Source organism: Halobacillus sp. ABD4_316 (assembly GCF_056161385.1).
The window spans coordinates 395,181-625,866 of sequence record NZ_JBSWZA010000001.1 but is presented as its reverse complement, the minus strand read 5'-3'; the positions used below and the strand labels follow the sequence as shown (position 1 = coordinate 625,866).

Annotated in this window: 235 protein-coding genes, 1 other RNA gene and 1 pseudogene (1 of these 237 running past the window's edge); 91 read left to right on the top strand and 146 right to left on the bottom strand. The window is 46.7% G+C overall.

Annotated features, from left to right (window positions below):
- The 9 genes and pseudogenes from ACXAJH_RS03380 to ACXAJH_RS03340 form a co-directional block, all read left to right on the top strand.
- Positions 1 to 845, top strand: the 3' portion of a protein-coding gene (locus ACXAJH_RS03380) for a tetratricopeptide repeat protein (protein WP_474968684.1). It extends 409 nt beyond the left edge of the window; 845 of the gene's 1,254 nt are visible here — the last part of the coding sequence; its start codon lies beyond the left edge, outside the window; it ends in the stop codon at positions 843 to 845.
- 30 nt (positions 846 to 875) lie between these two features.
- A complete protein-coding gene (locus ACXAJH_RS03375) occupies positions 876 to 1,436 on the top strand; it encodes a ReoY family proteolytic degradation factor (RefSeq protein ID WP_027954409.1) in 561 nt (186 codons plus the stop codon).
- Positions 1,437 to 1,537: 101 nt separating this feature from the next.
- Complete coding sequence (locus ACXAJH_RS03370; RefSeq protein WP_474992022.1) at positions 1,538 to 1,993, top strand: DUF2487 family protein; 456 nt, start codon at positions 1,538 to 1,540, stop codon at positions 1,991 to 1,993.
- A gap of 134 nt (positions 1,994 to 2,127) precedes the next feature.
- Positions 2,128 to 2,634 (top strand): QcrA and Rieske domain-containing protein, encoded by a 507-nt coding sequence (locus ACXAJH_RS03365; RefSeq protein WP_027954407.1) that lies wholly within the window; start codon positions 2,128 to 2,130, stop codon positions 2,632 to 2,634.
- A 3-nt stretch (positions 2,635 to 2,637) separates the two neighbouring features.
- Positions 2,638 to 3,312 carry a menaquinol-cytochrome c reductase cytochrome b subunit gene (qcrB, locus tag ACXAJH_RS03360; protein WP_027954406.1) on the top strand — a complete coding sequence of 225 codons (675 nt, stop codon included), beginning with the start codon at positions 2,638 to 2,640 and terminating at the stop codon, positions 3,310 to 3,312.
- 25 nt (positions 3,313 to 3,337) lie between these two features.
- Positions 3,338 to 4,096: pseudogene (locus ACXAJH_RS03355) on the top strand (c-type cytochrome); the annotation flags it as partial.
- Positions 4,097 to 4,374: 278 nt separating this feature from the next.
- The gene (gene lhaT / locus ACXAJH_RS03350) at positions 4,375 to 4,947 is read left to right on the top strand and encodes a lipoprotein heptaprenylglyceryl N-acetyltransferase LhaT (protein WP_474972311.1); all 573 of its coding nucleotides are present in this window, start codon (positions 4,375 to 4,377) and stop codon (positions 4,945 to 4,947) included.
- Positions 4,948 to 5,005: 58 nt separating this feature from the next.
- Positions 5,006 to 5,689: a hypothetical protein gene (locus ACXAJH_RS03345; RefSeq protein WP_474971384.1), complete on the top strand. Its 684-nt coding sequence runs from the start codon at positions 5,006 to 5,008 to the stop codon at positions 5,687 to 5,689.
- Positions 5,690 to 5,748: 59 nt separating this feature from the next.
- Positions 5,749 to 6,423: a zinc metallopeptidase gene (locus ACXAJH_RS03340; protein WP_474968681.1), complete on the top strand. Its 675-nt coding sequence runs from the start codon at positions 5,749 to 5,751 to the stop codon at positions 6,421 to 6,423.
- A 57-nt stretch (positions 6,424 to 6,480) separates the two neighbouring features.
- On the opposite strand, the gene ACXAJH_RS03335 is transcribed toward ACXAJH_RS03340, so the two are convergent.
- The gene (locus ACXAJH_RS03335; RefSeq protein ID WP_474968680.1) at positions 6,481 to 7,353 is read right to left on the bottom strand and encodes a YitT family protein; all 873 of its coding nucleotides are present in this window, start codon (positions 7,351 to 7,353) and stop codon (positions 6,481 to 6,483) included.
- Between the two features lie 164 nt (positions 7,354 to 7,517).
- On the opposite strand from ACXAJH_RS03335, the gene ACXAJH_RS03330 reads away from it, so the two are divergent.
- From ACXAJH_RS03330 to nth, 16 genes are all read left to right on the top strand, one after another.
- A complete protein-coding gene (locus ACXAJH_RS03330) occupies positions 7,518 to 7,847 on the top strand; it encodes a nucleotide pyrophosphohydrolase (RefSeq protein WP_035531332.1) in 330 nt (109 codons plus the stop codon).
- Entirely contained in the window at positions 7,847 to 8,647 is an 801-nt protein-coding gene (dapB, locus tag ACXAJH_RS03325) for a 4-hydroxy-tetrahydrodipicolinate reductase (protein ID WP_474968679.1), read from the top strand. Before ACXAJH_RS03330 ends, dapB begins: the two co-directional genes overlap by 1 nt.
- A gap of 15 nt (positions 8,648 to 8,662) precedes the next feature.
- On the top strand, positions 8,663 to 9,076 hold the full coding sequence (gene mgsA / locus ACXAJH_RS03320) for a methylglyoxal synthase (protein WP_474968678.1): 414 nt from the start codon (positions 8,663 to 8,665) through the stop codon (positions 9,074 to 9,076).
- Between the two features lie 7 nt (positions 9,077 to 9,083).
- Positions 9,084 to 10,214, top strand: coding sequence for an N-acetyl-alpha-D-glucosaminyl L-malate synthase BshA (bshA, locus tag ACXAJH_RS03315; RefSeq protein WP_474993097.1), 1,131 nt, complete (start codon positions 9,084 to 9,086; stop codon positions 10,212 to 10,214).
- On the top strand, positions 10,204 to 11,403 hold the full coding sequence (locus tag ACXAJH_RS03310) for a CCA tRNA nucleotidyltransferase (protein ID WP_474993095.1): 1,200 nt from the start codon (positions 10,204 to 10,206) through the stop codon (positions 11,401 to 11,403). Before bshA ends, ACXAJH_RS03310 begins: the two co-directional genes overlap by 11 nt.
- Positions 11,379 to 12,371 carry a biotin--[acetyl-CoA-carboxylase] ligase gene (locus tag ACXAJH_RS03305; RefSeq protein WP_474968675.1) on the top strand — a complete coding sequence of 331 codons (993 nt, stop codon included), beginning with the start codon at positions 11,379 to 11,381 and terminating at the stop codon, positions 12,369 to 12,371. Before ACXAJH_RS03310 ends, ACXAJH_RS03305 begins: the two co-directional genes overlap by 25 nt.
- Positions 12,364 to 13,185 (top strand): 3-methyl-2-oxobutanoate hydroxymethyltransferase, encoded by an 822-nt coding sequence (gene panB, locus ACXAJH_RS03300; RefSeq protein ID WP_474992017.1) that lies wholly within the window; start codon positions 12,364 to 12,366, stop codon positions 13,183 to 13,185. The genes ACXAJH_RS03305 and panB overlap by 8 nt, the downstream gene beginning before the upstream one ends.
- A 10-nt stretch (positions 13,186 to 13,195) precedes the next feature.
- The gene (panC, locus tag ACXAJH_RS03295; RefSeq protein ID WP_474993093.1) at positions 13,196 to 14,062 is read left to right on the top strand and encodes a pantoate--beta-alanine ligase; all 867 of its coding nucleotides are present in this window, start codon (positions 13,196 to 13,198) and stop codon (positions 14,060 to 14,062) included.
- A 19-nt stretch (positions 14,063 to 14,081) separates the two neighbouring features.
- On the top strand, positions 14,082 to 14,474 hold the full coding sequence (gene panD, locus ACXAJH_RS03290) for an aspartate 1-decarboxylase (protein ID WP_474968672.1): 393 nt from the start codon (positions 14,082 to 14,084) through the stop codon (positions 14,472 to 14,474).
- An 80-nt stretch (positions 14,475 to 14,554) separates the two neighbouring features.
- Positions 14,555 to 17,362 carry an ATP-dependent DNA helicase DinG gene (gene dinG / locus ACXAJH_RS03285; RefSeq protein ID WP_474993091.1) on the top strand — a complete coding sequence of 936 codons (2,808 nt, stop codon included), beginning with the start codon at positions 14,555 to 14,557 and terminating at the stop codon, positions 17,360 to 17,362.
- Between the two features lie 72 nt (positions 17,363 to 17,434).
- A complete protein-coding gene (locus ACXAJH_RS03280; RefSeq protein WP_084163023.1) occupies positions 17,435 to 17,605 on the top strand; it encodes a YpmA family protein in 171 nt (56 codons plus the stop codon).
- Positions 17,568 to 18,095: a cell wall elongation regulator TseB-like domain-containing protein gene (locus ACXAJH_RS03275; protein ID WP_474993089.1), complete on the top strand. Its 528-nt coding sequence runs from the start codon at positions 17,568 to 17,570 to the stop codon at positions 18,093 to 18,095. Before ACXAJH_RS03280 ends, ACXAJH_RS03275 begins: the two co-directional genes overlap by 38 nt.
- A gap of 12 nt (positions 18,096 to 18,107) precedes the next feature.
- Positions 18,108 to 19,292, top strand: coding sequence for a pyridoxal phosphate-dependent aminotransferase (locus ACXAJH_RS03270; RefSeq protein WP_474968669.1), 1,185 nt, complete (start codon positions 18,108 to 18,110; stop codon positions 19,290 to 19,292).
- 21 nt (positions 19,293 to 19,313) lie between these two features.
- Positions 19,314 to 20,606, top strand: a complete 1,293-nt coding sequence (gene asnS, locus ACXAJH_RS03265; protein WP_474968668.1) for an asparagine--tRNA ligase — start codon at positions 19,314 to 19,316, stop codon at positions 20,604 to 20,606.
- Between the two features lie 93 nt (positions 20,607 to 20,699).
- Complete coding sequence (locus ACXAJH_RS03260) at positions 20,700 to 21,395, top strand: DnaD domain-containing protein (protein WP_474968667.1); 696 nt, start codon at positions 20,700 to 20,702, stop codon at positions 21,393 to 21,395.
- Positions 21,396 to 21,404: 9 nt separating this feature from the next.
- Entirely contained in the window at positions 21,405 to 22,064 is a 660-nt protein-coding gene (gene nth / locus ACXAJH_RS03255; protein WP_474993087.1) for an endonuclease III, read from the top strand.
- Positions 22,065 to 22,099: 35 nt separating this feature from the next.
- Here nth and ACXAJH_RS03250 read toward each other — a convergent pair whose 3' ends face one another.
- The gene (locus ACXAJH_RS03250) at positions 22,100 to 24,784 is read right to left on the bottom strand and encodes a PBP1A family penicillin-binding protein (protein WP_474993086.1); all 2,685 of its coding nucleotides are present in this window, start codon (positions 24,782 to 24,784) and stop codon (positions 22,100 to 22,102) included.
- Between the two features lie 17 nt (positions 24,785 to 24,801).
- Entirely contained in the window at positions 24,802 to 25,392 is a 591-nt protein-coding gene (recU, locus tag ACXAJH_RS03245; RefSeq protein WP_474968664.1) for a Holliday junction resolvase RecU, read from the bottom strand.
- A gap of 491 nt (positions 25,393 to 25,883) precedes the next feature.
- Between recU and ACXAJH_RS03240 the strand changes: the two genes are divergently transcribed.
- Entirely contained in the window at positions 25,884 to 26,150 is a 267-nt protein-coding gene (locus ACXAJH_RS03240) for a hypothetical protein (RefSeq protein WP_474968663.1), read from the top strand.
- Between the two features lie 53 nt (positions 26,151 to 26,203).
- Positions 26,204 to 26,566 (top strand): DUF1798 family protein, encoded by a 363-nt coding sequence (locus ACXAJH_RS03235; RefSeq protein WP_474968662.1) that lies wholly within the window; start codon positions 26,204 to 26,206, stop codon positions 26,564 to 26,566.
- Between the two features lie 47 nt (positions 26,567 to 26,613).
- Here ACXAJH_RS03235 and ACXAJH_RS03230 read toward each other — a convergent pair whose 3' ends face one another.
- On the bottom strand, positions 26,614 to 29,679 hold the full coding sequence (locus ACXAJH_RS03230; RefSeq protein ID WP_474971392.1) for an efflux RND transporter permease subunit: 3,066 nt from the start codon (positions 29,677 to 29,679) through the stop codon (positions 26,614 to 26,616).
- A gap of 167 nt (positions 29,680 to 29,846) precedes the next feature.
- On the opposite strand from ACXAJH_RS03230, the gene ACXAJH_RS03225 reads away from it, so the two are divergent.
- The 7 genes from ACXAJH_RS03225 to ACXAJH_RS03195 all read left to right on the top strand — a co-directional run bounded on the left by ACXAJH_RS03225 (position 29,847) and on the right by ACXAJH_RS03195 (position 35,429).
- Positions 29,847 to 30,248, top strand: coding sequence for a cytidine deaminase (locus tag ACXAJH_RS03225; protein ID WP_027954381.1), 402 nt, complete (start codon positions 29,847 to 29,849; stop codon positions 30,246 to 30,248).
- Positions 30,249 to 30,501: 253 nt separating this feature from the next.
- Complete coding sequence (locus ACXAJH_RS03220; RefSeq protein WP_474993084.1) at positions 30,502 to 31,017, top strand: CotD family spore coat protein; 516 nt, start codon at positions 30,502 to 30,504, stop codon at positions 31,015 to 31,017.
- Positions 31,018 to 31,111: 94 nt separating this feature from the next.
- The gene (locus ACXAJH_RS03215; RefSeq protein ID WP_474968659.1) at positions 31,112 to 31,678 is read left to right on the top strand and encodes an SLOG family protein; all 567 of its coding nucleotides are present in this window, start codon (positions 31,112 to 31,114) and stop codon (positions 31,676 to 31,678) included.
- Positions 31,679 to 31,758: 80 nt separating this feature from the next.
- Positions 31,759 to 32,070: a cell division regulator GpsB gene (gene gpsB / locus ACXAJH_RS03210; RefSeq protein WP_281658065.1), complete on the top strand. Its 312-nt coding sequence runs from the start codon at positions 31,759 to 31,761 to the stop codon at positions 32,068 to 32,070.
- Between the two features lie 94 nt (positions 32,071 to 32,164).
- Positions 32,165 to 32,542: RNase P RNA component class B (gene rnpB / locus ACXAJH_RS03205), an RNA gene on the top strand.
- 110 nt (positions 32,543 to 32,652) lie between these two features.
- Positions 32,653 to 33,807: a THUMP domain-containing class I SAM-dependent RNA methyltransferase gene (locus ACXAJH_RS03200; protein WP_474968658.1), complete on the top strand. Its 1,155-nt coding sequence runs from the start codon at positions 32,653 to 32,655 to the stop codon at positions 33,805 to 33,807.
- Between the two features lie 122 nt (positions 33,808 to 33,929).
- Entirely contained in the window at positions 33,930 to 35,429 is a 1,500-nt protein-coding gene (locus ACXAJH_RS03195; RefSeq protein WP_474993082.1) for a carboxypeptidase M32, read from the top strand.
- Positions 35,430 to 35,470: 41 nt separating this feature from the next.
- On the opposite strand, the gene ACXAJH_RS03190 is transcribed toward ACXAJH_RS03195, so the two are convergent.
- On the bottom strand, positions 35,471 to 36,019 hold the full coding sequence (locus ACXAJH_RS03190; RefSeq protein ID WP_474968656.1) for a hypothetical protein: 549 nt from the start codon (positions 36,017 to 36,019) through the stop codon (positions 35,471 to 35,473).
- Positions 36,020 to 36,139: 120 nt separating this feature from the next.
- Between ACXAJH_RS03190 and ACXAJH_RS03185 the strand changes: the two genes are divergently transcribed.
- From ACXAJH_RS03185 to ACXAJH_RS03165, 5 genes are all read left to right on the top strand, one after another.
- Positions 36,140 to 36,907 carry an SDR family NAD(P)-dependent oxidoreductase gene (locus ACXAJH_RS03185; protein WP_474993080.1) on the top strand — a complete coding sequence of 256 codons (768 nt, stop codon included), beginning with the start codon at positions 36,140 to 36,142 and terminating at the stop codon, positions 36,905 to 36,907.
- A gap of 169 nt (positions 36,908 to 37,076) precedes the next feature.
- Positions 37,077 to 38,156, top strand: coding sequence for a type III polyketide synthase (locus ACXAJH_RS03180; protein WP_474993078.1), 1,080 nt, complete (start codon positions 37,077 to 37,079; stop codon positions 38,154 to 38,156).
- On the top strand, positions 38,157 to 38,666 hold the full coding sequence (locus ACXAJH_RS03175) for an isoprenylcysteine carboxyl methyltransferase family protein (RefSeq protein WP_474993076.1): 510 nt from the start codon (positions 38,157 to 38,159) through the stop codon (positions 38,664 to 38,666).
- A 90-nt stretch (positions 38,667 to 38,756) separates the two neighbouring features.
- Complete coding sequence (locus ACXAJH_RS03170) at positions 38,757 to 38,897, top strand: hypothetical protein (RefSeq protein WP_474992002.1); 141 nt, start codon at positions 38,757 to 38,759, stop codon at positions 38,895 to 38,897.
- 172 nt (positions 38,898 to 39,069) lie between these two features.
- Positions 39,070 to 39,351: a DUF6123 family protein gene (locus ACXAJH_RS03165; protein ID WP_474968651.1), complete on the top strand. Its 282-nt coding sequence runs from the start codon at positions 39,070 to 39,072 to the stop codon at positions 39,349 to 39,351.
- A gap of 11 nt (positions 39,352 to 39,362) precedes the next feature.
- On the opposite strand, the gene ACXAJH_RS03160 is transcribed toward ACXAJH_RS03165, so the two are convergent.
- From ACXAJH_RS03160 to ACXAJH_RS03150, 3 genes are all read right to left on the bottom strand, one after another.
- Positions 39,363 to 39,773, bottom strand: coding sequence for a ribonuclease HI family protein (locus ACXAJH_RS03160; RefSeq protein WP_474971397.1), 411 nt, complete (start codon positions 39,771 to 39,773; stop codon positions 39,363 to 39,365).
- Positions 39,774 to 39,784: 11 nt separating this feature from the next.
- Positions 39,785 to 40,462, bottom strand: a complete 678-nt coding sequence (locus tag ACXAJH_RS03155) for a queuosine precursor transporter (RefSeq protein WP_474968649.1) — start codon at positions 40,460 to 40,462, stop codon at positions 39,785 to 39,787.
- 151 nt (positions 40,463 to 40,613) lie between these two features.
- Positions 40,614 to 40,814 carry a cold-shock protein gene (locus ACXAJH_RS03150; RefSeq protein ID WP_474968648.1) on the bottom strand — a complete coding sequence of 67 codons (201 nt, stop codon included), beginning with the start codon at positions 40,812 to 40,814 and terminating at the stop codon, positions 40,614 to 40,616.
- Between the two features lie 330 nt (positions 40,815 to 41,144).
- Between ACXAJH_RS03150 and ACXAJH_RS03145 the strand changes: the two genes are divergently transcribed.
- From ACXAJH_RS03145 to ACXAJH_RS03040, 22 genes are all read left to right on the top strand, one after another.
- Positions 41,145 to 42,815, top strand: coding sequence for a formate--tetrahydrofolate ligase (locus tag ACXAJH_RS03145; protein WP_474993074.1), 1,671 nt, complete (start codon positions 41,145 to 41,147; stop codon positions 42,813 to 42,815).
- A gap of 50 nt (positions 42,816 to 42,865) precedes the next feature.
- Complete coding sequence (locus tag ACXAJH_RS03140; RefSeq protein WP_474993072.1) at positions 42,866 to 43,720, top strand: DUF72 domain-containing protein; 855 nt, start codon at positions 42,866 to 42,868, stop codon at positions 43,718 to 43,720.
- Between the two features lie 8 nt (positions 43,721 to 43,728).
- Positions 43,729 to 44,352: an HD domain-containing protein gene (locus tag ACXAJH_RS03135; protein ID WP_474992000.1), complete on the top strand. Its 624-nt coding sequence runs from the start codon at positions 43,729 to 43,731 to the stop codon at positions 44,350 to 44,352.
- Positions 44,342 to 45,301, top strand: coding sequence for a thymidylate synthase (locus ACXAJH_RS03130; protein ID WP_474971400.1), 960 nt, complete (start codon positions 44,342 to 44,344; stop codon positions 45,299 to 45,301). Before ACXAJH_RS03135 ends, ACXAJH_RS03130 begins: the two co-directional genes overlap by 11 nt.
- Before the next feature lie 22 nt (positions 45,302 to 45,323).
- On the top strand, positions 45,324 to 45,821 hold the full coding sequence (locus tag ACXAJH_RS03125) for a dihydrofolate reductase (RefSeq protein ID WP_474968643.1): 498 nt from the start codon (positions 45,324 to 45,326) through the stop codon (positions 45,819 to 45,821).
- Positions 45,818 to 46,432: a molybdenum cofactor guanylyltransferase gene (gene mobA, locus ACXAJH_RS03120; protein WP_474968642.1), complete on the top strand. Its 615-nt coding sequence runs from the start codon at positions 45,818 to 45,820 to the stop codon at positions 46,430 to 46,432. Before ACXAJH_RS03125 ends, mobA begins: the two co-directional genes overlap by 4 nt.
- 89 nt (positions 46,433 to 46,521) lie before the next feature.
- On the top strand, positions 46,522 to 46,698 hold the full coding sequence (locus ACXAJH_RS03115; protein WP_474971403.1) for a twin-arginine translocase TatA/TatE family subunit: 177 nt from the start codon (positions 46,522 to 46,524) through the stop codon (positions 46,696 to 46,698).
- Between the two features lie 30 nt (positions 46,699 to 46,728).
- The gene (gene tatA, locus ACXAJH_RS03110; protein WP_027954362.1) at positions 46,729 to 46,917 is read left to right on the top strand and encodes a twin-arginine translocase TatA/TatE family subunit; all 189 of its coding nucleotides are present in this window, start codon (positions 46,729 to 46,731) and stop codon (positions 46,915 to 46,917) included.
- A gap of 110 nt (positions 46,918 to 47,027) precedes the next feature.
- Positions 47,028 to 47,756, top strand: a complete 729-nt coding sequence (gene tatC, locus ACXAJH_RS03105) for a twin-arginine translocase subunit TatC (protein WP_474970393.1) — start codon at positions 47,028 to 47,030, stop codon at positions 47,754 to 47,756.
- Positions 47,757 to 47,866: 110 nt separating this feature from the next.
- Complete coding sequence (locus ACXAJH_RS03100) at positions 47,867 to 48,085, top strand: YozE family protein (protein WP_474968641.1); 219 nt, start codon at positions 47,867 to 47,869, stop codon at positions 48,083 to 48,085.
- Between the two features lie 9 nt (positions 48,086 to 48,094).
- A complete protein-coding gene (locus ACXAJH_RS03095; RefSeq protein ID WP_474993070.1) occupies positions 48,095 to 49,249 on the top strand; it encodes an exonuclease SbcCD subunit D in 1,155 nt (384 codons plus the stop codon).
- A gap of 1 nt (position 49,250) precedes the next feature.
- The gene (locus tag ACXAJH_RS03090; RefSeq protein WP_474993068.1) at positions 49,251 to 52,367 is read left to right on the top strand and encodes an AAA family ATPase; all 3,117 of its coding nucleotides are present in this window, start codon (positions 49,251 to 49,253) and stop codon (positions 52,365 to 52,367) included.
- Between the two features lie 187 nt (positions 52,368 to 52,554).
- Positions 52,555 to 53,241 carry a uracil-DNA glycosylase gene (locus tag ACXAJH_RS03085; protein ID WP_474971406.1) on the top strand — a complete coding sequence of 229 codons (687 nt, stop codon included), beginning with the start codon at positions 52,555 to 52,557 and terminating at the stop codon, positions 53,239 to 53,241.
- Between the two features lie 63 nt (positions 53,242 to 53,304).
- Positions 53,305 to 53,898: a VrrA/YqfQ family protein gene (gene vrrA / locus ACXAJH_RS03080; RefSeq protein WP_474968637.1), complete on the top strand. Its 594-nt coding sequence runs from the start codon at positions 53,305 to 53,307 to the stop codon at positions 53,896 to 53,898.
- An 88-nt stretch (positions 53,899 to 53,986) separates the two neighbouring features.
- Entirely contained in the window at positions 53,987 to 54,946 is a 960-nt protein-coding gene (gene msrB / locus ACXAJH_RS03075; RefSeq protein ID WP_474991990.1) for a peptide-methionine (R)-S-oxide reductase MsrB, read from the top strand.
- A gap of 76 nt (positions 54,947 to 55,022) precedes the next feature.
- Positions 55,023 to 55,601, top strand: a complete 579-nt coding sequence (locus ACXAJH_RS03070) for a TetR/AcrR family transcriptional regulator (protein WP_474968635.1) — start codon at positions 55,023 to 55,025, stop codon at positions 55,599 to 55,601.
- Between the two features lie 108 nt (positions 55,602 to 55,709).
- On the top strand, positions 55,710 to 56,309 hold the full coding sequence (locus ACXAJH_RS03065; protein WP_474970392.1) for an alpha/beta hydrolase: 600 nt from the start codon (positions 55,710 to 55,712) through the stop codon (positions 56,307 to 56,309).
- 69 nt (positions 56,310 to 56,378) lie between these two features.
- Positions 56,379 to 56,582, top strand: a complete 204-nt coding sequence (locus ACXAJH_RS03060; protein ID WP_474968634.1) for a DUF6501 family protein — start codon at positions 56,379 to 56,381, stop codon at positions 56,580 to 56,582.
- A gap of 135 nt (positions 56,583 to 56,717) precedes the next feature.
- Entirely contained in the window at positions 56,718 to 58,307 is a 1,590-nt protein-coding gene (locus ACXAJH_RS03055) for an amidohydrolase (protein WP_474993066.1), read from the top strand.
- 77 nt (positions 58,308 to 58,384) lie between these two features.
- Complete coding sequence (locus tag ACXAJH_RS03050; RefSeq protein ID WP_206932753.1) at positions 58,385 to 58,933, top strand: histidine phosphatase family protein; 549 nt, start codon at positions 58,385 to 58,387, stop codon at positions 58,931 to 58,933.
- A gap of 166 nt (positions 58,934 to 59,099) precedes the next feature.
- A complete protein-coding gene (locus ACXAJH_RS03045; protein WP_008640010.1) occupies positions 59,100 to 59,339 on the top strand; it encodes an indolepyruvate ferredoxin oxidoreductase subunit alpha in 240 nt (79 codons plus the stop codon).
- Between the two features lie 137 nt (positions 59,340 to 59,476).
- Positions 59,477 to 60,217, top strand: a complete 741-nt coding sequence (locus ACXAJH_RS03040) for an SDR family oxidoreductase (RefSeq protein WP_474991988.1) — start codon at positions 59,477 to 59,479, stop codon at positions 60,215 to 60,217.
- 84 nt (positions 60,218 to 60,301) lie between these two features.
- Here the strand turns inward: ACXAJH_RS03040 and ACXAJH_RS03035 are convergent, their stop codons facing one another.
- Positions 60,302 to 60,577 (bottom strand): acylphosphatase, encoded by a 276-nt coding sequence (locus tag ACXAJH_RS03035; RefSeq protein WP_474991987.1) that lies wholly within the window; start codon positions 60,575 to 60,577, stop codon positions 60,302 to 60,304.
- 78 nt (positions 60,578 to 60,655) lie between these two features.
- Here ACXAJH_RS03035 and ACXAJH_RS03030 point away from each other — a divergent pair, with 78 nt between their 5' ends.
- From ACXAJH_RS03030 to ACXAJH_RS02955, 16 genes are all read left to right on the top strand, one after another.
- A complete protein-coding gene (locus ACXAJH_RS03030) occupies positions 60,656 to 61,627 on the top strand; it encodes a P1 family peptidase (protein WP_474971412.1) in 972 nt (323 codons plus the stop codon).
- Positions 61,628 to 61,632: 5 nt separating this feature from the next.
- A complete protein-coding gene (locus ACXAJH_RS03025) occupies positions 61,633 to 62,514 on the top strand; it encodes a gamma-glutamylcyclotransferase (protein ID WP_474993064.1) in 882 nt (293 codons plus the stop codon).
- Positions 62,507 to 63,361, top strand: a complete 855-nt coding sequence (locus ACXAJH_RS03020; RefSeq protein ID WP_474968628.1) for an alpha/beta hydrolase — start codon at positions 62,507 to 62,509, stop codon at positions 63,359 to 63,361. Before ACXAJH_RS03025 ends, ACXAJH_RS03020 begins: the two co-directional genes overlap by 8 nt.
- Positions 63,342 to 64,388, top strand: a complete 1,047-nt coding sequence (locus ACXAJH_RS03015) for a C45 family autoproteolytic acyltransferase/hydolase (RefSeq protein WP_474993062.1) — start codon at positions 63,342 to 63,344, stop codon at positions 64,386 to 64,388. Before ACXAJH_RS03020 ends, ACXAJH_RS03015 begins: the two co-directional genes overlap by 20 nt.
- Before the next feature lie 71 nt (positions 64,389 to 64,459).
- The gene (locus ACXAJH_RS03010) at positions 64,460 to 68,047 is read left to right on the top strand and encodes a dynamin family protein (protein ID WP_474993061.1); all 3,588 of its coding nucleotides are present in this window, start codon (positions 64,460 to 64,462) and stop codon (positions 68,045 to 68,047) included.
- Positions 68,048 to 68,187: 140 nt separating this feature from the next.
- Complete coding sequence (locus ACXAJH_RS03005; protein WP_474968625.1) at positions 68,188 to 68,691, top strand: superoxide dismutase family protein; 504 nt, start codon at positions 68,188 to 68,190, stop codon at positions 68,689 to 68,691.
- A 255-nt stretch (positions 68,692 to 68,946) separates the two neighbouring features.
- Positions 68,947 to 69,147: a cold-shock protein gene (locus ACXAJH_RS03000; protein WP_027954344.1), complete on the top strand. Its 201-nt coding sequence runs from the start codon at positions 68,947 to 68,949 to the stop codon at positions 69,145 to 69,147.
- A 71-nt stretch (positions 69,148 to 69,218) separates the two neighbouring features.
- Positions 69,219 to 69,431, top strand: a complete 213-nt coding sequence (locus ACXAJH_RS02995) for a cold-shock protein (protein WP_027954343.1) — start codon at positions 69,219 to 69,221, stop codon at positions 69,429 to 69,431.
- 65 nt (positions 69,432 to 69,496) lie between these two features.
- Positions 69,497 to 70,846, top strand: coding sequence for a DUF2252 domain-containing protein (locus ACXAJH_RS02990; protein WP_474968624.1), 1,350 nt, complete (start codon positions 69,497 to 69,499; stop codon positions 70,844 to 70,846).
- Positions 70,847 to 70,918: 72 nt separating this feature from the next.
- The gene (locus ACXAJH_RS02985) at positions 70,919 to 72,535 is read left to right on the top strand and encodes an ABC-F family ATP-binding cassette domain-containing protein (RefSeq protein ID WP_474968623.1); all 1,617 of its coding nucleotides are present in this window, start codon (positions 70,919 to 70,921) and stop codon (positions 72,533 to 72,535) included.
- Between the two features lie 324 nt (positions 72,536 to 72,859).
- Positions 72,860 to 73,726 carry a 3D domain-containing protein gene (locus ACXAJH_RS02980; RefSeq protein ID WP_474968622.1) on the top strand — a complete coding sequence of 289 codons (867 nt, stop codon included), beginning with the start codon at positions 72,860 to 72,862 and terminating at the stop codon, positions 73,724 to 73,726.
- Positions 73,727 to 73,844: 118 nt separating this feature from the next.
- Entirely contained in the window at positions 73,845 to 74,840 is a 996-nt protein-coding gene (locus ACXAJH_RS02975) for a zinc-dependent alcohol dehydrogenase family protein (RefSeq protein WP_474993059.1), read from the top strand.
- A 140-nt stretch (positions 74,841 to 74,980) separates the two neighbouring features.
- Entirely contained in the window at positions 74,981 to 75,361 is a 381-nt protein-coding gene (locus ACXAJH_RS02970; RefSeq protein WP_027954338.1) for a helix-turn-helix transcriptional regulator, read from the top strand.
- A 20-nt stretch (positions 75,362 to 75,381) separates the two neighbouring features.
- A complete protein-coding gene (locus ACXAJH_RS02965) occupies positions 75,382 to 76,377 on the top strand; it encodes an LLM class flavin-dependent oxidoreductase (RefSeq protein ID WP_474968620.1) in 996 nt (331 codons plus the stop codon).
- Positions 76,378 to 76,458: 81 nt separating this feature from the next.
- Entirely contained in the window at positions 76,459 to 76,545 is an 87-nt protein-coding gene (locus ACXAJH_RS02960) for a YjcZ family sporulation protein (protein WP_035531317.1), read from the top strand.
- Positions 76,546 to 76,663: 118 nt separating this feature from the next.
- A complete protein-coding gene (locus ACXAJH_RS02955) occupies positions 76,664 to 77,530 on the top strand; it encodes a CvfB family protein (RefSeq protein ID WP_474968619.1) in 867 nt (288 codons plus the stop codon).
- Between the two features lie 65 nt (positions 77,531 to 77,595).
- Here the strand turns inward: ACXAJH_RS02955 and ACXAJH_RS02950 are convergent, their stop codons facing one another.
- Complete coding sequence (locus tag ACXAJH_RS02950; protein ID WP_474991978.1) at positions 77,596 to 78,075, bottom strand: YusW family protein; 480 nt, start codon at positions 78,073 to 78,075, stop codon at positions 77,596 to 77,598.
- 135 nt (positions 78,076 to 78,210) lie between these two features.
- On the opposite strand from ACXAJH_RS02950, the gene msrB (ACXAJH_RS02945) reads away from it, so the two are divergent.
- On the top strand, positions 78,211 to 78,798 hold the full coding sequence (msrB, locus tag ACXAJH_RS02945; RefSeq protein WP_474993057.1) for a peptide-methionine (R)-S-oxide reductase MsrB: 588 nt from the start codon (positions 78,211 to 78,213) through the stop codon (positions 78,796 to 78,798).
- Positions 78,799 to 78,908: 110 nt separating this feature from the next.
- The gene (locus tag ACXAJH_RS02940; RefSeq protein ID WP_474993055.1) at positions 78,909 to 79,463 is read left to right on the top strand and encodes a nitroreductase family protein; all 555 of its coding nucleotides are present in this window, start codon (positions 78,909 to 78,911) and stop codon (positions 79,461 to 79,463) included.
- A gap of 31 nt (positions 79,464 to 79,494) precedes the next feature.
- Here the strand turns inward: ACXAJH_RS02940 and ACXAJH_RS02935 are convergent, their stop codons facing one another.
- The gene (locus ACXAJH_RS02935) at positions 79,495 to 79,839 is read right to left on the bottom strand and encodes a DUF3889 domain-containing protein (protein ID WP_474968615.1); all 345 of its coding nucleotides are present in this window, start codon (positions 79,837 to 79,839) and stop codon (positions 79,495 to 79,497) included.
- Between the two features lie 332 nt (positions 79,840 to 80,171).
- On the opposite strand from ACXAJH_RS02935, the gene ACXAJH_RS02930 reads away from it, so the two are divergent.
- A complete protein-coding gene (locus tag ACXAJH_RS02930; RefSeq protein ID WP_474993053.1) occupies positions 80,172 to 81,104 on the top strand; it encodes an exonuclease domain-containing protein in 933 nt (310 codons plus the stop codon).
- On the opposite strand, the gene ACXAJH_RS02925 is transcribed toward ACXAJH_RS02930, so the two are convergent.
- A complete protein-coding gene (locus ACXAJH_RS02925) occupies positions 81,093 to 81,620 on the bottom strand; it encodes a hypothetical protein (RefSeq protein WP_474993051.1) in 528 nt (175 codons plus the stop codon). The genes ACXAJH_RS02930 and ACXAJH_RS02925 overlap by 12 nt on opposite strands.
- Positions 81,621 to 81,689: 69 nt before the next feature.
- Between ACXAJH_RS02925 and ACXAJH_RS02920 the strand changes: the two genes are divergently transcribed.
- From ACXAJH_RS02920 to ACXAJH_RS02910, 3 genes are all read left to right on the top strand, one after another.
- Positions 81,690 to 82,538, top strand: coding sequence for an aminoglycoside 6-adenylyltransferase (locus ACXAJH_RS02920; RefSeq protein WP_474993049.1), 849 nt, complete (start codon positions 81,690 to 81,692; stop codon positions 82,536 to 82,538).
- A gap of 70 nt (positions 82,539 to 82,608) precedes the next feature.
- Positions 82,609 to 82,845, top strand: a complete 237-nt coding sequence (locus ACXAJH_RS02915; protein ID WP_474993047.1) for a helix-turn-helix domain-containing protein — start codon at positions 82,609 to 82,611, stop codon at positions 82,843 to 82,845.
- A 244-nt stretch (positions 82,846 to 83,089) separates the two neighbouring features.
- Complete coding sequence (locus ACXAJH_RS02910) at positions 83,090 to 83,377, top strand: hypothetical protein (RefSeq protein WP_474993045.1); 288 nt, start codon at positions 83,090 to 83,092, stop codon at positions 83,375 to 83,377.
- A 704-nt stretch (positions 83,378 to 84,081) separates the two neighbouring features.
- On the opposite strand, the gene ACXAJH_RS02905 is transcribed toward ACXAJH_RS02910, so the two are convergent.
- The 3 genes from ACXAJH_RS02905 to ACXAJH_RS02895 all read right to left on the bottom strand — a co-directional run bounded on the left by ACXAJH_RS02905 (position 84,082) and on the right by ACXAJH_RS02895 (position 88,220).
- Positions 84,082 to 85,245 (bottom strand): glycosyltransferase family 4 protein, encoded by a 1,164-nt coding sequence (locus ACXAJH_RS02905; RefSeq protein ID WP_474968610.1) that lies wholly within the window; start codon positions 85,243 to 85,245, stop codon positions 84,082 to 84,084.
- Positions 85,246 to 85,258: 13 nt separating this feature from the next.
- Entirely contained in the window at positions 85,259 to 86,407 is a 1,149-nt protein-coding gene (locus ACXAJH_RS02900) for an NAD-dependent epimerase/dehydratase family protein (RefSeq protein WP_474968609.1), read from the bottom strand.
- Positions 86,408 to 86,720: 313 nt separating this feature from the next.
- Entirely contained in the window at positions 86,721 to 88,220 is a 1,500-nt protein-coding gene (locus ACXAJH_RS02895; RefSeq protein ID WP_474993043.1) for a flotillin family protein, read from the bottom strand.
- A 188-nt stretch (positions 88,221 to 88,408) separates the two neighbouring features.
- On the opposite strand from ACXAJH_RS02895, the gene ACXAJH_RS02890 reads away from it, so the two are divergent.
- Positions 88,409 to 90,370, top strand: coding sequence for an AMP-binding protein (locus tag ACXAJH_RS02890; protein ID WP_474993041.1), 1,962 nt, complete (start codon positions 88,409 to 88,411; stop codon positions 90,368 to 90,370).
- Between the two features lie 39 nt (positions 90,371 to 90,409).
- Here the strand turns inward: ACXAJH_RS02890 and ACXAJH_RS02885 are convergent, their stop codons facing one another.
- The 13 genes from ACXAJH_RS02885 to ACXAJH_RS02825 all read right to left on the bottom strand — a co-directional run bounded on the left by ACXAJH_RS02885 (position 90,410) and on the right by ACXAJH_RS02825 (position 106,751).
- A complete protein-coding gene (locus ACXAJH_RS02885) occupies positions 90,410 to 91,939 on the bottom strand; it encodes an acyl-CoA carboxylase subunit beta (RefSeq protein ID WP_474993455.1) in 1,530 nt (509 codons plus the stop codon).
- A 16-nt stretch (positions 91,940 to 91,955) separates the two neighbouring features.
- The gene (locus ACXAJH_RS02880) at positions 91,956 to 92,738 is read right to left on the bottom strand and encodes an enoyl-CoA hydratase-related protein (protein WP_474993039.1); all 783 of its coding nucleotides are present in this window, start codon (positions 92,736 to 92,738) and stop codon (positions 91,956 to 91,958) included.
- Between the two features lie 3 nt (positions 92,739 to 92,741).
- A complete protein-coding gene (locus ACXAJH_RS02875; protein WP_474993037.1) occupies positions 92,742 to 93,650 on the bottom strand; it encodes a hydroxymethylglutaryl-CoA lyase in 909 nt (302 codons plus the stop codon).
- An 11-nt stretch (positions 93,651 to 93,661) separates the two neighbouring features.
- Entirely contained in the window at positions 93,662 to 93,877 is a 216-nt protein-coding gene (locus ACXAJH_RS02870) for an acetyl-CoA carboxylase biotin carboxyl carrier protein subunit (protein WP_474968604.1), read from the bottom strand.
- Between the two features lie 14 nt (positions 93,878 to 93,891).
- Entirely contained in the window at positions 93,892 to 95,247 is a 1,356-nt protein-coding gene (locus ACXAJH_RS02865) for an acetyl-CoA carboxylase biotin carboxylase subunit (RefSeq protein ID WP_474993035.1), read from the bottom strand.
- Positions 95,248 to 95,259: 12 nt separating this feature from the next.
- Positions 95,260 to 96,900, bottom strand: a complete 1,641-nt coding sequence (locus ACXAJH_RS02860) for an AMP-binding protein (protein WP_474993033.1) — start codon at positions 96,898 to 96,900, stop codon at positions 95,260 to 95,262.
- Positions 96,901 to 96,918: 18 nt separating this feature from the next.
- A complete protein-coding gene (locus tag ACXAJH_RS02855; RefSeq protein WP_474971425.1) occupies positions 96,919 to 98,061 on the bottom strand; it encodes an acyl-CoA dehydrogenase in 1,143 nt (380 codons plus the stop codon).
- Positions 98,062 to 98,130: 69 nt separating this feature from the next.
- A complete protein-coding gene (locus ACXAJH_RS02850) occupies positions 98,131 to 98,760 on the bottom strand; it encodes a TetR/AcrR family transcriptional regulator (RefSeq protein ID WP_474968600.1) in 630 nt (209 codons plus the stop codon).
- A gap of 215 nt (positions 98,761 to 98,975) precedes the next feature.
- On the bottom strand, positions 98,976 to 101,435 hold the full coding sequence (parC, locus tag ACXAJH_RS02845; protein WP_474968599.1) for a DNA topoisomerase IV subunit A: 2,460 nt from the start codon (positions 101,433 to 101,435) through the stop codon (positions 98,976 to 98,978).
- A gap of 15 nt (positions 101,436 to 101,450) precedes the next feature.
- On the bottom strand, positions 101,451 to 103,406 hold the full coding sequence (gene parE, locus ACXAJH_RS02840; protein WP_474968598.1) for a DNA topoisomerase IV subunit B: 1,956 nt from the start codon (positions 103,404 to 103,406) through the stop codon (positions 101,451 to 101,453).
- 329 nt (positions 103,407 to 103,735) lie between these two features.
- A complete protein-coding gene (locus ACXAJH_RS02835; protein WP_474993031.1) occupies positions 103,736 to 104,149 on the bottom strand; it encodes a CoA-binding protein in 414 nt (137 codons plus the stop codon).
- Positions 104,150 to 104,160: 11 nt separating this feature from the next.
- Positions 104,161 to 105,687 (bottom strand): ABC transporter permease/substrate-binding protein, encoded by a 1,527-nt coding sequence (locus ACXAJH_RS02830; protein ID WP_474993029.1) that lies wholly within the window; start codon positions 105,685 to 105,687, stop codon positions 104,161 to 104,163.
- Positions 105,684 to 106,751 (bottom strand): ABC transporter ATP-binding protein, encoded by a 1,068-nt coding sequence (locus tag ACXAJH_RS02825; RefSeq protein WP_474968594.1) that lies wholly within the window; start codon positions 106,749 to 106,751, stop codon positions 105,684 to 105,686. Before ACXAJH_RS02825 ends, ACXAJH_RS02830 begins: the two co-directional genes overlap by 4 nt.
- A gap of 276 nt (positions 106,752 to 107,027) precedes the next feature.
- Between ACXAJH_RS02825 and plsY the strand changes: the two genes are divergently transcribed.
- From plsY to ACXAJH_RS02805, 4 genes are all read left to right on the top strand, one after another.
- On the top strand, positions 107,028 to 107,609 hold the full coding sequence (gene plsY, locus ACXAJH_RS02820; RefSeq protein WP_474971428.1) for a glycerol-3-phosphate 1-O-acyltransferase PlsY: 582 nt from the start codon (positions 107,028 to 107,030) through the stop codon (positions 107,607 to 107,609).
- A gap of 146 nt (positions 107,610 to 107,755) precedes the next feature.
- Positions 107,756 to 108,700, top strand: coding sequence for a GTP cyclohydrolase FolE2 (gene folE2 / locus ACXAJH_RS02815; protein WP_027954310.1), 945 nt, complete (start codon positions 107,756 to 107,758; stop codon positions 108,698 to 108,700).
- Complete coding sequence (yidD, locus tag ACXAJH_RS02810) at positions 108,697 to 108,930, top strand: membrane protein insertion efficiency factor YidD (RefSeq protein ID WP_474968591.1); 234 nt, start codon at positions 108,697 to 108,699, stop codon at positions 108,928 to 108,930. The genes folE2 and yidD overlap by 4 nt, the downstream gene beginning before the upstream one ends.
- A gap of 84 nt (positions 108,931 to 109,014) precedes the next feature.
- Complete coding sequence (locus ACXAJH_RS02805) at positions 109,015 to 109,305, top strand: HesB/YadR/YfhF family protein (RefSeq protein ID WP_474968590.1); 291 nt, start codon at positions 109,015 to 109,017, stop codon at positions 109,303 to 109,305.
- A gap of 23 nt (positions 109,306 to 109,328) precedes the next feature.
- On the opposite strand, the gene ACXAJH_RS02800 is transcribed toward ACXAJH_RS02805, so the two are convergent.
- From ACXAJH_RS02800 to acnA, 7 genes are all read right to left on the bottom strand, one after another.
- Positions 109,329 to 109,640 (bottom strand): hypothetical protein, encoded by a 312-nt coding sequence (locus ACXAJH_RS02800; protein ID WP_474968589.1) that lies wholly within the window; start codon positions 109,638 to 109,640, stop codon positions 109,329 to 109,331.
- A complete protein-coding gene (locus tag ACXAJH_RS02795) occupies positions 109,640 to 110,065 on the bottom strand; it encodes an acyl-CoA thioesterase (protein ID WP_474968588.1) in 426 nt (141 codons plus the stop codon). The genes ACXAJH_RS02800 and ACXAJH_RS02795 overlap by 1 nt, the downstream gene beginning before the upstream one ends.
- 2 nt (positions 110,066 to 110,067) lie before the next feature.
- Entirely contained in the window at positions 110,068 to 112,323 is a 2,256-nt protein-coding gene (locus ACXAJH_RS02790) for an AAA family ATPase (protein WP_474993027.1), read from the bottom strand.
- A gap of 117 nt (positions 112,324 to 112,440) precedes the next feature.
- On the bottom strand, positions 112,441 to 112,674 hold the full coding sequence (tlp, locus tag ACXAJH_RS02785) for a small acid-soluble spore protein Tlp (protein WP_474993453.1): 234 nt from the start codon (positions 112,672 to 112,674) through the stop codon (positions 112,441 to 112,443).
- Between the two features lie 131 nt (positions 112,675 to 112,805).
- On the bottom strand, positions 112,806 to 112,949 hold the full coding sequence (locus ACXAJH_RS02780) for an FbpB family small basic protein (protein WP_084163013.1): 144 nt from the start codon (positions 112,947 to 112,949) through the stop codon (positions 112,806 to 112,808).
- Positions 112,950 to 112,999: 50 nt separating this feature from the next.
- On the bottom strand, positions 113,000 to 113,587 hold the full coding sequence (locus tag ACXAJH_RS02775; RefSeq protein WP_474971432.1) for a TlpA family protein disulfide reductase: 588 nt from the start codon (positions 113,585 to 113,587) through the stop codon (positions 113,000 to 113,002).
- Positions 113,588 to 113,702: 115 nt separating this feature from the next.
- Positions 113,703 to 116,408, bottom strand: a complete 2,706-nt coding sequence (gene acnA, locus ACXAJH_RS02770) for an aconitate hydratase AcnA (RefSeq protein ID WP_474971433.1) — start codon at positions 116,406 to 116,408, stop codon at positions 113,703 to 113,705.
- 278 nt (positions 116,409 to 116,686) lie between these two features.
- Here acnA and ACXAJH_RS02765 point away from each other — a divergent pair, with 278 nt between their 5' ends.
- Positions 116,687 to 117,115, top strand: coding sequence for a DUF2621 domain-containing protein (locus ACXAJH_RS02765; RefSeq protein ID WP_027954301.1), 429 nt, complete (start codon positions 116,687 to 116,689; stop codon positions 117,113 to 117,115).
- A 17-nt stretch (positions 117,116 to 117,132) separates the two neighbouring features.
- Here ACXAJH_RS02765 and ACXAJH_RS02760 read toward each other — a convergent pair whose 3' ends face one another.
- The 7 genes from ACXAJH_RS02760 to ACXAJH_RS02730 all read right to left on the bottom strand — a co-directional run bounded on the left by ACXAJH_RS02760 (position 117,133) and on the right by ACXAJH_RS02730 (position 122,802).
- On the bottom strand, positions 117,133 to 117,615 hold the full coding sequence (locus ACXAJH_RS02760) for a CcdC family protein (RefSeq protein WP_474968583.1): 483 nt from the start codon (positions 117,613 to 117,615) through the stop codon (positions 117,133 to 117,135).
- Between the two features lie 100 nt (positions 117,616 to 117,715).
- Positions 117,716 to 118,159 (bottom strand): Na(+)/H(+) antiporter subunit B, encoded by a 444-nt coding sequence (locus ACXAJH_RS02755; RefSeq protein WP_474968582.1) that lies wholly within the window; start codon positions 118,157 to 118,159, stop codon positions 117,716 to 117,718.
- 68 nt (positions 118,160 to 118,227) lie between these two features.
- Complete coding sequence (locus ACXAJH_RS02750; protein ID WP_027954298.1) at positions 118,228 to 118,932, bottom strand: cytochrome c biogenesis CcdA family protein; 705 nt, start codon at positions 118,930 to 118,932, stop codon at positions 118,228 to 118,230.
- Between the two features lie 141 nt (positions 118,933 to 119,073).
- Positions 119,074 to 119,298 (bottom strand): YneF family protein, encoded by a 225-nt coding sequence (locus ACXAJH_RS02745; RefSeq protein WP_008640348.1) that lies wholly within the window; start codon positions 119,296 to 119,298, stop codon positions 119,074 to 119,076.
- A 343-nt stretch (positions 119,299 to 119,641) separates the two neighbouring features.
- Positions 119,642 to 121,645, bottom strand: a complete 2,004-nt coding sequence (tkt, locus tag ACXAJH_RS02740; protein WP_474968570.1) for a transketolase — start codon at positions 121,643 to 121,645, stop codon at positions 119,642 to 119,644.
- A gap of 171 nt (positions 121,646 to 121,816) precedes the next feature.
- Positions 121,817 to 122,050, bottom strand: coding sequence for a DUF896 domain-containing protein (locus tag ACXAJH_RS02735; protein ID WP_474968569.1), 234 nt, complete (start codon positions 122,048 to 122,050; stop codon positions 121,817 to 121,819).
- A gap of 101 nt (positions 122,051 to 122,151) precedes the next feature.
- Positions 122,152 to 122,802, bottom strand: coding sequence for a YneB family resolvase-like protein (locus ACXAJH_RS02730; RefSeq protein ID WP_474968568.1), 651 nt, complete (start codon positions 122,800 to 122,802; stop codon positions 122,152 to 122,154).
- 306 nt (positions 122,803 to 123,108) lie between these two features.
- Here ACXAJH_RS02730 and lexA point away from each other — a divergent pair, with 306 nt between their 5' ends.
- Positions 123,109 to 123,732: a transcriptional repressor LexA gene (gene lexA, locus ACXAJH_RS02725; protein ID WP_027954294.1), complete on the top strand. Its 624-nt coding sequence runs from the start codon at positions 123,109 to 123,111 to the stop codon at positions 123,730 to 123,732.
- Positions 123,733 to 123,797: 65 nt separating this feature from the next.
- Here lexA and ACXAJH_RS02720 read toward each other — a convergent pair whose 3' ends face one another.
- The 9 genes from ACXAJH_RS02720 to miaA all read right to left on the bottom strand — a co-directional run bounded on the left by ACXAJH_RS02720 (position 123,798) and on the right by miaA (position 132,209).
- Complete coding sequence (locus tag ACXAJH_RS02720) at positions 123,798 to 124,028, bottom strand: hypothetical protein (RefSeq protein ID WP_474968566.1); 231 nt, start codon at positions 124,026 to 124,028, stop codon at positions 123,798 to 123,800.
- An 87-nt stretch (positions 124,029 to 124,115) separates the two neighbouring features.
- Positions 124,116 to 125,216, bottom strand: a complete 1,101-nt coding sequence (locus tag ACXAJH_RS02715; protein WP_474993025.1) for an N-acetylmuramoyl-L-alanine amidase — start codon at positions 125,214 to 125,216, stop codon at positions 124,116 to 124,118.
- A gap of 232 nt (positions 125,217 to 125,448) precedes the next feature.
- Positions 125,449 to 126,780, bottom strand: coding sequence for a type I glutamate--ammonia ligase (gene glnA / locus ACXAJH_RS02710; protein WP_474968564.1), 1,332 nt, complete (start codon positions 126,778 to 126,780; stop codon positions 125,449 to 125,451).
- Positions 126,781 to 126,808: 28 nt separating this feature from the next.
- Positions 126,809 to 127,213 carry a MerR family transcriptional regulator gene (locus ACXAJH_RS02705; RefSeq protein WP_474968563.1) on the bottom strand — a complete coding sequence of 135 codons (405 nt, stop codon included), beginning with the start codon at positions 127,211 to 127,213 and terminating at the stop codon, positions 126,809 to 126,811.
- 110 nt (positions 127,214 to 127,323) lie between these two features.
- On the bottom strand, positions 127,324 to 128,586 hold the full coding sequence (locus ACXAJH_RS02700; RefSeq protein ID WP_474993023.1) for a methionine gamma-lyase family protein: 1,263 nt from the start codon (positions 128,584 to 128,586) through the stop codon (positions 127,324 to 127,326).
- 17 nt (positions 128,587 to 128,603) lie between these two features.
- On the bottom strand, positions 128,604 to 129,839 hold the full coding sequence (gene hflX, locus ACXAJH_RS02695; protein ID WP_474968561.1) for a GTPase HflX: 1,236 nt from the start codon (positions 129,837 to 129,839) through the stop codon (positions 128,604 to 128,606).
- Between the two features lie 79 nt (positions 129,840 to 129,918).
- Positions 129,919 to 130,860, bottom strand: coding sequence for an AAA family ATPase (locus ACXAJH_RS02690; protein ID WP_474968560.1), 942 nt, complete (start codon positions 130,858 to 130,860; stop codon positions 129,919 to 129,921).
- Positions 130,861 to 131,009: 149 nt separating this feature from the next.
- Positions 131,010 to 131,234, bottom strand: a complete 225-nt coding sequence (gene hfq / locus ACXAJH_RS02685; protein ID WP_474968559.1) for an RNA chaperone Hfq — start codon at positions 131,232 to 131,234, stop codon at positions 131,010 to 131,012.
- A gap of 30 nt (positions 131,235 to 131,264) precedes the next feature.
- The gene (gene miaA / locus ACXAJH_RS02680; protein ID WP_474971438.1) at positions 131,265 to 132,209 is read right to left on the bottom strand and encodes a tRNA (adenosine(37)-N6)-dimethylallyltransferase MiaA; all 945 of its coding nucleotides are present in this window, start codon (positions 132,207 to 132,209) and stop codon (positions 131,265 to 131,267) included.
- A gap of 186 nt (positions 132,210 to 132,395) precedes the next feature.
- Here miaA and ACXAJH_RS02675 point away from each other — a divergent pair, with 186 nt between their 5' ends.
- Positions 132,396 to 132,755: a helix-turn-helix domain-containing protein gene (locus ACXAJH_RS02675; protein WP_160835678.1), complete on the top strand. Its 360-nt coding sequence runs from the start codon at positions 132,396 to 132,398 to the stop codon at positions 132,753 to 132,755.
- A gap of 126 nt (positions 132,756 to 132,881) precedes the next feature.
- On the opposite strand, the gene mutL is transcribed toward ACXAJH_RS02675, so the two are convergent.
- From mutL to sucC, 95 genes are all read right to left on the bottom strand, one after another.
- Positions 132,882 to 134,765 (bottom strand): DNA mismatch repair endonuclease MutL, encoded by a 1,884-nt coding sequence (gene mutL, locus ACXAJH_RS02670; RefSeq protein WP_474993021.1) that lies wholly within the window; start codon positions 134,763 to 134,765, stop codon positions 132,882 to 132,884.
- A gap of 13 nt (positions 134,766 to 134,778) precedes the next feature.
- Positions 134,779 to 137,364: a DNA mismatch repair protein MutS gene (mutS, locus tag ACXAJH_RS02665; RefSeq protein WP_474993019.1), complete on the bottom strand. Its 2,586-nt coding sequence runs from the start codon at positions 137,362 to 137,364 to the stop codon at positions 134,779 to 134,781.
- Positions 137,365 to 137,551: 187 nt separating this feature from the next.
- Positions 137,552 to 138,130: an outer spore coat protein CotE gene (locus ACXAJH_RS02660; protein ID WP_027954283.1), complete on the bottom strand. Its 579-nt coding sequence runs from the start codon at positions 138,128 to 138,130 to the stop codon at positions 137,552 to 137,554.
- 169 nt (positions 138,131 to 138,299) lie between these two features.
- The gene (locus tag ACXAJH_RS02655; protein ID WP_027954282.1) at positions 138,300 to 138,728 is read right to left on the bottom strand and encodes a YlbF/YmcA family competence regulator; all 429 of its coding nucleotides are present in this window, start codon (positions 138,726 to 138,728) and stop codon (positions 138,300 to 138,302) included.
- Positions 138,729 to 140,294 carry a tRNA (N6-isopentenyl adenosine(37)-C2)-methylthiotransferase MiaB gene (gene miaB, locus ACXAJH_RS02650; RefSeq protein ID WP_474971440.1) on the bottom strand — a complete coding sequence of 522 codons (1,566 nt, stop codon included), beginning with the start codon at positions 140,292 to 140,294 and terminating at the stop codon, positions 138,729 to 138,731.
- 194 nt (positions 140,295 to 140,488) lie between these two features.
- On the bottom strand, positions 140,489 to 141,664 hold the full coding sequence (locus ACXAJH_RS02645) for a glycine C-acetyltransferase (RefSeq protein WP_474968554.1): 1,176 nt from the start codon (positions 141,662 to 141,664) through the stop codon (positions 140,489 to 140,491).
- Positions 141,665 to 141,681: 17 nt separating this feature from the next.
- The gene (tdh, locus tag ACXAJH_RS02640; protein ID WP_474993017.1) at positions 141,682 to 142,722 is read right to left on the bottom strand and encodes an L-threonine 3-dehydrogenase; all 1,041 of its coding nucleotides are present in this window, start codon (positions 142,720 to 142,722) and stop codon (positions 141,682 to 141,684) included.
- Positions 142,723 to 142,965: 243 nt separating this feature from the next.
- On the bottom strand, positions 142,966 to 143,226 hold the full coding sequence (locus ACXAJH_RS02635; RefSeq protein ID WP_474968552.1) for a stage V sporulation protein S: 261 nt from the start codon (positions 143,224 to 143,226) through the stop codon (positions 142,966 to 142,968).
- Positions 143,227 to 143,334: 108 nt separating this feature from the next.
- The gene (locus ACXAJH_RS02630) at positions 143,335 to 144,132 is read right to left on the bottom strand and encodes a TIGR00282 family metallophosphoesterase (protein ID WP_474968551.1); all 798 of its coding nucleotides are present in this window, start codon (positions 144,130 to 144,132) and stop codon (positions 143,335 to 143,337) included.
- 82 nt (positions 144,133 to 144,214) lie between these two features.
- Positions 144,215 to 145,777 carry a ribonuclease Y gene (gene rny, locus ACXAJH_RS02625; RefSeq protein WP_027954276.1) on the bottom strand — a complete coding sequence of 521 codons (1,563 nt, stop codon included), beginning with the start codon at positions 145,775 to 145,777 and terminating at the stop codon, positions 144,215 to 144,217.
- 270 nt (positions 145,778 to 146,047) lie between these two features.
- Positions 146,048 to 147,091 (bottom strand): recombinase RecA, encoded by a 1,044-nt coding sequence (gene recA / locus ACXAJH_RS02620; RefSeq protein WP_474991955.1) that lies wholly within the window; start codon positions 147,089 to 147,091, stop codon positions 146,048 to 146,050.
- A gap of 167 nt (positions 147,092 to 147,258) precedes the next feature.
- Positions 147,259 to 148,497, bottom strand: coding sequence for a competence/damage-inducible protein A (locus ACXAJH_RS02615; protein ID WP_474993015.1), 1,239 nt, complete (start codon positions 148,495 to 148,497; stop codon positions 147,259 to 147,261).
- Positions 148,494 to 149,072 carry a CDP-diacylglycerol--glycerol-3-phosphate 3-phosphatidyltransferase gene (pgsA, locus tag ACXAJH_RS02610; RefSeq protein ID WP_027954273.1) on the bottom strand — a complete coding sequence of 193 codons (579 nt, stop codon included), beginning with the start codon at positions 149,070 to 149,072 and terminating at the stop codon, positions 148,494 to 148,496. Before pgsA ends, ACXAJH_RS02615 begins: the two co-directional genes overlap by 4 nt.
- 107 nt (positions 149,073 to 149,179) lie before the next feature.
- Entirely contained in the window at positions 149,180 to 150,112 is a 933-nt protein-coding gene (locus ACXAJH_RS02605; protein ID WP_474971443.1) for a helix-turn-helix domain-containing protein, read from the bottom strand.
- An 18-nt stretch (positions 150,113 to 150,130) separates the two neighbouring features.
- A complete protein-coding gene (locus ACXAJH_RS02600; RefSeq protein ID WP_474993013.1) occupies positions 150,131 to 150,922 on the bottom strand; it encodes a DUF3388 domain-containing protein in 792 nt (263 codons plus the stop codon).
- A gap of 184 nt (positions 150,923 to 151,106) precedes the next feature.
- Entirely contained in the window at positions 151,107 to 151,367 is a 261-nt protein-coding gene (locus ACXAJH_RS02595) for a DUF3243 family protein (RefSeq protein ID WP_474968545.1), read from the bottom strand.
- A 67-nt stretch (positions 151,368 to 151,434) separates the two neighbouring features.
- Positions 151,435 to 152,157 (bottom strand): elongation factor P 5-aminopentanone reductase, encoded by a 723-nt coding sequence (gene ymfI / locus ACXAJH_RS02590; RefSeq protein ID WP_474993011.1) that lies wholly within the window; start codon positions 152,155 to 152,157, stop codon positions 151,435 to 151,437.
- On the bottom strand, positions 152,147 to 153,442 hold the full coding sequence (gene yfmH, locus ACXAJH_RS02585) for an EF-P 5-aminopentanol modification-associated protein YfmH (protein WP_474968543.1): 1,296 nt from the start codon (positions 153,440 to 153,442) through the stop codon (positions 152,147 to 152,149). Before yfmH ends, ymfI begins: the two co-directional genes overlap by 11 nt.
- The gene (gene yfmF / locus ACXAJH_RS02580) at positions 153,442 to 154,728 is read right to left on the bottom strand and encodes an EF-P 5-aminopentanol modification-associated protein YfmF (RefSeq protein WP_474993009.1); all 1,287 of its coding nucleotides are present in this window, start codon (positions 154,726 to 154,728) and stop codon (positions 153,442 to 153,444) included. The genes yfmH and yfmF overlap by 1 nt, the downstream gene beginning before the upstream one ends.
- A 134-nt stretch (positions 154,729 to 154,862) precedes the next feature.
- Positions 154,863 to 155,822 carry an ABC transporter permease gene (locus ACXAJH_RS02575; protein WP_474968541.1) on the bottom strand — a complete coding sequence of 320 codons (960 nt, stop codon included), beginning with the start codon at positions 155,820 to 155,822 and terminating at the stop codon, positions 154,863 to 154,865.
- Between the two features lies 1 nt (position 155,823).
- A complete protein-coding gene (locus ACXAJH_RS02570; RefSeq protein WP_474968540.1) occupies positions 155,824 to 156,870 on the bottom strand; it encodes an ABC transporter permease in 1,047 nt (348 codons plus the stop codon).
- Positions 156,870 to 158,396, bottom strand: coding sequence for an ABC transporter ATP-binding protein (locus ACXAJH_RS02565; RefSeq protein ID WP_474968539.1), 1,527 nt, complete (start codon positions 158,394 to 158,396; stop codon positions 156,870 to 156,872). The genes ACXAJH_RS02570 and ACXAJH_RS02565 overlap by 1 nt, the downstream gene beginning before the upstream one ends.
- A 118-nt stretch (positions 158,397 to 158,514) precedes the next feature.
- A complete protein-coding gene (locus tag ACXAJH_RS02560) occupies positions 158,515 to 159,636 on the bottom strand; it encodes a BMP family lipoprotein (protein WP_474993451.1) in 1,122 nt (373 codons plus the stop codon).
- A gap of 104 nt (positions 159,637 to 159,740) precedes the next feature.
- Positions 159,741 to 160,466 (bottom strand): GntR family transcriptional regulator, encoded by a 726-nt coding sequence (locus tag ACXAJH_RS02555; RefSeq protein WP_474968538.1) that lies wholly within the window; start codon positions 160,464 to 160,466, stop codon positions 159,741 to 159,743.
- Between the two features lie 501 nt (positions 160,467 to 160,967).
- The gene (locus ACXAJH_RS02550; protein WP_474991944.1) at positions 160,968 to 163,283 is read right to left on the bottom strand and encodes a DNA translocase FtsK; all 2,316 of its coding nucleotides are present in this window, start codon (positions 163,281 to 163,283) and stop codon (positions 160,968 to 160,970) included.
- A 127-nt stretch (positions 163,284 to 163,410) separates the two neighbouring features.
- Positions 163,411 to 163,617: a YlzJ-like family protein gene (locus ACXAJH_RS02545; RefSeq protein ID WP_474993007.1), complete on the bottom strand. Its 207-nt coding sequence runs from the start codon at positions 163,615 to 163,617 to the stop codon at positions 163,411 to 163,413.
- A complete protein-coding gene (locus ACXAJH_RS02540) occupies positions 163,614 to 164,336 on the bottom strand; it encodes a ClpP family protease (protein ID WP_474993005.1) in 723 nt (240 codons plus the stop codon). The genes ACXAJH_RS02545 and ACXAJH_RS02540 overlap by 4 nt, the downstream gene beginning before the upstream one ends.
- 125 nt (positions 164,337 to 164,461) lie before the next feature.
- Positions 164,462 to 165,343: a 4-hydroxy-tetrahydrodipicolinate synthase gene (gene dapA, locus ACXAJH_RS02535; RefSeq protein WP_474971446.1), complete on the bottom strand. Its 882-nt coding sequence runs from the start codon at positions 165,341 to 165,343 to the stop codon at positions 164,462 to 164,464.
- Complete coding sequence (dapG, locus tag ACXAJH_RS02530; RefSeq protein WP_474968533.1) at positions 165,340 to 166,581, bottom strand: aspartate kinase; 1,242 nt, start codon at positions 166,579 to 166,581, stop codon at positions 165,340 to 165,342. Before dapG ends, dapA begins: the two co-directional genes overlap by 4 nt.
- A 25-nt stretch (positions 166,582 to 166,606) precedes the next feature.
- A complete protein-coding gene (locus ACXAJH_RS02525; protein WP_474993003.1) occupies positions 166,607 to 167,653 on the bottom strand; it encodes an aspartate-semialdehyde dehydrogenase in 1,047 nt (348 codons plus the stop codon).
- 104 nt (positions 167,654 to 167,757) lie between these two features.
- A complete protein-coding gene (locus tag ACXAJH_RS02520; RefSeq protein WP_474993449.1) occupies positions 167,758 to 168,351 on the bottom strand; it encodes a dipicolinate synthase subunit B in 594 nt (197 codons plus the stop codon).
- Entirely contained in the window at positions 168,351 to 169,247 is an 897-nt protein-coding gene (gene dpaA / locus ACXAJH_RS02515) for a dipicolinic acid synthetase subunit A (RefSeq protein WP_474991935.1), read from the bottom strand. The genes ACXAJH_RS02520 and dpaA overlap by 1 nt, the downstream gene beginning before the upstream one ends.
- A gap of 110 nt (positions 169,248 to 169,357) precedes the next feature.
- Positions 169,358 to 169,591, bottom strand: a complete 234-nt coding sequence (locus tag ACXAJH_RS02510) for a YlmC/YmxH family sporulation protein (RefSeq protein WP_474968531.1) — start codon at positions 169,589 to 169,591, stop codon at positions 169,358 to 169,360.
- A 12-nt stretch (positions 169,592 to 169,603) separates the two neighbouring features.
- Positions 169,604 to 170,524, bottom strand: a complete 921-nt coding sequence (locus ACXAJH_RS02505) for a polysaccharide deacetylase family protein (RefSeq protein ID WP_474971449.1) — start codon at positions 170,522 to 170,524, stop codon at positions 169,604 to 169,606.
- A gap of 143 nt (positions 170,525 to 170,667) precedes the next feature.
- Complete coding sequence (gene pnp / locus ACXAJH_RS02500; protein ID WP_474968529.1) at positions 170,668 to 172,794, bottom strand: polyribonucleotide nucleotidyltransferase; 2,127 nt, start codon at positions 172,792 to 172,794, stop codon at positions 170,668 to 170,670.
- Positions 172,795 to 172,910: 116 nt separating this feature from the next.
- Positions 172,911 to 173,180, bottom strand: a complete 270-nt coding sequence (gene rpsO, locus ACXAJH_RS02495; protein WP_027954250.1) for a 30S ribosomal protein S15 — start codon at positions 173,178 to 173,180, stop codon at positions 172,911 to 172,913.
- 128 nt (positions 173,181 to 173,308) lie between these two features.
- Positions 173,309 to 174,169, bottom strand: coding sequence for a hypothetical protein (locus ACXAJH_RS02490; RefSeq protein WP_474993001.1), 861 nt, complete (start codon positions 174,167 to 174,169; stop codon positions 173,309 to 173,311).
- Positions 174,170 to 174,193: 24 nt separating this feature from the next.
- The gene (gene truB, locus ACXAJH_RS02485) at positions 174,194 to 175,090 is read right to left on the bottom strand and encodes a tRNA pseudouridine(55) synthase TruB (RefSeq protein ID WP_474992999.1); all 897 of its coding nucleotides are present in this window, start codon (positions 175,088 to 175,090) and stop codon (positions 174,194 to 174,196) included.
- A gap of 65 nt (positions 175,091 to 175,155) precedes the next feature.
- Positions 175,156 to 175,506: a 30S ribosome-binding factor RbfA gene (rbfA, locus tag ACXAJH_RS02480; RefSeq protein WP_027954248.1), complete on the bottom strand. Its 351-nt coding sequence runs from the start codon at positions 175,504 to 175,506 to the stop codon at positions 175,156 to 175,158.
- 27 nt (positions 175,507 to 175,533) lie between these two features.
- The gene (locus tag ACXAJH_RS02475) at positions 175,534 to 175,812 is read right to left on the bottom strand and encodes a DUF503 domain-containing protein (protein WP_160835642.1); all 279 of its coding nucleotides are present in this window, start codon (positions 175,810 to 175,812) and stop codon (positions 175,534 to 175,536) included.
- Positions 175,809 to 177,872 carry a translation initiation factor IF-2 gene (gene infB / locus ACXAJH_RS02470; protein ID WP_474968526.1) on the bottom strand — a complete coding sequence of 688 codons (2,064 nt, stop codon included), beginning with the start codon at positions 177,870 to 177,872 and terminating at the stop codon, positions 175,809 to 175,811. Before infB ends, ACXAJH_RS02475 begins: the two co-directional genes overlap by 4 nt.
- Positions 177,873 to 177,879: 7 nt before the next feature.
- On the bottom strand, positions 177,880 to 178,194 hold the full coding sequence (locus ACXAJH_RS02465) for a YlxQ family RNA-binding protein (RefSeq protein ID WP_027954245.1): 315 nt from the start codon (positions 178,192 to 178,194) through the stop codon (positions 177,880 to 177,882).
- On the bottom strand, positions 178,191 to 178,466 hold the full coding sequence (gene rnpM, locus ACXAJH_RS02460; RefSeq protein ID WP_474968525.1) for an RNase P modulator RnpM: 276 nt from the start codon (positions 178,464 to 178,466) through the stop codon (positions 178,191 to 178,193). Before rnpM ends, ACXAJH_RS02465 begins: the two co-directional genes overlap by 4 nt.
- A 14-nt stretch (positions 178,467 to 178,480) precedes the next feature.
- The gene (gene nusA, locus ACXAJH_RS02455) at positions 178,481 to 179,581 is read right to left on the bottom strand and encodes a transcription termination factor NusA (RefSeq protein WP_474991927.1); all 1,101 of its coding nucleotides are present in this window, start codon (positions 179,579 to 179,581) and stop codon (positions 178,481 to 178,483) included.
- A 13-nt stretch (positions 179,582 to 179,594) separates the two neighbouring features.
- Positions 179,595 to 180,068 (bottom strand): ribosome maturation factor RimP, encoded by a 474-nt coding sequence (gene rimP, locus ACXAJH_RS02450; RefSeq protein ID WP_474992997.1) that lies wholly within the window; start codon positions 180,066 to 180,068, stop codon positions 179,595 to 179,597.
- 320 nt (positions 180,069 to 180,388) lie between these two features.
- The gene (locus ACXAJH_RS02445; RefSeq protein ID WP_474971452.1) at positions 180,389 to 184,681 is read right to left on the bottom strand and encodes a PolC-type DNA polymerase III; all 4,293 of its coding nucleotides are present in this window, start codon (positions 184,679 to 184,681) and stop codon (positions 180,389 to 180,391) included.
- A 92-nt stretch (positions 184,682 to 184,773) separates the two neighbouring features.
- Positions 184,774 to 186,477, bottom strand: a complete 1,704-nt coding sequence (locus ACXAJH_RS02440) for a proline--tRNA ligase (RefSeq protein ID WP_474992995.1) — start codon at positions 186,475 to 186,477, stop codon at positions 184,774 to 184,776.
- 87 nt (positions 186,478 to 186,564) lie between these two features.
- Positions 186,565 to 187,821 (bottom strand): RIP metalloprotease RseP, encoded by a 1,257-nt coding sequence (rseP, locus tag ACXAJH_RS02435; RefSeq protein ID WP_474968522.1) that lies wholly within the window; start codon positions 187,819 to 187,821, stop codon positions 186,565 to 186,567.
- A gap of 16 nt (positions 187,822 to 187,837) precedes the next feature.
- Positions 187,838 to 188,983: a 1-deoxy-D-xylulose-5-phosphate reductoisomerase gene (gene dxr / locus ACXAJH_RS02430; protein ID WP_474968521.1), complete on the bottom strand. Its 1,146-nt coding sequence runs from the start codon at positions 188,981 to 188,983 to the stop codon at positions 187,838 to 187,840.
- Positions 188,984 to 189,002: 19 nt separating this feature from the next.
- Positions 189,003 to 189,800: a phosphatidate cytidylyltransferase gene (locus ACXAJH_RS02425; RefSeq protein WP_474968520.1), complete on the bottom strand. Its 798-nt coding sequence runs from the start codon at positions 189,798 to 189,800 to the stop codon at positions 189,003 to 189,005.
- A gap of 15 nt (positions 189,801 to 189,815) precedes the next feature.
- Positions 189,816 to 190,583: an isoprenyl transferase gene (locus ACXAJH_RS02420; protein WP_474971455.1), complete on the bottom strand. Its 768-nt coding sequence runs from the start codon at positions 190,581 to 190,583 to the stop codon at positions 189,816 to 189,818.
- A gap of 154 nt (positions 190,584 to 190,737) precedes the next feature.
- A complete protein-coding gene (frr, locus tag ACXAJH_RS02415; RefSeq protein ID WP_027954235.1) occupies positions 190,738 to 191,295 on the bottom strand; it encodes a ribosome recycling factor in 558 nt (185 codons plus the stop codon).
- Positions 191,296 to 191,298: 3 nt separating this feature from the next.
- Complete coding sequence (gene pyrH, locus ACXAJH_RS02410) at positions 191,299 to 192,021, bottom strand: UMP kinase (RefSeq protein WP_027954234.1); 723 nt, start codon at positions 192,019 to 192,021, stop codon at positions 191,299 to 191,301.
- Between the two features lie 117 nt (positions 192,022 to 192,138).
- Complete coding sequence (gene tsf / locus ACXAJH_RS02405; RefSeq protein WP_474968518.1) at positions 192,139 to 193,023, bottom strand: translation elongation factor Ts; 885 nt, start codon at positions 193,021 to 193,023, stop codon at positions 192,139 to 192,141.
- A 125-nt stretch (positions 193,024 to 193,148) separates the two neighbouring features.
- Entirely contained in the window at positions 193,149 to 193,886 is a 738-nt protein-coding gene (gene rpsB, locus ACXAJH_RS02400; protein ID WP_027954232.1) for a 30S ribosomal protein S2, read from the bottom strand.
- Between the two features lie 166 nt (positions 193,887 to 194,052).
- Complete coding sequence (locus tag ACXAJH_RS02395) at positions 194,053 to 194,475, bottom strand: hypothetical protein (RefSeq protein WP_474971456.1); 423 nt, start codon at positions 194,473 to 194,475, stop codon at positions 194,053 to 194,055.
- Between the two features lie 37 nt (positions 194,476 to 194,512).
- Positions 194,513 to 195,283, bottom strand: a complete 771-nt coding sequence (locus ACXAJH_RS02390) for a FliA/WhiG family RNA polymerase sigma factor (protein ID WP_027954230.1) — start codon at positions 195,281 to 195,283, stop codon at positions 194,513 to 194,515.
- Positions 195,284 to 195,342: 59 nt separating this feature from the next.
- Complete coding sequence (locus tag ACXAJH_RS02385; RefSeq protein ID WP_474992993.1) at positions 195,343 to 195,876, bottom strand: chemotaxis protein CheD; 534 nt, start codon at positions 195,874 to 195,876, stop codon at positions 195,343 to 195,345.
- Positions 195,869 to 196,339, bottom strand: a complete 471-nt coding sequence (locus tag ACXAJH_RS02380; protein ID WP_474968515.1) for a chemotaxis protein CheW — start codon at positions 196,337 to 196,339, stop codon at positions 195,869 to 195,871. The genes ACXAJH_RS02385 and ACXAJH_RS02380 overlap by 8 nt, the downstream gene beginning before the upstream one ends.
- Before the next feature lie 14 nt (positions 196,340 to 196,353).
- Complete coding sequence (locus ACXAJH_RS02375) at positions 196,354 to 198,336, bottom strand: chemotaxis protein CheW (protein WP_474968514.1); 1,983 nt, start codon at positions 198,334 to 198,336, stop codon at positions 196,354 to 196,356.
- A gap of 4 nt (positions 198,337 to 198,340) precedes the next feature.
- The gene (locus ACXAJH_RS02370; protein ID WP_474968513.1) at positions 198,341 to 199,387 is read right to left on the bottom strand and encodes a protein-glutamate methylesterase/protein-glutamine glutaminase; all 1,047 of its coding nucleotides are present in this window, start codon (positions 199,385 to 199,387) and stop codon (positions 198,341 to 198,343) included.
- Positions 199,384 to 200,256 carry a MinD/ParA family protein gene (locus ACXAJH_RS02365; protein ID WP_474968512.1) on the bottom strand — a complete coding sequence of 291 codons (873 nt, stop codon included), beginning with the start codon at positions 200,254 to 200,256 and terminating at the stop codon, positions 199,384 to 199,386. The genes ACXAJH_RS02370 and ACXAJH_RS02365 overlap by 4 nt, the downstream gene beginning before the upstream one ends.
- Positions 200,240 to 201,343, bottom strand: coding sequence for a flagellar biosynthesis protein FlhF (gene flhF, locus ACXAJH_RS02360; RefSeq protein WP_474992991.1), 1,104 nt, complete (start codon positions 201,341 to 201,343; stop codon positions 200,240 to 200,242). The genes ACXAJH_RS02365 and flhF overlap by 17 nt, the downstream gene beginning before the upstream one ends.
- The gene (gene flhA / locus ACXAJH_RS02355) at positions 201,340 to 203,373 is read right to left on the bottom strand and encodes a flagellar biosynthesis protein FlhA (RefSeq protein WP_474968510.1); all 2,034 of its coding nucleotides are present in this window, start codon (positions 203,371 to 203,373) and stop codon (positions 201,340 to 201,342) included. Before flhA ends, flhF begins: the two co-directional genes overlap by 4 nt.
- Positions 203,374 to 203,388: 15 nt before the next feature.
- Positions 203,389 to 204,474, bottom strand: a complete 1,086-nt coding sequence (gene flhB, locus ACXAJH_RS02350) for a flagellar biosynthesis protein FlhB (protein WP_474992989.1) — start codon at positions 204,472 to 204,474, stop codon at positions 203,389 to 203,391.
- A 6-nt stretch (positions 204,475 to 204,480) separates the two neighbouring features.
- On the bottom strand, positions 204,481 to 205,257 hold the full coding sequence (gene fliR, locus ACXAJH_RS02345) for a flagellar biosynthetic protein FliR (protein ID WP_474991914.1): 777 nt from the start codon (positions 205,255 to 205,257) through the stop codon (positions 204,481 to 204,483).
- A 2-nt stretch (positions 205,258 to 205,259) separates the two neighbouring features.
- Positions 205,260 to 205,529: a flagellar biosynthesis protein FliQ gene (gene fliQ, locus ACXAJH_RS02340; protein WP_474968507.1), complete on the bottom strand. Its 270-nt coding sequence runs from the start codon at positions 205,527 to 205,529 to the stop codon at positions 205,260 to 205,262.
- A 12-nt stretch (positions 205,530 to 205,541) separates the two neighbouring features.
- Positions 205,542 to 206,207 carry a flagellar type III secretion system pore protein FliP gene (gene fliP / locus ACXAJH_RS02335; protein WP_206932597.1) on the bottom strand — a complete coding sequence of 222 codons (666 nt, stop codon included), beginning with the start codon at positions 206,205 to 206,207 and terminating at the stop codon, positions 205,542 to 205,544.
- Positions 206,200 to 206,820: a flagellar biosynthetic protein FliO gene (locus tag ACXAJH_RS02330; protein ID WP_474991912.1), complete on the bottom strand. Its 621-nt coding sequence runs from the start codon at positions 206,818 to 206,820 to the stop codon at positions 206,200 to 206,202. Before ACXAJH_RS02330 ends, fliP begins: the two co-directional genes overlap by 8 nt.
- Before the next feature lie 40 nt (positions 206,821 to 206,860).
- Positions 206,861 to 207,223, bottom strand: coding sequence for a response regulator (locus tag ACXAJH_RS02325; protein WP_474968505.1), 363 nt, complete (start codon positions 207,221 to 207,223; stop codon positions 206,861 to 206,863).
- A gap of 30 nt (positions 207,224 to 207,253) precedes the next feature.
- A complete protein-coding gene (gene fliY, locus ACXAJH_RS02320) occupies positions 207,254 to 208,432 on the bottom strand; it encodes a flagellar motor switch phosphatase FliY (protein WP_474971462.1) in 1,179 nt (392 codons plus the stop codon).
- The gene (gene fliM, locus ACXAJH_RS02315) at positions 208,425 to 209,426 is read right to left on the bottom strand and encodes a flagellar motor switch protein FliM (protein ID WP_474971463.1); all 1,002 of its coding nucleotides are present in this window, start codon (positions 209,424 to 209,426) and stop codon (positions 208,425 to 208,427) included. The genes fliY and fliM overlap by 8 nt, the downstream gene beginning before the upstream one ends.
- Before the next feature lie 21 nt (positions 209,427 to 209,447).
- The gene (gene fliL, locus ACXAJH_RS02310; RefSeq protein WP_474968502.1) at positions 209,448 to 209,864 is read right to left on the bottom strand and encodes a flagellar basal body-associated protein FliL; all 417 of its coding nucleotides are present in this window, start codon (positions 209,862 to 209,864) and stop codon (positions 209,448 to 209,450) included.
- A gap of 4 nt (positions 209,865 to 209,868) precedes the next feature.
- The gene (locus ACXAJH_RS02305; RefSeq protein ID WP_425306996.1) at positions 209,869 to 210,099 is read right to left on the bottom strand and encodes a flagellar FlbD family protein; all 231 of its coding nucleotides are present in this window, start codon (positions 210,097 to 210,099) and stop codon (positions 209,869 to 209,871) included.
- Between the two features lie 13 nt (positions 210,100 to 210,112).
- Positions 210,113 to 211,006 carry a flagellar basal body rod protein FlgG gene (gene flgG, locus ACXAJH_RS02300; protein WP_474971465.1) on the bottom strand — a complete coding sequence of 298 codons (894 nt, stop codon included), beginning with the start codon at positions 211,004 to 211,006 and terminating at the stop codon, positions 210,113 to 210,115.
- An 83-nt stretch (positions 211,007 to 211,089) separates the two neighbouring features.
- The gene (locus ACXAJH_RS02295) at positions 211,090 to 211,458 is read right to left on the bottom strand and encodes a TIGR02530 family flagellar biosynthesis protein (protein ID WP_474992987.1); all 369 of its coding nucleotides are present in this window, start codon (positions 211,456 to 211,458) and stop codon (positions 211,090 to 211,092) included.
- Positions 211,458 to 211,901, bottom strand: a complete 444-nt coding sequence (gene flgD / locus ACXAJH_RS02290) for a flagellar hook assembly protein FlgD (RefSeq protein ID WP_474968499.1) — start codon at positions 211,899 to 211,901, stop codon at positions 211,458 to 211,460. The genes ACXAJH_RS02295 and flgD overlap by 1 nt, the downstream gene beginning before the upstream one ends.
- Positions 211,902 to 211,909: 8 nt before the next feature.
- Positions 211,910 to 213,976, bottom strand: coding sequence for a flagellar hook-length control protein FliK (locus ACXAJH_RS02285; RefSeq protein ID WP_474992985.1), 2,067 nt, complete (start codon positions 213,974 to 213,976; stop codon positions 211,910 to 211,912).
- A gap of 140 nt (positions 213,977 to 214,116) precedes the next feature.
- Complete coding sequence (locus tag ACXAJH_RS02280) at positions 214,117 to 214,701, bottom strand: MotE family protein (protein ID WP_474992984.1); 585 nt, start codon at positions 214,699 to 214,701, stop codon at positions 214,117 to 214,119.
- Positions 214,702 to 214,705: 4 nt separating this feature from the next.
- Positions 214,706 to 215,158, bottom strand: coding sequence for a flagellar export protein FliJ (gene fliJ / locus ACXAJH_RS02275; RefSeq protein WP_474968496.1), 453 nt, complete (start codon positions 215,156 to 215,158; stop codon positions 214,706 to 214,708).
- A gap of 12 nt (positions 215,159 to 215,170) precedes the next feature.
- Positions 215,171 to 216,478, bottom strand: a complete 1,308-nt coding sequence (gene fliI / locus ACXAJH_RS02270) for a flagellar protein export ATPase FliI (protein ID WP_474971469.1) — start codon at positions 216,476 to 216,478, stop codon at positions 215,171 to 215,173.
- Positions 216,471 to 217,211, bottom strand: coding sequence for a flagellar assembly protein FliH (gene fliH / locus ACXAJH_RS02265; protein ID WP_474968494.1), 741 nt, complete (start codon positions 217,209 to 217,211; stop codon positions 216,471 to 216,473). Before fliH ends, fliI begins: the two co-directional genes overlap by 8 nt.
- A complete protein-coding gene (fliG, locus tag ACXAJH_RS02260; RefSeq protein ID WP_027954204.1) occupies positions 217,204 to 218,217 on the bottom strand; it encodes a flagellar motor switch protein FliG in 1,014 nt (337 codons plus the stop codon). The genes fliH and fliG overlap by 8 nt, the downstream gene beginning before the upstream one ends.
- Positions 218,218 to 218,229: 12 nt before the next feature.
- Positions 218,230 to 219,837: a flagellar basal-body MS-ring/collar protein FliF gene (gene fliF, locus ACXAJH_RS02255; protein ID WP_474992982.1), complete on the bottom strand. Its 1,608-nt coding sequence runs from the start codon at positions 219,835 to 219,837 to the stop codon at positions 218,230 to 218,232.
- 62 nt (positions 219,838 to 219,899) lie between these two features.
- Positions 219,900 to 220,202: a flagellar hook-basal body complex protein FliE gene (gene fliE, locus ACXAJH_RS02250; RefSeq protein ID WP_474993447.1), complete on the bottom strand. Its 303-nt coding sequence runs from the start codon at positions 220,200 to 220,202 to the stop codon at positions 219,900 to 219,902.
- Between the two features lie 29 nt (positions 220,203 to 220,231).
- Positions 220,232 to 220,681, bottom strand: coding sequence for a flagellar basal body rod protein FlgC (gene flgC / locus ACXAJH_RS02245; protein WP_474968492.1), 450 nt, complete (start codon positions 220,679 to 220,681; stop codon positions 220,232 to 220,234).
- 3 nt (positions 220,682 to 220,684) lie between these two features.
- Entirely contained in the window at positions 220,685 to 221,074 is a 390-nt protein-coding gene (flgB, locus tag ACXAJH_RS02240; protein WP_474970387.1) for a flagellar basal body rod protein FlgB, read from the bottom strand.
- Between the two features lie 324 nt (positions 221,075 to 221,398).
- Positions 221,399 to 222,178, bottom strand: a complete 780-nt coding sequence (codY, locus tag ACXAJH_RS02235; protein WP_027954199.1) for a GTP-sensing pleiotropic transcriptional regulator CodY — start codon at positions 222,176 to 222,178, stop codon at positions 221,399 to 221,401.
- Between the two features lie 26 nt (positions 222,179 to 222,204).
- Positions 222,205 to 223,602, bottom strand: coding sequence for an HslU--HslV peptidase ATPase subunit (hslU, locus tag ACXAJH_RS02230; protein WP_474991897.1), 1,398 nt, complete (start codon positions 223,600 to 223,602; stop codon positions 222,205 to 222,207).
- A gap of 12 nt (positions 223,603 to 223,614) precedes the next feature.
- The gene (hslV, locus tag ACXAJH_RS02225) at positions 223,615 to 224,160 is read right to left on the bottom strand and encodes an ATP-dependent protease subunit HslV (RefSeq protein WP_027954197.1); all 546 of its coding nucleotides are present in this window, start codon (positions 224,158 to 224,160) and stop codon (positions 223,615 to 223,617) included.
- 5 nt (positions 224,161 to 224,165) lie between these two features.
- Positions 224,166 to 225,065 (bottom strand): tyrosine recombinase XerC, encoded by a 900-nt coding sequence (xerC, locus tag ACXAJH_RS02220; RefSeq protein WP_474968490.1) that lies wholly within the window; start codon positions 225,063 to 225,065, stop codon positions 224,166 to 224,168.
- A gap of 287 nt (positions 225,066 to 225,352) precedes the next feature.
- Complete coding sequence (gene topA, locus ACXAJH_RS02215) at positions 225,353 to 227,428, bottom strand: type I DNA topoisomerase (RefSeq protein ID WP_474968489.1); 2,076 nt, start codon at positions 227,426 to 227,428, stop codon at positions 225,353 to 225,355.
- 158 nt (positions 227,429 to 227,586) lie between these two features.
- Positions 227,587 to 228,468, bottom strand: coding sequence for a DNA-processing protein DprA (gene dprA, locus ACXAJH_RS02210; RefSeq protein WP_474968488.1), 882 nt, complete (start codon positions 228,466 to 228,468; stop codon positions 227,587 to 227,589).
- A 75-nt stretch (positions 228,469 to 228,543) separates the two neighbouring features.
- The gene (sucD, locus tag ACXAJH_RS02205; protein ID WP_027954193.1) at positions 228,544 to 229,446 is read right to left on the bottom strand and encodes a succinate--CoA ligase subunit alpha; all 903 of its coding nucleotides are present in this window, start codon (positions 229,444 to 229,446) and stop codon (positions 228,544 to 228,546) included.
- Positions 229,447 to 229,463: 17 nt separating this feature from the next.
- Complete coding sequence (sucC, locus tag ACXAJH_RS02200; protein ID WP_474968487.1) at positions 229,464 to 230,624, bottom strand: ADP-forming succinate--CoA ligase subunit beta; 1,161 nt, start codon at positions 230,622 to 230,624, stop codon at positions 229,464 to 229,466.
- Between the last annotated feature and the right edge of the window lie 62 nt (positions 230,625 to 230,686).

The window sequence follows — 230,686 nt, the reverse complement described above, 5'->3', positions numbered from 1 at the left end:
ATTTTGCTCTTGGTGAACTCGCGTTTTCAAATGGGGAGTACTCCAAGAGTATCCCGTATTATGAAAATGCCATGCACCATCAGCCGGTGATTGGTGATATAGAAGTGGCCACACGACTGGCTGAAGCCTATGCGGCCAATGGGGAATTTGAGCAGGCGTTGGAATTCTTCCAGAAGGTGGAAGAGGACAATCCGGATGTTCTCTTCCGTTATGGATTTGTGGCTTTCCAGGCCAACCGTAATGATATCGCGATTCACGTCTGGGAGGAACTGATTGAGAAAGATCCTTACTTCCAATCGGTTTATCCACACCTGGCTCAGGCTTATGAGTCCGAAGGGATGCCTCAGGCAGCCCTTGATATGGCTCGAAAAGGCCTTGCTAAAGACGAATTCAACAAAGAACTTTATCACCTTGCCGGCAGTCTTTCCCACCGTCAGGGGAATAAGGAAGAAGGATACCGTCTCATGCGGGAAGCGGTCGCCCTGGACCCCGGCTATAAAGAAGCTGTTCTGTTTCTGATTGAAAACTTTAAATCCGATGAGGACTATGATCAGATCATCGACTTAATTCAAGAACTGATTTCCTTAGGTGAGGAAGACCCCCATTATCTATGGGAGCTTGCCCATGCCCTGGAAGAGGAAGAGCGTTTCAAGGAAGCCTATGAACAATACAGCCAGGCTTATCTTTCCCTTAAGGAAGACACCGACTTCCTCAAATCCTACGGATACTTCCTCGTTGAGGACGGCCGTATGGAAGAAGGTGTCCGTGTCTTCAAGGAATACCTTGCCATCGACCCTGCTGATACTGAGATCGAGGATTTCGTTAAGCGTCTGAATGAGGAATAAATGGAAAACTAAAGCGCAGGAGGGGCGCATATGCAGACACCAATTTCTGTGGATGAGAAAAAAGATTTTGTCCGCTGGTTTTTGAATCACTTTCAGTTGAAAAAGAGGGAAAGTGTCTGGATTCTTAACTATTTAATGAATCATGAATCTCTTTTATCCAGTGTTCATTTCGTCCAGGAAGTGAAGTTTTGTCCCCGTGGTATGGAAATTAGTGCGCAGGGAGTCTCTGATCCCCCTTTCCGGTTTTATAAAGGTCAGGTCATGACCAACGATGCGGAAAAATCCTTTCATGATCTTCGTATGAATCAGGGGGAGCCGGTTTATATTCAGATGAACTTCGAGAATGCCCAGCAGTGTTCCAAATATGCGCTTGTTCTTGAAGAGAATCCATATCTCCCCAAAGATTATTATTTGAATGACCGTGATAAGAATGAAGCAGACCGCCTGTTGAAAATCAGCCTTCTCCAACATCGGAGAAAGCAGATTGAAGAACAGATTGATGAATCCCTGATCAATGGGGAACGGACGGTTTTTACCGAGTTGTGCGGCCGGCTCGAAAAAGTGAAAGAGGAACTGAGTGCGTTTTATTAAAAAATAAAGTCAGGAGCATCCTATGATGTTCGCTGACTTTATTTTTTATTTTTATGTAGTAAAATATAGAAAAACGTACATAACAAAGGCAGGGGATACTTATGAAATGGACGAAAGCAGATACGACCCAGTACTTACCGGAAAAACAATACGTGGACACGCTAATGATTCCACTGATACCCTTTGACCCCGCCGGGGACCAGCAGATGGTCGGGCAGGCTTTCCAACGGGAGCTGAATCAGGTGTTTATGAACCTGATTGAAAAAGAATACAGAGGCAGGATCTTTCTTTCCCCTGACTATGCCTATTTAAAGGGTGGATACGAAAAGGAGAAAGAAAGATTAAATGAGTGGATTCAGCGTTTCAGGGAACAGCCGTTTGAACACGTTTTCCTATTTACGTTCGACAGCGGCTGGAAGAAACATGAGGATGATTTGGCCGGCCGTTTAATCTGGGTGCCGGGGATGTCGAGCGGCAGCATGAAATCGACAGAAACACAGGCATTTGTGAAGGAACAGGCCCGCGGCATCAGTGAACTGATCCAGGCCTATTGGTGACTGGATAAAACTTCCGACAAGGTTTGATATTTTATTGACCAGGCTATAAGATTGCGCTATCATGGTAATGTCCTAGTTAAACCATGTGTGATCGATCCATGCTGCATGGATTACAGCATAGAGGGGGGAAAAGTATGAGCGATAAAAAGAGGGTGTCCCGACGTCAGTTTCTGAACTACACGCTCACTGGTGTAGGCGGTTTCATGGCTGCCGGTATGCTTGCTCCGATGGTTCGGTTCGCAATCGATCCCGTTTTGAAGTCCAAAGAAGGCGGCGATTTGAAATCGGTTGCTTCTGTCGATGAGATCACAAAAGAGCCGCAGCGCTTCGAGTGGACCATCGACCAGGTGGACGGCTGGTACGAATCTGAAGTACAGAAAACAGCCTGGGTATACAAGGATGACAATGATGAAATCGTTGCCCTGTCACCGATCTGCACCCATTTAGGCTGTACAGTGGACTGGGGTTCCAATGATGAGTACCCGAATGAGTTCTACTGTCCGTGTCACGGGGGCCGTTATACAAAAGACGGCGATAACGTTCCGGGCACACCGCCGACCGCACCATTACCTGTTTTTGAGCACGAAACCAAAGAAGGTATGCTTTATTTAGGTGAAGCAAAAGACAGAGGGGGGGCATAACACATGCTTCAGAGAATTTACGACTGGGTGGACGAGCGTGTCGATGTAACCCCGTTATGGCGTGATATAGCGGATCACGAAGTTCCTGAGCACGTCAACCCGGCACATCACTTTTCAGCATTTGTTTACTGTTTTGGTGGTCTTACATTCTTCGTAACAGTCATTCAGATTCTGTCCGGAATGTTCCTGACCATGTACTATGTACCAGATATTGAGAACGCATGGAAATCGGTTTATTACTTACAGCGAGAGGTTGCTTACGGTCAAATCGTACGTGGGATGCACCACTGGGGCGCCAGTCTCGTCATTGTGATGTTATTCTTACATACACTGCGGGTATTCTTCCAGGGCGCTTATAAAAAGCCGCGTGAATTGAACTGGGTGATTGGGGTCCTATTGTTCTTTGTCATGCTTGGTCTTGGTTTTACAGGGTATCTGCTTCCATGGGATAACAAAGCTTATTTCGCTACTCAGGTAGGTCTTGAGATTGCAGCGGCAACACCGTTTATCGGAGATCAAATCCGTACACTGCTTGCCGGTGACCCATCGATTGTTGGTGCTCAAACGCTTACACGTTTCTTTGCTATCCACGTATTTTTCCTTCCGGCAGCATTGTTCGGATTAATGGCCTTCCACTTTGTCCTAATCCGTAAACAAGGTATTTCCGGACCACTATAAAATAGCAAAAGAAGGAGGGAAAGCTGTGCATAGGGGAAAAGGGATGAAGTTCGTCGGTGATTCAAGGGTCACTGCCGAACAAAAAGCCAATTTACCAAAAGACTATTCAGAATATCCAGGCCGCACGGAAGCGTTCTGGCCCAACTTCCTGTTGAAAGAGTGGCTGGTAGGATCGGTCTTTCTGATCGGGTTTTTAATACTTACCGCTGCCCATCCGTCACCGCTGGAGCAGCAGGCGGATCCAAACAACGCGAGTTACATTCCGCTACCGGACTGGTACTTCCTGTTCTTGTATCAATTCCTTAAATATCAATTTGCCGGCGGGGATTACATTGTTCTCGGAGCGATTGTTATGCCGGGTCTTGCCTTCGGTGCACTTCTGCTGGCACCGTTCCTGGACCGTGGACCGGAACGACGTCCTCACAAGCGTCCAATTGCTGTAGGCCTGATGCTTCTTGGTTTCGCAGCCACCTTTTGGCTTACCTATGAATCCGTCACACATGCAGATTACGAAATGCGTGCGGAGAAATATGGTGTGAACGTGGAAGCGGTTGAATCCACAATTGATAAATCAGCTCCGGGTTATGCCGTTTATGAAGCCAACTGTCTGAGCTGTCACGGCGATGCCCTTCAAGGTCAGGGAAGCTACCCATCATTAATTGATGCAGAGCTGACGGTTGACCAAGTGAAGGACATTGCAGTGAATGGTAAAGGCGCCATGCCGGCTGGAATCTTTAACGGAACGGATGAGGAACTTCAGCAGCTTGCTGAGTTTGTTGTCGGGGCAGGCAGTGGTGAAGGAGGCTCATCTGAAGGAGAAGGCTCTTCTGAGGGAGAAGGCTCTTCCGAGGAAGAAAGCTCCTCTGAAGAAGAATCTTCCGAGGAAGAAAGTTCCTCTGAAGAAGAATCTTCCGAGGAAGAAAGTTCCTCTGAAGGAGAGAATGGTGAAGATTCAGAAGAAGAGAGTGGGTCTTCTGAAGAATGAACAAAATAGATTGATGAATGCCGCGCTGAAACATGCGCGGTTTCTTTTGTTACAGGAGGAAGGTTCGCATGAAACAGATGTTGACATATATTTTGACGCACCGGCTTTTTTTAATCGTATTATTTTTTGTTAATCTCGGAGGAACGATTTACGGGTATCTATGGTATGAACCGCAGCTGGAGGTAACAGAACCGATCTTCCTCCTGTTTGTTCCTGACAGCCCCACAGCCAGTTTGTTTTTTACAATCTTTCTTGGTTTTTATCTATTCGGAAGGAATGTCCCATATATAGAAGCGCTCGCGCTCATTACACTGCTTAAATATGGGGTATGGGCGGTGGTGATGAACGGTCTTACCTTTATGGAATATGGCGCTCTGCCGTGGACCGGTTACATGCTTATACTTTCTCATAGTGCCATGGCTGTTCAGGGGGTTCTGTATGCGCCCTTTTATGCAATGCGGATCAGGCATATTCTTTTTGCTGCTGTATGGACGCTTCATAATGATGTCATTGACTATGTCTTTGAACAGATGCCTGTCTATCCGGCAATTATGGAGCATATGAAGGAAATCGGCTATTTCACCTTCTGGCTGAGTCTGATCTGTATAGGTGCAGCCTATTCCCTTATGAAAAAGATACAGAACGTCTAAATGTGGATCCCCTTTCATAACATGTAACTAATCGGGATAATGAGAGGGGAGAAGTGAAATGGGACAGGTGTGTAAAGTTGTGTTCATATCCCTGATTTTCACACTCATGCCGCTGAGCCTGCATGATGGGTGGGGTGAGGGAGCCCCGGAGCAGTGGGAACGATTTTACAGCCAGTACAGGTCACTTCTTCATGACGGAAAAATTGAGGCAGCAGAGAGGCTCCTGCATAGCAGGTGGACGGATATGGAAACCTATATGCGCGGGGTGTCTGAAGAGGACCGAACCGTCTGGGAGAACTTGAACATGTCCGAAAATGGAGACCGGCCGTCGGAAGCGGCTCTCCTATTCTTTGAAGTGCTTACTGCACCAGACAGAGAAACAGCAGTGGAACAAAAATTAGCAGCTTTCCATGAGGCATTGTATAGTACTCCGGCGGAGCAGGTTCTTCTGGACTGGGAGAACCTTGAGCCGGTCGTGATGCACGTGTATGACACTGTAGATACCAGACAGCTCCGGCAGGCACTTGAACAGCATCATCTTCAACCGACGGCCGAAACGGCTGCCTATTCCTCTGCAATGGTCGATGCGCTGGTTCAGGGCAGCAGTGGTGAAGGAGTGTCTTTGCAGGGAACGGCTGCCGGGGTGGGAGGATTTATCCTTGCGGTTCTTTTTTATGTAGGGGTGATGAAGCACCCTTCCCGTTCAAAAATTAGACACACAATAAAAGAACATAATAGTTGATTTTCCAGAGGGATTTGACTAAAATTGACCTAAGAACCATTCTTATGGAGGAATGACAAATGAGTTTTATCATTTACTTTGCTTTGATTTTTATTATCCCTTTGTGGGCTCAGTCTAAAGTGAAGTCTACGTACAAAAAATATTCACAAGTCCCTACTTCATCGTCCATGTCAGGTGCTGAAGTAGCACGAAAAATTCTTAATGACAACGGCCTCTTTAATGTAGCTGTGGAAGAAGTCCGCGGCCATTTGACAGACCATTACGATCCGCGCTCCAAAGTGATTCGTCTTTCTTCAGACATTTATCACGGACGCTCCACAGCCGGTGCAGCAGTGGCAGCACACGAAGTGGGGCACGCCATACAGGATGCGGAGGATTATGCTTTCCTTCGTTTCCGAAGCGCCCTCGTCCCGGTAGCAAGCTTTGGTTCCAATATCTCTATCTTCCTATTGATTGGTGGTATGCTGCTTCAGATGACAGGTCTTGTCTTTGTCGGGATTGTCTTCTTCGCAGCAGCCGTGCTGTTCCAGCTGATTACACTGCCTGTGGAATTCGATGCTTCCAACCGTGCCATGGCACAGCTGGTGTCGACCGGCGTCATCCGGAACGATGAAGAACGGAAAACGAAGAAGGTCCTCAATGCTGCGGCAATGACATATGTGGCGGGTGCACTCGTTGCCCTTGCCGAACTTCTCCGCTTTGTATTCATGTTCATTGGGATGAACGAAGAGTAAAGGACAGGAAAAAAGACCTCCGGCAGCGGAGGTCTTTTTTTGTTTTCCAGGATGGTCCTAGTCAATGGGGTTTTTGTTTTCATCCAAAGTAAACCCCTCACCCATCACATCATGGACGTGGCTGACGGCTACAAACGCATGGGGATCAATCTGTTCGATGATGGTTTTCAGCCGTACAATTTCGTTTTTCGCTATAACACAATATAAAACATCCCGTTTAGAACCGGAAAACGATCCGCGGCCGTCAAGTACGGTCACACCTCGATCCATCTCCTGCATAACTTTTTGTGAGATCTCTTCGCTCTTTTCCGATATGATGGTCGTTCCACGGGCAGCGTAGGCACCTTCCTGGATGAAATCAATCACTTTCGCACCGACAAAAACCGCGACAAGCGTATACATTCCTCGGACATGTTCTAAATAAGTAATGGCAGAAATGAAAATCACGAGAGCATCAAAAACGAACATCGCCCGGCCCATACTCCAGCCAAGGTATTTGTTGATGAGTCTGGCGATGATGTCCACACCACCGGTTGTTCCGCCATATCGGAATATGATTCCTAAACCGACGCCGATAAACACCCCCGCAAACAGCGAAGCCAGTGTAAGATCATCCGAAAGATCGATGGTAATCATATACCGCTGGGACAGAGCTATAAATACGGAAACCGCGACAATTCCAATCAAGGAGTACAAGAATGTCGTACGTCCCAAAATCCGCCATCCGATAAAAAGGACGGGAATGTTCAAAACAATGTTCATCACAGCAGGATCCCAGTTGAATAAATACAGCAGTAAAAGGGTGATCCCTGTGAAGCCGCCTTCACCGAGTTCATTCTGAATATTGAAATGAACGATCCCGAACGAAAACACAGCGGACCCCAGTATAATCAGGGTTATATTTTTCACACGCAGTCCGAAAATTTTCATATGTCCACCTCCAAGGTCATCTGCACGATTATCATTATAGTTGTTTGTCGAATGAGCGGCAATATGAACAGGCAGGAGAAGGTGGAATAAACGGAAAATTTGTCAAATGAGCTCCTTTTGGCTAACATTTAGAGAGAATCCGTGAAGGAAAAGAGGGACTTATAATGGAATATACAACACAGGACATCCAAAAACGTGTCGATAACTACATATCACAATTTAAAGAGGGGTATTTCTCACCTCTCAGCCTTCAGGCAAGGCTTACAGAAGAAGTTGGAGAAATGGCAAGGGAAGTCAATCACAGATATGGGGAGAAACCTAAGAAAAAGACCGAAAAGGATAAAGCATTGGAAGAGGAGCTTGGCGATGTCATCTTTGTGCTGACTTGTTTCGCAAACTCTCTTGATATCGACCTGTCTGAGGCATTTGAGCAGTCCATGAGCAAAATAGAAACTCGGGATAAAGACCGTTGGACTAAAAAGGAGGAAGAGTAATGGAAACGATTAAGGTGATTGTAGCAGGACCTCGTGGTAAAATGGGCAGTGAAGCCTTGAATATGATACAACGGGAGCAGCACTTGAGCCTGGCCGCATGTATTGACAGGGAAAATGACGGCATGAATATCAGGGATATCCAGGGACTCCCTGACTTGGACGCTTTGATCTACACGGATGCCGAAGTCTGCCTGAATGAGGTGGAGGCGGACGTACTGATTGATCTTACGACGCCGGATAACGGGTATATCCATACGAAGCTTGCATTGAACAATGGCGTGCGTCCGGTGGTCGGCACAACGGGGTTTACGCAGGAGCAGCTTCAGGAATTGACCAGCCTTGCCGAAGAAAAACAGCTGGGTACCGTGATTGCACCGAACTTCGCTATCGGCGCCGTTTTAATGATGCAGTTTTCCAAATGGGCCGCCAAGCATTTTCCTGATGTTGAAATCATTGAAAAACATCATGACCAGAAGCTTGATGCCCCATCAGGTACAGCGGTGAAGACGGCGGAGTTGATTAAGGAAGTCCGCAATCCTCATCATCAGGGCCACAAGGATGAAAAAGAAACCCTGCAGGGCGCCCGTGGTGCTGATGAAGAGGGAATGAGAATTCATAGTATGCGTCTTCCGGGGCTCGTCGCTCACCAGGAAGTCGTCTTCGGTGGACTTGGAGAAACCCTCACAATCAAGCACGATTCCATTCACAGGGAGTCTTTCATGAGTGGAGTGAAGCTTGCTGTTGAAAAAGCTGTTGAACTGGATACGCTGGTTTATGGATTGGAACATCTACTCGATTAAAAGGGGAGTTTGACCATGAACATTGCTTTAATTGCCCACGATAAAAAGAAAGAAGATATCATTCAGTTTACAAAAAAGCATGCCGCTGTTTTTTCGAAGCATGAACTTTTCGCAACGGGAACGACAGGTATGCGGATTGCGGATGAAACTGGATTGAACGTGACTCGTTTCCAATCCGGCCCGCTCGGCGGGGATCAGCAGATCGGAGCGAGAATTGCAGACGAACAAATGCAGATGGTCATTTTCTTCAGAGACCCGCTCACTGCCCAGCCTCATGAGCCGGACATCAGCGCTCTTCTACGCCTTTGTGATGTCCACCAGATTCCAGTTGCAACGAACCTGGCAGGCGCAGAGATTATGGTAAGAGCTCTCGATCATGACGATATTGAATGGAACAGCATCATAGAAGAGAACAGAAAACAGGAGTGAACGTAGTATGGCTAAAATAGGAATCACCTGCTACCCGACTGTCGGGGGATCAGGTGTCATAGCAACAGAACTGGGTAAGCTGCTCGCTGAAAATGGGCATGAAATACATTTTGTGGCCTCACAGGTACCTTTCCGGCTGAACCGGGTGTATCCGAATATTTATTACCACGAGGTGGAGGTCAGCAGCTATCCTGTCTTTCAGCATCCACCCTATGATTTGGCATTAGCAGCAAAGATGGCGGATGTCATCAATCGTGAAGAGCTGGATATTCTTCACGTGCACTATGCGATGCCGCATGCGGTCTGTGCTATTTTAGCCAAGCAGATGTGTAACCGTGATGTGAAAATTATAACGACCCTTCATGGGACGGATATTACTGTACTGGGGATCGATACGAGCCTTCAGGAAATGATCAAATTCGGTATTGAACAGTCTGACCGTGTGACCGCTGTCTCTCATAGTCTTGTGGACCAGACACAGGAAATGCTACATACAGATCGTTCCATTGATGTGATTTACAACTTCGTTGATGAACGTGAATATTACCGGAAGTCGAACCAGCACTTGAAGGACCATTACGGCATCAAAGATGAGGATGCTGTCTTGATTCACATTTCCAATTTCAGGAAGGTTAAGCGGGTGCCTGATGTGATCCAGACCTTTGCCAAAGTCCGATCGGAAAGACCTGCAAAGCTCCTTCTCGTCGGTGACGGTCCGGAGTATTCCGCCTGTTATCAGCTTGTTCAGGACCTCGGATTGGATGGGGATGTATTATTCCTTGGGAAGCAGGAGAATGTCAGTGATCTGCTTTCCATTGCTGACCTTAAGCTTCTCTTGTCCGAAAAAGAGAGCTTCGGTCTGGTTCTCCTTGAGGCGATGGCCTGCGGTGTTCCGTCCATCGGCACGAATATCGGAGGGATACCTGAAGTTATTGATCACGGTGAAACGGGTTATATAGCTGAACTGGGGAATATTGAACAGACGGCATATTTTGCCAATAAAATCCTTGCTGACACGGACCATCATCACCAAATGTCTGAACGGGCGAAAACAGTCGTGCAGGATAAATTTGCCACAGCCACCATTTTGAATGAATATGAAGAATTGTATCGGCAGGTGCTTGCTGATGAAGCATGACCCTCTTTTTGAACAAGCCTTTGAGGTGATGCAGAGAATTGAGAAAGCCGGTGGCGAAGCGTATATAGCCGGTGGTGCTGTAAGGGATCATGTAAGTGGTAGAGCGGTTGGTGATATCGATATCGCTTCATCCCTGCCTCCTTCGAAAATCCAGGAAATCTTTGAAAAGGTCATTCCTGTTGGTATCGAGCACGGCACGGTCATCGTCAGACACCGATCCATCTCCTATGAGGTGACGACCTTCCGAACAGAATCCGGATATGAGGACTACAGGCATCCCGATGAGGTGACCTTCGTCTCTGATATTCGAACAGATCTTGCCCGGCGGGATTTTACGATGAATGCTATGGCCATGGACAGACAGGGCAGGATCATTGATCCTTTTGATGGGAGAAAGGCAATAAAACATAAACAGATAATGGCTGTCGGTAATCCCTGCGACCGATTTCAGGAAGACCCTTTACGAATGATGAGGGCGGTCCGTTTTTCGAGCCAGCTTTGTTTTGAAGTGACAGGGGCCACAAAAGAGGCGCTGATAAAGCAGGCTCCACTACTCGCGAACATATCGATGGAACGAGTGGCGGAAGAGACACGAAAAACTTTCGCTGGTCAAGGCATAAAGAATGCGCTGGGGCTTCTTGAGGAAACCGGTCTGTTACATCAGCTTCCTTTTCTTAAAGAAACGGGGCTTTTTAAAAATCCTCCGCTCAGCCCTTTGAAATCGTGGCCGGAGATAGCAAACTTTCTCTGTCTTCAGGATTCTTCTTTTCCTGCATCTGCTTTTCTTAAAACATGGAAACGATCGAATCAGGAAAAAAGAGAAACGGATCAACTGATGGAAGCCATGACCCTTTATACGGACGCAGAAGATGTGACCGCATGGCTGGCCTACTGTCTTCCCGAATCATTGTACAGTTCATTTGGCCGTGTCACGGAAGCAGTAGGAATGGATCGTGGCATAAAAGAACGCCTGTTGGATCAGAAGCATCACCTGCCTATCGGCCATAGAAAAGACCTTCAGTTTGAGTCGATGGACTTGATTGCCCTGCACCCGGAAAAAACGAAAGGCCCCTGGATATCAGAAACGATGAAGGCCGTGGAGCGCAATGTAGTCGAAGGGGTGCTGGAGAACGATTATGAAAAAATAAAGGAGTGGGTCATCACATGGAATCCACCCGGAAACATCTGATTGAATTATTGACGAAGCAGGAAGGTCATATTTCCGGACAGCAGTTATCTGAACAGCTGAATATATCAAGGACCGCTGTATGGAAGCATATGAATGAATTGAAAAAAGACGGCTATGAAATCGAAGCGGTTCAACGGAAAGGGTATAAAATCCAAGGGTTCCCGGACAAGATCAGCGAAAACACATTGCAGTGGGGTCTTGAAACCCGGTGGATGGGACATCAGCTGTATCATTATGATCAGGTGGATTCCACACAGGAAATCGTCCATCAGATGGCCAAGCAGGGGAAACCACATGGAACTGTTGTGGTCGCCGATGAACAGGTCGGAGGAAAAGGACGCATGGCCCGTAGCTGGGACTCACCGAAAGGCAAAGGGATATGGATGAGCTTTCTGCTTAAGCCGGATCTGCCACCCGTGGAAGCGCCGCAGTTGACCCTTCTTGCAGCTACGGTTATTGCTAAAATGATTGATGAGCGCTCCGAGCTTGAGCCACAGATCAAGTGGCCGAACGATGTGTTGATCCATCACAAAAAAGTGTCGGGAATTCTTACAGAAATGCAGGCAGAACAGGATACGATCCAGTACATCGTGCTCGGCATCGGCATGAACGTCAATCAGGAGGAGGAAGACATCCCTTCTGATATCCGTTATAAAGCCTCTTCCTTTAAAACCGAGTCCGGTGTTGATTGGAACATACAAAAAACGATCCAGCATTTTCTTACATTGTTTGAATCCTCCTACGACCAGTTCATCCGTGATGGCTTCCAATCGGTCAAAGAAGACTGGGAGAAGTACGGATATAAGATCGGGGAGGACGTCACGATTTCGACGATGAAAGAGACGTGGGAAGCGACTCTTCTCGGAATCGAACCGGATGGAGCTCTGCGCGCCAGGAGAAAGACAGGGGAAGAAGAGAAATTGTATTCAGCGGAAATTCATTGGGGAGAAGGTGGATACCTTGCTTAACAAACAGCAGTTCCTTCAAATGAAACACGATCAAGAAAAAATAACGATGGTGACAAGCTACGATTATCCTTCTGCGAAACTAGTGGAAGCAGCGGGAGCTGATATGATTTTAGTCGGCGACAGTCTTGGTATGACCGTCCTCGGTTATGAATCCACGATTCCTGTGACCGTCGAGGATATGATCCATCACGGAAAAGCGGTCAGCCGCGGGGCAGGCCAAACGTTCAAAGTTGTAGATATGCCGTTCATGTCTTATCACATTTCCACAGCCGATACACTCAGCAACGCGAAAAAGCTGTACCAGGAAACAGACGCACAGGCTTTGAAACTGGAAGGAAGCGGAGAAGTCTCTGAAACCATAGCTAAGCTTGTCAAAGCCGGCATTCCGGTTGTCGGACACATCGGACTGACGCCGCAGTCGGTCAATGTGCTCGGTGGATACAAAGTGCAGGGAAAAGACAAGGAAACCGCTGCGCGTTTACTGGATGAGGCATTGGAAATCGAGAGGGCCGGGGCGATGATGCTCGTTCTTGAATGTGTTCCTCGTCAACTGGCCTCCTTCATAACCGAAAAGCTGGCCATCCCTACCATCGGGATTGGAGCGGGAGCCGACTGTGACGGGCAGGTTCTGGTCTACCATGATCTTCTCAACTATGGAGTGGGGCGCCTCCCTAAATTTGTGAAGTCCTACACCGATGGAAATCAAGCTTTTGGGGACGGGATTACCCGCTATGTCCAAGAGGTTAAAAGCGGGGCATTTCCTGAGGAAAAACATACGTTTACAATGAATATGTCGGGTCTTCCAAAGGAGTAAGTGATTGGGAATGAAAGTATTTGGTAACATTAGAGATGTACAGCAGCATGTAAAACAGGTGAAAAAGGAAGGCCGGACCGTGGGGTTTGTTCCAACGATGGGTTACCTTCATGAAGGACATCTGAAGTTGATCGAGACCGCCCGGAGCGAAAATGACATAGTCATCCTCAGCATTTTCGTCAATCCCCTGCAGTTTGGAGCTGGAGAAGATCTGGATACATATCCCCGCGATGAAGAACGGGACAGAAACCTAGCGGAAGAACACGGCGTGGATGTTTTATTTTTCCCAACCACAGCCATGATGTATCCGGAGCCTATGTCGATTCAGCTGTCTGTCACGAAAAGGACGGATGTGCTGTGTGGAAAAAGCCGGCCCGGACACTTTGACGGGGTGGCCGCGGTTTTGACTAAATTATTCAACATCGTGATGCCCGATCAAGCGTATTTCGGGATGAAGGATGCTCAGCAGGTGGCTGTCGTTGATGCGCTGATCAACGACTTCAATTATGATATCCAACTCGTCCCTGTAGCTACAGTGCGTGAGGAAGACGGCCTTGCCAAGAGCAGTCGTAACGTCCACCTCACAGCAGGGGAAAGAGATGAGGCCCCGGCGATTCAGGAATCGCTGCAGTCAGGAAGGCGGATGGTGGAGGATGGGGAGAGGAGCCCCGCCCGAATCATAGAATCGGTTACAAAGTTTCTCGAAAGCAGAACTCGTGGTAGAATAGACTATATTGAATTATTATCTTATCCTGAATTGACATCTGTGGACGTCATAGACAGGCCTGTTATTCTGGCCGCTGCCGTTTTCTATGAAAAGGCCCGGCTGATTGATAATGTGGTTTTTGACCGGAATGGAAAGATAACAACAGGGTGAGGCACAGGGAGGAAACAAGATGTTTCGAACGATGATGAAATCAAAAATTCATCGCGCCCGTGTTACGGAAGCGAATTTAAACTATGTGGGAAGCATTACGATAGATCAGGATATTCTGGATCAGGCGGGGATTCTTCCCCACGAAAAAGTCCAGGTCGTCAACAATAATAATGGTGCCCGGCTGGAGACCTATGTGATAGCCGGAGAAAGAGGCAGTGGCGTCGTCTGCCTGAACGGAGCAGCCGCCCGTCTCGTGCAGCCCGGTGATATCGTAATCATCGTAGCCTATGCCATGCTCAGTGAGGAAGAGCTTGGGGAATTCCGTCCAAAAATTGCTCTCATGAATGAACAGAATCAGGTCGTGGAAATGATAGAGGAAGAGCCGCCTTTATCAACGCTTCCACTTTATTGAAAGCTTAAAGCATGAGAAGAGGATCTGTGCCTGTCCGTGAAGGCAGGGTCCTTCCTTTTTGTGGTGAAAGTAGGGGTAACATGACAACATTTGCAATCGTAGATTTAGAAACAACAGGAAACGCATCACCTAAAGGAGACCGGATCATTGAGATCGGAATCGTTCTAATGAATGAAGCAGGTTCTGTGATTCGTGAATTCTCTTCTTTGATCTATCCGGAAAGAGACATTCCACCTTTTATTACGTCTCTGACCGGGATTGATGAAGAGGATGTCATGGATGCGCCATTGTTTTCAGAAATAGCTGGGGACATTCATCCATTATTCAAAGATGCTTATATCGTGGCGCATAACATTGAATTTGATCTTGGTTTCCTGAATGATGAACTGCAGAGATGCGGATTTCCACGCTTACATAATCCCATCATTGATACAGTAGAACTGGCCAGGATCATGCTGCCGACTTCCTCTGCTTTTAAACTCGGACATCTGGCTGAAAAGCTGGACATGGGCCATGACCGCCCGCATAGAGCGCTCTCAGATGCCCAGGTGACTGCTGATTTGCTGCAGTATCTGCTGAAACAGATGCAGGCCCTTCCGGAAAGGACACTATCCCAGCTACTGAAAATCGAGGCAAAACTGAAAAGTGACCTGAGGTCCTTTTTCGAGTCTGCGGTAGAGGAAGCGAGGTATCGGAATCAAAAAGACACCGATATCGAAATTTTGTACGGTATAGCTGTCCGGAGCCGCCGCCTGGATGAGGTGCGTTCCGCTTCTTCCTCAATCTTTCCACCTTTTGAACAGTGGAACAAAGAGGTATATGAAGGGGAGAACGGTCTGAAATCAATGGTTCCGGAATATGAAATCCGGAAGGGACAGCAGGAAATGACCTCCCATGTCCACAAGGCTCTGGAAGAGAACCGTCACGCTGTGATCGAAGCAGGGGCCGGTACCGGGAAGTCCGCCGCCTACCTTCTTCCTGCGGTCTATCATGCGGTGAAAAATGATGAGCGTATTTTAATAACGACACATACCAACAGCCTGCAGAAACAGCTTCTGGAAGAAGAAATTCCGAAAATTGAACGGATGTTTCCAAGACCAATCCGTGCCGTTTTATACAAAGGTAAAGGTCATTACATCAGTTTGATTCACTTTCAATATGAGCTTGAGCGCAGCTATCAGGATAATTATGATACAGCTCTGACGAAAGCCATGCTTCTCGTCTGGCTCACTAAAACACGAACCGGTGATATTGATGAAGTTCAGCTTCCTTCGAACGGCCGTCAATTCTGGCATAAGGTTTCAGCCGAGCAGTCCTCTAAAACGGAACAGCTCGGGTATACGGATGATTCCTTTTTCCAGTGGGCGTTGAGAAGAGCGGAAGAGGCTGATATCATCATTACAAACCATGCTCTGTTCTGTCTGGATATCATCAAAGAAGAAACATCCCTGCCTTCCTATGATCGTGCCGTTGTGGATGAGGCCCATCACCTGGAAGCCGTAGCCGGAAGGTATTTCGGCCTGCGGATGAACTACAGGGATCTCCAGAGGTATTTAACGCAGACGACGGAACTTGCCCAGAAAAGTCTGTATAAGGGATGGCCTGTCCCGCAGTCCTTTTACAGTCACCTGAACAAACTCCAAAAGGCCGTGGATGAAGCTAAGGAAGAACTCAGCCAGTTTTCCAGGTACATTTACCAGCATGTGAAAAAGCAAAGAAATTCAAACAGAGGCAGAAGTGATGTAGGGCGGACACAGATGACTCTGGAAAAAGAACGGTCCGCTTCGTTCATGCAGAGTGCGAAGGAAATGTCGAACCGCTTTTTGTCTGCGGTGTTTGTCATAACCGAGCAGTTGACGTCCATGCAGAATGAACTGCAGATTCTTCTTACATTAAAAGAAGACCATGGCATTCCTATCCTTCTTTCGAGAATCCACACGCAAAAGGAAGTCTGTCTGGATATCCGGCATCAGTTGTTCAACTATTTTGATAGTCAGGATGAAGAGAGTGTCCGCTGGATTGAAATTGAAGGGGAAGGGGCAGCCAATTCGATTTACTTGTACAGCGAACCATTGAACACTCCCGGCATTTTGAAGGAACGGTTGTTCAATCAGAAGAAGAGCGTCGTACTGACCAGTGCCACGCTTACAACCGGAGATTCTTTCAAGTACATCCGTGAATCGCTGGGTCTTGGAGATGAACCTGATGTCATCGAGACGTCGATTCCTTCTCCATATCCTTTCCACGAACAGGTGCAGCTGTTGGTACCGGATGACTTTCCTGATATTAAAAACGATCCCGATACATTTATTGAAGCTTTGAGTGAAGCGATTTATTCAACAGCACATGTCACAAACGGACGGATGATGGTGCTCTTCACTTCTTATGATATGCTCCGCCGGACATACAGTCTCTTAAAGGAATTCATAGACCCTGAAGAATTTATGATTTTTGCACAAGGGATTTCGAGCGGAAGCAGAGACCGTTTGAAAAAGAATTTCCAGGCATTCGATCAGGCCATCCTTCTCGGGACGAGTTCCTTCTGGGAAGGTGTGGATATTCCAGGGGATGACTTGTCTTGTCTCATGATGGTGCGGCTGCCTTTCGCACCCCCGGATCAACCTGTGCAGAAGTCGATCGATCAACGTCTGAAGCAGGAAGGGAAAAATGCGTTTATGGAAAAGTCCCTTCCGCAGGCAATCATCCGATTTAAACAGGGGTTCGGGCGGCTGATTAGAAGCAGCAGTGACCGAGGCGTTGTCATCGTGTGTGATCAGCGTCTGATGGAATCGAAGTATGGGAAGTATTTCTTATCATCCCTTCCTGATATACCGGTCGTTTATGATTCGACAAAAAAACTAATGGACCGGATTGAAAACTGGCTGTAACCGATACCCTGGTGCGGAAAGAGCTGTTATAATTACAATCGGGCACAGGCCTGGTAAAGGGAGGAAGAAACGATGGAAAACAAAATAGAAACGTTATCTACAGTTAAAATTAAAAAGACAGATGACCTCTATAAAGTGGTAGACACATTGAATCGCACATTGAAAGAAGATAACCTAATGTTTGGAATGGCGCTGGATGATGACGATGCTGAAACCGCAGTCTTCACCATATACCGTACCTAAGTGGGTCAAATGGGGCGGCGGAATTCTCGCTGGACTTGTTCTTCTTTTACTTATTTTTTTCATCTGGATGTATACACAAATTAATCAGGACAGAACCGCAGGGCATGAACAGGCCGCAGCTTTTGCCGTGCAGAAAACGAATATGACGGCCGTGGATCAGGTTGAAACGTACAACGGGGAAACAGAAGTGTTCGTCGTAAAAGGGGAAGCGTCAGACGGAGAAGCCTCGCTCGTTTTCATCAATGAAGCAGTCGACACGGTTTTGACCGATGTGAATCAAGCTGAAGTTCTCTCAGAAGAACAACTGATCAGCCGGTGGTCCTCGAATTGTCCGGACTGCCGTTTCAAGGATGTCTCCTACGGATACGAAGAGGAACAGCCTGTCTATGAGCTCGTTTATACTGATGAGCAGGGCAGATATGTACTTGATTATTTTACATTAAGTGGAGAATCCTTTGATCAGAGGTTTGCGTTCCGACAAAACAATTAAGGAGTGAGGTTCATGAAGTTAGCAGAACGTGTACAATCATTAACACCATCCACTACATTAGCGATTACAGCCAAGGCGAAAGCGTTGAAGGCAGAAGGACACGATGTCATCGGACTTGGAGCGGGAGAACCGGACTTCAATACGCCTTCTTATATTCTGGACGCTGCAAAAAAAGCCATGGATGATGGATTGACCAAATACACACCAGCGGGTGGAATTCCTGAATTGAAAGTAAGCATCACCGATAAATTGAAGCGCGATCAGGCGCTGACGTATTCCAACGAACAAATCATTGTAACAACAGGAGCCAAACACGCCCTGTTTACGCTCTTCCAGGTTATTTTGAATCCAGGGGACGAAGTGATCGTTCCTGCTCCTTACTGGGTGAGCTATCCGGAACAAATCAAACTGGCACAGGGGAATCCGGTCATTGTGCCGGCTGAAGAAGCCAATCACTTTAAATTGACTCCAGAGCAGTTGAGAGCGTCCATTACCGATCAAACCAAAGCGGTGATTATCAATTCACCGAGCAATCCGACAGGTATGATGTATTCTGAAGAGGAACTGAAAGCTCTTGGAGAAATCTGTCTTGAACACGGGTTGTTAATCGTGTCGGATGAAATTTATGAAAAATTGATTTATACCGAAGAAAAGCATGTTTCCATTGCGCAGCTATCTGATGAGTTATACAATCAGACAGTGATCATCAATGGGGTATCCAAATCCCATTCTATGACAGGATGGAGAATCGGATTCGCAGCGGGTCCAAAAGAGATTATAAAAGGAATGACCAATATGGCTTCCCATTCCACATCAAATCCAACTTCTATTGCCCAGTATGCGGCACTTGCCGCCTATAAAGGCTCAGAAGAAAAAGTAGTGGAAATGAAAAAAGCATTCAAGGAAAGGCTGGACGTTCTTCATGAGCTCCTTCTGGAGATTCCTGGAGTGAAATGTGCCAAACCTTCCGGTGCCTTCTACTTGTTCCCGAACGTTCAGGAGACCGCTTCCCTATGCGGATTTTCATCTGTTGACGACATGGTGAAAGCACTATTGGATGAAGAAAAAGTCGCTCTGGTTCCCGGATCCGGTTTTGGAAGTCCTGAGAACGTAAGGCTTTCTTATGCAACCTCCCTGGAGCAGCTGGAGGAAGCAGCCGGACGGATCAAGCGGTTCGTCGAGAAACATCAATCATAAAGCAGTGTTGGAGGTATTCGTGTGAAAACAACGATTTCAGAAGCAGCTAAACAAATTGGAAAAGAAGTCACCATTGGTGGCTGGTTAAGTAATAAGCGGTCCAGCGGAAAGATCGCCTTCCTGCAGCTCCGTGACGGTACAGGATTCATGCAGGGGATCGTCGTTAAAGCGGACATCGGCGAAGAAAAGTTCCAGGAGGCCAAAGGACTTACCCAGGAAACCTCTCTTTATGTGACCGGTGTCATTGCAGAGGATACAAGGTCCCCCCTCGGCTATGAAATGCAGGTGACAGGGTTTGAAGTAATTCAGGAAGCGGTCGACTACCCGATTACGCCAAAGGAACACGGAACAGAATTTCTTATGGATCACCGCCACCTGTGGCTCCGTTCCAAGCGTCAGCATGCGGTTATGAAAGTGCGGAACGAAATTATCCGTGCAACGTATGAATTTTTCAATACGAACGGCTATGCAAAAATTGATCCACCAATCCTGACCGGTTCCTCAGCAGAAGGATCCACGGAACTGTTCCATACGAAGTATTTCGAAGAGGATGCCTATCTCTCTCAAAGTGGACAGCTTTATATGGAAGCGGCAGCGATGGCATTCGGACGCGTTTTCAGTTTTGGACCAACGTTCCGTGCGGAAAAATCTAAAACACGTCGTCACTTGATTGAGTTTTGGATGATTGAGCCGGAGATGGCCTTTATGGATCACGAGGACAGCCTGGAAGTTCAGGAACAGTATGTCAGCCATGTGGTCCAGTCAGTATTGGACAACTGCAGAATCGAGCTCGATACACTCGGCCGTGACACAGAAAAACTGGAAAAAATCAAGGCACCGTTCCCTAGAATCAGCTACGATGATGCCGTGACGCTGTTGAAGGAAAAAGGATTTGATGACATTGAGTGGGGAGAAGACTTCGGTGCACCGCATGAAACGGCTATTGCCGAAGCTTATGACAAACCGGTGTTCATCACCAATTACCCGGCAGAAATCAAAGCATTTTACATGAAGCCGGATCCGGAACGTCCGGAAGTAGTATTATGCGCAGACATGATCGCTCCTGAAGGGTATGGCGAAATCATCGGTGGATCCCAGCGTATTGATGATCTTGAGCTGATGAAACAGCGTTATGAAGAACACGGCCTTTCCGGAGATGCCTATAAATGGTACCTGCAGCTTCGTGAGTATGGCAGCGTGCCTCACTCAGGTTTTGGACTGGGCTTAGAACGGACAGTCGCCTGGATCGCAGGTGTCGAACACGTGCGTGAAACGATTCCATTCCCACGTCTGCTTAACCGCCTGTATCCATGATAAAATAGACGGCAGAGAAAAACACCGATGTTCAGCCTACGGCTTATCGGTGTTTTTCATTCCATGAGCAAGTATAGGAACGGAGGAATTCATTTGGGAAAATACCAAAGCTTTCAAGACATCCTTGATAACCAAATAGTCGTTCCCAAACAGCTGCTGATGCATTATCACCAGTTGAATATGGATGAAACCGAATTGGTTGTCCTGCTGCAGATTCACAGGTTCGGAACAGAAGGAAATGATTTTCCGACACCTGAACAAATCGCAGAGCATTTATCTATCACAAGCCAGGACTGTTCAAAAGTTCTGCGCAGCCTTATTCAAAAACGATTGATGACCATTGAGCAGAACCATAACGAACATCAGGTGCTCAATGAGCGTTATTCTCTTGAACCATTATGGGAGAAACTGTTCACCGTGAACAAGGCGCGTCCGCAAAAGGAAACGAATTATGATGATAACATCTTTCCATTGTTTGAACAGGAATTCGGCAGACCTTTGTCACCATTTGAGATTGAAACGATCAACATCTGGCTGGATGAGGAAGAACAGTCGCCAGCTTTAATTAAAGCTGCTTTAAGAGAAGCTGTATTGATGAGCAAGCTTAATTTCAAATACATCGACCGTATCCTGAGGGAATGGAAGAAAAAAGGGATCCGCACGGTGGAGCAGGCCAGAGAGCAGGGAAAACAGTTCCGTCAGGGCCAGCCCGCTCAGCGGACACAGAATCAGGAAAGAAAAAAGAGGGATATTTCTCTCTATTACAACTGGCTGGAGGAGGATTCATAAAAAAGGCTCATGTTAAATAAATCACAAATTCGTTACTGCCTGGATATTTTCGAATCGATGTATCCGAATGCTGAATGTGAATTAAACCATACCAACCCATTTGAACTTCTTGTAGCTGTCGTCTTATCTGCTCAGGCGACGGATGCGCTGGTGAACAAAGTGACTCCGGATTTATTTGCCAAATATAAAAGTCCGGAAGATTATGTGAACGTACCGCTGGAAGAACTCCAGAATGACATCAAGCGGATTGGACTATTCCGTAACAAAGCCAAAAATATTAAAAAGTTGTCGGAGACCCTGCTTGAAAAGTATGACGGCGAAGTTCCCCCCACAAAAGAACAGCTGGAAAGCCTCGCCGGGGTGGGGAGGAAAACGGCAAATGTTGTTGCCTCGGTTGCTTTTGATGAACCAGCCATCGCCGTGGACACACACGTGGAACGTGTTTCCAAGCGGCTTGGCATCTGCCGCTGGAAGGATTCCGTCCTTGAAGTAGAAAAAACATTGATGCGGAAAGTCCCGGTAGAGGAGTGGAGCGTCACGCATCACCGGATGATCTTTTTCGGGCGCTATCACTGCAAAGCCCAGCGTCCCAACTGTGAAGAATGTTCACTGCTTTCCCTTTGCAGGGAGGGGCAGAAGAGAATGAAAAAGAAAGAAAAAAACGGATGAAAATACCCGTACGCATAAAAGCGTACGGGTATTTTTTACTCTTCTTCTTCATCTTCTTCATTTTGCTGCAGCTCTGTATCATTTTCTTCCTGAGGAGGCTGCTCTTCTGAGCCGCCTCCTTCACCAGAATTTTCTCCGGAATTTCCATTATCAGTGTCCGAATTGCTGTTATCTTCGTTATTCTGCTCGTTGTTTTCGTTCTCTTGATTGTTCTCCTGTTCTTCTTCAGGAAGAGTTTCACTTTCCTCCCCGTTTCCTTCTTCTCCATCGGAGTTTTCATCAGCTTCTTCGGTTTCTTCTGCTGGTTCCTGCTCTTCAGAAGGTGGTTCTTCATCACTATTTTCTTCGGTTTCTTCCGTTTCTTCGGTTTCCTCCGGTTCTTCTTCCGGTTCTTCATCTCCGATAGAACCAGGTGTCTGAACACGGACAGTGGCAGGATCGCTGTTTTCAGCTTCTTCGTTATCGCTGATGGCAACGACGGAAAATTCATAGGTGGCAGCAGGGTCGATGCTGGTAATTTCCACGCTGGTATCCTTCGTCGTTGTAAGCTGTCTGCTTTCACTGCCGTTAATGGATGCAGCGATACGGAAAGTTACGCCATCAGTACTGCCATAATTCCAGTTCAAATCAATCGTCGATGACTCTTCATTGAATTGACCGGACAACCCTTCAACAGGGTCAAGCTTCTGGAATACCTGTGACACTTTGGAAGGCTGATTGTCTACATGAAAGAGCTCTGTAACGATCCGGCTTTCCGGGGTGTAATCACTCGGAAGGCGGGCGGGATTGGATCCTTCCTCAACATCCACCCAGGATACGGAATCAGGTTTCGTAAAGTCAGCCGTATCCTTACCTTGAGAAATCTGGGTCATCAAAGGTTTAAATATCTGTTTAGGAATATTTCTAGCTGCATCTGACAGTCCACGGGAGTTATCTTCTCCGTACCCCGTCCAGATGGAGATGGAATAATTCGTCGTATAACCGCTGAACCATGAGTTGTTGGCTACATCTCCAATGTTCGTGGTTCCTGTTTTCCCGGCTTCTGGAAGGCTGGGCACGTTGGCGGACGTACCTGAACCTTCACTCATCGTGGTCTGCAGCATGTTGGATACCATATAAGCGGTGGCACTGCTCATAGCTGAAGACGGTTCAGGTTTTAAGTCAATCGTACCTTCTCCGGGAATTTCAACACTTTCAACAGTGTAAGGCTCCACGTAGACGCCTTCATTGCCAAAGGCCGCATAAGCGCCTGCCATCTGGAGAGGGTTCATTCCTGTCGATCCTCCTCCAATGGCATCGTTCAAGGACATGCCTTCTTCTCCAAAGTCAACGCCGAGTCCTTCGGCAAAGTCCTGAGCCTTATCCACGCCGACTTCCTGCAGAAGTTTAATGGTAGGGATGTTTAATGAGCGGCTTAAGGCATAGCGGGCAGAAACCCAGCCTCTAAACTGATTGTCAAAGTTATTCGGCGACCAGTCACCAAAGTCTGTTTGTTCATCATTGAGCTGATGATAGGTGGAAATTTTATTGTATTCAACCGCCGGCCCGTAAGCAGCAATCGGCTTGAAAGTGGAGCCGGGCTGGCGGTTGATGTCTGTTGCAAAGTTGAAGCCTTCTTTCTGATAGTTCCGTCCTCCACCGATGGCTTTGACAGCACCTGTCTGGGTATCCGTTACAGCAAGACCGGTTTCCAGTTCATCGTCGGGCCAGGAAATACCGCCTTCATCGCTGAGGAGCTGCTGGACATAATCCTGTGTATCCGTGTCCAAGGTTGTATAAATGTTCAATCCGTCTTTGTAAATATCGGCGCCATCCATTTTTTCTTCAACTTCCTTGGCTACTTTGTCAATGAAGGCCTGGTAGGGAGTCGCTTCTTCCTGTTGTCTTTCGACCAGCATGTCCTCAATTTCAACATTTCTCGCTTCATCAGCCTCGGCTTCTGTGATTTTCCCGTGCTGGACCATCAGGCTCAGGACGGTATTCATCCTGTCTTTGGCAAGATCCGGGTTCTCAAAAGGCATGTATCCACTTGGACGCTGGGGCAGACCGGCAAGCAAAGCGGCTTCCGGCAGAGTTAGTTCATTCAGGTCTTTTTTACCGAAATACGTTTCTGCGGCTTCTGCTACCCCGTAGGCACCTGCGCCGTAATAGATCTTGTTCAGGTACATCTCCAGAATTTCTTCCTTGGAATATTCCTGGTCGAGTTTAATGGCCAGATACTGTTCCTGAACTTTTCGCTTAATCGTTTTTTCTGTTGTCAGGAAGGACTCCTTGACAACCTGCTGGGTAATCGTACTGGCACCCTCGGCACCAAATCCGCCTGTGATGTTGGCTAGAATGGCCCCGCCGATTCTTTGGAAGTCAATACCGATATGATCGTAAAAGCGGACATCTTCCGTAGCCAGCACCGCATCTTCCATGACCGCAGGAATATCATCGTACGTAATTTTTGTACGCCTTTCATCCCCGGCGAGATCAGCAATAAGTTCACCGTCATCGTCATACACTTTCGAAGAAAAAGGATCGGATAATTTCTCTTCATCCAGAGCGGGGGCGGAAACAGCATAATAAGTAAATAATGCACCGACACCGATCATCAGAACGATTCCTATGGTTAACAGGGTCATAAAGATTTTTTTGAACTTTGATGTTCCTTTAGTTTTTTTCGATGATTTCATTTGTTTTCGTCGTGCTGTACGCGACTGGCTATCGTTTGCCATGTTACATATCCTCCATTTCAGAAATAAAGCTTATCTAAAACCCCGGCGTAATCAATCCGGGCCTGGTAACGAAAAGGAATACGAAAACCTTCCTTGTCAATACTGTTGTAGGGGATCGATTTCCGACCTCCGTTCTGCTGATCATCCCAATAGGCGAACAGCGTCGAAGAGGGTAGAAGGTAGACCTCATCCCTGGGTGTGAATTTAATAATGAAAAAGCTGATGCCCCCGTGTTTTTCCACGGCTTTCATATGATCCACCTGATGCTGATGGACATTACTGAGTGGAAAAGACGTTTTATTCTTCGTCTCTTTTGCCTCAAAATCAATGTACCTGCCACGATAGACACCATTATAGTCTGTCGTGGACGCCTGTTTAAAATAAGCTTCCTTAATAACGGCCGCACTGCGCTTTGGGTAATCCACCTGAACGATCTGTACGGGTGTCGGTTTTTTGTGGATGACCGCCGTTCCGGCCTGCAGATAATATTCATTCGTTAAATTAATGTCTTCTTCAAGGGTCATTCCTCTGTTGCTGAATTCTGGTTTTGTCTTTCCTTGGGGAGCAGCATGACGGCTTGGGCTGCGTCTCCCGTTGGGATAATTCAATGTTTTTCCCTCCCTGTAGCCATGAGAGTATCATACCAAAATTTACGCTCCACGCATATATACTAATGGTTCAATTCTTATAGACGTTTGAACCAGAGGAAAGTTTCATTTTGTCACAATTCCGACACAGAAAGATTCAGCACCAGGGAAATTTCCCTATGAACAGACATGTTAAACCTGTATATATAGTCCTTCGAAAATCCCTTTACGTTTGTGAGGATAAAAAAACTGCTGCTAAAAGAAATAGCAGCAGCATCATCCTTATGTGGCCGGTCGGTTTTCTCCCGCCAGCTTAGGATTGTCAGTCTCGGCTTTCACCGGTTTTTTCTTCTTCTTATCTTTTTTTCCTGCCATGTGTACTCCTCCTTTAATGTCGAAGGTAATGATGGTTTTGACTTGTTTTGTTGCTTTAGTTCTAGTCTTGTCATTCCTAAAGGAGATATGCATGGGGAAGAGAATTTGTTATGTATCCAATAAAGGGGGAGATGCCCATGACCAAGCCGATTGTCGTCACGCCTGAGGAATTTGAGCGTCAGCTTTTTCAGCTGCAGGAAAAATTCTCACTCCTTGAAAGAAGAATGTCCTTGAAAGCGGATGAAATTGTTTTCTCCATGACGGTCGCCCACCGGAAAGAAGTGGATGATTTAAAGGAAGAGGTTTTGAACCTGCAGGGTGAGTTGAGGCATATGAAAAAAGAAAAACGCCAGGCTTACATGGGAAGAATCGCGCAGCAGGCTAAGAAAAGGTCTGTCGGATAAAATTGATGCCATCCCTGCCCGCATGATAGAGTAGAAAGGAAAGGTGTGGGAGGATGTCGTTAAAAGAATATACACTGGAATTGAAATCCTTGATCGATCAACAGCATAAACGCTTTCTCCAGACAGATGGACCTGTGGACAGAAACAACCGGGATTTCTTCGAACATGTGAAGGAAAAAACGAAACCGATGTTCGAGGTCAACCATCAATGGATGGAGGAAGCGGAGCAGTTTGTGAAAAATAGAGAATCGTCCGTTCACCCGAATCAGGTGAAATCGACACATGAAAATATTGAGATGATCATTCTCCACAGCTATTACCTGGATGTGGATCGCAAACGGTTCAAGGAATTATATCAGTCATCCCATTATGTGCTGGATATGATTTTGAGTGATATCGAAAAAAGGTCATCGTAAGAAAATAATAAAACCGGAGCTGATGAAGTCAGCTCCGGTTTTATTTGTTAGGCCCGCTTTTCCCTTTTCGTCACTTTTGCGAAAATCAAATAGAACGAAGGAACGAGCAGTAATGTGAGTATTGTGGAAAAAGCAAGCCCGGAAACGATCGATACAGCTAATGGCCTGAATAAGACATCGCCGGAAAAGATGATCGGTGTTAATGCAGCGATGGATGTCAGGGAAGTCAGGACAATGGGACGGATTCTAGCACGTCCTGCTTCAATGACGGCTTCTGTTGTCGTCGCATAGGAGCCGAGATTCTGCTCAATGAATTCCACCAGAATGACGGAATTTCGAACGACTATGCCGGACAAGGATACGATACCCAGAACAGCCAGGAAGCTGAGTGGTTCACCTGAAACGAATAGTCCTACAATGGCACCCGTGACAGCGAGGAATACCGTTCCAGTAATCAGCAGCGGCATAAACAGGGAGTTGAATTGAACGGCAATGGTTAAATAGATCAGGAACAGAACGATTACAAATAACTTGGATACTTCAATGAAGAATTCCGTCTGCGCGTCATTCTGTCCGGTTTCTACAAGAGAATAACCTTCAGGCAGGTTCTCTTTAATGGAGGCGGTCACTTCTTCAGCTTTACTGGAAAATTCATCCTCGGAACCTTCCTGTGGATAGGCTTCGATCGTTAATGTGCGTTCTCCGTTTAAGTGAGGGATGACTCCGATGCCTTCCGTTTCCTCAACAGAGACTACTTCATCCAGTGTAAACGTTTCAGGCGGCCCGTTTTCACTGTTTGAAGCAGCTACGCGGAGTTCTTCAAGAACTGCTCCTTCTTCGCTGCCATCATCCAGGATGACTTGGAGAGGCAGGCGTGTGACACCATTGTCGAATGTACCCAGCGGTGCGCCTGAATTGGCCAGCTGAAGCTGGGATACAACGGTATCAACGGCAATGCCATTCTCAGCAAGCAGAGCTCTGTCAGGGATATATTCAACAAACGGCTGATTTTTATCGGCGTTGATGGTTACAATTTCGGATTCCTCAATAGAGGCAAACTCTTGCTCAGCCTGCTCAGCCGTTTCAAACAACTGATTGATATCCGGGCCTTGAATCTTCACTTGAACAGGTGGAGAAGGCGGCGGACCTGATACGATGGTCTCCAGGAATATTTCCGCATCTGGAAACTCATTGCGAAGCGGTTCCTCCCATTTTTCAATAAAAGCGGAAGCGCTTGTTTCTTCCCTGTCCACCCGGATGAGCACCTGTCCGGTATTTTCTCCAGTCTGCTGGAGTCCGGAGCTGAACAGATTCGGAAGGCCTGTACCTGCGTAAGTGGCTGTTTCCGTTACGGGTTCCTCCGAATCCTCGATAAAGCGTACCATATCCTGCAGGGTTGTTTCTGTGTCCTCAAGCGTTGTTCCTTTCGGATTTTCCACATTGATAGTCACTTCAGGTCTGTCGGCAGCCGGGAAAAATTCAAATGGAATTTTAACGGCAAGCAGGGCAAGCAGGATGCAGATCACGATTCCGGATCCAGCCGTCACCCATGGCCGTTTCGTCGTTTTAGGAAGCAGACGGCCGGCATAGACACGCTCAAGCCGGTCGAAAAGCCCGCCCAGCAAGCCTGTTTTAGATTTTTTCTTTTGTTTGGTTTTCCGTTTCCTCGCATACTGGACCGTTGGAATCAGTGTGAGTGCGATAATGGTGGAAGCGGTGATTGTAAAAATCAATACAGAAGGAAGCGCTCGAATGAAATCGCCGTTAGTCCCTGAAAGGAACATGAGCGGAAAGAAACTGAAAATGATCATTAATGTAGAGGTCACTATGGATTTTCCTACTTCTCTTACTCCTCGTACCGTTCCTTCAAGAGGACCGTCTCCCAGTTGAAACCTGCGTTGTATATTATCGTTGACCACGATGGCGTCATCAACCAGTATACCGATGGCTATGATCATGCCGATGATGGAAATCTGGTTAAGGTCAACGCCTACATACGGAAGCGGAATCAAGCCGATTATGATGGAAACAGGTATAGCCAGGGCGACCAGAACGGCCGATGATAGAGGCAGACCCAGGACCATGATTACGATAACAGCAAGCAGCGATATTCCAAAGGAAGTGATTAAGTTCGTAAACACTTCTTCAATAACGGTACTTTGGGTATAAAATTGTTCGACTTCTATGTTTTCAGGCAGATCCCCGCTCAATTCTTTGACCTGTCCGGTGATCTGTTCCTGCAGTGCGGATATGTTGACTCCTTCTTCAGCGAGAATCGTTACAGAAAGAGCCGGCTTTCCTTTATAGATAATACGATCTTCCAATGCTTTGTCTGTGATTGTCGTTTCCCCTGCATCGGATAAGGAAAGAGGGGATCCGTCAGGGCTGGTGCCTATATTTAACCCGCCCAGTTCCTCTGCACTTTCGTACTTTTGAAACAGCAGCTGCTTAATTTCACCATTGGTTTCCTCTGTTCCAATAGCGGAAGGACTGATTTCCTGCTGGAGTTTTTGAATGACAGCCACAGGTGTGAGCTGGTTTTCCTCGAGGAATTCATTGTCTAGTGAAACGGTCAACTGCTCGTCCGGCAGCCCTTTGACCAAAATCGACTGGACCCCTGTGATGGAGGTGAGTTTTTCTTCCCACACCTTTATGTCACTGCGCAGGTCATACAGACTTTCCTGTTCATCAGCAGTCAGGTTATAGGAAGCGACAGCAGACATAGTCGTGTCTGTATTGACTTCAGGTTCCTGAACCTCATCAGGGAACCCGCGGGAAACATCGGATACGGCTTGTCTGATTTGAGAATTCACCGTATCTACAGAGGCCCCGCCTGCCAGGGACGCTGTTACAGACCCGAAACCTGATGTAGAGGCGGAAGTGAGTTCGTCCACACCTTCAAGCGAAGATAATTCCTCTTCAAGAGGGTTGATAATGGTACTTTCCACTTCCTGGGGCGTGGCTCCAGGGTAAACCGTGGAAATGGAAGCGACGTTCACGTTAATTTCAGGAATTTCCCGTTTGGGAAGCTGCAGGTACGTGAAGATACCTGTAAACAATAATAGTAAAATAAATACCCATACAATCTTGTTGTATTGTAATAGTGTCTTCATGTGCTTTCCTCCCTTATTCTTTATGTGCTTCTCCAGTATACGCTTTTTTCCGACACATGTGTCAAATATCAACCTGCTCAATGTGCCGGGTTTCCTCTATTGAAATCGCTTTACTTTTGTTTTTCATTCATATATAATGACCTTCCCACTAATAGGGAGGGATGACGTTGGAACAAAAACAATTGATGAAACATGCCGTTGAAGCCAGAGGTACGGCTTACACACCTTATTCCAAATTTCCTGTAGGAGCAGCGCTCATTACAGAAGACGGCAGCCTGTATACAGGGTGTAATATTGAAAATGCCGCGTATCCGGTGTCCTTATGTGCAGAGCGCGTCGCTATATTCAAAGCCATTTCCGATGGACATAAAAAGTTCAAGTCTCTTGCTGTAGCGGCTGACACAGGAAGGCCTGTACCTCCTTGTGGATCCTGCCGCCAGGTGATGAGTGAATTTTTCGATTCCTCAGTAGCGATTTATACAACCAATTTAAACGGTGATTCCAAAACATTTACGATGGATGAAATCCTGCCGTTTTCCTTTGCGCCTTCTGATCTTCCGGAAGAGTAATGGATTTGAATGACGAGAAAGACTGTCGAAATTACGGCAGTCTTTCTTTTATGTATTCGCTGACATTCTTTGGATATCGGCATGTGAGTCAGCGATTTACGTGGGCTTTTTACCGTTCAAAAGAAGCTTGTTCTTCTTTCTAATTATTGGTGTACAAGCAGAAGGAGCGGGAGATATGATGATTTCGCCTAGTACATCCTTCCCGTTTATGACATACGCTGATAAGGAATAACAGAACAAGGAGTGAAGGAGAATGCATCACCATTCAATGCATGACTCGTGCGGCTGTGGACCGATGTCACAGTGCAGCAACCGCTGTCCAATTGTATGTCCGGTCCAACATTGTGTTGTAGACAATTTTTTCTGTGAAAATCAGGATTACATTCACCCGACACACATTCTCGTAAGAAATAACCACTTGTTGAACAATAACCATTACTTCCCATACATGGTTTCCGAACAAAACAATTTCCAAACGCAGGAATTTGCCTACCCTCAAGGGTCTTCTCCAGACTATAATTGGATGGAAAACATGAACCAGCAGGGTGCGGGCCCTATGGGAGATATGGAAGAAGGCGAAATGGCAGATATGAACGGACAAATGCCAATGAACCAGATGCCGGGAATGAACGGAATGAACGGCCAGATGCCGATGATGAATCAAGGTCAGATGCCTGGAATGAACGGCCAGATGCCGATGATGAACCAGGGGCAGATGCCTGGGATGAGCGGCCAGATGCCGATGATGGGTCCGGGATTCGGAGAGTAAATCAATAAGCCACCACACCAGTGGCTTATTTTCTTTTTGTCTTAAACATGGGTAAAATAGAGAAATCAAGGAACAAATGAAAGGCGGTGCGTCTGTGAGAACGTTAGTGGTTACCGGTTACAAACCTATGGAAATAGGGATATTCAAACAACAGGATGATAAAGTCTCCTTTATAAAGGAAACCATCAAAAGGCGTCTGATTACATATATCGATGAAGGTCTTGAATGGGTGCTTGTTTCCGGGCAGATGGGTGTGGAACTCTGGACCGCTGAAGTCGTTCTTGACCTGAAGGATGAAGATTATGCGGTCAACCTCGGCATCATTCCTCCTTTTGAGAACCAGCAGGAGCGCTGGCCGGAAGATCTGCAGATGATTTATGAGGAAGTTACGATGACGGCTGATTTTTTCCAACCTGTTTATAATAAGGGGTATGAAGGACCGTATCAGTTCAAGGCCAGAGATCAGTTTCTTATTGAACACTCGGATGCCTGCCTCGTTTTATATAATGAAGAGACCGAGGGCAGTCCACGCTTCTTTCTAAATATGGCGGAAAAAGCTGTGGAAAAAGGAAATTATCAGATTCTATATATTACCCCGTTTGATTTGGAGGAAACCGTTGAGGAAATGCGGATGGCTGATCCGGATTTTTGGAGTCAGTGATTTTTTATACAAAAATGAAATTGACAATTGGGTCTCCATTTGAAAAAATGTAGGTAATGTGTGGAACAGAGGTGAAAAGAATGAACTTAGAAGAGTATCATTTGACAGGTAAGGATATACTGGAAAAAGACTTTAAAACATCCATGCGGGGGTACAACCAGGAAGAAGTGGATGAGTATCTGGACTTAATTATTCAGGACTATGACCGCTTCCAGCAGGAGATTGAACGCCTCCAACACGAAAATGAACGTTTGAAGAAAATGTCCTCAAGAGAGACGGCTTCCAGGCAGAAGCAGAACACAGGCAGCACACCGCAGGTCAATTACGACATTCTGAAGCGGGTCTCCAATCTGGAAAAAGCTGTGTTCGGAAACAAATACGCCGAAGAATGACAAAAAAATCCACATGACAAAAGCGAAGGATTCTGGTATACTCTATCAGTGCGTCATTAAAGCGTAAATGAAACAGATGACAACATACATTTGAATACTCGGGTAATCGCTGCGCAGCTTGACTGTGCAGAGGAAAGTCCATGCTCGCACAGTACTGAGATGTCTGTAGTGTTCGTGCCTGACGAAATCATAAGTCAGGGGAGTTCTTTTGAACTTACGGCAGGGAAAATTCCTACGTCTAAGGATAGGGAATGACTACCTTGAAAGTGCCACAGTGACGGAGCCGGTATAGAAATATGCCGGGTGGAACGAGGTAAACCCCGCGAGCGAGCAACCCAAATTTAGGTAGGGGCACTTTTTGAAGGGAAACGAACCGGAGAAAAGGCCGTTTTACGGCAGATAGATGATTGCCACCGGAGTACGAGGCTGACCACCGCTGGCAGTACGATGGAACAGAACATGGCTTACAGAGTATTCAAAGGTCGTTCATTATGTATAAGCTACCCTTCTGGAAAGCCCTATGCTTTTTAGAAGGGTTTTTATTTTGACTTTCATATGTAAATGGAAAGGCAGGGAGAAAATATGGCGGGAAAAGTAACGTTAATTGCGACAGCGGCGATGGGCCTGGAGTCAATCGTCAGTAAAGAAGTGAAAGCGCTCGGGTATGAGGATGTGGAAGTGGAAAATGGACGTGTCCTTTTCAAAGCCGATGTGTCAGCCATTCCGCGTACGAATTTGTGGCTTCGGACAGCAGACCGGGTTAAACTGCTGGTCGGCCGGTTCAAAGCGACAAGCTTTGATCAATTGTTTGAAGAAACGAAAGCCCTGCCATGGGAAACGTTCATTGAAGAAGACGGTGAATTCCCCGTTGTAGGAAAATCGGTTAAATCGAAACTGTACAGTGTTCCGGATTGTCAGGCGATTGTTAAAAAAGCGATTGTGGAACGGTTGAAGAAAAAGCATGGAGTGGCCTCGTGGCTGAAGGAAACCGGCTCCTTTTACAGAGTGGAAGTGGCCATTCATAAAGATGAAGCCCTTCTTACAATCGATACATCCGGTTCAGGTCTCCATAAGCGCGGATATAGAGTGGGACAGGGGGAAGCCCCGTTGAAGGAGACAATGGCCGCAGCACTCGTTCAGATTACGAACTGGCATCCGGACAAGCCGTTTGTCGATCCTTTCTGCGGTTCTGGAACCATCGCGATCGAAGCCGCTTTGATCGGGCAGAATATTGCACCAGGGTTTAATCGCGAATTTGCATCGGAAGGCTGGGGATTCATTCCTCAAAAAGCCTGGGATGATGCCTTTCAGGAAGCGGAGGATGCCGCCGATTATGATCAGCCTCTCGACATTACAGGGTCAGACCTTGATCCGAAAATGATTGAAATCGCCAGAAAAAATGCGATGGAAGCGGGACTTGGTGAGCTTGTGTCGTGGAAGCAGATGCAGATGAATGATTTGAAGCCGAAGCATGATGGGGGATATATTGTATCCAACCCACCTTACGGGGAGCGGATCGGTGACCGTGAAGAAGTGGAGCAGATGTACAGAGATCTTGGTACGATCATGCGTGATTATCCATCATGGAGCGTTTACATCCTGACGTCCCACGAAGGATTCGAAAAGCTGTACGGCCAGTCCGCTACAAAGAAGAGGAAGCTCTTCAATGGATATATCAAGACGGACTATTATCAATATTTCGGGAAGAAGAAAAAACAGACAGCCAAAGAGTTTTAAAGAGTGAAGGAGAAGACCGTCCGGATGACCGGGCGGTCTTTTTCTATTCCTGTGTGTAAAGAGAAAGACTGCTATAATGAAAAGGCAGCTACATAACGATGATGTAAAAAGGAGAGGGTATAGTGAGCAGTCATACAGAGAAGGAATTTCAGGCTCTGCTGAAGGAACAGGCGTCCTATGAAGAAGCTATTGGGTTAATGGCCTGGGATATGCGGACGAAAGCACCGAAAAAAGGGATAGAAGGACGTTCAGAGGTGATTGGAGTCCTTTCTTCCAAAGTGCATGAAATCCAGACCTCTGATCATATGAAAACGATGATCAGTGAATTGAAGGGGCGGACATCCAGTCGGCTGATGGAGAGAGCAGTCGAGGAAGCGGAAGAAACGTACCTTCGCACGGTGAAAATCCCGGCAGAAGAATACAGGGAATACGTGACACTGCAGAGCCGGGCGGAAGCGGTCTGGGCGGAAGCAAAGGACAACAATGACTTTGCCTTATTCCAGCCCTATTTAGAAGAACTGGTGGACTATAAGCGACGCTTTGCTGAATATTGGGGATATGAAGAGCATAAATATGACGCGCTCCTGCACAGTTATGAGCCTGGCATGACCGTCCGGATTCTTGATGAGGTTTTTCCTAAGGTAAGAGAAGCGTTGACAGGTCTGCTTTCTGATATTCAAGCTTCTGATAATAAACCCGACCCATCGGTTCTGGAGGGACATTTTCCTAAAGATCAGCAGGCAGCCTTCAGTGAGGAGATTTTGAAGCGGATGGGCTATGATTTTGAGGCGGGACGTCTGGATGAAACCATCCATCCATTTGCAATCGGATTGAACCAGAAGGATGTGCGGGTAACGACGAAATATGATGAGAAAGATTTTCGGACCGCTGTATTCGGGACCATTCATGAAGGGGGGCACGCTTTGTATGAGCAGAACATTTCAAAAGACTTGGCCTTCACTCCTCTGGCGGATGGGACAAGCATGGGAATCCATGAATCCCAGTCCCTTTTCTGGGAGAACTTTATCGCAAGAAGTGAAAGCTTCTGGAAAAACCATTACCCTGTCTTCAAGAACTATGCACCCGAAAGCTTTAAGGAGCTTCCTTTAAGTGACTTTTATAAAGCTGTAAATGAAGTGAAGCCGTCATTCATACGGATTGAAGCGGATGAGCTGACCTACTGCCTTCATATTATGGTCCGCTATGAGCTGGAGAAAGCCTTGATCGGCGGGGAAATTGAAGTGAAGGATCTTCCTGAGTTATGGAATAGGAAGATGGAGGACTACCTTGGCATCATCCCTTCCAACGACGGTGAGGGAGTGCTGCAGGATATCCACTGGTCAGGGGGAGATTTCGGTTACTTTCCTTCCTACGCTCTCGGCTATATGTACGCAGCCCAGATAAACGCGGCGATGAGGAAAGATATTGATGTGAATGAATGTATGGAAAAAGGGAATTTCAAACCGATTCAGGAGTGGTTGACGGTGAACATTCACAAGTATGGAAAAATGAAGAAGCCGCTTGAAATTATCCAGGATGTGACAGGAGAAGGGTTGAACCCCGATTACCTCATTACGTACGTCACTGAAAAATACCAGAACATCTATAAGTTATCCAACTAATTAAAAAGATACCCAGCTGCATGCAGCTGGGTATCTTATCATTATGACATTTCACCAATTAAATCCGGGGCAGCTGGGAAGCCTGCATCTTTTAGAATCTGACCAAACTGCTCATTGAATTCCGCTGCTTTTTCATCGGCAGCTGAGAAGTCGGCTTCTTCTATGTTTTCATCCAATGCTTTTTCTACTTCCTCGTAGTAGGCCTGAAGAGAAGGCATGGCTTCCTGGATTTTTGTTTTCGTTTCATCAGGAAGTTCGGTTTCTATTGTGTAGTCTGAAGCAGCAGCCGCTGCTTCACCAGCAGCTGTTTTCGCTTCTTCGCCTGCTGATGTAATGGTTTCTGTATCCGGCTCTTCCTCAGCAGCCGCTGCTTGATAGGCGGAAATTTTCTGCTGGTGCGGTTTAAATGTATCGGTCAATTCCATCTGGGCATCCATCAGTGATTGTTTAAGATCCTGGCTGTTATCTTCTTCAGTTTCAGCCGTTTCTTCGTTTTGTCCTTCTGAATCACTGCTTTCTTCTGTGTCTCCGCTGCAACCGGCTGTTATCAATGCCGAAGTTACACCGAGAGCAATTAACCATTTTTTCAAAGTTATGACCCCCTTATGTAGTTACAACGTTTATTGTAAAAAAGCAGGAGGAAAATGTAAAGAATTAGCAAAAATGTTACAATATACTGAAAATTCATCGAATAAACAGGAGGATAACCTATGTATCTGCCAAATTTCAGACTGGATCACCGCTTAGCTGTTGTCACGGGAGGAACGAAAGGGATCGGAAGGGCCATTACACTGGCCTTTGCTAAATCCGGTGCAGACGTCATCATCATTGCCAGAAACAGCTGGGAGCTTGACCAAGTGAAGGATGACGTAGAGGAACTGGGGCAGCGGGCTTTTCCAATAGTAGAAGACATTAATCATTATGACCTTATCATTGAAAAAGTCGAGAACATAAGGCAGGGGCGACCCATTGACATCTGGGTGAATAACGCCGGCATGAATATCCGGAGTGAAGCTGCCTCCGTTTCCGAATCGGAATGGGACCAGATCATCAATACCAATATGAAAAGCGCCTTCTTTCTTTCTCAATATGCCGGACGGATCATGATGGATAACAGGGCAGGTAAGATTATTAACATCTCTTCTGTGGGAGGGCACACCGCTCTTCGTACTGGTGTGGTTTATGCCATGACGAAAAGTGCACTCATTCAGATGACTAAGAATCTTGCCCTTGAATGGGGGGGGCACAACATCAATGTGAACGCAATCGGGCCGTGGTATTTTCCTACCTCCCTGACAGAGAAGCTGCTTCAGGATGAGGAGTATGTGAAAGAGATTCTCGCACGGACGCCGTTAAACAGGATAGGGAAGCTGGAAGAACTCAGCGGCGCAGCCGTATTTCTTGCTTCAGATGCCGGCAATTATATGACAGGACAGACACTCCTTGTAGATGGAGGCATGACCATTTACGGTTTCTAAAAAACGAACAAAACAGCCATCATCCATGGCGCAATCTATGCTTTATAATTCTAACTTAAAACTTAGTAGCAACTCCGAACTGCAAAAAAGAAAAAACCATCAATAAGAAGAAATCGATACAAACATAAATCTCCTTTTTTTACACATAGTAAGAAAAAGGAGGATGACAATGCCTTACATTATTGCTGCAGGAACGGCCCGTGCGGAATATCCCTGTCCTCAAACAGATGTCCAGCATCTCGTAAAAGAACTGTTTCCCATGAAACCTCACGAAATGAAACGACTGCTTCCCATCTTTGAACATGCGGAAGTACATGAACGACAGTTTGCGCAGCCATTGGATTGGTATAAAAAACAGCACGGATTAAAGGAAAGAAATGACTTGTACGTCGATAAAGCTCTCCAGTACAGTTTAAAAGCAGTGAAAAATTGTGTAGGAAAGGTGTTTGGAGGAGATTTTGACTATGGAACCATCGATCACGTCATTTTTGTCTCATCAACAGGAATTGCCACTCCAACCCTCGATGCCTACATAATGAATGAACTGCATCTTAAAGAAAGTGTGAAACGAACCCCGCTTTTTGGTCTTGGCTGTGCAGGTGGAACGAGTGGAGTAGCAAAAGCTTATGAATGGCTGCTGGGACATCCGGATAGCTGCGTGCTGGTGGTTTGTGTGGAGCTCTGCAGTTTGACATTTCAATTGGATGATGCAACAACAAGCAACTTTGTAGGAACAGCATTATTCGGAGACGGTGCTTCTGCCGTGCTTGTTTCAGGTGATACATGGAAAATGAACAATCAGGTTCAAGAAGCGGTTCCTTCGATAATTAGTGCCAGCTCCAAAACAAAACGGAATAGTGAAGATGTAATGGGATGGCGTGTTGTGGACAATGGCTTTGAAGTGATATTCAAAAAAAGTATTCCACGGTTAGTGAAGGATTTCTGGAGTGTCCATGTACGTGAAGTATTAAATGAACACCAATGGGATGTCAACGGGCTTCCATTTATCGTCGCGCACCCCGGAGGGAAGAAAGTACTGGAGGCGTATAAGGAAGTTCTCCATCTGGAGGATTTTGTGCTGATTTCCTCCAAAAACGTATTGGCGCAGCATGGAAACATGTCTTCACCAACCGTCCATTTTGTCTTGGAGCATATCATGGATCAGCGGCCTGAAACGGGCACGCGTTCGTTGATGACATCTCTCGGGCCTGGCTTTAGTTCAGAAATTATCAGTTTGGAGTGGGTATAGATGGGGATGCTGTTGTGGCTGATCTTTTCGCTGATTATTTTTCAGCGCTTGGGTGAACTTATTCTGGCAGCAAGAAATCGGAAATGGATGCTTTCTCAAGGTGCGAAAGAATGGGGAAGTAATCATTATTATTTGTTCATCCTTCTGCATGCCCTGTTTTTTCTGTCCATCATAGCAGAATACACGTTTACTACTTTTGTGTTTCAACCAATCTTCTATCCCGCCGTTTTTCTTTTTATAGTTCTCCAAGGGATGAGAATATGGTGCATTTCTACGCTTGGGAAAAGATGGAACACAAGGATTCTCGTTCTTCCTGAGGAAAAACCAATCAGCCGTGGATTATATAAATATATGAAGCATCCTAATTATGTGATTGTATTTTTTGAGCTGCTGGTGATTCCTGTATTGTTTCATGCTTATGCAACTGCCCTTGTTTTTCCTTTTCTTCATCTCATGGTTTTAACGGTCCGGATCCCGGAAGAAGAAAAAGCGCTGAAGGAGCGGGTATAGGAGGGATTTCCCGTTGCGGACCTGCCGAAGCTCTGCTATAATTTCTAAATAGAAATGAAAATCATTTTCAATTAGAAAGGTGTGCAGATGATGGTTCTGCTTCTTCTTGCTGTGATGATGGTGTACAGTGTGCTTATGATCTATATAACAGCTCATGTCGGGGCTGCTCCTGCCATCGACCGATTGAAATTACAAAAACGTGCATCCCTCGAGGAAACGAGAAAAAAATAGGAAACATCCATCTCCGCCAGGCCCTGGGACCTGGCTTTATTTTTGAAAAAGAAGCAGAGAGAGAAGAAATTTGTCGAATAAAGATGCTATAATGGGGACGGACAGAAAGAGTGGCTTTGCACTTTTTCGCGAACGTGAAGGTTTCAACGATCTATGCACGAAGGAGCGTCCTATGAATCGAAAACATGACTTGGCTTATTTTCTTGAGGATCTATGGAGCAGAGGCTTTAAACTGAGTGATGAGGATGTACAGTTTATTTACTTTGGTAAAAATTCGACGAATGCAGCTGAATGGAAAACCATTATTGCCGTCCGGACGACACTGAAAGCACAGCAGTCCTTTGACGCCAGCTTCTTTATCAGTGTGCTGGAACTTATTGCAGACGCATCGATTACAAACAAGCGCCGGGCCTATGAAGTGGTGGAGCAGAAGCTGGCTTTAAAGAAGTCATAACAAAACCCAGATCAGGATTGATCTGGGTTTTGTGCGTGTTTCAACAGGCATTCGCGGGCGAGCTTGTCTGCATGCCGGTTTTGTTTATCTGGGATCCATTTATAAAATACAAAGGAAAAGGACTGTTCCAGCTCCTGAATGTGCTCGAATAAAGGAAGGAACTTTTTGTTTTTCGTATATTTCCGATCCAGTGTATCGACAGCGATTTTTGAATCAGACCGGATGGAAATGATCTCACCCGGGTAATACGACCGGCACAATTCCAGAGCGCGGCTGACCGCAAGGAATTCCGCTTCATGATTGGTCCATGTACCAAGAAAGCACTGGTGTTCTTCGGTTTGATTGTTGGTTTTGATCACAATCCCTGCGGCGCTCAGACCCGGATCGCCGCTGCAGGCAGCATCGGTGTATATTTCAATCATGAAGGCCCTCCTCACTCAGAGCGTGGAAATTTTTTTGCTATATAAAAGAATGGGGTATCCAAAGCGGATACTATAAATTTAATGATGTAGGTTGTCAGGAATATTTCCAGCCATATGTCAAATGGATAAACGCCGTAAAAGGCGATGAAGCAGAAAACCGCTGTGTCCAGAAGCTGGCTGATCATGGTGCTTCCGTTGTTGCGGATCCATAAAAATTTATCATCTGCAAACCGTTTCTTCAGCCGGGCGTAGAGCCACACATCAAAATATTGACTCACCAGATAGGCGGCCAGACTTCCGGCTGCTACTCTCGGAACAATACCGAACAATGTTTCCAGTGCGGGGTGGGCGATATCATTGGATCCTGGCGTGAACAGGAGAGCCCCCTGCATAAGGATAGTCATGGCAAGCAGAGAACTGAATCCGAGCCAAACCGCTTTTCCAGCTTCTTTCTTTCCGTATTTTTCATTTAATATGTCTGTAGCTAAAAAGGCTGTTCCATAGACGATGTTTCCAAGTGTCGCCTGTAGACCGAACAACTCAATGGTTTTTACGACCTGGATGTTGGCCACCACTGTAGCCATACCGATCCAGACAAACAAGCCGGTTCTACCGAATATCCGGTACACACCAAGCAGAAGTATGAAGTTTATGATTGCAAAAATCAGCCATATCATTTCGTTATTCATGCTGTTATTCCTCCTAGTTTTGGTAACGCGGGAGTTCCCGAACCGCGTATGCGTACAACAGCGCTAAATTATACGACGGAACAGGCAGGAATGCAAGGATAACGGCAAATGAAAAAAAGCAATCTCAAAAGAGACTGCTTTTTTTGGAGATTTATGCTTTTACAACGTTGGCCGCCTGTGGACCACGGTCGCCTTCAACGATTTCAAATGTTACGGCCTGTCCCTCTTCAAGGGATTTGAAGCCTTCCTCCTGAATCGCAGAGAAGTGGACGAATACATCGTTGCCGCCCTCTACCTGGATGAAGCCGTAGCCTTTTTCAGCGTTAAACCATTTTACTGTACCATTCTGCATGTTGTTTCCTCCTAAATCTTGCACGTCAAACGTGGGAATTACAAATACAGACCGAAATAAAAAAAACCATACAAGTGCGGAACATAAATTCCGGTCACTCCTATGGGCTTTACCAGTCATTTATCTTTCCGATCGTGATATTTGCTTACTACAAATATATCTTATGAGAAAAAAAGCGTCAACATTCAGACTATACTTTTTTCTTCAAAAAACCTTTTAAATGAAGATAAGGAAACGGATACATGTTGGGAGGGTCCGCAAGAGTGGATGACTATAACTATCAAGCGGTGTAAGGTACAATAGAGGTGGAAAATAGAAAGGATGATACATATGAAGAAAGACATTGATATAGCCCTTGAAGCACAAATGAAACCTATCAAGGACATAGCAGCCGGATTGAATCTCTCCGAAGAGGACTGGGAACCTTACGGACATTACAAAGCAAAGCTGTCTGACAAACTTGAACAAAAGCTGGAAGGCCGGTCATCCGGGAAAATCATCCTCACAACCTCCATTAACCCGACGCCTGCCGGTGAAGGGAAGTCCACGGTTACTGTGGGGCTTGGGCAGGCTTTGAACAAGCTGAACAAAAAGGCGGTCATCGCCTTGAGGGAACCTTCCCTTGGGCCGACAATGGGATTGAAAGGCGGAGCCGCCGGTGGTGGGTATTCCCAAGTGGTCCCTATGGAGGAAATTAACCTGCACTTTACAGGAGATATTCATGCGATTACTTCTGCGAATAATGCCCTCTCGGCTTTTATAGATAATCACATACACCAGGGGAACGAGCTGAATATCGACCCTCGTCGTGTTTCATGGAAGCGGGTGGTGGATTTGAACGACCGGGCCTTAAGAGAAGTCGTCGTAGGACTGGGAGGGCCTGTCAAAGGTGTACCGCGGGAAGATGGGTTTATGATTTCCGTCGCCTCTGAGATTATGGCTGTTCTTTGTCTGGCTTCAGATCTTCAGGATTTAAAAGAACGCCTGGCCCGCATGGTCATCGGGTATACGTATGACAGAAAACCTGTAACCGTTCAGGAACTCGGTTATGAAGGCGCTCTTACTCTCCTATTGAAGGATGCTGCTAAACCCAATCTGGTTCAGACTTTGGAGAATACTCCGGCAATCATACACGGGGGGCCGTTTGCCAATATTGCGCACGGATGCAACAGTGTCAAGGCTACGAAGGTGGCTGCGAAACTCGGCGATTACGCCGTAACAGAAGCCGGGTTTGGAGCAGACCTGGGTGCAGAGAAATTCCTTGATATCAAAACACGTGCAGGCGGATTTGAACCTGATGCCGTTGTGATTGTGGCAACGATCCGTGCCTTGAAGATGCATGGAGGAGTGGACAAAAAAGAGCTTCACAACGAAAATACAGCCGCCTTAATGAAAGGGGCTGCCAATTTGAAAAAACATATGGAAACGATAGAGCAGTTCCAAGTCCCTTATGTGATTGCTGTCAATGAGTTTCCGACAGATACTAAAGCAGAGATCGATGCCTTGACAGCGTGGTGTAGGCAGGAGGGTGCGTCCGTTTCTCTTGTCCAGGTTCATGAGAAAGGCGGCAGCGGTGGATTGGATCTTGCTGAAAAAGTCATAGCTGCAGCAGACCAAAAACATCAGCCGCTTGCCTACACGTATGAGCTCGAAGATTCCATAGAGCAGAAAATAGAAAAAATTGCCCGCAGGATTTATGGAGCCTCGGGCGTTGAATTCTCATCCAAAGCTGAAAAACAAATACGCCAGATGACCAACCTGGGCTTCAACCATCTGCCGATTTGTATGGCCAAAACCCAGTACTCTCTTTCCGATGATCCATCGAAGCTTGGACGTCCGGAAAATTTCACGATTACAGTGAGAGATTTATATCCTTCCATCGGTGCTGGATTCCTGGTAGCTTTGACGGGAGATGTCATGACGATGCCGGGGCTGCCTAAAAATCCGGCAGCTCTCCAGATGGATGTTGATGCGTCCGGAGTTGTAAAAGGATTGTTCTAATCTTTGATCATCTTCCTGTGGACGCTGTTATACAAAGAGGAGGGACATCGATGACGATCGATATTGGACTTACCGGGTGGGGCGATCACGCCTCTCTCTATTCAGAGAAAACGCGTTCAGAAAACAAGCTTTCCGAATATGCTTCCCATTTCCCTGTAGTGGAAGTGGATACAGCTTTTTATGCGATCCAGCCCCTGTCCCGCTACGAAAAGTGGCTGAAAGAGACACCGGACTCATTCTCTTTTGTTATTAAAGCATTCAACCAGCTGACAGGACATGACAGGGAATCCAGGTCCGTTCAGGAAGCGAGAGATCTTATGCTCCGTTATGAGGAATCGGTCCAGCCGGTATGGGAAGCTGGAAAAGTAAACGCCCTGCTGTTTCAGTTCCCTCCGTGGTTTGATGTAAGAAAAGAGCACATCCGCAAATTGAGGTATATACGGGAGTGGCTGGAGCCGTATCCGATCGCTCTTGAATTCCGGAACCGAACGTGGTTTCAGGAGGAGTACAGAGAACAGACGCTTTCCTTTATGAAGGACCAGCAGTGGATTCACAGCATCTGTGATGAACCACAGGCAGGAGAAGGGTCCGTTCCCCGTATTCTTATGCCGACCCATCCCAATAAGACGCTCGTGCGTTTTCATGGACGGAATACACACGGATGGAACAAAAATGGCCGGAAAGACTGGCGTAAAGTCCGTTTTCTTTACCGGTACAGCCATGATGAGCTTGCCGAATGGGCGGAGCGGGCCCGGGAGCTCGAACAGGAGACCCCTGAGGTTACGCTCCTATTCAACAATAATTCCGGCGGGGATGCCGCAGACAATGCCAAACAGTTTCAGGAAATGCTGAACATCCATTACAACGATTTAAATCCAAGACAGATGGATTTATTCAATTTTTAGGAGGTTCTATGAAGAAGACAGAGATGTTAGAAAGAATCCGGACCTATACGGCCTCGCAGTTTTCAGGGGATGCGACCGGCCATGATTACGAGCATATGAAACGGGTCGCCTTCTGGTCGGCTGCGATTGCCAGGAAGGAGAAGGGGGACCCCTTTATGTGTGAAGCGGCCGGCTGGCTCCACGATATTGGAGACCGGAAGCTGACAAAACATCCTGAACAGGCGTTGAAAGAAAGAGATTCGTTTCTTCTTTCCCTGTCCCTGACCCACAGCGAGGTAGAAGAACTGGATGCATCAATCCGTGATGTGTCGTTTTCAAAAGGACGTATCCCTCAAACGTGGACAGGAAAAATCGTCCAGGATGCTGACCGGCTGGATGCGATAGGTGCCATTGGTATCGCACGCACGTTTGCTTATGGTGGAGCACATGGACAGCCGTTGTATTCAGAAGATGGATCCCGCGATTCGTTCAGTCATTTTGAGGAAAAGTTACTGAAACTGGTCTCTCTAATGAATACGGAAACAGGCAGAAATGAGGCCTCCAGGCGCCATTCATTTATGGTACAATTCCTTGAAGAAATGCAAAATGATATTTTCATCACCAATGAGGAGGTTCATCATCATGACAAATAACGAACAGGCCTATCTTGATTTGTGCCGGCTCGTATTGGAAGAAGGCAGTGAAAAATCCGACAGGACAGGGACAGGTACATATTCTGTGTTCGGCCATCAGATGCGCTTTGATTTAGAAGAAGGTTTCCCTCTTTTAACGACCAAACGGGTGCCTTTCCGTCTGATTGCGAGTGAGCTGCTCTGGTTTATTAAAGGAGATACAAACATTAAATATCTTCTGCAGCACAATAACAATATTTGGAATGAATGGGCGTTCAAAACCTGGGTGGAAAGTGAGGACTACCACGGGCCGGATATGACGGACTTCGGCCGCAGGAGTCAGCAGGATCCGGAATTCCAAAAGGTTTATGAAGATCAGATGAATCGTTTTAAGGAGAAAATCCTTACCGATGATACGTTCGCTGATACCTACGGTGAGCTTGGTTCTGTTTATGGAAAGCAGTGGAGGGAATGGAAGACGAGCAGGGACGGCAGCATCGATCAATTGAAAAATGTGGTGGAAAGCATCAAATCCAATCCTGATTCCCGCCGCCATATCGTAACGGCATGGAACCCGGAGGACGTTCCTTCCAATATGGCACTGCCTCCGTGTCATGCCATGTTCCAATTTTACGTAGCGGATGGTAAGCTTTCCTGCCAGCTTTATCAGCGGAGCGGCGATATCTTCCTGGGTGTGCCTTTTAACATCGCCAGTTACGCCCTCTTGACACACTTAATCGCCCACGAATGCGGCCTCGAGGTCGGAGAGTTCATTCATACGCTTGGAGATGCCCATATTTACACCAATCACATAGACCAGATTCAACGACAGCTCAGCAGAGAACCCCGAAGGCTGCCGAAGCTTCACCTGAACAGTGAAATCTCAAGTCTTTTCGACTTTGAGATGAAGGATATTACAATCGAAGACTATGACCCTCATCCGGGAATAAAAGCACCGGTAGCGGTGTAAACCATAGAAAGGCTGTGAGACTGTGATTTCATTTATTTTTGCGATGGATCGTCATCAACTAATCGGAAAAGATAACGACCTTCCCTGGCATATCCCCAACGATTTTAAATTCTTTAAGGATATGACCTGGGGGAAAACCATCATCATGGGAAGAAAAACGTTCGAATCCTTCGGCCGTCCACTTCCTGAACGAAAGCATATTGTTTTGACATCAAACGAATCCTATGACAGGGAAGGCTGTACCGTCATACACTCCACGGATGAGATTCTGAAACTGGAGCAGGAGCAGCCCGATAAGGAATGGTTCGTCATCGGAGGCAGTGTATTATTCGAGAAAATGCTTCCTTATGCCGACCGTATGTATCTCACTTATATTGACGCTGAATTCGAAGGCGACACCTATTTCCCGCCATTCAATTATGATCAGTGGACGTTATCCTCCGAAACGAAAGGCATGAAGGACGAGAAAAACCCTTATGACTATTACTTCCGAACCTACGACCGGAAGCGGATTTCATGAAGCCCGTATGCGGAGCTGTTCTGAATGAAGGGGGATCGACGAGGATGGGTATGGATAAAAGTTCTTTGCGGCTCGGCCGCACATCGGTGCTGGAAAGAATTTTGTCCCGCCTTGCTGTATTGACGCCGCATTTGATCATTAATCAACACGATGCACACCCGGTCTATCCGACAGTTCCGGAACATTTTGAGCAGACGGGGCCGCTCGGGGGTATCCATGCTGTCATGAACCATGCGGAAGCGGAGTGGATAGCCGTTACGGCCTGTGATACGCCCTTTCTTTCCGCGGAGGTTTACCGCCATCTGCTAACGTATGCGGATTCCCAAACGGACGCGGTGATTCCCTGCCATAACGGCCGCAGACATCCATTATCCGGTTTGTATCACAAACGGACGGTACATACCCTGGACACATTCATACAGCAGGGTGGAAGAAAAGTAGGAGAATTCCTGGCCGGGATCCGAACGAAGGACATCAACGATTTTTCTCCCATCCCTCTAAATGTCCTGGACAAGCATTTCTTCAACATGAATACACCGTCCGATTATAGAAAGGCGGAGGAATGGTTGAAAAAAGACGAAGGGATAGAGACAAACCCCCGTCATGAATGATATGATAAGGCTATCAAGAGAATTTTTCCAAGCATCAACGACGGTTCCGGGTCAAGGACTAGTCGTTTTGAGAAAAAGGCGGTGAGGATATGCTCTCAAGTATTGGTATTCCGGGGTTGATCTTAATTCTGACGATTGCTTTGGTGATATTTGGCCCAAAGAAACTTCCTGAAATCGGAAAGGCTGCCGGAGAGACATTAAAGGAATTCAAGAATTCGGCCCGCGATCTGACTAGTGATTCAGAGGAAAAGGAGACCGAAAAATAACCACCACCCTGCATAAACGGAGTGATTTCCATGTTATCAAGTATTGGAGTACCCGGGCTGATTCTGATTTTGATCATCGCTCTGGTCGTCTTCGGCCCTTCCAAGCTTCCTGAAATCGGCAAGGCCTTTGGAAGCTCTCTGAAGGAATTCAAAAAAGCGACCGGCGATATCATGTCCGATGAGGACAATGGGAAAACTGAAAAGAAAAAGACAGACTAAATGAATAAGGGAGATGTAAGGGTTTCCCCTTGCATCTTCCTTTTTGTCAGGCTGGAGGAAGCCTGGAGGTGAATGATTTGTCCGACGAAAATATATCTCAAGATATCGAAATGAACATAACCGACCATTTAAGTGAATTACGGAAACGCGTAATCTGGACGCTCGTCTTTTTTGCCGCCTTTTTTATTGCCGGCTTCTTCTACGTAGATCAAATTCAATACTTCTTCATCAAAGATCTACCCTTTGAACTGAACATGACCAGTCCAGGTGAAATCATCTGGATCATCTTTACATTCGCCACACTGGTTGCCGTTGTCGGAACTCTTCCTGTTCTGTCTCTGCAGCTGTGGCTGTTTATTAAACCTGCGTTGACCCCTAAGGAACGGAAGGCATCTCTTTCCTACATACCAGCCATCTTCATCTTGTTTCTGGGAGGGCTGACGTTCGGGTATCTCGTTTTCGTAGAGTTGATCCTTCCATTTCTGCTGTCGCTGAACAATGGGATGTTCAATGAGATTTATACAGTGGAACGATATTTCCGATTTTTATTCCGGGTGACGATTCCATTTGCGGTGTTATTTGAAATTCCGGTCATCGTCATGTTCTTAACCAGCCTGGGTATTGTTAACCCTGTCCTGCTCGTGAAGATCAGAAAGTATGCCTACTTTGTGCTGGTCATTATCGGCACGATTATATCTCCGCCGGATTTCATTCTGCAGCTGGTCGTGGCCGTGCCTTTAATTATTTTATATGAAATCAGTATCGTTTTATCGCGGATGGTTTATCGGAAAAAGCTTGAAAAGCACAGAGAATTTATGGAATCGGATATCGAAGAATAGGAAAGATCCCCGGCCGGGGATCTTTTTTCTTCAAGGAAGACCGGCTTGAATTTTTTGCCGGCTTCTTTTATTCGTGATAAAACTATAGAAAGAGAGACAGGAGGATTTGTATGAAATCTTTTTATCATTATATGATGCGTTACCGCGGAAACAAAAAAATGGATGAGGAGAAGCAGCTGGCTGAGTGGATGTTCAAAGATCACAGCTTTCCCAAACAGTCGGTCTCCTATGATGAAATCAGCCGCTATTTGGAGTGGAATGCTCCTTTTGCAGGGGCTCTCAGCCTTTTTGACCGGCTTTATGATGAATATGAAAAAGTAGAAGAATGAGGTGATCCAATGAAGTTCCTTCACACCGCCGACTGGCATTTAGGAAAAATCGTCAACTATGTACATATGACGGATGATCAACGTTATATGCTTGAGCGGTTCATTGATATAGTCAAAGAAAAAGAGCCGGATTGTATTATTATCGCAGGCGATTTATACGATCGTTCCATACCTCCTAAAGAGGCTGTGGAGCTGTTGAACGATACGCTGACGACGTTGGTCAATGAACTGCAGATCCCTGTTCTTGCGATTTCAGGCAACCACGACAGTCCTGATCGTCTACAGTTCGGAAGCGAAATGTTCCGCAGGCAGGGATTGTTCTTAGATTCTAAATTAAAGAAAGATCGGAAGCCTGTCACGTTATATGACGATCACGGGCCTGTCCATTTTCATTTAATCCCTTACTTAGAGCCGGCAGAAGCAGCAAAGGTCTTTGATGATGACTCGATAAAATCCCATCACCAGGCAGCTGAGAAAATCATCAACGATATCGAACAGCGCTTTGATTCAGCGGAGAGACATGTCTGGATCGGTCATTCGTTCCTCGCCGGAGGGATGGAATCCGAATCAGAAGAACGGCTTTCAATGATCGGGGGCAGCCCTTATGTGGATGCCTCCTTGTTTACGGATTTTGCGTATACGGCACTCGGTCATCTGCATCAACCCCAGCGTGTGACCCGGGATTATATCCGCTACAGCGGCTCGCTGCTGAAATACTCATTTTCGGAAGCCAGTCACAATAAATCCGTAACCTTTGTCCATATGGATGAGGACGGCACGTGTGAGATAGAGAAAATCCCTTTACATCCGCTGCGGGATTTCAAAGTGATTGAAGGGTATTTTGAAGATCTTCTTTCGGGTGATGCAGTGCCCAATCAAGAGGACTATCTGCATGTTCGTCTATTGGATGACGGACAACTGCTTGATCCGATGGGAAAACTCCGTCAAGTTTATCCGAACATCCTTCATTTAGAAAGAAAAAGATCGATGTCCAACCCTGAAATGGACGATCTGGAGCATGTGAAGAAAAGGCAGACTCTCTCTCACTCGGAACTTTTCGCCTCTTTCTATGAAGATATAAAAGGAGATCCCCTGCCTGGAAAGCGGAAGGACATGATTGAACAGGCCGTTCATGCGTTAAAGAAAAAGGAAAGGGAGCAGTAATATGAGAGCCATAACGATAACGATGAATGCTTTCGGACCATATAGAGATAAGCAGACGGTCGACTTTACGACCCTTGGCAGCGAATCGATCTTTTTAATTACAGGACCGACCGGAGCCGGAAAGACGACGATTTTTGATGCGATGTGTTTTGCCCTGTACGGGCGGGCCAGCGGGAGTGACCGCGATCAGGATACCTTAAGAAGTCACTTTGCTTCTCCCGAGGACCTCACTTATGTGGATTATCTATTCGAATTGAGAGGCAGAACCTACCGCATCAAGCGTCTTCCGAAACAGCAGAAGAAAAAGGAACGCGGCGAAGGATATAAAGAAGAGCCGGCCCGGGCAGAGCTGTATCAGATCATGGATGATGAGGAGCGGCTGCTTGCTTCAAAGATCAAGGAAGTGAACGATACCATCGAGGAATTGATGGGGCTGGACTATGAGCAGTTCCGAAAAATGATCATGATTCCGCAGGGAGAATTCAGGAAACTGATTTCAGAAAATAGTAAAGAAAGAGAAGAAATTCTCCAACGCATATTTAAAACTGAATTTTTTGACGCATTGACCTCTCATTTCAAGGCTGAAGCAAAAAAACTTGAAGATGAGATGAAGCAGTTTGAATGGAGAATCGAACAGGAGAAAGAGAAAATTCACTGGCACCCGGATCAGCAGGAAGAAGAAGAAATCCAGGAGCTTTCAAAAGTGAGAGAACGTCTGCAACAGCGGATTATCGACCAGGAAAATCATTATCATGAAAAGCAGGAGAAGCTGCAGGAAATCAAAAAGGAGACAGACGCTTTCCAGGAACATGTCTATCAACAGCAGCGGGTGACAGAACTTTTTCAGGAAAAAGAGCATCTGGTCCGTGAACAGCAGAAGCTTCAAGACCGGCAGCCTGAAGTGAATCGGCTGCAGGAGGAAAAACAGTGGGCGGCAAAGGCTGCGGAGGTCCTTCCTTATGAAAAGGATTATAAAAATCGTAAAGCTGAACTGGAAAAGTGGCAGACGAGCCTCCAACAGAAAGAAGAGCGAAGAGCTTCCCTGTTAAAGGAGTATCAGGAAGCTGAAGAAAAATACCGTACAGAGGAACAGAACGCCCCGCATCGCGAAGCGTTGAAAAATAAATGGAAAAAGAAGCAGGAAGAAGAACAACTGCTGAAGGAATACCTTTCGCTGGTGGAGGTGCTCAAGCAGCATAAGGGAAATTTCCGCCGAGATCAGGAAGCTGTCGAAACCAATCGAAAAAAGCTGCTGGACGCATCTCAAACAGTTGAGAAGCTGAAGGGAAGCGTTAAAGAAGATCCTTCTCTCGCTGAAAAAGAATACACATTAAAGCAGAAGCAGGAAAACATGGGTAATAAAAAGCAGAAGCTCCAGCAATTGAGCCGGGAATGGGGGCAGTTGAAGAAGCTCCGGAAAACCTATCAATCGTTCATGGTCCGCTTTGACTCAGCCAAGAAAGACCAGCAGAAATCCAAGGAGGCCTATGAATCTGCTCTTGAAGAGGTGCAGGGATACCATGCCTATACACTTTCCATGAACCTCGTGGAGAACACGCCCTGTCCGGTATGTGGTTCGAACCACCATCCTCAACCTGCCCGGCAACCGGCAGCTGTTAAAAGTGCAGCGGAGATCCAGCAGCTTAAAGAAGTCTATGAAAAACACGACGAGGAGCTCACCAAGCTTCAAGAGGAATTTGTCCAGGTAAAATCAGCAGGCGAAACCCAGCGGCAGCTGACCGACCGTCTGTACCAGGAACTGCAGGACGATATGACAGACATGACGGATGCATCGATTCAAAAAGCTGTGGACACAGCCGGGGAGCATCTTGACTCTTACAATAAAGAACTTCAAAGTCTTCAAGAAAAGAGAGCACGCCTCCAAAAGGAAAACAAACAGCTGGAAGAGCTGGAGGGTACGATCGTCCAGCTCCGCGGGGAGGCAGAGAATCTCCAGGAAGCTCTCCAGTCTTCCCGCCAGAAGACTGCTGATGTTCAGGCTGACATCCATGCGATGGAAAAGAATGGAGCCTTTGAAACGACCGATGCAGAAACGTTGAAAAAGGAAACAGAGAATCAGGAAGCTTTATATCTTGCAGCAGAACAAAGCTGGGAGAAAGCACAGGCCGTTTATCAGCAGAAACGGGAAGAACGGCAGCAGGTCCAGACTGCCGTAGAGGAAGGCCGTGCGTATGTAGAGGAAATGAAAGCAGCTGTGGAGGATCGGGAAAAACGAATGAATCAAACGCTTGACCAATTTTCCTTCCCCTCTATAGAGGCGTACAGGGAGGCTCTTAAACCTTCTTCTGAACGGGAGGCTATGGAGAAAAGAATTCTTGAACATGATAAGCGGAAAGGAATGGTAGAAGAACGGCTGGGTGTATTGAACCGTGAGCTGAAAGAAACCGAAAAACCTGATATGGATGCTCTCCATAAGGGATTGGAGGAGAAAAAGGCGGCCCGGGACGCCAGGCAGGAGCAGTTAAATGAAATTCAGGTGATGTTGAAGCAGAACAGGGACGTCGAAAAAAATATCACACGTCTCGTGGAGGAAGTTGGAGCACTGGCTGCTGATTATTATGATGTGGCTGAACTGGCCCAGCTTGCTGCTGGAGATAACCCTATGAGGCTCTCGCTTGAACGCTATGTGCTGGCTTCTTTCCTTGATGAAATTCTAGTCCAGGCGAATATCCGCCTTGATCAAATGACGGACCACAGATATCAGCTGGTCCGGAGCGGGGCAATTGCCAAAAGAGGTGCGCAGAGCGGCCTGGATCTTGAAGTAATCGATCATCATACAGGACAGCAGCGTTCTGTACGGACATTGTCGGGCGGGGAAGGCTTTAAAACCTCACTCAGTCTCGCCCTGGGTATGGCTGATGTTGTCCAATCCCATGCGGGAGGGGTTCAGCTTGATACCTTATTTATTGATGAAGGGTTCGGAACCCTTGATGAAGTATCACTGGAGCAGGCCATCGGTTGTCTGCGGGCACTTCAGGATGGAAACCGCATGCTCGGGATTATTTCCCACGTGTCCCAGCTGAAAGAGGAAATCCCGGCCAAACTACAAGTATATAGCGGTCCTAAAGGGTCTTCGCTTCAATTTATTTTTCAATAACCGGTAAAGAACAGGGCTGCTCCTTTTTGGTTGAGGAGCAAAACCTGCGGGAAAAGGGCAGGGAGTGACGTTGTCCAACAAAATTCGTCCCGAGGAGAAGATCCGGCTCTAAGACTATTGTCTAATGATGCGCTTGCCCGGGAAATAGTTGCTCCACCCCTGCCAATGACAGAGAGGAGAGAGCGGATTGCTTACGATTGAAAATGACTGGAAACCGGTGCTGCAGCAGGAAAAGCAGAAAGAATATTTCCGGGAGCTTGAAATGGAAATCGAAAGAGAATATGAACAGGCGCACGTGTTCCCTGAGCGCGAGAACGTTTTAGCCGCTATGAAGGGAACGGCACTCTCAGATACGAAAGTCGTCATCCTGGGACAGGACCCTTATCACAATGAGGGTCAGGCTCATGGATACAGCTTTTCGGTCCGTCCCCACGTGTCTATTCCACCTTCTCTTCGTAATATTTATAAAGAGATGGAACAAGATTTGAACATAAAGAAACCCAACCACGGATGCCTCCAGTCATGGGCTGCGGAAGGTGTCCTGTTGCTCAACGATGTTTTGACGGTGCGCGCGCATGAGCCTCATTCCCATAAAGGAATCGGCTGGGAAAAGTTCACCGACGCTGTAATCCAGAAGATCAATGAAAGAGAACAGCCTGTGGTGTTCCTATTGTGGGGAAAACATGCTCAAAAGAAAGCTGATTTTGTAGACCGGGAGCGCCATCTCGTTCTCGAATCTTCCCACCCCAGTCCGTTTGCTGCCCATCGTGGATTTTTCGGCAGCCGCCCTTTTTCCAAGGCTAATGAGTTTCTGAACATGCATGGGGAATCTCCTGTGAACTGGGCGCTTCCAGTCAATCCTGAAGAGGCTTGAGCCCAGACCATACGGTTACCCAGGGCATATGTTACAGTATTCTAAAGTTTCGGAGGGGTTGTTATGTTTCCTACTGGTCAACCACCATACCCTCCCATGGGGGCGTTCCCGGGCTTTCAACAAGCAGCAGGTCCACAGATGATGCGTTCTATGGGACCTCTCGCAAATGCTGGTTCCCGTGGATTCGGAGGTCTGCCGGGTCTGCTTGGTAAAGGCGGTTTTGGTGCTGGAGCTCCCGGGTTTTTCGGGAATGCCGGATTAGGATCTGTACCCGGAGCGGGCTTTCTCGGTGGCGGAGGCCTTGGTTCCAATGCGTTGAATGCGGCCGGCGCCGCTGCCAAAACAGGAGGGGCCGGGTGGCTTGGGCATATGCAGACAGCGCTGAAGGCTGTCCAGACTGCCGCGCCGATGATGCAGCAGTACGGTCCGATGATCAAAAATATCCCAGCAATGATTAATATGATGAAAATTATGAATGAGCCGGATGAAGAAGAGGTAGATGAGTCATCAGGAAAATCGGGTGAATCACCATCCTCCTCCTACAGCTGGGAGTCCAGAGAAAGCTCCAGCAGGGGGAAAGGGAGGAGTAAACATACCTCCAAATCGCATAAAAAGAAAAAGAGTCAAGGAACATCACAGCCTAAATTGTTTATTTAGGCTGTGCGTGTGGCTTGATTTTTTTTTATGAATTAGCAAGAATAGGAACAAAGGTTATTGATTACACAATGCCGGAGGAGGCTTCATATTGACTAATACATTACAAAAAGCAACATTCGCCGGAGGGTGCTTCTGGTGCATGGTGGAACCTTTCGATGAACGACCTGGGATCGAATCCATTGTTTCTGGATACACCGGAGGACATACGGAAAATCCGACGTACATGCAGGTGGTTTCAGAAGCAACCGGACATAGAGAAGCTGTTCAAATCGTATACGATCCGGAAATCTTCCCCTACGAACGGCTCGTAGAACTATTCTGGCAGCAGATAGACCCGACAGATGACGGAGGGCAGTTTGCTGACCGGGGCCATTCCTATACAACAGCCATCTATTACCATAACGAAGAACAGAAAGCAGTCGCTGAACAAAGCAGACAGGAGCTGGAGAAATCAGGGAGATTCAGCCAGCCGATTGTTACTGAAATCCTTCCCGCTGCCGTCTTTTATGAAGCGGAGGACAAGCATCAGGAGTATTATAAGAAGAACGCGTTCCACTACAAGCGTTACAAAAAAGGATCCGGACGTGCTGGATTTATCCAGGACAACTGGAGTTATAAAAAGGATCCTGAAGATCTAAAAAAACGGCTGAGTGATATTCAATATAAAGTAACACAGGAAAATGCGACGGAACGTCCTTACGATAATGAATATTTCGACCATGAAGAGGAAGGCATCTATGTGGATATTGTTTCTAAAGAGCCGCTGTTCAGCTCGAAAGATAAATATGACGCCGGTTGTGGATGGCCGAGCTTCACCAAGCCGATTGAGAAACAGCAGGTCAAAGAGGAAGTAGACACTTCCCACGGCATGTTCCGTACGGAAATCAGGAGCGGTGGAGCCGATTCGCATCTCGGACACGTCTTTGACGATGGCCCTGTAGACCAGGGAGGACTTCGTTACTGCATAAACTCTGCAGCGCTCGAATTCATTCCGAAAGATCAGATGGACGAAAAAGGATACGGATATTTGAAGCATCTTTTCCGCTGAATGGCTTGTTCAGAGAGTCAGGGTTAGAAGCAGCTGTCATCCAATGCTATAATGATTGGATGAGGAGGAACGGACCTTGGGCAGAAAACGAATCCTAACCAAAGATGAAATTTTAACCGTAACCGGGGAAGTACTGCGAAACGGTGGTATCCAGGAGGTTCATTTCAAAAAACTGGCTGAAGAGCTTCAAGTCAGCCGCAGCACCCTTTATGAGTATTTCAAAAATAAAGAGGAACTGATTCTCTCGTACATGAGAGCGATGATGGATGAAATGAATCGAAAAATTGAGGCGGTGCCGCCGGATCTTCCTCCCAACGAAAAATTAAAGCAGCTGCTTCACATTTTTCTGGAGCACGCCGATACGTATCACATTGATCAAATGATTCACGAACTTCAAACGAGTGATAAGCAGGTAGCCCTGTTATATAAAACCGAAGTTCATAAGGATCTCATGAAAACCCAACAACTTATGGGCAGCTGGATTGAAGAAGCGAAAGAAGCTGGGTTGTGGACGACAGATGTTTCCTCCACGCTCATCTCCGACGTTATTTTTCATTCGATTTTATTTTCCAACCGAAAAAAAATCGGAGCAGAGGATATGACGCAGCAATTGTTCCATATGATGGAACACGGTTTGTCCCAAAGAAACGAATGAACCCGCCGCTTTTTAAAAAGGCGGTTCTTTCTTTGACAATATCTTGAATTAAAGATATCATGTTTTTAGATATGATGATAAAGAAAAAACGGAGGGATTCACATGAATATGAAGCACATCTTCAAAGAAGGGCAGAATGAGAAAGTTCTTCTGCTTCTGCACGGGACAGGGGGGACAGAACAGGACCTTCTCCCACTCGCCGGGATGATCGATCCTGAAGCCTCCGTCTTGTCTGTCCGGGGGAACGTTTCTGAAAACGGAATGCCGCGCTTCTTTAAGCGGCTTAGAGAAGGGGTTTTCGATGAAGAGGATTTGGTTGAGCGGACGAAGGAATTATCCGAGTTTCTGGATGAAGCTGCCGCTCATTACGGCTTCCGACGGGATCAGATTGTAGCCGCAGGATACTCCAATGGGGCGAATATTGCTGGCAGCCTTCTGTTTCATTATGAAAAGAGTCTGCTTGGTGCGGTGTTGTTCCACCCGATGGTGCCAAGACGGGGGATAGAGCTTCCTGATCAGACGGGAATTCCCGTATTTATTGGTGCCGGTGAAAACGACCCGATCTGTCCGGCTTCTGAAACCCATGATTTAAAATCACTGCTTCAAGCTTCCGGAGCCCATGTCACGGATCACTGGGAGCGGATGGGGCACCAGTTGACTGAACAGGAAGTACGGGCAGCCGCCGAGTGGTATGCGGCGCAGTTTTAATGGTGTCTGTATTGAGTCACATCCTTGTTCCGTGTATGATAGAAGGCAGGGAACAAAGGAGGTAGTGCTGTGATTCATAAAGATTGGGAAAACAATAAAACGATAAAACAAATCGAATGCGTCCATAATGACGCCGCTAAATTCGTTGTCAACAACGTCCTCACCCCAGGTAAGGTGTACGACGTTAAAAATGAAAGCGAAGAATTTTACTTTGTAGTAGACAACTCCGGCAGAATCGGTGGTTTCTACAAAGATTACTTCAAAGAAGTATGAGACAAGCTGAAGGGATGCCCTTCAGCTTTTTTATTGGCTGTACGAATGTCGAATATTGTGAGAATTGGACGTTTACAGTCAAGATTGGCGGGGGTATGGGGGTATAAGCCTATAAGAAGAAAGGATGCCTTCTTTATGATTATAAATAATGTCCGAATTTACGATCCTTCCCACCCTTATGATGATCAAACGTATGCGGTTAAAATAAATGGCGGAACGTTCGAAAAAATCTCTGAAGAGCCTTTAGAAGGCGGGGAGGTCATAGATGGGAAAGGGAAAGTCCTAGCCCCCTCTTTCAATGACAGCCACATGCACCTTTTACGCTACAGTCTTTTGAAAAAGGAGCTGGACTTGACCGAAGCGAAAAGCTGGAAGGAAATGAAACAGATGGTCGAGGACCACTATGACAAGATTGAACAGAATGACTGGATTTATGGAAAAGGGTTCAATGATGGGAACTTTGACGATTTGGATGGTCTGCTTACCGCTGAGGATTTGAACGAGATTCACGTTGATGCCAATATGTACTTCATGCATCAGGATGGACATGAGTGCGTAATCAGCCAGAAAGCGTTGGAGCGTTTGAAAGGGGAGGAAGCGTTTAAACAGGAACCGGATGAATTCAAGGAAACAGATGAAAGCGGGGAATGGAACGGACGCTTTAAGGATACTGCTGTTCATTACATTAAACACCATTTCTGGGGCCGTTCCGCTGCGGATGCGAAAGAGGCGCTGAAAACCGGAATACCTTATTTAAGCCGCTGTGGTATCACGTCGGTTCATACCGATGACATCAACTTCATCGGGTCTTATCAACGCTTGTGGGAAGCGTATACACAGCTTGAACAAGAAGGGGAACTTCCCATCGATGTTCATCTGCACCATTATATATTCAATATCGATGATTTGAAAAACTACTGCCTTCATAATGACCTCCGTACGGGCGGGGGAACAGAACGGGTGCGGGTAGGATCAGTGAAAATCTTCCTTGACGGGACACAACGGTTGTTTACAGCAGCCATGCGCAGCCCTTACCCCGTTCAGCCGGATACGGACGGCATTTTGATTTATACCCAGGATCAATTGAATGAAATGGTCCGTTATGCGAGTGAACAAAAGATGCAGGTAGCTATGCATGCGATTGGAGACCGGGCGGTGGAGCAGGCGTTGACAGCCCTTGAACAGCCGGAAGCAGAAACGGAAAGGTTCCGCCACCGGATTATTCATGCCCAGACGCTCGCTCCTGATCTTATCCAACGCATGAGAGAGGCTGCCCCTTATATTGAAACACAGCCTTCCTTCCTGCTTGATGAATGGGATAAAAAACACCACTGGTCGCCGGAAAGTCTCGTTCCATACGCTGACGCTTATGAAACTCTTCTGAAAGAACAGATTCCGATTACGTTGAGCTCGGACCTTCCTATCGGCGCCCTGGATCCTTTTGTGACGATTTTTACAGCGGTGAACCGGACCGACTTGGACGGGCGCCCTGAAGGTGGATGGATGCCGCAGGAAAAGATCAGCCTTCAGGCGGCCTACACCGGATTTACAAAAACACCGGCGGAACTTGAATACAATGAAGATCACAAGGGCATCATTAAAGGTGGTTATCAGGCTGACTTTGTTCTTCTGGATCAGCATCCCGAGGAAATCAAACCGGAGCACCTGCACGAGTTGAGTGTCCTGGAAACCTGGCACAGAGGACAAAGGGTCTATAAAAGATAAGTACGACTTTTCTTGTAAACACTCGTTCCATCATCCATAATAAGAGTAAGGTGACGGAAAGGGGAGGATGGGTAGAAATGGATAAACTAATTATCGTCCGCCACAGTGAAACAGAAGGGCAGCATGAAGACTCACCCTTAACTAAGCTTGGAATACGTCAAGCACAGAAACTGGCGGTCCTGTTGGATCAGTCTGGTGTAACCATTGACCGTATTATCTCAAGTCCCTATTTGAGGGCCGTTGAGACCATCAGACCCTATGCCCGGTCCAAGGACATGGAAATTGAAAGAGACGACCGCCTGGAGGAAAGGGTCCTCAGTCACGAACCATTGGATGACTGGGAAGAAGTCCTTCACGATACGTTTCAGGATCCTGATTTGAAGTTAACCGGAGGTGAGTCCTCTGTAGAAGCGAAGGACCGGGTCCTCTCGCTCATTGAGGAGCTGGAAAATCAAGACTGTGGAAATGTCCTCCTCGTAACGCACGGGAATCTTCTTGCTCTGCTGCTGCAGAAGTATAACCGTGAAATTGGATTTTATGATTGGAAACGGCTGTCACGCCCGGATGTTTTTCTTGTCCAGAAACAGGGCGGAGAATATATTGTGGAACGTATTTGGGAAGATTGACAGCTCGGCTGTCATCTTTCCTTTCTTTATTTCTTCTGTTGTCAGACCTCGGATTGCGATTTTGACATAAAATCGTTATGATAGATTGTGGTGTTTATCTTAGCTATTCAAGGTGAATATAGAAATGTAAGCACACTTAATTCCACTTAAAGGAGGAGAAAACGAAATGGCATTTGTTATTACATCCCCTTGTAAAGATGAAAAAGCTGGAGAATGCATGGATGTGTGCCCGGTTGACTGTATCGAGGAAGGAAAAGATATGTTCTATATCGATCCTGCCATCTGCATAGATTGCGGCGCATGTGAAGCTGTGTGTCCGGTAGAAGCTATTTATATCGAGGATGAAGTTCCTGAAGAGGAAACCCCATACATCGAAATCAACCGCAAGTTCTTTGAAGAACAATAAGGCACATACAAAAAAACGCCCTCCTTACGATTAAGGAGGGCGTTTTTTATTATCCCATTTCTTCACAGCATTCCAATGAATAATTATCTTGAATTCCGGGTAGATACATAAAGAATTCGGACATAGGAGGCTATTTTATGACAACGTTACAAAATCAAGCAGCAGTTATTACAGGGGCAAGCAGCGGAATCGGTAAAGCGATCGCTCACTCCCTCGCAGAACAGGGAGCTCATGTCGTATTGGCAGCCCGCCGCGCGGAACGCCTGCAGGAGCTTGCTGACGAAATCACAAGTCAGTATCAAGTAGAAGCGAAAGTGGTCGAAACGGACGTTACGAAGCGGGAGGATGTCGAAAATCTCGTGAAGGAAACGAAAGATGCCTTCGGCCGTTTGGATATTTTCATCAATAATGCCGGTGTTATGCTGCTTTCCTTCCTGAAAAATGATCATGTAGACGAATGGGAACAGATGGTGGATGTGAATATTAAAGGTGTGCTGTACGGCATTCATGCCGGACTGCCCGTTATGCTTGAACAGGATTCCGGCCACATCATCAATGTTTCCTCAGTGGCGGGCCATGAAGTGTTTCCTTCCAGCACGGTGTACAGCGCGACCAAGTACGCAGTAAAAGCGCTGTCCATGGGTATGGAAAAAGAACTGGCCAAAACCGGTGTGCGCGTCACCAACATTTCTCCCGGGGCGGTAGAAACAGAGCTCACCGATCACATCACTGACGGAGAAGTTCTGGATATGTTTAAGGACCGCAGTATGCAGCCCCTTGAAGCTGCAGATATTGCCAGCGCCGTTTCGTATGCTGTGACACAGCCGAAATCCGTAAATGTAAATGAAATCATTGTACGACCGCTGCATCAGGCCTGAGCAAAAAGAGACATTTAAAAAAAAGCTTGTAGAAAAACTTCTGTTTTTCTACAAGCATTGATGACCGCGGGAAGCGGTCATCTTTTAATGGACAACTTTAAATCTGCTGTAACCCTGAATTTCATCTTGACTAGTTATATCAAGGGATTCAACCTGGCTGAAAGGAGTTGGACCTTCATTGATTTTTTCAATGAAACGTTTCAACTGATCCTCTTCAGCTTCAGCTTCGATCAGGACGGTTCCGTCCGGCTGATTTTTGACCCAGCCCGTTACGCCGAGTTGTTCAGCCATCTGCTTGGCAGAAGCCCGGAAACCGACTCCCTGAACGCGTCCATGTACAAGAATTCTATTATTTTCCATTGTGTCAGCACCTCCAGTTCCTCTCTGAACAATTCCCTGCGTCCCCCTGCAGGCAAACCTCAATAAGGAGGAAGAAGGATGAAAGAAATGAAGATTACGGATTTGTCCCCGTTTAAAATCGGACAGAAAGAAGATCCATCAGGCCGTACCGGCTGTACCGTTGTGCTTCATGAAACAGGTGCTGTCGGAGGTGTAAGCGTCCGGGGCGGTGCGCCGGGGACGAGGGAGACCGACCTGCTGCGGCCGGAAAACCTTGTCCAGCACATTCACGGCCTCTTCCTTTCCGGCGGCAGCGCTTTCGGACTTGATGTCGGTTCCGGTGTCATGAAATTTCTCGAAGAAAAAGGAATCGGCTTTGATGTGCAGGTGGCTAAAGTTCCGATTATTCCAGGAGCCATTTTGTTTGACTTGACCGACGATCCCGCCGTCGAACGTCCGGACGCCCAACTCGGCTATGAGGCTGCACGGTCCGCTTATGAGGCACCTGCGTTCCAAATGGGAAATTACGGAGCGGGCGCCGGGGCTTCGGTAGGAAAAGCGCTGGGAAAGACACACAGCATGAAAGGCGGAATCGGAAGCTGGGCCTGCCGAATCGGGCAAGTGGAAATCGGAGCTGTTGCAGCGGTCAACAGTTTTGGCGATGTGGTCGATCCGGCCACAGGAAAAGTGATCGCGGGTCTTTATGAAGGAAATGAATTTTTACATACAGAAAAGCAGCTTCTTCGTCAAATGGAAGATACGGATACCAATCGTTTCAAAGGAAATACGACCATTGGGACCATCCTTACAAATGCGGCTTTGACGAAAGCAGAGGCATCTAAAGTGGCCGATGCGGCTCATGACGGTCTGGCCAGGACAATCCGCCCTTCCCATACATTTGTGGACGGGGATACGATTTTCTGTATGTCGGACAATCAGGTTCCCTGTGACCCGAACGCTCTAGCGGCTGCTGCTGCATGGTGTATGGAAAAAGCGGTGCTGAATGCCGTGCTGTCCAGTGCTTCCACGGAAGAATATCCAGCAGCCAAGGATTTTCACAAGAAAGGATGACACCCGTGTACGTATTTGTTTATGGATCCTTATGTTCAGGTCAGGACAATCATCACCTATTGGGAGAAGCAGAGCTTGTATCCGCTCAGGCCTTTGTAAGGGGCACGCTTCATTCCGGGCCCTTATATGAACCGCTTCTTTTGGAAGACCAGCATACATGGACGTATGGAGAACTCTATCATATTCCGCCCGCTTTATTATCTTTGCTTGATGATTTCGAAGGCTTTCAACCAGGAAGTGGGGATGGGAATTGGTATAGGAAAGAAACAGAAGTCTTTTGGGACACAGACTCCGTTATGGCAGAAACCTATTACTGGAATGGAGTGGCGAAGCAATCGATTCCTCACAACGACTGGAAGGTTCATCAGTTCCTTCAGCAAGACTCCTACATTTATTTCGCCTACGGGTCCTGCATGGATGATGCCCGGTTCATTACCCAGAAGGTCCACCATCTCTTTGGGGATGTCATAGGAAGAGGAACGCTGGATGACTATTGTTTAGCCTTTTCTTACCATTTGAATGATGGAGCAAGAGCGGATATCAGAGAGGGCGTGAAGCAAAAAGTGGAAGGTGTCCTTTATCGAATCAACAAGCAGGCCCTTCAATACCTTTTTTTACGGGAAGGGGTGGAAGCAGGGGCATACAGACCTGCCATCGTGCCGGTGAAAACGGATGATGGTTCAGTCCTGCAGGCTGTCACATTCACCGTGCTCTCTAAGAAAGAAGACTCACCTCCGCCCTTCCACTATGCTGAAGAGATTGTCCGCGGCGGAGAGCGTTACTTATCCACGGAGTACATCGAGGCGTTGAAACAAAGGTTCCTCGATGATTTAAAAGTGCAGCATTTCCAAGAATACATGGAGAAAAGGAGCCGTTCCTATGACTGAAGCCACATGGAAAATGTATACAGCGCGTGATTTTTCTACGCTTTCCTATATGTCTTACCATCAATCCGCCCATAGCGACGAGGCGGTAATCATCATTCACGGCATCACGGCAGAATTAACGGAGCAGAAAAAGTTCGCCTCCGCCTGCCGGAGAGATGCGGACGTTTTTCTTCCGGTCCTCAGAGGCTATGATCATAAAAATAAGCGCGGTGACCTGGATTATATCGGACAGTATGATGATGATTTGTTTGATTTCATTCACTATATCAGGAAAAAAGGGTACAAGCGGATCACACTGATGGGGCATTCCATGGGATGTGCCAACCTGCTGCGCCTGATCAAGAAAAATCCTGCCATCGGAGATGCCTACATCTTCACGGCTCCATTTTTTCATCCGGCCGTTCCCGTTTATAAAAACGACGCAACTGATCCTTCCGGAGAAGGAGATGATGTCGAGTACACCGTCTATACGAAAAAGGTCATGGTATTAATGACCTTATATAAAATGAATATCCACCGGTTTGAAAAGGCTCCAGCCGCTGAAATTCCTGACGAATTCGCCGATACCGGCCGTCTGTCCCTTTCCTTCAGGTTGTTGGTTTCCCGATTTCCCGAGAAAGTGACCCCCGGCCTGCTGAAAGGTGTGCAGGCACCAGTGACCATTGCTGTCGGCAGTGAGGATGAGGTTATCGAAGCAGAGAAATTGAAGAAGTGGGCGGAAGATATCTGGGAACGTCCAGTCGATATTCTTCCAGGGGCCGATCATAACGACATCTTGTATGACGCTGGATTTCATAAAATCATTCAAGAAATGGACGAGTCTGGCAATGAAAAAACTGTCCAGTGAAGTCATCCAGTTCAAGGGCCGGGCCGATGATTTCGGATATGAGCAGGGAAAAAGACTGAAACAGACCCTCCTTTATGAAAGTCACCTCCAGCGCAGACCGCGGTCCATCCGTCATTATCAAACAGATACAGAACATGTGAAAGCGATGCTTATGCACTGGGCGCCGCTCCTATGGGAAGAGCTGAGGGGGCTTTCGGAAGGTCTGCAATGGTCCCTTGAAGAAACCGTTCATGAATACAGCGGCTGGCAGCAGGAATGGGATCGTTCCGGATGCTCTATCATGCTTGGCAGCAACTATATGATCCGCAACTATGACTACAACCCGAAAACCTATGAAGGGCGGTTCCTGATTTACCAGCCCGATAACGGGACCGCATCCATCGGTCCGGGTCAGCGGATCATCGGACGCACCGATGGCATGAATGAACATGGATTATGTGCTGGCTACAACTTCGTCAATCGTCTTCACCCGGAAGATGGATTCATCTGCTGTACATTGACTAGAATTCTTTTGGAGAGCTGCCGGGATACCGTTGAAGCAGAGAAGCTGCTGAAAGAGCTCCCCCACCGCCATTCATTCAATTATGTCCTTTTTGATAAAGCCGGCAGATCTTCTATTTTGGAAGGATCCCCCAGAGGGGTGATCAAGAAAGAAGGACAGGCTTCTACCAACCATTTCTCCCACATGCCCCAGGAGAACCGCAGACACTTGTCAGATTCAGAAACGCGGCTTTCCAAAATGATCGTCAGACAGAAGGAGGAGTGGGATGCCCAAGACGCCTTTCAATTTTTGAACGATCGTTCGGGTCCGATTTTTTCTGATCAGTATGAACGGTCTTCGGGTACGATTCATACAGCTGGTTATTCCCCGGAGACGCTTTCTCTCCGATTCGGACTTGGCGGTGATGCACAGGCTGTTTCGTTTTCCTTCGACAACTGGATCAAGGGACGCCGTTCCCCTGTTAAAAAAATGTTCGGATGGATTGATACAGTTATGGATATTCCCTATCTGGACGGCATCACCTGAAAAACCATATTGAGATGAAGGGGTCTGCGGCGTACAATAAGGATAGACGTAAACCGTAAAGGAGACCTTTGATGCAGACAACGACACGTAAAAATGCCATGAAACTTCAAAACCTTTATGCCTTTTTAAAACAAGAAGGGATGAGCAGACAAAAAGATAAGGTTATGGATCTGATCAAAAAAATCAAGCAGGAGGAAATGGTCATCGGTTTTGCCGGCCATTTTTCCGCCGGCAAGTCCACATTGATCAACACGCTGCTGGAAAGCCGGCTCCTTCCTTCAAGTCCTATTCCGACGAGCGCCAATATTGTCCGTTTGAGAACAGGGCCCGTCTATACAAAGGCGTATTTCACTTCAGATGCGCCTGTGAAATACGAAGCGGATGTAGAGCCGGAGACGATACAGGCATGGTGCAGGGACGGTGAACGTGTGACCGGACTGGAAATCAGCCGTCCGGACAGTCTCCTTCCACCCCACGTTTCTGTCCTGGATACCCCTGGCGTAGATTCTACGAATGATGCAGACAGGCTGATCACCGAATCTTCTCTGCACGTGATGGACTACATGTATTATGTTATGGATTACAACCATGTCCAGTCGGAAGTAAATCTATTGTTTTTATTGGAAATGCAGCAGAGGAACACCCCTTTTACCGTGGTGATCAACCAGGTGGATAAGCATGTAGAAGACCAGCTTACTTTTGGCGACTACCAAAAAAGTGTTGAAGCGGCCTTTCAACAGTGGGGGATTCACCCGGAATCGGTCTATTATACATCCATGAGAGACTTTGCAATGGAAGAAAATGAGTACAGGCAGTTGAAATACCATTTCCAACAGTTGTTTGACAGGGATTTTTCCCTCATAGAACAGCAGGCGGATGACGTAGCCGCTGCTTTAATGGAAGAAACCGTCAGAGATTATGAAGAGACCTTTGAAGAGAAGCGGGAAGAACTTCTTGAACAGAGAGAAAACCTTCAATCGGCCATTGACGAAAGTCCGATGGATCCGGATCTGATCCGTGAGTACAGCGAACTGGAAGAAGCGGCCGACGAGGTGTTTGAAAAGCGGATCTATCAGTTTGTTTCCAATGCCTACTTGATGCCGAGCGCCCTCCGTGAGTATGCGGAAGCTTACCTGCACTCCCGGCAGCCGGACTTTAAAGTCGGTCTGCTGTTTGCGAAGAAAAAAACCGAGGAAGAAAAACAGATGAGGGAAGACGCTTTTTACGAGGCCTTGGAAAAAACGATGGAAGAACAGTTGAAATGGCCGGTGCGGGAACGGATGATGAAACTGCTGGACGCTTACGGCATCCATTCCACGGAGCTTCTTCAAATCGTTCAGGAAATGGATTTTCACTATCCAAAAGAACGTCTGGAAACACTGGTTCAATCAGGGGCTTCGGTTACAGGGGCTTATGTTCTTCGATATACCGATGAAGTGGCAGCTGATATTCAACGGCAGGCCAAAGCCTTTCTCGGAGAATGGAAAAAAGCTTTTTTGGAAGAAGTATCAGCAAAAAAACAGGATGTGCTGCATCAACATGACCAAGCATTCTCTGCGTATGAAGACTTAGAGAAGATCGACGAGGAACTGGAATTCATCATTGAAAAGGTCCGGCAGTTCTCCAACCGCCTTCATGAAAGTTTTTCTGACACGATATCTGCAGAAAACAGGAAACAGGCAGAAGAAGATGAGGAGCGCATGGAAGAGCGGGTGTCTGATGCTCCTGAACATCCAGCAGGCGTCATGGACGAGGATGAGAACCTTATAATGGGAGAACCATCCAAAGGCAGGCCGGATCCCTCTCCAAGTTCAACTGTGGATCAGGTGAAAGACAGGACAGAGAAGGCCCTGGCTGTTATTCAGGATTTGGAAAGCATGGATGACCTTTCCCGCCGGCTGGAGGAAAAAGTGACCCGGCTTGACAACCGGACGTTTACAATAGCTTTATTCGGTGCCTTCAGCGCGGGGAAATCCTCGTTTGGCAATGCGCTTCTCGGAGATGACGTTCTGCCTGTGTCCCCCAATCCGACAACAGCAGCCATCAACCGGATATCTCCTGTATCAAGTGATCATCCGCACCAATCCGCAGAAGCTGCCGTAAAGTCAGAAATGGATATGCTGGAGGACATTGCTGCTGTGTACGCATCTTTTTCTTCCTTGGAAACAGCCTGGGAGGAACTGGATGAAATGGAAGTGGAGGAGTGGAAATCACGGGAGCAGAAAGAGCGCTCATTCCTAAAAGCCTTTTACGATGGATATCCGCAGATGAAGAAACATCTGGGACAAAGGATGTCTGTGCCTTGGGAGCAGCTGGCTGCTTTTGTTTCCCAAGAGGACAAGTCCTGTTTTATCGAGTCGATGGATGTGTACTACGATTGTGCGTGGACAAGGGCTGGCGTGACGCTTGTTGATACACCGGGGGCCGATTCCGTCAATGCCCGTCATACGAATGTCAGCTTTCAGTACATTAAAGATGCCGATGCTGTCTTATTTGTCACCTATTACAACCACCCGTTCTCAAGAGCCGATGAAACGTTTCTGAAACAACTGGGCAGGGTCAAGGACAGTTTTGCCATGGATAAGATGTTCTTCCTGATCAATGCCAAAGACCTTGCGCAGTCCAAGGAAGAACTGCAGCAGGTGGAAAGCTATGTGGAAACCCAGCTGAGTGCATTCGGAATTCGGAATCCGAGGCTTTACCCGGTCTCAAGTCTGCTGGGGTTGAAAGAGAAAAAATACCATCAAGATGAAAATTCCGGTATGGGGGCATTTGAAGACGGTTTTTCTTCCTTTTTGGAAGAGGAGTTATCCCAAGTGATGACGGCTTCCATTGAAAGTGATTTGGAGCGTGTGAAAAATTATGTCCAATCCATGGTGGAAAGCAGCCACATGGATGAAGGAGAAAGAAAAAAGAAAAAGGCACAACTGGAAGAACGCAGGCAGCAGGCGCTGGATCTTTTCGAAAAAGAGTATGACGGCGGGGCTGAAAAAGCGGTGCAGAACAAAATGGATAAGCAGCTTCATTATGTCCATGAACGGATGATGCTTCAATTCAACGATCTGTTCAAGCGCCATTTCAACCCTGCGGCTATTAATGGATGGCACCAGGATGTGAAAGAACAGGTGAAAGAGGCACAAAAACAGTTGTTTGAAGAGATGACCTTTGACATGAAAGAGGAAGTCAAGGCTGTATGTGTCCGTGTGGAGCAGTTTATTACACAGCATCTCGATGAGACGAGGGCTAAAATTGAAAAAAACCTCCATCACATCGAAGCGTCCATCCATCTCGATACACTTGAGCTTCCTGATATGCCTATTCCAAAGATCGAAGGGGAGATCGAGCTTACGGCCGCGGAACAGGATCAGATCAGGAAAATGTTCAAGGGGACGAAATCCTTCTTTGAGAAAAATGAAAAAGAAAAAATGAAAGAAGCGGCCGCTCCACGTGCATCGGATGTTCTGCATCAGCAATTGGAGCAGATTTCCAAAGACGTAACGCCTTATTACCAGACTCAATGGGCAGATGTATATGCGACGGCCCGCCGCTCCTGGATCGATGAAACAGCAAAGCAGTTCGATCAGCTGATCAATCACTACAGGACCCCTGTAAACCGGAAACAGGTGGAGAAAGCCTGGGATCAGCTTTCCAAGGTCTAAATGAGAACAGAAAAACATACCATAGACTAAGACGATTTTCCCCGGCCGGGGTTCTCTTCCTCCTCCCCGGCCGGGGAAATTCTCTTATCATCACCCGCTGATCAGACGCATACAGTGTACAGGAAAGGAGGGTGACGAACATGTTGTATAATCCGAACCAGGGAATGTACCGGCAGCAGTATGCATCACAGACAGCTTCTGCTGAGTTTTCGTCAAGCCCCACTGCCCCCGGACTGAAGGGGAGTATTCAGTTTTACCAGATGCCATATGGTGTTGAGGTTTTCGTTTATGTGGAAGGACTGCCTTCGTTTAAAAAGGAAAAAAACGGAGTTCAGACGGGCCCTCACGGCTTTCATATCCACGAAAAGGGATTGTGTGAAATTGGGGACGGGAGCGATCCGTTTGCAACGGCCGGGGGGCACTGGAATCCTGATCAGCAGCCGCACGGCAATCATGCGGGAGATTTCCCTGTGCTTTTTTCCAATCAGGGAAGGGCTCGGATGATTTTCTTTACCGATCGTTTTCAAGTCCGTGATATTATCGGAAGAAGTGTCATCATTCATCAAGGTCCGGATGATTATCAGTCCCAGCCCAGCGGACGCTCAGGGAAAAGAATCGCCTGTGCGGTCATTCAATCCGGATAAATCATCATGGGGAGGAATAATGCTCCTCCTTAACGGATATAATGGAAGTAGAGTGATGTGAAGGGAGTGTACTTGACTTCATACCGCAGGCGTAGTATAGTAAGTATAAAGGTTGAATTACCAATATTAAGAAGTTCATTCTTCCCAATCACCTATTATAAAGAGTGATCAATTCTATTGGTACTTTTTATAATATGTGATTTTTTCATTAAAGCAAAACGCATATTAATTTAGAAATATTGGAGGATCCATTCCATGAAAACAGGTACAGTGAAGTGGTTTAACGCGGAAAAAGGTTTTGGTTTTATCGAGGTTGAAGGCGAAGACGATGTATTCGTACACTTCAGCGCAATCAACGAAGAAGGCTTCAAATCTCTTGAAGAAGGTCAAGCTGTAGAGTTTGAAGTAACTGAAGGAAATCGCGGACCACAAGCTGCAAACGTAACGAAATTATAAAATCATAAAAAGACTGGCTTTAGCAAGTCAGTCTTTTTTCTATCATAATTGAGTTAAAGGGGGCTGCTTCAATGGCATTCGGAAAGAAAAATCAAGCTGAAGTGAAAGAAGAAGACACAAAAATCTGGGTTTGTTCATCCGATGACTGCAACTGCTGGCAGAGGGATAATTTCCGTACGAACAATGAGAAGAAATGTCCAATGTGCGGCAGCGATATGAAGGAAGAAAACAAAGTCCTTCAAGTTGTGGAAAACAACAGCCTGTATTATAAATCTCAGTCATGATATGGTAAAAAAAGCGATTGCTCACGGGCGGTCGCTTTTTTCCGTGAGAGGAGGAGAAACCAGCCATGGATAACAAAGTAAAGCAGATGCTGGAAACGAAACAAGCACTCAGAAAAAATACGCTGGGCACGATTTTGGACCGCTTTGACGGGGATTTAATGAAATTATCGAAGAAGGAGCGCAGGCAGAAGTATCAAAAGATGATGGAGAGTCCCTACAGCTTTTTCAGAGGGAGCGCCTATCTATTCTTTCACGATGCCACGGAACTGCCGTTCAGGTTCCATACCCCTGATGAAACGCCGACATGGATCATGGGAGATCTCCATTTTGATAATTTCAGTGTGTTTCAAAATGAAAACAAGGATATCGTCTTTGATGTGGATGACTTCGATGAGGGCTATCTCGGTTCGTATTTATACGACGTGATGCGTATGGTTGTCAGTATCCGTTTAACTATGGATCAACTGGGTTATCCTGAAGACAGTCATGATGCGATGGTCGATCATTATCTGAAACATTACGTGAAGCAGATGGAAGCCTTCCATCATAGAGATCAGGATCCACAGACGATGTACTTTACCAAAGAGGAAAGTAAAGGCGCTGTAAAAAAAGCGATTCAAAAAGTAGAAGAACGGCGGGCTTCCCATGAACTGGAGAAACAGACGATCGTCAAGCATGATTCCATCCGTTCCTTTGATATCGGCAAAGAGAAATTGGCATCGGTACCGAAACAGGAATATGAGCAGCTGGTTAAAGCATGGGATGATTACTACCAGTCCCTTGATCAAAAACTGCGCCGGCCGCGTGAATTTTACCGGATCAAAGATATCGTGAAAAAGCGAGGCTCGGGGATCGGCTCTACCGGCCTCAACCGGTATTACATCTTGATAGAAGGCCAATCGGGGGACAGTCATGAAGATGACATCATACTGGAAGCCAAGGAAGCGCGCACGCCCATCCCAGCCTACTTCTTCCCATATGATGAACAGTTCTGGACGGAACATCGTCAGCAGGGACGGCGGGTGATTCACACCCAGCAGGCGATGCACCATTTGTCCGACCCGTATCTTGGGTACTTTACGATGAATAACAGCGACTATTATGTGCGCGAACGTTCGCCTTATTCCAAAGATCTAAAACCGAAACATCTGTTGGAGGAGAAGCGGCTGAAGAAGACACTGAAAACAATGGCTCAGATCAGTGCCAAAATTCATGCGCGGGCGGATGCAGATATCGATGAAGGTATCCTTTCCTATCATAGTGAGGATGCCATTATGGAGGTTATTCGCGGGCATAAGGCGGATTTCCAGACAGAGCTCAATTTATGGTCCAGGCATTACAAGGAAAGAGTCAGCACGGATTATCAGCTGTTTCTCGAATGGTGTCGTGAAAATGAGTACGTGAAATCTCCGTGATGACTGTTCTATGAAGCGGATGAATGATATACTTTTCTTGTTCTACAAACGAAAGCAATGGAGGATTCAGACATGTTAACAGTTAATAACGTAGGGCTTCGATTCGGTGACCAGAAACTGTTCGAAGACGTCAATATAAAATTCACCCCGGGAAACTGCTACGGGTTAATCGGGGCAAACGGAGCAGGTAAATCCACGTTCCTTAAAATCTTGAGCGGAGAAATTGAACCACAAATCGGAGATGTAAGCCTGAAAAAAGACCAGCGTCTGGCGGTCTTGAAACAGAACCACTTCGAATACGATGAATATCAGGTGCTTGAAACGGTCATTATGGGCCATACACGCCTGTACGAAGTCATGAAAGAAAAAGACGCCATTTATATGAAAGGTGATTTTTCCGAGGAAGACGGCATGCGTGCGGCTGAACTGGAAGGTGAATTCGCAGAAATGAACGGGTGGGAAGCGGATTCCGATGCGGCCCGCCTTCTTAAAGGACTCGGAATCGGTGAAGAACTGCAGACGAAGCAGATGAGTGAGCTTGCCGGTTCGGAAAAAGTGAAAGTCCTTCTTGCCCAGGCGCTGTTCGGCAATCCGGATGTTCTGCTTCTCGATGAGCCGACCAACCACTTGGATATTAAAGCGATCCAGTGGCTTGAGGATTTCCTTATCGATTTTGAAAATACTGTAATCGTTGTATCCCACGACCGTCACTTCCTGAACAATGTCTGTACCCATATCGCCGATCTTGACTTCGGGAAAATCCAGGTCTATGTCGGAAACTATGATTTCTGGTACGAATCCAGCCAGCTTGCAATGAAGTTGGCCCAGGAGCAGAATAAGAAGAAGGAAGAAAAAATCAAGGATCTCAAAGAGTTCGTGGCCCGCTTCAGTGCCAACGCCTCGAAATCCAAACAGGCAACTTCCAGGAAGAAACTATTGGATAAGATCACCCTGGATGATATCCAGCCTTCCTCCCGTAAGTATCCGTATATTTCCTTCCAGGCGGACAGGGAAATCGGGAATGACCTGCTGACGGTTAAAAACCTGTCCAAAACCATTGATGGTGTGAAAGTGCTGGACAACATCAGCTTTACATTGAACAAAGATGATAAAGTGGCTCTCGTAGGTGCGAACGAAGTGGCCAAGTCCACGCTTTTCCAGATTCTTATGGGTGAGATCGAACCGGATGAAGGAAGCTATAAATGGGGCGTTACGACCTCTCAAAGCTACTTCCCTAAAGACAACTCCGAGTTCTTCGATTCTGAGCGCAGCCTCGTTGAATGGCTCCGCCAGTATTCACCGGAAGATGAAACAGAAACGTTCCTGCGCGGATTCCTTGGCCGTATGCTGTTTTCCGGAGAGGAAGCATTGAAGAAAGCGAACGTCTTGTCCGGAGGAGAAAAAGTCCGCTGCATGCTGTCTAAGATGATGCTGTCCGGTGCAAACGTTCTTCTTCTGGATGAACCAACCAACCACCTGGACCTTGAGTCCATTACAGCCTTGAACAAAGGGTTGATCAATTTCAAAGGATCTGTCATCTTTGCTTCTCATGACCATGAGTTTATTCAAACGATCGCCAACCGCATCATTGAATTGACGCCAAGTGGTCTTGTAGACAAGGAAATGACGTATGATGATTATTTGAATGATCCGGAAATTCAAAAGCAGGTCGCTGCTCAATACGCATAAATACTGAAAAGCCTGTCAAAATGACAGGCTTTTTTTCTTCTTTTTCCCCCTTGATTTCCTCCTTGTTCGACCTTTTGAATGACTAAATCCCCTTGAAACGTGCCTTGAAGCGTGACGGATTTTGTCAATCTTCCGCTTTTATCATCGAAAAGGCGCTGGTTTTCTGCCTGTTGTAATGATAGTGAAATATAGATGTTACGTTTGCAACGAAACTGTTGCTTGTTTGTTCTTCATTTATACGAAATATCTGGTAATCTAGTAATTGTGAATTGATCACATCAAAAAATACAAAGTGATCGAACAAACAAGGGGAGGCACTATCTTATGAAAAAAACTGTATTTTCTGTTGCAGCAACCGTAGCCTTGACTGGAGCATTTGCCACATCTGTGAGTGCTCACGAATCTGAACAATATTCCGTCAATAAAGGGGATACTCTTTGGAGCATCTCTCAACAATACAACGTATCTGTCAACAATCTGAAATCTTGGAACGATCTGAATTCCAATCTAATTTATCCAAGTCAAACACTAGCCGTATCTAACGCACACAACAATCAAGCATCTACTTCTACTACTAAATCTTCGAACGCATCCACGTACACGGTTAAATCCGGAGATACGTTGTTCGCGATCAGCCAAAAATTCAATATTTCCGTCGATCAGCTGATGGCTTGGAACAATTTATCTTCCACTCTCATCTACCCAGGGGAACAATTCAAGGTTGACGGACAGAAAGCTGCGGAGACATCTACAGCTCCTGCCAAAGAAAGCACAGCCAAGTCCAGTGAGAGCAGCCAGAAATCAAGCAGCTCCAGCAATGCTTCCGCAAAAGAAACATCTGCTGAGTCCACTGAAGCTGTTCAAGCGAACACAAACAAAGGAACGAGCAATGATGTAGTTAAGGAAATCACAGCTGAAGCAACGGCCTACACGGCAAACTGCACAGGCTGCAGCGGCGTAACAGCCACAGGTATTGATTTAAATGCGAATCCAAACCAGAAAGTTATTGCTGTAGACCCGAACGTCATTCCATTAGGTTCTAAAGTATATGTGGAAGGCTACGGAACAGCCATTGCTGGTGATACCGGCGGTGCCATCAACGGAAACCGTGTTGATCTTTATATGCAGGACCGCGGTGACGCTCTTGATTTCGGACGCCAGACTGTAAAAGTACAGGTACTTGCGGACTAAATTCAATATTATCAAACGAAAAGACCTTTTCAGTCCTTCTGAAAAGGTCTTTTTTCTTTTATATAGGAAGTCTTATTGATAGACTTAAGACATCTTATAGTTGGAAAGGAGACAAATGATGAAAGCGATTGTACATGAAGGAAAAGATGGTCTGGAAGGTCTTCAGGTGAAAATGATGGAGGAGAAAACGCCGGACTCCCGTGAAGTGAAGGTGCGCATCCATACAGCAGGGATGAATCGTCGGGATCTTGCAGTGGTTACAAAAAGGCATAAAGGTGAAGATCCAGCTGTCATTCCCGGTTCAGATGCCTCAGGGATCGTTGAGGAAACAGGCAGAGATGTGACGCGTTTTAAAAAAGGGGATGAAGTCATAGTCAATCCCGGACTCGGCTGGCAGAAAAACAGTGATGTTCCCCCGGAAGGGTTTGAGATCGTCGGCTTTCCTGACCACGGGACGTTTGCGGAGACTTACATATGTACAGAAGACCATCTGGAGATGAAACCGAAGCACTTGACTATGGAAGAAGCAGGGGTCCTTTCGCTGGCTGCATTGACGGCTTTCAGAGCTTTGTTCACAAGAGGGAGCCTTAAATCAGGAGACACCGTGATGCTTCCAGGAATCGGCGGAGGCGTCCTGACGTATGCGCTCAAATTCGCTAAGGCAGAAGGGGCCAGAGTGATCGTTACGTCACGGTCCAGGGAGAAGCTCAAACAGGCGTTGGACGCAGGAGCGGATAAAGCAGTCCTGACCGAATCGGATTGGAGTGAAGAATTGGCTGGTGAGAGCGTCGATCTATTGATTGAGAGTATAGGAGCCGCGACATTCAATAAATCACTGCGTGCTGTCCGTAAAGGGGGAACGATTGTTACATTCGGATCCAGTACGGAAGACGAAGTCACCTTGAATATCCGCGCGTTCTTTTACGGACAGTATAATTTGCTGGGGTCTACGATGGGAAGTGCAGAGGAGCTGAGGTCGATGATCGCTTTTATCGAACACCATAACATCCGTCCGGAAATCGACAGGATATTCCCGCTGGATCAAGCGGAGGAAGCTTTCACGTACATCCGTGATACTAAAAACTTCGGAAAAATAGGCTTTCAAATGTCATAATATTCTCTCTTCTTACTTAGTAGCAACTCCGAAATGAAAAATAAAACCATCATCAAGCGAACAAATGTGCTTATGATTGGACAAATCTACCATCATTTATTGTAGAATGAAAGTATTCAATAAGGAAGGGGAGGATCGCCGTGTCACATAAAAACAACCCGAAGCGTTTTGCATTAAATATGAGCGCAGCCCAGTTCACCAAATTTTACATCATGCACTTGTTACAAATCCGCCAGCCGATGATCAGTGAACATTTTAAGCAGGAGTTTAAAAAACTGACGAAGAACTGGATTCCGGCACCTTCAACACTTCTGGATACGTTACATGAAATGACGGAGCAGGGGTTACTCTATCGGAAAGAAGATTATAAATCCCACGATAAGAAACGTCAGAAGGTTTACTGGTATTATTTAACCGACCAGGGGAAAGAAGAATTTGACGTTTTAAAGAAGCGGTATAAATTGTTGTTTGAAGAACAGATTCAGATATTGAACCAGATTATGAAAGATGTGTATCGTTAAGCCCGAAAGGATGACAACAAGTGAGACTGAGTGTACTTGATCAAAGCCCTATATCCAAAGGGGATTCTGCCGAACAGGCGCTGCTAAACACCATTGAGCTGGCCCGTTGGACGGAGGAACTAGGTTATTACCGGTACTGGGTGGCCGAACATCACAGCACGAATGGATTGGCCGGATCTTCTCCGGAAATCCTGATCGGTCAGATTGCGGCAGCTACCAGCCGGATGCGTGTCGGTTCCGGGGGAGTCCTCCTCCCTCAATACAGTCCGTTGAAAGTAGCGGAAAATTTCAGAGTGCTGGAGGCTTTTTATCCGGGGAGAATCGACCTTGGTCTTGGACGCTCACCCGGGGGCGGCCGGAAAACGCGACTGGCCTTGACGGATGGGTTGGAAAAGCCGCTCAGCTCCTTTTCGCGTCAGGTGAAAGAGCTGCAGCAGTTTCTGCACGGGACCATGCCTAAGGGAAGCGATTACTACGGTGTGACCGCAAGGCCTTCAACAGAGGGACAGCCGGAAACGTGGATTCTCGGTTTGTCTGAACGCGGGGCACGTCATGCAGCAGTGAATGGCACCGGATTCACACTCGGACATTTTATCAGTCCAGACAATGGTGAGGATGCACTGCGGGCCTACCGGGAAAAGTTCAAGCCTTCCCCCTCGCTCGACCAGCCGGATGTGAATGTTTGTATTTTTGTTGTCTGTGCAGAGACAGAGGAAAAAGCAGAAAAGCTGGCGCTTAGTCAGGATTTGTGGCTCCTTCGGGTTGAAAAAGGACTCGAGACCCGTGTTCCTTCTATAGAAGAGGCGGAAAGCTGTACGTATTCTGAAATCGAAAAGAAAAAAATCGAGCAGAACCGCCGGCGTGCGGTTATCGGCTCCCCCCAGCAGGTGAAGGCGCGTCTGCTCGAATTGTCAGAGCAATACCAGACTGATGAATTCCTCATCATTACGAATATTTACGACTTGGAGGATAAGAAAGAATCCTACCGTCTGCTTGCTGAACAGTTCCGTACGTAATGGCTTCGGGAGAAAAATGAGTCATTCACCCATACCAATTCCTCCTTTTTCTCATATATAAAAGGGAAAGGGGGAATAAGTATGAGTAAAGGATATGGTGGAGGATTTGCGCTGATCGTTGTATTGTTCATTCTCCTTATTATTGTCGGAGCTTCCTGGTGGTGCTAATAAGCAGAAGCGCGGGTTTCCCCCGTGCTTTTTTTATGCTTCCATTCCCCGTGATATTTTAAAATGAGACAAACTAGGATATAATGGACGACATGACTTGTCAAAAAGGGTGAATAAAGTGAGTAAACAACAATATTTAGGAACAGTAAAAAAAGCTGTTTTAACAAAAAAAGTGACCCATGGATTCAAGGTGACGGCAGGAAATGAAGAATACTTCCTTCCTGATGAAGAAGTGGACGAGTCTGTTGAACTTGGTGATGAACTGTCATGCTTTTTATATATGAATAAAAAGGGAGAAGCGGCAGCGGTGGCAGATCTTCCAGAAATCACCCGTGACTCCTACGGCTGGGCCGAAGTTGTCGAAATTTCTCCAAACACAGGGGTATTTGTTGATATCGGACTTCCGGATAAGGATATTCTTGTGTCCTCTGACCATCTGCCCCTGTTTAAATCAGTCTGGCCGGCAGAAGGGGATCACTTATTTATAAGTTTGGAACTGGATAAAAAAGGCCGGTTGACAGGCGAACCGATCAGCGAGCAGGAAGTGATGGACGATCTTGAGCCGGCCCCTGCGGAATTGTTGAAGGAAGAAGTGACAGCAAGGGTTTACCGGGCCATAAAAGCCGGTACAGCTGTGTTGACAGGCGAAGGCTACCGCGGGTTTATCCATCCGCATGAGCGTAAAGAAGAACCGCGTCTCGGACAGACGATTGAGGGCCGTGTCATTGACGTCAAGGAAGATGGTACAATCAATCTATCTCTAAGACCGTTAAAACAGGAAAGCATGTCTGAAGATGCCGAGATGATTTTCCAATTCCTTGAGGAGAACGACGGAGTCATGGGGCTTCATGATAAAAGCTCTCCTGATGAAATCCGGGAAACGTTCCAAATCAGCAAGGCTTCTTTCAAACGTGCGCTTGGCCAGCTGATGAAACAGGACAAAATTGAGCAGAAAGACGGACGCACCGTTATAAAGCATAACTGAGTATCTGCACTTCGAACTTCGTAGCAACTCCAATCCTAAACAAAAAAAACAAAACAGCCGCTATGTCATTGGTTTGACAAGGGCTGTTTTTTACTGCTTTCATAATGCCGCTCCGGCTCGTCTGCATAGGTGACACGCAGCGAAAAGTGTTCATATCCGGTATCCAGTCCAAAAATGTGCAGGACGTCGTTGATGACAAGGGCATCCGGGGAATCTGCATCAAAGCTCATTTCCCGGAAGAGGGGCGTCAACTGATTCATGGCTTTCGTCCCTGAGATTCTTTCTCTGCCCATTTCGTACACAACCGCCTGCGCTCCTTGATCATAAGCTGAATAGTACACGCGGTAGGTTACACCTCCGGGATAGTGAACATCGAGATTAAAGGCAGTAAATGAAAAAGCACCGGCGGTCGAATCCGCCAACTCATACGATATGTTGTCTACGGCGTTAAGTTCGGCTGTCTCTGCTTCCTTTTCGCCGGCAGGTTCTCCGCAGGCAGTAAGGAGAATGAAGGCAGAAAATATGAGCAAGATCCATGTATGCATTGTATTGCACCTCCTGTCTGTTAATCAGGATAGCCGAGTTGTCTCCTGTTTATAACACATGCAGCAGGCACAAATTTATTCATCGTTCCTGCTCCATGTTAAAATAAAGATAATCCGATTAAAGGAGGATGATTTATGAAAAGTCTATCGATCTGGCTTTCCCTTATAATCGTCGTTGCAGGCATCGGCCTTTTCACATGGAGTAAAAACACGGGAGCTTCATCCGATCCTGAAAAAAAGGCGTCAGCCGGCACAAAAACGATTGAAATGTATAACGGGGACACTGTTGAATGGACAAAGGCACAACTGAACGATCAACTGAGTGACATCCAATACAAAGTCACCCAGCAGGATGGAACAGAAAAGGCGTTTGATAATGCATACTGGGACAACAAGCAGGCAGGCATTTACGTGGATGTTGTTTCCAAGGAACCGTTGTTCAGCTCGCAGGATAAATACAAATCTGGGACCGGATGGCCGAGTTTTACAAAGCCGCTGGTGGAAGAGAATATAGTCACGAAAGACGATCCGGGCATTTTCGGCATGCGGACAGAGGTGCGCAGTAAAGGGGGAGACAGCCATGTTGGCCATGTGTTCAATGATGGACCTGAACCGACAGGGCTCCGCTACTGCATGAACAGTGCCGCTCTTGAATTCATTCCTGTTGATGAAATGGAGGAAAGAGGTTACGGGGAGTTCTTAGAGGTCTTTGATAAAGCATAAGACAGGGGGGAATCCCTGTCTTTTTTCTACTTTAAAGAATGCGGCCTTGACAACATCACTGAGAACGATTATCATTACCATAAATAATGATGATAATGAGGGTGAGAGGCATGAATCAAACCAAATCAAAATTAGCAGAGGTTATTAGAGAAAGACGCTCCATCAAAACCGGCTATCTGGATAAACCTGTACCGACAGAACTCGTGAAGGAACTTCTGGAGGATGCCGTATGGGCACCAACCCACGGGATGCGTGAACCATGGCGGTTCATCTATGTACCTTCTGAGCAGAAAGAGGCTTTTGTATCTTCCCTCGTCGACACGTTTCCGGAAGAACGGAAGGAAGACCGCAGAGATTATTTCAGCAAGCCTTCTGCTTTCTTAATTGTTGTGATGGACGAAGATCCAAGGCAGAAAGTGTGGGAGGAGAATTTCGGCGCCGTCAGCTGTCTGCTTCAAAACTTCCAGCTGCTGGCATGGGAAAGAGACCTTGGCGTGGTTTGGAAGACGAATCCGCACATCTATGACCCGGACGTTCATGAACTGCTTGGGATTCAGCCGGATGAAAAGGTTGTCGGATTCATTCACATGGGGTACTTTGACGAAAAACCAGAACCTAAAAAAAGGACGTCCATAGACGATAAATTCACCCTTTATACACCATAAATCCAGCACACCCCTCAGGAGGTGTGCTTTTTTACGGAGAAGAAGACGCTATGTCTTCAAACTGGATCTCAATCAATTGATCCTCTGCAGGATTGACCAGGACATACACGCGTACGTTCTTTTTTGTGCCCGCTTGATCCATAGTAAAAAGGAAGGTATACTGCTCCCGGTTATCTGCAATAGCCACTTTCCCCTGATAATCATAATTCACCAGGTCGTAATCTGGATAGTTCTTATCCGTTTCCTCAACCGCTGCTTTCCCCCATTTGGCATAATCAGGCTGGGCAAACACGTGGTTGAAGGACACGGAAAGAAACAAAAGAGCCATAAGAAAGACTGCTCCTTTATAAAATGTCCGTTTTCCTCTACGCTTCATCATCATCCCTCCTTTATCCTCATTAGTTTTTATAGAATCCGCAAATCTATGCGGGTGGATAAACAAAAGGTGCCCATAGGATCAGGCACCTTTTTCTATTTCATGTATTTGTCATCGTAAGCAATCAATACAATGTTGTATTTCTCCTCCAGCTGTTTGATCTGCTGCAGCTGATCTGAGGGGAGGCGTGCGAAATCGAAGGTCATTTATGCCACTCCTTTCCTTCTTATCATAAGCGGATAATGGATTCTCTATGCAGTCCGGATGGATTATATTAGACGAATCATCCGAAGCGTTTTATCATAAAGAAAGGAAAGGGAAAGGAGATTGTTATGAATTTTACAGCGCTTGATTTTGAAACGGCTAATGCATCCAAAGGGTCGGTTTGTTCCATCGGACTTGTGGAGTATGAGAACGGACGGCTTGTCAGGGAATATTACCGTTTGGTGAAACCGAAGAAGAATTACTTTGCTCCCATAAATGTACGCGTGCACGGAATTACCAAGGAAGATGTCAAAGATGCCGAGGAATTTCATACGTTGTGGGAAAATGAAATTAAATCGATGGTGGAAGGAAAGCTTTTGATCGCTCATAATGCCCAGTTTGACATGGGTGTTCTAAGAGCCGTCCTCGATGAGTACAACCTTCCTTATCCCATGCTTGCCTACAACTGTACATTGAATATTTCAAGGAAGACGTGGCAGCTTCCTAAATACAATTTGAACCGTGTAGCGGATCATCTGGGTTTTTCATTTTCCCATCACCATGCTCTTGAAGATGCAAAAGCAGCGGCTCATATTTTCATGAAGGCAAAAGAAAAGCTGCAAGCGGCCGACTCTAAAGATCTCGTGGATAAATCAGGGACAACGAACGGGATGATGTATGAAGGGGGTTATGAACCGGCGCGGTTGAATAAAAAGCGGAGAGCACAGAAGCCATCAGCTTCTTCTTTCACAGCAACATCCGTAGAATTGGATCCTTCTCATCCTTTGTACAAGGCTTCGGTTTCCTTTACCGGACGGCTTTCCCATATGAAGAGGGAGGAAGCTGTTGAGAAGGTGATTCAGCACGGAGGAGTGTTTCATTATGATATTGAAGCAGCCACCAATTTTGTGGTCGTTGGAACCAAAACGTATGAGCGGTACACCGCAGGAGAAAAAACGTCCAAATTGGAAAGAGCGGAGACATTGTTAAGCCAGGGAGCATCGATCGAGATTTTATCAGAAGCGGATTTCCTGAATTATGTAAGGCGTTCAACGGTTTGAACGCCTCTTTAATGGATATAAATGCTTGCTGTCCCTTAACCAAAGAGGGTGGACGGCTCTGGCTTTTTCAGGCAGAGATCCTAAATTAACTCCAGCAGCGTAATAGGACTGCCAGACAATTTTTGTACAGTACTGAACGTCATCAGGGCCATTTAAAGGGGTGTGAATACGATACGAAGCTTCAGGGTATCTTTGGTGTAAACATTCAGCAAACGCAGCAGAGCGCAGGCCTGTGTCTTTCTCATGTGCCCGGTAGTGAGAAACTCTGCGGAACTTTCTTTTATAAATGGCAGGTTCATCCTTGACCAAACCGGAAGGAATGGAATGTAGGACCTTTTTATCTGTCGTGACAATACCTGCATGGCCTACATATTTGGACTCCCGTTTACCAATAGGAGAAAACAATACATCTCCTGGTAACACCTCTGCAGGGTCGAATGTACAGGAATGGACTCTTTTAGGACGATAGAGAATAAAAACGAAAATGGTAATGATCAAAACGGACATTTTTTTCATAATACACCACCTCATTCTTATCGTAAGCAATGGATGAAAGAATGACAACTATCGGAGAGGGGTTTAAAGGTGCGTACAGAACAGGAGATGTATGATTTGGTTTTACATACGGCTGAGCAGGATGAGCGGATACGAGCGGTGCTGTTAAATGGATCAAGGGTCAATGCGAGTGCAGAACATGACGCTCTTCAGGATTACGACATTCAGTATACCGTGTCTGATTTTTCGTCCTTTATGAAAGATCACACATGGATTGATGTTTTCGGGGAGCGGCTGATCACACAGATGCCTGATCATTATCCTTTATACGATGAGGATGGAAAGAGGGGACGGTTTGCTTATTTGATGCAGTTTACAGATGGGACAAGAATTGATTTGACTCTCGTTGACGTCCACGATCTTCCTGAAACATTCGAGAGTTTAACGGAAGTTCTGCTCGACAAAGATGGGTGTCTTCCGGAAATTCCTGCTCCAGACAACAGCGATTACATCGTTGAGAAACCTGTACAGGAAGAGGTTTATCGCTGCAGCAATGAATTCTGGTGGGTCAGCCTGTATGTGGCTAAAGGCTTGGAGCGGAAGCAGCTGCCTTATGCTAAAACGATGCTGGAGGGTCCTGTGAGAAGGATGCTGCACCAAATGATGAGCTGGTACATTGGCTCAAAACATGATTTTTCAGTCTCTGTCGGCAGTTCCGGTAAATTTTTTGAACGATTTCTTCCTAAAGAACTTTGGGTATCTTATCAGGCCACCTATACAGGAAGTGATTACAATGAGAATTGGAAGGCGCTCCTCACAATCGCTGAGTTATTTCAAATACTCGAAAGCGAAGTATCCTTGAGCATCTCAGCTGAATCCTTTAACAGCAATGATGTATACGCTTACTTAAAGGATTGGAAAAAAAGGTGTGGCATGTAAAAGTGCGGAAAAATGGATACAGGAACAAATGTTCGGTATAATGATCTTAACTAGTCTAAGGAGGCTCATCATGGTATCGAATGGATCGAGTTCAAGGAGACGCCGGCTGACGAATGAAGAAATTGCAGAACGGTACAAACATGGGGAAAGTACAACAGTGATTGCAGGAGAGGCGGGCATTACTCCGGCCGCCATTCGTCTTATTTTGAAAAAGATGAATGTTCCTATGCGTCCCCGCGGCAGCTGGAAACGTAAATATCACGTCAACGAGCATTACTTTAAAGCATGGTCCCCAATAAATCCATGAAATTGAAGTTTTCTCTTGTACCTGGAGCATATCTCAATCATTTTGTCCGCGGTTATTTTGATGGTGATGGAAACATTAATGATCAAAAAAACAGGTGAATATGGTTGGAGGGTCTGAATCGTTCATGTATACATTACGGGATTGTATAGCAGCCCTGGGAATACGCTGCTATGCGAAGCCCAGTGGTCCATATGTGCGGGTCATAGTCAGTGGTCGGAAGTCTATATTTGAGTTCAGCAGATGGATGTATGAAAATCATGACTTATGTATAGACCGGAAACTGGCAGAATTCAATAAAGAAGAAATGGATTATAAAGAACTCCAAGATCTTAAACACTTAAAAACAAGTTTGGTCGTAAAAGAAAGAAAAGAAATCGTTTTACATGAGCTGAGCAAACATGCTTCTGAATTGGATGCATGCAAAGAAGTAGGCATTCTTGTAAATACATATCGGACATGGTTGAGAAAAGACCCGGAATTCCGAAGGGCGGCTGAAAAATTGGTGAACCATAAAAAAGGGGATGATTCATGATCCTCTTAATTTTTCACTTTTTATCTAGTTAACATAATATATATTATACTAAGCTAGTGCAAATCATGTAATCCTGTCTCAAATATTAAGTTTACTCATGTTATTGAGACAAAACAAAATGAAACAGGATTGTAGACATTCCTCATCCAGCGAAAAATCAAATGTTACTGTTTTATCGCAGCACATAATGATCATTGAGTATCTTTCAGTTGATTGATGAAATTTCGAATTGCCGTAACATCTTCCAAAATCCTATGAACATCCATCCGGTTTAACGGCACGAGCATAAGATCATTGATGATTAACCCATGACTTTTATCATTTCTTTGTTTTTTCAAATATTCATTTAGATGAATCTATTGATCTTCATTATTAAGTATTTTGGTTTGAAAATGCTCAATCTGCTGCATGTCACACGGATTCGTTTCCTTCATATAAGCGCCTGATACCAATTTTGCCTGTCATTCCATTGAAACAGCTCCTTGATTTGAATATGAACTTGTACTAGTTTGACCTCCTTTCGATTTGTTACGTGTTATGGATGGTTTGTTTTTATTTATTTATTGGAGTTGCTACTAAGTAATAAGTAAGAATATTATGATAAAGTGTAAAATGTGCCTCTTTTTCGGGTATAGAACGTATGTTCTTATTTCGTTATAATCCTTTCATTGGAGTTAAAACTGCATAAAAAAGCCACAGAGTTATTACTCTGTGACCTTAACTTTCGATTTTTTCGGTGTTTGAGCTGTACTTTCCTCGTACACGCGAAGCGTTTTGTAGTAATAGTCCAAGATCTGCTCAGAAGGCTTCTGCCAGCTGTGTTTTTCAGCTTCCTTCCTGGCATTCCTGCAAAGGTCGGCATAAAGAGAGGTATCTTCCAAACGGTTGATGGCTTCAATCATGCTTTCGGTATTCTCATTTTCAAATAAAAGCCCTGTGCGGCCATCTTCCACCTGCTCCATTGTCGGACCACTCTTGGCTGCTATGACGGGTAAACCTGACGCCATAGCCTCCAATATAACAAGACCCAGTGTTTCGGTCACCGACGGAAAAATAAGCGCGTCTGAAGAAGAAAATGCCTCAGCCAGTTCATCTCCATGAAGCAGGCCTGTAAACACTGTATTCGTCCCTTTAAAGGCCTCCTCGAGTTCTCCTTTGACAGGACCATCCCCCACAATCGCAAGAGAAATGTCTTCCCGTTCGTCCAGCAGCGGCCTGATTTTATGAATTTCTTTCTCAGGTGCCAGTCTTCCGACGAACACAAGCAGCTTATTTTCTGGTTTACCGTTGGATAAACGGCTGCGCATAGACTCGGTCCGGTGTCCGGGATGATAATGATCCACAGCTACACCTCTGTCCCATACGCTGACATTATGGAAATTCTTATCATCCAGCTCCGTCTTAATCGCCTGTGATGTGCATAAGTTGACATGGGCGTAGTTATGAAGCTTTCTGAAGTACCACCATACAAGCGGTTTAAATGGATAAAGCCTGTAATAGTCCAGGTATTTCGGCACGTGTGTGTGGTATGAAGCAATCAGCGGGTAATTCAGCTTATCCGCATAATACACACCAGAAACCCCGACGAGGGCTGGGTTGACCACGTGAACGAGGTCAGGATCGTGCTTTTGCAGCAGATCCTTCACCCGTTTTTGTGGCAGGCTGAATTCCTTGGACCTGTAAAAAGGCAGTTTTGTCGTTTTAACCCCTTCAACAATCGCTCCTTTGTATTCCTTCACACCAAGATCTGGAGCAATGACAACCACTTCATGATCCTGATTGAGGAGATACGTAATGGCTTCCTTCAGTCTTGTAACTACTCCATCTGTTGATGGCAGGAAAGTTTCTGTAATGATGGCGATTTTCAAAGCGGAAAACTCCTTACTTCCAGGTAATTGATGGCAGAACATTCTCCTGGATAATACGATCTTTGTTTTCAACAGCTGTACGGAGGATATCCCGGATCACATCGTCTGTCAGCAGATGAGGCTCCAGACCAAGGTCACGGAGTTTCGTATTGACCGCATTATAATAATGGTCTTCATTCTCAATACGAGGATTTTCAATCTTCTTCACTTCTGTTTGAAGACCTTCCTCCTTCGCGATCTTATAAACTCTTTCAGCCAGCTCCTGAACGGAGAACCATTCTGTAAACTGGTTGAATACACGAAATTCCCCTTTATCTGCCGGGTTTTCAGCGGCGATTTCCACACAGCGCACGGTATCTTCAATGTTTAGGAACGCACGCGTCTGTCCGCCTGAACCATACACCGTAATATCATGCCCGATTGCTGCCTGATTGATGAAGCGGTTCAGAGCCGTCCCGAACACACCGTCATAGTCCACACGGTTCACAAGCACCGGGTCCATACGTGTTTCTTCGGTATGTAAACCATAAACGATACCCTGGTTTAAATCTGTCGCACGAATACCCCAGATTTTGCAGGCGAACGTAATGTTATGGCTGTCATGCACTTTGGACAAGTGATAGAAAGAGCCTGGCTGCTTAGGGTATGGAAGCGTGTCTTTTCTTCCTTTATGTTCAATTTCAATATATCCTTCTTCAATATCAATGTTGGGTGTGCCGTATTCGCCCATCGTGCCCAGTTTGATCAAATGGCATTCCGGTGCGAAATCCTTGATGGCATAAAGAACGTTCAAGTTCCCCATGACATTGTTCGTCTGCGTATACACCGCATGCTCACGGTCAATCATGGAATAAGGAGCAGAACGCTGCTCGGCAAAGTGAACGAACGCCTCAGGCTCAACCTGACGGAAAACTTCACTCAGGAAATCATAGTGGTTGAGATCGCCGATAAAGGTTTTAATCTCTTTCCCTGATACTTCTTTCCATTTGGCCACCCGCTCTTCAAGTGTGGCAATGGGTGTTACTGAATTGGAGCGAAGCTCGTCATCATACTTCCTGCGTACTAAGTTGTCCACGATGGTTACATCATGACCCTGCTTGGATAGGTACAGGGCAGTCGGCCATCCGCAGAAACCATCTCCCCCTGCTACAATAATTCTCATAATCTACCTCCTAGTTACATCTTGCATACTCGTATTCTCTTTTATAGAGTAACACTTTTGACTAATGTTCGAAAACTGGAAAGATTCCACCAAACCGGTATGCCTTTCCTGTTCAGTCATGGTCTCTACGTTTTTGACTTTACCATTAATTCAATTTTGAAACAATTAATTCTTTGTAAACTCCATAAACACTCAGAAGAAAACGAAATATGTCGGACTTTGAGACCTAAATGAGATTTTACCCACGATGCCAATAGTTTAAACCTGAAATGATAAAAAATGCGGGAAGCATCATCCGCTCCCCGCCGCTTCGTCATTCTTCTTTTTCTTCGTTTTCTTCTGACTTGTCCCCTGCTGATTCTTCATTCTGTTCAGGCGATTCAGCTGCTGCTGCCGCTTCCTCTGCGCCTTTTTTATCCTCAGAAGCAAAACCATTGACGGTTCCTCTGGAAACATAGCTCTCAAGCATCGCTTTCAGATCCATGCCTGTTGTTTCCTTCAAAGACTCCTGTATTCCAAGCATTGTCGAGGTTACATTGCCTGCAACTTTAGAGGAGCCACCTCTGGAGTCTGCTCCACCCATATCAATCACTTTCATATCCTTGATCTGACTGATCGGCGCGGACACTTTCTCTGCATATTCAGGAAGAACCTTAATCAACATTTCCATAATGGCCGCTTCACCGTAGTGTTCCATTGCTTTGGCCATCCGTTCTTTCGATTCCGCTTCCGCTATACCGCGCTGACGGATAACTTCGGCGTCAGACTCCCCTTTGATCCGCTCATTATCTGCTTCTGCCTGGGCCCGTTTCGTGACTTCATAAGCTTCCGCATCAGCAATGGATCGTCTCCGCTTGTTTTCTTCTTCTTCAAGCTCCACGGCCCGCTGCTTTTCAATATACTGAACTTTCAATTCCTCTTCTTTAATCTGCTGGGCAAGCTTCTGGCGTTCCAGTTCACCAGCCTGGTCGGCATTCGCTTTCGCCCGGTTTGTTTCAGTCTGGAATTCCGCTTCCTTAATATCTTTTTCTTTAGTGGAAGATGCAACAGCCGTCAGGCGTCGGTTTTCCTCATCCTGCGCTTCCTGATCGTTCTTAGCCTGATAAATGCGTGTTTCCTTCGTTGCATCCGATTCCGCCATATTCGCTTTTTTCTGTACTTCAGCGATATGAGGGCGCCCGAGCGCATCTATGTAGCCGTTCTCGGTGTCTACATCTTCCACATCATTCAAAGCAAAGGATGTAATCTCAAAACCCATGCCTTTCAAGTCTGCTTCTGCAATCCGCTTCACCTGCGTGTTGACTTCTTTAAAGTCGTTGTAAATCTTCTCAATCGGCAAGGAGGCGATAATGGACCTCAAATGTCCATTCAGTACATCCTTCAGTTCTGATTCCCGCTCGTTCTGCTTCTTCCCGAGAAACTTCTCAGCAAAGTTCGCCATAATCTCAAGCTCACTGCCGATACTGATGACCGCTGTACTGGCTACGCGTACCGGAATCCCTTCCTTTGTGTAGGCCTTCTCAGAATTGACCTGCAGTTGAAAGGACGTTAAATCAATGGGTGTTGCTGTCTGGAACATCCGGAGACGATACCCGCCGCCCCGAATGATTTTAACCGACCTTCCGTTATCATCTTCAAACACGTTCTTTTCCTGTTCCGGATCTCCAAGCTTCGGCCCTGTTACAATCAAAGCTTCATTGGAACTTGCCGTTTTATAACGCAGACGGAAAATAATAAAGGTTACAATTCCGCCGATGATTAAGGCAGCACCAAGCACTCCCAGAATAATAACCGTTAAAGCTCCCTCGAACATACCATCCACTCCTTCCATTAGTCCCTTGTAAAAAGAAGGGCTGTCTAGCATATCGAAAAACCCCCTCCTTTTGTTTCAGATTTTCTGGATTTTTTTATAAAGTTTGTGAAATCTGTACATTTATAGTTTATGAAAACGCTTTATTATATAATGGATTCAAGTCATTCCTGAATGAGGAGGAAGTTTCTATGCGTACATATCCAAATGTATGGAATCCGACACAAAAGCAGAAGGAATCCACCCGCTTGTTTCAGTGGATGAAAAGATCAGGCTTTACGGATTATGATACCTTTCATAAAGTCACAACAGACCGGGTGGAATGGATGTGGGAGGAAGCATGCCGGGAACTCGGCATCGAATGGTCTGTTCCCTTCAAAAAGACGCTTGATTTGTCCCGGGGCCTCCCGTATCCCCAATGGTTTGTCGGAGGTGAAATCAACGCGGCTCATAATGCCCTCGACAAATGGGCGGAAGACCCGGAGCATAGAAATAGAACGGCCTTGTTCTGGGAAGGAGATCGTGGCGATTCATCCTCCTATTCTTTTATAGAACTTCAGGGAGCTGTCGATCAGACTGCACACGGATTCCAGCGCTATGGTATAGCGGAAGGGGATATTGTGACGATTTATATGCCGATGATTCCGGAAACCCTGATCAGTATGCTTGCCCTTTCTAAAGTCGGTGCTGTCTTTTCCCCTGCGTTCTCCGGATATAAAGCAGATGCCGTAGCTGCAAGAATCCAGGCTTCAAGAGCAAAAGCCATGATAACGGTCGATGGCTTCTACCGGCGCGGGAAAACCATTCAAATGAAAGATCAGGCAGATGCAGCAGCAGAGCAGTGTCCCTCTCTGGAGCATGTCTTTGTAGTTGAGCGATCCGGTACCGATATCCAGTGGCATGAGCCGCGGGACGTTGCCTGGTCTTCACTGCAGAAAAAAAAGGGTCCTTTTCCATCAGCCGCTACAAAAGCCGGGGACCCCTTCATGTTGATTTACACATCAGGTACGACAGGTAAACCGAAAGGAGCGGTTCATACACATGCTGGTTTTCCGATAAAAGCCGCTTTTGATGCGGGAATCTGTATGAACGTTACTAAGGAGGATACTTTGTTCTGGTACACCGATATGGGATGGATGATGGGGCCTTTCCTCGTGTACGGAGGTCTTATTAACGGCGCCTCCATCGTCATGTTTGAAGGCACACCGGATTATCCCAGACCTGACCGCTTATGGGAGATTGTCGACACGTATAACGTGACACATCTCGGTCTTTCTCCAACGCTGGTACGCACATCGATGAAGCACGGGCCTGAATGGCTGCATCGTCATTCTCTTACCTCCTTGAAACTGATTGCATCCACAGGAGAGCCTTGGAATGAAGAACCATGGAACTGGCTGTTTGAACATGCAGGTCATAAACAGGTACCGATCTTTAATTATTCAGGAGGGACAGAAATATCCGGAGGCATTCTTGGAAATATCCTGATCAAGCCGATCCAGCCGGTCACTTTCAATGCTGCCCTGCCTGGCATGGATGCTGTCGTATTGAATAATCAAGGAGAACGTGTGATTAATGAAGTGGGTGAATTGGCGATTCGTAAGCCATGGGCAGGCATGACCAACAGTTTTTTTGAAGATGACGAGCGGTACGAAGAAGCATACTGGAGCCGCTTTACGGATACATGGGTGCACGGAGACTGGGTGGTAGAAAATGATGAAGGCTATTTTACAATTACAGGTCGGTCTGATGACGTATTGAATGTAGCAGGTAAACGGCTGGGTCCCTCGGAAGTGGAAACGGTACTCGTGGACCACCCTCTTGTGTTGGAAGCCGGCGTCATCGGTATCCCTCATGAAACCAAAGGGGAAGAACCGGTCGCTTTTGTAGTGGTTAACGATGAACCGGTGGAGCAAGCGTCTTTGATTGAAGAATTGAAAAAGCATCTGCATCAGAAGCTCGGAAAAGCTTTGTCACCGGACATCATCCACCTGGTATCAGACCTTCCTAAAACGAGAAATGCCAAAGTGATGCGCCGTGCGGTTAAATCTGCTTATTTAAACCAGTCCACAGGAGATTTGAGCGCCCTTGAAAACCCTGAAAGTGTACAGGAAATCTCTGATCTTGGTAGAAAAGCCGGCACAGAATCATGACAAACGCCTGGATCTCAAAAAAGATCCAGGCGTTTGTTTTTAAACCGGGTAGACCCCGTGCTTTCGATTTGTAAATTGGACATCTTTACGTGTATAGGCTTCATAGCGTGTACTCAATTCGTGACGGAGGCGGCCGGGTTTCACGACATCATCGACGACCATTTCTGAAGCCAGCCGGTAAATATCGATGTTTTCCTTATACTCCTCCTGCTTATCTTTAATGAAGGCAGGACGGTCTTCTTCCGGAAGGGCAGCAATCTTGTTGGCGTAGACAGCATTCACAGCCGCTTCCGGTCCCATCACAGCGATTTGAGCTGTAGGCAGGGCGAGGCAAGCGTCCGGTTCAAAAGCGGGTCCTGCCATGGCATACAGCCCTGCGCCATACGCCTTTCTGACAATGACAGAGATTTTAGGAACCGTCGCTTCACTCATAGCCGCCAGCATTTTTGCCCCGTGACGGATAATTCCCGCCTGTTCCACTTTCGTTCCAATCATGAAGCCCGGGATATCCGCGAGGAACAACAAAGGGATATTAAAGGCATCACACAATTGAATGAACTTGGCGGCTTTATCTGCTGAATCCGGAAATAACACGCCTCCTTTGGCCCTCGGCTGATTAGCGATGATGCCGACAGATTTTCCGTTGATCCTGGAGAGTCCTGTAATCAATTCCGGAGCAAACTTCTTCTTAATTTCACAAAAGGAGTCCTCATCAATAATCCGGTCGATGAACTGATACATGTCAAAAGGAGCATTCTGGTTTTCAGGTATCAACTCTTCAATCGTTTTTTCAAACGCCTGCGGTTCTCTTGCTTCCCTTGTTTTCGGACGCTCCTGATAGGAACTTGGAAAGTAGCTCAAATAGGTCCTGGCATACCCTATGGCTTCTTTCTCATCTGATGCCAGCACATCTCCGCATCCTGATACAGAGCAGTGCATGGACGCACCACCCATCTCCTCAAGGGATACCTTCTCCCCGATTACCTTTTCTGCCATTCTTGGAGAACCAAGATACATGGAGGCATTGCCATCAACCATAACGACAATGTCACAAAAGGCTGGAATATAAGCCCCTCCTGCAGCAGATGGTCCGAATAACAGACAAACCTGGGGAACTCGTCCGGATAATTTGATTTGGTTATGGAAAATACGTCCCGCTCCGCGCCGGTTCGGGAACATATCGACTTGATCGGTGATCCTTGCCCCCGCTGAATCGACCAGATAAAGCATTGGAGCATTGATTTTCAGAGCGGTTTCCTGAATACGTATAATTTTTTCCACTGTTCTTGCGCCCCAGGAACCTGCTTTTACTGTAGAGTCATTGGCCATTACACACACGGTTTCGCCGTTCATCCTGCCGATTCCTGTAACGACCCCGTCTGCTGGAAGTCCTTCTGATTGACAGTTGGCAAAAAAAGCATCTTCGATATTAATATCCTCATCAAACAATAACTGGAGGCGGTCACGAACAAACATCTTACCTTTTTCTGCGTTCTTTTCATGATATTTTTCTGCGCCGCCCCGGGCGATTTTTTTCACCCGTTCTTCAAACGACTGCTGATCCGACATCGTTTTTTCCACGTGCTCACTCTCCTTTGTATTCCGGTCTGCGTTTTTCCTTAAAAGCGTTCAGCCCCTCGACCCGGTCTGTCGTCGGGATGGTCGACTTGTATGCGGCGTGCTCAATTTCAAGGCTTTCCTCCAGCGGCATGTCAAACCCGGTATCCATTGCGTTTTTGGCAGCCTTTACAGCTAAAGGGCCGTTTCTTGCTATACAGCCAGCCAAATCCTGTGCTTCTTCCATAAGCATCTGCGGTTCATACATATATTCAACGAGCCCCATCTGGAATGCTTTGGCTGCTTCCACAGGTTTGGCTGTATAAATCATCGACTTTGCCCGCCCCGGACCGATCAGCCTTGAAAGTCTCTGGGTACCGCCTGCCCCGGGGATGATCGCGAGTGATGTTTCCGTGAGCCCCACTTTCGCTGAAGAACTCATCATACGTAAATCACAGGCCAGAGCAAGCTCAAGTCCGCCTCCGAAAGCCGCTCCATTGATGAGAGCAATCGTAGGAACAGTGACTTTTTCCCATTTACGAAGAGTATCCCCGATTTTCCGCACGGTTTTGACGACTTCCTCGTCCGACATTCCGGACCTTTCCTTTAGATCCGCTCCCGCACAAAACGCCTTGCTTCCTTCTCCTGTAAGTAAGACGACCCGGATATCGGAGCGGGACTGAATATGGTCGATTTTTTCAGACAGCTCATCTAAAAGCGCATGAGAAAGAGCATTGGCCGCGTCCGGTCGATTTAATGTAAGCTGACAAACGTGGGCCGCCGGCTCTTCCATACGGATGAGTTCATTCATGACTTACACCCTTTCCTTATTCAGGATCTGCATGCCGTGACTGGGAAGCGGTTTTCCAAGGACACGCTGCATGTAATCCGCTGCTCTTTGGAGAGCGGATTCATCTATTCCTGTGTGAACCCCCATCTGGTGGAGCATATGAACAAGATCATCTGTTGCAAGGTTTCCGGAGGCTCCGTCCGCATAAGGGCAGCCGCCAAGACCGCCGAGAGACGCATCGAAGGTGGTGATTCCATGCTGCATGGATACCACGATGTTCGCCAGCGCCATTCCTCTCGTGTTATGAAAGTGCATCGCCATGTTTTCTAATGGAAGGTGCTGCTTCCAATAGTCAAGCGCTTCGTCCACCTGCTTTGGATCCGCTGTCCCGAGAGTGTCTCCCATGGATAACTCATCAATACCCATGCGCAACAATCGGTCACTTACCCGGAGGACCTGGTCCTGTGAGGTTTTCCCGTCATAAGGACACTCGAAGACTGTAGACACATAGCCCCGCACCTGTTTCCCTTCGCGTTTGGCTGTCCGTACAACGTTTTCCAGCACAGGGAACGTTTCATCAATCGTTTTATTAATGTTCTTTAGATTGTGGGTTTCGCTGGCGGACATGAAGACGGCGACTTCATCGACATCAGCCGTTAAAGCTGCCTCCAGACCTTTTTGATTCGGAACGAGAGCGGCATACGTAACACCAGGTTTCCGTTCTATGGATGCGGCGACCTTTGCAGCATCCTTCAATTGCGGGATCCACTTCGGATGTACGAACGAACTGATTTCTATCGAAGACAATCCCGTTGCAGATAACAGATTGATCCAAGTGACTTTATTTTCGGTTGGGATTTCCTCTGCTTCGTTTTGAAGACCATCTCTTGGTCCGACTTCCTTTATCGTTACATGATCAGGCAGGTTCAGCATACCATCCGCTCCTATGATTCAATAATCGCAATAACGTCGCCTTCGTTGACAAAGTCCCCTTCGCTTACTTTCAGCTCTTTGATCGTCCCGGACGTTTCTGCGGAGATGGGGATTTCCATTTTCATCGATTCTAGGATAACGACATCCTCCCCGTCATTGATCTCAGCCCCTTCTTCTGCTGTGATTTTCCATACACTTCCTGCCATCGATGCTTTTACTTCAAACATGTGTAGTCCTCCTTTTAGTGGTTGGTTAAAGTAGGTAGATAATAGTTTTGAATGAAGCTTGTTGTTGTATCTCCTTCACGGAACCTATCATGGGTGATGATGCGTTTTAACATTGTCAGGTTGCATTTGATTCCCTCAATTTCATAGGCATGGAGTGCTTTGGCAAGACGTTCAGCCGCTTGGTTTCGATCACTGCCATGAACGACCAATTTAGCAATCATCGGATCATAAAAGGGCGTGACCTCTGATCCACTTTCCACGGCCAGTTCGTGCCTGATTCCAGGCCCTTCCGGAAGCACCAGGTTCGAAAGCGTCCCCGGTGATGGATAGAACGTATTCGGATCCTCAGCATATATGCGTACTTCAATCGCGTGTCCGTTGATCTGCAGATCATCCTGCTGAAGGAGTAGTTTGTCACCAGCGGCTATCTTCAGCTGCTGCTCTACAATATCCACACCTGATATTTCCTCTGTTACAGGATGCTCCACCTGCAGACGGGTGTTCATTTCAAGGAAATAATAGTTTTCATTCCGGTCCACAAGAAATTCAATCGTTCCGGCATTGGTGTATTGCAGACTCTCCACAGCCTTGATGGCACTGTCTCCCATTTCCCGGCGGGTTTTTTCTGAAAGGACCGGGGAAGGAGCTTCCTCTACCACTTTCTGATGCCTTCTTTGAATGGAGCATTCCCGTTCAAACAAATGAACAGCATGGCCGTGATGATCCGCAAGAACCTGAATTTCGATGTGGCGCGGCTCTTCGATTAACTTTTCAATAAACATTTTTCCATCTCCGAAAAATGCTTTGGCCCGTTTGGAATTTCCTTCGAATGCTTTTTCCAGTTCCTCATCAGAATGGACGGCCTGCATACCGATCCCGCCTCCGCCGGCAGCTGCCTTCAACATAACCGGATATCCGAACGTTTGAGCTGCTGCTTTCGCTGCTTCTACAGAAGCCACCGCTTCTTCAGTACCTGGAACGACAGGCACACCGGCCTGCTTCATTTCGGCACGCGCAGCAATTTTGTCTCCCATTTTTGCGATGACATCAGCTTCTGGTCCAATAAATGTGAGGCCTGCTTCTTTTACTCGTTGTGCAAACCCCGCATTTTCACTTAACAATCCGTATCCTGGATGAACCGCTTCAGCCCCGGATTTCAATGCCGCCTCCAAAATCTTATCGATGTTCAAATAAGACTCATTGACCCTGGGTTTTCCAATCAAATAACTTTCGTCCGCCATTTTTACAAAAGGAGCCTGTTGGTCGGCCTCAGAATAAACAGCAACGGTTTGGATCTGCATCCGCCGGCATGTACGGATGATGCGGGCTGCAATTTCCCCGCGGTTGGCAATCAATATTTTTTTGAACATCCAATTCCTCCCTCATTTTCCTGTCTGTAATAGATCAAGGGCATTTTCCCTCAATCTGAATTTCTGGATTTTTCCGCTGGCAGTCATCGGGTATTCCTGCGTAAATAAGATATAACGCGGAATTTTATGTTTGGAAATCCGCCCTTCACAAAATTCTTTGATATCGCTTTCATTTATGTGCGTATTTTCTTTTGGAATGATCCAGGCCATAATCTCTTCCCCGTACGTTTCATCCGGCACACCGACCACCTGGACATCCAGTACATCAGGATGCTGATACAGAAATTCTTCAATTTCCCTTGGATACACATTTTCTCCGCCGCGGATAATCATGTCTTTCATCCTTCCGGTTATTTCGATATAGCCCTCGTGATCCTTGACAGCGAGGTCCCCGGTATGGAGCCATCCATCAGGGTCTATGGCTGCGCTTGTCGCTTCCTCATTTTTGTAATAGCCTTCCATCACAAGATAGCCCCGGGTACAAAGTTCCCCTGGTACACCTGGTTCCACTTCTTCACCCGTAGCCGGTTCAATGATTTTCACCTCTACATTAGAGTGAGGACGGCCGACACTACTGACCCGCAGGTGGACAGGATCATGCACATTGGTCTGGGTGATGACTGGTGAGGACTCGGTCTGCCCGTAAGCAATCGTGATTTCCTCCGCCCCCATTTTATGAATGACATTTTTCATCACTTCCATCGGGCATGTCGAACCCGCCATAATACCCGTGCGGAGGGTCGTAGGTTTTAAGTCTTCGAATTCTGGGTGATTGAGTTCTGCGATAAACATCGTCGGGACCCCATGCAGTGCTGTGCATGCCTCATCTTTCACTGCCTGCAGGACCTTTTTCGGTTCAAACTGTTCTAAAATGACCATTGCCGCGCCTTTGGATACCGCAGCAAGCGTGCCCAGGACACATCCGAAGCAGTGGAAAAACGGGACAGGAATGCATAAACGATCCTGATGCGTCAGGTTCATGCTGCCGGCCACCTGATTTCCGTTGTTCACAATATTATAATGGGAGAGCATGACTCCTTTAGGAAAGCCGGTCGTGCCAGAGGTGTACTGCATGTTGATGACATCTGTGGACGTCAGCGACTGTTTTCTTGCCTCAAGCTCCTCGTCCTGAATGGTCATCCCCATATCGATAACGTCCTGCCAGGAATAGCACCCTTTATGCGGAGTATCACTCAGAACAACAACGTTCTTTAAAAAAGGAAGCCGTTCACTCTGCAGGCTGCCTTTCTCTGAGTATTCCAGTTCCGGACAGATTTCCTTCAAAATGTTCATATAGGAGGCTCCGCGGAAGTCCTCAGCAAGAATGAGCGTAGAGGCATCCGATTGTTTCAGCAAATATTCAAGCTCCTGCGCGCGGTAGTTCGTATTTACGGTAACGAGCACACCGCCCATTTTCCCTGAAGCGAACTGCGTGATCAGCCACTCCGGCTTATTATCAGACCAAACAGCCAGATGATCGCCTTTTTCTATCCCTAGAGCCATCAGTCCTTTTGCGGCCGCATCAGCTTCTTCATTAAATGCCGCATACGTTTTACGAATCCCTTTTTCGGGATACACATAAGCTTCCTGATCTGGATATAGCGAAGCCTTTTCCTCCAACAGCTGTCCGACTGTTTGTTCGAGCAGTGTCATTCTCTCGTCCTCCTTCAATTAGCATCCCAGCTGGCGTGCGATGACCATACGCTGTATTTCAGATGTTCCTTCTCCTATTTCAAGAAGCTTGGCGTCTCTTAGAAAACGTTCGACTTCATATTCCCTCATGTATCCATACCCGCCATGGATTTGGATGGCTTGATTGGATGAACGGAACGCTGTTTCAGAGGCGAAAAGTTTCGCATACGCGGATTCCTTCGTGAAATCCTTTTTCTGATCCTTTAACCAGGCGGCTTTCAACACCATGTTCCTTGCAAGCTCCACTTCCATGGCCATATCCGCCAGTTTAAATTGAATGGCTTGAAATTTTGATATGGACTGCCCGAACTGCTTCCGTTCCTTCGCGTAGGCAAGGGCTTTATCCAAAGACGCCTGAGCAATACCGACAGCAAGGGCTGCAATGGATATACGGCCGCCGTCCAATGTATACAAAAACTGATGAAACCCTTTGGAAGGATCACCAAGAATGTTTTCCTTCGGTACTTTCACATCTTCCAATATGATTTCTGAAGTATTGGAACCACGGACACCCATTTTTTCGTAAGGGCTGGTAATGTTCATGCCTTTGGTGTCTTTAGGAATGATGAACGCGGAAATGATGTTTTTTCCGTCCTCACGCTTTCCCGAGACTGCCGTCACCGTAATGGACCTGGCATACTCTGCGTTGGTAATCCAGCATTTCTCTCCATTGATCACATAATGATCCCCCACTAATTCAGCGCGTGTTTTCGTACCGCCGGCATCCGAACCTGCATTTGGCTCTGTTAAACCAAAAGAAGCAAGTCCCTCTCCTTTAGCAAGCGGAATAAGATACTCCTGTTTCTGCTCTTCAGTACCGAAATAATAGATGGGACTCGCTCCAAGAGATACGGCTGCAGCATAACTCAGCCCTGTGGACCCGCATACACGGCCGATTTCCTCAACAGCCAGAGCGTACGTGACCGTGTCTCCGCCGGACCCGCCGTACTCCTCAGGAAATGGAATGCCAAGTAGACCGAGTCTCCCCATCTCATCGAAAATGTCCTTCGGAAACTCCGCATTTCGATCAATATCCACCGCTCTTGGTGCAATAACGTCATTCGCAAAGTCCCGTACCATTTTCCGTGTCATTTCCTGTTCCTTCGTCAGTTCAAAGTTCATTTTACTCCCCCTTGCTGTATTTTAGACCGACTGGTTGGTCTGTAAAGCACACAAAAAGAATGAAAGCGTTTACTTAACATCGTAAAAAAAAGGGACTTTATTCATATGATGCATGAGCTGCTCGCTGCTTCCGGGCAGTAAAAAGTGAAGGATTAAATCAATGTACACCTCCGCAATTTCATCAATGGAATACCTTCCATCCTGCTGATACCACTTGTATATCCAATTGACCATCCCTAAGACAGCCATAGCGGTTACTTCAAGAGGAAGTTCCTTTCTAAAATCACCGTCCGCCTGACCTTCATGGATGATCCCGAAAATGATGTCCTTAAATTCATCCCGTTTCCGTTTAATTTTTTCCTCGTAGGCCGGCTTTAAGTAGTTGCTTTCCTGATAGAAGACAGAAATATGTGGTTTGTATAAATCAAAAACTTTCACAAAAGAATGGATGACAGCCTGTATTTTGGCTGTTGGTGAGGTGTGAATCACGTTGGCTGCTCCAGCCTCTTTCAATACGTATGTAATAAAGGTGTCATGAATCACAAATAGGAGTTCATCCTTGGATTGAAAGTGGTGGTAAAAGCCCCCTTTGGATGTCCCCGAGGCTGCTACAATCTGGTTAACCGTCACACCGTGAAAACCATGTTCATCAAATAACCGCAGAGAAGTTTCGAGAATGGTGCTGCGTAAGCGGCTCATACATCATCTCCCTTCAACTGAATATACCTTCATTTTATCATAGTATTTTGAAAATACAATCATATCCAATTTCTTTCCTGCGTCAAAAACGTATATTCTTTTGATTTTCCGGTTTTTCTTATTGATGGTTTTTTTGTTTTATATATCGGAGTTGCTACTAAGTTTGAATAAAGAACGCCGACGGTTCATGAGCTTTGAACCGTCGGCGTTGATTTTTACTGGCTGTTTTCATCTTCCAGCTTAAAAGGCACTTCGTACCCTGGTTTCACCCAGGATTCGACAACACTTCCTTTTTGATCTACATCGAGGACGTAAGATCCGTTGCTGTACCGGTCATTCGCTTTCAAGTCCATCGGATTAACCGTCGTCGTCTCCTGCTTTTCTGTCATGAGTACAATCTGGTCTTCCCTTTGAACGAGATGAACATCTACAATTTGGTGCGGGTTTTTCTTCAGCTCCCGAAGCATAATTACACCGCGCTTGGCTCTGGACGTACGATCGAATTCCTTCAGTCTCATCCGCTTGGCAGCCCCGCGGTGAGTGGTCATGACGACCGAAGGGTCTTCTTCCGCTTTGAAAATCTGTCCGGATACGACCCGTTCGCCTTCTTTCAATGTCATGGCTTTGACGCCGGCCGCCCGCTGTCCCACGGTATTGACTTCATCTTCCTTGTACCAGAGGCCGTAACCTTTGCTGGAGGTGAGAAAAATATCCCCTGTCCCTTCCGTCATATGAACATCGACGACTTCATCATCGCCTTTCAAATTCACAGCCACGAGGGCTTTGGAATGCCGCTGCGCCTGATAAAGACGGAGTTCACTCTTTTTAACCATGCCGTTTTTCGTAAAGAACATCAGGAAATCCTCATCATTGAATTCCCGTATTGGAATAGCTTCCACAAGGTATTCGTCTTTTTCCACCTGAACGATGTTGGATATAAATTGACCCAAATCCTTCCAACGGATATCCGGCAGTTTATGAACAGGTAGAAACAGGTACTTCCCTAAATTCGTGAACAGCAGAACCGTATCGGTTGTATTCATTTCCACCAGACGCAGCAGGTGGTCACCGTCCTTCAGAGCAAAATCCTCGCCATTTGATGCCGCGTAGGATCGCAAGCTCGTCCGTTTAATGTAGCCGTGTTTTGTAATGGAAACGAGGACATCTTCACTGGCCACCATTACATCCAAGTCCACCTTCAGTTCCTGCACTTTATCTTCAATTTTTGTCAGTCGGTCATCTTTGTATTTTTTCTTCATGGCCCGCAGGTCGGACTTGATGACTTTCAGCATTTCCCGCTCACTTGTGAGAAGCTTTTCGAGCTCTTCAATCTGCTTCCTCAACTCTTCCGCTTCTGCTTGGAGAGCTGTAATGTCTGTGTTTGTCAGACGGTACAGCTGCAAGGTTACAATCGCTTCCGCCTGTTCCTCACTGAAAGCGTACTCCTGGATCAGCCGTGCCTTGGCATCTGCCTTATCTTTGGACGCACGAATTGTAGTGATGACATCATCAAGGATTGAAATCGCTTTGATCAAGCCTTCCACAATGTGTGCACGGCGTTTCGCTTTATTCAAGTCATAAATGGACTGTCTGGTCACGACTTCTTTCTGGTGTGCGATATAGGCATCGAGCATCATCGGAAGATTGAGAAGCTTCGGAGTCCGGTCGTGGATCGCGACCATGTTGAAGTTATAGGAAATTTGAAGATCGGTATGCTTGTATAAGTAATTCAGGACACCTTCACTGTTGGCATCTTTTTTCAATTCAATCACAACTCGCAGGCCTGTACGGTCTGTTTCATCACGTACTTCTGCAATGCCCTCCACTTTTTTATCGATACGGAGTTCATCCATCCGCTTAACCATGCTGGCCTTATTGACTTCAAATGGGATTTCATCAATGACGATCTGTTCACGTCCGCCCCGCTGTTCCTGGATCTCCGCGCGGCCGCGGACAATGATTTTCCCTTTCCCTGTTTCATAGGCTTTTTTGATTCCGTCTACGCCTTGAATGATTCCTCCAGTGGAAAAGTCCGGACCTTTTAATTTGGTCATCAGCTCCGATACTTCCGCCTCAGGCTTGTCAATTTTCATGATGACCGCGTCAATGACCTCGCCAAGGTTATGGGAGGGAATTTCGGTTGCATATCCGGCTGAAATTCCTGTGGATCCATTCACCAGCAGGTTGGGAAACTTCGCCGGGAGCACCGTCGGCTCTTCAATCGTGTCATCAAAGTTAGGAATGAATTCAACGGTCTGCTTCTCTATATCCCGCAGCAGTTCAGACGATATCGCTGAAAGCCTTGCTTCTGTATAACGCATGGCAGCCGGCGGGTCGCCGTCGACACTTCCGTTGTTTCCGTGCATTTCCACAAGCGGTTTGCGTACTTTCCATGTCTGACTCAGACGTACCATGGCATCATACACCGATGTATCTCCGTGAGGGTGGTAGTTACCAATAACGGTACCCACCGTTTTTGCGGATTTCCGGTACGCTTTATCGTGCGTATTCTTCTCCTGATGCATCGCATACAGGATTCTCCGCTGAACAGGCTTAAGCCCGTCCCTGGCATCAGGGAGGGCCCTTTCCTGAATAATATATTTACTGTATCTCCCGAAACGGTCTCCGAGAACTTCCTCTAAAGGTAAATCTAAAAATTTCTCTGCCTCAGCCAACAGAACGTCCCCCTTTTATGATTGGATTTTATCGTTTTCCAGAATGTTTGCTTCGTCTTCAAGACCGAAGGCAACGTGGGATTCAATCCATTTTCGGCGAGGTTCTACTTTGTCTCCCATCAATGTCGTAACTCTTCGTTCCACACGGGCAATATCATCAATTGTAACCCTGATCAGCGTTCTGGATTCTGGATTCATGGTCGTTTCCCACAGCTGGTCGGCATTCATTTCACCAAGACCTTTGTAGCGCTGTATCGTATACCCATTTTTGAATTCCTTCAGGATTTTCTGCATCCCATCCTCATCCCAGGCGTATTCGGTTTTTTCTTTCTTTCCTTTGCCTTTGGATACTTTATAAAGCGGTGGAAGGGCGATGAACACTTTGCCGGCTTCCACTAAGGGCCGCATATAGCGGTAAAAGAAGGTAAGCAGCAGCACCTGGATGTGGGCACCATCTGTATCCGCATCGGTCATGATGACAATTTTGTCGTAATTGCAGTCCTCAAGGGTGAAATCCCCTCCGACTCCTGCACCGATAGTATGAATAATCGTAGAAATCTCTTCGTTTTTAAAGATATCCGCAATTTTAGCTTTCTCTGTATTAATGACTTTACCGCGGAGAGGAAGAACAGCCTGGAATTTGCGGTCACGCCCCTGTTTGGCTGAACCGCCCGCAGAGTCCCCCTCTACAAGATACAGTTCGTTTTTCTCCGCATTTTTTGACTGCGCCGGGGTCAGTTTCCCGCTTAAAAGCGTATCCTTCCGCTTCTTTTTCTTACCGGAACGGGCGTCTTCCCTCGCTTTTCTCGCGGCTTCCCTTGCTTCTTTCGCCCTGATCGCCTTTTTAATCAGCATCGAGGCCGAATCGGGATTTTCCTCTAGGAAATAAGTGAGTTTCTCAGCTACCACACTGTCAACAGCCGACCGGGCTTCAGATGTCCCCAGCTTGCTTTTCGTCTGGCCTTCGAACTGAAGAAGCTCCTCAGGGATTCTTGCTGAAATGATCGCTGTAAAGCCTTCCCTGATATCGTTTCCTTCGAGGTTCTTATCTTTTTCCTTCAACAGCTGGGTTCGGCGTGCATAATCATTAAACACCCGGGTAACGGCTGTCTTCGCTCCCGATTCATGCGTTCCGCCATCCTTTGTACGAACGTTGTTGACGAAGGAAAGAATATTTTCTGCGAATCCATCGTTAAACTGAAACGCAAAGTCCACTTCTATCTCTGACTGTATGCCTTCAAACGATACGACGTGATGAAGGGTGTCTTTTTCTTCATTTAAATATTTAACAAATGAAACCAGTCCATCATCATACTGGTATTCCTCTTTCTCTCCATCCTTACGCTCATCGACTAAGATGATACGAAAGCCTTTCAGAAGAAAAGCCGCTTCTCTCAGTCTTTCCGAAAGGGTTTCAAAATTAAACTTCGTTACAGAAAAAATTTCAGGATCCGGCTTGAACCGGATGGTTGTCCCTGTTTTGCGTGTGGCTCCCTTTTTTTCCAGGGAGGTAACAGGCACGCCCCCTTTTTCAAAACGCTGATAGTACTTCTCCCCATCACGGCAGATATGAACTTCCAGCCATTCGGATAAGGCATTAACCACAGATGCTCCGACGCCGTGAAGACCGCCGGAGGATTTGTATCCGCCCTGGCCGAATTTACCTCCGGCGTGTAAAACGGTTAAAATCACTTCCGGTGTCGGCTTACCGGTTTTATGCATCCCTACAGGCATGCCGCGGGCTTCATCCTGCACAGAAACGCTTCCATCTTTATGAAGGGTAACCGTCATCTTTTGTCCGAATCCAGATAAAGCTTCATCGATGGCGTTATCCACGATTTCGTGGACGAGGTGATGAAGACCACGGTGGTCCGTAGATCCAATGTACATCCCCGGTCGCTTCCGGACAGCCTCCAGCCCCTCCAATACTTGTATAGAATCATCTGAATACGTATGATTTTGACTCGACAATTTCCAATCGGCTCCTTTCTCTTACACAGCAACTAATTATCATGATAGAACAAACGTTCGATTGTGTAAATGACTTTCCTGTTTACACGGGCAGATTCAGTTATAAGACACGCAGTGGAACAGAGGGTTTTTCCCGTTCTATTCTGCTGCCTGTCTTATGCCTGCTTATATCGTTTCGTGAAATGGATGCTGTTTATACAACCGCTCTCAAAAAAACACTGCTTGTTATATTGTAGCGATTTTACATCGTTTCGCAAACATAATTCTTCCAGATAACGTGAAAAAATCCCTGAAAGGACAGGGATTTTTTCAAATTCATCTTTATTTGATCACCGGTATAAGCTGTGCGCAACCTTGATACAGGAGTCCATAATCACCTTTGTGGAAGTATCTTTCAACTGTTCCCACGCTTCTTCATGATACACTCCCTGTTGAGCCCAGAAAGCTTTCGCCCCAAGGCTCCGGGCTTCTTCGGCCACTCCCGGCAGGTATTCAGATCGGCGGAACACATTTACAATATCCACCGGCTCCTCGATCTCCTGAAGCGAAGCGGCGGCCGGTTCGCCAAGCACTTCCGTTATCGTCGGGTTTACAGGAATAATTTTGTACCCTGCCGCCTGCATGGCTTCACTGATCTGGTAGGACGTGCGGTGTGGTTTATCGGATAGTCCGACAACCACAATTGTTTTAGATTCTTTTAATACATTCTTAATCTCCTCTGGAGACGGATGTTCAAATGGCATGTCCATTCCTCCTATTCTTCGATAAGCCCTTCTTCAACGAGATATTCACGGGCCACCGTTTCTGGTGAACGGTCTTCAAAATCCACTTCATAGTTCATTTCCCGCATTTCATCTCCGGTAATCCTACCGCCCAGTTGATTTAAAGCATCTTCGATTTCCGGAAACTGATCAAGTGTTTCCTGTCTCATCAACGGGGCACCCTGGTACGGAGGAAACAGATTTTCCGGATCTTCCAGCACTTTGAGGTTCAAGTCCACCATATACCCTGCTGTGGCATAGGCATCAATGATGTCCACTTCGCCATTGGAGATCGCTCCCTGGCGGAGACCTGGATCCATTGTTCTTACTTCCCCGAGATTAAGATCATACACTTCCTTCATTCCCTGATAACCGTCCTGGCGGTCATTGAATTCGAGGGTGAATCCGGCTGTTATTTGATCTTCCACTTGTTTCAAGTCCCCGATGCTTCCCAGTCCGTACTGCCCGGCAAGCTCTTCCGTCGTTGCGACAGCATACGTATTATTGAACTGCATCGGCTCCAGGTAGGCCATGTCATATTGTTCACTCATTCCATCGGCTGCCTGCTGGTAAACTTCCTGTTCCTTGTTACTTTGCGCCTGTTCTCCCATAAGGGAAACGATGGCAGTTCCTGTGAATTCAGGATAAATATCAATGCTTCCTTCTTCAAGAGCGCTGAAAACAAGGTCTGTTTTCCCAAGGTTTGGTTTTAAACCAACCTGAAGATCTGTTTCCTCCTCGATGAGAAGTTTGTACATGTTGATTAAAATGGCCGGTTCGGACCCGAGTTTAGCCCCGAGAACGAGATCATTCTGCGATTTGCTGCTGAACAGCAGCGGTCCTACAGCGATGAGTGCGGCAATAACAAGAAGACTGACGAGCGAGCGGAACCCGGACTTTGCTGATGTCCGTTCAAACAATCGGAGGATAAGATCCAACAGAATCGCAAGCAGAGCCGCAGGAATCGCTCCGAGAAGGATCAAATTGGCATCGCCTCCACGATCAAGACCGAGCAGGATCAAGTCACCAAGGCCTCCAGCTCCAATGAGTGCGGCAATGGTCGTCGTACCCACAATCAAGACCATCGATGTCCGGATACCCGCCATGATGACCGGCATCGCAAGCGGAAGTTCGACGCGGGATAACCGTCTGAAGGAACTCATTCCCATCCCGGTAGCCGCTTCTTTTAATGCCGGATCCACTTCTTTTATTCCAGTGTACGTATTTCTGAGTATTGGGAGCAGTCCATATGCTGCCAAAGCTATGATGGCGGGCGTTTCGCCGATTCCAAAAAAAGGAATCAAGAAAGCGAGGACGGCCAGGCTGGGAATAGTCTGAAGAACCGCTGTCACCCCGATTACAGGTTCAGCAATGTTCAATTTTCTCGTTAACAGCAAGCCGAGCGGTACAGAAATCAATGTTGCGATCACAAGGGCAATAATGGAGATCTGCAGGTGCTCCCACACTTTCTCCCACAGTACATCCTGTCGTTCTGCAAAAACCTGAATAAATCCATTCACAGCTGAACAGCCCCCTGTTCCTCATCAGATTTCTCTTTTAAGTAATGAACGATATCTTTATAGGAAAGAGTACCGACGAGCTGGTCTCCTTTTATAACGGGAAGAACCCGGTGGGAGCCTTTTTCAAATTCAGAGACGGCTTCCCGGAGAACCGTTCCGTTCTTCAGGACCGGCATCATGACTTCCCTGCCGTCCGTGACGCCTGTTTGATACACACCTTTTTCTGAGGTGAGAACATACGATCCGTTGTCCGGAATCAGCCCCTGTTGAAAGTCGTGATAAGGGAAAATCCTGCTTCCGGACTGATCCATAATGATATCCACAGCTGTCAGCCATGGGGATTTCCTGCCTCCGATAAAATCACGGACAAAATCATCCGCCGGATGGAGAAGGAAATTCTGCGGTGTATCGACCTGGACAATCCCGCCTTCTTTCATCAGGCAGACGCGGTCTCCCAGGGCCAGGGCTTCATCCATATCGTGCGTCACGAACACAATGGTCTTTTTAATTTCCTGCTGCAGGTTCCGGATATCCTTTTGAAGCTGCTCCCGGCTGATTGGATCAAGGGCACTGAACGGTTCGTCCATGAGGATAATATCCGGGTCCGCTGCCAATGCTCTAATCACCCCTACACGCTGCTGCTGTCCACCTGAAAGTTCACTCGGTTTACGTTTCCGGTGTTTCTCAGGGTCAAGACCGACCATCTGCATCAACTCATCAATCCGCGCGGATACATCTTTTTTCTTCCATTTCTTCATTTCAGGAACAATGGCGATGTTCTCCTCAATCGTCATGTGTGGAAAGAGGGCGATTTCCTGAAGAACATAACCGATGTTCCAACGCAGTTCATGAACGTTGTATTCTTTAATGTCCTTATTATGTATCGCTATCGTCCCATCAGTTGGATGAATGAGCCGGTTGATCATTTTCATCGTCGTTGTCTTTCCACATCCACTCGGACCGATCAGGGTGAGCAGTTCCCCTTCTTTCACCTCGAGATTTATATGTTTTAAAGCCGCCGTCCCATCCGGGTACGTTTTGGACACATCTGTAAAAGTTATCATGCATTTCCTCCTTCATAAACTAAAGACCGTACTATTTACCCACATTCACACACCTTGAAACCTATTGCAATTATTCAACCTTCCCGCACAAAAGCGGTGGAAAAGCCTTGTCACAACTTTTCTGATTGGTATAATAAGATGTTGCGGCGTTTGATTTGCAGCTTTCCGTCATATACATAGAGGTTCTTGGAAGAAAGAGAAGCTGATAGAATTTTCCGTTCTTTCTCCAACGTCGTCATGATAAAATAAAAGAAAGTAATGAAGGAGTTGAACTTATTGGAATATCTACTCTATTCCCTTACCGCCTATCTCCTCGGCTCCATTCCATCAGGACTGATCGTTGGAAAAGTGGGTTATGGCACAGATATCAGAGAACATGGCAGCGGAAATCTCGGTGGGACGAATACGTTCCGCGTTCTCGGAGTAAAAGCCGGCTTGATCGTTACGATTGCCGATATTTTAAAAGGGACGCTGGCTGCCGCCCTTCCATTTTTTCTCGGAGCAGAAGTCATCCCGCTTATTATAGGTATTTTTGCCGTGATTGGTCATATGTATCCCGTATTTGCCGGGTTCAAGGGAGGGAAGGCCGTCGCTACGTCCGGAGGCGTGATTCTCGGAGTGAACCCTCTGGTGTTTCTTGTACTTGTGCTATCGTTTTTCATCCTATTATATTTGACCAAATATGTATCCCTTTCCTCAATGGTGTGCGGGCTTGTCGGGATAACAGCTTCCATCCTTCTGCAGGAGTATGGCTTGACGATGGTGATATCTGTCTTTACGATTTTTGTCATCTACCGGCACCGCTCTAATATTAAAAGAATCATCAATAAGACAGAACCTAAAATCACGTGGATGTAACACGAAAGCCTGTCCTCCAAGGATAGGCTTTCTTTAATTGAAGCATCCTAGATAGACGGCACATTTCCATAAGCATTCCATTGTCATTAAAGAAATACATAAGGTATACTTTGACATAGAAAGAAGGCCTGAAAGGAGTCCTTGCTATGAATAAAACCGAACTAAATCAGACAAAACAGCTGCCTACTAAAGAAGAAAGACATAAATTATTCGGGTCTGTCGATCCAGGTCCGCGCACGAAACCCGTTGAAAAAGATCAGATGGCTGATCTTCAAAATTCAAGAAAAGATTTTCTATTCGATATTGATATGGTCGGTATTTCCAACGTGAAGCATCCGATCCGTATCCCAAGCAGCATGACCCCGCAGATTCAAACGACCATCGGTACTTTTTCCTTTGGTTCCTCGATTGCTAAAGGCAGTAAAGGAACGAATATGAGCCGGTTCACTGAACAGCTTGATAAATATCACAACGAAGGTTTTGCCATAGATATTGAAACATTGAAGCAGTTCACCGAAGAACTGGCCGGACGCCTGAAACAGACGGACGCTGAAGTGGAAGTCACCTTCCCATGGTTCTTTGAGAGGAAAGGTCCTTATTCCGACCTGACAGGAATGAATCATGCGGATGCCACTATCCGGGTGGAGTACGATCAGGAGACCGGTCATGATGTCACGGTATCCCTGACTGGGAAAATTACGACGCTGTGCCCATGCTCGAAGGAAATCAGTGAGTACAGTGCGCACAATCAACGCGGGAATGTGACGATGACGGTCAAACTGACAGACGACTTCAATGAACAGGAGATCGATTGGAAAGCTGCCCTGCTGGAAGCCGCTGAAAGCAATGCAAGTGCCAGGATCCACCCGGTGCTCAAACGTCCGGATGAGAAAATGGTCACGGAGCAGGCCTATGAGAACCCTCGGTTTGTCGAGGATATCGTCCGTCTTGTCGCTGCCGATCTGTATGAATATCCATTTGTGGAATCCTTTGAAGTTCAGTGCCGGAATGAGGAATCGATTCACCTTCACGACGCAGTGGCTTCCTTGAGCTACGACAAGAAGCTGGAGCGTACACAGGAAGAACGATGAAACAGGTCATGATCGGCATGATCCGTTTTTATCAAAAGGGAATCAGCCCCTTTTTTCCACCGAGCTGCCGTTTTCAGCCTACCTGCTCCTCATACGGACTTGAGGCTTATAAGCGCTTTGGCTTTTTTAAAGGAACATGGCTGACGGCGCGGCGGATTTTAAAATGCCATCCTTTCCATCCGGGTGGATTCGACCCTGTACCGATGAAAAAAGAACACGCAGACAAGTAAAGCGGAGACGGAACGTTTACCTTCTCCTCTTTACGGATATAGCAGGATATAGATGATTTTTAATGACAGGAGTTGAGCTGAGATATGAATTTAACTGTAACCGAAGAAGCTGCCGAATGGTACGAAAATGAACTCGATATTGATGAACAGGCCCATCTCCGTTTTTACGTCAGGTACGGTGGGACCGGGGGCCTTCAGCCTGGATTTTCCCTGGCAATTAAATTGGAGGAACCTACTGAACCGGTCGCCGAAACAAAAACAGGACGGATTCATTTCTTTATAGAATCAGATGATGCCTGGTATTTTGATGATCATTCTCTTGAAGTTCAATATGATACAAAATGGGAAGAACCTTCCTTCGAATATAAAAAATAAAGACGCCCTTGGGGCGTCTTTATTTATGTCTCTTTTCTCCTGAGCGCGAAACGCTCAATATGATCCCATCTGCCTTCCGCTTTTAATATCTCATACTGTTTATTTCCGAACAAATCAAAATGAGGATAAGGGTCAAGATGGATCCATCCCGGGTGAAGGTCGTAGCGGCTTCCCCACTCCTTTAATGCATCCAGGTCACTGCATCCGGCTTTTGTCACGGTATCACAGCCTGGAAAACGATCATCGATCCAGAAATGTGTAAGAAATGCTACTTCCCCATTCTGGACTTGATGTTTCCACGCCTGCAGCTCTTCCCTTTTTACACCGAACGCCATCAGCCTGTCGTCTCCATTGCTGAAAGATAAGCCTCATGCCATGCAGGAAAGCTTTTTCGGATAGACACCGGGCGGAAACTGCCGCTTTTTACAACTACGTGCTTGGTGACACCAGTCACGGCTGTAGACCCGTCAGCGTGCACCACTTCATACCCGTAGGATACCCGGAGACCGTCATAGGACTCCACCCATGTGCGCACGCAGACATCATCTCCGTAGCGGACAGGCTTTTTAAAACTGACCTGTGCGTCAATGACCGGTGAAACGACTCCTTCTTTTTCAATTTCCGCATAGCTGAACCCCAGGCCGTCGATAAAAGCGGTCCGGCCGATTTCAAACCAAATCAAATAATTGGCATGATAGACGACTCCCATCATATCGGTTTCCTGATACCTGACCTGGATTGGTGTTTCCACAATTTTCATCACTAAGACTCCCTTCTCACTGCACTCCAGGCTTTTTCCAAGTCTGGCAGTTCAAGCTCGTTCATATCCTCAGGCTCATCTTCAAGCATACGGATGGCCTGGTATTGGACGGCCTCATTTACTAGATTATTAACAAAACGTCCGTTTCCGCGAATATAGTGGCCGGCATATTTTTCGAGCAGGTACGACTCGGCCCATTCATTGAAAAAGTAACCGTAATTCTGTGCATGGTAGTGGGTCATTTCCAACAGCTCCTGTTCTGTGTAATCAGGGAACTGAAAGTATTTCTTGAATCGGGACGACAGCCCTGGATTACTTTCAACCAGCTGCTCCATCTCGACCTTATAACCCGCTAAAATGACAACGAGGTTTTCATTATGCTTTGTCATCTCATCTACGAGTGTTTCAATGGCTTCTTTTCCGAAATCATCACGTCCCCCATTATAAAGGGCATACGCTTCATCTATAAAAAGAACACCGCCGAGCGCTTCTCTGATTTTTCGTTTTGTTTTCATGGCGGTCTGACCGACATAGCCGGCTACAAGATCAGATCGGGATGCGACAACCATGTGCCCCCTCTTCAATAGACCGCATTCTTTTAATACATCGGCATAGATGGAGGCGACGGTTGTCTTCCCTGTTCCCGGGTTTCCTGAGAAAACGGAATGAAGCTGAATAGGTACAACCGGGTATCCTTTTTCTTTCCGTTTCTGCTGGGCCTGCACGAATGATGACAACTTCCGGACTTCTGTTTTAACACTTGAAAGACCGATCAATTCATCAAGCCGCTGCATAGGGGAACGCTCTTCCAGCTTATCGTCCTTATCCCACGATAAGTCTTCCGTCGTAATCCGCATATGATCAAGCCAGTGCTGTTTATCACGCTCTGCTTCCTGTGCTCCTTTGTGAAACACCGTCTTTAACACCAGGTTTTTTACTGTTCTGGCATTTCCGAATGAATCATCGACCCGTTCTTTATCGATCAGGGAGTCAAACTGCTTTCTGGCCTGTTCTGTAAAAAAGAAATCATTCTCAAGCGCCGTCTGTTCGGCTATATTCATGAGTTCATCCATCTGATAGTCCGGGAGTTCAATGTGATTCTGCTCCGGGAATCGGCTCCTTAGTCCTGGGTTGGACCATAAGAACTGGCGCATTTCCTCTGGATACCCAGCCATGATGACCGCAAACTTTCCGCCGTATTCCTTGCTTGTCATGGCAGACACCAGGGTGTCTATGACGGCTTGTCCATAATCATTGCCTGTCTGACCTTCCCTGCGCAGGCTGTAGGCTTCGTCAATGAACAACACCCCACCGATGGCCTGTTTCACATAGTTCATCGTGTTCTCTTCACTTTGTCCGACATATGAACCGACCAGATGCGAACGGTTGACTTCAACAACCTCTTTCGTATCAAGAATACCAAGCTCATGGTAAATATTAGCCAACAGTCGGGCCATCGTCGTTTTCCCTGTCCCCGGGTTACCTGTAATGATCATATGTAACCCTGGTTCATCCACCATGGTAAAGCCGAAGTTTTTCCGTTCCTGCTGATACTGCAGGAAGCGGTAGTAGCGGTGGATGTAGTCTTTTACATCCTGCAGGCCGACCATTTGATCCAGGGCTTCCAACGGATTACGGCTTGCTGTTTCCGTTAAAAACTCCGGCAGCCGCCGGTGGATGTCATCCTGTTTATCAGAAAGCTGCCTTGTCCGCTCATTCACTTCCTTGACCGGTACACGGATTCTCCGATTCTCAATGGAATGGATGGCTTCTTCAAGCATCTCCTTCAGCTCTACCAGCTCGTTATAAATATCCTGGTAAATTTTCAGACGACTGGAAACATCAAGCAGGGGCTTTTCTGCCAGGTCATGATTCCATTGACTGATGACTTCTTTCACATCTTCATGTATCGATTTTACTTTTTTAGCTTTTGCAGAGTCATGGTCCGTCTCGTGGAGGATCCACTGCTCCAAAGGTGTCTCCTTCAGTATGGCGTACGCCTTCATCAGCTGTTTTGACTCATAAAGATCGGTAACCAGGGAGTGGGACCCTTCCAGCCGGCGGGCTTCATCAATAAACTGATCAGCCAGTGGGTCTTCCCCGGGGTGTCTTTTCATCCTGTGATAAGCAAGGGCGGTATAAAGGACCGCTTTCAGTTCCTTGTCCTCCGTCCCTTCATTCACATACCGGAGGGCCTCCACCTCTGTAATAGGAGGGGCCTGATCTATACTTTTCCATTGTCTCAACGTATTCAGCATCTACATCACTTCCTTTTCTATCACCGGTTTACATTTTATCATAGTCACCGGAACATGTAGATGAAGATGCACACGATATGAAAAACCGCTTCTCCTTTTAGAGAAGCGGTCAGCTCTTTAATATTGTTGATGTCGGGAATGGGCGGACTCTTCTTTGATCTCCTGCCTCATCGCTCGGAGAGACTCATTTCTCCGTTTGTTTTTGTCTTCAATGTTATGCTGTTCCTCTTCTGTAGCATACGCAAGAGCATCATGAGAAGCTTCAATGTTTTCAATCGTGTTCTGCACTTTCTCCTGAATCCGGTCTACATTGTCGGCACGGTTATCTGGATTTGGTTTTTGATTGGCCATATGCTGTTGTTTATGAGACATACAAAACCCTCCTGTCTGCGTTCAATCGCCCCATCCTCATGGAGTCATCCTTACTTTCCCCATAAAGGACGGATTTATGAACACGTAAAAAAAGAAAAGCAGATTCCGGTTTATGACGGAATCTGCTTTAAACGGTCCTTATGTCTTTTTTCTATACGATCATCAATCTGATCCATCAGCTTTTGATCAGACTCAATCGTTCTTATGTTTTCTTTTACACGCTCTTCAAAAGAAACAGGTTTATGTTTTCTCATGGAAATCTCTCCTTTACTGGTATGATTTCCACTTTGGACAAAAATTATTCCTATTTTAGCGCATTTTTCATTTTTTCCATATCCTCATATGTCATTGGCCCTACGATCCGGGGCTCCTGGATAGTGCCGTCTGTCCCGATGAAATAGGTGGTCGGTATCGAAATGATCTGATAATCCTGATTCAAGGATAATTCCTTATCCAGCAGCACTGGGAACGTGTAGCCTCCGTCCTCTACGAACGTAGCAACATTCTCTATGCTTTTTTCAGAACCTGTCCCATTCACAGCAAGGATAACGACTTCTTCTCCATATGCTTCCTGAAAACGCTGCATTTCAGGCATTTCTTCCCTGCACGGCGGACACCATGTCGCCCAGTAATTCAGAAACACCTTTTTCCCTTTAAAATCAGAGAGGCTGACCTTTTCACCCTCGAGAGTTTCCAACGTAAAATCAGGAGCAGTATCTCCCACCTGCAGCCCTTCAGGAGCATTGGGGGCCGTCATCCCTGTACCGTCCTGACTGCCGCTGATTCCAGGCTCATCTGAAGTCTGATGTTCCGCGCTTTTTTCCTGTGTTACAGAAAAGAGGCCGAATATGAGAAGTCCGGCTAAAAAAAGACCAGCGATCCATTTCTGCATAGATTTCCCCCGCTTCTGGTTGTCCTTATTCTATGTATAAGAATATAAAAAAAGATTATGTCCGTAAAGCCGGGAATAAAAAAAGACCGCTCAAAAGAGCGGCCTCTCTTTCCCATTATTTAAGCTTATTACGCAGAACCATCTGCAGGATTCCACCATGGCGGTAGTAATCCACTTCCACTTCACTGTCAAAACGGGCAATGACATCAAATTCTTTCTTATTGCCTTCTTCATCCACAGCGGTTACCTTAACAAGGTCACGCGGCTTCACGTCTTCACCGACTTCAACGTCGAACGTCTCCCGACCTGTAAGACCAAGGGATTCAACAGAATCTTCCGGTTTGAACTGCAGTGGAAGAACTCCCATCATGACAAGGTTGGAACGGTGGATACGCTCAAAGCTCTCAGCGATTACTGTCTTAATGCCGAGAAGGTCGGTCCCCTTGGCCGCCCAGTCACGGGAACTTCCCATACCATAATCATTACCGGCAATGACCATCAGAGGCGTTTGATCCTCCTGATACTTCATAGCTGCCGTATAAATCGGCATGACTTCTTCTGTCGGCCAGTAAGTTGTAAATCCACCTTCTGTACCCGGCGCAAGCTCGTTACGGATCCGGATGTTGGCGAACGTTCCGCGCATCATAACTTCATGGTTACCACGGCGGGAACCGTAGGAGTTGAAGTTACGCGGGCTGACTCCTTTATCCTGCAGGTACTCTCCTGCCGGCATATCTTTTGGAATCGCTCCTGCCGGTGAAATGTGGTCCGTCGTAACAGAATCACCGAACTTACCAACAACCCGCATTCCATTCAGTGGTTTAACTGTCTCGGGATCTTTGGAAAGACCTTCAAAGAACGGCGGGTTCTGGATATATGTGGAATCATCATTCCAATCATATAATGGCTCATCTGTCGTCTGGATTTCATTCCATTTTTCATTGGAATTGAAGACACTTTCATATTCTTTACGGAAGATTTCCGGAGTCACTACGCGGGCGATTTCCGCTTTAATTTCTTCCTGGGAAGGCCAGACATCGTCAAAGTAGATACCTTTTCCATCCGCTGTTTTACCGATCGGCTCATTTTTCAGGTCGATATCAACCGTACCAGCCAGTGCATACGCAACAACAAGCGGCGGAGAAGCCAGGTAGTTGGCTTTCACGAGCGGGTGGATACGCCCTTCAAAGTTCCGGTTACCGGAAAGAACAGAGGACACGGTAAGGTCACTGTCAGCAATCGCTTTTTCAATCTCAGGAAGAAGCGGACCGGAGTTTCCGATACATGTGGTACAGCCGTACCCGACAAGGTTGAAGCCAAGCTGGTTTAAGTAATCCATTAATCCTGAATCCTCAAGATAGCGGGTTACAACCTTGGAGCCCGGTGCAAGGGACGTCTTCACATAGTCAGGAACCTGCAGTCCGGCTTCCACCGCTTTTTTCGCAACAAGTCCGGCTCCAAGCATAACGTGCGGGTTGGAGGTGTTTGTACAGGACGTGATCGCTGCGATTGCAAGAGCACCTGTTTTCATGACCGTTTTGTCGCCGTTTTCGAACTGGACTTCCGCCTCTTTCTTAAATTCAGACTTATCAAGTCCGAATCCGTGGTTGCCGGCAGGGCCGGTGATCGCTTTTTCGAAGGAGTCCTTCATCTTGGATAATGGAATCAAATCCTGTGGACGCTTAGGACCGGACAAGTTCGGCTCCAGCTCCCCGAGATCGATTTCAACCAATGACGTAAATTCAGGATCTTCGAAAGATGGATCATACCAGAGGTTGTTGCGCTTGGAATATTCTTCGACAAGGTTGATCTGCTCTTCGCTTCGTCCAGTCAGACGGAGATATTCCAGAGATTCCCCGTCCACCGGGAAGAAGCCGCATGTAGCTCCATATTCCGGTGCCATGTTGGAAATCGTAGCACGGTCAGCCAATGGCATTTCCTGTAGTCCTGGACCAAAGAACTCCACAAACTTCCCGACAACGTTCTGCTCACGAAGCACCTGGGTTACTTTCAATGCAAGGTCCGTAGCTGTTGTCCCCTGTGGGAAGCTGCCATTCAGCTTGACCCCGATGACTTCCGGTGCAGGGAAATAAGACGGCTGACCAAGCATTCCAGCTTCAGCCTCAATGCCACCAACACCCCAGCCAAGAACACCGAGACCGTTGATCATCGTCGTATGGGAGTCTGTACCTACAAGTGTATCCGGGTAAGCCTCATAGGTGCCGTCTTCCGCTTCCAGCGCGTGAACGACATTTGCAATATATTCAAGGTTTACCTGGTGGACAATACCTGTTGCCGGTGGAACAGCACGGTAGTTATCAAAAGCTTTCTGGGCCCAGTGAAGGAATTCATAACGCTCTTTGTTTCGTTCAAACTCAAGCTCCATATTCACATTCAGTGCATCAGGTGTGCCGTATTTATCCACCTGGACAGAGTGGTCGATGACAAGATCCACCGGTACTTCCGGGTTGATTTTGTCTGGACTTCCGCCCATGTCGACCATTGCTCTTCTCAAGGAAGCAAGATCAACAACAGCCGGTACGCCGGTGAAGTCCTGCAGAATAACACGGGAAGGTTTGAATGGTACATCTTCCCCTTTTGATTTTTCAGTTCCCCAGTTTGCTAGACTCTCCACGTGCTCATCTTTGATGACACGTCCGTCGTGCTGACGAAGCAGAGACTCCAGTAGGATACGGATGGAGAAAGGCAGACGGGAAATCTTGCCGTGTCCCGCATCTTCTAAGGCTTTCAGATCATAATAGTTATAGGTTTGGCCGTTTAGGTCAAATTGTTTGCGAGCTTGAAATGCATTGCTAGCCATTTTCCTTTTACCCCCTCATCAATATTCAAACAATGGCCTTTATAGAGGCGTCATTGTTCCCCAAATTTGTACATTTGAACCCTTATGTATTACCCAGGTATCAAATCCGCACTATTAATTGTAAATGAAAACGATTTATAAGTAAAATGAATGACAGCAAATTTTTCTGAATTGGGAGTTTTTTAAACAAAAAACAACATTCCATCTCTACTTGAGTTTGCTTACACTTCGAATTATAATAAAATTAACAAAGATTTGAATATGAAACGGGTGATCTTATGTCAGGTGGTTTTGCACTCTTTATAGTCGGCTGGATAATCATTATGGTCAGCCTGATGGCCATCGGCGGATTTTTTATGTTCCGGAAATTTTTAAAACGACTCCCAAAAGAGGATGGAAAATCGACCATAGACTGGGAAGAATACTATGTGGACAAGACCCGGCATATGTGGTCGAAGGATCAGAAGGAGCTCTTGGAGGAACTGATTTCTCCTGTTCCAGAACTGTTCAGGGATGTAGCACGCCAGAAAATTGCCGGCCGCATTGGTGAACTTGCCCTCAGCAGCCGCAAGAAAAAAATCACAGAAGAAATTCTCATCGAAGGCTACATTCTTGCCACACCGAAAAGGGACCATAAGTTTCTGGTCAGGAAGTTGAATGAAAAAGAAATCGATATGACTCCGTACCAGACGCTTCTGGAGAATTGAAAAAAGGACCCCGCTGTTCAGGCGGGGTCCTTTCCTGTCTGTATCTTCTTTTCCAGGCTTAAGTACTGTTTCAGCATGGCAAGGCGCCAGGTAATAATCATGCCAAAGGCGAGCAGGAAAAACATACCGCTCGTCTCTCCCAGAGACACATGCTGGCCGACGATCAATTTAAAAATGATCCTTACAGCAAGAAGTCCGAACAAAATCATGATGAATGACTTTGAAGGTTTTAAGTAAATATCGCCATCCCGGACTTCGAATTTCGAGGTCCGGATGAGGAAGATAGAAAAAAGCGCTCCGATGGATACAGCCTCGAGAACCTGCGTCCACTCGACACGAAAAATCGGTAAAACAAACATCAAGGCGCCTGTACTCATAAAGAATGGCGGTAGAATAATTTTTTTCACACTGGCAGGCTTTCTAGCTGCTCTCAGGCGCACGAAGATCATCGCTGTAGCCATGAAAGCGGCTGCCACCGTACTTGCAATCAACCAAAACATATAAATCCACTCTTTCTGTTCCATCTAGTACGGATCAAGAATTGAGGATCACCGCGGTCCCTTTCACCTTCAGCTAAAGTTCCCGTGATTTCACAGGTCCTTACACACCTTCCTCTTCCCCGCGGTCGTTCGCAATGGTGAGAATAATGGTCATCGTCACGCCTACGACAGCAAGATACACTCCAAGATCAAACAGCAGTGCTGTAGCAAGCTCGGTTTTACCCAGGACAGGAAGCTGGAAATAGGCAAAGGTCTGGGTCAAAAACGGCTGGTCAAATAAAAGACCACCGATACCCGTCAATGCTGCAATCAACAGTCCAACAGGAATCACATGCCTGAAATTGATCGGAAGAATCTTCTCCATCGATTTGATTCCGTAGGCCATATACATCAGCACAATAGCCGCTGATGTCATGAGGCCCCCAATAAAGCCTCCTCCCGGCGCATTGTGGCCGGCGAAAAACAAGTAGGCTGAAAATCCAAGCAGAATGAAGGCGATCAGCGTTGTAGTGGTTCGTAAAATGATGTCATTGGTCCGGGTCATACGATTTCTCCTTTAGTGATATGTTTTCTATTTTCATGATAATACAAAAAACGGGTAAAATCCACGCATTAAAACCCTTGAAAATCAAACAAGCCGGCTAAATAGGACGTAAGCATGTACATCCAGTTGAAATACAGGGCAATTCCTACGGCAATCATAATGTACCCACCTGCTTTTACAATACCCGCGCTGTGCCTTCTGATCCATCCCAGACGTCCGATGAAGAAGGAAAGCGCAAAAAAAGGAATTGAAAAACCCAGGGAATAGGCGATCATCATCACGAGAAACAAATCAGGTGAATCAGCAGCCAGGGAAAGGACAGCAGCAAGAATCGGTCCGGTACACGGGGTCCACCCGAGCGAAAACGTAAGGCCGATTAAAAATGTCCCTAAGTACCCGGATGGTCTGTTCTTAAAGGTGATTTTCCGGTCTTTCATTAAGAAGTCGAAATTGAATACACCAATAATGACAAACCCGAAGAAAATAATGAGAATGGCCCCCAGTCTCCGGATGATCGTTTCGTTTTGGATAAGAAACTGGGAAAAGAACGAGCCGGAAAAACCTAAAATCAGGAAAATTGTTGTGAAGCCCAGCAGAAAAAGAAGCGTATGTATAAAACTGGTCCGCTTCAACATGCCATTGTCCTCTTTTAATTCCTGCACACTCATTCCTGTTATGTACGAAAGAAAGGCGGGATATAAAGGAAAGACACATGGGGAAATAAACGATAAAAAGCCTGCTCCAAAGGCAAGGAATAAATTAACATCCATAATCAGTCTCCCCTTCCTATTTCATGATATGATCCGCTGTCTATTTTAGCAGATGAATCTGCTAAAAGGACACGGCGATGTGAACATCTGTTGAACGGCCCTCATAGAGAAAGCCTTCTTTCCCGGGAAAGAAGGCTTGATTAATTATTTCATTTGGTTGTTCATGGAACGCATCATCTGATTGATCTTCTTCTGAGAAGGCTTCTGCCCCATCTGCATCATCAGTGTACGTAACATTTGTTCATTGATTGGCGGGTTCTTTTTCAAATAGTTCATCATATATCTTCTGGCGATGAAGAAGCCTAGTGCAACACCACCGACAAGAGTCAATAGAGCAATGATGATAACCCAAACGATCCCCAATGTCATGTCTTCGTCTTCCTCCTTCGTGTTGTCTCCCATAACAGTATAGTAAAACGATTAATAGAATACAATAGCCATTTCTAACGCGGCCTCCTCTCCACCTCTGCAGCCTTCATAAACGACTCCAATGGTGAAGATACCCCTTGGATGAGTAAAGTACCCGGTTTCCGTCCTCTGGGAGAAACAACATTCATTCTTACTCTTTATTATACCATAAGTCAAGCCATTTTCGAAAAGGTCACAAGCTTGTTCCTTATAAAACGGCTGGATGCTTCTATCGTAAAAGTTTATCACATGAGATTCACATATGTATAAGGAAGGCTGTCCCTATAGGAACAGCCTTCTCCACTTACTTCATAAGGTTTTCAGCATGTTTGACAACATTTTCAACCGTAAAGCCGTAGTTCTCAATGACTGTATTACCTGGAGCTGAGGCACCGAATGTGTCGATACCAATGACAGATCCGTCAAGACCTACATAGCGCTCCCAGCCGAAGGAAGCTCCCATTTCAACAGCCAGGCGCTTACGCACGCTGTTCGGAAGAACCTTTTCTTTATATTCAGCGGACTGCTCATTAAAGCGGTCGAAGGAAGGCACACTCACGACGCGGACATCATAGCCTTTTGTCTTAAGTTCTTCCTGAGCTTTAGCAATCAACTGAACCTCTGAACCAGAAGCAAGAAGAATGGCATCCGGCTCATCTTTATCTGAATCACTCAAAATGTAAGCCCCACGTTTCATACCTTCGTATGCATGCTCTTCTGTTCCTTCCAGTGTAGGAAGTCCCTGACGAGTCAACACAAGGGCTGATGGCTTATCTTCGGACTCAAGAGCAAGCCTCCAAGCTGCATTGGTTTCGTTCCCATCCGCCGGACGAAGCACGGAAAGGTTCGGCATTGCTCTTAAAGAAGCCAGCTGTTCCACAGGTTCGTGGGTCGGGCCGTCTTCCCCTACAGCAACGGAATCGTGAGTGAACACATAATTGACTGGAAGACTCATAAGAGCTGACAGTCGAACCGCTGGACGAAGGTAGTCACTGAATACGAAGAATGTTCCAGCATAAACTTTCAATCCGCCGTGAAGCCCCATACCGTTCAGGGCAGCTGCCATAGCGAATTCACGTACACCGAACCAGATGTTGCGGCCGGCGTAATTCTCACGGGAGAAATCTTCTTCGCCTTTCACAGCCGTTTTGTTGGATCCTGCAAGGTCCGCACTTCCACCAAAGAAATATGGAACGGCTTTGGACAATGCATTGATGGCGTCACCAGATGCTGCACGGGTAGCCGGACTGTCTTCGCCGACTTTATAAGATGGAAGTTCCTTCTCCCATCCTTCAGGCAGCTCTCCACGGATAGCGGCTTCCAGTTCTTCAGCAAGCTCTGGATAAGCTTCTTTGTAGGAAGCCATCAATTCGTTCCAGGACTGCTCTTTGTCCTCGCCATTTTTCTGAACTTTATCCTGGAAGTCCTGGTATACTTCATCAGGAACATGGAATGGTTCGTGTTCCCATCCGTAAAACTGTTTGGCAGCTGTTCCTTCTTCTTCGCCCAGTGGAGCACCGTGCGAATCAGATTTACCGGACTTGTTAGGAGAACCATAGCCGATCACAGTCTTCACTTCGATCATCGTAGGCTGGGATGTGTTGGCTTTTGCCTGCTGGATCGCTTGTCCGATCGTTTCCACGTCGGTACCATCCTCAACACGGATAACTTCCCAACCATATGCTTCATAGCGTTTTTCAACACTTTCACTGAAGGAACGGTCAAGATCTCCATCAAGAGAAATATCGTTGGAGTCATAAAGGACAACCAGCTTTCCAAGACCAAGGTGGCCGGCAAGCGAAGCAGATTCCTGGGAAACTCCTTCCATCAAATCACCGTCACCGCAGATGGAGAATGTATAGTGGTCCACGACGTTGTAGCCTTCGCGGTTGTATTTTCCGGCAAGATGGGCTTCAGCCATCGCCATTCCGGTTGCCATTGCGAGTCCCTGTCCCAGAGGACCGGTTGTTGCTTCCACACCGTCTGTATGTCCATATTCCGGGTGTCCGGGAGTTTTAGAATCCCACTGACGGAATGATTTTAGATCATCCATTGTCACGTTATAGCCGGAAAGGTGCAGAAGGCTGTATAGAAGCATGGATCCATGTCCTGCGGAGAGGACGAAACGGTCGCGGTCGAACCAGTTTGAATTTTTAGGATTATGATCCATAAATTCCGTCCAGAGTTTATAAGCCATTGGAGCAGCCCCCATAGGCATACCCGGGTGACCGGAACTTGCTTTTTCTACTGCGTCGATCGTTAGTGTTCGAATGGTATCAATTGAAGTTTGTTCAAGACTTTTTGCCATTTCCAATAATCCCCTTTCTGTACAGGTATATGTACCATGTATTATCCTATAATGAAACAAGGCGTTGTGCAAACTTTTGTCCTCCGCCCTTCCTTAATTTCCCCGTGTTTCTGTAGAATTAAACGAAAAAAATCCGCACCTTTTAAAGAAGATGCGGATCGGTTCAGTCGTTTAGTTTTTCTTTTCGTTTTCCTGCATTTGACGCAGTTTGGCAGGGGTCACATCATTCCCGGCAGGATCGATAACCGTGACACCTTTCAACTGGTTTTTGAATGATTTACGGGCACTCTGTAAATATTCCTGACGCAGGTTCTTCTGTTCGCTTTTCTCTTCTTCCGATAATTCCTGCTGCTTTGATTTATTGGCTAATTCGTTTATACGGTCCAATTTTTCTTGAGATAACATAGATCCTTCTCCTTTTTTTATAGTCTGGATCAGCTTTAGAACATGAAAAAGACAAGCAGCCCTAAGACTCTTGTCTCCCTTATGTTCCTATAGTAACCTGCCTATTCTTCTTTTTCAAGTGATATGTACTCTTGATAGCGGCGGTGAACCGTTGCCTTGGATACATCATACCCAAGCCCTCTTAGTGTTGCCGCAATGTCCTTGAACGTCAAATCACTCCCTCTGAGCCTGACAACCTCTTCGATCGGAAATTCTTTCCTCTCTCTCCCCGCTGCCAGATGCTGATTGGACAGGTTCGAAGATGGATCATAGCCTTCGGCGACCGCTTTCTGCATCCCCCGCCTGATTTTCATATTATGAATTTTTCTCTGGTACTCCTCAACGATGCCCACAATCTGAAGAACCATGGAGTCTGACTCGGAAAGATGCAGTTCCCCGTTATGGGTTAAGGAATAAACCTTAACATTCAACCGGTTCAATTGATGGAACAAAGCGATTTTTGTATTTCCCCTGCCAAGCCTCGTCTCATCCTGAACCAACAGAGCCTCTGCTTCGTGATTGGAAAAAGCATCAAGCATCTGGAAAACACCTTCCCGTTCAATCTCATACCCGCTCGCCTGCTCCTCTATACAGGCGGCCACTTCCATTCCATGGTGTTCGGCCATGGCATACAGTTCTGCCTTCTGTCTTTTCAAGGAGCTGACCTGGGCCTCTTTTTCCGTACTTACGCGACAATATAGGATTACTCTCATGATGTATGTCCCCGCTTCTACTGGTTATCAAGGTTTATCCGCTTGTAACCATAGAATAATAGAGAATAGCAAAACTAACAATAAACAAAACGATATAAGTGTAGTCCAGTTTTGATAGTTTATTAAACATAATTAACCCTCCATTTAAGAACGAACGTTCCTAAGAACCTCTGTTCGCGTTTTCTAATACCTATTATAGACGAATGTATGTTCTTGTCAACGACTTTTTTCGAACGCTTGTTTGTATTTTTGAGGATGGCATGGTACAATGTGGTTACTATAATCCTATGTACGAGGTGCTAATCTATGAGCAAACTTTCAAAGCGGCAGCAGGAAATACTAGATTTCATAAAAGAACAGGTTCTACTAAAAGGATATCCCCCATCTGTAAGGGAGATCGGTCAGTCTGTAGGGCTGGCCTCCAGTTCAACCGTCCACGGTCATTTATCCCGTCTTGAGAAAAAGGGATATATCCGCAGGGATCCCACGAAACCAAGGGCCATCGAAGTGATTGAGCTGGAAGAAGACCACAGTATCCCCCGCGGGGAAGCCACTTATGCCCCTGTCATCGGTAAAGTTACGGCTGGTTCACCGATTACGGCGGTAGAGAACATTGAAGAATATGTTCCCCTCCCGGATACGCTTGCAGGATCGGAAGACAATACGTTCGTCCTTATCGTTCAAGGAGAAAGTATGATTGAGGCGGGCATTCTTGACGGGGACATGGTCATTGTCAGACAGCAGCAGACTGCCCAGAACGGGGATATAGTTGTGGCTATGACGGAAGAGGAAGAGGCTACTGTCAAACGATTCTTTAAAGAGAAGAATCACATCCGTCTTCAGCCTGAAAATGCCACGATGGAACCGATCATTTTAAATGATGTATCCATTCTCGGAAGAGTCGTCGGCTTATACCGTACCGTTCATTAATACACATACAAAAAACGGCGGGAGCAATCCCGCCGTTTTTTGTATTGAACATGAGAATATGAACGTTAAGAAGCCCCCGTACGATTTCTTTTATTCCGTCTCCGGAAATCAGCAGAATAAATATTCTTCTTCAAAAATGTGCGGACGCTCTTCTTCTGCAGACAATAAGCAAGGATGGCATCAGGATGGTTTTTAATCACTCTTACAGAACGCTGAGACCAATGTTTCCCCTTAGATAAATAGATCATATCGATGATCTTCTTATTTTCTACAGACTGTTTGAAAATCGTTTCCATATTGCACACCCCTTAACCGAACATTTGTTCTACATTTATTATATGCAGGAACAAGGGAAATGTACACTGGAATGTTTTGCAGCTCTTTTATTTACTTAAATAATTTTTAATGTTTTGGGAGGTTTCCAATCTGGTTTTTCCCGTCAAGTCAATAAAATTACTCCCCTTAAGCCCATCTGTGCCTCCTCCAGCCACAATAATTTGTTCAGCCACCTGACGTTTTTCTGCTACGGCTCTAAGTGCAATTAATGCATTTTTACGGATTGCCAGCGCTTCAACGGCAGGAAAATCCGCAAAAGAATTTATGACAACTGCCAATTTTTCCATTTCCTCTTCTCCTTTATCCAGGTCTTCCAAGGCTTTCTGCACAGCCGCTTTCGTTTTCGGTCCATAAAAGCCGTCCACTTCAAGCTTCTGGTCTTTTTGAAAAGCCTTGACTGCCGCTTCTGTGGCAGGACCGAAGCTGCCGTCAGCTCCATAACCATTCATGGTATAACCCAGTTTTAATAAGTTCTCCTGCATTTCCTTGACTTCCGCGCCGGTATCCCCAAGCGAAAGATAGTCGATTCCGCCATTGAACGGAACTCCAAAGTATTCTAAAATGCCCCGGGCGTGCTCCTCTGCAACTTCTTTTTGAAAGCGTTCGTCAATCATCAATAATGCTTCCCTCTTGTTATCCATATAGCCGTTCTCTGTTAACACTGCCGGCATATCCGTTTCACGTAGAACGTGGAAGTTCGCTTCTTTAATCCCTCTGAAGTTTTGATCGGTGCCCTGGCGTAAGTATTTCGCAAGTGATGAAGCAAGACGCCCGGCGGACCGGTTCAAATATCCGGGGTAGACGTAAAGTTCGATTCCGTTTGGATCTGCCCCGCCAAAGGACCCATCAAAAGCATTGTAGTGAACGGATACATAAATATCCGCATTGTTCTCATTGGCCGCTCTCGTCCTGTAGGATAATGGTGTGTCTTCATCTGTCGGTGCTACGAGAAGCACGCGGAATCCATGATCCAGCAGAATGTTCGATAAATACTGTACAACTTTACGATTGAATTCGTTCTCCTTGATTTGTCTGCCTAATTCCTGAATGTATGGCGTTCTTTTTCCCGGAGTTTCCATTCCATGTCCATCATCCAAAGCTACTGTACGTCCATTCCATTTCCCTGGTGGATTGATTAATCTTGCCATATACATCCCTCTCTCCACTCTTCCTTCCTGGAAAAGGGGGTTTACTAGGACATTCTTCTATCATCCTACTCCAAATGTATGCTTGGATAAGAACGTTGGTGTCGGCCTTTCCTATAAAATGATGAACCATGTTAGATTTTCTCCCAGGATTCGGGGTGATTCCAACGGCAGATGCTGAGGAAAATATAAAAAAGCCCCGACTTATGTAAGTCAGGGCCTTCTGTCTTTCTATTTAATAGGTCTGCAGATATTGCTCGCGCTCCCAAGGATGAACCTGGGTACGGAACATATCCCATTCGATTTCCTTCGCTTCAATGAAATGCTCGAACAGGTGCTCACCGAGAGCTTCCACCATGATCGGGTCTTCCTGAAGCTCTTCCAATGCATCATATAATGTTGCAGGAAGGTCTTTGACACCGTGAGCCTCACGTTCTTTTTTATCCATAACGTAAATGTTGCGGTCTACTGGTGCTGGAGCCTGAAGTCCATTTTCCACACCATCAAGACCTGCAGCAAGCAGGACAGCCATTGCCATGTAAGGGTTGGCGGCTGGATCCACACTTCTCACTTCAATACGTGTGCTGATGCCACGGGACGTCGGTACTCGAACAAGCGGACTGCGGTTCTGTCCGGACCAGGCTACGTAGCATGGCGCTTCATATCCCGGCACGAGACGCTTATAGGAGTTTACAGTCGGGTTGGTCACCGCTGTAAAGTTTGTTGCGTGCTTAATAATGCCTGCTGTGAACTGATAAGCCACATCGGAAAGCTGTTCCTTTCCACTTTCGTCAAAGAACGCATTGTTCCCATTCTTAAAGAGGGACATGTTGGCATGCATACCAGATCCGTTCACACCAAACAGAGGCTTCGGCATGAAGGTTGCATGCAGACCGTGCTGACGCGCGATCGTTTTAACAACAAGCTTGAAGGTCTGGATATCATCACAGTGTTTCACAGCATCTGCATATTTAAAATCAATTTCATGCTGACCCGGGGCAACCTCGTGGTGGGAGGCTTCGATTTCAAAGCCCATCTCCTCAAGTTCCAGCACAATATCACGACGGCAGTTTTCCCCAAGATCGGTAGGAGCGAGGTCAAAATAACCGCCACGGTCATTCAGCTCCAGGGATGGGTCGCCTTTTTCGTCTAATTTAAACAAGAAAAATTCAGGTTCTGTACCGATATTAAAGGCAGAGAATCCGAGTTTCTCCATTTTCTTAATGTTGCGCTTCAAGTTATAGCGCGGGCATCCTTCGAAAGGAGTTTCGTCCGGGTTGTAAATATCACAGATGAATCGGGCCACTTTCCCTTTTTCTGACGTCCATGGGAAAACGACAAACGTATCCAGGTCAGGGATCAGGTACATATCTGACTCCTCGATACGAACAAATCCTTCAATGGAGGATCCGTCAAACATCATTTTTCCGTCCAGTGCTTTGTCGAGCTGGCTTAGTGGAATCTCCACATTTTTGATTGTGCCCAGCATATCCGTGAACTGCAGACGGATGAACTTGACATTTTCCTCGTCGATTTTCTTAAATATTTCTTCTCTTGTTAAACCCATAGAAATACCCCTCTCCAACAAAAATTCATTAATGGAAGAATCTTGACATTTCTCCCTGCCTGATGGCTAGTTTTCCTTGTCTTCCCGCGGTGAATAGTTCCTGCTGCAGCATACGGCGGAGCTGTTTATCGGTCAATTCATTGTGAACTTCCTTCACACGGTCTCCATCGTACACCTCGTTCTCGGGCTGTTCTTCAAGCTTAAGAACTTTTTTTATTCCCGCCATATTCACTCCCTGGTCAATGAGGTCCTTGATTTCAAGCAGTCGATCGACATCATTGAAGGAAAAAATACGACGGTTCCCTTCAGACCTGGCAGGGTGGATCAGCTCGTGCTGCTCATAATAACGGATCTGCCTGGCTGTAAGGTCTGTTAACGATTGAACAATCCCCATCGGGAACAACGGCATAGAACGACGAATTTCATCACTCATCGATGTGCCTCCTCCCGTAAAGATGATACTTTTATTATACGTGACAGAGGGAAGATGTCAACATATGTGAGGAATGTTTACACTATAGCCGCGCTTTTTTTGTAAGGGCTTTAGTAGGCTCTGGAATCCACCTTTACCATTCCTTCATCGGCAAGACCCTGCACCGCTTTCATCACAGCTGTTTTCACATGAGCATACGTAAGTCCGCCTTGTACATAGGCGGTGAACGGCGGGCGTACAGGACCGTCGGCCGTGAGCTCCAGGCTCGCCCCTTGTATGAAGGTCCCCGCAGCCATAATGACCTCATCCTCGTAACCAGGCATGGCACTCGGCTGTGGGGTTACATGGGAGTTCACCGGAGATGCCTGCTGAATAGCCTGACAGAATCGGATCATCTGATCGGCACTTTCAAAATTGACGGATTGGATCAAGTCCGTTCTCGGAGCATCGAAGGACGGATTCGTATCAAAGCCTAATTCACTTAAAAATCTGGATGTGAAGACAGCTCCTTTCAGCGCTTCCCCTACGATGTGGGGAGCGAGGAAAATCCCCTGGTACATTTCCTGGAGACTGTTCAAACTGGCCCCGGTTTCCTTACCGAGCCCCGGAGCTGTCAGCCTGTAGCTGCACAATTCAATGAGACTTTTCTTCCCGGCTATATATCCGCCAATGCGGGCGATCCCTCCACCAGGATTTTTAATCAAAGATCCCGCGATAAGATCTGCTCCTGCTTCAAGAGGTTCTTTTGTCTCCACAAATTCGCCATAACAATTATCAACAAAAATGATGACATCCTCTTTCAAGCTGCGAACAAACGAAATGATTTCCTCTATCTTTTTAATGGGGAAGGAAGGTCTGTTGTCATAGCCTTTGGAGCGCTGAATCGCGACAACCTTTGTTTTCTCCGATACAGCTTCCTTGATTTTTCCTTTGGAAAAATCACCCGCCTCATCCAGAGGGGTGGACCGATACGTTACACCGAAATCTTTAAGGGAACCTTTATCCTCTCCACCCTCTGTACCAATCACTTCTGTCAGCGTGTCATAAGGATCCCCGGATATGTAGAGAAGCTCATCTCCCGGGCGCAGCACGCCGAACAGTGTCGTCGTAATCGCGTGCGTGCCTGAAATAAGCTGAGGACGGACAAGGGCATCCTCCGCCTTAAAAATCCGGGCATACAAGGCTTCCAGGGTATCTCTGCCGAAATCATCGTACCCATATCCTGTTGTTGGATTGAAATGGGAATCACTGACCCGTAGTTTTTGAAAGGCATCAAGGACCTTGGATTGGTTTTCTTCAACGATGCGCGCAATGTGTCTGTGTTGATCTGTAATTTGTGTTTCTACTTGTTCTTTCAAAGCTTGAATATTCATGCTGCACTCTCTTTCTATTAATAAATCTGATGTTTCAATGGATGGTCGGGATGGATATATCCGTGAAGGGCATACCCTTCCTTATCCTCATGGAACGTAAGCGATGTGACCATGCTGTACGTTTTGAACTGCTGCAGACGTTTCCCTTCAGAAGCAGGGATGAAGACGTCATACTCGTCCCATTCTTCTTTAAGTACCTCTTCGAGTTTATGAAGGATCCGCTTCAAATCGATGGAATCATGGACACTCACAGTTATAGAAGGAAATGAATCCGGAATGAAATCTTCGTTCAGAAGGTCCATCTTATTATAGACCGTAAGCATGGGAAGCTGCGAAGCACCGAGGTCTCCGAGCAGCTGCAGCACGATTTTCTCCTGTTGGATGTGATCCGGATGGGACGCATCCACCATGTGAACGATAAAATCTGCTTCCGTTACCTCTTCCAATGTGGAACGGAAAGCGGCGATCAGCGTTGTTGGAAGATCCTGAATGAAACCGACCGTATCCGATACGAGCGCCTGGAAGCCCGAAGGCAGGCTCATCTGCCGTGTCAAAGGATCAAGCGTCGCAAACAAAAGGTCCTCCTCGAACGACCGGCTGTCTGTGACTCTATTGAAGAATGTCGATTTTCCTGCGTTGGTGTAACCTACAATAGCCACCTGAAACGCCCGGTTTTCTTTTCTCCTCTTTCTATACTGCTCCCTCTGCTTCACAACAGCATCCAGCCGTCGTTTGATATCATCAATCCGGCGCTGGATATGACGCCTGTCTGTCTCAAGTTTTGTTTCACCAGGACCACGGGTTCCGATTCCACCCCCGAGTCGGGACAGTGACGTTCCCTGCCCGGAAAGACGTGGAAGGAGGTACTGCAGCTGTGCGAGCTCTACCTGAAGCTTCCCTTCTTTCGTCCGTGCCCGGCCGGCAAATATGTCCAGAATCAATTGGCTGCGGTCAATGACCCTGACCTCAGCGATGTCCTGAATATTTCGAAGCTGTCCTGGAGAAAGCTCATCATTGAATATAATCAGTTCCGCCTCATTATCTTCGGCGGCTTCCTTAATTTCCTGCAGCTTACCCTCACCAAGATACGTGGCCGGATGAACCCGGTCACGCTTTTGTGTAATAATCTTACACACTTCTCCCTCGGCGGTTTCTGTCAGGGACTGCAGTTCTTCCAAAGAAGACTGGAAGCGTTCCTCCAGCTCCGCCGGATCTTTTCTTGCTACTAAAATGACGCGTTCATTTGCGCTCATCTAAACACCTTCTTTTCTACACCTGTATCATCCACCTTCATCATAACAGAAAAAGGGGATCTATGAGTATCATCCCCTTTTAATGGACACGCCCTTCGTCTTTTGGAAATGAAAAATCTTCGGCTTCAAGCGTCATCAGTACCGCTTTTGCCGGGGACTCTTCTGTCATGATACGAAACGCGTGCCTCCGGACAGCTTCCTCGATCATATTCCTCACATATCTGGCATTGGAAAAATTCAAACGGGAGCGGGAGCAGACGGACCGCAGATGTTCGTGAAGTTTCACCTCAGCTGCAGGAGCCAACTGGTATTCCCTGTCTTTAAGCATCCCTCCGGCTATGGAAGACAACTCACGCCACGAATAATCCTTGAAGGAAAGCTTTAATGGAAACCGGGAGGATAGGCCGGGGTTAATGGTTAGAAAATCTTCCATTTCTTCCGGATACCCGGCAAGGATGATGACGAGTTCATCATGGTGATCCTCCATGCATTTCACAATGGTATCAATCGCTTCCTTACCGAAGTCCTTTTCACCACCACGCGCCAGTGAATACGCCTCATCAATAAAAAGAACCCCTCCAAGGGCTTTATGGATTAAATCCTTTGTTTTCTGAGCGGTGTGCCCAATGTATTCTCCCACCAGGTCACTTCTGTCCGCCTCAATAAAATGACCTTTTTCAAGCACTCCCGCTTCATGAAAAAGGCGGGCGACCATACGGGCCAATGTCGTTTTTCCGGTTCCGGGATTCCCTTTAAACACCATATGAAGCACCTGCTGGTTCTTTTTCAACCCGGCATCAGCCCTTTTCCCAGCAATGACCACCTGCGCATAGATCTCTTTCATCTGCCTTTTCAAACCTTCAAGACCTACTATGGAAGAAAAGAAATCATCAATCATCTGGAAGGGCGGGGGGGACAGTTCCTTGGTGAGGACCCTGCTTTCTGGTGCAGGCCCTGCCTTTGCATCTTGAAGCACAATGTTAATCGTACCAGGCCTTGCTGTTTTAGCTTGCGGATACACGTGGATCCCTCCTTACTCTGCTTCATCATACGCATCAGGGAAAGAACCTGTGACAAACGCCCACAGCAAAAACAGTCTGATAAAACCACAAAAAAGCGGATGCTTCAAGAGCATCCGCTTTTCCCATTCACTCAAGACTTATGTAAGCCTTATTCCTTATCCAGCGATACATTTTTGATTGGTGCGAATGTAGAGATGGCATGCTTGAATATCAACTGCTGCTTCCCTTCGGTTTCCAATAAAACAGTGAAATTGTCAAAAGCCTTCACTACTCCACGCAGTTGGAAGCCGTTGGTAAGAAAGACTGTCACCTGCATACGTTCCTTGCGTAGTTGATTTAAATAGTTATCTTGAATGTTTACGGATTGAGCCATGGATCTTCCTCCTCTTTTCTATCTGTAATATTACGATTCGCCGCTTTTATCGATCATTCCTGCTAAATCTGCGAAAATCGTTTGAAATTTATCCTCATAGTTCTCAGGTGTTACCTCATACCAGTGGACATCCAGTTTGTTTTTAAAGTACGTGTACTGCCGCTTGGCATAGCGCCTGGAGTTCCGTTTAAGAAGGTCAACCGCTTCCTGAAGGTCCACCTCCCCTTCCAGGAATGGAATCAATTCCTTATAGCCGATGGCCTTCATGGACTGGGCATCTTTAAGTCCTGCCTGATATAAGCGGCGGACTTCCTCCACAAGACCCTCTTCCACCATTTGATCCACCCGGTTGTTAATACGCTCATAGAGACGCTCCCGGTCCATCTCAAGACCGATCAAAAGAGGGGTAAATGGAGAATCCCAGGCTTTCGCCGCCTCCTGCTCACTCATCTTTTTCCCAGTTGTTTCATAAATTTCGAGCGCACGCAGCACCCGGCGGCTGTTATTTGGATGGACTTTAGCTGCTTGGTCAGGATCCAGGCTTTTAAGCTTTTCGTACATATGCACGGGACCTTGATCGGCTGCCTCTTCTTCAAGCCGCTTCATTACTGCTTCGTCTTTCTTTTCCTCTGTAAACTCAAAATCAAACAAGGTTGCTTGTATGTAAAGGCCGGTTCCACCTACTAAAACAGGGAGTTTCCCCCGCTTTTGAATTTCATATATTAATGACTGGACCTTCCTTTGGAATTCAGCTGCAGAAAAAGACTCTTCAGGATCCTTGATATCAATCATATGATGAGGAATTCCCTGCATTTCGTCCCGGGTCACTTTGGCTGTTCCAATATCCATAGTCCGGTAGATCTGCATGGAATCGCCACTGATAACTTCTCCATTAAACTTTTGGGCAATCTGAACACCCAGCTTTGTTTTACCGACCGCGGTCGGTCCAACAACAGCAGCTACCATTGGTTTCAAACTTCCACCTCCTTTGTTCCATCTCTATTATACATGAATGGCTCTACAATCATACCTCAACGACTTAATCAACGGAATCCGTTAGTCATAGTAACGGATTCCGTTAGTTAAATTCAAAATATTCGTTAGTCTTACTATCGCATATCGTTAGTTTGTGTTATAGTATAAAAAAAGGAGGCGTCTACCGTGGTTCATGAAAGGATTCGCACACTTCGCAAAGAAAGACGTTTGACTCAGGCTATGCTGGCTGAAAAAGTCGGTGTTTCTCCCCAAGTGGTATCCAACTGGGAGCGCAGCTATACATCCCCTGATCTAGAAGACTTGTCGAAGATTGCTCATGCTCTTCATACCACTGCAGATTATCTCCTTGGATTGAGCGACGAATTGGAAGATGAAATGAGGGAAATCAAGCACCTTCTGGAAACGAAGGGATATTCAAAACCTGTGTTTTTTGATAAAAAAGCCTGGTTCGGAATACAGCCGGAAGATATTAAGCAGATCGATAATTACTTTCGTTTTCTGCTCCAGCAGAAAAACATTTCCTGACCCTCCCCTGTTCTTGAAAATTAATGCAGACATACAGAAATAATATTACGTAAACTACTTGTATCTGTTTATATATTGTCCATAAAAAAAGACAGCCGGATCTAAATCCGGCTGTCTTTTTTCTATTTACATAACACGCTTGAACATTTTTTCCATCTCATATTCAGAGAAGAAAACAATAATCGGTCGTCCGTGTGGACAGGTAAATGGATCCGTCGACGTCCTCAGCTCCTCAAGAAGCTGAAACATGTCGGATTGATTCAAGTAATGATTGGCTTTGATGGATCGCTTGCAGGACATAAGGATGGCTGCTTCCTCCCTCAATTTCAGAATGTTTATCCGCTCATCCTGAACGAGCTGCTGGATCATATCATCAATGACTTCCTGCTCAAATCCAGCAGGAAACCATGTCGGGTGACTGCGGATGATATACGTGTTGTCACCGAATGGTTCAAAGAACAAGCCAACTTTTTCGAGTTCCTCTTTATATTCTTCAATTTTCAATGCTTCCTGTTTAGAAAAATCAAAGGTTAATGGAATTAACAGCTCCTGGACCTCATGATCAACCTGAGCCAGTTTATCCCGGAAAAACTCATATTTGATCCTTTCCTGTGCTGCATGCTGGTCGACGATATACATCCCTTCTTCATTCTGGGCGAGTATATAAGTCCCGTGAAGCTGGCCGATCGGGTACATGACGGGAACGCGGCGGCCGCCTTCCTTTTTAGACGACGCTTCATTTTCCTGTTCATCCGGCTTTCCAGCAACTTCTTCCTCGGTGGTTTCCGGTTTAAAATCAGCCGTCATTTCCTTCAGCATCGCTTCCTGCTCTCCTGCAAAAACGGGGGACGGCTCTTCTTTCACCTCCGGTGCAGCCGGCGGCTCTTCTTTCAGCAGATGATCGGCAGCAGACTCTCTTTGATTATGAGCTTCTTCTTTCCTTGTTTCATGAAACGCAAACGTTTTCTGTTCGGAATACTCCTTTTTCGGTTTCGCTTTCGTTTCCTGAACATCAGGAATGAGGGTTTCCTTACGAAATGTATGGCGGATCGTCTCTTCAAGGAGAGCATACAGCTCTTTTTCCTTGCTGAACCGTACTTCTAATTTAGATGGATGGACGTTGACGTCAACAAGAATCGGATCCATCTCAATATTCAGGACAACAATTGGATTTTTCCCAATTGGCAGAAGGGTATGATACCCCTGTTGAACGGCTTTATTCAAAGGCACGCTTTTAATATAGCGGCCGTTAATGATCGTGGACATATACTGCCGGGAAGCCCGGTACACTTCCGGCTTCGCTATATACCCCTTCACTTTGAAATCCGACGTTTCCATTTCCACAGGAACCATTTTCCTCGCTGTATTCATGCCGTAGATGCTGGCAATCACCTGCAGCAGATCCCCGCGTCCGTTGGTTTTGAAAATCTGCTTCTCATTGTGCGTGCAAACGAACTGCACTTCGGGATGGGCCAGGGAAATCCGGTTCAATACATCTGTAATATGACCAAGTTCTGTATGGATCGTCTTCATATATTTCAACCGTGCCGGAGTATTGAAAAACAACTCTTCCACCGTGATATCTGTACCCTTCCTCGCGTCTCCTCGCCCCTTCTGCATAAGGTGACCGCCCTCAAGGTCCAGTTTTGTTCCGGCTTCTTCACCTGTAGACGTCTGAATGCTGAGCCGGCTGACGGCAGCGATACTTGCCAGAGCTTCTCCCCGGAAGCCGAGGGTGCGCACGTGGAATAGATCATTTTCATCCAGAATTTTACTCGTTGCGTGCCGGTGAAAAGCCCGCTCACAGTCTTCTTCCTCCATCCCTGCTCCGTTATCGATGATACGAATGCGCTGAAGACCGGCTTCCATCAAGTCAATCTTCACCCAGGATGCACCTGCGTCAATACTATTTTCCACCAGTTCCTTTACGACAGAGGCAGGCCGCTCGACCACTTCTCCGGCTGCGATTTTGTTGGCCAGGTGATCAGGCATCAGTCGAATGCGTGCCATACGTGAACCTCCTTTATTTCTTCAAGCTTTTTTGAAGCTGATACAGTTCGTTCATAGCGTCCATCGGTGTCATCTCCATTAAATCAAGAGATGAGAGCCGCTTTTCAAGATTTGAAATCTGGCTGGCGCTTTGCTTTTCCTGTTTCGGTTTTTCTTTTGGTTCTTCTACAAATAAACTGAGCTGCTCTTCTTCATCCCCTGCAGCCGATTCTTTGGGCCCGGATGCCCCTTCCAGGTGTTCCAGCAGCTCTGTCGCCCGTTTAATCAGCGGATCCGGAAGATCGGCCAGTTTTGCAACATGGATGCCGTAACTTTCATCGGCTGGGCCATCTTTGATCTGGTGCAGAAAGACGACATTTCCTTCATATTCTTCCGCCCTTACGTGGACGTTTTTCAAACGATCCAGTTCATTTTCCAATGATGTTAATTCATGGTAGTGGGTGGAGAATAATGTTTTAGCCTTAATTCTTCCATGAATGTACTCTACGATGGACTGGGCCAGCGCCATTCCGTCATAGGTGCTCGTTCCTCTTCCGATCTCATCCAGCAGGATCATACTGTTTTCTGTTGCATGTGTAAGGGCGTGATTGGCTTCAAGCATTTCCACCATGAACGTACTGTGCCCGGACACAATATCGTCTGCCGCTCCGATTCGTGTGAAAATCTGATCGAATATCGGAAGAGAGGCAGAACCGCACGGAACGAAACTTCCCATCTGACCAAGAACGGATGTTAAAGCAAGCTGCCTCATATACGTACTCTTACCGGACATGTTCGGACCGGTAATCAGAAGGACATCCGTTTCATCATCCATATAGATGTCATTCGGTACAAATGTTCCATCCTGCATGACCCGTTCAATCACCGGATGCCGGCCCTGCTGAATATCGACCATGCGGCGGTCGTTATAAGATGGGCGGACATATTGATACGATTCCGCCACCTGGGCAAAACCCTGCAGCACATCAATGCGGCTGATCTGTTCAGCCAGATGCTGCAGTCTTTGTACATAGGACTTGACGTTCTCCCTGACGTTGAGGAACAACTGGTACTCAAGTTCCACACTCTTTTCCTGCGCCTCAAGAATCAACGTTTCCTTTTCCTTTAATTCCGGTGTTATAAAGCGCTCTGCGTTGGTCAATGTCTGCTTCCGCTCATACATGCCTTCGGGCAGGTAGCGGAGATTGGCTTTTGTCACTTCAATATAGTAGCCGAAGACACGATTATACCCGACCTTCAGGGATTTAATGCCTGTTTTTTCCCGCTCTTTCTTTTCAAGCTCAGCAATCCACTGCTTACCATTTTTCGAAGCTGAGCGATAGTCATCGAGCTGTTGGTCGTATCCGTCACAAATCAATCCACCCTCTTTCACACTGATAGGAGGATCTTCGGCAATACTATGCTCCAACAAATCCTTAAGCTCCTCCAGAGGATCAATCGTCTGATATAGTTCTTTCACTGAAGTGTTGTCAAACTGCTGAAGCGTAGCAAGTATTTCAGGAATCCGCGCAAGGGAATTTTTCAACTGGAGAAGATCCCTGGCATTGACGTTTCCAAAAGCCACCCGCCCCGCCAGACGTTCCAGATCATACACGTTGGTGAGCTGTTCCCGCAGCGTTTCCCTTTCAAAAAATTGATCAAGGAAACCCTCCACCTGCTCATGCCGTGTTTCGATGGCCTGTTTCGAAAGAAGCGGACGCTCCATCCATTTTTTCAGCATGCGTGCGCCCATGGATGTCTTCGTTTTATCTACCACTGAAAGCAGGCTGCCTGTTTTCCCCTGCTTACGGATGGTTTCCAACAGCTCAAGGTTCCTTTTCGAGTACATATCGAGCGTCATATACTGTTTCAGCTCAATGACTTTTACCGGCTGCAAATGATCGAGCGAGCGCTTCTGCGTATGCTGGATGTAGTTCAACAACCGGCCGAATCCTGTTAACAGCTTGTCCTGCTGGATTCCTGCCGTCAGTGACGAGAGGTCCGGATGAATGGTCGTCTCATCCTGGTGGGAGAGTGTGTAGCCGAGGCGCTCCCTCAGCATCAACTGCTGCTCTTCATCAAAATCGGAGGCAACGACAACTTCACGAACAGGTCGGCTGTACAATTCACTCAAGGCTGCGTCAAACCCTCCGGGAATTAAGGCTGTGCTATTCTCTCCGGTAGTTAGATCGTTGTAGCTCACGGTATATGATCCATCTTCAAAAGCGCTCAATGAAGCAAGGTAGTTGTTTTCCTTCTCATCCAGCATGCTGCCTTCCATTACGGTACCCGGCGTAATCAGCTGGACGACTTCCCTTTTTACAACGCCTTTGGCTTCCTTCGGGTCTTCCACCTGTTCACAAATCGCCACCTTGAAGCCTTTTTCAATCAGCTGCCTTATGTAGTTTTCTGCCGAGTGATACGGGACGCCGCACATCGGAATGCGTTCAGTTCCCCCGCCATCTCTGCTTGTTAAGGTGATTTCAAGTTCCTGCGATGCTTTCAGGGCATCTTCAAAAAAAAGCTCATAAAAATCCCCGAGCCTGAAGAATAAAAACGCGTCCTTCTGATCGGCTTTAATCTTTAAATATTGCTGCATCATTGGTGTATACTGTGCCATTCGGTCAATCCTCCAAAACGTACGTAGAATTCTTCATCCATTATAGCACATGGAAACAACCCTCTTTAACAAATCGCTCATAGGTAAACCTTAAGAAATCTCCATGCCAAACGCAGAGCATTGACGCAGAACCCTGTGTTTCAAAGCCTTTCCAAAAAAAAGAACCCCCTGCTGAAAGATCAGGGAGTTAATGCTTATCGTCATGGTCATCACTGCTTGAAGAAGATGGAAGGAAGTCCGTTTCAATCGCTGAGTAATCATCTGATGACAAATCCTGCTCATAGTCGTCATCGTGTCCGCAGCCATGCGGGTCCACTTTTACGCAAAGCTTGGTTTCACCAATGACATCAACCACAAACTCTCTTTCTACTTCTACTACAATTTTCTGGCCGTTGCCGGAAATCGTAGCTTCCAGGCAGTTCGGCTGTTGGACGACTTTCGCAATGACTTCAAAATCATCATGAATGCAGTTGTCGTCTTTCACACTCAACTTAACGTAGTCGCAATAGGTCACCCGTTCTGTTACGACCTCTGTCTTAGTATTGTCGTTGTAGGAATACCAGACGTTAATGTCATAACTGCCGGATACCTCTACGTGATCCCCTTTCTTCTTCGCGTTGTAGATGTGGTTGATAACCCAGCATCCCAGAATACTTGTTGGACGGTGGGAAGGGCTGATGGTGTGCGTGGATTCTGTAAACTTTTTACCTTTACCGATTACAGCTTTGGTAATAATTTCTCTGTAATCCCGTTCAAAAAAAGACATGAGCTCTCATTCCTCCTTATTCTACCACCCATCCTATGCATGGTCTGGGCGAATGGTGATTCCATGAGAAAAGCCTAAGGACGTGTTTACTTCATTGTATGCACGAGCCTATAAAATTGTACGAAAAAAAATCCGCCGGAGGGAAACCCCTCTGACGGAAGTGTATGCATCAACGGCTGCAGCCATGACTTTGATTGTTGGAAGAACCCGTTTCTCCCTGTAGAAGATCTCCTCCTGTGGAACGGATCACCTCATTGGTAACTTCACGGGAAATCGTACTCGAAACCATCTGTAAAATATCATTGATGACCGTTTGTGTTTCTTTAAACTCAGCCACGACCGGGATTTCATCCAGCTCATCCTGCAGACGGTCAATTTCTTTTTCAATTCGGTTCAGCGCTTCCGTTTTTCCATAAGCCTGGAAGTTCACGGCCTGTTTTTGGAGCGCTTTAATTTTCTTAATGTGCGACTGCACCTTCTGGTTTTCATTCAACTTGGATTCCAGCTGCTTGAAGCGGTCAATCTCTTCTATATCAGCCATCATTTTTGCCAGTTTTTTTGCTTCATCGACTACTTCTTGACGTGTGTATTGTGCCATTTATTTCACCTCTACGCTAGATTCTACCAGTTCTCCATCCAGAGACCAAGTTTTTGCCTTGATTACTTTTACAGGTACGATCTTTCCGACAATGGAACGGGGCCCCCGGAAATTCACAAGCTTGTTCCGTTTCGTATATCCGGCCAGGACGTCTGGATTATTTTTGCTTTCCCCTTCGACAAGAACATCCACCACTTCACCCTCATATTGACTCATCGCTTCGGCTGACTGCTGATTCACCAATTTATTCAGACGCTGGAGACGGTCTTTCTTCTCCTCCATCGATACATTATCTTTCATCTTCGCTGCAGGTGTATTATCCCTTGGGGAGTAGATGAACGTATAAGCCGCTTCAAATCCCACCTCTTCTACAAGGGAAAGGGTGTCCTGAAACTGTTCCTCTGTTTCATTAGGAAAACCGACGATAATATCTGTGGTAAGCGTAGCTCCCGGCATAGCGCTGCGAATACGACGGACAAGCTCCAGATACTCCTCCCGGGAATATTTCCGTCCCATAATTTTCAGAACATCTGTATTCCCGGACTGGACAGGAAGGTGGATGTGGTCCAGCATGTTGCCGCCTTTAGCGAGCACTTCAATCAGCCGGTCATCGAAATCCCTTGGATGGGAGGTGGTAAAACGCACACGGGGAAGATCGATGCTCCGAAGTTCATCCATCAAGTCCCCGAGTCCGTATTCCATATCCAGATCTTTTCCGTAAGCGTTCACATTCTGGCCGAGAAGCGTCACTTCCTTATAGCCCTGCGCTGCGAGATGACGGACTTCCTGGATGATGTCTCCAGGGAGACGGCTCCGCTCTTTCCCGCGGGTATACGGAACGATGCAGTATGTACAGAACTTATCGCAGCCGTACATAATGTTCACCCATGCCTTAATTTTCCCTTTTCGTGAACGGGGGAGGTTTTCAATAATATCGCCTTCCTTGGACCATACGTCAATGACCATTTCCTTCCCGAACATCGCTTCTTTTACAAGCTGCGGGAGACGATGGATGTTATGGGTACCAAAGATCAGATCGATGAATGGGTGCTTCTTCAAAATACGATTGACTACGGATTCCTCCTGTGACATACAGCCGCAGATTCCAATAATCAGATTCGGATTCTCCATTTTCAACGGTTTAAGGTGTCCGATTTCTCCGAAAACTTTGTTTTCAGCATTTTCGCGGATGGCACACGTGTTCAACAGGATAATATCTGCTTCTTTCGTGTCATTCGTGGACACATAGCCCATTTCTTCAAAAATACCGGCCATAACTTCTGTGTCATGTTCATTCATCTGGCATCCATATGTACGAATCATATATTTCTTTCCACGGCCGGCCTGATCCATATCTTCCGGTATTTCAAAATCATAATGGATATCTGTTTCCTTGCGTTTCCGGCGCTGGGCATCCCTCATATTCGGAGGCTGATAGGTCGTTTGGAAATATTTGACGTAATCTTCACTTGACTGCTGTTTCAATCGGTTCAAATTGTCCTGATCTGCAGCGGAAATATCAGTCTGACGGATCTGAGACATTTCTTTTCTCTGCTGTTCGTTCATTATAATCTCCTTTCAAGCCGATCCTTCTAACTGTATCATTATATCAAGTTTTTCATGATAAATTAAGTCAAATGGAAAAATACAGAACAAAAAGGACCGTTCCGGCAGTGACCTAACGCAACGATCCTTTTAGACTTTTCTATTTACCTGTCTTTCTGCAAATGATCACAGAGACATACATACGTCCTCTTGATTTAGATAATATTCAGCTTTCTTCCCACTTTCTCAAAAGCGTTCAAAGCCTGCTGGAGCTCTTCCGTGGAATGCTCCGCCGTTACAATCGTCCGTATACGACCTTTCCCCCTCTGCACAGTCGGGAAGACAATGCCCTGGGCAAAAACGCCTTCTTTAAATAATTCATCGGAGAAGGTGTGAGTCAGAGCGTCATCGCCAATCATAACCGGGGTGACCGGCGTTTCACTGATACCCGTATCAAACCCAAGCTTTGTTAAACCATCCTTAAAGAAAGAGGTATTGTCCCAGAGGCGTTCAATTAATTCCGGCTCTTCCAGGAGGACATCGATCGCAGCCTCATTGGCAGCAGTCACAGCAGGTGGATGAGATGTACTGAACAAGAATGGACGTCCTTTATGAATCAAGTACTCTCTCAGCGTTTTTGTACTGGCTACATAACCGCCGAGCACACCGATGGCTTTACTCAAAGTCCCCACCTGGATGTGAACACGACCGTCTAAATTAAAGTGATTCACTGTGCCTCGACCATTATCACCAAGCACACCACTCGCGTGGGCATCATCCACCATAATCAGCGCATCATACTTCTCAGCCAATTCAACAATTTCTGGAAGCGGCGCTATATTACCATCCATGGAGAAAACACCGTCCGTCACAACGAGACGTGTGCGGTAGTCCCCACTCTCTTTCAATGCCTCTTCCAGAGATTCCATGTTCACATGCTTGTAAATTTTCCTGTCGGCTTTAGTCAGGCGGATTCCGTCTATAATCGAAGCATGATTCAACTCATCAGAGATGACAACATCGTCTTTACCAAGAATGGAGGATAATACACCCTGATTGGTAGTAAACCCGGATTGGAAGACCAGGGCAGCTTCTGTATGTTTGAATGCAGCCAGTTTTTCTTCAAAATCTTCATGCATCTTCAATGTACCTGCAATGGTTCTCACGGAACCTGTTCCAACGCCATACTCCGCATTCGCTTCTTCTGCCGCTTTTTTTAACCTTGGATGGGAAGTCAACCCCAGGTAGTTATTGGAAGAAAGCTGGATAACTTCCTTTCCTTTGATTGTCACTTTGGACCCTTGAGCGGACTCCAATGGAATCAAGCGGCGGAATGTTCCCTGTTCCTGCATTTCATCCAGCTCTTTCTGTAAATACTCAAAACCTTTCATCGTTCATCCTCCTTTAATTATGGGTGAAGAATTACTTTTCCGCATAAACCTTCATTCATTAATTCAAAACCTTTTTCAAATTCCTCCAGTTTCAAATGGTGGGTGATGATCGGTTTCACATTCACCTGACCGGATTGCAGAAGACGGGAGACCTGCTGCCACGTTTCATACATCTTCCTGCCCGTGATCCCCTGAACTTCCACTCCTTTGAATACGATATCGTTCGTAACATCCAGGCTGACACGCTTGGTCGGCAGACTCAAAATGGAAACACGCCCTCCATTAGTCACCATCTTAAAACCTTGATCCATAGCTACAGGGTGCCCGCTCATTTCACAGACTACATCGACTCCGTCATGATTCGTCAGTGCTAATGCTTTTTTTACGGGATCTTCTTCAGACGAGTGAATAACAGCTGTTGCGCCCATCTTCTCCGCCAGTTCCAGACGGTATGCATTCAAATCAAAGGCCAGCACCTGGGAGGCGCCTGCAGCGACAGCTACTCCGACAGCCATCAGGCCTATAGGACCACAGCCGATAACCGCAACGGTTTTTCCTGCTACTTCCCCGTTCAAGACGGTATGAACGGCATTTCCCATCGGCTCTTGGATGGAGGCGATATCGGAAGGAAGATCTTCCGGATTCTTCCATAGATTTTCCGCTGGAAGAGCCACATATTCAGCAAAACACCCCTGTGTGTCAACGCCAATGATTTTTGTATGGGCGCAGATATGATACTTTCCTGTCAAACACTGTGGGCAGTGTCCACAGACAAGATGTGTTTCCGCACTGACGTAATCCCCTGTTTTAAAATGCTCCACATTTGTTCCTGTTTCCACAATTTCTCCGGAAAATTCATGCCCGAACACATACGGCGGCTGGACACGACTTTCTGACCATTCGTCCCAGTTATAAATATGTACATCCGTTCCGCAGATGGAGGTAGCTTTGACACGGATGAGCACTTCATCATCCTTAACCTGAGGAATATCCACTTCCTCAAGCTTTGCTCCGGGTCCGCGGTGATGTTTTATGATTGCTTTCATCTTTCCATTCACAGTGAACATCTCCCCTGAATATATTTCATCTTTATCCCTTTACAAAGCCATTCTAACATGAATAGGTAAATAATCAAATTCTCATGTCCACTGTAAAAACACAAGTGATCATAAAATGATACCGCTTTCGATAGAGGCGGGTGCTGCGGGGAATCCATATAAAAAAACCGCACTGATTAAGTGCGGTTTATCCGTTAAAATGAAACAGGTAATGTAAAGTAATGGATCTCCCTGAAGGATCAGTTATCTGGGTTCGACAATCAGTTTAATCGCTGTTCGTTCTTCTTCGTCAATTAGAATATCCGTAAAAGCTGGAATGCATATTAAATCCATTCCGCTGGGGGCGACAAATCCTCGAGCAATGGCTACCGCTTTTACAGCCTGGTTTAGAGCCCCTGCACCAATGGCTTGCATTTCAGCTGATCCTCTTTCTCTTACGACATTCGCTAAAGCTCCTGCTACAGAATTAGGTACGGATTTTGCTGATACTTTTAAGACTTCCATTACTAGTTCCTCCTTCAATCACTATAGTTGTTCCATAACTACTATATTCTTGGAGATGTAGGATATTACCTTTTCATTATGAATGAATTTGTCGCAAAATTCAAATAATCACTCAAAAAAAGGATGGTCGTCGTTGATTAAGATCCGCTTTACTTTCACCGTTTTCCCTGTTTTATCATCCACATCCACCAAGAAGGCGCTTAGTTGTGCTCTTCCCGTTTTAGGTACTTCAAAACGTACAGGAAGATTCGTTTTGAAACGTTTCAACACCGCTTCTCTATCCATTCCAAGGATTCCATCGTAAGGACCCGTCATTCCTACATCTGAAATATATCCTGTGCCTTCCGGAAGAATCCGTTCATCTGCCGTTTGAACATGGGTATGTGTGCCGACCTGAACACTGACTCGCCCATCCACATACCAGCCCATGGCTTGTTTTTCACTGGTCGTCTCCGCATGAAAATCGAGGAAAATTAAAGAGGTGCGCTTAGATGCCTGCTCTATTAACTCATCTACTTTTCGGAACGGATCATCGTTAGGTGCCATAAACGTCCGCCCCTGAAGGTTAATCACAGCAATTTCCCCTTTTGGAGTCTTTACGTACGTAAGGCCCCGCCCCGGCGTACCTTCCGGGAAATTGGCCGGTCGGACAAGATAATCCGCCTTATCAATAAACTCAAAAATCTCCTTCTTATCCCACGCATGGTTCCCGAGAGTCACTGCCTGCGCACCCAGTTCCAGGAACCGACGGTAAATCTTTTCCGTAATCCCTTTTCCGGAGGCTGCGTTTTCCCCATTGATAATCGTGACTGCCGGCTGAAACTTTTTTTTCAATTTTGGAAGATAGGTCTCTACCATATCTCTGCCCGGAGAACCTACAACGTCTCCAATAAATAAAATTCTCATAGATCATTCATTCCTTTAGTTGTGTAATGTTTCCTGTTTTTCCTCTACAAAATAAATAAAGCGGCCGCTAAGGCCGCTTTATTTATTTCGCATACTCGACAGAGCGCGTTTCACGAATGACCGTTACTTTAATATGTCCCGGATAATCGAGTTCTCCCTCGATTCTGTTCCGGATATCGCGCGCCAGTCTTGTTGCTTCAAGATCATCAATTTCATCAGGGCGGACCATAATACGTACTTCACGACCTGCCTGAATCGCAAAGGATTTCTCCACACCTTCGTAAGACTCAGAAATTTCCTCAAGTTTTTCAAGACGCTTGATGTAATTTTCGAGCGTTTCACTTCTTGCGCCCGGGCGTGCTGCAGATAAGGCATCAGCAGCCGCAACGAGTACAGAAATAATTGAAGTAGGCTCTTCATCTCCGTGGTGGGAAGCGATTGCGTTTACGACCGTGTCGTTTTCCTTATACTTAATGGCAAGTTCCTTACCAATTTCAACGTGGCTTCCTTCTACCTCATGGTCTATCGCTTTTCCGATGTCATGCAGAAGTCCGGCACGGCGGGCAAGCATTTCATCTTCACCTAGTTCTGCGGCCAGAAGACCGGATAAGTAGGCAACTTCCGTGGAGTGCTTCAGGACATTCTGACCATAACTCGTACGATACTTAAGGCGGCCGAGAATCTTGATAAGGTCTGGATGAAGACCGTGAACCCCGACTTCGAAGGTTGTCTGCTCCCCGACCTCGCGGATGTAATCATCCACTTCGCGGCGGGACTTATCAACCATTTCTTCAATTCTCGCAGGGTGTATACGTCCATCTTGAACAAGTTTCTCAAGAGCCATACGTGCTGTTTCTCTTCGGATTGGGTCAAAACCGGATAAAATAACCGCTTCAGGTGTATCATCAATGATAAGATCAATACCAGTTAACGTTTCCAACGTACGGATATTTCGTCCTTCCCGGCCGATAATTCTACCTTTCATTTCATCATTAGGCAGATTGACAACAGATACGGTGGTTTCGGCTACGTGATCAGCGGCACAACGCTGGAGAGCAAGGGATAAAATATTTTTTGCTTTTTTATCGGCTTCCTCTTTCGCCCGGTTCTCCGCTTCTTTAATCATAAGCGCCGATTCATGAGAGACTTCTTGTTCAACACGTTCCAAAATAACCTGTTTGGCCTGATCAGATGTTAAGCTTGAAATTCTTTCAAGCTCTGTCTGCTGTTCTTGAAGCATAGCTTTCACTTTGCTTTCCATTTCTTCAATTTGTTGTTGTCTCTCGGCAAGAGTTCCTTCTTTCTTCTCGAGTGAAAGATCACGCTGATCCAGCGTTCCACTCTTACGATCGAGATTCTCTTCTTTCTGATTCAAACGGTTTTCGGTTTTCTGCAGTTCCAAGCGGCGTTCGCGAACTTCACTTTCAGCCTCCTGGCGGAATTTCTGATTCTCTTCCTTCGCTTCAAGAAGAGCTTCTTTTTTGGCCGATTCAGCATTGCGGTGACCTTCCTCCACAATCTGTCTGGCTAATTCCTCAGCACTGGAAATTTTCGCTTCCGCTATCGACTTCCGAATAAGATAACCAACAACAGAACCGATGATAAGGGCAAGCAAAATGAAGATGAGCGAGGATATCAAATCCATAATTTCACCTCCTCTTGCTATGAACTTGGTCCGTTTGTCGGTAAATACAAACGATTCATTTTCAGTTTCATTTGTTAAATTAAGGGTATAAAGATGAAAATGATACACATTCATTTTATGCCTGACTATGCGGAATGTCAAGGAATCCCGCTATGTATCTGCTGACATATGCAAAAATTTAAAACTATCAGTTTATTCCCACTTCTGGAAATATTGGAAAAGCAGCGCTTTTTTCAGCGCTGCTTTCTTCATTCTGCCCGCAGAAACGGTTTATACGTCCAGCGTTTCCTGGCTGTCTTTACTGGAAGTTTCAGTCTTTTCCTCGTCAGCTTCCATACCATAATGGTCGCGGATCAGACGTTTCACTTCCTCATAAACTTCAACGTTCTCTTTCAGGTACTGTTTGGCGTTCTCGCGCCCCTGACCGAGACGTTCGTCATTATATGAATACCATGATCCACTCTTCTGAATGAGATCCAGGTCTGTTCCAATATCAACAAGTTCTCCCTCTCTGGAGATTCCTTCTCCGTACATAATATCTACTTCAGCCTGTCTGAATGGCGGTGCCACCTTGTTCTTAACCACTTTCAAGCGGGTTTTATTCCCCACCATTTCGTTCCCCTGTTTCAATGTTTCTGCACGACGAACTTCAAGACGGACAGAAGAGTAGAATTTCAGGGCGCGCCCGCCGGGAGTCGTTTCCGGGTTACCAAACATTACGCCGACCTTCTCACGAATCTGGTTGATGAAAATAGCCGTCGTCTTCGATTTATTAATCGCACCGGAAAGCTTACGAAGAGCCTGGGACATCAAGCGTGCCTGCAGACCCACGTGGGAATCACCCATCTCCCCTTCAATCTCTGCTTTTGGAACAAGAGCAGCCACAGAGTCAATGACCACCATATCTACGGCCCCGCTGCGTACGAGGGCTTCAGCGATTTCCAGAGCCTGTTCCCCTGTGTCCGGCTGGGAAAGCAGAAGTTCTTCAATGTCGACACCCAGAGCTCTTGCATAGACCGGATCCAAGGCGTGCTCCGCATCAATGAATGCCGCCTGACCGCCTTTCCTCTGTGCTTCCGCAATCGCGTGAAGGGCAACAGTAGTTTTACCTGAAGATTCTGGTCCGTATATTTCCACAATCCGGCCTCGCGGATAGCCGCCGACCCCAAGGGCCACATCAAGAGCCAGTGATCCACTGGGAACGGTGTTAACCCTCTGCTCCGCACCTTCACCCATCTTCATGATCGAACCTTTTCCGAATTGTTTCTCTATTTGACGCAATGCCATATCTAATGCTTGTTTACGATCGCTCATTGTATACCGCCTTTCAAAATTTCTATACTTATCATAACTTGTTTTAAAGGATTTGCCAACCGAAAAGCGAATATTTGTTCCCGTTTTTTTACCTGTTGGGAACGAAAGGTTTTTGATGCTCTCCCAGAGAGAATATCAAAAACCTTTTGCGTTCCATTATTCAAAATTCAATTTTTCAAGTGATGAAATAAAAGCTCAAAGCCTTTCTTCACTGCACGTTCCCTTACTTGATCACGACCACCCGGGAACTGGAACCGGTGGACCTCAGGACTCTTGTCCCTGATCTGGAGGCCGATAAATACGGTTCCAGGCTCCTTCCCTTCACTTGAATCCGGTCCGGCCACTCCTGTAAAACTGACAGCAGCATCCACATGAAGCAGGACCTGGGTATTCAGAGCCATCATCTCGGCACACTCATGACTGATCGTTCCATATTCTCTGATCAGGTATTTTGGAATATCAAGGACCTGCTCCTTCATTTCGGCCGTATAAGTCGTCAGACCGCCCTGACAGACCGCTGAAGCACCAGGAAGGGCAATCATACGTTCTATGAACTTTCCACCTGTGAAGCTCTCTGCTGCCCCAAGACGATACCCTCGGCGGGAAAGAAGGCGCTGAACGGTGCTTTCAATCGTTTCATCGTCACTTCCATAATAAAAATCCCCAACCTTATCAAGAACAACCTTTTTCAACTCAGCAATTTTCGCTTTTGCTTCATCTGTCGTTTCCCCTGTTGCAGTTAACCGTAAACCCACTTCGCCTTCACTGGCCAGAGGGGCAAGGGTCGGATTGGTCTGATGGGAAATGAGCGCCTGCAGCTGTGTTTCAAGATCCGATTCCCCGATGCCTATAAAATGGAGCATCTCCGAAACAATCTCTGATTGAAGAGAAAAGGACTTCTGAAGAAAAGGAATCACTCCGCTTTCCATTAACGCCTTCATCTCACGGGGCACCCCTGGAAGGAACACCCAGATGACTTCTCCCTGTTGAATGATCTGGCCGGGGGCCATTCCTTCCTTGTTATCCAGTACGAATGCCCCGTCAAAAACGTGGGACTGCTTTCTATTATTCAAACTCATTGTTTTATTGTTTTTTTTATAATAAGCTTCGATTCTTTCCATAGACGGAGCATGTTCATGGACAGACTTTCCGAGGACCATACTCCCGGCATCTCTTGTCAAGTCATCCTCTGTCGGTCCGAGGCCGCCTGTAACAATAATAATATCCGAACGTCTCGATGCTTCCCTGAAAGAACCCGCGACACGGTCGAGGTTATCTCCAACCACGGCGTGACTGTATACAGGAAGTCCGAGTTCTGCCATTCTCTGTGATATCCACTGGGCATTTGTATTTGCAATCTGACCTAAAAGCAGTTCTGTTCCTACGGCAATAATTTCAGTTCTCATTTAGAATCTCTCATCACATGCCAGTTTTTCTTGAAGTAATCATAGCCGGAATACACCGTAATGATTAAGGCAAGATACAGCGTAATCATACCAAAGGGAAAACCGATAAAAGCAAATGGCCAGTTATGGAGAAGCAGTGCTGAAATGGCGATGATCTGAATCCATGTTTTCAGTTTACCCATCTGGCTGGCAGCCAGTACACTTCCCTCACCAGCTGCGACAAGCCTCAGCCCTGTAACAGCAAACTCGCGGCTGATTATGAGAATGACAATCCATGCCGGAGCAAGTCCAATCTCTACGAGCAGGATGAGGGCCGCACTTACAAGCAGTTTATCGGCCAGAGGATCGAGAAACTTCCCGAGGTTGGTCACGAGTGAATATTTACGGGCAATATACCCGTCAATCCAATCCGTAGTGGATGCAATAATAAAGAGAACCGCACCGGCAAGGTGAGCCACTGGAAGTTCTCTTTCTCCCATTTCCAGCGTGCCCCATCCAAAAGGTACACTCATGAGAATAATAAAAATGGGAATTAGAAAAATTCTGGATAACGTAATCTTGTTTGGTAAATTCATTTCTCCACACTCCTACTACACAGTAAATAAAAGGCTGCCCGGTCAATCGAGAGGCTTTGTCACTCTGTCGATATTGAAAGGGCAGCCCGTTCATGATTATATAGATTTTATTCCTTCATTTGCAACAATAACTTCTGCGTTGTCAGCTCAGGATCAGGGAAAGTGACTGGTTGATCATCCACGTTCACCGTCATACCGGGAGCATTTCCGGTTTTAATGTATACTTCCTGCTTGTCTCCTATATCAATGGTGACAGGAGAGTCAGCAGATGTATATTCACGGGGAGTCACAAGATTCTCTCCCCCCTGCGGGGATTGAACCTCCATATAGACATTTCCGGAAAATTCAACAGTTACTTTGGAATCTCCAGCCGGCACCACTTCATAAGTGTGCATCGGGAATGAACCTGTCCCCTCTTCCGAAAGTTCCACGCCCGGCTGTTCTTCCCCGGACTCTTCAGGCTCACGATCGTCTTCTTTCTCTTCAGCCTTTTCTTCCTCAGAACCGCTGTCTTCGTTCTGCTCCTGCTCATCCGCCTGTGCTTCTTCTTCATCACCGGACGTTTCTTCAGCCGTGTCTTCTTCAGAACCGGCCGGAACACTGATTTCATCTGATGATGAACTGTCCGCAGGTGCTCCGCTGTCTTCACTGCCGCTCTGCATGAAAATCCAAACGACTAATATCACACCGACGACAAGCCCTACCGTAAGGAAAGTAGGAAGGAAGCGGGAAGTGCCTCCGCTTTTCTGAGCGGCTTCCTGCTTTGATTTCTGTACCCGGCTGAACTGGACCGTATTTTCCTCTTCGTATGTGGGCAGTTCATTTTTGTGCTCTTCCATCACCTGTTCCGGATCCAGACCGACAGCAGAAGCATATTCACGAATGAATGCGCGGGTATAAAATTTCCCCGGAAGAACTTGAAAATCATTACTTTCTATAGCTTGAAGATACCGTTTCTGTATTTTCGTTGTTTCTTGAAGGTCCTCAAGCGAAAGTCCCTTCGTCTCCCTTGCTTCCTTTAATCTAGCTCCAATCTCCATGTGTAACACCATCCAATTTTAAAAATCAAACATGGAAAATCCCTCATTCATCTTCATTTCCGGTTTTTCCACAGGTTCATAAGTAATTTCTTCATCTTCATTGTTTCTAAGTTCAATGATGTAATCAAAGTCATCCAGCTTGTATTCGGTTTCCTGAACAAAAATATCCGGGTGCTCAATGACTTTGGTCGCCGGAAGACGCATAATCTCCCTGACGAGCTGCCAGTGTTTCTCATTGGCCCGTTTTGCAGAAACGATTCCATCAATGATGTACAGGTTATCATCGCTGTATTCCTCATCGATCAGATGGTTCCTTACCGTCTGCTTCAACAATGTACTGGAGACAAACAGCCACCTCTTGTTGGCACAAACGCTTGCCGCCACCACCGATTCAGTCTTACCGACCCGCGGCATGCCACGGATCCCGACAAGCTTATGGCCTTCCTTCATAAACAATTCCGCCATAAAGTCAACCAGGAGTCCAAGATCTTCCCGGTTGAAACGAAAGGTTTTGCGGTCGTCGATATCACTGTGTATGTATCTTCCATGACGGACTGCTAAACGATCTCTTAATTTCGGGCGGCGGAGTTTCGTTACTTTAATCGTGTCCATTGTATCTAAAATCGATTTTAAGCGGGTGATCTGCTCGTCATCCTTGCAGAGAAGAAGCATGCCCCTGTGCGAATTTTCAACTCCATTGATCGTCACGATATTAATGGCCATCATACCCAACAGGGAGGAGATGTCCCCCAGAAGTCCCGGACGGTTGTATTGAATTTCATATTCCAGATACCATTCTGTTTTATCCATGTTCCAACCCCTCTAAAAAAATGTCGGTATTTGTCAAAGACGAGTGATATTTGGATTGATCTACTCTTTTATCTATCATAAAGGATTTTCTTTAAATAGGAAAGGCGGGAACTATGATCTCTGCAAAAAAATAGCAGAAATACATAAATAAAAAATCCGTACAAATTGTACGGATTTTTTTCGATTACTGTTGGGAACCGTTATTTTGAACAAGCTTCACCATCATATTAGCGATTGCATGCTGTTCTTTTTCATCTGCGACGTTCCACAAATCACGAAGAACGGCTTCCTCGTTATTTTTAGCGTCTACAGAATTGGCCAGGTACCCTCCGATTTCATACGCTAGTTCGGAAACGGCTCCGTTATTAATCCCCTGTCCTTCCGCCTGATGGAGACGATCACCAAGAAAGTCTTTCCAAGAATCCCAATTATCGAGCACAGACATGTCTGTTCCCTCCTCTGAATTTTTTCAAGCTTAGTATGAGAAGGAAGAACAGGTCTTATTCATGAAATTAAGACCAGCCGCCATTGACATGGAGAATCTGTCCCGTCATATAGCGGGAATCTCCACCCAGTAAAAATCCGGCAGCATCAGCCACCTCATCTGGAGTTCCGGCACGACCCATAGGTATATCATTTTCGAGAGCCTGAAGGTCCTCCAAAGTAAGGTGTTCGTTCATCTTCGTCTGGATCAAACCAGGAGCCACCGCATTTACCCGGATATGACTGGGAGCAAGCTCCTGTCCCAGTCCTTTCACAAATGCATTCTGTGCTCCCTTGACGGAACTGTAGGCAACTTCCATGCTTGCTCCTTCTGTACCGAAAATGGAGGATATAACGATGATATTCCCTTGTTTCTTCTGAATCATATACGGCAGTATATGCCGGGTTGTCATCCACAGGGCTTTCACGTGAACATAATACAGCGCGTCCATATCCCCGGCATCCATATCCTGAAACAATCCGCTGTACATATGGCCGCCGGCAAAGATAACCGCATCCCATTCAGCTGGAAGCAGGTCGAGAAAGGCATTCAGACCTTCCTCTGTCGAAAGATCACCTTGAAAAGCGCCCGCCCATTGATCTTCCGGAACATCCTGCTGCATCGAACGGATTTTCTCTTCGTTGGTATAATACTGCACGCCTGCGGCCCAGCCATCCTCGACGACCCGGTGGGCAATTGCTTCACCAATCCCCCCGCTCGCTCCAAGGATAAGGCAGCGTTTACGATTCATTGGACTGTGGTTTTACCTGGAAAACAGCAATGGCTTCTTCATTGAGCCAGTCTTTGAGGTATTCTTCAGCATCGTCAGCTGTCAATGATTCAATCACCGGAAGCACTTCGAATAGATCAACACCAAGCGTATGGTAATGAGTGAACTGATTCGCTATAAATTCAAGTGAATTGAGCGCACGCATGAATTGACCGATTTTTTTACGCTTCATACGAGTAAAGTCTTCATCAGCTATCCGCATGTCTTTTAATTCATGCAGCATTTCCTTCACCCGGCCAGCCATTTCATCCGGTTTTCTTGAATCGCCGCCAAGAATCGTAAAGCCGAAGTGACGGTCGAGTTCTGTTTCGAACTGGAAACTGTCATCAATAAGATCCGCTTTGTACAATTCTTCATAAAAGGCTCCGCTCTTGGAGAAATAATAATCAAGAATCATGCCGGAAAGAAGTTCCCGCCGCAGCAGTTCTTCTCCTTTCAACCCGCTGACATCCTCCTTAACACCAACCATGGCTTTTGCCGTTGTTACCGGCATCGTAATGGAATGTTCCTTGCGGGCGGCATGAGCAGGTTCATCCGGATAGGAACGGTTGATTTCAGGTGCTGGAGGGAATTCTTTCTGTCCCTGGTTTTCACGAATCAATGTCATCATGGATTCAGGTTCAATGTTACCGGCCACGAATAAAACCATGTTGGACGGATGATAAAACGTTTCATAACACGTATATAGGTCGTCCTTCGTTATTTCCTGAATGCTTTCCACCGTACCGGCTATATCGACTTTTACCGGGTGATTATGGTAAAGGCTCTGGATGGTTCCGAAAAAGGATCTCCAGTCCGGCTGGTCGTCATACATGCGGATCTCCTGTGCAATAATCCCTTTTTCTTTTTCTACCGATTCCTCCGAAAAATAGGGATCCTGTACAAAATCCAGCAGAGTTTGGACATTTTTCTCCACCTGACTGGTCGCTGTAAACAAATAGGCGGTTTTTGTAAAGGACGTAAAGGCGTTTGCAGAAGCCCCGAGGCGGGTGAAATCCTGAAAAACATCCCGGTCTTCTTTTTCAAACAGCTTGTGCTCCAAAAAGTGAGCAATCCCTTCTGGAACTGTAACTTTTTCATCTTGACCGATCGGCGTGAATGTTTGATCTATAGAACCGTAATTGGTTGTAAAGATCCCGAAAGTTTTTGCCATTTCAGGCTTTGATAGAAGGAATACCTTCAAACCGTTGTCGAGTGTTTCCTGATAAACCGTTTCATTCAATTGTTGATAGACTAACTCTTCCATCACTCTTCCCCTCCCTCGTGACTTGTTAAGAAATAAATGGTGTCCAGTTTAATCTTTTCCGCCATTTGAACGACCTGCTCTTTGGTTACTCCGCGGATATTTTCGATAAGCTGGTCCGCCGGCATGTCGATTCCGGAAAGCATCTGATGGTAAAGCACTTCGATCAATCCATTGGCATTATCCATCGTCTCTTTCAGCTGATTAATGACCTGCTCCTTCGTCTCCTCCACCTGCTCTACTGTGAAGTCTCCATTTTTCATCGCTTCCATCTGCTCCAGAATAATGGATTTCGCTTGATCATAGTCCTTCGGGTCCACCCCGCTGAAGACAAGCAGAAGGCCTTTATGACTCTCAAATCTAGATGCCGCATAGTACGCGAGGCTGTGCTTTTCCCGCACATTCATGAACAGCTTCGAGCTCGGAAATCCACCGAAAATACCATTAAAGACCTGCAGCGCATAATAGTCATCATCACCGAACTTCGTGTATGTACGATAGCCGAGATGAAGTTTTCCCTGATTGACCTCTTCACGTTCAATGATCTCTGCAGATTCCTGGACATCTTTGGACACAGAAACCTGATCGTTATCTTCGTTCGTGCTGCCACTGCGTTGGAAATAACGGTCTGTTAATGTTTCCACATCTTTATCATCCATATCTCCAATTACGTATACATCCAGCATATCCTGTTGGATCATCTGCTGATAATAAGTGTAAAGTGATTCCGGAGTAATGGAGGACATGTCCTCCTGATACCCATGGACGTGAAGGGCGTAGGGCTCCCCTTTACACATGTGGTCCATGAGACGAAGGTTGGCATAGCTCATCTTATCATCTTTAATAGAAGTGATTTTCTGTTCAAGTGTCTGTTTTTCACGCTCGACGATTTCAGGGTCAAAACCGTTATCCACAGTTTTCGGATCAAACAGGACATTGTGGAACAGCTGGAATGCTTCCTCCAGAATCGGTTCGTTGTCATTCAGGTAGGATTCATTCACCACTTCCATCCGGAAACTAATGACATGGTTTTCGCCTTTTTTCGAACCATCACTGGATAAAGCTGTTCCATAAAGATTTTCAAATGCTGCCTGAAAGGACCTTACAGATGGGTGCTGGTTTGTAGCTTTTTGAAGCACATGCGGAAGAAGCGCCCTCTCCGTAATCCCATCACGTTTTAAAGGAGCTTTGAATTTGGCTACGATATTCATCGTTTTATACTTTTTACTTGGTAAAATATGTAGACGGTACCCATCTTTTTCGAGTATCGTTTCTTTTGTAATTTTCATTTCCATCCTCCTTGTACTTTTTAGTAGTATAGACGCACATGTCCATATTCATCCATTATAACTAAGTTTTATAGTAAGGGAAATGTGGACAAAAGTAAAAAAATCAGCCCGGTACCAAAGCACCGGACAGATATTTATCGGTTTCCTTTAATATATGCTTCTCCAAGGGATTTAGGTGCTTCCGCCCGTCCAATAAATCCAGCGAGTGCGAGAATCGTCAGAACATATGGAGCGATCAGCATGAAAACCGAAGGGACATCTTCTAAAAAGGCAATGTCGGAGGACACAATGCTCAGGCTTTGTGCGAAGCCGAAAAAGATAGCTGCTCCAAGAGCCCCAAGGGGATGCCACTTTCCAAAAATGACGGCGGCAAGCGAGATGAATCCTTGCCCTAAAATGGTGCCATGAGAAAAGTTCAACGCTACAGTCATAGCGTAAACGGAACCCCCCAGTCCCCCCAGGGCACCTGAAATCATCACGCCGATATAACGCATCCGGTATACATGAATTCCGTTCGTATCCGCCGCCATCGGATGTTCGCCCACCGACCTCAACCGAAGGCCGAACGGAGTTTTGTACAGCACAAACCAGGCGGCAAACGCCATGGCAATAGCAAGGTAAGACGTCCAGTACCAGCCACTGAACAACATCTCCCCTACAATAGGAATATCGTTAAGAACAGGAACATCCGAAGAGTAAAAAGGCTGCTTGATGAAGTCTGTCTGCCCTTTGTCATACCACTGCTTTGTAAGAAACAGCCCGATGCCCAGGGCAAGAAAGTTGATGGCCACACCGCTGACAACCTGATCAGCGCGGAAGGTAATCGATGCTGCCGCGTGGACGAGGGAAAACAATGCGGATACGATCACTGCCGCCAGCATGGATATCCAGGGAGTTGCAGCACCAAAAACCGTGTGGAAAGTAAGGTTAAAGACAATCCCTACAAATGCCCCCATGATCATCAGACCTTCCAGCCCGATGTTTATAACACCGGAACGCTCACTGAATACTCCGCCGAGCGCTGTGAAAATCAACGGGGTTGCAAAAATAACAGCGGATCCGAGGATACGGCTGAACACCTCTATAAATTCCATTTTATTTCCCCTCCTTCTTGAACCGTAGAAGGACCCAGCGAATCATATAGCTGGATGCAACAAAGAAAATAATAAGAGCGATGATGATTTCTACGAGTTCGGTTGGCACACCGGCTTCTGTCGGCATATTGAGGGCACCTATCTTCAGAATGCCGAATAAGAAGGCGGCAAGAACCACCCCTACAGCTGTATTTGCTCCAAGAAGGGCGACTGCGATTCCGTCAAAACCGATATTTGTAAAGCCTGATTTGATCGACATGAAACCAAACGTACCAAGGCCTTCCATGGCACCCGCCAGGCCGGCAAAAGCTCCGGATATGACCATAGCGGTTATAATGTTCCGCCCCACATTCATTCCTGCATAGTTGGATGCATGCTGGTTAAACCCGACGGCCCGCAGTTCGAATCCTTTCGTTGTCCGGTTCAATATAAACCACATGACGACCGCCATAGCAATGGCGATAATAAATCCATAGTGGATCCTTGAATAAAACGTCATCTCAGCCAGCCATTCTGATTTCAATGACGCAGTAGCAGCGATATTTTCCGTCCGGTCAGCACCATCGGTCAACAAACTTCGTATTACGGCGTTAGAGACATAAAGAGCAATGTAGTTCATCATAATCGTAACGATCACTTCATGGACACCTAATTTCGCTTTCAGAAGTCCGGGTATGAAGCCCCACACTGCCCCGGCAAAAGCCGCTGCAGTAATCGCCAGAGGGAGATGGATGACCATAGGAAGCTCAAAAGATATCCCAATCCAGACGGACGCCAGCCAGCCTACAAACACCTGCCCCTCAACGCCGATATTAAGCAGGCCTGATCTGAGGGCAAAAGCGACGGCCAGCCCCGATAGGATGTAGGGAGTCACCTGCCGGATCGTCTCACCAAAGAAGTAGGAATCCCCAAAAGCCCCCTTCCATAAAGCTGTGAACCCCTCTAACGGGTTGTATCCGAATACAAGCATAATCACAGCACCAGCACCAAGACCGAGGATAACAGAAAGCACGGGGATCAAGATATTAATCATCCGGTTGGAGAACATTAGACGCCCCCCGCTTTCTGACCAGTATTTCCAGCCATAAGCAGTCCGAGCTCCTGCTCATTCGTATCTTCCGGAGCTACTTCTCGAATAATGGAACCATCAAACATAACCGCAATCCGGTCACTGACATTCATAATTTCATCCAGTTCAAAGGAAAGAAGCAGAATGGCACGCCCTTTATCCCGTTCTTCGATCAGTTTTCGATGAATGAACTCAATCGCTCCTACGTCCAGCCCCCTTGTAGGTTGAGCGGCTATAATCAAATCTGGTGACCTGTCCACTTCCCTGCCGATAATCGCTTTCTGCTGGTTCCCGCCTGATAGAGCTCTTGCTTTTGTAAAGGCATCAGGAGTCCGGACGTCATATTCCTCGATCAAATCTGCCGCTTTTTTATAGATGTTCTTAAAGTTCATCACACCTTTTTTAGAAAACGGCTCATTGTAATAGGTCTGAAGAACCATATTTTCTCCAATCGGAAAATCAAGGACAAGACCAAACTTATGGCGGTCCTGCGGAATATGGGAGACGCCGGACTGGGTTACCTTCCGCGGTGTAAGATTGGAGATGACTTTTTCATGCAGGTGAATCGTCCCTGATTCACTTTTTCTCAAGCCTGTAACAGCTTCGATCAACTCCGACTGTCCATTACCGTCCACACCGGCAATACCGACGATTTCTCCAGACCGGACGTCCAGATTCAGTCCTTTGACCATGTGGACCCCACGCCCGTCCTTAACATGAAGATCTTTAATAGAGAGGTAGACTTCATTCGGGTGAGCGGCTGTTTTCTTCGTTGAAAAGCTGACATCACGGCCGACCATAAGCGCTGCCAGTTGATCAGGGGTCGTACCGCTCACATCCACCGTTCCGATTCCACGCCCTTTCCTTATGACTGTACACCTGTCACACACTTCCATAATTTCCTTCAGCTTATGGGTAATCAGGATAATGGATTTGCCTTCCTTCACCAGATTGTTCATGATTTCTATCAGTTCTTTGATTTCCTGAGGAGTCAGAACGGCCGTTGGTTCGTCAAAAATTAAGATATCCGCCCCTCTATAAAGCGTTTTCAAAATTTCTACACGCTGCTGCATACCGACGGATATATCACGGATTCTTGCACTCGGGTCTACATTCAGCCCGTACTGTTTCGATAACTCTGCGACCTGCTTTTCCGCTTTTTTTATGTCGACCGTACCGCTTTTTTTAGGCTCGCTGCCAAGAATGATGTTTTCAGTGACCGTAAATGTATCGACAAGCATAAAGTGCTGGTGCACCATCCCTATACCATGGGCGTTGGCTGTATTCGGATCCGTAATCTTCACTTGTTCACCACGGACTTTTATTTCGCCTTGTTCCGGCTGATAAAGGCCGAATAAAACATTCATCAAGGTGGATTTCCCCGCTCCATTCTCGCCTAGCAGCGCATGAATCTCTCCTTTTTGAACCCGGAGCGTAATATCGTCATTGGCAACAATGCCTGGAAATTCTTTTCTGATTTTCAGCATTTCAATAACATATTCCATCTCTCTTCCTCCCCCGTTTGACCTTTAAAAATCACCAAAGGAAAAGGGCCGGAACAGCTTTTCATTTGATGATTTTCATTGACATAAGAAAAGGCCGGCTCTCACCAGCCTTTTCTCCCTACAGTGCGTCTACAAAGGATTCCAGTTCTTCACGAGTGCTCGGAACTTCTACATCGCCGTTAATGATTTTTTCCTTCCATTCATTAACAGAAGAAGTAATTTCCTCCGTCATCGCTTCTTCATTTGTTTCAGCTATGCTGATAGCATCGTCCTCAAGACCATACTCAATGACTTCGCCACCCGGAAACTCCCCGTTCATCGCCTGCTCCGATACATCCTGAACAGCGATATCCACCCGCTTCACCATGGAAGTAAGTGTAACGTTGGCATCACCGATCTGGCCTTCCTCATACTGGTCACGGTCAACACCGATCACCCATATGTCTTCATCCGGACTGGCATTTTTTAAATCCTTCGCTTCTGCGAAGACTCCGTTCCCAGTTCCGCCGGAAGCATGATAAATCACGTCCACACCTTTGGAATACATATTGGAGGCTAAAGCACGTCCTTTTTCTGGATCATTGAAATTCTCAGCATATTCAATTTCTACATCAATATCCGCATTCACGGATTTAACGCCCGCTACAAAACCGGCTTCGAATTTGTTGATCAGGCTTCCGTCCACCCCGCCGATGAAACCAATTTGGTTGGATTGTGTTTTCTTTGCAGCAGCAACTCCAGCAAGGAAGGAACCTTGATGTTCCTTAAATACGATGCTTGCAATGTTGTCCCCTTCCTGAACGGAGTCAACAAGCGCAAAGCTTGTATCAGGGTACTGCCCGGCGACTTCTTTAATAGCCGGCTGCAGAAGGTAGCCGATTCCGAAAATCAGGTTGTAATCCTGACGAACAAGACGGTTCAGGTTTGTCGCATAATCCGCATCACTTTCAGACTGAGCGTAGTCAATCCCCTCGCCTTTGCTCAATCCATTCTCTTCCCCGAACGCCTGCAGACCTTCCCATGCAGACTGGTTAAAGGACTTATCATCAACACCGCCGACGTCGGTAACCATTGCCACTGAGAAGTCTCCACTTCCGCCGTCCCCGCCTGACTCTTCATTTCCAGAGCTCTCACCGGAATCTCCTCCAGTACTTTCTTCACTATCTGATGAACCACAGGCAGCAAGGAACATTCCTAACGTTACTAACAAAACAAATACCATAAGAAAACGACTTTTCAACAAAACGTTTACCCCCCTATTGGTTTAAGTATAAGTTGAAGCAAGAGAAACTTACGGCAGTTTGTAGAGGCCTCACCTCCCTGAAGTCATCAAATTGTAAACGCTTACACTCTTTTTCTCAAAACGTGAAAGCTGAATTTATCAGCCCTGAAGTAGTTGGAAGACAAAAGCATCGGGATATCATCCTGGGAATAATGCATCTGTTTAAGCAGGAGCAGCGACTGATCCGGCTCACAGTTCAGAATTGGTGAAATCCGGTCATGGAAGCCGATCGGTTCAATGTGCGTGACGGCATAGCCGATCTTCTTTCCAGTGTATTTCTCCAGTACATTGAACAAAGAGTCCGCTTCTCGGATCTGATCAATGGGAAGCAGCCCTTCCGGTATCTTGTCTGTGCAGTAAACGACAGGATGCTCGTCCGCTGTCCGCACACGCTCCACTTTGGCCAGGTGCTCGACATCCAAAGGTGAAAAACGTTTTTTATCTTCTTCGGTCGCTTCTACTAAATCAGCAGAAAGATACTGGGTACCTGGTGTCATCCCCGACTTCGTTATCATGCCTGTCACACTGTCGAGTTCTTCAATGCCTGACGTAAACAAAGGCTTCGGGTTCACAAACGTCCCCACCCCGTGACGTCTTGTGACGACTCCCTCTTCTTCAAGAATCCGCAGCGCCTCTCTTAAAGTAGCTCGGGAAACACCGAGCGATTTAGAAAGCTGGAACTCGGAAGGCAGTTTCTGCTTTTCTTTAAAGATACCGTTTTCAATATCTCTTTTCACTTGTTCAATCACCTGTAAATAAAGGTGACGTGTATCCTGTTTGATTGACATATGTTTCACCCCGGAATCTATGGATCAGCCAGTGTCACAGCAGTGATCTGACCTCTGACGTTCGACACATCATATTTTGACAATAATATAACACTATTCAACAGATAAATAAATAGACTTAGTTCATTTTTATGAATTTTGCTTCATTTTTGACAGAATGTGAAACTTTAAGAATGATCATATTTTTGAACACATTCTTCATGTTCATCTTATTAAAAGGCGCTGTTATTGCTTGGTGTTGTTAGTTAACATGTGAGCTTCTATCCCCCTTTTCTGTCATGGGATTTGCAGGAGGCGGCCTTGGGAATGACTCCCTTTTCGCGGGGTACCGTGAGCCGCGGAAAGCGGACAGTTTTCCCTGCCATCCCATGCTCTGAGTAAACAACGGACCGGACCCCTGATTCCAGGCGGAGACGATTTAGTAATCGTTTAAAATATCAACAACAGACTTTAACAGAGCTTATTAAAAAAAGACAGCCTGGTTAACCAGGCTGTCTTTTTTCATGATGTATGCTGTTCCTCACTCTGCTGGGATACCAGGACAGAACGCGGCTTGCTTCCTTCATAAGGACCGACAATGCCGTTATCCTCCATAGCATCGATCAGGCGCGCAGCCCGTGTATACCCGACACGGAAACGGCGCTGGAGCATGGAAACACTCGCACTCTGCATTTCTATGACCATCTGTACCGCATCAGGATAGAGATCATCATCCACTTCCTGTTTTACTTCACTTTCTTCTTCAGGGATCATTTCCTCCTGGTACTGGGCTTTCTGCTGGTCGACACAGAACTGCACGACCCGCTCCACCTCCTCATCAGACAAGAAGGCCCCCTGGACACGTGTCGGCTTGTTGGAACCGACCGGCGTGAACAGCATGTCTCCCCGGCCGAGGAGTTTTTCGGCTCCACCGGAATCGAGGATGGTCCTTGAATCGGTCTGTGAGGATACGCTGAACGCAATCCGGGATGGAATATTGGCTTTAATGACACCGGTAATGACATCCACCGAAGGACGCTGGGTCGCAATAATCAAATGGATGCCGGCGGCACGGGCCATCTGGGCCAGCCGTGTAATGGCGTCTTCTACTTCGTTGGAAGCTACCATCATTAAGTCGGCAAGCTCATCCACCAGGACAACGATGTAAGGCAGCTGCGGCTGCTCATCTTCCTGTTCCTGATTGTGTTTTTTAATGTACTCATTATAGCTCTCAATGTTCCTTGTTCCGGTATCAGAAAACAGGTCGTACCTCCGCTCCATTTCCGATACCACTTTTTTCAAGGCCCGGGAGGCTTTTTTAGGATCCGTCACAACGGGCGCAAGGAGATGAGGAATACCGTTATACACATTCAGTTCCACTTTTTTCGGGTCTATCATCATCATTTTCACTTCGTGGGGCTTTGCTCTCATAAGAATACTCGTAATAATGCCATTGATACAGACACTCTTACCACTTCCTGTCGCACCGGCGACAAGCATGTGCGGCATTTTATTCAATTCGGACATCACGGCTTCACCGGAGATATCGCGCCCTAGAGCAAAGCTGAGCTTGGATTCAGGATTTGACCTGCCTGTTTCCAATACTTCCCTCAGAGAAACCATCGACACTTCCTGATTCGGCACCTCAATTCCGACGGCAGACTTTCCCGGAATTGGTGCTTCAATCCGGATATCCTTGGCTGCAAGAGCAAGAGCAAGGTCATCGTTAAGGTTTACGATTTTACTAACCTTAACCCCTACATCCGGGTAGACCTCATATTTTGTGACCGAAGGCCCGACATGAACTTTGGTTACCTTTGCTTTCACGCCGAAACTCTGGAACGTTTTCTCCAGTTTTCTTACCGTAGCCTGGATGTGTGAACGCCCCTGGCTCTGAGGGGATGATGTGGGTTCATCCAGCAGTTCAATTCCAGGCAGATGATAATCATGGTTTTCCAGTTCAGCTGTTGGCATGGATTTTTCAAGCGCCGCGTCCTCGCCATCAGATTCCGGTTTACCGGCTGAAGGCTTGGTAGAAGAAGGCTGTTCTTTTTCCTGAGCTGCATAGGCGGTTTCTGTGAAGTCCTGTATGATCGGTTCATTCTTCGATTCTTCTTCCACAACGGAAGGCGAATCACTGATGTCATAGACCACAGCTTCCTCTTCTTCTTCCTGTTCCTTTGCTTTTTCTTCTTTCTTCACTTTCCGGTCTTGTTTTTGATTCTTCATTCTGGCCACCTGTTCACGGCCCAGTTTTTTCATATTCTTTCCAATGACCGCAAACAGTTCCCCCAGCGACCATTCACTCACAAACAATATGCCTGTGATAAATAGGAAAAAGGCGACGATGGCTGCCCCGGCCTGGGCAAACAGATAATAGGTGATGGATAATAGAACAGCTCCTGTCAACCCGCCTCCGGCACTGTAGAAGGAGCGCTCTCCGCGCATCATTTCTGTAATCCGTTCCCATGTCATCGTTAATATGGATCCATTTCCTGTTCCTAAATCAGCAGACAGAGTCTCCAGATGCGTAAACAGAATGAGGGATATAAGAATCAGATAAATACCAAATAAGCGTTTATGTAAAAACGAAGGCCACCTTCTCTTCACCATTAAGAAGATTCCTACAATGAGAAAGAACAGCGAGGCGATAAAATACCAGACGCCGAAAAGGAACTGCCAGAACCTTTCCAATCCACCCGGGATGGCTCCATCGCTGATCGCTGATGCCCCGCTTCCAATCACAGCAAGAAAAAGAAACAAAAGACCCACGAGCTCAAATTTTACATGGCTCTTCAAATTGGATTGCTTTTTCTTTTTTTTGCGTTTTCCAGCCATAATAATTCCACCTCCTGACTAAAACTGAAAAGAGAAGGATGCCGGTGCTTCCTTCATACACTGCTGAAGAAAAACGACCGACATCCCGCCATTCAGTTCTTATATTATACCACAGCTTGTCCTCTTGTTACGAGTCCAACCATTGACCCGGCTGTAAAGACGGATTCAGAAAATGAGAAGGATCTGTAGAGAGAATCTGGACAATCTGCTTTTTACCGTCCTGCCCCTTTCTGCACATCATGGGACAGTCTTCGTGTTCGTGATACACCATCTCCATGGTGGATTCGTCAGGAAAAACATCATACTCACTTAGAGGGGTATATAAAATCGTCATTGGACCACCTGACTGTACGCATTTTTATTGCTTTCAATCAATTCGTTCAATTTAGCCATCGCTTCCTTGACACCGCCCACTGCATCTATGAGGCCGTGATCCACCGCCTGCTGACCGACAACATTTGTTCCGATATCCCTAGTAAGGTTGCCTTTATCAAACATAAGTTCCTTGAATTTTTCTTCGGGAATATTGGAATGCTTGGTGACGAAACTGATGACACGCTCCTGCATCTTATCCATGTATTCAAACGTCTGCGGCACTCCGATAACAAGACCTGTCATCCGAATCGGGTGAATGGTCATCGTGGCTGTTTCCACAATAAATGAATAGTCGGCTGATACGGATATCGGGACGCCGATGGAATGGCCTCCTCCAAGCACGATGGATACCGTCGGCTTGGAAAGCGAAGAAATCATTTCTGATATAGCCAATCCGGCTTCTACATCGCCGCCCACTGTATTCAAAAGGACGACAAGACCCTCGATTTTCGGGTTCTGCTCAATAGCGATCAGCTGTGGGATGAGGTGCTCATACTTAGTCGTTTTGTTTTGTGAAGGCAGTTGGACATGGCCCTCCACCTGGCCGATGATCGGCAGGACATGGATATTTGAATCTGCCGGCTGAGGGACATTGCTCTGCCCAAGCTGCTGGATTTTGTCAACAAGGGATGACTGGGATTTGGATGGATCTTTTTCTTTGGAAGGTTCGTCTTTCATCTGTTCCGCTCCTTTCACATTCTTTTCCCGTAGTATGACTGAAAACGGAAAGAAACATACAGAGAATCCAATGCTGTGGGAGCGGAATGCGGATGGGAAAAGAAAAAGACCGGCCTATCAGCCGGTCAGCTCTGTACAGAAGAATGATCCAGCAGTGTTTGGATATCTTTCTCTTCCTCTTCCGTCAACGCACGAAGTGGAAGCCTCACACCGCCGGTTTCAATACCTATACAGCGCAGGGCTGCTTTTACGGGTGCAGGGGAAGGCGCTGAAAACATGCCCTCAAAGATCGGAAGCAGTTCCCGGTGCAGGGCTCCTGCTTTCCGTCCTCTTCCAAGGTCGAACAGACGAAGCATCCGCTGCATTTCATCTCCGATGACGTGTGATGCTACAGAAATGATGCCTGAAGCGCCAATCACATAGGCCGGCAGTGTCAAATGATCATCACCACTGTACACATCAAATCCGGGGCCTGTGCGGGATACGATGGAGGCAATGGCATTGAGGTCACCGGATGCTTCCTTCACAGATGTTATGTTGCTGATTTTTGAAAGCCTCACGACCGTATCCGGTTCTATTTTTGTTACGGACCGCCCGGGTACATTGTAAACCATAACGGGGAGAGAGACGGATTCGGCTGCCGCTTTGAAGTGACGATACAGGCCTTCCTGATCCGGTTTGTTATAATACGGAGCTACGAGCATAACCGCATCGACGCCTGCTGCTTCTGCCTGACGGGACATTTCAATCGTATCCCTCGTGTTGTTGCTGCCCGTGCCTGCGATGACCGGAATTCGCTTATGAACGACCTGGACGACATGCTTCCATAAGGAAATTTTTTCACTTCGGGTCAACGTCGGAGATTCTCCTGTGGTCCCCGTTACGACAAGGCCGTCGGAGCCGCTGCTTATGAGGTGTTCAATAAGGATGGAGGTTTGATGAAAATCCACCCGGTTTTGTTCATCGAAAGGAGTGACCATAGCCGTTAAAACTTTCCCAAAACTCATGGCTGCATTTCTCCCTTTCTTGTTGTATGACTCAGCTGAAAGACGTCGTGAAGGGCATTGACGGCCTGGATCAAATGTTCTTCTTTTATCAGAACCCAGATGGTGGTATGGGAGTCTGCGGACTGAAGAATTTGAATCCCTTTGTCTGTCAGTGCTTGAACGATGTCGGCCGTGACGCCCGGAATCCCAGTAATGCCTGCCCCGACTGTGGATACTTTCGCACAGCCTTCCCGAATTTCCGGTTCGTAACCGATATCCTGAAGAATCCGGCGGGCTTTTTTCGTATAGAGGTCGCTGATGGTGTAGAGAACGCCGCTTGGAGAGATATTAATGAAGTCGACAGAAATGTTGGCGGATGCCATCGATTTGAAGACATCGGATTGAAGTTTGGAAGGGTCTTCCTTGGACTGAACTTTAATTTGAGTAAGCCCGTTGATATGGGCGATCCCGGTCACCGTTCTTTCAATTAAATCACGGCCGGAGGCATGGTCTCTCAATCCCGTCACCAATGTACCCGGGGAATCGGAATAGGTCGACCTTACACGGATGGGGACTTTCGCATGCATGGCAATTTCAACAGCACGGGGATGGATGACTTTGGCACCTTGATAAGCCAGGTTGCAGATTTCATTGTACGTAATGCTCTGGAGGGGCCGGGCACCTTCGACAAGCCTCGGATCTGCGGTCATAATACCTTCCACATCGGTGAATATGTCGATGTACTCCGCCTGAAGTGAAGCTCCCAGTGCGGCAGCCGTTGTATCACTGCCTCCTCGGCCGATCGTCGTAGTCTCTCCCTGAAGCGTCTGCCCTTGGAATCCTGCGACGACTACAACATCCACCTGTTTCAATTCCCTGTAAATGCGGCCTGGATTCATTTGCGTGATTTTTGCTTTTGTAAAATCATCATTGGTAACGATTCCAGCCTGGGCACCAGTCAAGGATACCGCTTTGATCCCTTCTTTGCACAATTCATGACAGAATACAATCGAGGAGATAATCTCCCCACAGGACATCAACAAATCCTGTTCCCTTGGTGATACATCAATGTCCGGAAAATGAATCAGGCTTAACAGCGTATCTGTGGCATACGGACTCCCCTTGCGCCCCATAGCCGACACGGTCACCACTACTTTACTACCCTCATTCAACGCTTTTTTTACATGATGGACAGCCCGGGATCTGCTTTCCAGATCCCGGACTGATGTTCCTCCGAACTTTTGTACAATCAATTTCATTCGGCCACCTCAACTCATAAGAAGTTTACAGCCATTGATTAGCAACGAGACGCTCTGCAATCTGAACGGAATTCCATGCAGCACCTTTCAGGAGATTGTCAGAAACAACCCACATATGGAACCCTTTCTCGTGGTCAAGATCTTTCCGGACCCTTCCTACAAACACATCTTTTTTTCCGGCAGCTGTCAGCGGCGTTGGATATGTCTGGGTGGAAGGATCATCCTCGAGTGTGATACCGGGTGCCTGTTTCAGCAGATCCTGAATATCCTGAACGCTCACTCCGGACTGTTCTACTTCAACATAGACACTTTCTGCATGGGAAGTAAAGAACGGAAGACGTACACACGTTGCCGCGACGGATAGATCCGGGGCATGCATGATTTTCTTCGTTTCATTGATCATTTTCATTTCTTCAAAGGTATACCCGTTTTCCTGAAAAACGTCAATTTGCGGCAGCGCATTGAAGGCGATCGGAAAATGCTTTTCGTCCCCTTTAACCGGAAGGATTTCTGCTTTTAGATCTTCGCCATTCAAAAAGTCCATCGACTGTTCCCTCAGCTCATCAGCTGCTTCATTCCCCGCGCCGGACACTGCCTGGTAGGTAGAAACGATCACCCGGTTGAGGCCGAGCTGCTTTCTTACAGGCTCAAGTGCAGCAACCATTTGGATCGTTGAACAGTTGGGATTGGCAATAATGCCTTTATGTTTTTGAATATCCGCTTCATTCACTTCCGGCACGACCAACGGTACACCTTCTGCCATCCGGTATGCACTGGTATTATCAATGACGACTGCGCCTCTGTCCACAGCTTCAGGGGCGAACTTTTTAGAAACCGATCCCCCTGCAGAGAACAAGGCAATATCCACATGATCAAAACTCTCAGGTACAGCTTCCTCCACGACATATTCTCTGCCTTTGAACGTTAATTTCTGACCGGCAGACCGGCTGGAAGAAAGGAGTTTAAGTTCTCCAATAGGAAAATCCCTGTCTTCCAGAGTTTCGAGCATTTTCAAGCCTACCGCTCCGGTTGCTCCTACGACGGCTACATTGTATTGGTTTGTATCATTCATCTTCGGCACCCTTCCTTCGCTGTTTTATTGTAAGAATAGTAAAACATGTCACTATTTTTGTTATTTTATCATAAATGGAAGAATCACTGAAAAGAAACTTTTAATTAATTTGGATATCTTTCAATCAGGACAGGCTGCCGCTGCTTTCCTTCCAGAGCTGCTTCAATGGTTTCCGGAATCAGGGTCATATCCGCTACGAGGGAATTCGGCTTTTTATATGGATGATCCTGACCGAGCGGAACGAAATAAATATTCTTCGTAGCCATCAGGAGCATCACGTTGATGCCATTCAGTCCGAGCGCATCATTTGTCGACACGGCCAGCACGACGGGGCTTTCATTTCGGAGAGTAGCTTTAGCTGCCATCAATACAGGAGAATCGGTTAGAGCATTGGCCAGTTTACTTGTGGAATTCCCGGTTAATGGGGCAATGACCATACAGTCAAGCGGACGCTTAGGCCCGAGCGGCTCCGCATCCGGAATGGTCATGATCGGTTTTTCCCCTGTAATTTCTTCAATTTTCTTCAGATGATCCGCGGCTTCCCCGAAACGTGTATCTGTTTTTTGAACCGTATAGGATAACACTGGAACAACGGTGGCCCCCATATCGACCAGCTCCTGCATAACGGGGAAAACCTCGTGGTACGTACAATGAGAACCGGTTAATCCAAATCCAATGACTCTGCCTTTTAAATTTATCATGCTTCATTTTCCTTTCTGGAATGATCCTGGATCAGCCTGGAAACGACATCAGCAATGATCCGGCCTGCTGTTTTCGGTGCCACAATACCAGGGAGACCCGGAGCCAGCAGTGCTCTAATCCCGCGCTTATCGGCGTATCGAAAATCCGTTCCTCCGGGCTTGGAAGCGAGATCCAGAATTAAGGCATGCGAAGGAAGCTGTTTTATGATCCCCGGTGTCACAACTTGTGACGGAATTGTATTGATCAGGATGTCACAAGACATGTCTCTACCTTCCAGCCTTTTCATATCAATCGGTGTCAGCCCCATTTCATGCACCCTCGCGGAGCTGCTCGTTGTTCTTACACCGACGCTGACGTCAGCGCCTAAGTGATGAAAAGTGCGGGCCAGACTCATCCCGACACGCCCGAGTCCAAGCACCATTACTTTCGACCCGTGAATGGTGAAGTCTGTATGCTGGATCACAAGCATCAATGTCCCCTCTACAGTAGGAATGGAATTGTAGATCGCTACATCGTCCCGGTCCATAAGTGGGATTAATTTCCTGTCCGCGCGTTCTGCCAGTGTGTATAAATGTTCGTTGGCGATTCCGGTATAAATCTGACAGTGAGGAGGTGTTTTCTTTAACCATTCTTCCTTTAATTGAATCAACTGGTTGGAGAAAATCCCCTCTATATTTCCATTCCCATCCGTTCCAGGTACGGGAAGAATGATGGCATCGAGCTGTTCTACCTGCTTACTATCAAGATCAAGGTCGACAGCTTCCCTGAAGCTTTCATTCAGTTGATCGAATCCTGCAAGATAAACGGCGGCACCCCATTCATTAAGCTTTCTTATCAGCTCAATCTGCCGGGCATCGCCACCAATAACTGCAATATGGTATCCTGTTAGCATCCCGGATGTCTCCTTTTTCTAATGTCTTATCTCCTTGTATCCTATGCCGGAATGCGGAGTTAGTGATTTCAACCACCAACAAAAAAAGCCGCAGCACACGCTGCGGCCCATCACTTTCTTTTCAATAGAATCGTATGCTCTCCGATTGTTTGTATCTGTTCCCAGTCAATCGTCATTTCCCGCTTGGAAGATCCAATTCCAATCAACCCATGATTTAAAATGACAAGTGAAATGATCCGGCCGGTATCTGGATCAATAATCAAATCCGCCCGTCCCAAAACCCCAAGTTTCTCCCCGTTTTCCACATCAATGACTTCTTTCTTTGCCATCGCCTTCATTCTCATCCCCATGCCCTCCTATCTTTCTTCACTTAACATTTTCGGCAGGTCCGAGATCTGCAGCCCTTTTTTGCGGATGCCTTCTATAAGCTGTGGCAGACTGTCAACGGTCACCTGTGTCGGATGCATCAGAATCGTCGCCCCGTTATGTACTTTATTGAGCACCCGGGTGACAAGAACGTCTTTGCTTGGCTTCTGCCAGTCGATCGTGTCCACGGTCCACAACATCGTCTCCATCCCCAGTTCATCTGCCGCCTCCACCGTTTCCATATGAAAACTGCCGGATGGAGGAGCAAAATATTCTATTTTCTGCTTTGTTAATGCAAAGAGAATATCATCGGCCTGCTTCAAATTATCTGCTGCCTCGGCTTTTGACATCCGCCCCATATCCTTGTGTCCGTATCCATGACTTCCAATGGTATGCCCCTCTTCCTCAATCATCTGTATTAAATGAGGAAACTCGTTGGCAAATGCCCCATCAATAAAAAAGGCAGCTTTAGCCTGATGCTTATTCAACACGTCAATCATTTCCGGAATGTACTCCTCTCCCCATGATACATTGATAAAAAGCGAGACCGCCTTTTTATCCGGATGCCCCCTGTATATCGGTGCAGCTGGCAGATCATCAAGAGATACATCCGGTCGGGTCATCTTATATACCAAGTGGTCCTCTTTATAAGATCCTTCTTTCTTCATTTTCCGATAAGAAGCTTCGACATCCACCTCACGCCCGGAAATCCCCGGTGTTTTTTTCCATACCGAATCAATCACAGCATCCTCCGCCTTTAGTTCATAGCGGTCTTTTTCATTCAGGATCTTTTGGTACAGGGAGCTTTCCTTGTAGACAGGGACGTTTTTATCTGTTGTAAGAACAGCCAGTCCCACACCTGTTAAAAAAGAAAGAATGATAATACCTGCCGCAGCGGTTCGGAACTTCATGGACAATCCCCCCTGCTATCATCGTATGGAAGAAGGATGGATGTTAGACCTTAGAACATACAGGATCCGGCCTCTACTTTGGCTTCAAAGGAAAAAAAGGCAAAAAAAAAGAGACTGGCAAGCCAGTTTCTTTTCTTTAAAGTTTAGGATTGTTCGACGTTGGATTCCTGTTCTTTTTTCTCATCGATCAGAACAGCTTTACGGGACAGGTTGATACGTCCTTGATTGTCGATTTCTTTTACTTTCACTTTGATAAAGTCTCCGATGGATACGATATCCTCCACTTTACCGATGCGTTCTTCAGCCATTTCAGAAATGTGAACAAGTCCTTCTTTGCCTTTGAACAGTTCAACGAAAGCTCCGAACTTCTCGATACGCTTCACTTTACCATTGTAAACTTCGCCGACTTCAACTTCACGGACGATGTCTTCAATGATTTTTTGAGCGGCTGCGTTCATGCCGGCATCCGTGGATGAAATAAAGACCGTCCCATCCTGCTCAATATCAATTTTAACACCTGTATCATCAATGATCTGATTGATCTGCTTTCCGCTTGGTCCAATAACGTCACGAATTTTATCCGGATTAATTTTCATCGTCATGATTTTCGGTGCATGCTGAGAAAGCTCGGAACGAGTTTCCGGAAGCGTCGCCAGCATAGACTCAAGAATCTCGATACGACCTTTTTTCGCCTGCGCGAGTGCTTCTTCGAGGATTTCTCTTGAAAGACCATCGATCTTAATGTCCATTTGAAGAGCTGTTACACCTTTAGCTGTTCCAGCTACTTTAAAGTCCATATCACCAAGAGCATCTTCCATACCCTGAATGTCTGTAAGGATCGTGTAATCCTCACCGGATTTCACAAGTCCCATAGCAATACCCGCTACTGGTGCTTTAATCGGCACACCCGCATCCATCATCGCAAGTGTACTTGCACAGATACTCGCCTGAGAAGTCGAGCCATTGGATTCCAGCACTTCAGAAACAAGACGGATGGTATAAGGGAAATCATTTTCTGATGGAATCACAACCTCAAGGGCACGCTCACCTAAAGCACCATGTCCAATTTCACGACGGCCCGGCCCGCGGATGGGTCCTGTTTCACCAACAGAGAATTTAGGGAAGTTGTAATGGTGCATAAAGCGCTTGGATTCTTCAAGGTCAAGACCATCAAGGATTTGAACATCCCCCAGAGCTCCAAGTGTACATACGCTTAATGCCTGCGTCTGTCCACGTGTAAACAATCCAGATCCATGTGTACGTGGCAGCAGCCCGACACGGGAGGACAATGAACGAATTTCATCGACGCCACGGCCATCCGGACGGATTTTATCTTTCGTAATCAGGCGGCGCACTTCGGTCTTCACCATATCATCAAGAATGGAACCGACCTGCTTCAATGTTTCCTCATCAGCTTCCTGCTCTTCATAAAGCGCAGTAATATCGGCTTTCACCTGATCGATTGCAGTTTCACGGGCTTTTTTCTCTTCCGTCTTAATGGCATCTACAAGAGAAGCCTTCGCCTGTTCTTCTACTTTCGCTTTCAATTCTGCATCAAGATCGAACAGCTTGACCTCCATCTTTTCACGGCCGGCCGCTGCAATAATCTCTTCCTGGAAAGCTACAAGACGCTTGATTTCCTCATGTCCGAACATGATCGCTTCGAGCATGTCTTCCTCGGAAACTTCCTGTGCTCCAGCTTCCACCATGTTAATGGCATCTTTCGTACCGGCAACAGTCAAGTCGATATCACTCTTTTCCTGCTGCTCCACCGTCGGGTTGATCACATATTCTCCATCAACACGGCCGACGATGACACCGGCGATCGGTCCTTCAAATGGAATATCTGAAATCCCAAGGGAAATAGATGATCCAAGCATTGCCGCCATTTCAGATGAACAGTCCTGATCCACACTCATCACGGAGCTGATCACCTGTACATCATTCCGGTAACCGTCAGGGAAAAGAGGACGGATCGGACGGTCAATCAAACGGGAGGCAAGAACGGCCTTGTCACTTGGACGTCCTTCTCTTTTAATAAAGCCGCCTGGAATTTTACCAACGGCATACAAACGCTCTTCATAATTTACGGTTAAAGGGAAAAACGGCAGGTCCTTCGGTTCTTTTGAACCAGTTGCCGTGGAAAGCACCGTTGTATCACCATAATGGATGAGTGCTGCGCCATTCGCTTGTTTCGCCAGTTCACCAATTTCCACTGAAAAAGTACGGCCGGCGACATCAATCGAAAACACTTGTTTTTCTTCTGCCATAAAGAACTAAACTCCTCTCAATAACTCTAATTCAACTGAAGGGACTATTGTAAGTTTACACCCTTCTGTATGTAAACATACAGAAAAAGCGGGAATACTCCCGCTTTTTCCACTCATTAACGGCGCAAGCCAAGGCTCTTGATTAACTCGCGGTAACGTGTAATGTCCTTATTACGAAGGTAGTTCAATAGGTTACGACGCTTACCTACCATTTTAAGCAGTCCGCGACGGGAGTGGTGGTCCTGCTTGTGAGCGCGCAGGTGCTCGTTCAATGTCGTGATCTGCTCAGTAAGTACAGCAATCTGTACCTCTGGAGAACCTGTGTCGTTTTCGTGAGTTTTGTACTCGTTGATTAGTTCCTGTTTACGTTCCTGTGTGATAGCCATGTTGACTACACCTCCTGTAAATATTTAAGAATTCCCATTCCCCGAGCGGTCGTCGGAGTTACGAACCGCCAAGCGAAGGTTCCATATTAAAGAGTACAATTTTTTGTCGCGAAATGCAAGAGAAACCCTTATTCTATGCCGAAAAATCTTTCAATATCCTCTCTGCCCGGCTCTTCTGGGCTTTCGGACCGTGCTGAAAACTGCATGCGGGCCGCTGTGCTTTTCTCCACTGGAAGTTCATCAAGCAAAGCTGCTGTCCAGCCGGCATCCGCCTGTTCCGGAACGGTAACAAGGCAGGGGCGGGATTCCCTGTGAATATTCAGGTGACAGTAATACGCCCCTGCCGCCGGAAATAAATACTGTTTGGAAGGGGTAAAACGGACGTTCCGGCTTCCGGGACTCCACACTTCCCCTTCCACAGAAAAAGGCCTCCCTAAAAGATGGTTGATCTCCTGGATATTTCCCGCTTCCAACAGTCCGCGTATCCTCGTCGAGCTGACCTTTTCTTTATCCTCCTCCACTTTAGCTACAGTCGTTTGTGTAAAACGTCCGGCTGCGTAATGGGGAAGATCGTCCATTGTGCCCTTTCCTTTATGGCCGTAAGTGAAATCAAAACCCGCAGCAACGTGCGTCACCTGTAATGACCCGAAAAAATGGTCCACAAAATCTTGTGGGGAAAGGGCTGCGAGCTCCCTGTCAAAAGTTACGATGAACAGATAGTCTACGCCCATGGCGCTCAGGATACGTTCTTTTTCCTGAACAGGTGTAATGTACGATACGTGCGGACGCCCCCTGCCAAGTACAACAGAGGGATGCGGATCAAACGTCATCACTGAACTGCGGACACCTGTACGTCTAGCTTCGTTCACTGCTGCTTCAATAACCTTCTGATGGCCTTTATGAATACCGTCAAAGAAGCCGACGGCCATAACGTTAGGATCGGGAACCGGAAAATCAGCAGATTTATAAGTTAAGTAAAAGGTCTCCACTGCAGTCACCCGCTTTACAAAATTTTAAAATACTCTCACCGGCTTGATGTACCCCGGTTTCGTAGGATGCTTTTGATAAACTGCCACAACTTCCTGTCCGTGCTGAATCGTAAACGTATCAGCTTCCAAATCATCAGGTTCGTCAAGGACACGGCCGTGCTTAACCATATCTCTCGTTTCTTCGTCTACATCAATCGACGGGAGGTGTGAGAGCCCTTTGGAAAGCGGCAGCAACAGCTCGGCACCGCGGTTTTGATCCACTGCTTCCTGCACGGCATCGAAAGTGAAGCAGTCCTCCTTTTGAATGTCCCCCGTTTCTGTGCGTATGAGACTCTTCATATGAGCCGGAAAGCCGAGCGCTTTTCCGATATCCACACATAGCGTCCGGATGTACGTTCCCTTTGAGCAGACGGCACGAACGCCGAATGAATACGTACCATCTTCAAGAGACGCATCATGAGATGTTACATGCAGTTCACTTATGTATACCTTTCTGGAAGGACGTTCAACCGTCTTTCCTTCACGGGCATATTCATACAGCTTTTTCCCATTCACCTTGACGGCCGAGTACATCGGAGGGGTCTGAGTGATCTCTCCTGTAAAAGCGGCGAGAGCCTCATTTATACCCTGAATTTCAGGCGGCTCGTCCAGCCTGCTTGTTTCTACAGTGTTTCCGGAGGCATCTTCCGTATCCGTTGAGTATCCAAGGGTAACGACAGCCTCATATACTTTCGTTGTATCCATGAGGAAAGGAACGATTTTCGTCGCTTTTCCGACACAAAGCGGAAGCACACCTTCCACATCCGGGTCCAGTGTTCCGGTATGTCCAATTTTCTTAGTTTTCAGCATCCCGCGAGCCTTACTTACACAGTCATGGGAAGTAAAGCCCCTCGGCTTCCAAAGCGGCAGAATTCCATCCATACCCCCACCTCCAGCATCCTTATTTTTTCAAAGATAAATCCGTGCTGTAGCAGCACGGATTCCTATCAGCTTTCTGTATCGTTCAGATCGCGGAGAATCGTTTCAATACGATTTCCTCGTTCGATGGCTTCGTCAAACTCAAACATAATCTCCGGGGTCTTCCGAAGTCGGATCCGCTGCCCGATTTCAGAGCGGATGAACCCTTTTGCTTTGGCAAGGCCAACAAGCGTGTCATGCTTTTGTTTGTCGTCCCCTAATACGGAAATATATACTTTTGCCTGCTGCAGGTCACCGGTTACTTTTACTTCTGTAACGGTGACAAAGCCTACGCGGGGATCTTTGATTTTCTTGCTGATGATATCCGTCATCTCTTTTTTCATCTGCTCCCCTACGCGGCTGGCACGTAAATCGTTCATGTTCATTCACCTCTTCCAAACAAAACATCACAGCCATTCAATCTGTGTTTCCGTCCGTTCAATTTCCGGAAAAGAATCGATGAAAGTAAGCGCCTGCTGCATCGTCTGCTCAGCAATTGTTTTATCACTGGCAATCGTAACCAGACCGAGACGTGTCCGCTGCCAGAGATTTTGAAACTCCAATTCACTGACAGCGATATTGAATTCATTGTGCAGTCTCGTTTTGATCCTTTTTAATACAGCACGCTTATTTTTCAACGACTGCGCATCATAGATTAAGCAATCCACTTCTGCGCTTATTATCATTTGCGTTCAATTTCCTGCATTTCATACGGTTCAATAATGTCACCGATTTTAAGGTCATTGAAGTTCTTGATGGTAATTCCACACTCATACCCCTGTGCCACTTCTTTCGCATCATCTTTATAACGCTTCAGGGCATCAATTTCACCTTCATAAATAACGACGCCGTCGCGGATGACACGGATGCCGGAGTTGCGGGTGACTTTACCGTCCGTAACATAAGAACCGGCAATGGTACCGATCTTGGACACTTTGAAGATTTCGCGAACCTCCACCTGACCGATGATCTTCTCTTCGAATTCAGGATCAAGCATCCCTTTCATCGCTGATTCGATCTCTTCCATAACTTTATAAATGATGTTGTGAAGACGGATCTCTACATCCTCAGATTCTGCTGCTTTTCTAGCATTCCCGTCAGGACGCACATTGAAACCAATGATGATTCCATTGGACGCAGATGCAAGGTTTACATCAGACTCTGTAATCGCACCGACACCTGTGTGGATGATTTTAACTTTCACGCCTTCTACTTCAATCTTTTCAAGAGATCCGGCCAGTGCTTCTACAGAACCCTGAACGTCTCCTTTAAGGATCAAGTTGATTTCCTTCACTTCACCCTGCTTGATTTGGTTGAACAAGTCATCAAGGCTTACTCTGGCGTTGGAACCACGGTTGACTTCCAGCTGCTTCTGGGCACGGGCTTCTCCGATGGAGCGGGCTTTCTTCTCGTCATCAAAGACAAGGAAACGGTCCCCGGCCTGTGGAACATTGTTCAATCCGGTAATCTCAACAGGAGTAGATGGTCCTGCCGTCTTCACGCGGCGCCCAATATCGTTGACCATCGCTCTGACACGGCCCCATGTGTTACCTACAACAATGGAATCGCTGACGTTCAGCGTACCATTTTGAACAAGAAGGGTGGCAACAGGGCCCCGTCCTTTATCAAGCTCTGCTTCAATAACAGTTCCGTACGCATGACGTTCAGGGTTCGCTTTCAGTTCTTCCATTTCAGAAACAAGAACGATCATTTCAAGAAGCTCGTCAATACCTTCTCCCTGAACGGCGGACATTTTAACGAAAATCGTTTCTCCACCATACTCTTCAGAAATAAGCTCATACTCCATAAGCTCCTGCATGACGCGGTCCGGATTGGCCCCTTCTTTGTCCATTTTGTTGACAGCAACAATGATCGGGACTTCCGCTGCTTTGGCGTGGCTGATGGCTTCTTTTGTCTGCGGCATAACTCCATCATCAGCTGCAACTACAAGAATGGCAATATCTGTCACCTGCGCACCACGGGAACGCATGCTTGTGAAGGCGGCGTGTCCTGGAGTATCAAGGAAAGTGATCTTCTTATCATTTTCTTCAATTTGATAGGCACCGATGTGCTGGGTAATTCCGCCGGCTTCCCCTTCGGTTACCTTCGTGTTACGGATCTGGTCAAGAAGTGTCGTTTTACCGTGGTCCACGTGACCCATGATCGTTACAACAGCTGGACGCTCACGAAGATCTTCCGGTTCGTCGTCAAAAGTCATGTTCTCGATATCTGTTTCATCAATCACGATTTCTTCTTCGACTTCTACACCGAATTCTTCACAGATCAGCTCAATGGATTCTGGATCCAGTTCCTGGTTTTTTGTTGCCATTACGCCGAGGAACATCAGCTTCTTAATGATTTCAGAAGAGTCCCTGCCCAGTTTTTCTGCTAGTTCACCGACGGTTAAGCTGCCGATAAAAGTGATTTTCTCAGGCAGCTGCTTCTTATGCTTTTTCGGAGCCTGCTGCTGGGAAGAAGGCTTCTGTCTCTTCTGGTTGTTCCCGCGGGATTTCTGGTTCCCAGGCTTTTTATTATTGTTGTTCGGCTTGGAATTTCCACGTTGGTTATCCTGCTTCTGCTTCCCTGCAGACTTCCCAAACGCTTTATCCAGCTTTTCAGTTGATCCGTCTTCTAATGTAGACATATGATTGGTCACTTCAATGTTCAGGCTTTGGAGTTTCTCAATCACTTGTTTACTTGATAGTTCGTTCTTTTTGGCATATTCATATACGCGCATTTTACTCATATATCTTTCACCCCCGAATAGATTCATCGAGCAGCGATTGCAACTTTTTCGCAAATCCTTGATCCAGAACTGCGATCGCGACTCTCCCCGCTTTACCGACGGCCTGTGACAGAACTTCTCTGTCATCCACCTCGTAGCAGGGTACTTGATAAAAGCTGCATTTATCTGTCAGCTTTTTCTTTGTTTGTTTTCCAGTGTCATTGGCAATCAGAACCAGCTTGGCTTTCCGCTTGCGGATATCCTTAACGATGGATTCTTCTCCAAACGTGCATTTCCCCGCACGGACGGCAAGACCGATCAGGTTCAAGTAACTTCCACTCATGATGGATCCGCCTGCACTTTGGATTTAAGATCCTCATAAACTTCCTTACTTACGGAAGCTTTCAGATGGCGGTTCAGCAACTGTTGTTTTTCTGCCTGCTCAATAACATCCAGACTTTTAGTTACATAGGCCCCACGGCCATTCATTTTTCCAGTGTCGTCCACAAATACCTCTCCGTCTTTATTACGGACGACTCGGATTAACTGCTGCTTCGGTAGCATCTCCTGAGTGACGACACATTTCCGAAGCGGCTGTTTTTTGGAACGGGTCATTGTCTTCCCCCTCCTTAATCCTCTAAAAGATCTTCATCAAGGTCGTCACTTTCTTCTGCTGTTTCAGAAAGAAGACCTTGTTCACGTGCTTCGCTTTCGCTCTTGATATCAATTTTCCACCCTGTCAGCTTTGCTGCCAGACGGGCATTCTGGCCACGTTTTCCGATAGCCAGGGAAAGCTGGTAATCAGGAACGATGACGGTTGTCGCTTTATCTTCCTCGTCGACAAGAACTTCCACGACTTTGGAAGGGCTCAGCGCATTGGAAACATATTCAACAGGATCCTCAGACCACTGGACAATATCAATCTTTTCACCTTTCAATTCGTTTACGATGGTTTGGACACGCTGCCCGCGCTGCCCTACGCAGGAGCCCACCGGATCAATATCCTGATCTTGGGCGTACACAGAGATCTTGGAACGGTCCCCCGCTTCACGGGCAACACTCATGACTTCCACAGTGCCATCATAAATCTCAGGTACTTCCATTTCAAACAAACGCTTCAGCAGACCCGGATGCGTTCTGGACACGTATATATGAGGTCCTTTGTTGCTGTTTTCCACTTTCGTCACAAATACTTTCAAACGATCGTGAACCTCATAGGTTTCTGTAGGCATCTGCTCACCTTCAGGAAGGCGTGCTTCAATTTTACCAAGGTTTACATAAACAAAACGAGGATCTTTTCGCTGGATGATTCCTGTCATCACATCTTCTTCACGATCCACGTACTCCCCGTAAATAATGCCCCGCTCTGCTTCACGGACACGCTGGGTTACCACCTGCTTGGCCGCCTGGGCTGCGATCCGGCCGAAGTCCATCGGTGTTACTTCCACTTCGATGACGTCTTCGATATCGTAGTTTGGATCGATCCCGTTGGCTTCCTCAAGGGAAATTTCCTGTTGTGGATCCATCACTTCTTCTACGATTTCTTTCCTCGCAAGTACCTTCATTGTACTTTCCTGTTCATTAATATCCACACGAACATTGGTTGCGGAATTAAAGTTTTTCTTATAAGCAGAGATAAGTGCTGCTTCCAGCGCTTCCAATAACAGATTCTTGTCGATGCCTTTTTCCTTTTCCAGATAATCCATGGCATCAAATAGTTCACTACTCAACGATTTCTCCCCCTTAATTAAACGTAACAGCTAGGTTTGCTTTGGCTATCTTTTCATAAGGAACTTCCAGCTGTTTTTTTCTTGTTTTTATACGGATTTCTACGACAGCTGTGGAATTTTCGAAAGACTTCAGCGTCCCTTCAAACTCCTTCTCCCCATCAATCGGTTCATACAGCTTCATATAAACGTAATGACCGGTATACTTCTTAAAGTCCGCTTCCGTTTTCAACGAGCGTTCCGCTCCTGGAGAAGCAACCTCTAGAAAATATGGGATATCAATAGGGTCCTCATCATCCAGCTTCTCACTCAGCTGCTCCGATACTTGACCGCATTCCTCAATATCAACGCCGCCCTCCTTATCAATGAAGACGCGCAGATACCAGTTCTGTCCTTCTTTTTTGTATTCGATGTCGACAAGTTCCAAATTCATATCATTTAAGATTGGCTGGACAAGACGTTCCGCTACGGATGTCACATGATTGCTCATGCTTTTCCCTCCTTTGGCCTGTTCATTGTTTCGTACCCCTTAGTATGAGATGGTCGGGCTGATTTCATTTAAGTACCAGTGCTTTCCAGTTACAGAGGCCACGAGAAACCGCTATGACATGGATCATAGCGGTTCTCTTCGCGGGCATACAAACCCCTGCTGCATTGAAAAGTTTCCACAAAAGTAAGAGCCTGAAATATGACAAAAGAGCGGGTTCCCCCACTCTTTCGGCGTTCCTATCGCTCTTCTCACCATAAAAAATATATCATAACTGCCTATGGTTTGCAACCGGAGGCCAGATGATGGAGAAAACCACGCCCCTAAAAAAGTGAGAGCTGGTTTTCATCCGGCATTCCTTCCAGGCATCCGAAGTTATCCAGATACTCCAGAACCGTTTTCGAGATACGGCTCCGTTCTCTAAGATCCTGCTTGGAAAGGAATTCTCCTTCACCACGGGCCTGAACAATGTTGATGGCCGCGTTAGTACCCAGTCCGTCAACCGCATTGAATGGTGGAATCAACTGACTGCCTTCCACTAGAAAGTCCGTAGCACTTGAATTGTACAGGTCCACATTTTTAAAGCTGAACCCACGCTCACACATCTCAAGAGAAATTTCCAGCACGGTCATCAAACTTTTCTCCTTCGGTGTCGCATCAAACCCTTTGCTCTGGATTTCATTCATACGGGTACGGATCGCTTCGGATCCCTTCATCATCGTTTCCAGTTCGAAATCGCTGGCACGGACGGTGAAATAGGCCGCATAAAAGTAAATCGGGTAATGGACTTTGAAATAGGCGATCCGAACGGCCATCAGGACATAGGCAGCGGCGTGGGCTTTCGGGAACATGTATTTGATTTTCTTACAGGAATCAATATACCAGTCCGGGACCCCGTGCTTTTTCATTTCTTCAATCCATTCGTCCTGCAGGCCGCGACCCTTCCTTACAAATTCCATGATTTTAAAGGCAAGAGATGGATCAAGGCCCTTATGCATTAAATACACCATAATATCATCACGGCAGCCGATAACCTCGGGAAGTGTACAAATGCCGTCATTGATCAGCTGTTCCGCATTTCCAAGCCATACGTCCGTTCCGTGTGACAAACCGGAAATGATGACAAGTTCGGCAAAGGTTTTAGGTTTTGTATCCTCGAGCATCTGCCTTACGAAACGCGTACCAAATTCAGGCACACCGAGGGTTCCGGTTTTACACAGGATCTGGTCCGCCGTTACTCCGAGAGCTTCAGGTCCGCTGAAGATTTTCATAACTTCTGGATCGTCGACAGGAATCTCCTTCTGGTCGATTCCACTTAAGTCCTGAAGCATGCGGATAACGGTCGGATCATCGTGTCCAAGTATATCCAGCTTGAGGAGGTTATCGTGAATGGAGTGGAAATCAAAGTGCGTTGTTCTCCATTCGGATTTTGTATCATCTGCCGGGTACTGGATGGGGGAAAAGTCGTAAATCTCCATATCATCCGGCACAACAATGATGCCTCCAGGGTGCTGGCCGCTCGTCCGCTTGACTCCTGTGCATCCATGGACAAGCCTGTCTATCTCCGCGTTCTTATAATGCAGCTGATGATCACCGGCATAGCCCTTCACATAGCCATAAGCGGTCTTTTCAGCAATCGTACCAATCGTTCCGGCACGATACACGTTATCTTCCCCAAACAACTCTTTCGTATAATTGTGCGCATGCGGCTGATACTCACCGGAGAAGTTCAAGTCAATATCCGGGACTTTATCTCCTTTGAACCCAAGGAAGGTTTCAAAGGGTATATCCTGGCCGTCTTTCTTTAAAGATGTCCCGCATTCCGGGCAGTCTTTTTCATCCAGGTCAAACCCACTACCGACGGAACCATCCGTAAAGAATTCGTTGTACTGGCACGATGGGCAGACATAATGGGGCGGCAGCGGATTAACCTCGGTGATTTCTGTCATTGTCGCAACAAAGGACGAGCCGACCGACCCCCGTGAACCGACAAGGTATCCGTCTTCAAGGGATTTGGTCACAAGCTTTTGTGAGATCAAATAGATGACCGCAAAGCCGTTTCCAATGATACTATCGAGTTCCTTCTCCAACCGATCCACGATCAACTGAGGGATGGATTCGCCATAGATGCTCCGCGCTTTATTGTAGGACATATCACGGATTTCCTGATCCGCTCCTTCAATGTTCGGTGTATAGAGATCATCTTTCACAGGGGAAACTTCCCCGATCATATCATTGATTTTATGCGTATTCGTTACGACGAGTTCTTCAGCTTTTTCTTTTCCTAGGAAGGAAAGCTCATCGATCATTTCATTCGTCGTCTTAAAATGCACCTCAGGAAGGGTCTGTCTGTTTAAAGGATTTCCGTTCTGTGACGATATGAGAATCTGACGGTACTGCTTTTCATGAGGCTCAAGGTAATGGGTATTCCCTGTAGCCACGACCGTTTTGCCGAGCCGTTCGCCAAGAGCGGTGAGACGCTTCAGAATATCAAGGATCTGTGCTTCCGTCTGAACGAGATCTTTTTCGACAAGGTGATAATAGTTCCCCGGCGGCTGTATTTCAATGTAATCGTAGAAGTCAGCCACTTTTTCAGCTTCTTCTTCCGATTTCTGCATGATCGTTTCAAAGACCTCACCTTTATCACAGCCGGATCCGATAAGGATGCCTTCCCGATACTTTTTAAGCAGCGACCTTGGAATCCGCGGCACACGGTAGAAATAATTCACATGCGCTTCAGAAACCAGGCGGTAAATGTTCTTCAAGCCGGTACTATTTGTCGCAAGCAGTGTGGCATGGGAAGGTCTTGAGCGTTGATAAGCTTTCCCTTCCCCCATATAATCGTTCAAATTCTGGTGATTGGTAATGTCCCGTTCCATGGCCCTTTTTAGAAGTTTCCACAAAAGATAACCGGTTGCTTCAGCATCGTAAATAGCCCGGTGGTGCTGGGTAAGCTCGATATCGAACTTCTTACAAAGGGTATTCAACCGGTGATTTTTAAGTTCCGGCACAAGGAACCGGGCCAGCTCCAGCGTATCGATGACCGGGTTTTCCGCTTTCCCAAGATCGATGGCCTGATAGCCGGCATTTAAGAAGCCCATATCAAAGCTTGCGTTGTGGGCAACGAGAATGTCATCCCCTGTCCATGTATGGAAATCCTTTAACACTTCTTCGATTTCCGGTGCATCCTTCACCATATCATCCGTAATCCCTGTCAAATCAATGGTCGTCTGGGACAGGGGATGGTGAGGATTCGCGAAGGATTCGAAGCGGTCGACAATCTCTCCTCCTTGAATACGGACAGCTGCCAGTTCAATGATTTTATCGTAAACAGCAGATAAACCTGTCGTCTCTACGTCAAAAACAACATAAGAGGCATCTTCCAAATCGCGGTCCTGCTCCCCATAGGCAATCGGCACTCCGTCATCAACCAGGTTGGCTTCGACACCGTATAGGATTTTAACCCCATTCTTTTCCCCTGCACTGTGGGCATCAGGATAAGCCTGAACGACAGCGTGATCGGTGATGGCAATCGCTTCATGGCCCCAGTCCCCTGCCTGCTTAATCAGACGGGATGGAGACACGGGGGCATCCATGGCACTCATTGTCGTATGGGCATGCAGTTCAATCCGTTTCTTTCCTTCAGGTGCCTCATCCTGACGCAGCTTCGGCTTCACTTCGTTGATATCATTGGCCATCATCGTCAGCTCGTTGGTAAAGCTGTCCGTTTGTACGCCGCCGCGGGCTTTGATCCACATTCCCGCCTGGACGAGCTTGAACATGTCAGCATGATCATCGCCGCGGGAGAACATTTTGATGGAGAACGAATCGGTGTAATCCGTGACCTTGAGCAGCAGAAGGTGCCGGCCTGAGCGGAGTTCCTTCACTTCCGCATCAAACACATACCCCTGGACAGCGATCCGTTTTTCTTCTTCCTGAATTTCTTCCATAGGGATGATATCATCCTGGATTTTATAACCAATTTCAATCGGACCTTTAGGCCTTTGGTCGTCCTTATCTTTCGCCCGCTCCTCCTGTTCCTTCACAGCCTGCTGGACAAGGATTTTATCTTCTTTCTGCCGTTCTTCCTGGAACCTCTTGATCTCGTCTTTTTCATGTTTCACCTGTGTGGATAAAACAAATGCAGGGAGACCTGCACGCTGCGCATACTGCTTAAGAGGCTCTTCCAGCTTTTTCTGTACGGCATGGCTCTCAGCTAAATTCCTACAAGTTAACATAATCTTGTTCCCGTTAACTTCAGGCTGCTGTTCCAACAGCAGATCTTTGTATCCCGGAGTCAGGTTTGTCAGCGTCTTAATAAAGTTCTGCCAGTATTCTACAATATCTTCACCGGCCAGCTCTTTATCCGCTGTTTCAATGGTCCAGTCTACTTCAGCAATCGAACGAAAGGCATGGACCAATTTACTTGTGAACAGTTCATAAACAGAAGGTGGAAGCGGCCTTTGCATGGCAAAATGAAAATGCCACGCTTTCTTTTCCTTGAAGACGACCAGCTTCTCCATCCGGCTTTCTTTAAAATGAGGTTCAATCAGATTATGAGGAAACTGGATCTGTTCCAGTAAATAGTGCATCTTCTCCTGACTGTTCACACTCATCGTGATTCCTCCCTTTACCATAAGGACTAAGCTCGTTCATGGAAATACCCTTGCTCATCTTATCCCAAGCAAGGGTATTTTCTGTGAAACAATTAAGCTTTGTACCAGTTTTTTATATAGTCAGCGATTTCTGAAGCGGAAAGTTCCTTCTGCTCTCCAGTCGCTCGTTCTTTCACTTCCACAATTCCTTCACCGGCTTGCTTTCCAACCGTCACACGAACCGGGATTCCGAATAGATCACTGTCGGCGAATTTAACACCGGCTCGTTCTTTACGATCATCATATAAAACTTCGATGCCGGATTCAAGCAGCTGGTCATACAATTGATCTGCAAGCTCCTTCTGCTCTTCCTTCTTCGGATTCATGGAAAGAAGGTGAACCTGGAATGGTGCCACATTAGCCGGCCACGTGATGCCGCGGTCATCGTTATACTGCTCTACGACAGCCGCGAGTGTCCGGGATACACCGATCCCGTAAGATCCCATGATCATCGTCTCCGCTTTCCCCTGGTCATTGAGGAAAGTTGCATTCATACGCTGCGAATAGAATTCGCCAAGTTTGAATACATGACCCACCTCAATCCCTCGGGCGAATTGGATAACCCCTTCCCCGTCTGGAGAAGGATCTCCTTCTTGAATGAAGCGGAGATCTGCATAGCGGGATACGTGGAAATCTTTTTCTGGTTTCGCGTTTTTATAGTGGTATCCGTCCTCGTTGGCCCCACAGGTGACGTTCACAAGAGCTTCAACAGCTGTATCCGCCACAACATCCACTTCTTCCGGCACTCCTACAGGTCCGAGGGATCCGAAGCCTGCACCCATCAGACGTTTCGTATCCTCTGCTGAAGCAAGTTCTACGACGCCGGCATCATAAAGGTTTTTCAGTTTCACATCGTTGACTTCATGATCTCCTCTTGTGACAGCCAGAACAAACTGCTCGTCTACTTTGAACAGGATGGCTTTTAAACCTTCCTCAAGCTGGTGCCCAAAGAAGTCAGCAACCTCCTGCATCGTTTTACAGCCCGGGGTTTCGACTTTCTCCATGTCGACGGGAGCTGCTGCAGACTTTTCATAAACAGCTGTAACAGGTGCCATTTCTATATTGGCTGCATAACGGGAAGTGTCTGAATAGGCGATTACATCTTCCCCGACTTCGGAAAGGACCATGAATTCATGCGTATCCTTTCCGCCCATCGCACCGGAATCAGCGATGACTGCACGGAAATTCAAGCCCAGACGGGAGAACACGTTGGAGTAGGCCTGGAACATCTTCTCGTATGTTTCGTCAAGGCTTTCATACGATTCGTTAAAGGAGTAGGCATCCTTCATTAAAAATTCGCGGCCGCGGAGCAGGCCAAAACGGGGACGTGCTTCATCACGGAATTTATTCTGTATTTGGAAAACCGTCAATGGAAGCTGCTTATAACTTTTCACTTCATGACGTACAAGGCTTGTAATCACCTCTTCATGCGTCGCTCCCAGAGCAAACTCACGGTTGTGACGGTCATTCAAGCGCATCAGCTCGGAGCCGAACGTAGACCAGCGGCCGGTTTCCTTCCATAGTTCTGAAGGTTCAAGGGCAGGCATAGCCATTTCGTGAGCACCGATCTTTTCCATTTCTTCTCTTACAATATTTTCAACTTTCCTCAGCACACGCTGCCCGATCGGAAGGAAACTATAAATCCCCGAGGCAATCTGGCGTATGTAGCCGGCGCGGACTAAAAGCTGATGACTTTTAATGTCTGCGTCTGCTGGGTTTTCTTTTAAAGTAGGAATGAACATATGACTTTGTCTCATCATCTACACCTCAATTCAATGTTAATAAAAGAAAGCCGGAAGTCCAGGTAACGCCTGTTGCCTTGAGACTTCCAGCTGTAGGATTCATCATAGGAATAAGCGTTGAATATCGTTCCATGTTACGACAAGCATGAGCAGCATCAGAAGAGCAAATCCAATGAAATGGACGAGACCTTCCTTCTGCGGATCGATCGGCTTCCCTCTGACACCCTCAAGCCCTACAAAAATCAGGCGGCCCCCGTCAAGGGCAGGAAGCGGAAGAAGGTTGACGATCCCGAGGTTAATGCTCAAGATGGCTGTCCACATGACGAAATTGGTGAATCCTGTCTGAACGACCTGGTCCGTAGCATCGTAAATACCGACAGGACCTGAAAGCATATCCAGTGAAAACTGACCGGTCACAAGTTTACCAAGGTTCGTCAGGATCAATCCGGCCCACTCATACGTCTGAGTAAAGCCAAACGTTAGTTTTTCAGTAAACGATTCCTCAAACGCTCTCGCTACACCCACCTGGCCGATCGTCATATCACGATCTTCTATGGATGCAGGGGTCACATTCATCTGCTGGACGGATCCTTCCCGTTCCACCGTTAATGTAACTTCTTCACCAGGATGATCCCTGATGATAGCCGTGAATTCCTCCCATGTACTGACGGATTCGCCGTCCACAGCGGTCACTTCATCCCCGGCCTTCAGACCAGCTTCCTGGGCTGGTGTACCATTTTGAATTTCACCAAGCTTGGCCTCATCTGAAGGCACGCCTTGAATGAAACCTAAAATCATAAACAGGATAATCGCAAGGACGAAATTCATCATGGGACCGGCAAAGAGCTGCATCGCCCGCTGCGGTACAGTTTTGGATGCAAACTGGCGGTTATAGGGAGCGATTTGTGTTTCATTTTCATCCATCACAAACATCGCTTTTGGATCGACTTCAAAAAACAGCTTTTCATCTTCATCCACTTCATAACCTTCAATAACAAGCCGATGGTCGAGATCCGCTTTTTCGACTTCAATCACACGGGCTTCCGGATGTTTGGATTTGTTATTCACAATGATCCGATTTACTTTCCCGTCGTTATTGAATTCCAGGCCGATATGATGACCGGCTTTCAATTCTACAAGTTCAGGGTCTTCCCCGGCTACACGGACATAGCCGCCGATGGGAAGCAGACGGATCGTATACAAGGTTTCATTTTTCTTAAAATGATATATTTTCGGCCCGAAGCCGATGGCAAACTCCCGCGCCAGCATACCTGCCCGTTTGGCAAATATGAGATGCCCCCACTCATGGACGAACACCAATAATCCGAACATGAGTATAAATGCAATCACTGTAGTCAAATGAAGCACCTTCCTTTTAATTTAAATGGAAACGGACTCTCTTCCTTGTTTCCTCATCAATAGAAATTATGGTAGACAAGTCCGGGTTATGAATCTTGTCATGCCTTTCCAACGCTTCTTCGATGTATGATTCGATTTCCAGGAAGGAAATCCGTCCTTCCAAAAACATTTGAACGGCTTCTTCATTCGCTGCGTTCAAAACGGCCGGCATCGATCCCCCTGCTCTGCCTGCTTCATAAGCCATACGCAGGCATGGGAAACGATCCATGTCCATTTTCTCGAAATTCAAGGTCGCAATTTCTTCTAAATTCAAATGCTCTGTAATTGGAAGGTCCATCCGGTTCGGATAGGTCAAGGCGTACTGGATGGGCACTTTCATGTCAGGCGTTCCCAGCTGGGCAATGACATTCCTGTCCACGTACTCCACCATGGAATGAATCACGCTTTCCCTATGAAGAATAACATGAATCTGTTCATATGGCACTTGAAAAAGCCAGTGGGCTTCAATAACTTCCAGTCCCTTATTCATCATGGAAGCTGAGTCAATCGTGATTTTGGCCCCCATGCTCCAGTTAGGGTGGTTCAGCGCATCTTCCACCGTCACGCCTTTCAGTTCATCTCTCGTCTTATCACGAAAGCTGCCGCCGGAAGCGGTAATAATCAATTTTTCAATTTCTTTCCTGTTCTCACCATTTAAAGCCTGAAAGATCGCGGAATGTTCGCTGTCCACTGGAAGCAGTTCCACCCCGTATTTTTCGGCTTCTGCCATGACGAGGTGACCCGCCGTTACGAGGGTTTCTTTATTAGCGATGGCGATTTGTTTACGGGCCTGAATGGCTTTTAAAGTGGCCGGCAGACCGATACTTCCCATCACAGCGTTGACGACGACATCCACATCATCGGCAGAAGCGGCCTCAATTAAACCTTCTCCGCCGGTTAAAATGCGGGAATGGTCGATTTCCCTCCTCAAACGCTGCTTCGTATCCTCGTCCTGCACCACGATGACTGCTGGTTTGAATTCCTGTATAAGCGGGACCGCTTTTTCAACGTTACGGCCGAATGCCATACTGTACAGCGAAAACTGTTCAGGGTGGAGTCTGATGACATCCAGGGTTTGTATTCCGATCGAGCCTGTCGCTCCTAATAATGAAATGTGTTTCATATTCCCCATCCCTTCTCGATTACTGAATAAAGTTGATCAAATGCAGAATCGGCAGAATAAATATTAAACTGTCAAACCGGTCAAGAACACCACCGTGCCCGGGAAGGATCTTACCGGAGTCCTTCACTGCATAATGCCTCTTGAATGCCGATTCAACCAGATCTCCAATCTGACCTGCAATCGATATGAGCACAGTTACGAGGAGAACGACAATCAAGGAATGCTCCAGGGGTTGGATCAGATGAAAAATAAATGCAACGACACAGGCAAGTGCCACGCCCCCGACAGAGCCTTCAATCGTTTTCTTAGGGCTGATCTGCGGCCACAGTTTACGTTTCCCGAACGATCTTCCAAATAAATAGGCGCCTGTATCCGTCGCCCATACGATGAATAAAGCGAACAGAATGTACGTTAAATCCGCTTCCCTTGTCTCGATTAAGTAGTTGAAGCCCATTCCAATATAAATGGATGAGAGCAGCAGGAAGCCTGCATCATCAAAGGTGAACCGGTTCTTCACAAGCACGGTATAACTCAGCAGGACGAGGACGGCCAGCAGAGTGATTTCCGATTTCGTTATAAGGTCATCGGAGTCCACCACATTGTCGAAGACCCCATACGGGAACATGAGCGCCCACATCAAGACAAGACCAAGACCTGCCGCGACCGAATACCGGGCGATTTTCTTCATGCGTATCAGCTCGAGGAGAGCGATACTGGCTATGAAATAGACAAAAGCTTTAAACGGCCATCCTCCCAGGAGGACGATCGGGATAAAAATAAGTGCTGCTACGACAGCAGTAATTGTTCGTTGTTTCATTCCTTCATTCACACCTTATACTCCGCCAAACCGACGTTTGCGATTTTGAAAATCATAAAGAGCTTTTTCGAAATGGCTTTCATTAAAGTCAGGCCAATACACCTCTGTAAACCAAAATTCTGCATAGGCCAGCTGCCATAACAGGAAATTGCTTAAGCGCTGCTCCCCGCTTGTGCGGATGAGAAGATCCGGCTCAATCAGCTCAGACGTATACAGCTCTGATGAAAACATTTCTTCACTGATATCTGATGGATCGAGACCGCCCTCTTTCACTTTTTCTGCGATCTGCCTGACGGCGTGCACCATTTCAAAACGGCTGCCGTAATTCAAGGCAAAATTCAGTACAAGTCCATCGTTGTCTTTCGTTCTTTGAATGGCCTCCTGGACGGCATTTTTCGTGTGTGGAGGCAGAACATCAAAATCACCAATGGTACGGACCTGGACATTTTTCTCAATCAATTCAGGCAGATATGTATTCAGAAAATCTACAGGAAGCTTCATGAGGAACTCCACTTCATTCTTCGGTCGTTTCCAGTTCTCTGTGGAGAAAGCATACAGCGTCAAAACCTGAACACCGAGGTCAGAAGCATAGCTGACAATCCTTTTGACAACACCCATGCCTTCTTTATGACCCGCAATCCGCGGCATTCCTCTATTTTTAGCCCAGCGGCCGTTTCCGTCCATAATGATGGCCACGTGCTTCGGCAGATGAGTATGATCAAGGCCGAGCGACTGTGTTTCTGCTTGTTTTTTTGTTTTTGCGAATGGAAACTTGATTGGCATCGTTAATCCTCCAGTCCGTTTCTTCCATCTTTCTATTATATACTAAAATGAACGTATATGCCGAGACCCACAGCTGGTGAAAAAAAGAAAACCGCGCTGCCAAACATCTACAGCGCGGCTTTACCACTTTATGGCATATGAGGTTAGAGAAAAATCAAACTTCCATGATTTCTTCTTCTTTTGTTTTAGCCAGTTGATCAATCTTCTCTACATTCTGGTCGGTGAGCTTCTGCACATCGTCCTGATAGGAGCGAAGATCGTCTTCTGTCAATTCGCCGTCTTTTTCAAGCTTCTTCAAACGGTCGTTGGAATCGCGGCGGATGTTACGAACCTGTACTTTCGCTTCCTCCGAATACTTTCCTACAACTTTTGCAAGGTCCTTACGACGTTCCTCCGTAAGTGCCGGAATGTTGATACGTACAACATTCCCATCACTGGATGGAGAAAGACCAAGGTCTGCCTTAAGAATCGCTTTTTCAATCTCTGCAATGGCTGTTTTGTCATATGGAGTAATAACAAGCAGACGTGGTTCAGGCGCTGATACCTGCGCCAGTTGGTTCAACGGTGTAGCTGCACCGTAGTAATCCACATATACGTTGTCAAGGATGGAAGGGTTCGCACGACCCGCTCTTACCGTGGCAAGTTGACGGGAATAAGCTTGCACCGCTTGTTCCATTTGTTGTTTCGTCTCATTAATCACAGCTTCAGACATAATTTATTTCCCCCTCACAATAGTTCCAATGTTTTCGCCCATAACGGCTTTTTTAATATTACCATCTTCCGTAATCGAGAATACCAGTAAATCGATATCGTTGTCCATACATAATGAAGAAGCCGTTGAATCCATTACGCCCAGCCCTTCATTTAAAACATCCATGTAGGATAGCTCATCATATTTCACGGCATCTTCGTTCGTTTTCGGATCGTCTGTATAGACGCCGTCCACGTTGTTTTTCGCCATAAGAATGACATCCGCTTCAACTTCAGCCGCTCTTAAGGCAGCTGTCGTATCTGTTGAGAAATACGGGTTTCCTGTTCCGGCAGCAAAAATAACTACACGCTTTTTCTCTAAATGACGGATGGCTTTACGGCGGATATAAGGTTCAGCCACCTGTCTCATTTCGATAGAAGTTTGGACACGGGTTGGGATCCCTAAGTTTTCAAGGCTGTCCTGAAGAGCCAGTGAGTTCATGACTGTAGCAAGCATTCCCATATAATCAGCATTTGCACGGTCCATGCCCATTTCAGCACCGACTTTGCCGCGCCAGATGTTGCCGCCACCGACAACAACCGCTACTTCCACGCCCAGTTCAGCTACTTCCTTCACCTGACGTGACACAGATTTTATGATGCTTGGCTCAAGTCCGAATCCTGCTTCTCCACTTAAGGCTTCTCCACTTAATTTTAATACAATTCTCCGATAGCGAGCAGTAGTCATAGTTACCTCCCGTGTGTTTTTCTAAAAGTCGAACATGGCTGCTCATAGCATGTATATCATGTATGTAGCCTTTTTGAAAATAGGGAACACCTGCAGTGTCCCCTATTTTCACCATCATTATTTTTTAACTTGGCTCATGACTTCGTCTGCGAAGTTTTCTTCACGTTTTTCCATACCTTCGCCGACTTCGAAACGATCGAAGTTCGTGATCTGGCCGCCTGTGGAAGCAACATACTGCTTCACTTTCTGGTCCGGATCTTTAACAAAGCTCTGGTCAAGCAGGCAGATTTCTTCGAAGAACTTGTTCAAACGGCCTTCCACCATTTTTTCAACGATGTTTTCAGGCTTGCCTTCGTTCAAGGCCTGTGTTTTAAGAAGTTCACGCTCTTTCTCTGCTTCCTCCTGAGGAATTTCATCACGGGAAACATAACGAGGGTTAACAGCAGCTACGTGCATAGCAACGTCCTTAGCAGCAGCTTCATCTGTAGAACCTTCAAGAACAGTCAATACGCCGATGCTGCCGCCCATGTGGATGTAGGCACCAAATGCGTCGTTGTCTGTTTTCTCTTTGATAGAGAAACGGCGGAGGGAGATTTTCTCTCCGATTTTCGCTACGCGCTCTGTAATGTATGTGCTTAGTGTTTCGCCTTCTCCATGAAGCTTCTGTTCAAGAGCTTCTTCTACAGAGGCAGGTTTCTGGGAAACAAGGTGCTGCCCAAGATCTTTAAGAAGTTCCTTGAACTGGTCGTTTTTCGTAACGAAGTCTGTTTCACAGTTTACTTCGAAAAGAACAGCCGTGTTTCCGGAGACTTCAATTGCTGCAGAACCTTCTGCTGCGATACGGTCTGCTTTCTTAGCCGCTTTGGAAATCCCTTTCTCACGAAGCCATTCGATCGCTTTATCCATGTCACCATCAGTTTCAGTCAGTGCTTTCTTACAATCCATCATTCCAGCACCTGTTTTTTCACGTAGTTCTTTTACCATCTTAGCATTTACAGCCATTGTGAAAGCCTCCTTTTTAATGTACAAGGTTAAACAGTCCGGCCTTGTACCGGAACTGGTTGAATAAAAGGAATTCTTGAAAAAAGGTGATAAAGGTATACCCCCTTATCACCTTTAGACCCTTCTTACTCCTGAGCAGCTTCTACAGCAGCTTCAGTTTCTTCAGTTGTTTCTGTTTCTTCCCCCTGCTTCGCTTCAAGGACAGCGTCAGCCATCTTGGAAGTAAGCAGTTTGACAGCACGGATTGCGTCATCGTTTGCAGGGATGACATAATCGATTTCGTCAGGGTCACAGTTCGTATCAACGATACCTACAACTGGGATATTCAATTTATGAGCTTCAGCAATCGCGATGCGCTCTTTACGAGGATCGATGACGAACATTGCATCAGGAAGACTCTTCATTTCTTTAATACCGCCAAGGAATTTAACAAGACGATCTTTTTCTTTAAGCATGTCAACGACTTCTTTTTTAGGAAGTACATCGAAAGTACCGTCTTCTTCCATACGCTCGATATCTTTCAAACGGTTAATACGTTTGCGGATGGTTTCAAAGTTTGTAAGGGTACCGCCCAACCAGCGTTGGTTGATGTAGTACATACCACAGCGGGTAGCTTCATCACGTACAGTATCCTGTGCTTGTTTTTTCGTACCTACGAAAAGAACGTTACCGCCGTCAGCAGCGACCTCTTTCACATAGTTGAATGCTTCATCAACCTTCTTCACGGTTTTCTGAAGGTCAATGATATAAATGCCGTTACGCTCCGTGAAGATGTATTTCTTCATCTTCGGGTTCCAGCGGCGTGTTTGGTGTCCAAAGTGAACACCAGCTTCTAGAAGCTGTTTCATAGAAATTACAGACATGTTTGTTCCTCCTGTTTTGGTTTTTTTAGTATCCTCCGCCCTTTTCATTTCCTTCCTGTGAACTCCGTATCGGAGCAACCTCACAAGCAGATCCAAAGGCGTGTGTATTGACACCGTCAGTAAATATACCATAAAGGTATGGATGGTTCAAGTTTTTTCAGTATTTTTACTGATTAAACTTATACATCAGTTCCACCTCTGTTTTACCTCTGTTCAATGCCTTCGCTGTTTCTTCCACAGACCACCCATCCTTCTTCATATTCATGACCATAGAATGAATGGAGGGCTGCTCCACTCCTGCTCCTTCATCCGGGAGGGGAGGCTCGTACACGCCGGCCTTCGTTTCATTTACAGGGCTCATGGTCCCTTCCATTGAACCGGTGCCTGAAGATGCCCATGCTTCCATCCGTCTGTTTTCCTCCTTGATTTCATACAGGTAAGAGGAAAATAAGTCTTCGATCTCCGCAGCGACCTTTTCCTGTCGAAGCTCCAGTTCTTCTGTCCGGCGGATTTTTTTCATCATTATCATAAGGCCGAATAATATTAATCCGTCAATGAGAAAACTGATCACTAATAAAAATGATGTCAAGGAGAGTCACATCCTTTCTTTCTCATCCTCTGCCCAGCTACATCACATTCTGGAGGGACTGCTTTAGTTTATAAATCGCCTTGGCATGGATCTGTGAAATCCGGGACGTCGTTAAATTCAAAACGTGGCCGATTTCCGTAAGCGTGAGCTCTTCTTTATAGAAAAGACTGATCACCAGCTTCTCTTTTTCCTTCAGCTGGTCAATCTGCTCCGCCAGTTCCTTATAGTTTTCCTGTTTGATGAGCGAGGAATCCGGAGAACCGGTTTCCTCATCGGGAATCGAGTATCCGATGCCTTCCTTATGATCTTCGCCCCCGTCTTTCGGTTTCTCTTCCATAGAAAGGACATTGGCAAACAAGGAGTCCTTGACAGCCGCTTCTACTTCCTGGGCGGATATTCCGACGGCTTCTGCCACTTCTTTGGACGTGACTGGACGCTGCAGCTTCTGCTCAAGCTCCTCTGTCACCTGTTCAATCTTTTTAGTCCGATCCCTCACCGAACGCGGCAGCCAGTCTTCCTTCCTCAAACCATCAATAATCGAACCGCGGATGCGGAAGGAAGCGTACGTATCGAATTTCAAGTCCCGGGACCGGTCAAACTTTTTCAAAGCATCATATAGACCAAGCATTCCGAGACTTCTTACATCGTCTTTGCTCACATTTTTCGGTAAATGTGCTGTAATCCGATGGACGTGATAATTTACCAGATAATCGTAAAGCTGGACAAGCTGGTTGGCCGCCTCACCGTCTCTTTCGTTCGTCCATAAATTCCACCATTGTTGTTCCTGAGGAGATAAACCACCTGCCATTTTCATCCTCCCCGCATTTTTTCATTTTTTCAATTTTTCATAGACCCGCACGCGCCCTCTCATAATAGAAGCTCACCGACGCCGGCCTTTTTTATGTTCATTTCACTGGTTTCCACATTAAACAGGATGGATCTTCCGGTCCGTCCCCCTGTATCCTCCGCAATGATCGGGATAAAGTGATCCGCAAGGCGGCTTTTCACCGCACTCACATTCCGCTCTCCTATACGAATCCTTGAACTCTGATCTTTCACCGAAAACATATGAGCCCCTCCCGCGATCTTCGCTTTTAAGCTCCCGGGTCTGCACCTTTTGTTGATGAGAGAATCAACAAGAGCATCAACAGCCGTATCTGCATACTTCCACCGGTTAACACGACCATGGAGAGCCGTTTGTGCCTCCGGCAGCATGATATGGATCATGCCGGCCATGCCGTTCCCGTTGTACAGTACCACTCCAACACAGGATCCAAGTCCAGTTGTGGTGAGTAAGGCATCCGTTCCTGCAGCAGCCATTTGGCCAATCCCGATTCTTATACGCTTCTTTTGGTCGTGTATCACCCGGGATTGTCCGGAAATGGTCCAGGAATTATCCATACATCTTTTCCAATTCCAACACGTCTTCTTTGTCCAGCACTTTCTCCAGATTCAAAAGGATAAATAACCGGTCCTCCATTTTCGCCACGCCTTGAATATAAGCGGCTTCCACAGTACCGACAACTTCAGGAGGCGGCTCGACCAGATCGTCTTCGAGGTCGAGAACATCGTTGGCAGCATCCACCACCAAACCAACGTTCATATCTTCGATTGAGACCGTAATGATCCTCGTCTGTTCGGTTTCCGGAGCCGGTTCAAAGCCGAACCTCTCCCGCAGATCGATCACAGGAGTGACGACCCCTCTTAAGTTGATGACTCCCTTTACAAAAGGCCTGGCTCCCGGTACCCGGGTGATCGGCACCATTCTTTCAATCGACCCCACCGTTTGGACAGGGAGGGTATATTCCTCGTCCTGGATTTGAAAAACGATGACTTTCTGCGCGTGCCCTTTATATTCTGTCATGAAAACCCCTCCTTTTATTTGATTAACGCATTGCTGTCCAGGATTAATGCCACCTGACCATCACCCAGAATCGTGGCGCCTGATATAGCAAACGCTCCGGATAGATAGTCACCGAGAGACTTCAAAACTACTTCCTGCTGTCCAATAAATGAATGGACGACAAGAGCTGCCATTTTGTCACCTTTGCGGACGATGACAACAGAATATTCATCATCTTCTTCCCGCTCCACAGGCACCTGCAGAAGTTCTGTCAAGTAGACAAGAGGAATGACCCTGCCGCGGAAATCCATCACCCTTTTGTTATGGGCGTGCAGCAGATCTTTTTTCTTCACAATAGCGGTCTCTATAATAGAAGAAAGCGGAACGGCATATTTCTCTTTCTGCACCTCGACCAACATGACAGAGATGATGGAAAGTGTCAGAGGGAGCTGGATGGAAAACCGGCTGCCTTCTCCAAACTCCGATTCGATTGTTATAGCCCCGCCAAGGGATTCGATGGTGTTCCTGACAACATCCAGGCCGACACCCCTCCCTGAAATATCCGAAATCTGGTCAGCCGTGGAAAATCCACTTTCCATAATCAAATCAAACACTTGGGAATCAGACATTGCTTCGGCCTGCTCTTTTGTAACGACCTGATTTTTGACGGCTTTCTCGACCACTTTCGTACGGTTGATCCCTGCTCCGTCATCCTTGATTTCGATGAAAACATGATTGCCACTGTGATAAGCCTTTAATTCAATTTTTCCTGCCGCAGGTTTCCCTTTGGCTTCACGCTCGTCAGGACTCTCAATGCCGTGATCCACCGCATTCCTGATTAAATGGACGAGGGGATCTCCGATCTCATCGATAACGGTGCGGTCCAATTCTGTGTCCGCACCCGTTATGGTTAATTCCAGACGTTTATGTAAATCCTTTGAAAGCTGGCGGATCATACGCGGGAATCGGTTAAACACCTGGTCTACCGGGACCATACGCATGTTCAAAATGATGCTCTGCAGATCGCTGGATATTCTCGTCATATGCTCCACCGTTTCCTGAAGCTCCGGATGGGCAAGATCTGCAGAAATTTGTTCCAAGCGTCCCCGGTCAATCACAAGTTCTTCAAACAAGTTCATAAGAGCATCCAAACGGTCAATGTTCACCCGGATCGTACGCCCGCTGGAGGATGGTTTACCCGCTTCTTTCGCTGCCTTGCTGTTTGTTTCTGGTTCAGGCTGAACCGGGATTTGTTCCATCGCCTGTGTTTCCTCTTTCTTATACAGCTCTACAGAAACGTGCTCCACCTCTGACACCTTTTCAATTTTTGCCTGGATGTCATCTTCTGACCCCTCTGTAATGAAAAGGACGGTAAAGCTGTGCTCAAATTCTTCATTTTCGAGTTTTTCAACAGAAGGAGAGGCAGCGACGACCTCTCCCGCTTGTTCAAGAACTTCAAAAATCATATACACTCTCGCAGCTTTTAACAGGCAGTCGTCCCGGAGGTGTATGTGAATCTTCAGCGCCTTATTCCCGGACTCTTCTGCCATATGGATCACGTTCTTTGTAAATGCATCGATCTGGAGCTCTGTTTCCTGCATTACACCGATGGGATTTTGACTTTTTAACAGCTGCTCTCCACCTTTTTCAACCGCCTCAAGTCTTCGGACTACGTTTTCTACATTCCGCTCTCCAGTCCCGCCATCAGCAATATCAAGGACCATTGCTTCCAGGTCGTCGACCGCATCAAAGACGGTGTCCAGCACCCCTTCATTCACTTGAAGCTGTTCATTGCGGACCGCATCCAGCACATTCTCCATGTTGTGGGTCAGGTCCGACAAATCCTGGTATCCCATTGTCGCCGCCATTCCTTTCAAGGTATGGGCTGAACGGAAAATCTCATGGACGACAGCAGTATCCAGCGGGTTCTTTTCTAAAACAAGCAGATGATCATTGATGGCTTGGAGATGTTCTTTACTTTCATCAATAAAGACTTCTAAATACTGATTCATTTCCATTTCTTTACCCCTTCTCCAACGCCTGCACGATTGCGGCGCTTATATTCGAGACATCTGTCACTTCATCAGCCAGTCCTGACTTAACGACCGCTTTCGGCATCCCGTAGACGACACAGGATTGTTCAGATTCTGCAATGGTGTAGGTCGGACAACTGCTTCGAAGCTTGATCATGCCTTCCAGTCCATCCGTGCCCATTCCGGTCATCACAACCGCTGTAACCATCCATCCTTGTACAGCAGCAAGGGACTGAAACAATGTATTGACGGACGGCCGATGTCCATTCACAGGTGCCTGTCCATTTAATTCAAGGAAAAGCCCTTCCCCTTTCTGAACAACCGTCATATGCGTTCCTCCCGGAGCAATATAAGCGACACCGTTTTTCAACTCTTCTTCATGCTTTCCCTCTTTGACAGTAAGGGAAGAAAGCTTATCCAGCCGATCAGCCAGGGTCTTAGTAAATCCCGGCGGCATATGCTGGACGACCAAAAGCGGCGCCGGCAGTTGTTCCGGAAGGGCGGCGAGAACCTTTTGAAGAGCTCGCGGTCCTCCCGTAGAGGTGCCGATCGCTACGACCCGTTTCTTCTTCCCTTTTTGGAACGAAACAGGGGGAGGATTTTCAACAGGATGGCTCCAAGGCAATGTTCCCACCCTTGCTTCCGCCGCGCCTTTCACTTTCCTTATTACTTCAGCTTCTACTTTTTCCATATCAAGAGATATCGCGCCCGAAGGTTTTGGTATGAAATCCACGGCGCCAAGTTCCATCGCCTTCAACGTGCTCTCAGCCCCGTCTTTAGTAAGACTGGACACCATGAGGACTGGCAGCGGTGTTTCCTTCATGATCCACTCCAGAGTGGACAGACCATCCATGACGGGCATCTCCACATCCATCGTAATCACATCGGGTTGAACCTGCTTCAGTTTTTGAAGACAATCCTGTCCATTCCTGGCAGCACCCACAACCTTGATACGCTGATCCCGCTGGAGCATATCGCTCAGCACCCGCCTCATAAAGGCTGAGTCATCGACGACCAGTACTTTGATTTCTTTCACTGCGCTTCCCCCTTCCTTACGAGCCGTTTTAATTTTTCCAAGAATCCCGGTTCTTCCAAATGGATGCTGGATGATGTCCGGTTTAAAAACCGTCCGGTGATTTGATGCACGGCCCGGCTCGCTTTTGCTGAAGGGGCATGGATCAGAAAAGGGACCTGGTTCAAAACGGCTTCAAGAACCTGCCGATCTTCAAGAACGACACCAAGTTGATGCACGTCAACATGTAAGAATCTATGCGCAGCCTCCTGAAGACGTGCCAACGTGCGTTCCCCCGATGGTCTGGTCTGCGCCCGGTTGACGATAAACGAGAATGGAAGTACGGGGTTTTTATGAACCAGCTGCTTCATCAGGGCATAAGCGTCGGTAATCGACGTAGGCTCCGGCGTTGTCACAATAATGACTTCATGAGCGGAAAGCAGCCATGAACGGCTGCTTTCCGTAATCCCCGCTCCCATATCAAGAAGGATGACATCATATATTTTCGAGACGTCTTCAAGCTGCTCGTCCAAAAATTCGTAGTCCACTGCATTCATATTGAACAACTCTGTCAAACCAGACCCGCCTGCAGCATAATCAAGCCCGCCCGGTCCGTGTTGTATAATTTCCTGAAACGTCAGCCGGTTCCGTATAAGATCAGGAAGACTACAAGCCGATGTTCGTCCTAAAAGAATATCCACATTCCCCATCCCGACATCCATGTCCAGCACCAACACTTTTCTTCCTGAGCGGCACAGGGATAACCCCATATTTATCGTGATGTTCGATTTCCCGACCCCTCCCTTTCCACTGGCAACGGCTACCACCCGCGCAGGGGGACTGGATTCACGGGAAATCATGCGTGTCCGAAGAAGTTCAGCCTGATCCTTCATCGGTATACCCCTCCATAAGCTGGACAGCTATATGTTCGGGAGACATGCTTTGGATATCGTCGGGCACGTCCTGTCCATTTGTGATATAAGCTGCCCCCCGTTTGTTCTTCAAAATCAAATTGACAGCATCCGCCAGCGTTGATGTTTCGTCTTCTTTTGTAAAAATAATCTTCTCCACAGGTAAGAAAGAAAAATTATTAAAAACCGCCTGCATATCCGCATATTTACTCGTTAAGGATAAGACAAGGAAATGGTCCGCCTGCTCTTCGAAATCAATTACGTTCTGGAGCTCTTCTATAAATGCACGATTCCGATAGTTCCGCCCTGCGGTATCAATGAGAACAAGATCAACATCCGCCAGCTTTTCCTTCGCCTGCCTGTAATCCTCCATGTTATAAGCCACCTCAACCGGGGCATTAAGAATTCCGGCATAGGTCTTCAACTGCTCCACTGCACCAATTCTGTACGTATCGGTTGTAATGAAACCAACCCTCCACCCCTTATTCAACACCGCATCTCCGGCGAGCTTGGCCAGGGTAGTCGTCTTTCCGACCCCTGTCGGTCCGAATAAGTGGATGTACCGTTTCTGAAACGTATGCCCGGACGGAATCTGCCGGAGCATGTCCGTCAGTTCCTCTACCGCCATTCTTTTGACCTCACCACGTTTGTCCGGGGGTTCATACTTTTCCAGTATGGAAGATACAAGGATTTGAACGTATGGCTTTTGAAGCCCCTGTCCTGATAAATACCGTTCCAACTCCTGCATCAACGGGGACAAAGCCGAATTCCCTGTCGACCTATCTTGAATGATGGCTTTCAACTGAGTTATTTCATCCAGAATCTTCTGGTTTTCTCCATTGTTCCCCTTATCCAGAAGTGGTTCAGAGGGCATGGCTTTCTTTCGTTCAACAGGAACTTCCGGGTCCATACCTGCGACCACTTCTGTCATTTCTTTTTTAAACAACCCGAGAAAGCCTCCACTTTTTATTACTTTTGAGCTTAAGATCACGGCTTCTGTCCCAAATTCACTTCTCACTTTTTTCATAACTTCCGGCATCGATACTCCGTGAAACTTTTTTATTCTCACGATACATTCACCACCCCGACACTCTGGACTTCGGCACTTGGATCTAATTCGTTATACGAAAGCACGACGACCTGGGGCAGTGCCCGGTCCAGCAGCTGCTTCATGTACATTCGCACGGCCGGCGAACAAAGGACGACCGCCGTCTCCTCCTGAAGGGTGACCCGTTCGACCTGTTCAGCTACAGAGCGTAACACCGCCTGTTGTTTTTCAGGATCAAGGGCAAGATAGCTGCCATGCTCCGTCTGCTTAATATGGTCTGCAACGAGTTTCTCCACTTGACCGGAGACGGTAATCACTTTCATCTGATCATTCCCACCCTTAAACTGACTCGTAATCTGTGCGGACAGAGACTGGCGCACGTACTCACCTAACAGTTCTGTATCATTGGTCATCTTTGCAAAATCGGCCAGTGTTTCAAAAATGACCGGCAGATTTTTAATCGAGATGTTTTCACGCAGCAGTTTGGCCAGCACTTTTTGAACATCTCCGACACTGAGTGGATCAGGGGTGACTTCCTGAACCAATATTGGATAGGAGGTCTTCAAATGATCGATCAGCTGCTGGGTTTCCTGACGGCCAAGGAGGGCGTGGGCATGACGCTTAATCACTTCCGTTATGTGAGTCGAAACGACAGATGGAGGATCGACAACCGTGTATCCTGACAATTCCGCCTCATCTTTCATATCTTCTGTGATCCACTTTGCCGGGAGTCCAAACGCAGGTTCCACAGTATCCATGCCCTCGACTCCGTCATCCTCATCACCCGGGGTCATGGCCAGATAATGATCCAGCAGAAGCTCTCCACCTGCTACCTGGTTTCCTTTGATTTTCAACCGGTATTCGTTCGGACTGAGCTGAATGTTATCACGGATACGCACAACAGGAATGACAAGGCCGAGTTCTATGGCGAGCTGCCGCCGGATCATAACAATCCGATCGAGCAGATCTCCCCCCTGGCTCGTATCGGCGATGGGGATTAAGGCATAACCGAACTCAAATTCAATCGGATCCATACTAATAAGATCAACCACATTCTCCGGCGACCGCATTTGATCCCCTTCTGCTTCATCGGTTTCCTCCGGTTCTTCAATGTCCTGCTTTTCAGACTGCCTGGAAAGGCGGTACCCTCCAAACGCCAGCACTCCGGCGATCAGGCTCGTTAAGAAAATGGGAATCGGGGTCAGGCCGAGAAGGAAGATGGAGGCGGCTGCAATATAAAGAAGCTTTGGATAGCGGAGCAGCTGACTGGTCACATCAGAACTCAAATTCCCTTCTGAGGCGACCCTTGTGACTACAATTCCGGTTGCGGTCGATATGAGCAGAGCCGGAATCTGACTGACGAGTCCATCACCAACGGTCAGACGCATATATGTATCAATAGCTTCATTAAAAGACATGCCCATCTGGACCATGCCGATAATCAATCCAAAAATGATGTTGATGATCACGATAATAATTCCGGCGATAGCGTCTCCTTTTACGAACTTACTGGCTCCGTCCATGGCTCCGTAAAAATCGGCCTCATTTTCAATTTTTCCGCGTCGTTCCTTAGCCTGATGTTCATTGATCATGCCTGCGTTCAAGTCGGCATCAATACTCATCTGTTTTCCTGGCATCGCATCAAGAGTGAAGCGAGCAGCTACTTCGGACACACGTTCCGCCCCTTTGGTAATAACTAAAAATTGTATGATAACAAGGATGATGAATACAACGAAACCTACGAGAGGATTACCACCAATCACAAAAGTTCCGAAGGTTTCTACAACACCACCGGCTTCCGCCTCAGAAAGAATCGAACGCGTCGTGGACACGTTCAAACCAAGACGGAATAACGTAAGCAGCAGCAAAAGGGTCGGAAAGACGGCAAACTGGAGCGCCTCATCCATATTCATGGATACTAAAATAACGATAAGAGCGAGCGTGATATTAATAAGAATAAAAAAGCTGAGGAGCCACCCAGGTAAAGGTATAACAAGCATAATGATGATCAATATTACACCTAACAGGACGGATAAATCTCTTGGTGACATAAGGGCACTCCTTTCTTAAATCTTTTCCTGCAGCCGGTAGACGTAGGCGAGTATTTCCGCCACCGCTTTAAAAAACTCTTCATCAATCGGCTTGTCTATTTCACATTTGGCATAAAGCGATCTGGCCAGCGGTCTGTTTTCCACGGTTACAATGTCGTGCGCCCTGGCAATATCCTTAATTTTAAGGGCGAGAAAATCCACGCCCTTGGCTACAACGATCGGAGCTTCGGATTTCTGGTCATCATATTTCACCGCAACAGCGTAATGGGTCGGGTTGGTGATGACGACATCGGCCTGCGGCACTTCACTCATCATCCTCGATGCTGACATCTGGCGCTGCTTTTCTTTGATTTTCGCTTTGATCTGAGGGTCACCCTCTATGTTTTTATACTCATCCTTTATGTCTTTTTTGGACATTCGGATGTTCTTCTCGTGATCATAACGCTGGTATGTATAATCGAGAACAGATAAGACCAGCAGGGCCAGAGCGGAAGCGATTCCCATGATGACAGTAATCGTCCCGAAGAAAGACACGGCATCTTCCACCGATTTCTGCGACATCATCATCATCTGATCTTTGTTCACCCAAATGATAGAGAAGGTGATCACACCGACGACGCTGATTTTCAGCAGAGACTTCAACAATTCCACAAGGGCCCGTGCAGAAAAAATCCGCTTGGCTCCTTTAATCGGATCGATTTTTTTCAAATCCGCCTTCAAAGGCTCCCCTGTGAACATGACTCCTACTTGAAGAAGATTGGAAGCGATCCCTGCAACGACTGCAATACCCATGAGCGGGGCTGTCACCTTCGCTGTTTCCATCGTCATTTCAACAAAAATGGTATGGGTCTGCTCCTGTGTTAAGTCCTGGTGCACATAATAAGTGAAAGCATGGCGGTACATTTGTAATACCGCGTCCCTCATATATCCGCCTAGGAGGAAAAGACCGCCGAACATAAACAACAGCAGGAACCCTGTGTTTACATCCTGACTTTTAGGTACCTGGCCTTTTTTTCTCGTATCCTGCCTCTTTTTTGGTGTTGCTTTTTCCGTCTTTTCATCGGCTGCGAAATATTGCAGATCCAATTTCATCCATGCCATTGTTCATCAGCCTCCAAGTACATCCATAAATCCCCTCATGGTTTCAAGCATCGTTTCGAACAGTATTTGAATCAAATAGACATAAAAGCTCATTGCAATAACGAGAACAGACAGCGCAACAAAAATTTTCAAAGGCAGCCCCACAACAAACACGTTCAACTGTGGGACGGTCCTGGCGACGATTCCAAGGGCGATGTCAACGAGGAACAGACACCCAACGATTGGTACCGCCATTAAAAAAGCAATCATAAACATCTTATTGAACGACTGTAGGACAAACATGATCCAGCCTTCTTCTTTCATCGGAAGGAATTGCTCAAGGCCGATGAATTGATAGCTGTAAAAAATTCCATCAATCATCAAATGATGGCCGTCAACGACTAAAATGAACAGCAATGTAATGATATACATATACTGGCCCACCAAAGGACTTTGAGCCCCTGTTTGAGGGTCAATCACATTGGCGACGGCAAAGCCCATTTGAAAATCGATGAACCCTCCAGCGATTTGGATGGCGCCCAGAATAATGTAAGCCAAAAGGCCGACCCCGAGCCCAACGGCCGCCTCCTTTAAAAGCAGAAGAAAATAGGTCCCGTCCACGGTCAGTTCAGGAACAGGAAGGGTGAAAACCATCAAGGCGGCTAAAAAAAAGCTGAACCCTACTTTATGAGTGACCGGTACTGTCCGATAAGAAAACAAAGGCAGGGATGCGAAAAAAGCGGCCACCCGGACGAAGACCAGCAGAAATGCCGGCAGATTCACAAGCGAAATTGATTCGATCATAGTCAGCCCACCAGCATATTCAAGTTACTAAAGATTTCCGCTGTGAATTCAACCATATTGGTAAGCATCCAAGGCCCAAAGACGATCAGTCCAATTAAAACGGCGACGATTTTCGGGATAAAGGCAAGCGTCTGTTCCTGAATCTGCGTTGTAGCCTGGAAAATACTCACAACCAGTCCTACCGTTAAGGCAAGAATCAAAAGGGGCCCCGAAATCAGCAGCACCGTATAAATGCCTTCCTTGGCAAATGAGATAACCATATTGCTATTCATCGTGGTTCCTCCTTAAAAGCCTTCCAGCAATGATTTCGTTATTAAGAACCAGCCGTCCACAAGGACAAACAGCAGAATCTTAAACGGCAGGGAAATCATGACGGGTGGAAGCATCATCATTCCCATCGACATCAACACGCTGGCGACAGCCATATCAATGACTAAAAATGGGACAAAAATCATGAACCCCATTTGAAAAGCGGTTTTCAGTTCACTGATGGCAAAAGCAGGCACCAGTGTAGTAAGCGGGACTTCCTGGATAGAAGAAGGGGCTTCCAGACCTGAATAATTCATAAATAAGGCCAGATCCTTCTGTCTGGTGTGTTTGCCCATGAACTCCTTCATCGGAGCACTCGCTTCATCATACGCTTCATCTAAGGTGATTTCCTCATTAAACAATGGGGTTAACGCCTGCTCATTGACTTCCTCAAACGTAGGAGCCATGATGAAGAACGTCAGAAACAAAGCGATTCCTATCAACACCTGGTTGGGAGGCATCTGCTGAGTAGCCAGCGATGTCCGGACAAAGGATAAAACGATAAGAATCCTTGTAAAACTGGTCATTAAGATCAACAGACCCGGGGCCAGTGATAAAACCGTCAACAACAGCAGCAGTTTGACAGAGGTAGCGATGTTTTCAGGATCTGAGCTTGTAAAGATATCTACAAATTCATTCATGATCCTGCCCCCCTTTCGCTCTCTCCGCTGCTTTTTTCTGTTTCTGTTTCATATCGTTCAGCTGGGTTTCAAAAAGCTGTTGGAATTGGAACGTCGAGGTATCCTTTTTCGGCTCTTGATGGCCGGGAATTTTACGCAGCAGATTCTGCACGGAAGCTGTTGGAATGGAAGGGCCCTGGTCCTTTTTCTGAAAAGAGGCCTTCGTATCCTGATCCGTTATTTCCGTGATCAACTCCACCGTATCGCCTACACCTAATAAAAACACCTGCTCTCCTACTCTTACCGCCTGTATGGAACGATTAGGCCCGAGACTCATCCCTCCCAGGTTCTCCATAGTTCTTGATTGGTTCACCCACTGGTTTTTACGGTTGAACAATTTCAGCAATCCATAAATCAAGGCCACGACGAAAACCAAGGCCAGTCCGAGCTTCATGAAGTTCCACAAAAGCGAAGGCTGATCCTGTGCTGCTTCAGCCGGCTCAGATGCATCCATATCCGCATCTGCACCAGGGCAGCCCTCGAGTTCCGGATTTGATAAACATTCGTTCACAGAGGGCTGGGCCATCGTTTGCAAAGGCAAAAACGTCAGCAGGAGGACCGTAAACATCAACATTGCTGATACTCTTGGTGCAGAAAACATCATATTCCCCGCTTCAGCTTAACGCTTTCTGAATCGCTTCAATCACACGGTCGGCCTGGAAAGGCTTCACAATAAAGTCCTTGGCACCGGCCTGGATTGCGTCCACAACCATTGCCTGCTGCCCCATAGCTGAACACATAATGACTTTTGCGTCTGGATGAACCGCCTTAATTTCCTTCAAGGCCGTAATCCCATCCATTTCCGGCATGGTGATATCCATCGTGACAAGGTCCGGTTTTTCTTCTTTGTAAAGCTCTACCGCTTTCTGTCCATCTTCTGCTTCCCCAGCAATTTCATATCCGTTTTTTGTTAAAATGTCCTTCACCATCATACGCATGAACGCTGCATCATCTACAATCAGTATTCTTTCTCCCATTTCTCTTCCTCCTGTCATTTCGTTCCTGTATTAACGTAATTTTGTCAGCCGGTCCTTTGGACTTAAAATGTCAGTCACCCGCACACCGAAATTTTCATCAATAACGACGACTTCCCCTTTAGCCATCAACTTTTCATTTACATGAATATCAACAGGCTCACCGGCGAGTTTATCCAATTCCACGACAGACCCGGCAGACAATTCAAGAATGTCCTTCACCGTCCGTTTCGTCCTTCCGAGTTCCACCGTGACTTTTAACGGAATGTCCATCAGCATATCAAGGTTTTTATGAGCGGTTCCTGTCATGGATGGAGACTGCTCGAACTGTTGGAATTGTGCATGCTGCACATCTGCATCCTGAGCACTTCGGCCTGCAGGCCCCCCCACATACTGCGGATCAGCCGGATGCTCTTCGTATTCTGTAACTTCACGCTCCGGTGACGTCTGTGGTTCTTCAGGTGAAGCAGGACCGGTCTGTTCCAGCACTTGTTTTTCATCTGAAATGTTTTTGCTTGGTTGTGAGCCTTCCGGATCGAGAAGCTGCTCTACCAGGTCTTTCGCAAAATTCAGCGGGATCAACTGCATGATTTTTGAGTCGATCAATGTTCCTACTTTGAGTTGAAAAGCTACATTGACCAAGGTTTCCTCCTCAGGGATCATATCCTCCCCTGATTGTTCCTCCAAGTCCAGCACATTGATCGATGGTGGTGAAATATCCACTTTCTTATTAAAGATGGTGGACATACTGGTCGCTGCAGACCCCATCATCTGATTCATAGCTTCCTGAACGGCGCTTAATGCGATTTCATTCAAGTTTTCATCCGGGTTCAGACCATCCCCCCCGAGCATCAAATCAGCGATGATGGCTGCATCCTTCGTCTTCATAACAAACACATTTTCTCCTGTGAATCCGTCTGTATAAGTCACTCCGACGGCGACATGGGGTTTGGGAAATTCGTCCGCCAGATCCTTCCGGTACACGACAGCGATTTCCGGCGTGGTGATCTCTACTTTTTGATTGAGCAGAGAAGACAGCGCAGTTGCGGAGCTTCCAAACGATATATTTCCAATCTCGCCGAGCGCATCTTCCTCAAGAATGGCCAGATGCGACTCTTTGGCAGACAGATCTGAAGCTTTATCGTCTCCTGCGTCAGCCCCGCCATTCAATAACGCATCAATTTCGTCCTGGGATAACATGTCATCACTCATCTTCCCCGCCTCCTTTTGTAAATTCGTCTAATATTTGAACAGCCATTTTACTTTTCACCTGTCCAGGCTGAATGTAAAATTTCGGTTCATCATCCACTTTCATAATCATCGGATGTTCGATGGATTGGTCGAGACGGATGACATCATTTTCATCAAGGTTCAAAAACTGCTCAATACTCATATCCGCCTCGCCAAGGACAGCAAGCATATCAAGCTCTGCTCCCTGTATCGTCCGGCTGATCGCTTCATAGTCCTCCGGATTTCTTTCTTTGGACTGTTCTTTCTGCATCCAGTAATGGACGGAGAGCTTCGGAATGATCGGCTCTAATACAACGTGTGGAATACAGACGTTGATCATGCCGCTCGTTTCTCCGATCGTCGTGTTCAATGAAACGACGATAACAGTTTCATTGGGAGAAACCATCTGAAGGAATTGAGGGTTTACCTCGAAATCCTCAAGCATAGGGTCGATGTCCACAATCGATCCCCATGCCTCCTGATAATTTTCAAGCGCTCGTTCGAACAAGTGGGACATAATCGTCGTTTCGATCTCGGTCAGATTATCCACCTTGTTCACACTGCTCCCACGGCCTCCGAGGACGCGGTCCAGCATGGCGTAGGCGACATTGGGGTTGGCTTCGAGCAGAATGCGCCCTTCCAGTGGAGGGACGCTGAAAATATTCAAAATGGTCATGGCCGGGATCGACCGGATAAATTCTTCATAAGGAAGCTGGTCCACGGACGCTACCTGTATGTCTACATACGTGCGTAACTGCGCAGAAAAGTAAGTCGTCAGCAGCCTGGAGAAATTCTCGTGAATTCTAGACAGGCTTCGGACCTGATCCTTGGAAAATCTCAAGGCCCGCTTAAAATCATACACTCTGACTTTCTTTTCTTTTTCTTCTTTCTTTAATTCCTCGGCGTCCATCTCTCCTGAAGACAGTGCAGATAGAAGGGAATCTATTTCATTTTGTGAGAGAACCTCTTCCGCCAAATTTTCTCCCCCTTCCTTCGATTATTGAAGGACTTTGTTTACGGTATAAACGTCCGTGACTTTACCTTCTGTAAGAAGCTCATTCATCTTTAATTTCATCTTTTCCTCTAAATCAGAAATGCCAGATTGAAAGCTTTCCGACTTCATCACAGATAATTCCTTAATCAATGTATTGCTAATTTGGAAATCTCTCTTTTCCAGTTCCTTTTTCGTAGCTGTGCTGTCTGTGACGACTTGAAAGCTGATCCTCACATAGCTTCCATCTTTCAAGTCCGTGGTGATCTCCTCTGTTACAAAAGAGGCCTCCCGGATATCATCAATGCTGCGTTCTCCGGATCCTTCTTCTCCGCCATTGACGTTCAGGACGAAAACAAGCGCTACAACACCGAGAATCGTTAAGGTGCTTAACGTGATGATCATTCCTTTGAAAATGTTCATCTTTTTACTCACCTGCCTTATCTGCAGCCTGGATCAGGCCTATGCTGCGAAAATAGTCCGTTACCTTCAGAGCCACTTCTTCCTCTGATTCCAACACGAGAAATGTACGCCCGCGGGCAGTGGTAATGGTCGTATCCGGATTAGACTGGACCTGTTCTATGTAAATCGCATTATAGGTGAAAGATTGCCCGTTTAACTTTGTCAATGTAATCATAGAAAGGAGGAGGGTCGGCACCCTCCGTCTCTCCTTATCGCTTCAGATTGACTAGTTCCTGCAGAATCTCATCAGAAGTGGTGATGATTTTCGTATTGGCCTGGAATCCACGCTGGGATGTAATCATTTCAGTGAACTGATCGGCAAGGTCGACATTGGACATTTCAAGCGCCCCTGCAATCATGCCGCCTGTCCCATTCTGACCGGCAACGGATAGATCAGACACGTCATTCAACTCATCGTCATTTGCATTACTGCTTATAAAACCAGAGTTGGGCGTGGCACGATATTCATTTCCGCCGACTTTCTCAAGACCGCCGGGATTGGAAAATTTGGCGAGCATAATTTGACCCGCCTGCTGAACGTTATTATTAGCGTCAATGTAGTTGACAGTTCCATCCGTCTGGACACTGAAGCTCTGTGCGTCATCAGGAATAGTAATCGCACCCTCGTTACCAATGACATACTTCCCACTGTTATTGACGAGTGAGCCATCATCATCCAAGTAAAAGTTCCCGGCTCTTGTGAAACTGACCTGCAGTTGTGAAAGATCTGTGTTTTCTCCACCAACGTTAACGCCAGCCGTTCCCGCTTCCGCAAGCACAAACATGCCGTCTCCTTCAAGTGCAAGATCAAGTGGACGACCGGTGGACTGCCGGTTCCCCTGTGTATGGATGGTATCGATGGAGCCGATTTGTGTCCCAAGACCGACCTGGGTTGCATTCAGTCCCCCTGTCACATTGCCACCATTATCATTGGCAATCGGACCTTGGGCATTGGACATCGTCTGACTCATCATATCCTGAAAAGTGACGCGTCCCTGTTTGAAGCCGTATGTGTTCACGTTGGCAATATTGTTGCCGATCGTATCTAATTTTGTTTGAAAACCTTTCATTCCAGAAACTCCTGAATATAGTGAACGTAGCATGTAGTCAACATTCCTTTCGGTTTTTAATGCCGGTGCTTCTGTCCTTCCGCCCCAGCTGCGGCTTCCCTTCATACGGGTCCAGCCTATTCATTGATAAAAATGGTGCCATTGATATTCGTGAAAATCTGCGACTGCGTTTCCTCCCGGTTCATGGCGGTTACGACGGTCCGGTTCTTCGTACTGACGATCAGCGCTGCTTCATTTGTCAATACAAGAGAATCAGTCACGCCCTTGGTTTCAGCTTCCTGCATTTTTGCAGAGATCTGTTCCCAGGAAGACGGCGCAATGGAAATGTTTCTTGTTTTCAGACGCTGCTCCGCATGTTTGCTGATTTTCAACCCCGCTGCTTCCTCCAGAGCATCCTTAAATGAAGCCGACGTTTCTTTATCTGTTCTTATGCTGGTCTGCCTTCCCATGAGAGGGGGCTGGACAGCATGGATGCGCGGGTCCATCAGGTTTCCTGCTTTCCTGATCCGCTCTCTTGACTCACCTTTGTCAAATCCTGCACTGATACGAGACCTCCGGACTGCAGTTCAACATATGTGCCATCTTCTTTTTGATTAACAGCAGCAACGACATCTGTTCTCAGATCTCCCTGATCCTTGGAAGTATACGTAACTTCCTTTCCGATCAGATGGCTGTAGGTAATCAAGGATGACATGTTCTGCTGCTCTGTGAAGGATTGGAACGCTGTCGACATATTCGTCATCTGCTCCAGACTTGAAAACTGCGTCATTTGCGAAACGAATTCCTGATCTTTCATAGGATCAAGCGGGTTTTGATTTTGAATTTGAGTCATCAGGATTTTCAGGAAATCATCCTTTTCAAGGATATTGCTTCCGGATGTTTGGGTCTGCTGATTTTTCAGATAATAAGACGGATCGATCGAAGTCACGGAACCACCTACACTTTCTCATTCAATAAAATATCTTCAAAAGAGGCGGCATCCTCCCCTTCCTCTTCTTCATTCACATGCGGACTGTCTTCTTTCTCCCTGTGGGACTCATCAGACGATCCCTGTTCATCATCTGCCTGTCCGCTGGAATGGTGCTGCGCGAATGCCAGGGCATCATTTTTTTCAACCACTACCTGCTGGGGGGAGAACACAGGTCTCAAATGATGAAGGTTCCCTTCAAGGAGTTCCTTTGCTGCCTGGGTCTGCACCATTAGTTTGACAATCATCTCACCATTCTGCTGGGTCACCTGTACCATCATGTTTCCGAGGCTCCCGGGCTTCAATTGGATCTGCATTTCCTTCATCCCGGAAGCATGTGTCAACAAGCGGCTGTTATGGACCATCCGCTCCAGCTCCTGCAGAAAACCAGCAGGACGGGTCTGATCACTTCCCGTTTGGTTCACGTGGAGGACCAATTGTTCGACTTTAGACATCACTCCAGAAGTCCCCGGCCAGGAAGGTGTTTGGGCTTCATCCGCACCAGCTGTGTTTCTTAACGCTTCCTGGACCCACCTGCCTATCTCTCTTCCCGTCAAAGGGTGCTGCTGGTAGGCTTGAGGAAGCTTTTGATGCTGGTCCAGCCGTGCAGCAAGCTGTAGAAAAATTTGTTTCTCAACCGGAGCATCACGGAAAAGCCGGTCGACGACGTCCTGTTTCCCAACGTCCATGGAAGCCTGTTGAACGGATTTTGTCAGCGGAATCACTATTTTTTTCAACTCTGATCCTGCCTGCTCACCCTTCCTGAAGGCCTCAACCAAACTCTTGAACTGTTTTGAAAAGGACATCAGCGTGGGTTCGACATCCAGAGCTGCCCCTGCAGGCACACGATTGAGAACACTCTGAGGCAGAACGTCTCCTTTTTCTACATTGGCAGATGCATCAATGACTTGCCCCCCACTGACCAGGGCTGTAAGCATATCTTTCACTTTAGGGTGGCTTTCCTGAAAAAGAGAAGCCATTTCAACCGCTGCATCATCCGGGTGCATGTTTTGCAAAGCTGCCGCTACAGGAGCAAACTTCCCAATGAGAGAGTCCATGGTTTCACCGGATTCCCTGCCGGAAGCCTGGTGCATGAGTGATTGATGAAAATCTCTCCATCCCCTTGAAAGGGCAGGGGTTGAACTTGTTGGTTCATCTTTAGGAGTCATTCGGAATTGATCACCCTTTGTTTCCCTGGGGATGAACAGGGACTGCGTAACTCCAATTGCGTGCATCTGATCTTCAAGATCTGTCATCGCTGCCTGGTCTTCATCCGCACCAGTTGTTGGATTCAATGTTTCCAATAGACCTTCCAGTTGAGAAACGAAAGTCACAGCGGCTTCTTTTGTTACAAAAAGTGGACGATCCTGTGCAGGGCCCTTTCCTTCTGTGCTAACCTTCTCAACCCTCCGGCCTGTTTCTTCATTTTTCATCAAGGAATGTACTTGAAAATCAAATGAGAAGGGAACATCTCTCTGTCCCTTTCTTTGAGACCGTCTGTTCAAACCTGCCGTCACCCCTTCCTGAACCGATTCGTGAGGAGGTGACGATAGGAGCCCGGATGTTTTCGGTAGAAACGATGTCAAATAATAATCCAAATCCGGGTCCTTTTCCACGATCGGAGGACTTCCCGCCCTCTGTTCTTCCGACTGGCTGGGAGAGGCCGTACCAACTGAAACTAATTTCTTTAACACTTCCAGTGATTGTTCATTACCGGCGGCCCCGGTTTTCACAAGAGGGTGTTGGTTGGAAACCTCGGACGGTATACCCTGCACCGGCTTTATTTTCGTCTGCGAATCCGCCTTGATGCTCGATGATCTGCCGGTATGCATCAAAAGAAACTTCTGGAATTCTCCTTGAATCCGGGCCCATTGATTATGTATTTCCCATCCGTCGTTTTCCGGGACACCCTTTGGGGACACAGACTCTACCTGCTGTCCAACTTCATTGATCAACTGCTGCATTCGATTCGTCAGTTCTTCCAAGCCACCGTTCTCGCTGGTATCCGCCCGTGAAGCTGTACCCATCTCAGACATTTTCACAGCCTGAAGCGCTTGTTTGAATGAAATTCCATCAGTCTTAGAAGAAGAGCTCGTGAGTGGCTGCATGGGTACCGACGTTGGTACTAATGAAAATAGTGTGGTTATCTTCTTCACCTCCTTATCGAATGTGTCGTTTATTCATCCATTAAACGGACGGCAATCTCGGCTGCGGCTGCCGATTCCATTGCGCCTAAAATCGTTCCACGTTCTTTATTCGTAATCTCTTTTAGAACGAGTACAGCTTTATCCTGATTCATTTCCTGTAAAATGGGCGCTGCATCTTCTGCGTCCATCTCACGGAACGACAAGGCCAGATCCTTGACAGAATCTTCAGCCTCCTCTTCCTGCACGGCCGGCTGGGTAGCTTCTTCCAAATCGGCTTGAAGCTGAAGGATTTGTCTATCCTTCTCTTCCAACAATGATTCTTTGTCTGAAGACTCCTGCTTCAATTGGTTGATTTCAGCTTCTTTGTTTGCCAGTGCTGCCTCCAGACGATCACTTGTTTCACCGGTCGATTCTGCTTCATTGGAAGAAGTGATTGTTGAAAGTCCGGGAATGGCAGACGCCGCTTTTCCAACCTCTTTGGAAACGTTCATCCCTGACAGTGTCAGTACTACCCATGCGAGGACAGCAAGAAAGATAACGGGAATAAAGACAGCGAGCATGATTTTACCTAAGGAACGCTCTTTTGTTGGGGTGTTTTTTATTTTTCCAGCCATACCATCACCTGTTTAAGAAATTTAAGTATTGATTCATGGACAGTTCATCCATGCGTGCATTTTCTTCGTATTTCATCCACTGCACTTCTTCTTCTTCCTTCATTTCTATTAATTTTTCATACTTTTTCACTTCGATGTAAGCATCTGTCAGAACAGTTTGAGCGTGCTCCATTTTCATACGGGCCTGTTGGACGAACGGCTGCAGATCATCGACGATGGCTTCTAAATGTTCAATATACTGCCGGTGTTGAACGAAAGCGCCGGCCGGGAGAGTCCCCCGTGATAAGGAGTCGTTGAACTGTTCAACTGCCTGCTCTTTTTCCCTGAGCCTTTCATACAGTTCCCGGGCCCGTTTTTCAAAGGTTTCTACTGCTTTTTGGTACTCTTTCTGCTTTTCATGCTTGTCTTTATCTCTTAAGTCCTTAATCTTTTGATAGGTTTGGACAACGGCCGTCATTTACAAATCCCCCTAGTCAAATAACCCTTTCAAATCTTCCACCGAACCTTCATAGCTTGCCGGTTCATATACATCCTGCTTTAAAAACTTCACCAGGTGCGGAAAGTAGGAAATCGATTCATCAATGTCCCGGCTGGACCCTTTTTTATAAGCGCCAATTTGAATCAATTCTCTGTTCTCTTCATACGTTGCCAGATGAGCACGGAGCTGGGATGCTGCATGAGCATGTTCCTCTGTGACAATCTGCTTCATCACGCGGCTGATGGATTTCAGGATATTGACTGCCGGAAACCTTCCCTGCTCAGCCAGTTTACGATCAAGAACAAAATGGCCGTCCAGAATACCACGGACTGTATCAGCGATCGGTTCGTTTAAGTCATCCCCATCTACGAGAACAGTATAGAAGGCTGTGATTGTTCCCCTGCTGGAAGCCCCTGTCCGTTCCAAAAGCTTTGGAAGGAGAGCGAAGACAGAAGGCGTATACCCTTTCGTAGTGGGGGGTTCGCCTGTGGCCAGACCGATTTCACGCTGGGCCATTGCAAACCTTGTGACGGAATCCATCATCAGGTTGACGTTATAGCCAAGGTCACGGAAATACTCACTGATGGCAGTCGCAGTATAAGCCCCTTTCACTCTCATTAAAGCCGGTTGATCTGAAGTTGCCACAACAACAATGGACCGCCTCAAGCCTTCTTCTCCAAGATCATGTTCTATAAATTCCCGGACTTCCCGGCCCCTCTCTCCGATTAAGGCGATCACATTCAAATCCGCCGAGCTGTTACGGGCAATCATGCCCATCAACGTACTTTTTCCAACACCACTGCCTGCAAAAATTCCTACACGCTGCCCTTTGCCCACACTCAACAAGGAATCTACTGCGCGGACGCCGACTTGTATCGGCTCTCTTACCGGCGGCCTCGATAAAGGGTTCGGGGGGTCCTGAATTGTCGGATATTCCTTCAAACCCTTGGGCAGACGGCTTCCGTCCAGCGGCTGTCCGGAGGCATCCAGAACACTCCCGATCAAGCCTCTGCCCACATGAATGTTCAAGGGGGATCCAGTAGCTTCCACAAGACTTCCAGGACTGATATGGGTCACTTCCTGATAAGGCATAAGCAGAATGTTTTCATCATGGAAGCCGACCACTTCCGCCTGGATCGTTGCTTGTCCATGTATCGGCGAATGGATGGTACACACTTCTCCGATCGAAGCCTCCGGACCTTTGGACTCAATCATCAGACCGACGACGCGGTGAATTTTACCGTAGCGCTTATACGTATCTGCCCGGCGGATCACGGATTCAAAAAAAGATTCATTCATCTGCATCCGCCCTTTCTGCAGCTTTCAAGACGGCTTTACGAAGTTCTGTCAGCTGTGTGTCAATTCCTGCATCGATAATTCCAAATGGGGATTCGACTCTGCATGTAAAAGGAGGAAGTTCTGCCTCAACGTATATGGAAAGGTCTGTATTGTGACGAACAGCTTCATGAAGCTCTTCTCTCTGCTCTTGTAAAAGACCGAACTGATCCGGGTGAACATAGATGGTCACTTCTGGCTGCGCCTGCACTTCTTCAATGGCTGCACTGACCAAAGGAAGGAACGCTTCCGGTTGTTCCATCAGTTGTTTTTTTACGATTTTCTCCGCACACGTCAAGGCAAGATCCAGGATCATACGTTCACTTTCCTTTACCTTTTCTTTTTGAAGGATCCCGGCTTTTTCAACGACAAGATTCGCTTGTTCGATCCGGCTTTCATACACCTGTCTGCCTTCCTCCTGCCCTTTAGATGTTCCTTCTTCAAAGCCTTTCCGGAAGGCTTCATTTTCAATGACTTTTCTTTCTTCCTCCCAGGTCTGTTTCATTGCTTCAATTTCGGCAGCCGTCTGCTGGATCAGCTCCTGCTTTCTAGTCTGCAGATGATGGATGTCCTGTTGAAGGGAATCCTTGTGGTTCTCCAGATTCTCTGAGCTGTATTCCTCTTCAGAAGGATGGGGGACTGGATTTACTTTCTTGATTTGAATGACCCTGCCGGTATCCTGTGGATAGTTAGACAATGATGTCATCTCCTCCGCCTCTGGCGATAATGATCTCGCCAATGTCTTCTAAATGTCGAATAGTGGAAACGACCCTCGTTTGAGCTTCTTCCACATCACGCAGACGTACAGGACCCATGAACTCCATTTCTTCTTTAAAGGTCTGGGCCATACGGTCGGACATATTATTGAAGACAACTTCTTTCACTTCTTCACTGGACACCTTAAGCGCCAGACGCAGATCATCTTGGTCAACATCTCTGACTACACGCTGGACAGCCCGGTTATCGAGGGCGACGATATCTTCAAAGACAAACATCCGCTTTTTAATTTCCTCTGCCAGGTTTGGATCCTGGGTTTCCAGGGAATCTAAAATGGTACGCTCTGTGCTGCGGTCAACCCCGTTCAATACTTCGACAACGGCCTGAATACCACCCGTTTCCGTGTAATCGTTTGTGACGGTGGCCGATAATTTCTTTTCAAGAATCTGCTCCACCTGACTGATGATTTCAGGAGACGTCGAATCCATTACGGCAATCCTCCTCGCCACATCGCCCTGCTGCTGCTGTGGAAGTTCTGATAAGACTTGTCCAGCCTGCTCGGCATCCAGGTATGAAAGGACGAGAGCGATCGTCTGCGGATGTTCATTTTGAATGAAATTTAAAATCTGTCCGGGATCCGCCCTTCTTGCAAAATCGAACGGTTTCACCTGAAGAGAAGAAGTCAGACGCCCGATGATATTAGACGCTTCTTCCACACCCAGTGCCTTTTCCAAGATCGTTTTGGCATATCCGATGCCTCCCTGGGAAATGTAGTCCTGGGCTAAAGCAATTTGATGGAACTGATCGAGAATATCTTCTTTCTTGTCAGCTTCCACTTTTTGAACAGAAGAAATCTCCAAAGTGAGCTGTTCAATCTCTTCTTCTGTCAAATGTTTATATACCTGTGCAGCAACGTCGGGTCCCAGAGATATGAGGAGGACGGCTGCTTTTTGTTTTCCTGTCAGTGTCTGCTTGTTCAAAGCCATCTTCAGACCTCCTTAATCATCCGAAATCCAGGAGCGCAGTAACTTCGCAAAATCCTCTGGCTTTTCTTTCGCCATCTTTTCCAGCTGTTTCCGTTTTTGAGTTGATTCATCTTCTTTTTCCTTTATTTCCGGAATTTCTGTTTTTTCTTCAGGTACGGCGCTTTCCTCTGTATACACGTAAAATTCTTCTTCTTCCTCTTCCTTGTTCCGTCTCAATAATCTCCAGATTAGAATAATGATGACCAGAAGCAGGCCTCCAGCCACGATGTAGGCCCACAACGGAAGCCCCGTAGACGTTTCACCGGTTGGAAATTCCACTTGGCCGCTGAATTCCTGGAATACGATCGAAACCTTTCCGTCGGTATTCTCCTGCTCGTATTCTTCATTGATGGATGTTGTAATCATCGAGTCTACAATCGATTGAACACTTTCCTGAACGGTCTGCTCTTCTGCTGCAGTCAAATACTCAACAGAGCCGTCTTCGTTCACGGACTTTTTATTATCCACTGCCACCTGAATACCGAGGTCACGTACTTTATACGGACTTTCCTCTATATTTTTCTTAATCCGGTTGAATTCATTATTGATCGTTTCTTTTTTCATTTCATAATCGCCGCTTCCGGTTTCGCCGGCTTCATAGTTCGGAATATCTTCGTCCCCTGTTCCGGCCGTTCCGCCTTCGGGTACAGCACCGTCCTCGTATGTCTCTTCAATCAATTCCATACTTACAGGGAGCCCTGCCATCGTTTCGGGGTCCACCGGTTCCACAAGCTCTTCCACACGGTTTTCTTTAGTAAAATCAATATCTGCCGTTACGGTTGCAATCACTTTCTGCTCCCCGATCATCATTCCGAGCATATGCTGCAGCCGTTGTTTGATATCTTTTTCAATATCTGATTTGACCTTCTGCTGGTATGTATACATCTCTTCCTGTCCAGCCATTTCAGATTGATTGTCAAAATAATTGAAATTTTGATCCATGATGACGATATTATCTTTAGACAAGTCAGGTACAGACTTGGAAATCAGGTTATAAAGCGTTTCAACCTGGCCCGCTTCCAGCTGATACCCCGGCTGGACATCAAGGACAACAGACGCCGAAGCATTCGCTTCGGCATCTGCAGCAAAAAGCTGTTCTTCAGGCATGTTAATCATCACTTTTGCATTTTCAATCCCTTGAATACCTGTGATCAATCCAGCCAGTTCCGTCTGCATAGCATCCAGTTTGATGACATCAAATTCATTGTCTGTCATCCCCCACGAGATGTTATTACTGAAAAAGCTGTAGTCGATCGTTCCACTGTTCGGAATGCCCGAAGCGGCCAGATCTACAAGAAGCCCTTCCACCTCTGAGTCAGGAACAAGAATGCTTGTCCCCCCCTGGTCCAGCTCATAAGGGATGCCGCGTGTATCCAGTTCCGCTTTAATCTGTCCGGCCTCCTGAACAGTAATATCCTTGTAGAGAGGTACCATCCCCGTGTTGGATGCCAGCACACTGATCACGATTAAAGCAATAACCAGCACAGCTCCTGCTGTTGTCATCAAGCTGCGCTGTCCTTTGCTGCGGCTTTTCCAAAAAGCAGTCAGCCGCTCTTTATATCCATGTAATTGCTCTTTCATAACTGCCCCCAAAAAAATTACGATTCAACCGAATCGTATAATGCAAATCTTCTCATGAACTGCTATACCTGCATGCGCATCATTTCTTTATACGCGTCGATGACTTTGCTCTGCACTTCCACAGCTGTCTGCATCGTAATACCGGCTTTCTGGGATGCAATCATGACATCATGGAGATCATCGATGCCGCCGGTGGCAAGAGCCTTCGTTTTTTCGTCTGATACGACTTGAACGTGATTCAACTGATCCACGGCGTTCTTTAACTGACTGGAAAATGACTGATGGGCCTCACTCGGGGAAACCCCTTTCTGCCACTGTGACTGCACAGGTTCGGATATGGATTTCACACTCGTTAATGGATTCATTTCTGCCATCCGTTATCTATCCCCTTTCTTTATCTGCCAATCTCTAAAGCTTTCATCAGCATGCTTTTCGAAGCGTTCAGCGATGTAACGCTTGCTTCATATGAGCGTGTTGCACTCATCATATCCACCATTTCCTGCAGGGGATCCACGTTGGGAACTTGAACATATCCTTCATCATCCGCATCCGGATGGGACGGGTTGTACGCCATCTTGAAAGGTTCTTCGTCCTCCACAATTTCCGAAGCCTTCACACCTGATGTATGGCCGGTCTCTGTGGATTGCTGCAGGACGTGCTTGAAATCCTGCTTCTCCGGTTCCAAAACAACCATCTTCCGTTGGTATGGTTCCCACTCTCCATTTTCATTGATGGAAGCCCTCGTGGAATTCGCATTGGCAATGTTGGATGATGCCACATCCATACGCAGCCTCTGGGCCGTCAATGCGCTGCCGCTGGCGTTCATAGCCTGAAATATACTCATCGATTAACCACCACCTTTTAATACGGATTGAAGACTTTGAAACTTCCCGTTCATACGTTCCACGAGCGCTTGATATTGGATCTGGTTCTGTGCCAGCTCGTTCATCTCTTTATCTATATCCACATTGTTTCCGTTCGGATGATAGGATGAATCGTTTTTCTTATATGTAGTATAGGATTGACCAGCGCCACCGCTGAAGTTGATATGTCCGGCATGTGTAGTTTTCGTCTGGAACGACGTTTCCTTGGCAAGGATATCTTTGAATGCCACCCCTTCTGCCTTGTATCCCGGCGTATCTACATTGGCGATATTATTGGATAACGCTTTGTTTTTGGCCGCAGAATAATCAAGAGCACCCTGAAGGGACGTAAACGTGTCATTAAACAGGCTCACCTTTCCACCTCTATCCTTCATTCGACATTTTTTCCATATCCCATCTTCAATTTTAAAAAAATTACTTAAAATTTGTCTATACAATCCTGACTTTTTTTACGAGAGTATTACAAATAGTACATATTAACTATGATTAAATACCTTATAAAGTGTATGATAATGGAAAAATTGTCGAATAGAATCTTATAATGAACATTATGTCATAAAAGTGTGTCGAATAGTATGTATTTATTGGAATATAAAAAAATAATCCAATAGGCACAAAGAGAGGCAGGATGTTATAAAAAGGGTTTAAAAAAAAAGCAGGCACACGGCCTGCTTTTTTTAGTTTGTGCGAAGCTTCTGTAGCTCCAGCAAGAAATTATTATTAAGAACTTTAATATAGGTTCCCTTCATCCCAAGAGAACGGGACTCGATGACTCCTGCACTTTCCAGTTTGCGAAGTGCATTTACGATGACAGAACGGGTGATTCCCACGCGGTCGGCAATTTTACTTGCCACCAGCAGGCCTTCATTGCCTTCCAGTTCATCAAAAATGTGTTCAATGGCTTCAAGTTCGCTGTAGGACAGGGAGCTGATCGCCATTTGCACAACAGCTTTGCTCCGTGCTTCCTGCTCGATTTCCTCTGTTTTCTCATGAAGAATCTCCATGCCTACAACCGTGGCACCATATTCGGCTAGAAGCAGGTCATCGTCATTGAAATTTCCGTTAAGACGGCTCAGAATCAATGTACCGAGGCGCTGTCCGCCCCCGATGATTGGAACGATGGTTGTCAGACCGTTCTCAAACAAATCGCGGTTTTCAATAGGGAAGGCGGTATATTCACTGTCGATATCAATATCAGGGGTTGTCTCCTGGATATTGAACAGACTCTGGGTATACTCCTGAGGGAACTGGCGGTCAGAAAGCATCGCCTTCATACGCTCGTTCTCAATCTCCTGATTAATCGCAAAGCCGAGAAGCTTTCCGCGACGGCTCAGTACGAATGTGTTGGCTTCAATGACATCACGCATGGTAGCGGACATATCATTGAAGTCGACGGACTTTCCTGTTGTTTTCTGCAGCATTGCGTTGATCTTACGTGCACGATCTAGTAGTTTCATGTGCATTTCCTCCTTGTTGATCTCTCCTACAAGATAAATCGGCTGAGATCTTTGTTTTTAACAATTGATGATAATTTACTGTCTACATACTGTGGTGTAATTTCGATGGTTTCCATCATGACATCCGGAGCTTCAAACGAAAGATCCTCAAGCAGTTTTTCGAGAATCGTATGAAGTCTGCGGGCACCGATATTATCTGTTTCCTGATTCACTTCATGAGCGATTTCTGCGAGTCTGGTAACAGCATCGTCAGAAAATTCAACCTTTATACCTTCAATTTCAAGTAAAGCTTTATATTGTTTTAAAAGCGCATTGGAAGGCTCCATTAATATACGCTTGAAATCGGCCACACTGAGTTTGTTAAGCTCGACCCGGATCGGAAAGCGGCCCTGTAATTCAGGGATCAGGTCGGAGGGTTTGGACATATGGAAGGCGCCCGCTGCTACGAAGAGGATGTGATCGGTCGCTACAGGTCCATATTTCGTTACAATCGTGGATCCCTCCACAATCGGAAGAATATCACGCTGTACACCTTCACGGGATACATTCCCCTGGTTGTCCCCTTTTGCCGCGACCTTATCAATCTCATCGATAAAGATCATCCCGGACTGCTCTACTTTATAAACCGCTTCCTGTCCAACTTCATCCATATCCACAAGTTTTCCCGCTTCTTCCTGGGTCAGAACTTTTCTCGCTTCTGATACGGAAAGGCGGCGCTTTTTCTTTTTCTTAGGCATAAACTGGCTGAATGCATCCTGCATGTTCATCCCCATCTGTTCCATTCCTGAACCTTGGAGCATATCAAACATGGAAGACTGCGATTCTTCGACCTCTATCGTCACCATCCGGTCTTCCAGCTCACCCATATCAAGCTGGTGGCGGATCCGGCTCCGCTTCGTTTCGATTTCGGCTTCTTCCTGGGACTCGTCGGGTTGGTTGTCCTGCTGGCCATTTTGGTTAAACAGCATTTCAAAAGGATTCTTGAAATTATTATTCTGCTTCTTCTTGGATGGAACGAGAAGTTTAACCAGTCTCTTATCCGCCTGTTCTTCGGCCCGGTCCTTGACCGCGTCCATTTTCTCTTCCTTGACCATACGGACCGCCATTTCGACGAGGTCGCGCACCATGGATTCGACGTCACGGCCGACATAGCCGACTTCCGTGAATTTGGTGGCCTCTACTTTTACAAAAGGAGCGCCTGTAAGCTTGGCAAGCCTGCGGGCGATTTCTGTTTTACCAACGCCTGTCGGACCCATCATCAAAATATTCTTCGGAACAATTTCATCCTTCAGCTCATCGGTCAGCTGCATACGGCGGTAACGGTTCCTAAGAGCAATAGCGACGGAGCGTTTGGCGCTGTCCTGTCCAATAATGTATTGATCCAGTTTTTCTACAATTTGTTTAGGGGTTAACTGTATAGACATTCCTGGTCCTCCTTATTCGAGAACTTCCAAAACGATCTGATCATTTGTAAACACACAGATTTCTCCGGCAATTTCCAGCGCAGCTCTTGCGATATCCGGAGCGGACTGATCCGGGGAGTATCTCTTTAATGCGCGTCCGGCGCTGAGCGCAAAGTTTCCGCCGGATCCGATGGCAAGTATTCCGTCATCTGGTTCAATGACTTCCCCTGTTCCGGAGACGAGAAACATTTTTTCCTTATCCATTACAATCAACATGGCTTCAAGCTTTCTTAATACCTGGTCACTGCGCCACTCCTTGGCCAGTTCCACAGAGGCTCTTGCCAGATTGCCGTCATAACTTTCAAGCTTGCCTTCAAATTTCTCGAAAAGTGTAAAAGCATCGGCTACGGAACCGGCGAAGCCGGCGAGTACCTGATCGTTGAACAGTCTTCTCACTTTCCTGGCTGTATGCTTCATCACTACCTGATTTCCTAATGTCACCTGTCCGTCCCCGCTCATGGCTGACTTCCCATTGTGCTGGACGGCGAAAATAGTCGTTGCGTGAAATTGCTGATCCATATGATTCACCTCTTATTCGCTCTTGGATGGCTGTTCATATATACATTTCTCAGTCGATCCTTGGTTACATGCGTATAGATCTGCGTGGAAGATAAATGCTCATGGCCGAGCAGTTCCTGAACGGACCGCATATCAGCCCCCTCGTTCAGCATATGTGTAGCAAACGTATGCCGGAGCTTATGAGGGTGAACATCCACAGTTAACGCAGCTTCTTTCACCATTTTATTTAAAATCAAACGAATTCCATCAGCCGTAAGCGGTCCACCCCGGGCATTGAGAAACAATGTCCGGACAGGGTCCTTTTGTTTAGACGATAAGTCAAGACGGCCGTCTTCCATGTATGTTCGGAGCGCTTGTGAAGCTGACTTTCCAAAAGGAACATACCGCTCTTTTCTTCCCTTTCCGAGGACAAGAGCTGTGTTCAGGGAAAAGTCCAGGTCTCCTGTTTTCAACTGGACACATTCACTCACACGAATCCCCGTTCCATACAACAGTTCGAGAAGAGCCTGATTTCTCTGTCCGAGTGGATCTGTCAGATCACTGACTTGAAAAAGCTGATCCAGTTCCTGTTCATAAAAGAAATTAGGAATAGGAGCTTCCGCTTTAGGAAGCGACACATTGGCGAACGGGTTGCTGTCAAACCAATTCTCCCTTTCTAAATACTTAAAAAAACTCCGGAGGCTGGACACTTTCCTGGAAACAGTTTTTCTCGCGTACCCTGCTTCATACTGCTTTGTTAAAAATACTCGGACGGTCGAATAATCACAGCTCTCAATGGCTGTCCCTTCCGCATGAAGGAAAGTATAGAACTCATCAATATCTCTGCCGTAATGCTTGATTGTCAGAGGCGACGCATTCTTTTCAATCTGAAGGTACTCCATAAACGATTCTTTATAGGAATGCATGAGTTTTTCACCTCACAAAGGCGATTAAATTTTATCACACCATTGACTGAATAAACAATGGATTTAATTAAAATGTAACAAAATTCTGAATTGTTTCCAAGTCTAAACAATTAATTGGAAAAGATTACAGGATTTCCGGCTCCAGCTGCTGTGCCATCAGTGCTGTCAAGTATGTAGCCTTACCAAAGCGTAATTATAGCGTCCAACTCCACCCGTGTCAATTAAAATAATTGGAAAGAGCCTATGACTATAAGGATAGTCATAGGCTCTTGAAAATATAACAGGACTCAAGCCTGCGGTTCTTCTTTATAATCACAGCTGGTACATTGGATCTGGGTACCTTTCTTGACTTTCTTCTCTACAAGCAGCGACTCACATTTCGGACATGGCCGGCTGATCGGTTTATCCCAGGAAATAAAGTCGCAGTCCGGATAGTTTTCACATCCAAAGAACTTCCGATTTTTCTTACTTTTTCTTTCTACTACTTCTCCGTCTTTACACTTCGGACAAGTGACTCCGACTTTCTTCAAAATCGGCTTCGTATTCCGGCACTCCGGGAAGTTGGAACAGGCAAGGAACTTTCCATAGCGTCCCATCTTATAAACCATTTCATGGCCGCATTTTTCACAATCAATGCCTGCCGGCTCATCCTTAATTTCCACTTCTTCCATTTCTTTTTCTGCTTTTTCCAGTCTCGGCTGAAAACCTTGATAGAACTGGCCGATAATGTTGACCCATTCCTCTTTGCCTTCTTCAATGGCATCCAGGTCATCTTCCATTTCCTTCGTAAACGCCGCATCAATGATTTCCGGAAAGTACTCGCGCAGCTGATCAAGGACGATTTCGCCAAGCTCGGTTGGAACAAATCGTTTATTATCCAATGCGACATATCCGCGGCGCTGGATGGTATCAAGCGTAGGGGCGTAAGTGGAAGGGCGTCCAATCCCCAGTTCTTCCAGCGTTTTTACAAGGCGCGCTTCGGTATAGCGTGGAGGCGGCTGAGTGAAGTGCTGGTTCGGCTTGATTTCCTCTGCCTTCACCGTCATGCCTTCTTCGAGATGAGGCAGGAGTTTATCCTTTTCCTTCTTGTTGTCATCATTGCCTTCGACATAGACTTTCATGAAACCTTTGAATTTGACCTCAGAGCCCGTCGCACGGAACTCCACCCCTTCATTGGTCATGTGTACGGTCATCGTGTCAAGGACAGCCGGTGCCATTTGACTGGCTATGAAACGGTCCCAGATCAGCTTATAAAGACGGTACTGGTCCCTGGAGAGGATACTCTTCATCGCTTTAGGGTCTCGATCAGCCCCTGTCGGCCGGATCGCTTCGTGGGCATCCTGTGCCCCTTCCTGCTTTTTAGCCGCTTTGCCGGCACCAAGAAACTCTTTCCCGAAATTGTTTTCCACGTACTGTTTGGCATCATCCTTTGCAGAATTCGAAAGACGTGTGGAGTCGGTACGCATATAGGTGATCAAACCAGTGATCCCCTGTTTGCCTCCGAGATCAATCCCTTCATAAAGCTGCTGGGCAATCATCATCGTCTTCTTAGCCCTGAAGTTGAGCTTTCGCGCCGCTTCCTGCTGGAGGGAGGACGTTGTGAATGGAAGCGAAGGATTCCGCCGCCTTTCCCGCTTGTTTACTTTGTCTACTGTAAAGTTTCTGCCATCCAGACGGGACTGGATCGTTTCCACATCCTGCTGAGTCTTAAGTTCCTGCTTCTTACCATCGACACCGTAGAAAGACCCTTCAAAAGGCTCCTTCTCCTTCAGGAAATCAGCTTCAATCGTCCAGTATTCTTCAGGCTGGAATTTCTTGATTTCATTCTCGCGGTCAATAATAATTTTTACTGCAACGGATTGTACGCGCCCGGCACTCAGCCCTTTTTTCACCTTTTTCCAGAGAATCGGGCTGATGTTGTATCCTACAAGTCTGTCAAGAATACGTCTGGCCTGCTGAGCGTCCACAAGATCGGAATCGATGCTCCGCGGCTGTTTAAAGGAATCTTTAATGGCTTCTTTAGTGATCTCATTAAATACGACACGGCATTTGGACTGGTCATCAATGTCCAGGCTGTGGGCAAGGTGCCAGGCGATGGCTTCCCCTTCACGGTCGGGGTCGGCTGCAAGATAGACTTTCTTAGCCTTCTTAGCGGCCGTCTTCAACTCTTTTAATACCGGACCTTTGCCTCGTATCGTAATGTACTTCGGTTCAAATTCATGTTCCACGTCCACACCCATTTGACTCTTTGGAAGGTCACGGACATGCCCGAGGGAAGCTTTAACTTTATATTTTTTTCCAAGATAGCGTTCAATTGTTTTTGCTTTTGCAGGTGATTCCACTATTACAAGATAATCTGCCATACAGGTTCCTCCCATAGAGGTGTTTTCTCTATAAATTTTACATAAAATAAATCTTCCCTATTATTAAATACAATGAAACCGTTTGTCAAACCGGTCCTCTCTCTTTATTAGGGAATAACGACTAATTCTTCTTAGTACTGTACCACCTTTGTCACCGATTATTCAAATTTTTCAAACCAGTCTTCAGCTATGTCTTGGTACGTGTGAACAAGCTTGGCCCCTTCATTTATAAGGTGGTGGCACCCCTCACTTGTCGGGCTTCCCGCCGGACCTGGAAGGGCATACACACTTCTCCCCTGCTCCAGAGCCTGATCCACCGTAATCATTGTCCCACTTCTCATTTTTGCTTCAATGACAAATGTGGCTGGGCTCAATCCTGAAATAAGCCGGTTACGTTCAGGGAAGTGATATTTCTTCGGCGGTATATCAGGAGGGTATTCACTAATGACTATATGATGATCAGCCATTTGTTTATACAAAGAAAGATTGTTTGAAGGGTAAATATGCTCAAAACCCGACCCAAGAACAGCAGCCGTCTTCCCCCCATTATAAACAGCGAGGGTGTGCGCATACTGATCAATTCCATAAGCCATCCCGCTGACAATCAAAGCTCCCTGATGAATGAGTGGGGTGAGCACCTGTTTCATTGCCGGGAAAGCGTAGGAAGAGGGTTTTCTTGTACCGATAACGCTGAGGGAAAAAACGTTGGAGAGTAGATGGGGATGGCCCTCCATATATAACACGAGAGGAGGGTCGGGAATGGTACGGAACATAGGAGGAAACTGGTCATCAAACCACGTTAAAATGGTATACCTCCGAAGATAGTTGTCGAGTTTCTTCATTATATTAGGGTCTTTCAGCCTTCGATAAATCATTTGGGAGGTGCGGATAGGAGTGCCTGTTAAAGAAGCGAATTCTTTTGGGGAAAGGTTTGTGAGGAAATCAAGTTCAGGGTCCGATGTCAGCAGGGTTCTTATTCGTGCTCTGCTTATTATCGAAAGACTGTGCAGGCCGATCAGTCTGATTCGTTTGGAATTCATACAGCACCTCATTTGTATTGGATTTCATGATAAGGAGACCGCATCTGTATCGATACGGCCTCCCCGGGCTACCTTTTAATGGGTCTTACATTTATCGAAAAGATTTTCATTTTTCAACACTTCAATAAGGGTTTCTCCCATGACAGACGGAGTCTCTGCCACTTGAATCCCACACTCATTCATGACACGGATTTTCTCATCCGCTGTTCCTTTACCTCCGGAAATGATGGCACCCGCGTGCCCCATACGTTTCCCTGGAGGGGCTGTTCTGCCTCCGATAAAGCCGACAACAGGTTTGTTCATGTTCGCTTTCACCCATTCAGCCGCTTCTTCCTCAGCAGTGCCTCCGATTTCACCAATCATAATGACCGCTTCTGTATCGTCATCCTCATTGAAGGCTTTTAAGACATCAATAAAGTCGGTTCCATTTACAGGGTCACCACCGATACCGACGGCTGTTGATTGACCGATCCCTGCCTCAGAAAGCTGGTGTACGGCTTCATACGTCAATGTACCGGATCGGGATACTACCCCAACATGGCCTTTCTTATGGATGTATCCAGGCATGATGCCGATTTTACATTCATCCGGCGTAATCACTCCCGGGCAGTTCGGCCCGACAAGACGGGTCTTCCTGCCTTCCATATACCGTTTCACTTTAATCATATCCAGAACAGGAATATGTTCGGTAATGCAGATGGCCAGATCCATTTCTGCATCTGTCGCTTCCATGATGGCATCTGCAGCAAATGGGGCAGGTACATAGATGACCGAAGCGTTGGCACCTGTTTTTTCAACCGCTTCTGACACGGTATTGAATACGGGAATGCCTTCCACTTCTGTACCGCCTTTGCCTGGTGTTACTCCACCGACGATCTGTGTGCCGTATTCCACCATCTGCTTGGTGTGAAACAAGGCTGTTGATCCTGTAATCCCTTGAACAATCACTTTAGTATCCTTGTTAATAAATACACTCATCTCATTCCCCGCCTTTCCTACTTCACTAGTTCCACGATTTTTTGTGCGCCTTCTGCCATGGAATCTGCAGAAGTAATGTTCAAACCGGATTCATCAAGGATTTTCTTCCCGTCCTCGACGTTGGTTCCTTCGAGTCGGACAACAAGCGGAAGCGTCAAACCGATCTGCTTCGTCGCTGCAACGACACCTTCAGCAATGACATCACATTTCATAATGCCTCCGAAAATGTTAACGAAAATCCCTTTTACGTTATCGTCGGATAGAATAATTTTGAAAGCCTCGGTGACTTTCTCCGTCGTCGCACCGCCGCCGACATCAAGGAAGTTCGCCGGATCACCGCTGTAGTGCTTGATTGTATCCATCGTCGCCATAGCCAGTCCAGCGCCGTTAACCATGCAGCCGATATTGCCATCCAGGGCGATATAGCTGAGGTCATACTTGGATGCTTCCACTTCTTTCGGATCTTCTTCATCCAGATCACGAAGCTCCATGATATCTTTTTGACGGAATAGAGCATTGTCGTCAAAATTCAATTTTGTATCCAGGGCAAGGACATCTCCGTCTCCAGTCGTGACCAGGGGATTGATTTCAGCTACGGAGCAGTCCTTTTTAACGAACACATCATACAATCCAAGCATGAACTTGACCGCTTTACCGACGGCTTCTTTAGGGATGTTGATATTGAATGCCAGACGTCTTGCCTGGAAAGGAGTCAGACCTGTAACCGGATCAATGACTTCCTTGAAGATTTTTTCCGGAGTTTCAGATGCCACTTCCTCAATCTCCGTACCACCCTCCTCAGAGGCCATCATCGTTACACGGCTTGTCGCGCGGTCAAGGACAAGGCCGACATAATATTCACTTTGAATGTCGCACCCTTCCTCGATGAGTAAGCGCTTAACTTCTTTGCCTTCTGGTCCAGTCTGATGGGTGACAAGCGTTGAACCTAGTATGTCATCGGCATATGTACGGACTTCATCAAGATTTTTGGCGATTTTCACTCCGCCCGCTTTTCCACGCCCACCTGCATGGATCTGCGCTTTCACGACAGTAACGCTGCTGCCAAGCTTCTCTGCTGCCTCAACAGCTTCATCGACTGTATAAGCTACGTATCCATTTGGCACAGAAACGCCAAAATCACGCATGATTTGTTTTCCTTGATACTCATGAATGTTCATGTTTCATCCTCCCATCAATTTTCACTGCATGTACATTGTATAAAAAAACGCTGTCAATTGTC

Bases quoted from the DNA above. Each gene is read 5' to 3' on its own strand.
- ACXAJH_RS03375 (WP_027954409.1), top strand. From the start codon at position 876: ATGCAGACACCAATTTCTGTGGATGAGAAAAAAGATTTTGTCCGCTGG.
- ACXAJH_RS03370 (WP_474992022.1), top strand. From the start codon at position 1,538: ATGAAATGGACGAAAGCAGATACGACCCAGTACTTACCGGAAAAACAA.
- ACXAJH_RS03365 (WP_027954407.1), top strand. From the start codon at position 2,128: ATGAGCGATAAAAAGAGGGTGTCCCGACGTCAGTTTCTGAACTACACG.
- qcrB (WP_027954406.1), top strand. From the start codon at position 2,638: ATGCTTCAGAGAATTTACGACTGGGTGGACGAGCGTGTCGATGTAACC.
- lhaT (WP_474972311.1), top strand. From the start codon at position 4,375: ATGTTGACATATATTTTGACGCACCGGCTTTTTTTAATCGTATTATTT.
- ACXAJH_RS03345 (WP_474971384.1), top strand. From the start codon at position 5,006: ATGGGACAGGTGTGTAAAGTTGTGTTCATATCCCTGATTTTCACACTC.
- ACXAJH_RS03340 (WP_474968681.1), top strand. From the start codon at position 5,749: ATGAGTTTTATCATTTACTTTGCTTTGATTTTTATTATCCCTTTGTGG.
- ACXAJH_RS03335 (WP_474968680.1), bottom strand. From the start codon at position 7,353: ATGAAAATTTTCGGACTGCGTGTGAAAAATATAACCCTGATTATACTG.
- ACXAJH_RS03330 (WP_035531332.1), top strand. From the start codon at position 7,518: ATGGAATATACAACACAGGACATCCAAAAACGTGTCGATAACTACATA.
- dapB (WP_474968679.1), top strand. From the start codon at position 7,847: ATGGAAACGATTAAGGTGATTGTAGCAGGACCTCGTGGTAAAATGGGC.
- mgsA (WP_474968678.1), top strand. From the start codon at position 8,663: ATGAACATTGCTTTAATTGCCCACGATAAAAAGAAAGAAGATATCATT.
- bshA (WP_474993097.1), top strand. From the start codon at position 9,084: ATGGCTAAAATAGGAATCACCTGCTACCCGACTGTCGGGGGATCAGGT.
- ACXAJH_RS03310 (WP_474993095.1), top strand. From the start codon at position 10,204: ATGAAGCATGACCCTCTTTTTGAACAAGCCTTTGAGGTGATGCAGAGA.
- ACXAJH_RS03305 (WP_474968675.1), top strand. From the start codon at position 11,379: ATGGAATCCACCCGGAAACATCTGATTGAATTATTGACGAAGCAGGAA.
- panC (WP_474993093.1), top strand. From the start codon at position 13,196: ATGAAAGTATTTGGTAACATTAGAGATGTACAGCAGCATGTAAAACAG.
- panD (WP_474968672.1), top strand. From the start codon at position 14,082: ATGTTTCGAACGATGATGAAATCAAAAATTCATCGCGCCCGTGTTACG.
- dinG (WP_474993091.1), top strand. From the start codon at position 14,555: ATGACAACATTTGCAATCGTAGATTTAGAAACAACAGGAAACGCATCA.
- ACXAJH_RS03280 (WP_084163023.1), top strand. From the start codon at position 17,435: ATGGAAAACAAAATAGAAACGTTATCTACAGTTAAAATTAAAAAGACA.
- ACXAJH_RS03275 (WP_474993089.1), top strand. From the start codon at position 17,568: ATGCTGAAACCGCAGTCTTCACCATATACCGTACCTAAGTGGGTCAAA.
- ACXAJH_RS03270 (WP_474968669.1), top strand. From the start codon at position 18,108: ATGAAGTTAGCAGAACGTGTACAATCATTAACACCATCCACTACATTA.
- nth (WP_474993087.1), top strand. From the start codon at position 21,405: ATGTTAAATAAATCACAAATTCGTTACTGCCTGGATATTTTCGAATCG.
- ACXAJH_RS03250 (WP_474993086.1), bottom strand. From the start codon at position 24,784: ATGGCAAACGATAGCCAGTCGCGTACAGCACGACGAAAACAAATGAAA.
- ACXAJH_RS03240 (WP_474968663.1), top strand. From the start codon at position 25,884: ATGACCAAGCCGATTGTCGTCACGCCTGAGGAATTTGAGCGTCAGCTT.
- ACXAJH_RS03235 (WP_474968662.1), top strand. From the start codon at position 26,204: ATGTCGTTAAAAGAATATACACTGGAATTGAAATCCTTGATCGATCAA.
- ACXAJH_RS03230 (WP_474971392.1), bottom strand. From the start codon at position 29,679: ATGAAGACACTATTACAATACAACAAGATTGTATGGGTATTTATTTTA.
- ACXAJH_RS03220 (WP_474993084.1), top strand. From the start codon at position 30,502: ATGCATCACCATTCAATGCATGACTCGTGCGGCTGTGGACCGATGTCA.
- gpsB (WP_281658065.1), top strand. From the start codon at position 31,759: ATGAACTTAGAAGAGTATCATTTGACAGGTAAGGATATACTGGAAAAA.
- ACXAJH_RS03200 (WP_474968658.1), top strand. From the start codon at position 32,653: ATGGCGGGAAAAGTAACGTTAATTGCGACAGCGGCGATGGGCCTGGAG.
- ACXAJH_RS03185 (WP_474993080.1), top strand. From the start codon at position 36,140: ATGTATCTGCCAAATTTCAGACTGGATCACCGCTTAGCTGTTGTCACG.
- ACXAJH_RS03180 (WP_474993078.1), top strand. From the start codon at position 37,077: ATGCCTTACATTATTGCTGCAGGAACGGCCCGTGCGGAATATCCCTGT.
- ACXAJH_RS03175 (WP_474993076.1), top strand. From the start codon at position 38,157: ATGGGGATGCTGTTGTGGCTGATCTTTTCGCTGATTATTTTTCAGCGC.
- ACXAJH_RS03170 (WP_474992002.1), top strand. From the start codon at position 38,757: ATGGTTCTGCTTCTTCTTGCTGTGATGATGGTGTACAGTGTGCTTATG.
- ACXAJH_RS03165 (WP_474968651.1), top strand. From the start codon at position 39,070: ATGAATCGAAAACATGACTTGGCTTATTTTCTTGAGGATCTATGGAGC.
- ACXAJH_RS03160 (WP_474971397.1), bottom strand. From the start codon at position 39,773: ATGATTGAAATATACACCGATGCTGCCTGCAGCGGCGATCCGGGTCTG.
- ACXAJH_RS03155 (WP_474968649.1), bottom strand. From the start codon at position 40,462: ATGAATAACGAAATGATATGGCTGATTTTTGCAATCATAAACTTCATA.
- ACXAJH_RS03150 (WP_474968648.1), bottom strand. From the start codon at position 40,814: ATGCAGAATGGTACAGTAAAATGGTTTAACGCTGAAAAAGGCTACGGC.
- ACXAJH_RS03145 (WP_474993074.1), top strand. From the start codon at position 41,145: ATGAAGAAAGACATTGATATAGCCCTTGAAGCACAAATGAAACCTATC.
- ACXAJH_RS03140 (WP_474993072.1), top strand. From the start codon at position 42,866: ATGACGATCGATATTGGACTTACCGGGTGGGGCGATCACGCCTCTCTC.
- ACXAJH_RS03135 (WP_474992000.1), top strand. From the start codon at position 43,729: ATGAAGAAGACAGAGATGTTAGAAAGAATCCGGACCTATACGGCCTCG.
- ACXAJH_RS03130 (WP_474971400.1), top strand. From the start codon at position 44,342: ATGACAAATAACGAACAGGCCTATCTTGATTTGTGCCGGCTCGTATTG.
- mobA (WP_474968642.1), top strand. From the start codon at position 45,818: ATGAAGCCCGTATGCGGAGCTGTTCTGAATGAAGGGGGATCGACGAGG.
- ACXAJH_RS03115 (WP_474971403.1), top strand. From the start codon at position 46,522: ATGCTCTCAAGTATTGGTATTCCGGGGTTGATCTTAATTCTGACGATT.
- tatA (WP_027954362.1), top strand. From the start codon at position 46,729: ATGTTATCAAGTATTGGAGTACCCGGGCTGATTCTGATTTTGATCATC.
- tatC (WP_474970393.1), top strand. From the start codon at position 47,028: ATGAACATAACCGACCATTTAAGTGAATTACGGAAACGCGTAATCTGG.
- ACXAJH_RS03100 (WP_474968641.1), top strand. From the start codon at position 47,867: ATGAAATCTTTTTATCATTATATGATGCGTTACCGCGGAAACAAAAAA.
- ACXAJH_RS03095 (WP_474993070.1), top strand. From the start codon at position 48,095: ATGAAGTTCCTTCACACCGCCGACTGGCATTTAGGAAAAATCGTCAAC.
- ACXAJH_RS03090 (WP_474993068.1), top strand. From the start codon at position 49,251: ATGAGAGCCATAACGATAACGATGAATGCTTTCGGACCATATAGAGAT.
- vrrA (WP_474968637.1), top strand. From the start codon at position 53,305: ATGTTTCCTACTGGTCAACCACCATACCCTCCCATGGGGGCGTTCCCG.
- ACXAJH_RS03065 (WP_474970392.1), top strand. From the start codon at position 55,710: ATGAAGCACATCTTCAAAGAAGGGCAGAATGAGAAAGTTCTTCTGCTT.
- ACXAJH_RS03055 (WP_474993066.1), top strand. From the start codon at position 56,718: ATGATTATAAATAATGTCCGAATTTACGATCCTTCCCACCCTTATGAT.
- ACXAJH_RS03050 (WP_206932753.1), top strand. From the start codon at position 58,385: ATGGATAAACTAATTATCGTCCGCCACAGTGAAACAGAAGGGCAGCAT.
- ACXAJH_RS03045 (WP_008640010.1), top strand. From the start codon at position 59,100: ATGGCATTTGTTATTACATCCCCTTGTAAAGATGAAAAAGCTGGAGAA.
- ACXAJH_RS03040 (WP_474991988.1), top strand. From the start codon at position 59,477: ATGACAACGTTACAAAATCAAGCAGCAGTTATTACAGGGGCAAGCAGC.
- ACXAJH_RS03035 (WP_474991987.1), bottom strand. From the start codon at position 60,577: ATGGAAAATAATAGAATTCTTGTACATGGACGCGTTCAGGGAGTCGGT.
- ACXAJH_RS03030 (WP_474971412.1), top strand. From the start codon at position 60,656: ATGAAAGAAATGAAGATTACGGATTTGTCCCCGTTTAAAATCGGACAG.
- ACXAJH_RS03020 (WP_474968628.1), top strand. From the start codon at position 62,507: ATGACTGAAGCCACATGGAAAATGTATACAGCGCGTGATTTTTCTACG.
- ACXAJH_RS03015 (WP_474993062.1), top strand. From the start codon at position 63,342: ATGAAAAAACTGTCCAGTGAAGTCATCCAGTTCAAGGGCCGGGCCGAT.
- ACXAJH_RS03010 (WP_474993061.1), top strand. From the start codon at position 64,460: ATGCAGACAACGACACGTAAAAATGCCATGAAACTTCAAAACCTTTAT.
- ACXAJH_RS03005 (WP_474968625.1), top strand. From the start codon at position 68,188: ATGTTGTATAATCCGAACCAGGGAATGTACCGGCAGCAGTATGCATCA.
- ACXAJH_RS03000 (WP_027954344.1), top strand. From the start codon at position 68,947: ATGAAAACAGGTACAGTGAAGTGGTTTAACGCGGAAAAAGGTTTTGGT.
- ACXAJH_RS02995 (WP_027954343.1), top strand. From the start codon at position 69,219: ATGGCATTCGGAAAGAAAAATCAAGCTGAAGTGAAAGAAGAAGACACA.
- ACXAJH_RS02990 (WP_474968624.1), top strand. From the start codon at position 69,497: ATGGATAACAAAGTAAAGCAGATGCTGGAAACGAAACAAGCACTCAGA.
- ACXAJH_RS02985 (WP_474968623.1), top strand. From the start codon at position 70,919: ATGTTAACAGTTAATAACGTAGGGCTTCGATTCGGTGACCAGAAACTG.
- ACXAJH_RS02980 (WP_474968622.1), top strand. From the start codon at position 72,860: ATGAAAAAAACTGTATTTTCTGTTGCAGCAACCGTAGCCTTGACTGGA.
- ACXAJH_RS02975 (WP_474993059.1), top strand. From the start codon at position 73,845: ATGAAAGCGATTGTACATGAAGGAAAAGATGGTCTGGAAGGTCTTCAG.
- ACXAJH_RS02960 (WP_035531317.1), top strand. From the start codon at position 76,459: ATGAGTAAAGGATATGGTGGAGGATTTGCGCTGATCGTTGTATTGTTC.
- ACXAJH_RS02950 (WP_474991978.1), bottom strand. From the start codon at position 78,075: ATGCATACATGGATCTTGCTCATATTTTCTGCCTTCATTCTCCTTACT.
- msrB (WP_474993057.1), top strand. From the start codon at position 78,211: ATGAAAAGTCTATCGATCTGGCTTTCCCTTATAATCGTCGTTGCAGGC.
- ACXAJH_RS02940 (WP_474993055.1), top strand. From the start codon at position 78,909: ATGAATCAAACCAAATCAAAATTAGCAGAGGTTATTAGAGAAAGACGC.
- ACXAJH_RS02935 (WP_474968615.1), bottom strand. From the start codon at position 79,839: ATGAAGCGTAGAGGAAAACGGACATTTTATAAAGGAGCAGTCTTTCTT.
- ACXAJH_RS02930 (WP_474993053.1), top strand. From the start codon at position 80,172: ATGAATTTTACAGCGCTTGATTTTGAAACGGCTAATGCATCCAAAGGG.
- ACXAJH_RS02925 (WP_474993051.1), bottom strand. From the start codon at position 81,620: ATGAAAAAAATGTCCGTTTTGATCATTACCATTTTCGTTTTTATTCTC.
- ACXAJH_RS02915 (WP_474993047.1), top strand. From the start codon at position 82,609: ATGGTATCGAATGGATCGAGTTCAAGGAGACGCCGGCTGACGAATGAA.
- ACXAJH_RS02910 (WP_474993045.1), top strand. From the start codon at position 83,090: ATGTATGAAAATCATGACTTATGTATAGACCGGAAACTGGCAGAATTC.
- ACXAJH_RS02900 (WP_474968609.1), bottom strand. From the start codon at position 86,407: ATGAGAATTATTGTAGCAGGGGGAGATGGTTTCTGCGGATGGCCGACT.
- ACXAJH_RS02895 (WP_474993043.1), bottom strand. From the start codon at position 88,220: ATGTTCGAGGGAGCTTTAACGGTTATTATTCTGGGAGTGCTTGGTGCT.
- ACXAJH_RS02890 (WP_474993041.1), top strand. From the start codon at position 88,409: ATGCGTACATATCCAAATGTATGGAATCCGACACAAAAGCAGAAGGAA.
- ACXAJH_RS02885 (WP_474993455.1), bottom strand. From the start codon at position 91,939: ATGTCGGATCAGCAGTCGTTTGAAGAACGGGTGAAAAAAATCGCCCGG.
- ACXAJH_RS02880 (WP_474993039.1), bottom strand. From the start codon at position 92,738: ATGAATGAACTCATCCGTATGGAAGAGCCGGCGGCCCACGTTTGTCAG.
- ACXAJH_RS02875 (WP_474993037.1), bottom strand. From the start codon at position 93,650: ATGCTGAACCTGCCTGATCATGTAACGATAAAGGAAGTCGGACCAAGA.
- ACXAJH_RS02870 (WP_474968604.1), bottom strand. From the start codon at position 93,877: ATGTTTGAAGTAAAAGCATCGATGGCAGGAAGTGTATGGAAAATCACA.
- ACXAJH_RS02865 (WP_474993035.1), bottom strand. From the start codon at position 95,247: ATGTTCAAAAAAATATTGATTGCCAACCGCGGGGAAATTGCAGCCCGC.
- ACXAJH_RS02860 (WP_474993033.1), bottom strand. From the start codon at position 96,900: ATGACACTGCTCGAACAAACAGTCGGACAGCTGTTGGAGGAAAAGGCT.
- ACXAJH_RS02855 (WP_474971425.1), bottom strand. From the start codon at position 98,061: ATGAACTTTGAACTGACGAAGGAACAGGAAATGACACGGAAAATGGTA.
- ACXAJH_RS02850 (WP_474968600.1), bottom strand. From the start codon at position 98,760: ATGAGCCGCTTACGCAGCACCATTCTCGAAACTTCTCTGCGGTTATTT.
- ACXAJH_RS02835 (WP_474993031.1), bottom strand. From the start codon at position 104,149: ATGCCATTTGAACATCCGTCTCCAGAGGAGATTAAGAATGTATTAAAA.
- ACXAJH_RS02825 (WP_474968594.1), bottom strand. From the start codon at position 106,751: ATGATAACTTTTACAGATGTGTCCAAAACGTACCCGGATGGGACGGCG.
- folE2 (WP_027954310.1), top strand. From the start codon at position 107,756: ATGAATAAAACCGAACTAAATCAGACAAAACAGCTGCCTACTAAAGAA.
- yidD (WP_474968591.1), top strand. From the start codon at position 108,697: ATGAAACAGGTCATGATCGGCATGATCCGTTTTTATCAAAAGGGAATC.
- ACXAJH_RS02805 (WP_474968590.1), top strand. From the start codon at position 109,015: ATGAATTTAACTGTAACCGAAGAAGCTGCCGAATGGTACGAAAATGAA.
- ACXAJH_RS02800 (WP_474968589.1), bottom strand. From the start codon at position 109,640: ATGGCGTTCGGTGTAAAAAGGGAAGAGCTGCAGGCGTGGAAACATCAA.
- ACXAJH_RS02795 (WP_474968588.1), bottom strand. From the start codon at position 110,065: ATGAAAATTGTGGAAACACCAATCCAGGTCAGGTATCAGGAAACCGAT.
- ACXAJH_RS02790 (WP_474993027.1), bottom strand. From the start codon at position 112,323: ATGCTGAATACGTTGAGACAATGGAAAAGTATAGATCAGGCCCCTCCT.
- tlp (WP_474993453.1), bottom strand. From the start codon at position 112,674: ATGGCCAATCAAAAACCAAATCCAGATAACCGTGCCGACAATGTAGAC.
- ACXAJH_RS02780 (WP_084163013.1), bottom strand. From the start codon at position 112,949: ATGAGAAAACATAAACCTGTTTCTTTTGAAGAGCGTGTAAAAGAAAAC.
- ACXAJH_RS02775 (WP_474971432.1), bottom strand. From the start codon at position 113,587: ATGCAGAAATGGATCGCTGGTCTTTTTTTAGCCGGACTTCTCATATTC.
- acnA (WP_474971433.1), bottom strand. From the start codon at position 116,408: ATGGCTAGCAATGCATTTCAAGCTCGCAAACAATTTGACCTAAACGGC.
- ACXAJH_RS02765 (WP_027954301.1), top strand. From the start codon at position 116,687: ATGTCAGGTGGTTTTGCACTCTTTATAGTCGGCTGGATAATCATTATG.
- ACXAJH_RS02760 (WP_474968583.1), bottom strand. From the start codon at position 117,615: ATGTTTTGGTTGATTGCAAGTACGGTGGCAGCCGCTTTCATGGCTACA.
- ACXAJH_RS02755 (WP_474968582.1), bottom strand. From the start codon at position 118,159: ATGACCCGGACCAATGACATCATTTTACGAACCACTACAACGCTGATC.
- ACXAJH_RS02745 (WP_008640348.1), bottom strand. From the start codon at position 119,298: ATGACATTGGGGATCGTTTGGGTTATCATCATTGCTCTATTGACTCTT.
- tkt (WP_474968570.1), bottom strand. From the start codon at position 121,645: ATGGCAAAAAGTCTTGAACAAACTTCAATTGATACCATTCGAACACTA.
- ACXAJH_RS02735 (WP_474968569.1), bottom strand. From the start codon at position 122,050: ATGTTATCTCAAGAAAAATTGGACCGTATAAACGAATTAGCCAATAAA.
- ACXAJH_RS02730 (WP_474968568.1), bottom strand. From the start codon at position 122,802: ATGAGAGTAATCCTATATTGTCGCGTAAGTACGGAAAAAGAGGCCCAG.
- lexA (WP_027954294.1), top strand. From the start codon at position 123,109: ATGAGCAAACTTTCAAAGCGGCAGCAGGAAATACTAGATTTCATAAAA.
- ACXAJH_RS02720 (WP_474968566.1), bottom strand. From the start codon at position 124,028: ATGGAAACGATTTTCAAACAGTCTGTAGAAAATAAGAAGATCATCGAT.
- ACXAJH_RS02715 (WP_474993025.1), bottom strand. From the start codon at position 125,216: ATGGCAAGATTAATCAATCCACCAGGGAAATGGAATGGACGTACAGTA.
- glnA (WP_474968564.1), bottom strand. From the start codon at position 126,780: ATGGGTTTAACAAGAGAAGAAATATTTAAGAAAATCGACGAGGAAAAT.
- ACXAJH_RS02705 (WP_474968563.1), bottom strand. From the start codon at position 127,213: ATGAGTGATGAAATTCGTCGTTCTATGCCGTTGTTCCCGATGGGGATT.
- ACXAJH_RS02700 (WP_474993023.1), bottom strand. From the start codon at position 128,586: ATGAATATTCAAGCTTTGAAAGAACAAGTAGAAACACAAATTACAGAT.
- hflX (WP_474968561.1), bottom strand. From the start codon at position 129,839: ATGAGCGCAAATGAACGCGTCATTTTAGTAGCAAGAAAAGATCCGGCG.
- hfq (WP_474968559.1), bottom strand. From the start codon at position 131,234: ATGGCTCAATCCGTAAACATTCAAGATAACTATTTAAATCAACTACGC.
- mutL (WP_474993021.1), bottom strand. From the start codon at position 134,765: ATGGCACGCATTCGACTGATGCCTGATCACCTGGCCAACAAAATCGCA.
- mutS (WP_474993019.1), bottom strand. From the start codon at position 137,364: ATGGCACAGTATACACCAATGATGCAGCAATATTTAAAGATTAAAGCC.
- ACXAJH_RS02660 (WP_027954283.1), bottom strand. From the start codon at position 138,130: ATGTCTTTTTTTGAACGGGATTACAGAGAAATTATTACCAAAGCTGTA.
- ACXAJH_RS02655 (WP_027954282.1), bottom strand. From the start codon at position 138,728: ATGGCACAATACACACGTCAAGAAGTAGTCGATGAAGCAAAAAAACTG.
- miaB (WP_474971440.1), bottom strand. From the start codon at position 140,294: ATGAACGAACAGCAGAGAAAAGAAATGTCTCAGATCCGTCAGACTGAT.
- ACXAJH_RS02645 (WP_474968554.1), bottom strand. From the start codon at position 141,664: ATGAAAGGTTTTGAGTATTTACAGAAAGAGCTGGATGAAATGCAGGAA.
- ACXAJH_RS02635 (WP_474968552.1), bottom strand. From the start codon at position 143,226: ATGGAAGTCTTAAAAGTATCAGCAAAATCCGTACCTAATTCTGTAGCA.
- ACXAJH_RS02630 (WP_474968551.1), bottom strand. From the start codon at position 144,132: ATGAGAATTTTATTTATTGGAGACGTTGTAGGTTCTCCGGGCAGAGAT.
- rny (WP_027954276.1), bottom strand. From the start codon at position 145,777: ATGGATTTGATATCCTCGCTCATCTTCATTTTGCTTGCCCTTATCATC.
- recA (WP_474991955.1), bottom strand. From the start codon at position 147,091: ATGAGCGATCGTAAACAAGCATTAGATATGGCATTGCGTCAAATAGAG.
- ACXAJH_RS02615 (WP_474993015.1), bottom strand. From the start codon at position 148,497: ATGAGAACTGAAATTATTGCCGTAGGAACAGAACTGCTTTTAGGTCAG.
- pgsA (WP_027954273.1), bottom strand. From the start codon at position 149,072: ATGAATTTACCAAACAAGATTACGTTATCCAGAATTTTTCTAATTCCC.
- ACXAJH_RS02605 (WP_474971443.1), bottom strand. From the start codon at position 150,112: ATGGAGATTGGAGCTAGATTAAAGGAAGCAAGGGAGACGAAGGGACTT.
- ACXAJH_RS02600 (WP_474993013.1), bottom strand. From the start codon at position 150,922: ATGGATAAAACAGAATGGTATCTGGAATATGAAATTCAATACAACCGT.
- ACXAJH_RS02595 (WP_474968545.1), bottom strand. From the start codon at position 151,367: ATGTCTGTGCTCGATAATTGGGATTCTTGGAAAGACTTTCTTGGTGAT.
- ymfI (WP_474993011.1), bottom strand. From the start codon at position 152,157: ATGAATCGTAAACGCTGCCTTATCCTTGGAGCGAGCGGGGGGATTGGT.
- yfmH (WP_474968543.1), bottom strand. From the start codon at position 153,442: ATGGAAGAGTTAGTCTATCAACAATTGAATGAAACGGTTTATCAGGAA.
- yfmF (WP_474993009.1), bottom strand. From the start codon at position 154,728: ATGAAAATTACAAAAGAAACGATACTCGAAAAAGATGGGTACCGTCTA.
- ACXAJH_RS02575 (WP_474968541.1), bottom strand. From the start codon at position 155,822: ATGGAATTTATAGAGGTGTTCAGCCGTATCCTCGGATCCGCTGTTATT.
- ACXAJH_RS02570 (WP_474968540.1), bottom strand. From the start codon at position 156,870: ATGTTCTCCAACCGGATGATTAATATCTTGATCCCCGTGCTTTCTGTT.
- ACXAJH_RS02565 (WP_474968539.1), bottom strand. From the start codon at position 158,396: ATGGAATATGTTATTGAAATGCTGAAAATCAGAAAAGAATTTCCAGGC.
- ACXAJH_RS02555 (WP_474968538.1), bottom strand. From the start codon at position 160,466: ATGTCAATCAAACAGGATACACGTCACCTTTATTTACAGGTGATTGAA.
- ACXAJH_RS02550 (WP_474991944.1), bottom strand. From the start codon at position 163,283: ATGGCTGGAAAACGCAAAAAAAAGAAAAAGCAATCCAATTTGAAGAGC.
- ACXAJH_RS02545 (WP_474993007.1), bottom strand. From the start codon at position 163,617: ATGACGATTTTATATACCCCTCTAAGTGAGTATGATGTTTTTCCTGAC.
- ACXAJH_RS02540 (WP_474993005.1), bottom strand. From the start codon at position 164,336: ATGAAAGACGAACCTTCCAAAGAAAAAGATCCATCCAAATCCCAGTCA.
- dapA (WP_474971446.1), bottom strand. From the start codon at position 165,343: ATGAGTTTTGGGAAAGTTTTAACGGCTATGGTCACTCCTTTCGATGAA.
- dapG (WP_474968533.1), bottom strand. From the start codon at position 166,581: ATGAAATTGATTGTACAAAAGTTCGGAGGAACATCAGTCCGGGATCTG.
- ACXAJH_RS02525 (WP_474993003.1), bottom strand. From the start codon at position 167,653: ATGAATGATACAAACCAATACAATGTAGCCGTCGTAGGAGCAACCGGA.
- dpaA (WP_474991935.1), bottom strand. From the start codon at position 169,247: ATGCTAACAGGATACCATATTGCAGTTATTGGTGGCGATGCCCGGCAG.
- ACXAJH_RS02510 (WP_474968531.1), bottom strand. From the start codon at position 169,591: ATGAGAATGAAGGCGATGGCAAAGAAAGAAGTCATTGATGTGGAAAAC.
- ACXAJH_RS02505 (WP_474971449.1), bottom strand. From the start codon at position 170,524: ATGAAGTTCCGAACCGCTGCGGCAGGTATTATCATTCTTTCTTTTTTA.
- pnp (WP_474968529.1), bottom strand. From the start codon at position 172,794: ATGGCAGAAGAAAAACAAGTGTTTTCGATTGATGTCGCCGGCCGTACT.
- rpsO (WP_027954250.1), bottom strand. From the start codon at position 173,180: ATGGCTATCACACAGGAACGTAAACAGGAACTAATCAACGAGTACAAA.
- truB (WP_474992999.1), bottom strand. From the start codon at position 175,090: ATGGATGGAATTCTGCCGCTTTGGAAGCCGAGGGGCTTTACTTCCCAT.
- rbfA (WP_027954248.1), bottom strand. From the start codon at position 175,506: ATGAACGATTTACGTGCCAGCCGCGTAGGGGAGCAGATGAAAAAAGAG.
- ACXAJH_RS02475 (WP_160835642.1), bottom strand. From the start codon at position 175,812: ATGATAATAAGCGCAGAAGTGGATTGCTTAATCTATGATGCGCAGTCG.
- infB (WP_474968526.1), bottom strand. From the start codon at position 177,872: ATGAGTAAAATGCGCGTATATGAATATGCCAAAAAGAACGAACTATCA.
- ACXAJH_RS02465 (WP_027954245.1), bottom strand. From the start codon at position 178,194: ATGAGTGGAAGTTACTTGAACCTGATCGGTCTTGCCGTCCGTGCGGGG.
- rnpM (WP_474968525.1), bottom strand. From the start codon at position 178,466: ATGACCCGTTCCAAAAAACAGCCGCTTCGGAAATGTGTCGTCACTCAG.
- rimP (WP_474992997.1), bottom strand. From the start codon at position 180,068: ATGAGCAATCATGTGACATCCGTAGCGGAACGTCTTGTCCAGCCAATC.
- ACXAJH_RS02445 (WP_474971452.1), bottom strand. From the start codon at position 184,681: ATGAGTGTGAACAGTCAGGAGAAGATGCACTATTTACTGGAACAGATC.
- ACXAJH_RS02440 (WP_474992995.1), bottom strand. From the start codon at position 186,477: ATGAGACAAAGTCATATGTTCATTCCTACTTTAAAAGAAAACCCAGCA.
- dxr (WP_474968521.1), bottom strand. From the start codon at position 188,983: ATGAAACACATTTCATTATTAGGAGCGACAGGCTCGATCGGAATACAA.
- ACXAJH_RS02425 (WP_474968520.1), bottom strand. From the start codon at position 189,800: ATGAAACAACGAACAATTACTGCTGTCGTAGCAGCACTTATTTTTATC.
- ACXAJH_RS02420 (WP_474971455.1), bottom strand. From the start codon at position 190,583: ATGCCAATCAAGTTTCCATTCGCAAAAACAAAAAAACAAGCAGAAACA.
- frr (WP_027954235.1), bottom strand. From the start codon at position 191,295: ATGTCTGAAGCTGTGATTAATGAGACGAAACAACAAATGGAACAAGCG.
- pyrH (WP_027954234.1), bottom strand. From the start codon at position 192,021: ATGACTACTGCTCGCTATCGGAGAATTGTATTAAAATTAAGTGGAGAA.
- tsf (WP_474968518.1), bottom strand. From the start codon at position 193,023: ATGGCTGTAAATGCTAAGATGGTAAAAGAACTACGTGAAAAAACAGGT.
- rpsB (WP_027954232.1), bottom strand. From the start codon at position 193,886: ATGTCTGTAATTTCTATGAAACAGCTTCTAGAAGCTGGTGTTCACTTT.
- ACXAJH_RS02390 (WP_027954230.1), bottom strand. From the start codon at position 195,283: ATGGCAGGTGGTTTATCTCCTCAGGAACAACAATGGTGGAATTTATGG.
- ACXAJH_RS02385 (WP_474992993.1), bottom strand. From the start codon at position 195,876: ATGGATAATTCCTGGACCATTTCCGGACAATCCCGGGTGATACACGAC.
- ACXAJH_RS02380 (WP_474968515.1), bottom strand. From the start codon at position 196,339: ATGACAGAATATAAAGGGCACGCGCAGAAAGTCATCGTTTTTCAAATC.
- ACXAJH_RS02375 (WP_474968514.1), bottom strand. From the start codon at position 198,336: ATGGAAATGAATCAGTATTTAGAAGTCTTTATTGATGAAAGTAAAGAA.
- ACXAJH_RS02365 (WP_474968512.1), bottom strand. From the start codon at position 200,256: ATGAAGGATCAGGCTGAACTTCTTCGGACACGCATGATTTCCCGTGAA.
- flhA (WP_474968510.1), bottom strand. From the start codon at position 203,373: ATGTCACCAAGAGATTTATCCGTCCTGTTAGGTGTAATATTGATCATC.
- flhB (WP_474992989.1), bottom strand. From the start codon at position 204,474: ATGGCATGGATGAAATTGGATCTGCAATATTTCGCAGCCGATGAAAAG.
- fliR (WP_474991914.1), bottom strand. From the start codon at position 205,257: ATGATCGAATCAATTTCGCTTGTGAATCTGCCGGCATTTCTGCTGGTC.
- fliQ (WP_474968507.1), bottom strand. From the start codon at position 205,529: ATGAATAGCAATATGGTTATCTCATTTGCCAAGGAAGGCATTTATACG.
- fliP (WP_206932597.1), bottom strand. From the start codon at position 206,207: ATGAATGAATTTGTAGATATCTTTACAAGCTCAGATCCTGAAAACATC.
- ACXAJH_RS02330 (WP_474991912.1), bottom strand. From the start codon at position 206,820: ATGTTGATGTTTACGGTCCTCCTGCTGACGTTTTTGCCTTTGCAAACG.
- ACXAJH_RS02325 (WP_474968505.1), bottom strand. From the start codon at position 207,223: ATGGGAGAAAGAATACTGATTGTAGATGATGCAGCGTTCATGCGTATG.
- fliY (WP_474971462.1), bottom strand. From the start codon at position 208,432: ATGAGTGATGACATGTTATCCCAGGACGAAATTGATGCGTTATTGAAT.
- fliL (WP_474968502.1), bottom strand. From the start codon at position 209,864: ATGAACATTTTCAAAGGAATGATCATCACGTTAAGCACCTTAACGATT.
- flgG (WP_474971465.1), bottom strand. From the start codon at position 211,006: ATGCTACGTTCACTATATTCAGGAGTTTCTGGAATGAAAGGTTTTCAA.
- ACXAJH_RS02295 (WP_474992987.1), bottom strand. From the start codon at position 211,458: ATGGACCCGCGCATCCATGCTGTCCAGCCCCCTCTCATGGGAAGGCAG.
- ACXAJH_RS02285 (WP_474992985.1), bottom strand. From the start codon at position 213,976: ATGTCTGAGATGGGTACAGCTTCACGGGCGGATACCAGCGAGAACGGT.
- ACXAJH_RS02280 (WP_474992984.1), bottom strand. From the start codon at position 214,701: ATGGCTGGAAAAATAAAAAACACCCCAACAAAAGAGCGTTCCTTAGGT.
- fliJ (WP_474968496.1), bottom strand. From the start codon at position 215,158: ATGACGGCCGTTGTCCAAACCTATCAAAAGATTAAGGACTTAAGAGAT.
- fliI (WP_474971469.1), bottom strand. From the start codon at position 216,478: ATGAATGAATCTTTTTTTGAATCCGTGATCCGCCGGGCAGATACGTAT.
- fliG (WP_027954204.1), bottom strand. From the start codon at position 218,217: ATGGCTTTGAACAAGCAGACACTGACAGGAAAACAAAAAGCAGCCGTC.
- fliF (WP_474992982.1), bottom strand. From the start codon at position 219,837: ATGAAAGAGCAATTACATGGATATAAAGAGCGGCTGACTGCTTTTTGG.
- fliE (WP_474993447.1), bottom strand. From the start codon at position 220,202: ATGAATCCATTAACGAGTGTGAAATCCATATCCGAACCTGTGCAGTCA.
- flgC (WP_474968492.1), bottom strand. From the start codon at position 220,681: ATGAGTATATTTCAGGCTATGAACGCCAGCGGCAGCGCATTGACGGCC.
- codY (WP_027954199.1), bottom strand. From the start codon at position 222,178: ATGAAACTACTAGATCGTGCACGTAAGATCAACGCAATGCTGCAGAAA.
- hslU (WP_474991897.1), bottom strand. From the start codon at position 223,602: ATGTCTATACAGTTAACCCCTAAACAAATTGTAGAAAAACTGGATCAA.
- hslV (WP_027954197.1), bottom strand. From the start codon at position 224,160: ATGGATCAGCAATTTCACGCAACGACTATTTTCGCCGTCCAGCACAAT.
- xerC (WP_474968490.1), bottom strand. From the start codon at position 225,065: ATGCATTCCTATAAAGAATCGTTTATGGAGTACCTTCAGATTGAAAAG.
- topA (WP_474968489.1), bottom strand. From the start codon at position 227,428: ATGGCAGATTATCTTGTAATAGTGGAATCACCTGCAAAAGCAAAAACA.
- dprA (WP_474968488.1), bottom strand. From the start codon at position 228,468: ATGAATTCCAAACGAATCAGACTGATCGGCCTGCACAGTCTTTCGATA.
- sucD (WP_027954193.1), bottom strand. From the start codon at position 229,446: ATGAGTGTATTTATTAACAAGGATACTAAAGTGATTGTTCAAGGGATT.
- sucC (WP_474968487.1), bottom strand. From the start codon at position 230,624: ATGAACATTCATGAGTATCAAGGAAAACAAATCATGCGTGATTTTGGC.